The sequence below is a fragment of the Pedobacter lusitanus genome (assembly GCF_040026395.1).
In the GTDB taxonomy this organism is placed as follows: Bacteria; Bacteroidota; Bacteroidia; order Sphingobacteriales; family Sphingobacteriaceae; genus Pedobacter; species Pedobacter lusitanus.
In genome coordinates this window covers 5,132,754-5,363,439 of record NZ_CP157278.1, presented here as the reverse complement: position 1 = coordinate 5,363,439, position 230,686 = coordinate 5,132,754, and the positions used below count along the sequence as shown (strand labels likewise).

194 protein-coding genes, 7 tRNA genes and 1 pseudogene (2 of these 202 only partly in view) are annotated in these 230,686 nt (G+C 38.6%); 91 read left to right on the top strand and 111 right to left on the bottom strand.

What is annotated here, in order from left to right; translation table 11 throughout:
• Both PL_RS23075 and PL_RS23070 read right to left on the bottom strand, forming a co-directional pair.
• Positions 1–1,823, bottom strand: the 5' portion of a protein-coding gene (locus PL_RS23075) for a CusA/CzcA family heavy metal efflux RND transporter (protein WP_041883102.1). The gene continues 2,557 nt to the left of window position 1, outside the view; 1,823 of the gene's 4,380 nt are visible here — the first part of the coding sequence; it begins with the start codon at positions 1,821–1,823; its stop codon lies off the left edge, out of view.
• 138 nt (positions 1,824–1,961) lie between these two features.
• Positions 1,962–2,267, bottom strand: a complete 306-nt coding sequence (locus PL_RS23070; RefSeq protein WP_041883104.1) for a DUF6660 family protein — start codon at positions 2,265–2,267, stop codon at positions 1,962–1,964.
• Between the two features lie 154 nt (positions 2,268–2,421).
• On the opposite strand from PL_RS23070, the gene PL_RS23065 reads away from it, so the two are divergent.
• Positions 2,422–3,705 (top strand): NRAMP family divalent metal transporter, encoded by a 1,284-nt coding sequence (locus PL_RS23065; protein ID WP_348620452.1) that lies wholly within the window; start codon positions 2,422–2,424, stop codon positions 3,703–3,705.
• A 41-nt stretch (positions 3,706–3,746) separates the two neighbouring features.
• On the top strand, positions 3,747–5,552 hold the full coding sequence (locus tag PL_RS23060; RefSeq protein WP_041883106.1) for a mechanosensitive ion channel family protein: 1,806 nt from the start codon (positions 3,747–3,749) through the stop codon (positions 5,550–5,552).
• 27 nt (positions 5,553–5,579) lie between these two features.
• Here the strand turns inward: PL_RS23060 and PL_RS23055 are convergent, their stop codons facing one another.
• The 21 genes from PL_RS23055 to PL_RS22955 all read right to left on the bottom strand — a co-directional run bounded on the left by PL_RS23055 (position 5,580) and on the right by PL_RS22955 (position 29,096).
• Positions 5,580–7,085, bottom strand: coding sequence for a TPM domain-containing protein (locus tag PL_RS23055; RefSeq protein ID WP_082035961.1), 1,506 nt, complete (start codon positions 7,083–7,085; stop codon positions 5,580–5,582).
• A 9-nt stretch (positions 7,086–7,094) separates the two neighbouring features.
• Entirely contained in the window at positions 7,095–7,865 is a 771-nt protein-coding gene (locus PL_RS23050) for a hypothetical protein (RefSeq protein WP_152620335.1), read from the bottom strand.
• A 39-nt stretch (positions 7,866–7,904) separates the two neighbouring features.
• Positions 7,905–8,540 (bottom strand): hypothetical protein, encoded by a 636-nt coding sequence (locus PL_RS23045; RefSeq protein WP_041883110.1) that lies wholly within the window; start codon positions 8,538–8,540, stop codon positions 7,905–7,907.
• Between the two features lie 51 nt (positions 8,541–8,591).
• Positions 8,592–11,303, bottom strand: a complete 2,712-nt coding sequence (locus tag PL_RS23040) for an OmpA family protein (protein WP_348620449.1) — start codon at positions 11,301–11,303, stop codon at positions 8,592–8,594.
• Between the two features lie 6 nt (positions 11,304–11,309).
• The gene (locus PL_RS23035) at positions 11,310–11,786 is read right to left on the bottom strand and encodes a DUF4280 domain-containing protein (RefSeq protein WP_041883113.1); all 477 of its coding nucleotides are present in this window, start codon (positions 11,784–11,786) and stop codon (positions 11,310–11,312) included.
• Between the two features lie 3 nt (positions 11,787–11,789).
• Entirely contained in the window at positions 11,790–12,788 is a 999-nt protein-coding gene (locus PL_RS23030) for a hypothetical protein (RefSeq protein WP_041883115.1), read from the bottom strand.
• A gap of 39 nt (positions 12,789–12,827) precedes the next feature.
• Positions 12,828–13,769, bottom strand: coding sequence for a DUF2931 family protein (locus tag PL_RS23025; protein WP_041883118.1), 942 nt, complete (start codon positions 13,767–13,769; stop codon positions 12,828–12,830).
• A gap of 70 nt (positions 13,770–13,839) precedes the next feature.
• Positions 13,840–15,402 carry a T6SS phospholipase effector Tle1-like catalytic domain-containing protein gene (locus PL_RS23020; protein ID WP_041883120.1) on the bottom strand — a complete coding sequence of 521 codons (1,563 nt, stop codon included), beginning with the start codon at positions 15,400–15,402 and terminating at the stop codon, positions 13,840–13,842.
• A gap of 2 nt (positions 15,403–15,404) precedes the next feature.
• The gene (locus PL_RS23015; protein WP_160292121.1) at positions 15,405–17,240 is read right to left on the bottom strand and encodes a type VI secretion system Vgr family protein; all 1,836 of its coding nucleotides are present in this window, start codon (positions 17,238–17,240) and stop codon (positions 15,405–15,407) included.
• A gap of 198 nt (positions 17,241–17,438) precedes the next feature.
• Positions 17,439–17,834, bottom strand: coding sequence for a type VI secretion system tube protein TssD (gene tssD, locus PL_RS23010; RefSeq protein WP_041883122.1), 396 nt, complete (start codon positions 17,832–17,834; stop codon positions 17,439–17,441).
• A 110-nt stretch (positions 17,835–17,944) separates the two neighbouring features.
• Complete coding sequence (tssD, locus tag PL_RS23005) at positions 17,945–18,340, bottom strand: type VI secretion system tube protein TssD (protein WP_041883123.1); 396 nt, start codon at positions 18,338–18,340, stop codon at positions 17,945–17,947.
• 210 nt (positions 18,341–18,550) lie between these two features.
• Positions 18,551–18,946 (bottom strand): type VI secretion system tube protein TssD, encoded by a 396-nt coding sequence (tssD, locus tag PL_RS23000; protein WP_041878824.1) that lies wholly within the window; start codon positions 18,944–18,946, stop codon positions 18,551–18,553.
• Positions 18,947–18,982: 36 nt separating this feature from the next.
• On the bottom strand, positions 18,983–19,378 hold the full coding sequence (tssD, locus tag PL_RS22995; RefSeq protein ID WP_041883125.1) for a type VI secretion system tube protein TssD: 396 nt from the start codon (positions 19,376–19,378) through the stop codon (positions 18,983–18,985).
• A gap of 124 nt (positions 19,379–19,502) precedes the next feature.
• Positions 19,503–20,072: an NAD(P)H-dependent oxidoreductase gene (locus PL_RS22990; RefSeq protein WP_052496382.1), complete on the bottom strand. Its 570-nt coding sequence runs from the start codon at positions 20,070–20,072 to the stop codon at positions 19,503–19,505.
• A gap of 166 nt (positions 20,073–20,238) precedes the next feature.
• The gene (locus tag PL_RS22985) at positions 20,239–21,630 is read right to left on the bottom strand and encodes a DUF5458 family protein (RefSeq protein WP_041883126.1); all 1,392 of its coding nucleotides are present in this window, start codon (positions 21,628–21,630) and stop codon (positions 20,239–20,241) included.
• A 38-nt stretch (positions 21,631–21,668) separates the two neighbouring features.
• Positions 21,669–22,115: a hypothetical protein gene (locus PL_RS22980; RefSeq protein ID WP_041883128.1), complete on the bottom strand. Its 447-nt coding sequence runs from the start codon at positions 22,113–22,115 to the stop codon at positions 21,669–21,671.
• 74 nt (positions 22,116–22,189) lie between these two features.
• Positions 22,190–24,706, bottom strand: coding sequence for an ATP-dependent Clp protease ATP-binding subunit (locus tag PL_RS22975; RefSeq protein ID WP_041883129.1), 2,517 nt, complete (start codon positions 24,704–24,706; stop codon positions 22,190–22,192).
• Positions 24,707–24,717: 11 nt separating this feature from the next.
• Positions 24,718–27,078 (bottom strand): type VI secretion system protein TssR domain-containing protein, encoded by a 2,361-nt coding sequence (gene tssR, locus PL_RS22970; RefSeq protein WP_041883131.1) that lies wholly within the window; start codon positions 27,076–27,078, stop codon positions 24,718–24,720.
• A 5-nt stretch (positions 27,079–27,083) separates the two neighbouring features.
• A complete protein-coding gene (locus tag PL_RS22965; protein ID WP_041883132.1) occupies positions 27,084–28,034 on the bottom strand; it encodes a PKD domain-containing protein in 951 nt (316 codons plus the stop codon).
• A 40-nt stretch (positions 28,035–28,074) separates the two neighbouring features.
• Positions 28,075–28,572, bottom strand: coding sequence for a type VI secretion system transmembrane protein TssO (locus PL_RS22960; protein ID WP_041883134.1), 498 nt, complete (start codon positions 28,570–28,572; stop codon positions 28,075–28,077).
• Positions 28,573–28,574: 2 nt separating this feature from the next.
• Complete coding sequence (locus PL_RS22955; protein ID WP_041883137.1) at positions 28,575–29,096, bottom strand: type VI secretion system TssO; 522 nt, start codon at positions 29,094–29,096, stop codon at positions 28,575–28,577.
• A 148-nt stretch (positions 29,097–29,244) separates the two neighbouring features.
• Between PL_RS22955 and PL_RS22950 the strand changes: the two genes are divergently transcribed.
• Positions 29,245–29,679: a GPW/gp25 family protein gene (locus tag PL_RS22950; RefSeq protein WP_348620444.1), complete on the top strand. Its 435-nt coding sequence runs from the start codon at positions 29,245–29,247 to the stop codon at positions 29,677–29,679.
• Between the two features lie 273 nt (positions 29,680–29,952).
• On the top strand, positions 29,953–31,806 hold the full coding sequence (locus PL_RS22945) for a type VI secretion system baseplate subunit TssF (protein ID WP_041883140.1): 1,854 nt from the start codon (positions 29,953–29,955) through the stop codon (positions 31,804–31,806).
• An 18-nt stretch (positions 31,807–31,824) separates the two neighbouring features.
• Here the strand turns inward: PL_RS22945 and PL_RS22940 are convergent, their stop codons facing one another.
• Positions 31,825–32,763 (bottom strand): type VI secretion system baseplate subunit TssG, encoded by a 939-nt coding sequence (locus PL_RS22940; protein WP_041883141.1) that lies wholly within the window; start codon positions 32,761–32,763, stop codon positions 31,825–31,827.
• 117 nt (positions 32,764–32,880) lie between these two features.
• On the opposite strand from PL_RS22940, the gene PL_RS22935 reads away from it, so the two are divergent.
• Together PL_RS22935 and PL_RS22930 are read left to right on the top strand one after the other, a co-directional pair.
• On the top strand, positions 32,881–33,774 hold the full coding sequence (locus tag PL_RS22935) for a TssN family type VI secretion system protein (protein WP_041883143.1): 894 nt from the start codon (positions 32,881–32,883) through the stop codon (positions 33,772–33,774).
• Positions 33,775–33,784: 10 nt separating this feature from the next.
• On the top strand, positions 33,785–34,942 hold the full coding sequence (locus tag PL_RS22930; protein ID WP_041883145.1) for a hypothetical protein: 1,158 nt from the start codon (positions 33,785–33,787) through the stop codon (positions 34,940–34,942).
• A 93-nt stretch (positions 34,943–35,035) separates the two neighbouring features.
• Here the strand turns inward: PL_RS22930 and PL_RS22925 are convergent, their stop codons facing one another.
• Together PL_RS22925 and PL_RS22920 are read right to left on the bottom strand one after the other, a co-directional pair.
• Positions 35,036–37,411: an ABC transporter permease gene (locus PL_RS22925; protein ID WP_041883147.1), complete on the bottom strand. Its 2,376-nt coding sequence runs from the start codon at positions 37,409–37,411 to the stop codon at positions 35,036–35,038.
• A 121-nt stretch (positions 37,412–37,532) separates the two neighbouring features.
• Positions 37,533–39,146, bottom strand: a complete 1,614-nt coding sequence (locus tag PL_RS22920) for a Na+/H+ antiporter (protein WP_041883149.1) — start codon at positions 39,144–39,146, stop codon at positions 37,533–37,535.
• Between the two features lie 197 nt (positions 39,147–39,343).
• On the opposite strand from PL_RS22920, the gene PL_RS22915 reads away from it, so the two are divergent.
• Genes PL_RS22915 through PL_RS22905 form a run of 3 tightly spaced genes read left to right on the top strand, consistent with a single transcriptional unit; the run spans position 39,344 to position 41,646 of the window.
• On the top strand, positions 39,344–40,159 hold the full coding sequence (locus PL_RS22915) for a sterol desaturase family protein (protein WP_082035963.1): 816 nt from the start codon (positions 39,344–39,346) through the stop codon (positions 40,157–40,159).
• 2 nt (positions 40,160–40,161) lie between these two features.
• Complete coding sequence (locus tag PL_RS22910; RefSeq protein WP_041883150.1) at positions 40,162–40,578, top strand: EamA family transporter; 417 nt, start codon at positions 40,162–40,164, stop codon at positions 40,576–40,578.
• Positions 40,579–40,635: 57 nt separating this feature from the next.
• Positions 40,636–41,646, top strand: coding sequence for a YncE family protein (locus tag PL_RS22905; RefSeq protein WP_041883151.1), 1,011 nt, complete (start codon positions 40,636–40,638; stop codon positions 41,644–41,646).
• 63 nt (positions 41,647–41,709) lie between these two features.
• On the opposite strand, the gene PL_RS22900 is transcribed toward PL_RS22905, so the two are convergent.
• From PL_RS22900 to PL_RS22885, 4 genes are read right to left on the bottom strand one after another with little or no spacing between them, the layout of a single operon-like run.
• Entirely contained in the window at positions 41,710–44,730 is a 3,021-nt protein-coding gene (locus tag PL_RS22900; protein ID WP_348620439.1) for an efflux RND transporter permease subunit, read from the bottom strand.
• Position 44,731: 1 nt separating this feature from the next.
• On the bottom strand, positions 44,732–45,658 hold the full coding sequence (locus PL_RS22895; protein ID WP_041883152.1) for an efflux RND transporter periplasmic adaptor subunit: 927 nt from the start codon (positions 45,656–45,658) through the stop codon (positions 44,732–44,734).
• A 44-nt stretch (positions 45,659–45,702) separates the two neighbouring features.
• The gene (locus PL_RS22890) at positions 45,703–46,953 is read right to left on the bottom strand and encodes a TolC family protein (protein WP_052496384.1); all 1,251 of its coding nucleotides are present in this window, start codon (positions 46,951–46,953) and stop codon (positions 45,703–45,705) included.
• On the bottom strand, positions 46,940–47,722 hold the full coding sequence (locus PL_RS22885) for a phosphatase PAP2 family protein (protein ID WP_041883153.1): 783 nt from the start codon (positions 47,720–47,722) through the stop codon (positions 46,940–46,942). Before PL_RS22885 ends, PL_RS22890 begins: the two co-directional genes overlap by 14 nt.
• A 315-nt stretch (positions 47,723–48,037) precedes the next feature.
• Between PL_RS22885 and PL_RS22880 the strand changes: the two genes are divergently transcribed.
• Genes PL_RS22880 through hutG form a run of 5 tightly spaced genes read left to right on the top strand, consistent with a single transcriptional unit; the run spans position 48,038 to position 54,002 of the window.
• A complete protein-coding gene (locus PL_RS22880) occupies positions 48,038–48,547 on the top strand; it encodes a MarR family winged helix-turn-helix transcriptional regulator (protein ID WP_052496670.1) in 510 nt (169 codons plus the stop codon).
• Positions 48,540–50,102: a histidine ammonia-lyase gene (gene hutH, locus PL_RS22875; protein WP_041883281.1), complete on the top strand. Its 1,563-nt coding sequence runs from the start codon at positions 48,540–48,542 to the stop codon at positions 50,100–50,102. Before PL_RS22880 ends, hutH begins: the two co-directional genes overlap by 8 nt.
• Positions 50,041–51,753, top strand: coding sequence for a urocanate hydratase (gene hutU, locus PL_RS22870; protein WP_200890759.1), 1,713 nt, complete (start codon positions 50,041–50,043; stop codon positions 51,751–51,753). Before hutH ends, hutU begins: the two co-directional genes overlap by 62 nt.
• 15 nt (positions 51,754–51,768) lie before the next feature.
• A complete protein-coding gene (hutI, locus tag PL_RS22865) occupies positions 51,769–52,995 on the top strand; it encodes an imidazolonepropionase (RefSeq protein WP_041883283.1) in 1,227 nt (408 codons plus the stop codon).
• Between the two features lie 5 nt (positions 52,996–53,000).
• Complete coding sequence (hutG, locus tag PL_RS22860; RefSeq protein WP_041883284.1) at positions 53,001–54,002, top strand: formimidoylglutamase; 1,002 nt, start codon at positions 53,001–53,003, stop codon at positions 54,000–54,002.
• An 8-nt stretch (positions 54,003–54,010) separates the two neighbouring features.
• On the opposite strand, the gene PL_RS22855 is transcribed toward hutG, so the two are convergent.
• The 8 genes from PL_RS22855 to PL_RS22820 form a co-directional block, all read right to left on the bottom strand.
• Entirely contained in the window at positions 54,011–55,762 is a 1,752-nt protein-coding gene (locus PL_RS22855; RefSeq protein ID WP_041883285.1) for a HAMP domain-containing sensor histidine kinase, read from the bottom strand.
• A 37-nt stretch (positions 55,763–55,799) separates the two neighbouring features.
• Complete coding sequence (locus tag PL_RS22850) at positions 55,800–56,930, bottom strand: histidine kinase (RefSeq protein WP_041883287.1); 1,131 nt, start codon at positions 56,928–56,930, stop codon at positions 55,800–55,802.
• A gap of 12 nt (positions 56,931–56,942) precedes the next feature.
• Positions 56,943–57,218, bottom strand: coding sequence for a hypothetical protein (locus tag PL_RS22845; RefSeq protein ID WP_041883288.1), 276 nt, complete (start codon positions 57,216–57,218; stop codon positions 56,943–56,945).
• 44 nt (positions 57,219–57,262) lie between these two features.
• Positions 57,263–58,333 carry a porin gene (locus tag PL_RS22840; protein WP_041883289.1) on the bottom strand — a complete coding sequence of 357 codons (1,071 nt, stop codon included), beginning with the start codon at positions 58,331–58,333 and terminating at the stop codon, positions 57,263–57,265.
• 74 nt (positions 58,334–58,407) lie between these two features.
• The gene (locus PL_RS22835) at positions 58,408–58,974 is read right to left on the bottom strand and encodes a K(+)-transporting ATPase subunit C (RefSeq protein ID WP_041883291.1); all 567 of its coding nucleotides are present in this window, start codon (positions 58,972–58,974) and stop codon (positions 58,408–58,410) included.
• Positions 58,975–58,993: 19 nt separating this feature from the next.
• On the bottom strand, positions 58,994–61,024 hold the full coding sequence (gene kdpB, locus PL_RS22830; RefSeq protein ID WP_041883292.1) for a potassium-transporting ATPase subunit KdpB: 2,031 nt from the start codon (positions 61,022–61,024) through the stop codon (positions 58,994–58,996).
• 6 nt (positions 61,025–61,030) lie between these two features.
• Entirely contained in the window at positions 61,031–62,749 is a 1,719-nt protein-coding gene (gene kdpA, locus PL_RS22825) for a potassium-transporting ATPase subunit KdpA (RefSeq protein ID WP_041883293.1), read from the bottom strand.
• Positions 62,750–62,758: 9 nt separating this feature from the next.
• Positions 62,759–62,836 carry a potassium-transporting ATPase subunit F gene (locus PL_RS22820; protein WP_082035969.1) on the bottom strand — a complete coding sequence of 26 codons (78 nt, stop codon included), beginning with the start codon at positions 62,834–62,836 and terminating at the stop codon, positions 62,759–62,761.
• 365 nt (positions 62,837–63,201) lie between these two features.
• Between PL_RS22820 and PL_RS22815 the strand changes: the two genes are divergently transcribed.
• Both PL_RS22815 and PL_RS22810 read left to right on the top strand, forming a co-directional pair.
• Complete coding sequence (locus tag PL_RS22815; RefSeq protein ID WP_235324567.1) at positions 63,202–64,053, top strand: DUF4349 domain-containing protein; 852 nt, start codon at positions 63,202–63,204, stop codon at positions 64,051–64,053.
• 325 nt (positions 64,054–64,378) lie between these two features.
• Positions 64,379–64,452: transfer RNA gene (locus PL_RS22810), tRNA-Pro, on the top strand.
• A gap of 191 nt (positions 64,453–64,643) precedes the next feature.
• Here the strand turns inward: PL_RS22810 and PL_RS22805 are convergent.
• Both PL_RS22805 and PL_RS22800 read right to left on the bottom strand, forming a co-directional pair.
• Entirely contained in the window at positions 64,644–65,231 is a 588-nt protein-coding gene (locus PL_RS22805) for a class I SAM-dependent methyltransferase (RefSeq protein ID WP_041883295.1), read from the bottom strand.
• A gap of 2 nt (positions 65,232–65,233) precedes the next feature.
• Positions 65,234–65,416, bottom strand: coding sequence for a hypothetical protein (locus PL_RS22800; protein ID WP_041883296.1), 183 nt, complete (start codon positions 65,414–65,416; stop codon positions 65,234–65,236).
• Between the two features lie 266 nt (positions 65,417–65,682).
• Between PL_RS22800 and PL_RS22795 the strand changes: the two genes are divergently transcribed.
• The 4 genes from PL_RS22795 to PL_RS22780 all read left to right on the top strand — a co-directional run bounded on the left by PL_RS22795 (position 65,683) and on the right by PL_RS22780 (position 69,005).
• The gene (locus PL_RS22795) at positions 65,683–66,549 is read left to right on the top strand and encodes a hypothetical protein (RefSeq protein ID WP_348620433.1); all 867 of its coding nucleotides are present in this window, start codon (positions 65,683–65,685) and stop codon (positions 66,547–66,549) included.
• 101 nt (positions 66,550–66,650) lie between these two features.
• Positions 66,651–67,046: a VOC family protein gene (locus PL_RS22790; RefSeq protein WP_348620432.1), complete on the top strand. Its 396-nt coding sequence runs from the start codon at positions 66,651–66,653 to the stop codon at positions 67,044–67,046.
• 108 nt (positions 67,047–67,154) lie between these two features.
• A complete protein-coding gene (locus PL_RS22785; RefSeq protein WP_041883298.1) occupies positions 67,155–68,009 on the top strand; it encodes an SDR family NAD(P)-dependent oxidoreductase in 855 nt (284 codons plus the stop codon).
• A gap of 63 nt (positions 68,010–68,072) precedes the next feature.
• Positions 68,073–69,005, top strand: a complete 933-nt coding sequence (locus PL_RS22780; protein WP_041883300.1) for a helix-turn-helix domain-containing protein — start codon at positions 68,073–68,075, stop codon at positions 69,003–69,005.
• Positions 69,006–69,167: 162 nt separating this feature from the next.
• On the opposite strand, the gene PL_RS22775 is transcribed toward PL_RS22780, so the two are convergent.
• Together PL_RS22775 and PL_RS22770 are read right to left on the bottom strand one after the other, a co-directional pair.
• Positions 69,168–70,715, bottom strand: a complete 1,548-nt coding sequence (locus PL_RS22775) for an FAD-dependent monooxygenase (protein ID WP_052496397.1) — start codon at positions 70,713–70,715, stop codon at positions 69,168–69,170.
• Between the two features lie 42 nt (positions 70,716–70,757).
• Entirely contained in the window at positions 70,758–71,576 is an 819-nt protein-coding gene (locus PL_RS22770; RefSeq protein ID WP_041883301.1) for a helix-turn-helix domain-containing protein, read from the bottom strand.
• 79 nt (positions 71,577–71,655) lie between these two features.
• Between PL_RS22770 and PL_RS22765 the strand changes: the two genes are divergently transcribed.
• The 7 genes from PL_RS22765 to PL_RS22735 all read left to right on the top strand — a co-directional run bounded on the left by PL_RS22765 (position 71,656) and on the right by PL_RS22735 (position 80,482).
• Positions 71,656–72,645, top strand: a complete 990-nt coding sequence (locus tag PL_RS22765) for a DUF2268 domain-containing putative Zn-dependent protease (RefSeq protein WP_160292125.1) — start codon at positions 71,656–71,658, stop codon at positions 72,643–72,645.
• 415 nt (positions 72,646–73,060) lie between these two features.
• Positions 73,061–73,624 (top strand): hypothetical protein, encoded by a 564-nt coding sequence (locus tag PL_RS22760; RefSeq protein WP_041883303.1) that lies wholly within the window; start codon positions 73,061–73,063, stop codon positions 73,622–73,624.
• 9 nt (positions 73,625–73,633) lie between these two features.
• Positions 73,634–74,512, top strand: a complete 879-nt coding sequence (locus tag PL_RS22755; RefSeq protein ID WP_041883304.1) for a hypothetical protein — start codon at positions 73,634–73,636, stop codon at positions 74,510–74,512.
• A gap of 16 nt (positions 74,513–74,528) precedes the next feature.
• Positions 74,529–76,109, top strand: coding sequence for a thiol-activated cytolysin family protein (locus PL_RS22750; RefSeq protein WP_348620428.1), 1,581 nt, complete (start codon positions 74,529–74,531; stop codon positions 76,107–76,109).
• An 18-nt stretch (positions 76,110–76,127) separates the two neighbouring features.
• Positions 76,128–77,705: a thiol-activated cytolysin family protein gene (locus tag PL_RS22745; RefSeq protein ID WP_348620426.1), complete on the top strand. Its 1,578-nt coding sequence runs from the start codon at positions 76,128–76,130 to the stop codon at positions 77,703–77,705.
• 18 nt (positions 77,706–77,723) lie between these two features.
• Entirely contained in the window at positions 77,724–78,788 is a 1,065-nt protein-coding gene (locus tag PL_RS22740) for a thiol-activated cytolysin family protein (protein WP_348620425.1), read from the top strand.
• 350 nt (positions 78,789–79,138) lie between these two features.
• A complete protein-coding gene (locus PL_RS22735) occupies positions 79,139–80,482 on the top strand; it encodes an OmpA family protein (protein WP_041882283.1) in 1,344 nt (447 codons plus the stop codon).
• 52 nt (positions 80,483–80,534) lie between these two features.
• Here the strand turns inward: PL_RS22735 and PL_RS22730 are convergent, their stop codons facing one another.
• The 6 genes from PL_RS22730 to PL_RS22705 form a co-directional block, all read right to left on the bottom strand.
• On the bottom strand, positions 80,535–81,569 hold the full coding sequence (locus PL_RS22730; protein ID WP_041882281.1) for a S66 peptidase family protein: 1,035 nt from the start codon (positions 81,567–81,569) through the stop codon (positions 80,535–80,537).
• A 59-nt stretch (positions 81,570–81,628) separates the two neighbouring features.
• Positions 81,629–82,366, bottom strand: a complete 738-nt coding sequence (locus PL_RS22725) for an ATP-binding domain-containing protein (RefSeq protein WP_041882280.1) — start codon at positions 82,364–82,366, stop codon at positions 81,629–81,631.
• 10 nt (positions 82,367–82,376) lie between these two features.
• On the bottom strand, positions 82,377–82,985 hold the full coding sequence (locus tag PL_RS22720) for a hypothetical protein (RefSeq protein ID WP_348620422.1): 609 nt from the start codon (positions 82,983–82,985) through the stop codon (positions 82,377–82,379).
• Between the two features lie 76 nt (positions 82,986–83,061).
• Complete coding sequence (locus PL_RS22715; protein ID WP_041882287.1) at positions 83,062–84,204, bottom strand: efflux RND transporter periplasmic adaptor subunit; 1,143 nt, start codon at positions 84,202–84,204, stop codon at positions 83,062–83,064.
• A 16-nt stretch (positions 84,205–84,220) separates the two neighbouring features.
• Positions 84,221–88,588 (bottom strand): CusA/CzcA family heavy metal efflux RND transporter, encoded by a 4,368-nt coding sequence (locus PL_RS22710; protein ID WP_348620420.1) that lies wholly within the window; start codon positions 88,586–88,588, stop codon positions 84,221–84,223.
• Between the two features lie 90 nt (positions 88,589–88,678).
• The gene (locus PL_RS22705; protein ID WP_348620418.1) at positions 88,679–89,011 is read right to left on the bottom strand and encodes a hypothetical protein; all 333 of its coding nucleotides are present in this window, start codon (positions 89,009–89,011) and stop codon (positions 88,679–88,681) included.
• A gap of 316 nt (positions 89,012–89,327) precedes the next feature.
• Here PL_RS22705 and PL_RS22700 point away from each other — a divergent pair, with 316 nt between their 5' ends.
• The 4 genes from PL_RS22700 to PL_RS22685 all read left to right on the top strand — a co-directional run bounded on the left by PL_RS22700 (position 89,328) and on the right by PL_RS22685 (position 92,461).
• Entirely contained in the window at positions 89,328–90,590 is a 1,263-nt protein-coding gene (locus tag PL_RS22700; RefSeq protein WP_235324690.1) for an aminotransferase class I/II-fold pyridoxal phosphate-dependent enzyme, read from the top strand.
• On the top strand, positions 90,574–91,248 hold the full coding sequence (locus PL_RS22695; RefSeq protein WP_041886588.1) for a TetR/AcrR family transcriptional regulator: 675 nt from the start codon (positions 90,574–90,576) through the stop codon (positions 91,246–91,248). Before PL_RS22700 ends, PL_RS22695 begins: the two co-directional genes overlap by 17 nt.
• Before the next feature lie 282 nt (positions 91,249–91,530).
• The gene (locus PL_RS22690) at positions 91,531–92,154 is read left to right on the top strand and encodes a TauD/TfdA family dioxygenase (protein WP_041886586.1); all 624 of its coding nucleotides are present in this window, start codon (positions 91,531–91,533) and stop codon (positions 92,152–92,154) included.
• A gap of 34 nt (positions 92,155–92,188) precedes the next feature.
• Positions 92,189–92,461: a UBP-type zinc finger domain-containing protein gene (locus tag PL_RS22685; protein ID WP_041886584.1), complete on the top strand. Its 273-nt coding sequence runs from the start codon at positions 92,189–92,191 to the stop codon at positions 92,459–92,461.
• 45 nt (positions 92,462–92,506) lie between these two features.
• Here PL_RS22685 and PL_RS22680 read toward each other — a convergent pair whose 3' ends face one another.
• Positions 92,507–93,034, bottom strand: coding sequence for a DinB family protein (locus PL_RS22680; RefSeq protein WP_052496599.1), 528 nt, complete (start codon positions 93,032–93,034; stop codon positions 92,507–92,509).
• Positions 93,035–93,174: 140 nt separating this feature from the next.
• On the opposite strand from PL_RS22680, the gene PL_RS22675 reads away from it, so the two are divergent.
• The 4 genes from PL_RS22675 (at position 93,175) to PL_RS22660 (ending at position 100,190) form a co-directional block, all read left to right on the top strand.
• Entirely contained in the window at positions 93,175–96,225 is a 3,051-nt protein-coding gene (locus PL_RS22675; RefSeq protein ID WP_041886582.1) for a SusC/RagA family TonB-linked outer membrane protein, read from the top strand.
• Positions 96,226–96,237: 12 nt separating this feature from the next.
• Complete coding sequence (locus tag PL_RS22670; protein WP_041886581.1) at positions 96,238–97,818, top strand: SusD/RagB family nutrient-binding outer membrane lipoprotein; 1,581 nt, start codon at positions 96,238–96,240, stop codon at positions 97,816–97,818.
• Between the two features lie 229 nt (positions 97,819–98,047).
• Complete coding sequence (locus tag PL_RS22665) at positions 98,048–99,427, top strand: outer membrane beta-barrel protein (RefSeq protein ID WP_052496598.1); 1,380 nt, start codon at positions 98,048–98,050, stop codon at positions 99,425–99,427.
• A 298-nt stretch (positions 99,428–99,725) separates the two neighbouring features.
• A complete protein-coding gene (locus PL_RS22660) occupies positions 99,726–100,190 on the top strand; it encodes an Lrp/AsnC family transcriptional regulator (protein WP_041886580.1) in 465 nt (154 codons plus the stop codon).
• A 23-nt stretch (positions 100,191–100,213) separates the two neighbouring features.
• Here PL_RS22660 and PL_RS22655 read toward each other — a convergent pair whose 3' ends face one another.
• Together PL_RS22655 and PL_RS22650 are read right to left on the bottom strand one after the other, a co-directional pair.
• A complete protein-coding gene (locus tag PL_RS22655; protein WP_041886578.1) occupies positions 100,214–102,673 on the bottom strand; it encodes an outer membrane beta-barrel family protein in 2,460 nt (819 codons plus the stop codon).
• Between the two features lie 206 nt (positions 102,674–102,879).
• The gene (locus PL_RS22650) at positions 102,880–103,014 is read right to left on the bottom strand and encodes a hypothetical protein (RefSeq protein WP_262496993.1); all 135 of its coding nucleotides are present in this window, start codon (positions 103,012–103,014) and stop codon (positions 102,880–102,882) included.
• A gap of 307 nt (positions 103,015–103,321) precedes the next feature.
• Here PL_RS22650 and PL_RS22645 point away from each other — a divergent pair, with 307 nt between their 5' ends.
• Entirely contained in the window at positions 103,322–104,347 is a 1,026-nt protein-coding gene (locus PL_RS22645; protein ID WP_041886575.1) for a GntR family transcriptional regulator, read from the top strand.
• A 176-nt stretch (positions 104,348–104,523) separates the two neighbouring features.
• Positions 104,524–104,597 (top strand) — tRNA-Pro (locus tag PL_RS22640).
• A gap of 67 nt (positions 104,598–104,664) precedes the next feature.
• Here the strand turns inward: PL_RS22640 and PL_RS22635 are convergent.
• Both PL_RS22635 and PL_RS22630 read right to left on the bottom strand, forming a co-directional pair.
• Positions 104,665–106,041, bottom strand: a complete 1,377-nt coding sequence (locus PL_RS22635) for a M20/M25/M40 family metallo-hydrolase (protein WP_087149111.1) — start codon at positions 106,039–106,041, stop codon at positions 104,665–104,667.
• 249 nt (positions 106,042–106,290) lie between these two features.
• Positions 106,291–106,770 (bottom strand): OsmC family protein, encoded by a 480-nt coding sequence (locus PL_RS22630; RefSeq protein WP_082036072.1) that lies wholly within the window; start codon positions 106,768–106,770, stop codon positions 106,291–106,293.
• A 191-nt stretch (positions 106,771–106,961) separates the two neighbouring features.
• Here PL_RS22630 and PL_RS22625 point away from each other — a divergent pair, with 191 nt between their 5' ends.
• Positions 106,962–108,869, top strand: a complete 1,908-nt coding sequence (locus PL_RS22625; protein ID WP_348620413.1) for a DUF4153 domain-containing protein — start codon at positions 106,962–106,964, stop codon at positions 108,867–108,869.
• Between the two features lie 32 nt (positions 108,870–108,901).
• On the opposite strand, the gene PL_RS22620 is transcribed toward PL_RS22625, so the two are convergent.
• From PL_RS22620 to PL_RS22605, 4 genes are all read right to left on the bottom strand, one after another.
• Complete coding sequence (locus PL_RS22620; RefSeq protein ID WP_041886797.1) at positions 108,902–109,531, bottom strand: HTTM domain-containing protein; 630 nt, start codon at positions 109,529–109,531, stop codon at positions 108,902–108,904.
• 350 nt (positions 109,532–109,881) lie between these two features.
• On the bottom strand, positions 109,882–110,373 hold the full coding sequence (locus PL_RS22615; RefSeq protein ID WP_041886795.1) for a hypothetical protein: 492 nt from the start codon (positions 110,371–110,373) through the stop codon (positions 109,882–109,884).
• Between the two features lie 26 nt (positions 110,374–110,399).
• Positions 110,400–110,852, bottom strand: a complete 453-nt coding sequence (locus tag PL_RS22610) for a hypothetical protein (RefSeq protein WP_041886792.1) — start codon at positions 110,850–110,852, stop codon at positions 110,400–110,402.
• A 705-nt stretch (positions 110,853–111,557) separates the two neighbouring features.
• Positions 111,558–111,953, bottom strand: coding sequence for a VOC family protein (locus PL_RS22605; RefSeq protein WP_041886810.1), 396 nt, complete (start codon positions 111,951–111,953; stop codon positions 111,558–111,560).
• A gap of 72 nt (positions 111,954–112,025) precedes the next feature.
• On the opposite strand from PL_RS22605, the gene PL_RS22600 reads away from it, so the two are divergent.
• The 12 genes from PL_RS22600 (at position 112,026) to PL_RS22545 (ending at position 129,605) form a co-directional block, all read left to right on the top strand.
• Entirely contained in the window at positions 112,026–114,068 is a 2,043-nt protein-coding gene (locus tag PL_RS22600; protein WP_052496614.1) for an XAC2610-related protein, read from the top strand.
• Between the two features lie 67 nt (positions 114,069–114,135).
• Positions 114,136–115,230: a hypothetical protein gene (locus tag PL_RS22595; protein ID WP_348620412.1), complete on the top strand. Its 1,095-nt coding sequence runs from the start codon at positions 114,136–114,138 to the stop codon at positions 115,228–115,230.
• Between the two features lie 120 nt (positions 115,231–115,350).
• On the top strand, positions 115,351–115,725 hold the full coding sequence (locus tag PL_RS22590; RefSeq protein WP_041886783.1) for a hypothetical protein: 375 nt from the start codon (positions 115,351–115,353) through the stop codon (positions 115,723–115,725).
• Positions 115,726–115,810: 85 nt separating this feature from the next.
• Positions 115,811–117,202 carry a TolC family protein gene (locus tag PL_RS22585; RefSeq protein WP_041886782.1) on the top strand — a complete coding sequence of 464 codons (1,392 nt, stop codon included), beginning with the start codon at positions 115,811–115,813 and terminating at the stop codon, positions 117,200–117,202.
• Positions 117,203–117,208: 6 nt separating this feature from the next.
• Positions 117,209–120,433 (top strand): efflux RND transporter permease subunit, encoded by a 3,225-nt coding sequence (locus tag PL_RS22580; protein ID WP_052496613.1) that lies wholly within the window; start codon positions 117,209–117,211, stop codon positions 120,431–120,433.
• The gene (locus PL_RS22575) at positions 120,420–121,526 is read left to right on the top strand and encodes an efflux RND transporter periplasmic adaptor subunit (protein WP_052496612.1); all 1,107 of its coding nucleotides are present in this window, start codon (positions 120,420–120,422) and stop codon (positions 121,524–121,526) included. Before PL_RS22580 ends, PL_RS22575 begins: the two co-directional genes overlap by 14 nt.
• 110 nt (positions 121,527–121,636) lie before the next feature.
• Positions 121,637–122,029, top strand: coding sequence for a hypothetical protein (locus tag PL_RS22570; protein ID WP_041886779.1), 393 nt, complete (start codon positions 121,637–121,639; stop codon positions 122,027–122,029).
• A gap of 670 nt (positions 122,030–122,699) precedes the next feature.
• Entirely contained in the window at positions 122,700–123,878 is a 1,179-nt protein-coding gene (locus tag PL_RS22565; RefSeq protein WP_041886776.1) for an acetyl-CoA C-acyltransferase, read from the top strand.
• 84 nt (positions 123,879–123,962) lie between these two features.
• Positions 123,963–124,871: a hypothetical protein gene (locus PL_RS22560; protein ID WP_041886774.1), complete on the top strand. Its 909-nt coding sequence runs from the start codon at positions 123,963–123,965 to the stop codon at positions 124,869–124,871.
• 110 nt (positions 124,872–124,981) lie between these two features.
• A complete protein-coding gene (locus PL_RS22555; RefSeq protein ID WP_041886772.1) occupies positions 124,982–126,643 on the top strand; it encodes a peptide MFS transporter in 1,662 nt (553 codons plus the stop codon).
• Between the two features lie 71 nt (positions 126,644–126,714).
• Positions 126,715–128,631, top strand: coding sequence for a peptide MFS transporter (locus PL_RS22550; RefSeq protein WP_041886769.1), 1,917 nt, complete (start codon positions 126,715–126,717; stop codon positions 128,629–128,631).
• 242 nt (positions 128,632–128,873) lie between these two features.
• Complete coding sequence (locus PL_RS22545) at positions 128,874–129,605, top strand: polyprenol monophosphomannose synthase (RefSeq protein ID WP_041879190.1); 732 nt, start codon at positions 128,874–128,876, stop codon at positions 129,603–129,605.
• Positions 129,606–129,624: 19 nt separating this feature from the next.
• On the opposite strand, the gene PL_RS22540 is transcribed toward PL_RS22545, so the two are convergent.
• The 4 genes and pseudogenes from PL_RS22540 to proS form a co-directional block, all read right to left on the bottom strand.
• The gene (locus PL_RS22540; protein WP_041879187.1) at positions 129,625–130,137 is read right to left on the bottom strand and encodes a YdeI/OmpD-associated family protein; all 513 of its coding nucleotides are present in this window, start codon (positions 130,135–130,137) and stop codon (positions 129,625–129,627) included.
• An 82-nt stretch (positions 130,138–130,219) separates the two neighbouring features.
• The gene (locus tag PL_RS22535) at positions 130,220–130,999 is read right to left on the bottom strand and encodes a TIGR02757 family protein (RefSeq protein WP_041879184.1); all 780 of its coding nucleotides are present in this window, start codon (positions 130,997–130,999) and stop codon (positions 130,220–130,222) included.
• A 129-nt stretch (positions 131,000–131,128) separates the two neighbouring features.
• Positions 131,129–132,274, bottom strand: a pseudogene (locus PL_RS22530) (cystathionine gamma-synthase); the annotation flags it as partial.
• Positions 132,275–132,301: 27 nt separating this feature from the next.
• Positions 132,302–133,774, bottom strand: coding sequence for a proline--tRNA ligase (gene proS, locus PL_RS22525; protein ID WP_041879178.1), 1,473 nt, complete (start codon positions 133,772–133,774; stop codon positions 132,302–132,304).
• 107 nt (positions 133,775–133,881) lie between these two features.
• On the opposite strand from proS, the gene PL_RS22520 reads away from it, so the two are divergent.
• Both PL_RS22520 and PL_RS22515 read left to right on the top strand, forming a co-directional pair.
• Positions 133,882–134,853 (top strand): hypothetical protein, encoded by a 972-nt coding sequence (locus tag PL_RS22520; protein ID WP_160292071.1) that lies wholly within the window; start codon positions 133,882–133,884, stop codon positions 134,851–134,853.
• Positions 134,854–134,869: 16 nt separating this feature from the next.
• Positions 134,870–136,405: an OmpP1/FadL family transporter gene (locus PL_RS22515; protein ID WP_041879175.1), complete on the top strand. Its 1,536-nt coding sequence runs from the start codon at positions 134,870–134,872 to the stop codon at positions 136,403–136,405.
• Positions 136,406–136,516: 111 nt separating this feature from the next.
• On the opposite strand, the gene PL_RS22510 is transcribed toward PL_RS22515, so the two are convergent.
• Positions 136,517–138,331, bottom strand: a complete 1,815-nt coding sequence (locus tag PL_RS22510; RefSeq protein WP_041879172.1) for a UbiD family decarboxylase — start codon at positions 138,329–138,331, stop codon at positions 136,517–136,519.
• Between the two features lie 105 nt (positions 138,332–138,436).
• Positions 138,437–138,916, bottom strand: coding sequence for a Dps family protein (locus PL_RS22505; RefSeq protein WP_348620406.1), 480 nt, complete (start codon positions 138,914–138,916; stop codon positions 138,437–138,439).
• A 186-nt stretch (positions 138,917–139,102) separates the two neighbouring features.
• On the opposite strand from PL_RS22505, the gene PL_RS22500 reads away from it, so the two are divergent.
• Together PL_RS22500 and PL_RS22495 are read left to right on the top strand one after the other, a co-directional pair.
• Positions 139,103–140,401, top strand: coding sequence for a DPBB and LysM peptidoglycan-binding domain-containing protein (locus PL_RS22500; RefSeq protein WP_041879169.1), 1,299 nt, complete (start codon positions 139,103–139,105; stop codon positions 140,399–140,401).
• Entirely contained in the window at positions 140,391–141,044 is a 654-nt protein-coding gene (locus tag PL_RS22495; RefSeq protein WP_041879166.1) for a uridine kinase family protein, read from the top strand. Before PL_RS22500 ends, PL_RS22495 begins: the two co-directional genes overlap by 11 nt.
• Here the strand turns inward: PL_RS22495 and PL_RS22490 are convergent.
• Complete coding sequence (locus PL_RS22490) at positions 141,036–141,695, bottom strand: CoA transferase subunit B (protein ID WP_041879163.1); 660 nt, start codon at positions 141,693–141,695, stop codon at positions 141,036–141,038. The genes PL_RS22495 and PL_RS22490 overlap by 9 nt on opposite strands.
• 15 nt (positions 141,696–141,710) lie before the next feature.
• Positions 141,711–142,412, bottom strand: coding sequence for a CoA transferase subunit A (locus PL_RS22485; protein WP_041879160.1), 702 nt, complete (start codon positions 142,410–142,412; stop codon positions 141,711–141,713).
• Between the two features lie 170 nt (positions 142,413–142,582).
• Between PL_RS22485 and PL_RS22480 the strand changes: the two genes are divergently transcribed.
• On the top strand, positions 142,583–143,941 hold the full coding sequence (locus PL_RS22480) for a hypothetical protein (RefSeq protein WP_052496103.1): 1,359 nt from the start codon (positions 142,583–142,585) through the stop codon (positions 143,939–143,941).
• A gap of 1 nt (position 143,942) precedes the next feature.
• Here PL_RS22480 and PL_RS22475 read toward each other — a convergent pair whose 3' ends face one another.
• From PL_RS22475 to PL_RS22465, 3 genes are read right to left on the bottom strand one after another with little or no spacing between them, the layout of a single operon-like run.
• Positions 143,943–145,040 carry a PQQ-dependent sugar dehydrogenase gene (locus tag PL_RS22475; protein ID WP_041879157.1) on the bottom strand — a complete coding sequence of 366 codons (1,098 nt, stop codon included), beginning with the start codon at positions 145,038–145,040 and terminating at the stop codon, positions 143,943–143,945.
• Positions 145,041–145,095: 55 nt separating this feature from the next.
• Positions 145,096–147,468, bottom strand: coding sequence for an endonuclease MutS2 (locus tag PL_RS22470; RefSeq protein WP_041879153.1), 2,373 nt, complete (start codon positions 147,466–147,468; stop codon positions 145,096–145,098).
• A complete protein-coding gene (locus PL_RS22465) occupies positions 147,452–148,108 on the bottom strand; it encodes a DUF4296 domain-containing protein (protein ID WP_041879150.1) in 657 nt (218 codons plus the stop codon). Before PL_RS22465 ends, PL_RS22470 begins: the two co-directional genes overlap by 17 nt.
• Before the next feature lie 71 nt (positions 148,109–148,179).
• On the opposite strand from PL_RS22465, the gene PL_RS22460 reads away from it, so the two are divergent.
• From PL_RS22460 to PL_RS22445, 4 genes are all read left to right on the top strand, one after another.
• Positions 148,180–148,866 carry a YggS family pyridoxal phosphate-dependent enzyme gene (locus tag PL_RS22460; protein WP_041879147.1) on the top strand — a complete coding sequence of 229 codons (687 nt, stop codon included), beginning with the start codon at positions 148,180–148,182 and terminating at the stop codon, positions 148,864–148,866.
• A gap of 5 nt (positions 148,867–148,871) precedes the next feature.
• Complete coding sequence (locus tag PL_RS22455; RefSeq protein ID WP_041879144.1) at positions 148,872–149,330, top strand: GNAT family N-acetyltransferase; 459 nt, start codon at positions 148,872–148,874, stop codon at positions 149,328–149,330.
• 70 nt (positions 149,331–149,400) lie between these two features.
• Entirely contained in the window at positions 149,401–150,675 is a 1,275-nt protein-coding gene (locus tag PL_RS22450; RefSeq protein ID WP_041879141.1) for an aspartate kinase, read from the top strand.
• On the top strand, positions 150,668–151,849 hold the full coding sequence (locus PL_RS22445) for a class I SAM-dependent methyltransferase (RefSeq protein WP_041879138.1): 1,182 nt from the start codon (positions 150,668–150,670) through the stop codon (positions 151,847–151,849). The genes PL_RS22450 and PL_RS22445 overlap by 8 nt, the downstream gene beginning before the upstream one ends.
• Positions 151,850–151,902: 53 nt before the next feature.
• On the opposite strand, the gene PL_RS22440 is transcribed toward PL_RS22445, so the two are convergent.
• From PL_RS22440 to PL_RS22420, 5 genes are all read right to left on the bottom strand, one after another.
• Positions 151,903–152,100: a cold-shock protein gene (locus tag PL_RS22440; RefSeq protein WP_041879135.1), complete on the bottom strand. Its 198-nt coding sequence runs from the start codon at positions 152,098–152,100 to the stop codon at positions 151,903–151,905.
• 79 nt (positions 152,101–152,179) lie between these two features.
• Positions 152,180–152,815, bottom strand: a complete 636-nt coding sequence (locus PL_RS22435) for a peroxiredoxin (RefSeq protein ID WP_041879132.1) — start codon at positions 152,813–152,815, stop codon at positions 152,180–152,182.
• A gap of 131 nt (positions 152,816–152,946) precedes the next feature.
• Positions 152,947–153,864 (bottom strand): DUF72 domain-containing protein, encoded by a 918-nt coding sequence (locus PL_RS22430; protein ID WP_041879129.1) that lies wholly within the window; start codon positions 153,862–153,864, stop codon positions 152,947–152,949.
• A gap of 70 nt (positions 153,865–153,934) precedes the next feature.
• Entirely contained in the window at positions 153,935–155,029 is a 1,095-nt protein-coding gene (locus PL_RS22425; protein ID WP_041879127.1) for a S1C family serine protease, read from the bottom strand.
• Between the two features lie 7 nt (positions 155,030–155,036).
• Positions 155,037–155,603 (bottom strand): RNA polymerase sigma factor, encoded by a 567-nt coding sequence (locus PL_RS22420; RefSeq protein ID WP_041879193.1) that lies wholly within the window; start codon positions 155,601–155,603, stop codon positions 155,037–155,039.
• 143 nt (positions 155,604–155,746) lie between these two features.
• On the opposite strand from PL_RS22420, the gene PL_RS22415 reads away from it, so the two are divergent.
• From PL_RS22415 to PL_RS22405, 3 genes are all read left to right on the top strand, one after another.
• Positions 155,747–155,968, top strand: a complete 222-nt coding sequence (locus PL_RS22415) for a hypothetical protein (protein WP_041879125.1) — start codon at positions 155,747–155,749, stop codon at positions 155,966–155,968.
• A 105-nt stretch (positions 155,969–156,073) separates the two neighbouring features.
• The gene (purB, locus tag PL_RS22410; protein WP_041879122.1) at positions 156,074–157,420 is read left to right on the top strand and encodes an adenylosuccinate lyase; all 1,347 of its coding nucleotides are present in this window, start codon (positions 156,074–156,076) and stop codon (positions 157,418–157,420) included.
• A 114-nt stretch (positions 157,421–157,534) separates the two neighbouring features.
• On the top strand, positions 157,535–158,086 hold the full coding sequence (locus PL_RS22405) for a NifU family protein (protein WP_041879119.1): 552 nt from the start codon (positions 157,535–157,537) through the stop codon (positions 158,084–158,086).
• Between the two features lie 333 nt (positions 158,087–158,419).
• On the opposite strand, the gene PL_RS22400 is transcribed toward PL_RS22405, so the two are convergent.
• From PL_RS22400 to PL_RS22385, 4 genes are all read right to left on the bottom strand, one after another.
• A complete protein-coding gene (locus PL_RS22400) occupies positions 158,420–159,214 on the bottom strand; it encodes an inositol monophosphatase family protein (protein ID WP_041881131.1) in 795 nt (264 codons plus the stop codon).
• 10 nt (positions 159,215–159,224) lie between these two features.
• Positions 159,225–160,376, bottom strand: coding sequence for a prolipoprotein diacylglyceryl transferase (locus tag PL_RS22395; RefSeq protein ID WP_041881132.1), 1,152 nt, complete (start codon positions 160,374–160,376; stop codon positions 159,225–159,227).
• Between the two features lie 30 nt (positions 160,377–160,406).
• The gene (gene mtaB / locus PL_RS22390) at positions 160,407–161,726 is read right to left on the bottom strand and encodes a tRNA (N(6)-L-threonylcarbamoyladenosine(37)-C(2))-methylthiotransferase MtaB (RefSeq protein ID WP_041881135.1); all 1,320 of its coding nucleotides are present in this window, start codon (positions 161,724–161,726) and stop codon (positions 160,407–160,409) included.
• Between the two features lie 192 nt (positions 161,727–161,918).
• Positions 161,919–162,485, bottom strand: coding sequence for a UbiX family flavin prenyltransferase (locus PL_RS22385; protein ID WP_041881138.1), 567 nt, complete (start codon positions 162,483–162,485; stop codon positions 161,919–161,921).
• Between the two features lie 460 nt (positions 162,486–162,945).
• Between PL_RS22385 and PL_RS22380 the strand changes: the two genes are divergently transcribed.
• Positions 162,946–163,022 (top strand) — tRNA-His (locus tag PL_RS22380).
• A gap of 316 nt (positions 163,023–163,338) precedes the next feature.
• The gene (rnhA, locus tag PL_RS22375; protein ID WP_041881140.1) at positions 163,339–163,812 is read left to right on the top strand and encodes a ribonuclease HI; all 474 of its coding nucleotides are present in this window, start codon (positions 163,339–163,341) and stop codon (positions 163,810–163,812) included.
• A gap of 60 nt (positions 163,813–163,872) precedes the next feature.
• Here rnhA and fbp read toward each other — a convergent pair whose 3' ends face one another.
• From fbp to gloA2, 4 genes are read right to left on the bottom strand one after another with little or no spacing between them, the layout of a single operon-like run.
• Positions 163,873–164,907: a class 1 fructose-bisphosphatase gene (gene fbp, locus PL_RS22370; protein ID WP_041881142.1), complete on the bottom strand. Its 1,035-nt coding sequence runs from the start codon at positions 164,905–164,907 to the stop codon at positions 163,873–163,875.
• Positions 164,908–164,930: 23 nt separating this feature from the next.
• Positions 164,931–165,422 carry a metallophosphoesterase family protein gene (locus tag PL_RS22365; RefSeq protein WP_041881144.1) on the bottom strand — a complete coding sequence of 164 codons (492 nt, stop codon included), beginning with the start codon at positions 165,420–165,422 and terminating at the stop codon, positions 164,931–164,933.
• A gap of 9 nt (positions 165,423–165,431) precedes the next feature.
• Complete coding sequence (locus PL_RS22360; RefSeq protein ID WP_041881146.1) at positions 165,432–166,136, bottom strand: tRNA1(Val) (adenine(37)-N6)-methyltransferase; 705 nt, start codon at positions 166,134–166,136, stop codon at positions 165,432–165,434.
• Positions 166,137–166,520, bottom strand: a complete 384-nt coding sequence (gene gloA2, locus PL_RS22355; protein WP_041881147.1) for an SMU1112c/YaeR family gloxylase I-like metalloprotein — start codon at positions 166,518–166,520, stop codon at positions 166,137–166,139.
• A 326-nt stretch (positions 166,521–166,846) separates the two neighbouring features.
• Here gloA2 and PL_RS22350 point away from each other — a divergent pair, with 326 nt between their 5' ends.
• A complete protein-coding gene (locus tag PL_RS22350) occupies positions 166,847–169,030 on the top strand; it encodes a glutamine synthetase III (RefSeq protein ID WP_041881148.1) in 2,184 nt (727 codons plus the stop codon).
• Positions 169,031–169,134: 104 nt separating this feature from the next.
• On the top strand, positions 169,135–170,316 hold the full coding sequence (locus tag PL_RS22345) for an AIR synthase related protein (protein WP_041881150.1): 1,182 nt from the start codon (positions 169,135–169,137) through the stop codon (positions 170,314–170,316).
• Positions 170,317–170,379: 63 nt separating this feature from the next.
• Here PL_RS22345 and PL_RS22340 read toward each other — a convergent pair whose 3' ends face one another.
• Positions 170,380–171,102 (bottom strand): helix-turn-helix domain-containing protein, encoded by a 723-nt coding sequence (locus PL_RS22340; RefSeq protein WP_052496226.1) that lies wholly within the window; start codon positions 171,100–171,102, stop codon positions 170,380–170,382.
• 104 nt (positions 171,103–171,206) lie between these two features.
• On the opposite strand from PL_RS22340, the gene PL_RS22335 reads away from it, so the two are divergent.
• From PL_RS22335 to PL_RS22320, 4 genes are all read left to right on the top strand, one after another.
• Positions 171,207–173,603 (top strand): TonB-dependent receptor, encoded by a 2,397-nt coding sequence (locus tag PL_RS22335; RefSeq protein WP_052496227.1) that lies wholly within the window; start codon positions 171,207–171,209, stop codon positions 173,601–173,603.
• Positions 173,604–173,615: 12 nt separating this feature from the next.
• Positions 173,616–174,851 carry a DUF4374 domain-containing protein gene (locus PL_RS22330; RefSeq protein ID WP_041881152.1) on the top strand — a complete coding sequence of 412 codons (1,236 nt, stop codon included), beginning with the start codon at positions 173,616–173,618 and terminating at the stop codon, positions 174,849–174,851.
• A 40-nt stretch (positions 174,852–174,891) separates the two neighbouring features.
• Positions 174,892–176,193: a PepSY-associated TM helix domain-containing protein gene (locus PL_RS22325; protein ID WP_041881168.1), complete on the top strand. Its 1,302-nt coding sequence runs from the start codon at positions 174,892–174,894 to the stop codon at positions 176,191–176,193.
• 90 nt (positions 176,194–176,283) lie between these two features.
• Positions 176,284–176,997 (top strand): DUF4198 domain-containing protein, encoded by a 714-nt coding sequence (locus PL_RS22320; protein ID WP_041881154.1) that lies wholly within the window; start codon positions 176,284–176,286, stop codon positions 176,995–176,997.
• 73 nt (positions 176,998–177,070) lie between these two features.
• Here PL_RS22320 and PL_RS22315 read toward each other — a convergent pair whose 3' ends face one another.
• The 5 genes from PL_RS22315 to PL_RS22295 all read right to left on the bottom strand — a co-directional run bounded on the left by PL_RS22315 (position 177,071) and on the right by PL_RS22295 (position 186,889).
• Positions 177,071–180,244, bottom strand: a complete 3,174-nt coding sequence (locus PL_RS22315) for an efflux RND transporter permease subunit (RefSeq protein ID WP_348620397.1) — start codon at positions 180,242–180,244, stop codon at positions 177,071–177,073.
• Between the two features lie 22 nt (positions 180,245–180,266).
• A complete protein-coding gene (locus PL_RS22310) occupies positions 180,267–181,424 on the bottom strand; it encodes an efflux RND transporter periplasmic adaptor subunit (protein ID WP_041881157.1) in 1,158 nt (385 codons plus the stop codon).
• A 5-nt stretch (positions 181,425–181,429) separates the two neighbouring features.
• Positions 181,430–182,782, bottom strand: a complete 1,353-nt coding sequence (locus PL_RS22305; RefSeq protein ID WP_041881169.1) for a TolC family protein — start codon at positions 182,780–182,782, stop codon at positions 181,430–181,432.
• Positions 182,783–182,816: 34 nt separating this feature from the next.
• Positions 182,817–183,401, bottom strand: coding sequence for a TetR/AcrR family transcriptional regulator (locus PL_RS22300; protein WP_041881158.1), 585 nt, complete (start codon positions 183,399–183,401; stop codon positions 182,817–182,819).
• Between the two features lie 212 nt (positions 183,402–183,613).
• On the bottom strand, positions 183,614–186,889 hold the full coding sequence (locus PL_RS22295) for a TonB-dependent receptor (protein ID WP_041881159.1): 3,276 nt from the start codon (positions 186,887–186,889) through the stop codon (positions 183,614–183,616).
• Between the two features lie 494 nt (positions 186,890–187,383).
• On the opposite strand from PL_RS22295, the gene lpdA reads away from it, so the two are divergent.
• Both lpdA and PL_RS22285 read left to right on the top strand, forming a co-directional pair.
• Positions 187,384–188,772 carry a dihydrolipoyl dehydrogenase gene (gene lpdA, locus PL_RS22290; RefSeq protein WP_041881161.1) on the top strand — a complete coding sequence of 463 codons (1,389 nt, stop codon included), beginning with the start codon at positions 187,384–187,386 and terminating at the stop codon, positions 188,770–188,772.
• An 83-nt stretch (positions 188,773–188,855) separates the two neighbouring features.
• Positions 188,856–189,695 (top strand): MBL fold metallo-hydrolase, encoded by an 840-nt coding sequence (locus tag PL_RS22285; RefSeq protein WP_041881170.1) that lies wholly within the window; start codon positions 188,856–188,858, stop codon positions 189,693–189,695.
• A gap of 51 nt (positions 189,696–189,746) precedes the next feature.
• Here PL_RS22285 and PL_RS22280 read toward each other — a convergent pair whose 3' ends face one another.
• Positions 189,747–189,950 (bottom strand): helix-turn-helix domain-containing protein, encoded by a 204-nt coding sequence (locus PL_RS22280; RefSeq protein ID WP_041881172.1) that lies wholly within the window; start codon positions 189,948–189,950, stop codon positions 189,747–189,749.
• Positions 189,951–190,443: 493 nt separating this feature from the next.
• On the opposite strand from PL_RS22280, the gene PL_RS22275 reads away from it, so the two are divergent.
• Positions 190,444–191,304: a sigma-70 family RNA polymerase sigma factor gene (locus PL_RS22275; protein WP_008242129.1), complete on the top strand. Its 861-nt coding sequence runs from the start codon at positions 190,444–190,446 to the stop codon at positions 191,302–191,304.
• A 117-nt stretch (positions 191,305–191,421) separates the two neighbouring features.
• Positions 191,422–192,870, top strand: a complete 1,449-nt coding sequence (locus tag PL_RS22270) for a glyceraldehyde-3-phosphate dehydrogenase (protein WP_041881163.1) — start codon at positions 191,422–191,424, stop codon at positions 192,868–192,870.
• Positions 192,871–192,969: 99 nt separating this feature from the next.
• Here the strand turns inward: PL_RS22270 and PL_RS22265 are convergent, their stop codons facing one another.
• Positions 192,970–193,953: a potassium channel beta subunit family protein gene (locus tag PL_RS22265; protein ID WP_041886276.1), complete on the bottom strand. Its 984-nt coding sequence runs from the start codon at positions 193,951–193,953 to the stop codon at positions 192,970–192,972.
• Positions 193,954–194,174: 221 nt separating this feature from the next.
• On the opposite strand from PL_RS22265, the gene PL_RS22260 reads away from it, so the two are divergent.
• On the top strand, positions 194,175–195,116 hold the full coding sequence (locus tag PL_RS22260) for a M28 family peptidase (RefSeq protein ID WP_041886273.1): 942 nt from the start codon (positions 194,175–194,177) through the stop codon (positions 195,114–195,116).
• 48 nt (positions 195,117–195,164) lie between these two features.
• On the opposite strand, the gene PL_RS22255 is transcribed toward PL_RS22260, so the two are convergent.
• Genes PL_RS22255 through PL_RS22240 form a run of 4 tightly spaced genes read right to left on the bottom strand, consistent with a single transcriptional unit; the run spans position 195,165 to position 198,582 of the window.
• Positions 195,165–196,796: a S41 family peptidase gene (locus tag PL_RS22255; RefSeq protein ID WP_082036039.1), complete on the bottom strand. Its 1,632-nt coding sequence runs from the start codon at positions 196,794–196,796 to the stop codon at positions 195,165–195,167.
• A gap of 47 nt (positions 196,797–196,843) precedes the next feature.
• A complete protein-coding gene (locus PL_RS22250; protein WP_041886271.1) occupies positions 196,844–197,431 on the bottom strand; it encodes a haloacid dehalogenase in 588 nt (195 codons plus the stop codon).
• Positions 197,431–197,928, bottom strand: a complete 498-nt coding sequence (locus PL_RS22245) for a hypothetical protein (protein ID WP_041886269.1) — start codon at positions 197,926–197,928, stop codon at positions 197,431–197,433. Before PL_RS22245 ends, PL_RS22250 begins: the two co-directional genes overlap by 1 nt.
• Before the next feature lie 3 nt (positions 197,929–197,931).
• A complete protein-coding gene (locus PL_RS22240; RefSeq protein ID WP_041886266.1) occupies positions 197,932–198,582 on the bottom strand; it encodes an ABC transporter ATP-binding protein in 651 nt (216 codons plus the stop codon).
• A gap of 229 nt (positions 198,583–198,811) precedes the next feature.
• Between PL_RS22240 and sucC the strand changes: the two genes are divergently transcribed.
• Entirely contained in the window at positions 198,812–200,002 is a 1,191-nt protein-coding gene (sucC, locus tag PL_RS22235) for an ADP-forming succinate--CoA ligase subunit beta (protein ID WP_348620395.1), read from the top strand.
• Positions 200,003–200,684: 682 nt separating this feature from the next.
• Positions 200,685–202,133, top strand: a complete 1,449-nt coding sequence (gene asnS / locus PL_RS22230) for an asparagine--tRNA ligase (protein ID WP_041886264.1) — start codon at positions 200,685–200,687, stop codon at positions 202,131–202,133.
• Positions 202,134–202,210: 77 nt separating this feature from the next.
• Here the strand turns inward: asnS and PL_RS22225 are convergent, their stop codons facing one another.
• Complete coding sequence (locus PL_RS22225) at positions 202,211–203,200, bottom strand: hypothetical protein (protein ID WP_052496580.1); 990 nt, start codon at positions 203,198–203,200, stop codon at positions 202,211–202,213.
• Between the two features lie 139 nt (positions 203,201–203,339).
• On the opposite strand from PL_RS22225, the gene PL_RS22220 reads away from it, so the two are divergent.
• Positions 203,340–205,385, top strand: a complete 2,046-nt coding sequence (locus tag PL_RS22220; RefSeq protein ID WP_041886262.1) for a M13 family metallopeptidase — start codon at positions 203,340–203,342, stop codon at positions 205,383–205,385.
• A 75-nt stretch (positions 205,386–205,460) separates the two neighbouring features.
• On the opposite strand, the gene PL_RS22215 is transcribed toward PL_RS22220, so the two are convergent.
• The 3 genes from PL_RS22215 to PL_RS22205 form a co-directional block, all read right to left on the bottom strand.
• Positions 205,461–206,363: an IS3 family transposase gene (locus PL_RS22215; RefSeq protein ID WP_200890807.1), complete on the bottom strand. Its 903-nt coding sequence runs from the start codon at positions 206,361–206,363 to the stop codon at positions 205,461–205,463.
• On the bottom strand, positions 206,285–206,806 hold the full coding sequence (locus PL_RS22210; RefSeq protein ID WP_041886258.1) for a helix-turn-helix domain-containing protein: 522 nt from the start codon (positions 206,804–206,806) through the stop codon (positions 206,285–206,287). Before PL_RS22210 ends, PL_RS22215 begins: the two co-directional genes overlap by 79 nt.
• A 102-nt stretch (positions 206,807–206,908) precedes the next feature.
• Positions 206,909–208,567 (bottom strand): FMN-binding glutamate synthase family protein, encoded by a 1,659-nt coding sequence (locus PL_RS22205; RefSeq protein WP_041884439.1) that lies wholly within the window; start codon positions 208,565–208,567, stop codon positions 206,909–206,911.
• A 78-nt stretch (positions 208,568–208,645) separates the two neighbouring features.
• Here PL_RS22205 and PL_RS22200 point away from each other — a divergent pair, with 78 nt between their 5' ends.
• Positions 208,646–209,266, top strand: a complete 621-nt coding sequence (locus PL_RS22200) for an L-threonylcarbamoyladenylate synthase (protein ID WP_041884441.1) — start codon at positions 208,646–208,648, stop codon at positions 209,264–209,266.
• Positions 209,267–209,334: 68 nt separating this feature from the next.
• Here PL_RS22200 and trpA read toward each other — a convergent pair whose 3' ends face one another.
• From trpA to recR, 7 genes are all read right to left on the bottom strand, one after another.
• The gene (trpA, locus tag PL_RS22195; RefSeq protein ID WP_348620392.1) at positions 209,335–210,105 is read right to left on the bottom strand and encodes a tryptophan synthase subunit alpha; all 771 of its coding nucleotides are present in this window, start codon (positions 210,103–210,105) and stop codon (positions 209,335–209,337) included.
• A 36-nt stretch (positions 210,106–210,141) separates the two neighbouring features.
• A complete protein-coding gene (gene trpB / locus PL_RS22190; RefSeq protein ID WP_041884443.1) occupies positions 210,142–211,323 on the bottom strand; it encodes a tryptophan synthase subunit beta in 1,182 nt (393 codons plus the stop codon).
• A 42-nt stretch (positions 211,324–211,365) separates the two neighbouring features.
• Positions 211,366–211,992, bottom strand: coding sequence for a phosphoribosylanthranilate isomerase (locus tag PL_RS22185; protein ID WP_041884445.1), 627 nt, complete (start codon positions 211,990–211,992; stop codon positions 211,366–211,368).
• A complete protein-coding gene (gene trpD / locus PL_RS22180) occupies positions 211,989–212,975 on the bottom strand; it encodes an anthranilate phosphoribosyltransferase (RefSeq protein ID WP_041884446.1) in 987 nt (328 codons plus the stop codon). Before trpD ends, PL_RS22185 begins: the two co-directional genes overlap by 4 nt.
• A 216-nt stretch (positions 212,976–213,191) precedes the next feature.
• The gene (locus PL_RS22175; RefSeq protein WP_041884455.1) at positions 213,192–213,722 is read right to left on the bottom strand and encodes an OmpA family protein; all 531 of its coding nucleotides are present in this window, start codon (positions 213,720–213,722) and stop codon (positions 213,192–213,194) included.
• Positions 213,723–213,737: 15 nt separating this feature from the next.
• Positions 213,738–214,562 (bottom strand): SDR family oxidoreductase, encoded by an 825-nt coding sequence (locus PL_RS22170; RefSeq protein WP_041884457.1) that lies wholly within the window; start codon positions 214,560–214,562, stop codon positions 213,738–213,740.
• Between the two features lie 5 nt (positions 214,563–214,567).
• The gene (gene recR / locus PL_RS22165; RefSeq protein WP_041884459.1) at positions 214,568–215,185 is read right to left on the bottom strand and encodes a recombination mediator RecR; all 618 of its coding nucleotides are present in this window, start codon (positions 215,183–215,185) and stop codon (positions 214,568–214,570) included.
• Between the two features lie 125 nt (positions 215,186–215,310).
• Here recR and PL_RS22160 point away from each other — a divergent pair, with 125 nt between their 5' ends.
• Positions 215,311–216,789 carry a sodium:solute symporter gene (locus PL_RS22160; protein ID WP_041884461.1) on the top strand — a complete coding sequence of 493 codons (1,479 nt, stop codon included), beginning with the start codon at positions 215,311–215,313 and terminating at the stop codon, positions 216,787–216,789.
• A 19-nt stretch (positions 216,790–216,808) separates the two neighbouring features.
• A complete protein-coding gene (locus tag PL_RS22155) occupies positions 216,809–217,516 on the top strand; it encodes a TIGR00730 family Rossman fold protein (RefSeq protein ID WP_041884462.1) in 708 nt (235 codons plus the stop codon).
• 20 nt (positions 217,517–217,536) lie between these two features.
• On the opposite strand, the gene PL_RS22150 is transcribed toward PL_RS22155, so the two are convergent.
• Both PL_RS22150 and PL_RS22145 read right to left on the bottom strand, forming a co-directional pair.
• Positions 217,537–218,127 carry a DUF502 domain-containing protein gene (locus PL_RS22150; RefSeq protein ID WP_041884464.1) on the bottom strand — a complete coding sequence of 197 codons (591 nt, stop codon included), beginning with the start codon at positions 218,125–218,127 and terminating at the stop codon, positions 217,537–217,539.
• A 9-nt stretch (positions 218,128–218,136) separates the two neighbouring features.
• A complete protein-coding gene (locus tag PL_RS22145) occupies positions 218,137–220,596 on the bottom strand; it encodes a bifunctional UDP-N-acetylmuramoyl-tripeptide:D-alanyl-D-alanine ligase/alanine racemase (RefSeq protein ID WP_041884466.1) in 2,460 nt (819 codons plus the stop codon).
• A 159-nt stretch (positions 220,597–220,755) separates the two neighbouring features.
• Between PL_RS22145 and PL_RS22140 the strand changes: the two genes are divergently transcribed.
• The 5 genes from PL_RS22140 (at position 220,756) to PL_RS22120 (ending at position 221,832) form a co-directional block, all read left to right on the top strand.
• On the top strand, positions 220,756–221,241 hold the full coding sequence (locus PL_RS22140; RefSeq protein WP_041884468.1) for a regulatory protein RecX: 486 nt from the start codon (positions 220,756–220,758) through the stop codon (positions 221,239–221,241).
• Between the two features lie 137 nt (positions 221,242–221,378).
• A tRNA-Gly gene (locus PL_RS22135) sits at positions 221,379–221,451 on the top strand.
• Between the two features lie 47 nt (positions 221,452–221,498).
• Positions 221,499–221,583, top strand: a tRNA-Leu gene (locus tag PL_RS22130).
• Between the two features lie 43 nt (positions 221,584–221,626).
• Positions 221,627–221,699, top strand: a tRNA-Gly gene (locus PL_RS22125).
• 48 nt (positions 221,700–221,747) lie between these two features.
• A tRNA-Leu gene (locus tag PL_RS22120) sits at positions 221,748–221,832 on the top strand.
• 64 nt (positions 221,833–221,896) lie between these two features.
• Here the strand turns inward: PL_RS22120 and PL_RS22115 are convergent.
• From PL_RS22115 to PL_RS22100, 4 genes are all read right to left on the bottom strand, one after another.
• Positions 221,897–222,793: a hypothetical protein gene (locus PL_RS22115; RefSeq protein ID WP_041884470.1), complete on the bottom strand. Its 897-nt coding sequence runs from the start codon at positions 222,791–222,793 to the stop codon at positions 221,897–221,899.
• A gap of 201 nt (positions 222,794–222,994) precedes the next feature.
• A complete protein-coding gene (locus tag PL_RS22110) occupies positions 222,995–223,786 on the bottom strand; it encodes an alpha/beta hydrolase (RefSeq protein ID WP_041884472.1) in 792 nt (263 codons plus the stop codon).
• Positions 223,787–223,881: 95 nt separating this feature from the next.
• Positions 223,882–224,742, bottom strand: a complete 861-nt coding sequence (locus PL_RS22105) for a helix-turn-helix domain-containing protein (protein ID WP_041884474.1) — start codon at positions 224,740–224,742, stop codon at positions 223,882–223,884.
• A 233-nt stretch (positions 224,743–224,975) separates the two neighbouring features.
• Positions 224,976–225,725, bottom strand: coding sequence for a sulfite exporter TauE/SafE family protein (locus PL_RS22100; protein WP_041884476.1), 750 nt, complete (start codon positions 225,723–225,725; stop codon positions 224,976–224,978).
• Positions 225,726–225,928: 203 nt separating this feature from the next.
• On the opposite strand from PL_RS22100, the gene PL_RS22095 reads away from it, so the two are divergent.
• From PL_RS22095 to PL_RS22080, 4 genes are all read left to right on the top strand, one after another.
• Complete coding sequence (locus tag PL_RS22095) at positions 225,929–227,062, top strand: serine hydrolase domain-containing protein (protein WP_348620388.1); 1,134 nt, start codon at positions 225,929–225,931, stop codon at positions 227,060–227,062.
• A 181-nt stretch (positions 227,063–227,243) separates the two neighbouring features.
• Entirely contained in the window at positions 227,244–227,576 is a 333-nt protein-coding gene (locus PL_RS22090) for an ArsR/SmtB family transcription factor (RefSeq protein WP_041884478.1), read from the top strand.
• Positions 227,566–228,054: an SRPBCC domain-containing protein gene (locus PL_RS22085; protein WP_041884481.1), complete on the top strand. Its 489-nt coding sequence runs from the start codon at positions 227,566–227,568 to the stop codon at positions 228,052–228,054. The genes PL_RS22090 and PL_RS22085 overlap by 11 nt, the downstream gene beginning before the upstream one ends.
• 97 nt (positions 228,055–228,151) lie before the next feature.
• Positions 228,152–228,505 carry a nuclear transport factor 2 family protein gene (locus PL_RS22080; RefSeq protein WP_041884555.1) on the top strand — a complete coding sequence of 118 codons (354 nt, stop codon included), beginning with the start codon at positions 228,152–228,154 and terminating at the stop codon, positions 228,503–228,505.
• 24 nt (positions 228,506–228,529) lie between these two features.
• Here the strand turns inward: PL_RS22080 and PL_RS22075 are convergent, their stop codons facing one another.
• Positions 228,530–230,350 carry a LuxR C-terminal-related transcriptional regulator gene (locus PL_RS22075; RefSeq protein ID WP_235324612.1) on the bottom strand — a complete coding sequence of 607 codons (1,821 nt, stop codon included), beginning with the start codon at positions 230,348–230,350 and terminating at the stop codon, positions 228,530–228,532.
• Positions 230,351–230,596: 246 nt separating this feature from the next.
• Between PL_RS22075 and PL_RS22070 the strand changes: the two genes are divergently transcribed.
• On the top strand, positions 230,597–230,686 hold the beginning of the coding sequence (locus PL_RS22070) for an import component protein (RefSeq protein ID WP_052496487.1). Its footprint extends 264 nt past the window's final position; the window shows 90 of its 354 coding nt (coding positions 1–90); the start codon lies at positions 230,597–230,599; its stop codon lies off the right edge, out of view.

The window sequence follows — 230,686 nt, the reverse complement described above, 5'->3', positions numbered from 1 at the left end:
ACCACTTCAGGAAATTCCTTTAACAAGATTTTTGATGCCTGATTAACTTTATCAATAGTCTGACTCAATGAACTTCCGGTTAGTAAACGGGTTTCTACAGCAAAATCACCTTCTTCTAGTGTAGGGATAAACTCTCCGCCCATCCTGGTAAATATGACTATACTGATGACCAGTAAAACTGCTGATAAAATAACGACGGTAATACGTTTGCGTAAAGCTCCGTTAATCAAAGGGGTATAGTATTTCTGAAAGAAATCCATCATCCTGTCTGAGAAATTCTTTTTGGCAGATGTCTTTTTACTAAGCAACAGTGATGACATCATTGGCACATAAGTCAGTGACAACAGGAATGCACCTAAAATAGCAAAGGAAACCGTCTGAGCCATTGGACCAAACATTTTACCTTCTATACCAACCAAAGCCAGGATAGGGAGATATACAATCAGAATGATAATCTGTCCGAAAGCTGCTGCACTCATCATACGGGTAGCAGATTGCTCTACCTGCTGATCCATTTCATCCTGCGTCATCAGTCTGTTGAGCTTATTGGCACCAAGGAGGTGCATAGTCGCTTCAACAATAATTACTGCACCATCTACAATCAAACCAAAGTCTATAGCCCCCAGACTCATCAGGTTACCTGAAACGCCAAATACATTCATCAGCGAAATAGCAAACAGCATAGCCAGTGGAATTACCGAGGCGACTACAATACCCGCCCTGAAATTACCCAGGAATAAGACCAGTACAAAGATGACAATTAAAGCTCCCTCGATCAGGTTTTTAGCTACGGTACCAATGGCACGGTCTACCAGAGCACTTCTGTCCAGGAATGGTTCAATAACAATTCCATTTGGAAGGGTCTTGTTGATACGCGCAATTTTCTCTTTAACTTGTTTAACAACATTGTTCGCATTGGAGCCTTTCAGCATCATGACAATACCACCTACTGCCTCGCCCTGACTTTTTGCTGTTGCCCGGGTCAATGCACCATAACGTATGGCATTACCAATACGGACGTTAGCAATATCACGAATTAAAACAGGGATGCCTGAACTTGTATTTCTGACTACAATTTTATTAATGTCTTCTATACTCCCTACTAATCCTTCACTGCGAATAAAATAGGCATTGGGTTTTTTATCTATATATGCTCCCCCTGTATTCTGATTATTTCGTTCCAGTGCCTTAAATACATCACTGATACTTAAATTATAACTGTTCAGTTTATTAGGGTCCATCGCAATCTCATATTGCTTCAGCAATCCGCCAAAACTATTCACTTCGGCTATCCCTGGTGTTCCTAAAAGCTGACGGCGGACAATCCAGTCCTGAATACTACGTAATTCTCTTGCATCAAAAGTCTTTTCAAAACCTGGTTTTGCATGAACTACATATTGATATATCTCCCCTAATCCAGTGGAAATAGGTGAAATTTCCGGATTCCCGATTCCCTGCGGAATACTGTTTTTAGCTTCGGACAGTTTTTCGTTAACCTGTTGCCTTGCCCAGTATATATTCACATCATCATGAAAAACAATAGTAACTACAGACAAACCAAAACGCGAAATAGAACGTACCTGCTCAATTTCCGGAATGGTAGACATGGTTTGTTCAACGGGAAAGGTGATTAAGCGCTCCACTTCTTCTGAAGCAAGTGAAGGGCTTAAAGTGATAACCTGCACCTGGTTATTTGTAATATCGGGTACAGCGTCAATGGGTAATTGTTTGAGTGAATATATCCCCCACGCTATCAGCGCCAGGGTAAACAGACCAATCACCAATTTATTGTGAATAGAAAATTTTATGATCTTACTTAGCATATCTTATTTATAATGAGATATCAAAGAATAATTCCCAAACGGAAAAACCTAATCCTTTGATAAAAGCATTGATGGAATTATTAAATAATAATAAAGAGCTATATCATGCGCGATGCACGTATAACAAAATAAAGATGATTAAGCTAGTAATTGCGGAGGCTGCCAGATCGGAAGATCAACAGTGATAAATTTTCCGGCTTGGTGTGCCGGAAGTGCAGGAATATGATCCTCAACAGGACTGACAATGATCAGTGTATCTTTGATCACTGAAGCAGTGGAACAACAGGCACAATTACAGAAAGGACTGCAATTATCATTGTTCCTTTCAGTGTGATGAGCCTTTTCAATTTTGGTATTTCCATTCAAAGCGGCTACAGCATCACCACAAGGCACTAAATTAAGCGCCAGCACTAATACGATCCCTATGAATGATAATAATCTCATATAATTGTGCAACGAAGGTAATAAAGAAATCGCCTAGTTGCATAATTTAATAAAACTATGCAATCATATTGCAGTCAGAAAATGCGGCTAAAACAGCATTTCTGATTCCATTAAATCACTGATAAATAGCTATATTTATCAGATACATAAACATATGCAGGTTCCTGAAAAGCCCAAACCCCGTAGAAAGAAATTCTGGAAGTTTTTAACGGTGTTAGGCCCGGGCCTGACTACTGGTGCTGCTGATGACGATCCATCAGGTATTGCCACCTATTCTCAGACAGGTGCCCAATTTGGTTATGGACAGTTATGGACAGCTCTTTACATGCTCCCTTTTATGATTGCTGTACAAGAAGCCTGTGCCAGAATCGGAATGGTCAAAGGAAAGGGCATTGCTGCAGTTGTTAAAGAACATTACAGCCGTCCTGTACTTTATGCCGTGGTAGGTCTGGTTGTAGTGGCCAATACGATAAATATAGGCGCAGATATAGGGGCAATGGCGTCTGCCGCACAGCTATTAATCCCGGTTCATTTTGTCATTCTGACTCTCCTTTTCACAGGTATTATTTTGGTTCTGGAGATATTTACGAGTTATAAGGTTTATTCTAAAATTCTTAAGTGGCTTGCAATTTCTTTACTCGCCTATCCGATCACGGCATTTATTGTCGATCAGCCCTGGCCAACAGTCCTGAGAGCTACGATTGTTCCTCATTTTGAGCTGAGCTTTGCTTTTGTATTTATCATCACCGGCGTGCTGGGAACTACTATTTCTCCTTACATGTTCTTCTGGCAGGCTTCTCAGGAAGTGGAAGAAGAAAAAGACAGGCATCATGGTAAACTGATCAGCTGGAGATATATCAAAAATATGCGAATTGATAATATGGCTGGAATGATTATTTCTGAATTCACCACCTGGTGTATATTATTGGTTGGTGCAACGGTGTTACATGGAAGCGGCGTAAAGGACATCAATACCGCAGCAGATGCAGCCAGAGCATTAGAGCCTCTGGTCCATTCTTTCCCAAACTCAGGTTTCCTGGCCAAACTTATTTTTTCTACAGGGATTATCGGTCTGGGATTACTGGCTGTACCTGTTCTTTCCGGTTCAGCTGCTTATGCCGTATCTGAGGCATTCCAGTGGAAAGCAAGTCTGAATCTTAAATTCAGAAAAGCATATGGCTTTTATGGAGTCATCATTATTGCAACGCTGATTGGTCTGGCTATCAATTTCATTGGCATAGATCCCGTTAAAGCATTGGTTTATGCAGCTGTCCTGAACGGCGTGGCAGCTGTCCCTTTATTATTTCTGATTGGTAAAATTGCTATGAGCAAGGAAATAATGGGTGAATATAAAAGCGGCCTTCTTTCCAGTACTCTGGTCTGGATTACCTTTATTGCCATGGCTGCTGCTGCCATTGCCATGTTTTACACTATTTAATTATATTTAACCCTATAATTCAACGCTCCAAATCAATTTCTATGATCAGAATAAAATTACTTCCTTTTATAATGCTAACAGTTCTGTCTTTCTCTATGCGGGCACAGGATACCCGGGACACAGTCAGGAAAGATCAGCAGAATATTAACGAAGCTTTATTACTCAAAGATCAGCAACAGCAAAAGATTGACTCTCTGGTTAAAATCCAGTTAAAAAATGAACTTCAGTCAGCTGCAGGTAACAGTAAAAAAACCATAGAGCTGGAAAACAAACTCCGTCAGATTGCGATCAGCGATTCTGTAAGAAAAATACATCAGCTGGAAAAAATACAGGCTTTAAAGAAAAATGCGAAAGGTTATCCTGTTGTATTGAATACAGATACCTTATTTTATATTTATGTCAGAACGGGTTCTTTTAGTGCAGCAGAAAGAGCCTGCGCTATATCAAAAAAGATAGAGAAGCTTTATGATGATCCATTTTACAGAAAAGATTCTCTTACAGTCAGTCAGAATGAATATAGCTATGATCTGATCTATAAAAACAATGACGTATTAATGTCTGTAACCAACCTTGACGCTTTATGGTTTGCGAAAAGCAATGAACAGTTAGCCAAAGAACACCTGCAAACTATCAAACATAGTATTGATGCTGAAAGAAAAGCAAATAGTCTGGTCAACTGGCTCAAAAGAATTGGTCTTGTAGTATTGATTATTGTTTTGCTCACACTAATTATTTCGGTAATTAACTTTCTTTTTAAACGAACTGCATCATTTTTATCTGCTAAACGCGAAAGCTATTTCAGAGTTTTAAAGATCAAAAACATCAAAATATTTACGCCTGAACATTTGGAGAAAGCAGTGCTGAGGCTAAATAATATCCTGCGTATAGCAGTAATCATACTGGTCATTTACCTCTCTCTGCCTTTATTGTTCAGTATATTCCCGGAAACTGAAGCATGGACGGGTACATTGCTGGGCTGGATATTAAGTCCGATGAAGGCGGCCTTAAATGCTGTGGCACATTATCTGCCTAATCTGTTTACTGTAATTGTAATCTGCTTAATCTTTAAATATGCAATCCGGGGAATAAAGTATTTCTTTTACGAGATCAAACTGGGTGAAATTCAGCTTCGTGGTTTTCATGCGGACTGGGCCATTCCGACATTCAACATCTTAAAGTTTGTCCTTTATGCTTTTATGCTCATTCTTATCTTTCCTTATCTGCCAGGTTCGGGTTCGCCTGCATTTCAGGGGGTATCAGTATTTCTTGGGATTCTGATTTCGCTGGGTTCTTCAAGCGCCATCACCAATATCGTTGCAGGACTGGTTATTACTTATATGCGACCTTTCAGAATTGGAGACAGAGTAAAAATTGGAGATGTTGTGGGTGATGTACTGGAAAAAACTATGCTGGTCACCAGGATTAAAACGATAAAAAACGAAGATATTACAGTACCTAATTCTATGGTACTTTCCAGTAGTACGATCAACTATTCCAGTCATACAAAAAAAGAAAATCAGGGTCTGATTGTACACCAGACCTTAACATTGGGCTATGATATTCCTTATCAGGATATTTATGATATGCTAACCAGAGCGGCTTTAAATACAGTGTATATACTGGAAGAACCAAAGCCATTTGTACTGCAAACCAGCCTGGATGATTTTTATATCTCTTACCAGATCAATGCTTATACCAGGGAGGCCAATAAACAAGCTGCTATTTACAGTAAACTGTTTGAAAATATTCAGAATGAATTTAATGCTGCGGGGGTGGAAATTATGTCTCCGCATTACAGGGCGACAAGAGATGGTAGTGCACCTGCTATGCCGCCTGCATCTGTTTAAATTTCCGGATCTTAGTTAATTCCGGTTTTACCAGTTGCCGCCAGCCCCACCACCACCACTGCTGCCACCGCCCCAGCTACTGTCTGAAGAAGAGGAGGAACTGCTGCTATCGCTGCTTCCTGAGGAAGAAGAGCTGGAATCGTCATCTGTACTTGAAATTACCGGGATCACTATCATTTGCAGGAGTTCTTCATAACTGCAATTTTCGCAGGTACGCGCTTCTTTTCCCTCTCCTTCTTTTTTGGAGGTCGGTTTTCTGACAATAATTACTTTATGATACTGGAGTGTTCTGAAATTGCATTGCGGACATAGCTCAAAAGATTTAAACTGATTGCCTTCATAAGCAATGATCTTATGCTCCTGCTGATCCTGACTTACCCAGATATCATAGGTATTTACGCCCAGTTTTTCTTCTGTGAGTTGTCCGGCAGTCAGGTATGGACTACCTTTTTTGTTTTTATTCCGGTCAACCCTGATCATTTCTTTTTGCTGTGAATCCAGCACAGCTTTAAAACGATCGGCAGATTTCTTTCTTCTGGAATTCTCGGTAAGGATGCCTAACAAGATCAAAGGTGAACCTATCAGATACCATTTCGCCCTGCTATTTAAAGCTTCTACACTTCTGGTGAAATTCAGGTCATCAGTATTAGTCTTTCTGATCGCACTCAAGGCATTGAAGTATCTGAAAAACAATAAAAATGAAAGGAAAATATAAAGGACAATCGCAATTCCAAAAGCATCACCGTGCTTAAACCATGAAATAACAGACCCGAATCCTAAAATAAAAAGCAGAATCACAATTGACAATATCAGCCCCAGACACCCAATTCCATTGACCTTATCATAACCGATCATCTGTTTCGTTTTTTCCCTGGGAACATGTGGTGTCAGCTTTTTGATATCACCAAAAATGACAAAAAAGACCAGCAAGACAAAAGCGGACGGGATAATTACTTTAAACCACGAAAAGGGAGTTTTTTCTTGTTTTCCGAGCAGCTGATCGAGCTCTTTTTGATTGACTGGTTGTGCCAGGTAAGCTGCAATTGTATTTAATGCACTGCTTGTACCTTCACTATAGTTTTCTTCCTTAAATGCAGGAACCAGGTAATGATCACCAATTCTTTTCAGCGCAGCATCCGGAAGAAGTCCTTCCAGGCCATAGCCGGTGATAAAACGATACTGTTTTCTATCTGTTGCAATAAACAGCAGCAAACCGTTATTTGCTTTTCCTTTACCTACACCCCATTGATTAAACAGGTTCAGTCCAAAATTAAAGGGATCTTCATTCTGCTCAAAATCACGAACAACCACAACGGCTATTTCTACTTTGGTTTTATTTTCCAGACCAGCAATCAGATGATTCAGTGAATCGACATCATTACTGCTCAAAACCATATCCGGATTACTCACGTAACCCTTTCCTTCAGCTTTAGGGTTTGGAATCTGACTTACAGTATATCCTTCCTGAGCATAAACTCCTGCTGCTCCACATAGTACAAGGAGCAACAGGCAAACGATCTTTTTTAAATACATCAGAGCGGGTTAAATTACTTCGAATTCAGTTTTACCTTCAGGAATATAGAATAACAGATCCAGGCTAAGTTCCTCCTGTTTTTCCTGATTTTGTAAAAACATAGCCGGTTCACCATTTAAACGCTTAAAAGCAGCCATCTTACCATCAGCATAATAATGAAAAACAGCATCTGATGCCAAAGGCATTAATTCAAAACCATCCTCGAAATCTTTAACCAGATTGCTGATTCGTCTTGCTGATTCGTGTTTATTCAGATACATACTGGTCGCCATAATATGCTCCCTGTTAGCCAATGCCTGTTCAAACTGATCATATCTTTTAGCATTGATTGACTGCGCCAACCTGGCATAAGCTCTCTTCAACTTCAATTCTACATCTTCCACTCCTTTTAAGTGAACACCTTTACGCCAACCTTCCAGCTCATAAGGAATCTGCGCATCAAACTGATCTGACTTCCGGCTATACGGTACCTGTTTCCGGGGATCAGTCGCTGGAAACTTATAGGCTAAAAGATCGTGCTTAAACTCAAAACCGTAACTTACATCATAAAGTTTCACCTTATAAGACATTGAAGCATTTGCATCCAGAACGGTTTCCCCGGAATGCGGAAAAACCCCAACATCCAACTTTTGAATCCCGCTATCCAGAATAGCAAAGTTCACAGGGGCTATAGAGGAAGCCTGTCCTGAATTATCCAGTATCATTACAGGTATATCATTAACCCGTATCTCAAACAGGCAGGCAGAGGCGTTAAATTCGACTACATAATATGGTTTCACTGCAATAGTATTAATATAAAAAATAAACAGTTATAATCTTTACTTACCTGCTTTAGCCAGGGCTTCTTCAATTAATGACTGCGGACTGATTGCATAACCTTTTTGTCCAAGTAATTTATAGATATCCTTGTTATCATTTTTAAATACAGCCAGGTTTGAAGTCTTAACACCAGTTTTATCCAGTTCCTGTAAAAGAAAATAAATCACGTTGTCCTTTACCCAAACACATTGTCTGAAATCCACACCACTACCACTATCTTTAACAGCGCGGTCTACAGCAGGTTTTCCGGCTTTTCCCTCAATGGATTTAACAAGTCCGTTATTTGGTGCAGCATTATAAATTCTCAACTCATACATAGCCAGTATTGAATCCTTTTCTGTATAATGAAAGATGACTTTATTAGTCATATTATTACCTGTACCTGAAAGATCCGAATGATTATAGGTTAACAATTTAGGAGACGTGCTTTCAACTCTTTCATAACCAGTCAGTGTTTTTTCTTCTGATGGGCTGGTACTCACACTAACACCAGACGACTTATCAACAGACTGAATTGTTTCTTTAAATGTAACATCAGCTAAATCAAAACCTGCTGATACAGCTGCAGAGGATTCGACCTGAACGGCCTTATCTTTTCCTCCATTACTTTTTGAGTTACATGATTGGATTGTCATAGCGAATAGAATAACGAAAATAGTTGCTTTCATATAATGATTAATTTTTGTTTAAGAATTTCTTATTAATGGTATGTCTGCGCTTACTCCCGCATACTTTTCTAAATTTTCGATCACATCAAATTCGGGGATCAGCGTAGCTTTTGCTTCATAATTGTAAAGCTCATATTTTTTACCCGTTTTAAGCATGCCTTTTTTAACAGAAACTCCTACCTCAACTTTAAAGATAAATTTAACTTTTAAACCGTCAAATTTCAGTTCAGGTCTGTAATTGAGTCCCCTTTCATCATAGTTCAGGTTGTGGCCAAAAGTTACCGATGCTGTTCCTGTGGCTTTCACTTTACCATCAGCAAAGGCTTCTACTCCCATCACGGTTATTTTACCCCTGACCTCTACTCCTGCATCAATTTCAGCTTTCAAAGTAGCACCAAGCTTCGCATTGGCAATGTTCTGATCAGATTTAGTATTAATAGTCAGGCTTGTTTCACCTTGTATGGTTCCGGTAATGATTAAGTCAATATACATTTTCCCACTAAATACCGAACCTTCTTCATCACTCATCCAGTCTCTGAAATCGTCAAACACCTTCTTGGCTGCAAGATTAGCTGCACCGCCTGTAAAAAAACCAGCAACACCCTGTACCGCTGCATCCAGCAAATCTATTTTCACTTCCAGACCAATCAGCGGATCAGCCTTAAAATAAAACTTAATCTCAGTACCTACCTCGTTGGTTTTCTGAAGCTTGCGCTGACCTCTTTGTAACTGCCATTCAGCTCCTAAACAGAAATTCGGCTGCAGCACACTAATTGACAAGCCCATAGGGAGCTTTTTCACCGTTCCCTTAGTGGTATCGGTTATAGCTTTCGAAATCTCTTTCAGAGATGCAAACACGTTAAAAAGCCATTTAATCTTTTCACTGTATTTTAATGTTGCATCATGATGGCCTCCATAAGTAGTACCTGATTTGTTCCAGTTCGCTTCCAGTACTACACCAAAATCCACCTTCGTATATTCCCATCTTTTTTCAGCTCCGATTCTTCCCGCCTGTTTCTGCATATCTTCATGCTGTTTGGGAGATAGTTTCTGCCACTTAACACTTAATTTCTCACTCAAATTCAGGAAAAAATGGAAATCCCATTTAATGTCTGAATAGGCAACAATCGCGATAGTAGCCCGCTCCGGATTCGAGAAATATCTACAGGAATTGATATAATAAAGGAACTTATTCGGAGGATTTAAAATCGGCCAGATATATTGAAGTGGAAGAATTTCCAGTTTTGATAAATCTGAATAGACTTCTGTTTCAATTTTCTCTCCCTTAATAGCTAATTCATATTTTGGGTTAATATCATTCTTATCGGTAGTCAGCTCAATAACTTTAACCTTCTGATTATTATGTGCCGGTGTCCTGATACAACCTTTATTTTTAAAATTCTGAATGACAATGGGCAATTTCTTTTTAGCCCTGGTATCTCCTGCAAAAGTCTCATAAACAATACTCTCGGCATTATTCTCAAAGATCCTGAAAAGAATAGTGGTGCGCCTGTTCATCTGATGTTCTGCTTCTGTCAGATTCTCACCTTTGATAGCTGGCATGCTTTTCCCATAACCTTTAGCAACAATCCTGGACTTCGAAACTCCTTTATCTACAAGATAATCCACAGCTGACTGAGCACGTTTTTCAGACAATGTCATGTTATATTTATCTGTTCCCCTGATATCAGTATGTGAACCCAATTCAACCGGAACATATGGAGACTCTAATAAAAATGTAGCCAGTTTATCTAAAAGCGGACGCGCAGCTTTTGTAATGGCCCATTTATTAAAATCATAATAGATTTCTTCAGACCTGGAAAAAGCACTCTTTTTTGGATCTTTTAACTGCAGTTTACCCTCATCAAAAAGCAGGAACTCTTCACCTTCAATCACTTTAAGCACAGTGAAACTACAAGGCTCAAATCGTTTTATATTTAAATCACTCTCCCCAATTTTGACAGGAAGATTATTCTCTGATTGTTTAACTGTCTTATTATAAATTACTGGCTTAATCTCCAGATATCGTGCATGCTGATCATCATTATGATCATCTTTAATATAATCAGTTGTACCATCAATACATACCCTTACATAAAGCTCATGTTCAATCTTATCACTGCCTATTTTGCTAAACCAGGTAAAGGTATTGCGCATCATCAGATTAATTTCACCATTGGTACAGTCAACGTTGGTATAGGTAAATATTTTTTTGTCATAACCCCATTTACGACTGTAAACAACTACGGTTAAACTATAACCATTAAGTCCTTCTGTAATCAGGTTCAGATTAACATCTTCGCCATAGCTGATTTTTTCCTTTTTACGGATGTCAGGTCCGTTAGGCTGTTTGCTCCACATAGAGCTGACTATTTTTTGTGGACAGTAGCCCCGAACCAACAGCCCCGATTCATCTTTTGGGTCGGGTTTACCTGTTAATGAAGCTCCCAGATAATAGACCTGGGCACCACTCAGTTTTTTCGAAATACTAAAATTGTTAAGTATCGAACCTGCTCCCTGATATTGGACAATAACATCTCTTTTTTTACTGTCATATAATCTCCAGAGAATTTTATTCTTATCTGTGTCCGTTGTATCCGGAAGCCACTCGGTTACTGTAAATTTTGATTTTCCTCCGCCTGGTATAACCAATACATTTCCTCCACCCATTTTAGGATAATAAGTATGATTGGGTGCAAGCGCAATTTTTTTTACTCCTTTATTGGACATTGTGTTTTAGGCTAAGATGATTCCTTCTGCTGTTAATTTCGGTTGATGAAGAGTCCTGGGATCAATTCCAGGATTCAAAGCCTTTTGTACTTTAGGGTTAGCCTGCTTCATTTGTTTCTTACTGGCTTCAGCAGATTGTCCGTGTTTCAAGACAATAATACAATCAGGACCTCCTATCGGACAGGTCGCTTTGCTGTCTTCCACTAAAACTTTGCCACCGTTGGTTAAGGTCGCCTTTTCATAAAACCCCTTCCATTCTGTCACTATAGCATTACATGGTTTACCCAGCTGCTTTGCACAACTGCCAAAACTATTGTTATTGAAAGTCTGGCCAATATCTTTGGTACTGGCAATCAGTTTAGTGCTGCCATCTTTATCATTAGCATACTCTTTTTTCTGGCTTAACACTTTTAACTGATCGGGTGCAGATCCAAAATTACATTGACACATTGCCCCTTGAACAAGGATATATTTTTCTGCCATAACTTAACCAAATAATGTTTTCATAAATTTAGAGAACCCACCAGGCGAACTATCTTCTTTCTCTTTAGTTACTGATGCATTTGCCAGAAGTTCTTCTGATTGCCGGTCTGCATCAGATAATTCGTACATACTGATACTAACAGACTCTGTTAGCTGAAGATTTATTTCCCAGTAAACTTCCAGAGCTTCAATACTTTTTGTAACAGCATTCAGAGCATATCTTGCCTTATAACTGGCTTCAACCTTAGGAATTGCTTCATTTTCATAACGCATTGTAGCAAAATCGTCTTGTCTGATCAGATCAGCCGCACTTCTTTCATCAATTGATACACCCTCATGCCGGATTTCCAACTGATCACTATCATTATATAAGGGGTTAACTGTCTGTCTGACTGAGAATGCCAGAGGTGATGAATCTCCTACCAGAGGAAAATAAAGATCCTCTGTCAATTCCAGATCCTGCTGATAGGATTTATATAAGCCTGCAAAGAAAGTTCTGATGACCAGATCCTTTCTGATTGCATTATCAATTCTATCTTCATCATTAATAACCTTTTCCATCTGGGTCAGGTAATTCTCCGTTTCTTCTCCTGTAAAATATTCAAGAATGGATTCCTTTACAGTTTTCCATCGCTGCTGAATAATTTCAATGTTTGCAACAGAGACATATGATCCGGAAAAATCAGCATGTATCTGCAATGGATAAAATACACTTCCTGTTTGCAGGGCAAGCTGTTCAGCCACTGTTTCCGGCAGACAATCATTAATATACAACGGACTGACTCTTTCTATTTCGAAAATCCGCAAATTCTGAGCAATAGTCTTTTTATAGGTAATAGAAATTTCATACTTCAAAACAGTTTCCAAACCATCTGAACTGAAAACCTCACGCAGGCCATAAACCCTTTTAAAAAAAGGAGGTACCAGCTGTAATAGAACAGCGTGGTTTGGAGCAAATGATACCCGTTTATCAGGTAATATAGAGACTGTCTTGTTTTCCATTAATCTAAAAATGTTAACTGAATCTTTGACATTAAGCTGCTATTTATAAAAACTTTGAGTTTTCACCTGTTGAAAAGGAACCTCACTATTCTTTAATTTTAATTTAACCGTTACGTCAGACTTACTTTTATCAATTGTAATAATCAATTCACCCTGCTCGTTGTCTTTTATTTTTGAGAATGTTTCAAAAGCTTCATGCTCATCAAACTTAACCTCCGTTCGCACTTCTCTGTTTTTGTCATCCAGCCAGTAAACGCTAAGTTCTTCGATTACCGCAGAAGGTTTAACTACCATCTTATCAAGATTTTCTCCGAAAACAAAATCTCTTTCCTTGTTAAAATAATCAAGGTCAATTCTTACAACCTTTGCACTACTCCGTATAACAGGTTTCCAGTCATAACGTTTGCGCAAACCAGACCAGTAATCAACAGGAATAGTATGATTTTTAATCTGATCTTTAACAGTATCTGAAAGATCCTTAACAATGTCATTGATATAAGGATCGAAAGATCCGTCCAGATCAGGATAGACTTTCTTCCAATCCAGTTCACCCGCAGGTTTTGCTTTATAATGGCCTATTTCTACCTGTTTATTTCTTTCTCCACTTAACCATAATACAACATCTCCTCCGGGAGCCATACCGACTTTTATCATTGTATATTCTCCTTTTCCTCCTTCAATATCACTAGGATAACCAGCAGCAAAAAGGGAATCTATTTTTTTCGTATCTAATTCAAACCGTCCCTTATAATTCTTTTTTTCAGTAAAAGATATCCAGGTGAGTTCAAGTGTGTGTGGCGCTTCTTTCAATTTATCTCCTGCAATATTCACAGAACCCATTTCTCCCCATCCAATATCCACCGCTCTGCCATCAGGAATATAGATACGGCCTTTATCGCCATAATAAAAATCACCTTTATAAATCTGTATCGGGTAATTCTTTGGAGCACACTCTGTAGGTATCCAATCGTATTTTCTCATCTTATCCTGGCATGAACTAACTGTAAACGAAACAACTAACGACAACAACAAACATATTCTCTTCATATATCTAAGTAGCTCTTTTATTAAAAACATCTCTTTCTCTCTGCCCTTTCTCATTAATATTTGGTTCTTTACCAACTCCATCCCAACTTGAAGAGAAATGAAGGAATTTATTTCTCAACTCATAAAGTACTTCAGCATCTTTTTTTGTCGCGGCATATTTATCAGCTGCATATACTCCATGATCGACCATTCCTTTCAAAGAATTTAATTGCCGGGAATTATTAAACAGCATCGCGGGTGCAGTGTTTAAAACTGCATAAGCCCTTAATCGGTTGTAAACATCTACCAGCGTCCAGTTCGTATTCTTCAGTGGGATTGCAGGTACTTTATAGACGTTATTATTTATTAATGTCTCTTTAAACTGACAAGAAGCTAATCCCAGTTCAAACATTAAATGCAAAGGGATCAGACTATACTTATTTCGGAGCACCCTGCTCCCTTTAAGTTTATAAGGCTGATCATTAGTCATCTGATTTGCTCTATACCAGCCCTGCTCAATCAGTCTGTTTTTTTCATCTTCAATTAATTTTTTCCGATTGATAATGGATAGCATTTCTTCGGCCAGAGAGACTTCTTCAACTTCATTATCTACATAGCTTCCACCTATATCTGAGTGTACACCTGGTAAAGAAATCTCTTTTCCTTTGGTGACTGAAGTTAATTCAAATAATCGGCGATGCTCATCAGCTGCAGTTAAATGAACTATATCAGATGCTTTATTAACTGCATTCAGCTTTAATTCAGTAACATCATTACTATGGACTATACCATAAGCAGAAACGGTATCGAATAAACCCGCAAATCTGATTTTAACGAAGTTCACCTTACGACCGGCTTTCTCCATTTGAAGACCAAAGTGTCCGCGGGCTGGCAGTTCCAACTTATTAACCACGTGATTATCAGCATCAACGAGCTGAGATTCTTTGGCTCCCATTAGTCTTGCCGAATAGGCAGCTTTTGTAATTTCATGTACAAAATTTCTTGCCGCCGCTGCCCCCCTGCTAAAACCAAATACATCAACTGTCAATGTATCGATATTCTTCTGGGTTTTACCCTTAATTACTTTAACAAGGTTTTCACATCCAACTCTTACTTTCCCTCTAACCCCTTTTTCCCCTGTCGCAATTCCCATATCGGTCAGATCATCATACTCATCATTTTCAGTTCCAATTCCTTCAATGTAAATAGAAAAATAAAGACTCTCCTGTTTGTACATCTTTTCCAGGTGATCAACATTTGTTCTGTCATTTTTATAACTCGTATTATCCTGCCAATAGAACTTCCACCCTTCTGATTTATAATGATTATCGGAATTCACATCTAACCTGCTGTCGATATTTTTCCTGTTATTTCCGGTACCGTCAAAAAACATTCCGACAGTGATATTAACAAGATCATCCTTGGTTACTCCTTTTTGAGGTTCACCAAACTTCACCCCCTCGGTTCCTTTTTCATTAATGGTACCAGCCGCAGTAGAATTTATAGTCTTAGCAAAGGAGGTATGCTCCAGCTTCGCAATTTCACTCATACGTCCATTGGACATTTTTATGATATTACCTCTGCTCATAGCTAAAACAGATTACTTTTTTCACCACTGTTATTATGAATTGTCTTTGCAGCATGTTTGGTGATACTTCCCTCTGTACTACTCAGATTGAGTGCACCAGCCGCCGTCTTTGTAATATTAGTTGCTTCACTCTGAAAAGCATCAATAGCTATTTCTGATATATTTGCTGCATTTAGTATATAGTCTGCTCCAATACTGATCTGGCTGTTTACCCCGACCTGCGTGCTCATGTTGTTTCCAGCCATGAATGTAATATCCTTACCGACCTGAACATCCATGTTTTCAGCTACGTTGATCTGCATATTTTTCGAATTCAGTGTCATATTTTCATTCGCTGTAATCGTAATATTATTACCCGCCGTATCTATATGAATGATATTCTTATTGATATCCGTAATCGTAATCCCATGTCCCGACGGTCCATCGTTAAACTCAACCAGGTGTCCGCTTCTGGTTGCAATCCTTTTTAGATGATTAGCATCAGAACCACCTGCTCCGGTAGTGCCATGAAAAATACTTCCCATTACAAAAGGTCTGTCTGGGTCATTATACCTGAATCCCACAATCACCTGATCACCAACTTCCGGTATAAATACATACCCTCTGTTTTTAGAAAAAGGTTCACTCGATCCCGCATCCGGAGTTAACACCCTGATCCAGTCCGTTGTTAAATTATTTTCCTGCCATAACATCTGCACTTTAATCCTTCCTGTTTGCGAAGGATCATTATTATCTGTTACGATCGCTACCTGGGATTCTGCCTGAGGAACACGGACATTGTCTACAGTAAGCACTTCGGTATCTGCAGGAACCCCTTTAAATGAATTGGTATATCTGCTCAGACCATCAATATGATGTGTAATTTCAGTAATTAAAAATTTACTCAGAGAATCCTGATTAAAGACACCCGAATCATCCTTCCGGGAGACATAAACATCAGCAATACAGCCAATATTTAATGCTGTATTGGTACTTTCACCGGTAATATCCGATAAATTGGAAGCCATTGCAGCTTTATGTGTCTGAGCTAGTTTATCCAGCTGACTTTTATTCTCTACCCTGGGTTTAACCGGGTGATTTACATGATTATCAAAAACAGAAGAGGATTGCTGAAACGCATGCTGAGAAAAACCATTTAATCCTTCTACATGACCAGGCGCCTGTGCATCCAGTGTACTGTTTTCTTCAGAACGATAAGAATAGTAAGAGAAACCCATCGGAAGAATACGGACTGACATATTCATGAAATTCAGATTCTGGCCATGTACCAGTTTCACAGATTTCTGATTTGATGGTTTTCCGAAATGCAGCACTCTGCCATCATAATAGAAAAACTCACCATATTCTGAACTCAGCCTGTTGATGAAGCTAAAGTTACTTTCCTTAAACTGGGTTATATATTTCAGTGTTTCTTTATACACTGGTTTTATCGAAAGTTCAATATCGTTACCGGCAATCCCTGAAGTAACCTTTTTCACAATCCCATCCAACTGCATATCACTAAAAGACAGCATATTGCCACCGCTCTCCAGTAAAATAGTTGGAGAATACCCTTTAATAATGAGATCACCTCTTAAACCGTGGCTCTGGGAAAGATTCACTTCGCATACTACCCCTTTAAAAGCTGTACCGCCATGATCAATACTGATGATAAAACTCTTACCAATCCACGATTTAGACTGATCAATTTTAAAAGATCTCGTCTCTTCTATTACATCCTGGTTAATGATGAGTTCAAATTCATGATGACGGTTAAATGCCTGGGTAATCTTAAGAGAATTAAAATGAATAATCTCTTTATCATCAATGTGTATTTCCAGATTAATTTTCTTTTCCATCGTTTGGATGTCTGCGGTTTGAAGATTGATTATATTTTCTATCCTGAATCCAGGTATTATCGTTGCCTCCGCTATAAAAAAATCAACAAAAAAGGCATAGGCCTATCAGGATGATATAGCAGTTAACTTAATAAATTCGCTAAAAATGATTTTATAATTAGGACCATTATACCATGGTATAATGGTCCTAATTACTACTTAAGCTTTTGGCCAGTCGTTAGTATGCTCTGCATTTCCAAGTTTCAGCTTACGGGCAGACAATACAAAACTTAAAGTCATTGGTGTTTTATCATTTACAGCAATCCCTTCATTATATTGAATGATATAACCATCTTCAAATGACAACTCTTTCATTTTTGCATCCTCTTCTCCCTTTTTGAAAGTAATCGTTCCTGACAGAGGTTTATACTGGTTATTAACCATTGATTCAATAACTGATGTATCTTCAGTTGATTCTATCTCCACGTGGATAGTTCCACCATATACACCCGATGATGGACGGCCTTTAGCGTCTACATCTCTATTTAATGAAAAACTGCACTGCAGCACATCGAATTCTTTAGATCCGAGAGTCAATCTGGTTTTGAAAGCCATGATACTAGATTATATTTTATAAATTTTATTAATTGATTAACCGACTTAAGATTAAATATCGTGAATATTTAGCGCTATACTAAAATGATATTGGAATTTTAAGTGTTAAATTATGCTTTAGGCCAGTCATTGGTATGCTCAGCATTCCCCAACTTTAATTTACGGGCCGAGATCTGAAACTTCAATGTCATTGGGTTATCACCCGTAATTCTGATACCTTCGGAATACTTAACGATGTATCCATCCTCAAAATGAACTTCTTTCATTTTCGCATCTTCATCAGATTTTTTGATCAGTAATACACCAGTAAGCGGTTTATACTGATTATTAACCATCGCTTCAACCACAGAAGTATCTTCAGTTGATTCGATTTCTACGTCGATTGTGCCACCATACACTCCGGAAGAAGGTCTTCCTTTTGCATCTACATCACGGTTCAGGGAATAAGCACAATGAAGTACGTCGTACTCCTTGCCCGAAAAGGTTAATCTTGCTTTGAAAGCCATAACTTTAATTTTTGGGTGAAATTTTTTATTAAATACTATATAGGTAATAACAATAAGTTTGCCATGATCAGCAGTCCCCCTAATATGGAGTCAGACTGCATTATTCAGCAAAGCCAATAATTAATTCAGAATTTGTATGCAGAGTGGTACAAATAAAATAAGTCTGCCAGCTGATATAAGCTGCGGCAGACTTATTATTAAAATACCTGTTTAAGCTTTAGGCCAGTCGTTAGTATGTTCGGCATTGCCGATTTTCAACTTACGTGCAGACACGACAAAACTCAACGTCATCGGGGTATTGTCATTTACTGCAATCCCTTCGTTATACTGAATGATGTAACCATCTTCAAAATGCAATTCTTTCATTTTTGCATCTTCTTCACCTTTTTTAAATACAATAGTTCCTGCCTGAGGTTTATATTGGTTGTTAACCATAGACTCGATCACTGAAGTATCTTCAGTAGATTCAATCTCCAGGTGAATAGTTCCACCGTAAACTCCAGAAGAAGGACGCCCTTTTGCATCTACATCTCTGTTTAATGAATAGCTGCACTGCAGCACATCAAATTCTTTCGACCCTAGAGTCAATCTGGTTTTAAAAGCCATGATAATGTTTTTTTAATGTTAAACGGATCTTTACAATTAAGCCTTAGGCCAGTCATTAGTGTGCTCAGCATTTCCCAGTTTTAATTTACGGGCTGAGATCTGGAATTTCAATGTCATCGGATTAGCTCCGGTGATATTAATTCCTTCTGAATACTTAACGATGTATCCATCTTCAAAATGAACCTCCTTCATCTTTGCATCTTCTTCAGATTTTTTGATGAGCAAAGTGCCGGTTAAAGGTTTGTACTGATTGTTTACCATTGCTTCAACAACTGAGGTATCTTCGGTAGATTCGAGTTCAATATCGATTGTTCCACCATACACTCCGGAAGAGGGTCTTCCTTTTGCATCAACATCACGGTTTAGAGAATAGGCACAGTGAAGCACATCGTACTCCTTGCCCGAAAAGTTTAATCTTGCTTTGAAAGCCATAACTTTTTGTTTTAGGGTTATTATTTATAATTACAATGACAATAGCAAATACTTTGCCACTATCATCTTATAATCAACAAGATAAAACAAATTATTCAGATAACCAATAAAAAAGAGTTAAAGCCTATATGATCTTCGAACCAAAGGCCTCCAGTTTCCTTAACCACTTCTTGCTGTACTCGTTATCCAAAGAATACAGCTGTCCTATGGTATTGGTTAATACAGGATGAAAACGACAGTTTTCGAAAACGTTTCTTTTAATAGACAGGTAAGTAATTTTCTTGTCTTGTTTCCAATACTCAAATGTTTCCTGGTCAAGAATAGAGACAATTCTTGCAGATTTACCACTAAAATTATTGTTTATTCCCTGCTGAGCTGCATGAAAAACCTGGTTAGGCATAAACAATCTGTCGAAGAAGCCGGTAATCCGGGTTGGAATAGAAGATAAATATACCGGGCAGAACAACACAACATGGTTTGCCCACATAATTAAGTCAAGTGCACGTTTCAAATCAGGTTCCAGTTCAGTAACCCTGTTATTGAATTGTTTGTTCGAATTAAAGATCAGATCAACAATAGCAATTTCTTTGATATGAGCACCAGCTTCTCTTGCCCCTTTAACATATGCCTGGATCAAATAACTTGTAGCAGCAGTTTTTTCAGGATCACCATTTATGATCAATAGTTGTTTCATTTATTTGCGGGCCTATGTAAAGTTCAGGTGCTAAAATATGAAGAAATTGTTAAGGCAGGAAATGTGAACAGATATATAAAAAAATATCCGGTGCAGATCTTTCCAATCTGCCCGGATATCCTTAAAAATTCTAATATTCAATTGTTTTTCAGCGACAAGTATTTATTTACTGCTGCGCATATTCTGAACTCCAGGTGGTTTCTTCATCCTCGCCTTTTTGCCCGTCAAGTTTTACAACAAAACTTTTTGCAGGAAAATAAGGAGTGATATGAATATCCAGATGGATTTTATCTTTTTGTAATTCATCGCGCTCAAAACGCATAATTTTGAAGCGCTCAATTAAACGGTCAGGTCCCTGAATACCATCTAAGAACTTAACAATCTGTCCGCGCAGATCCTGTTCAGTTTTAGAAGTCCAGTTCTCGAAAGCTCTTCTGTTTAAGAAATCAAAAAGAACCTTGGTTACATAATCAAATACACGTACAACAGAATAAGTCTGTAAACCTATATTATCACCATTAAACAGCGTCTTGGCAGAGAAAGCCATTACCTTTCCATATTCATTTACCATTGGTACCAGACCAATACGCTCTAAATGAGAAATTTCACTCTTCTTAAGATCAAACTTAACCCCGTCCACATCATTGATGGCACCATGTTTTTTACCGGCAGTTACCTGCGACATCAAAGTATAATACATCTTTCCGGCCAATGCAGCAGATCCTGGTACCGTTAAATCATCTTCTTCACCAACCTCACTAACTTTACCTCTGCCAACCAACCAGTTACAAGTCATGATCACATTTGATCTGAAAGCATCACCACCAGTTAAATTAGCCGCTGTAAATAAATCAATTACGTCATCCGGCTGATCCAGATCCGCAAAATCAGTTACCAGCATGGCCTTATTTTCATAAGCTACCTTACCCCATTTCTCCACCACTTTATTAGATCCCATATATCCCGGGATAACCATCAGCGAATAATTTTCGCGTAAATCAAGACGATCGTATTTCTGTTTCAGCTCATCACTTACAAAATCTACAAATCTCGGATTGTCCAGGTCCTTAATCTGATCCATAGAAGCATTTAGCAGCACAACATTTTTTAATTTATCTGCTTCAGTATTCTGATAGAATAAATTAACAGAACGATAAGCCTGCTCAAGTTCTCTGGTACTTTCCAGTGCCGAAGCAATATTTTTATTTAAGTTTTCTTCCGCAGCAAGTAATTTTTCTGTGCTTTTTGTGGTCATAGCAGCTACAGAATCAGAATCTTCCAATACATCAATCCATAACTGGATTTTCTTTTTCAATTCTTCTCTTTCTTTTTTCTTTTCATCTCCTGTCAGAAAGATCTGTTTCCTTGCTTTTCTTTCAGGATTTAAGTTTTGTAAACCATCAACAGTTGCTTCCAATAAATCGAAACCACCAACCCTTGCCAGTTTATCCAAACTCTCCTGGAGCGACAGTTTCCCCTTTTCTTCCTTCTCTGCCGGCTTAAATCCTGCCGCCTGAGAATTCTCCTGTGCTGTTTTTTGTTCTTCTGGAGTTGCCATAATATATTCTTCTAATCTTAACCTATGAATTACCTGATCTATTTATTCTCTTCTAACTCCGCTACGAAATTTTTCAAAGCACTGATAAATGCATGTTTTGTTTCTGCATCATCAAGAGTAGACTTTAAAGTTTTATTTGATTTGAGCTGTTTAATAACATTTAAAGACATTTCGCGCTCAATATTGATGTTATTCAGATGAGTACTCTGGTTAATAATATTTTTCACAGAAAAATCACCAAGATTATTAAAATGAAGAGTTTCAGCAACAGGCATTCCATCCTGTCTTTCAAAACCAACATTAACCTTAGGCTTATAATGATTAAAGACCTCCTGTACAGTTTTTAAACCCTCTACTTTTTCAGGTTTGATCGGTTCATTATCTGTTAATTTTTGTATAAAAAGCGTTTTATTATGGGCGATATCTGCGAACGCTTCCGAAGTATCTATCTTTCTCTCGTTTCCGCCAATTTCATAGTTAAACATAGTATTGATATTTAAGGGTTTAAGATCTATTAATAATAAAAATATTGAAATTAATTTTAAAAAACAGTATTTGCCTATAAATTGTTTTCTAATTCAGTTACAGGACTTTGCTCAATTATTTCCCATTCCAGACGTTCTTCAGTTTCGTGTTTCTTAATTACAATCGTATTGCCTTTCTTTAACTCTCCTGAGATTATATATTTGGAAATCGGTCTTCTTAATTCATTACGGATCACACCGGATAATTGTCTTGCTCCATATTTAGGAGTAAAGCCACTTAGCGCCAGCATTTTTGTGGCCTCTTCTTCAATTTCAAAAGCTATTCCCTGTTTCTGCAGCGCGTCAATCAGGCTTTTCAATTGAATCTCAAATATTCTGACCACATTACTTTCATTGATCGGAGCAAAAGGAACAATTTCAGATAAACGGGCTAAAAACTCAGGCCTGAAATTACGGGCCATAATTTCCATTAACTGCTGTGATGTCGGAATAATTCCCTGCCCCACCTGCTCAGCAATCCACTCACTTCCAATATTAGAAGTAAATAAAATCAGAGAGTTAGAAAAGTCTCCCTCCTTGCCCAGTCTGTCATGCATATGACCTTCATCCAGGATCTGTAGAAAAGTATCAAATACGGATGGATGTGCTTTCTCAATTTCATCAAATAACAAGACCGAATAAGGCTGTTCCCTGATTTTATTAACCAGCATTCCCCCCTCTTCATAGCCTACATATCCTGGAGGCGCTCCATAAAGTAAAGCAGCAGAATGTTCTTCTTTAAATTCAGACATATCAAAACGGATCATTGCCTTCTCATCATTAAATAAGAATTCAGCAATAGATTTTGCAAGTTCCGTTTTTCCTGTTCCGGTAGGCCCCAGTAAGAAGAAAGATCCGATAGGCTGTCCTTTTTTGTTTAATCCGCTTCTGGATTCAAGAATTGCGTCAGATACTGCTTTCAGTGCCTGATCCTGTCCTACCACCCTTCTTTTCAGGAATTGCTCCATATTAAGCAATTTTTCTTTCTCCTGTGCCTGGATTTTCCCTAAAGGAATACCAGTTTTATAAGATACTATAGAAGCAATATCCTGTTTACTTACCTCATCCGATTTACGCTCACTTAAAACTTTCAGTGCATCAAGATTTTTGGCGATATACTGATGATATTCATCAGCAGTTTCAAAAGCCTCCACCTGCGTTTCATCTGTCAGCTGCCCCAGCAATACAGGGCTTACTTTATCCTGAACCTGATTATATAACCATTTATAATCCGTCAGTTCGGTTATTTCATCAATATCAGATAATTCCAGTTCGGCCAGCGTCTGCGTCAGCTCTTCCAGTACTTTATCAGATGTATCATTCATCATCTTGATAGCAGCCATAGAGCGATCCAGTAAATCAAAAGCAGAATCCGGAAGCCTGCGATCCTTCATATACCGTTTTGCCAGTCTTACACATTCAGGAATTGCATCCGGCTGAACTTTCAGCTGATGATGCTCTTCATATTTGACCGTTAATTTTTCCAGCATCTTTATCGCCGAAGCTTCATTAGGTTCATTCACCTGTAAAACCTCAAACCTTCTGCTGAAAGCCTGCTCAGGCTCTATTATTTTACGGTATTCATCAATCGTGGTTGCTCCGATAACAGTAATCTCCCCTCTGGCCAGCTCAGGTTTCAACAAGTTACCTACCCCGCCACCTATCGGGCCTTTATTATCCAGTAAAGTATGGATTTCATCAATGAATAATACCGCCTTATCAAATTGCTTGATTTCTTTTAAGATATTTTTCAGACGATCTTCAATCTCCCCTTTATAAGAAGCACCTGCGATTAAAGAACCCAGATCAAGTTCAAAAAGCTGTACCCCTTTTAATAATTCAGGAACATTATCCGCAATGATATCCTGTGCAAAACCATCAACCAGAGCCGTTTTACCAACCCCGGCATCACCTGTAATAATTACGTTTGGCTTAGTTCTGCGGCAGAGAATCTCCATGATCATCCTTGCCTCTTTATCCCTTCCAATAATCGGATCGGTTTTACCATCTCTGGCAAGCGCAATTCTGTCAATGCAATATTTATGCAGCGCAGTACTACCCACTCCGCCTTTATCTGCTTTTGCAGAACCTGAAACCGGTGCGACAACAGATTGCAGTTCTTCATCTTTCAGGTAAAGATCAAGCAGTTCCTTTTCCTTAATCGGGAATGACTTCAGCTGATCAGGCTTAAATCCGACAGTAGGTTTACACAGCGCTGTAAGAACACAAATAGGAGTAATCAAATCCAGTCCTACCTTAATTCTAACCAGGTCTGCCTCTTCAAAAACTTTCGCAATTTCAGGGCTGCCTTTTACCTCTTCAGCAGAGGCAGAGGCCTTATCCAATTCTTCAATTCTTACTTCAGCCCATTCGCTGATATATTCTTCATCTTTTCCTATAGACGATAAAAAGCCTCTCAATCCAACCTCCTTATGCATTAAACCTTTTAAAAGGTGAGCAGCAGTAAATTCAGGATTACGATACTCTTTAGCGAGGGATTGCGCAACCCTGATCGCTAATTTTACTGATTCACTAATGTTTGTAACACTCATAATAGTTGATATTAAGGGTTTTCTTTCACTGCATTTTCATTTGCAGCGGCCTGCACAAAATTCTTTTCCGTGATATAGTAATAAGTTTTTCCATTGGAATTAAACTGCTGACCAATCTGTGTTCCTCTTTTGATCTGCTCACTTGAACTGATCAGGAATTTCAGATAAGCTTCAAAATCTGCCTGCGGCATTTTACTCTGGCTTTTTAAATCAGCTACCGTATACTTCTTAAGCAATTCATTCGAAACAGGTAGGCCCGTTACAGTTTTGATATATTTAGCCAGCGTCATTGTTCTGATATTCCCTTTAGAAATATCTATATCCAGTAAATTACGCAGAATATTAAAATAATTCTTCTGTAATTTTTTTCTGAACGATGATTGATCCGGCTGAAGATTTTGTCCGATCATTAATGAAAATATATCACTGATCTGCTTATACTCCATTGTATTTAATATCAATGCATACTGCAGCAGATCCTTATTCTTTGATACAATATCATCATGCACCGAAGAAGTGATAAAATATTTAAATCCGTTATGCGGCATTTTATCCGCTACATCATCACCAACAGGAGCAACAAGTCTGCTTTCCACAACCGGAGATAGATTTTTACGTTCAATACCTGTTAATCTGAAAGCACTGTCCAATGAGCTGATCTGGCTATTGATATCCTGGTCAGTTTCCTTAAAGAAACGGCGCATGGCGATATTCATAGACTCATTAGAATTTACCGAACCTTTGGTAGGGAACACAACCCCACCCTGGATTAAGCTGTTTTTAGGATAATCAAGGTAATAAGAAATTGAATCCAGCTGACTGGTATTATAAGCCTGTGTATTATTCAGTCCTTCACCTTTAACCAGGAATCTTTTCTTTTTATCCGCAGAATAAACTGCAGATTCAGAAACCAGTTTTTTAGATTGTAATACAAAATTATTAAACAGCTGATCATAATCACTATACAGTTGAATAGCCAGTAATCTTGCATCAGCACGGGCAAATTCTTCAGTAAGCTGAGTTAACCGGTAAGCAGAAGACGTTTCATTTCCTGTACTTCCAATTAAGACAATCAGGTTAGTTTCATTTTTATGATTTTTCAATAGATTCAGACCTGCTTTTACCCCGTCAAAAACAGGTTCTGCAGTAATTCGTCCATTGAATCTTTCAGTCCTTTTAGCTTCAGTAGACAGGAAACCCATTAATTTTCTGTAATCAGGAGATACACCAGGAGTACTTAAAGTTCCGGCAGCTTCATTTCTGTAAACCACCGCACCATAACTTACCTTATGTTTTTTGCCATAATCATTAAAGATATTTTCGAAGGATTGGATCGTATTGGTTAATCCCGAAAAATATCTTGACATCGGACTACCACCATCCACTACAAAAATCACGTTGATCTGATGAATATTCTTTCTTAGATCAAGATAAGTCAGATAACTTAAAGTAGATCCGTTAATCGTAATCAGCTTATTATTTGATTTATTATAAACATCACTCGCTACCCCTAAGGTAAAGTTTCCTGCGCCATCATCATTAATAACAGGAGCACTTCTCAGGATAATATCATTTGCAGATAAAAGCGGGTCCATATGTACTCCGCTTAACGCCAGGGAAACTGAATCACTCTGATCGTAAGAATCAATCTGTTTAGGGGTAATATATAATCTGTCTCCCCAGTTATGAACAGCATCAGTAGCTATCCAGCCATAAATACTTTTCTTTGCGCTGTCAGTAACCAGCTGATCTTCATTTCCGATCAGATATTTCTTACCATCTTCAGATTTCTTAAAGATATAGCTGATCTCATGCAATCTTACTTTAGCAACTTTCTTTTTAAGTTCAGGAGAACTGTATACAAAGGCCGAGTCCGTGTTATCATAATAAAACTTCGATTCAGTCATCGGCACTTTACCACTGATAATTGCAATAGATTTTTCCGGGTAACCAGATTTCTGATTAGAATATGATCTTTGCCATAACAGCATTTTTGATTTCGGAATCCAGCCATAACTGATGGCACTTTTCTTATCGGTGATTTTTCTTCCCCTGATCATTCCAGCCTTGTACTTAATTAGTTTTAAATACCCGTTTTCATCTTTAGAAACATAAAAAGGTTCCATAAAGTTCAGCTTCTTCATAATCAGACTTCCGCCTGGTGCAGTGGTCGTATAATTTTCATCTCTGTCAGAGAAAACAATCCATGGCAAACTTGTTTTACCACCATCATCACTTAAATTTGTCGTCGCAGAAGGCCTGGCATAAGCCTTAGGCATATATTTCACTTTTTTCCCAAATGCCGCAGGCGACTGTGCCATTACAAAAGCAGTTTGGGCAATGAGTATAGAGAGGGATATAATTCTTTTCATATGGTTTATTTTTTTACTGTATTGGCCGAATGTTGTTTGATGTTTACCAGAGTTGCGCAGGTAGAATTAGGACTGATGGTCAATTGTGCTTCATCAACGACAATTTCACCTCCGAAAGTCAGTCCCATACAGTAAGAATAAAAATCACTCGATTTTTTAACCCCATCCTGATCTACAGCAACAGTAACCTTTTCATTGTTACACATATACCTGCGAATCAGATAATAATAGTTTGTATTAAAGTCTGCTCCGTTAGCAATTGCCTGCAAACGGGCTCTGATATCATCAATAACTTTACGTTCACCCTCACCTGGTACAACTATATCAGCGTCCAGCTCCGCATTTGGATCAGTAATAAAAATAGTATGATAAATAGGTCTGTGGCTCCTGTCAGTAGTTAATTTAACCATGAATTTACCAGGAGTATGGAAAGTGTATAAAGCAGTTCTCCCCTTCACGTCTACCCTGCCTGTTTCTCCAAAAGACCATTCAAACTGATTGGCTTTTCCTTCAGCCTCTACCCTGACCTCTTCATTAACCACGCCCGATGTAGGCCCGCTAATAGTAACCATCGTATCCAGTGCAGCAATAACGGTATCTCTTACTGTAACCGGAAACTGTTCCTTTAATTCTCCGTCAACTGTTAATCTGATAATATAAGATCCTGATTTACTATAACGGTAGCTACCATTCTGACTATTTGATTTTGCTCCGTTACCAAATTCCCAGACCCATTTTTTTGCACTTCTGGTATTATCAGTGAATACAAGATCTTCGTTCAGGTACATTTCGTCTTTTAAGATCCTTGCATCAACAGTACGTTTATCAAAGAAAGAACTCTTAAGCAGAAAGATCAGTGCTGCAATAATCAGGATAGCAATAAAAATATACAGGAAGATAAATCCCTGCGAATTACTGCTCACTGATTTTCCATTATTAGTAGTAGTGTCGGCCATATGTTTATTTTTTGGTTTGATTTAATTCTTAATACGCTGGTTATCTCGGGTTCGGTTGGCTACCCATGGTTTGCCTTAACTGGCGTGTAGATAACTTGCAATCTTCAAGCGATTTGTTCAATCTGTCTGTATCCTTATTATTTCCTTTCAGCTCTCTTCTGTTGTAAAACAAATCGCTGTAAAGCTGAGAGGCCTGCAGAAAGGTTTTATAGCGCAGATCGTAGGCTTTCCTTTCATAATTCGATTTAATGGAAGCCATAGAGTTTTTGATGTCATTTTCCAGAAAGACTGCCTGTACGCCTGGATCAAAAGTTATGATATCTTTATAAGTGGTATCAATTGTAGCCCTTTGTTCTTTAACGGTGGCCTCAAATTCTGCATTTTGTTCCAGTTTATCAGCAAGGTCCTGTTTGGAAACGACTCTGCCATTACCATAATCATAGAACAGACCAAAACTCAATAATGCGGTAGTAAACAAAAATATACCGATAAAAAAAAGGAACTGGTCTCTTCGTTCTTTAATACTTAGTTTAATCATAATTACCTGTTAAATCTTCCCCCTCTTATCTTTTTCGCCGCAGTGCTGTTGGTTTTAAAACATGCGTCAAGTTGTGTTTTCAGATTTTCTATCTGAAATCTGGTTGTGAAAAGCGAATCCTGTATACCCGCCATCTGCGAGATATCATCGGTCATTTTCTTATATAAAAGAAAACTGCTCACTGTTGAGTTCTCTTTTTTAATAATCTCTTTGATCTTGAAATTTGTATTCTGTATATCTTCAAGCATGATTGCCTGATTGTTCATCTCTTCAGAATTAATGGAAGTATATCTGGCGAGCTGTTTAAACCTTAAAAGGATCATATCAAACCTGGTATTGATATCTTTTCTTTTAGCCAGAAGCTGTTCGGTTTGTTTCACCTCTTTTTCCAGCAACTCATATTCAAACTTTGAAGCAGCAAAAAACAGATAAACGCAGAGGACGGCGAAAACAGTAAGGAAGATAAAATTAAAAATGAACAGCCGATACGACTTGTTCAGTTCCTGAGCGTTTATGGGTTTCATTAGTAAATGGTTAGATTCGGGAGCTGTAAAATTTTAATTATAATAACATGTTTGTTAAATTGTATAACCTTATATATCCAATTTATAAATTCTGGACGTAATATTGATTAACCATTTACCAATTATTGTTCCACTTAAGCATTATTGAATGTCAGATTTCTTATACAACAAGCCATTTCGATTAAAAAACATTCTCGAAAACAAAGACCTGGCAGAGACAGATCTGGGTAAATCCATCTCTCAGAATATCGAATTAATTATTTTCACCAGGTTTGGAGAACACAGACATAATAAGAATTTCGGATGCGAAATATGGGACCTGGACTTCGAATTAATAGTTAGTGAGACTACATGGGAAGAAAAGTTCAGACAGTCTTTATTGAGATCTATAACCGAATATGAACGCCGTTTATACCAGGTTGAAGTGGAAATAAAGATGACTGAGGTCGAGAAAAAATTTTCCCTGAGGAACGTGACTGAAATCAAGAAAAAAGTTGACATTTCGATCTGGGGTAAAATGAATATTACAGGGGAGAAATATTATTTTAACACAGGCTTATTCTTAAGTCCACTTTCAAGTTAACATTAGTGTTCTATTTTAAGGAAACTATGAACTAATTTATATACAGCACTATACATAACAAATCCGTTACAATGAGATAAAGCGGGTATAACAAATGCAATCTGCAATTAAATTAATTAAGTCTGTCCCAACAATCAGACACCAGATCATACACAATTCAGATGAAACCGCCATTCTTCATAGTAGCTTCATCACCTTTAAAAATATAAACACGCCGATGAAACCGCCATTCTTCATGGTAGCTTCATCACCTTTAAAAATATAAACACGCCGATGAAAAACATATTTTACTCCTCCAAAGACGAAATAAGAAATAGAATTTTAAAAAATGCACTCGACTATTGGGGTATAAAAAACACGAATGATTTTGATCCGCTGGTTAAACTACTCATTGAAGCACTAAGTACTGAACTTTTCAATGTCTCTAACGATGTGAAAAATCTGGAAAACAGAATTCTGGATCGCATTTCCCGTATTCTGGCTTCTGACACCTTAACAACAGCACTTCCCGCACACGCTATCCTGCATGCGAGGGCCATAGAACCCATGGAAATACTCCATACAAAAAGCCAGTTCTTTTTCAGAAAGAGACTTAAAGATAAAACTGAAAATAGCGGAGAAAACACATCAGACATATTCTTCAGCCCTTTACGCCCGGTTAAAATATATCATTCAGAAATTACTTATCTGGTTAATGGAGGGAATATCTTCAAGGTTGACGGTCAGCACAATAAATCATTGCATAGCCATAGTGAGACAGGAAACAGTCTTGATCCGAATACCCTGTATATTGGTATCGAGAACCCGCCTTTACTAGCCCAGCTGCCAGGTTTGAGTTTCTATTTTGACTGGCGCAATTACGTTGTAAACGATAGCGTCTATGATCTTCTGGGTTTATCCAAATGGTTTTTAAACGACTTACCAGTTAATCTCTCATTGAACCAGTTCTATATACAGCCAGAAAAGAATATTCAATCTCCTTTTGAGAATCAGGATGTTTTAAATCTGATCACAGACGATGTAAGTGCCTTTTATGCTAACAGATTCCTTACCATAGACCAGGAGAATATATTCCCTCAGGAATCCTATCTGCAGCTCTATCCAAAAGAATTTGAGACGATATTCCAGGCAAATGGACTAAACAGCTTCAAAAAACCTGTACTCTGGCTAAAAGTGGTCTTCCCTGCAGCAATTACAGAAGTTATGCTGGATGAGTTACATGTTTCCATCAATGCATTCCCGGTTGTTAATAAAAGAATCCATGATTTTAAGCACCGGCTGAAAATGATGACTAACATTATGCCCATCAAATTGCTGGATCACGATCAGTTCTTATGCGTGGAGTCTCTGACAGATAAAGCGGGAAACTCCTATTCAGAAATTCCGCACAGTCAGGACGACGATGCCAATGCAGGCTCATTTTCAATTCGTTACGGAGGATCAGAACGTTTTGACAACAGAAATGCAAAAGAAATAGTAGACTACCTGTTTGAATTACTGAGAGATGAAAAAGCAGCATTCTCGGCCTATGGTTCAGACTTTTTAAACAGCTCTTTAAAAGAGCTGGAACAGAACATATCCATTATAGAACAAAAAACCAAAGCTCAGTTAATTACCATTAAAGAACTACTGAACTATATCATTGTCAAACCATTGAATAACGCAGACATTCTTTTTCTGGAATTCTGGTCAACCAATGCCGAAATAGGAAATCAGATCAAATCAGGCAGTCATTTACAATCGTTTGAAAGCAGTAAAACCATCCCGGAGAGTCTCTTTCTGTTAAGTAATTCAAAAGGCGGAAGATCCAGATTAAATGCGACAAACAGGGTTCAGGCCTATAAATACGGCCTGACTACAGGTAACAGGTTAGTCACGCAATCAGACATTATTAATTTCTGCTTCTTTGAATTAGGCAACAAAATCAAGACAGTAAATATCAGGAAAGGGCTGATACCTGCGCTGAATCCGAAAGAAGGATTTCTTAAAACTACCGATATCATCATTACTCCTGCTCAGCAGAACGGATTAAATGAAGAAGAGTGGAAATCAATGCTGAGTCTGACAAAATCGAAACTGGAAATCCGTAGTACCATGAATATACATTACAGACTTTTGCTGGGTTAATAGATTTAATCCAGCCAGTTAAAGATAGACAGTGTAGCCTAAATAGGAATTAGGACTTTCTTCCCCCAGTGACCCTACCTGATTTTGTCTGTTGGCGACCAGATTTGTAGTCACTTCAGTTTCAACAGGTACCAGGTAAGACACCGCAAGATCTATCAGATGTGCATGCGCAGTGCCCGGCATAAAGTTGACCAGTTTTTTAATATCAGCAGGTCCTACATTGATAAACACCTGTTCCTCATCACTTAAAAAGCTGCTGCCAATAATAGAATTTATCCCCAGTGCTCCTGACCCCAGTCTGAACTGAAGGCTGTCATCAATTGGCAGAGGCTTTACGTTTGTGCTTTTCAATACGGCCTCAACAGGTACTTTAAACAATACGGTCAGCAGTTGTCCAAGAAATTTAAGGTCGTTACGTTTCTGATGGATGACAGGCAGAAAATGCATCCAGATTATGCTTTGTTCCTTATCAAGCAGTTCAAATTCTTTCCATCCGGCAGCAAAAATATTTGTCAGATCATTATACGTTGTTCTTTTGTCCAGTCTGTTCTCATAAATCTGTAATACAGTTTTAAGATAATTGACTTCTGCTTCAAAGGGCATAAAAAATTTCCGGGCATCTTTCTCTTCCGTCCTTCTCAGCTGTACATCCTCGACCATTTCTTCTTCAGACATGCCTGCACTACCAGTTGGCGGCGTATGAAATAAACCTTCGGGCAACATATCATAAAAGCCCTCCTGATTAACTTCTATATTCAGGCAATCCTTACGTTTACTATCAGAATAATAAAATGAATAATTACCAATGTCCTTTGCGTAGGCCCTTTGTTTTGCACCTATAGGAAGAACTGCAATCTGATCAGAGTGAAAATCGCCGTTCTCAATAAGTTCTGCAACTTTTGTGATAGCTTCAAAATCAGTATTGAGATCATTCCTTAAATGCAGTCTCTGTTTCATATATTTATTTACGGTATAATTAAACTAATATACACTAATAACTATACCATTCTTATATTGAAAGATTTAAGGTATTATATTTGTTAACAGTTAAACAAAAACATCAAGTACAATTTAATGGACGTTCAATCATTCTTTATCCGATATTTATTATTCCCACTAATTTTTATTGTATCCGCAGCTTTACTCTCAATTGTAAATAAGAAAAATCAGTTTCTTAATAACAAAAGATTGATTATTGGCATACTGGTATTAAGTTTAGTACTAGCCCTGCCTGGTTTTCTTGGATTCCTGAGCTTTGATTTTATGCCCTGGGGTTACATTATCTGTCAGATCTATTATGTGATCACAGGCATCTGGTTTGTTTACCTGTTCACTAAAAAATATCCCAAAGAATTACTCGAAAGAAAGTTATTTATCATATTTGGTATACTGGTAGGTTCACTGCTTAGTTTTTATTTGTTTCAGCTGGCCTTCAACTGGCTTAGTGATATACACTTTGGCATATGGGCAGCAACCAGCATCCTGACCTTTATTATCCCTTTGCTGTTCTGGTGGGCTTATGTAGCACTGATCAGCATTCCCACAGAAATTTATAAGATCTGGCAATATCCTTCAAGCCCGATTAACATAGACATGGATCACCTGGATTTTGACCGTATGCTGGTACTGGAACTGGAATTATATAAAAACACAGATGATCCTGAACCTTTGCGTGTAAAAGCCAAGGCGCCGGAAAACATGATATTTGGTAACTGGTTCTACAAATTCATTGAAGATTATAACCTGAAATTCCCAAAGAGTCCTGTTAAATATATCAGTGATGATCATGAGTCATTCAAATGGATATTTTTTATCAAGACCTCTTTTTTCAAAAAGAATATTTTCATCGATCCTGACCATGATATTATCACAAACAGGATTACAGAAAAAGTTACCATTTATGCCAAAAGAGTGTCTGAAAACGCAAACAGACCAGAAACAATCGGAGACGAATCTATTTTCATCTAATTAGACTATTATGATTTCACCATTAAAATACAAACCCGTTAACTGGGTGGATGGAATGAAACTATCCAGCAGCCATTTTGTTGCTACCGATCAGTTTAACCAGGATTTCGTGAGAGATGCCAGCTCGATATCTTTAAATAATTTCAACTATGGCCTTCTCCCTCCTTTTTCCGGTGAGCGCGTATCACACGATATAGAGATTACTGAAAAGGCTACCAATCACATCGAAATTAAGGTGAGACATTGTAATGCCATTACTGCCGAGGGATGCAGAATCGATATTCCAAACACTTCAAACTATGACAACCTGCTTTCTTACAGCCAGTTTTTCAGCAATGAAAACACCGACTATTCTAAAGTTACGGTTTATAATATCTTATTACTGGTAAATCCTTTTGAGAGAGTACCATCAGGGACTCCTGATCCGCAGGATAATCCTCCCAGATATCCTGACATTTCAAAAAAATACAGTATTTCAATCCTTCCTGCTTCAGAAATGACGCCCAATTCAGCTGATAACTATCATTTGACAATCGGGCAGTTTGTTCTGGAGAATGGCCGGATCTCTATCAACACCAGTTATATCCCGCCAAGCAGCTCTATCATCAGTCATCCGGTACTGATCAGGTATTATGAATTATTCAGCACCCTGATTAATGACCTGCAGCTGGCTGCTTTTAAAATCATAGACAAAACTTCTGCTAAGGATTCAATTACTCCTCTGGGAAAAAACATCCGCTTATTATCAGAGAAATTACTCGATTATATTGCTCAGATCTTTTTCAATTACAGGAATCTGGGATATCAGCAGTCACCAGTTCATATCGTTGGTTACTGTTCAAACCTGGCTCATGTATTTTTCACAGGTATCAAACTGATTGAACCCCGTGAAAGAGAAGAAATGCTTAAATATTTCTATGAGTGGCGTGACGTAACTCCCGGAAACTTTGAAGAGCTTCTGGCCCGTAATATTGAAATGATTTACGATCATCAGAATATCCATGCATCGATGTCTGCCATTGAAGAATTTTTAAAAGTAATGGTAGCGCTATGGAATAAACTAAGTATGCTGGAGTACATTGGTCAGCGCAAAGAAAATATCGTTGTTGCAGAGCAGCAAATGGTGCAGCAGGTACAAACCAAAAGAACCTGGACCTTACTGGATTAGACAAAAGAGACTGTTTAACCCAGGTATATTTAAAAGGAAACGGCTGTCAGATGAAGTTCTGACAGCCGTTTCCTTTTAAATATAAATCTGTAACTACTCGTCCCTTAAACAAGCTACCGGATTCTTCATCCCGGCCTTTATAGCCTGCACACTAACTGTAAGCCAGGAAACAAGCAGCGCCAGAAATCCAGCTCCAGCAAAATACCACAGCTGCAAATCTATGCGGTAAGCAAAAGTATCTAACCAATGTCTGGTCACCACGTAACTCAATGGCAGAGCAATCAGAATAGCCAATAGCACCGGTTTGATAAAGTCTCTGGATAAGCTGTAAATTATCCCCCATTCACTTGCGCCCAATACTTTCCTGACACCAATTTCTTTGAGTTTCCGCTGTGCGGTAAAAGAAGCAAGTCCGAATAAACCCAGACAGGATATTACAACAGCCAGCAATGCAAAGTATCTTGACAATAACGAAACCCGGTTCTCTGCTACATACTGCTCCTGGAAATCCTGATCCAGGAACTTGTATTCCAGGTGAGCTCCCGAATTGAAATCCTTATACAGCTGCCCAACCGCAGCAATCACTTCTTTTTCCTGCCCGGCTTTAATCTTAATCATGATCCGGTTTGTATTCTTAGCATTGTACGTGAAAAACATTGGTTTTACCACTTCATGCAGAGATTCGAAATGTACATCCTTCATTACGCCTACAATCTGGAGTTCTTTGCCCCATAAAGTAAAGATCTTTCCTACAGGATTTTTTAGTCCCATAATCTTTATTCCTGCCTCATTCATGATGACTTTTGTACTATCTGCTCCAAACTTGCCGGAAAATGAACGGCCCTGTGTCATTTCCATCCCCATAGTTTCGATCAGGCCACTGTTAATACCGGCAAACTGAAAATAAATCACCTGTTTTGGGTCCCTTCCCTCCCAGTTGAAATCACCGATTGTACCTTTCACATCCCCAATAAACCGCTTATCCATACTCGAAGCATTAATCACACCTGGAATATTCCTTACTTCTGTAATAAAACTTCCTGCGTTATTTTTCAGTTTTCCTTCTGCCTCAATATATAAAACATTGTCTTTTTGATAACCAACCTGAGCATGCTGTACAAATTCAATCTGCTTATAGACAACCAGTACCGATACAATCAGGATAACTGAAAGTGTGAATTGAAAGATCACCAGTCCCTGACGGGTCCATAATGCGCCTGCAGTGTGACTTAATTTTCCTTTTAATGCAGCTGCAGGATTAAATCCTGACAAATATAAAGCCGGATAACTGCCAGAAATTATACCCGTAAAAATTGTGATTCCTGTTAAAGCTAAAACCAGTTTCAGCTCAAAATGTAAAGACAAATTTTTCCCGGTAATTTCGTTAAACTGAGGAAGCAGTAACTCTACAAAAAGCAGCGAGATAAATAAAGACAGAAAGGTCAGGAAAAGAGATTCCCCCATATACTGCATAATCAGTGACCGGCGGCTCGCTCCCATAACTTTCTTAATCCCCACTTCTTTCATCCTTACCGAAGCCCTGGCAGTGGCCAGATTCATGAAATTAACGCAGGCAATAATCAAAATGAATACAGCAATCAGTGAAAATAGTTTTACATATTCAATTCTGCCTCCTACCTGTTGACCATTCTCATATTTATCATATAAATAACTGTCAGAATAAGATCTGATAAATAAATCCCTCCGGTCTACTCCCTTTGATTTCATGAAATGCTTAATCTTAGCACTGAAAGTCTCAGGAACGGCATCTTTTTTTAAGACTATAAAAGTATTGGGACCATGATTGGTCCAGGCCCGCAAACCAGACTCAGGTACCATTAGTAAATCCATAGAAACTACGAAATCAAACCGGGTTGAAGAACTGGCAGGTATATCTTTGAATACACCTGAAATCAGCGCATGATTTTCATTCTTCATATCTGAATTTTCCCATTTAATTTCTTTTCCAAGCACATCTGTACTGTGAAATAATTTCATCGCCATGCGTTCTGAAATGGCAATGGAATTTTTACTATTAAGTACCTGGCTGATATTACCCGAAATCAGCGGATAGGAGAATATCTTAAAGAAATTTTTTCCGGCAAAAAGTCCCCCTCCTTTAATACCTGTATTATTTTTCACAGAAAGTTTGCTGAAAGCAATCCAATAAGCAGGTGAGACCATAACTGCATCTTCTACTTCAGGCATTTCCTTTAAAAGAGTCTCCCCCAGTAGTCCTGCAGTATTATCTGTGGTTTTAACTCCGGCATCCGTTGTTTCATTCTCCATCACCTGATACAGCTGATTTCCTTTAGCCTGAAACTTATCCATACTGAGCTCATCGTTTACCCATAAATAAATGAGCAGTGCACAGGTCAGACCAGCAGTAAGCCCAACAAGATTGATAAAAAAAGAACTCTTGTATTTTTTAAAATTTCTGTAAATCAGTAATAAGTGATGCTGAAACATAAGCGCTTTAATTTTCTGATTCGTTATAGCGATCCTGATGCCATCCCTTAAAAACCGTACTAAGCCATAAATAAGCGCATTTCTAATTATTTACTGTTCAGAAATGAACATCAGGTGTTCGTTAATGGCCTGTTTTGGTAATTTTAGCTTCATCCAGATCAAGCTGGCTTTCCTGTTTTCTTATTTCCTCATCACTGTAAAAATTCTCCTTACGTAAAACATGCAGTTCACGGCGCTGTATATTATAAATATGCAGCAGGATATGATGATAACGTTCCACCTCTTCTCTTTTCAAATCATCACATTCCAGAGATTCCAGGCGCTGTTCCATGATAGCAACATCATTGCTCAGCTGATCTCTCAGACAGCTTACCAGGGCATTATCTCTCAAATCATGCTGATATTTTTCGTCCAGCTCCCTGATGGCAATATTCATTAGCCTCAGGTTGATACCTGCTTCCTGTTCTTCGTCAGGAAGGAAATCACCTGTATCTTTAATATTAATCCATCTGATTAGCAATGGCAAGGTAAGTCCCTGAAAGACCAGCGTAACCAGGATTACAACAAAAGTGATAAACAGAATTAAACTTCTATGAGGAAAAGCCTGTCCATTGGTCATTAAAACCGGAATAGAAAGTGCTGATGCCAGCGAAACCACTCCTCTCATTCCTGCCCAGCCTACAATTAAAGGTGCTTTCCAGGTTGGATTATTACGATCCATCCTTTTTGTACTTCCTACCCATTTGGGCACATAAGCCAGAGACTGCACATATATAATTCTGATCACGATAGATACCAGACTGATAACCAGACCATATTTAATAGCCTCTCCAATAGAATAACCTCCCATGTCGGCCATAATAACCGGTAGTTCCAGGCCGATTAATATAAAAACCAGGCCGTTTAAAATGAAAATAACGGTAGCCCAGACATTAATGGCCTGCAAACGCGAGTTTCCGGAGGTGAACAGTTCATGAGAACGGTAAGAGAGAAACAAACCTCCGCTGACCACTGCCATTACCCCCGAAAAATGGAACTGCTCTGCAGCAATATACATGATATAAGGAGTCATTAAAGTCAGTGCAGCATCTATACTGGGTGTGGTAGGTAAAAACCTATGAACAACATACATTACGTGCGCAATGGCAAGACCAACCACTATGCCCATTCCCGCTACCAGAAAGAACTGGCCTGTTGCCTGTCCCATAGAAAAGAAACCGGACATCACAGCAGCTAAAGCAAATCTGAAGACAATTAAACTGGATGCATCATTGATCAGACTTTCACCTTCCAGCGTTGCGGTAAGACGTTTAGGAATCTTGATATTTTTCAGCACTGAATTGGCCGCCACAGCGTCGGGAGGAGAAATAATCCCACCCAGTAAAAAGCCCATTGCCAGTGTAAAACCCGGGATCATTGCACTGGAAACAAAAGCAATGATAATCGAAGTCAGAAATACCAGTCCAAAAGCCAGCATCCCGATGGCTCTTCTCCATTTCCAGAAATCATTCCATGAAGTATACCAGGCTGCTTCATATAATAAAGGAGGCAAGAACAAAAGAAAAATCAGATCAGGTTCTATTTCAATATGAGGAATACCCGGGATAAAACTGATGCCCAGACCAGCCAGCACCAGAAATATAGGATAAGAAATATTCAGCTTATGACCAACCATGGTCAGGGTAAAAACAGCAAAAAGAAGGGTAAGTACAATCAGGAGTTGCTCGTGAAACATAAATAGAAATTGATATAGCAGATGATAAATAGGTGCCACAATTTACTCATAAATCAGGAAAATCACAAAACCAGCCACAGGCGATTTTAATCCAGATTTAATGTGGTAATTTCGAAACTAGTTCTAACTTTAGTTTTGCTACAGTATTAACTCTTATCATTGTTTATATTAATAAATAAATTTTTAACACCCACAAGATGAACACCATAACATCCATGCTAAAAGATCATGGAACATTGATACAAATCATTTTATACCTCATCGTAATTGTTTCCATATGGCTTGCCGAGTTCAGTGTTACACTCCATTCGCTCAAGAAAAAATGGCAGCATACCTGGGTTAATCTGATGTTCATTATGACCGCACTGCCCATACAACTTATCATGACCCTCCTGGTTATCTTCGTTTCGGGCTGGGTTAGTATTCATCACTGGGGAATTTTATATCTGTTGCCTCATCACCAGAGTATATGGGTAAAATACGTTGCAGGCTTTTTTCTGATGGACTTTTTTGAGTACATCTATCATGTGATCATGCATAAAGTAGGCCCTTTCTGGAATTTCCATCTGGTGCATCATACCGATGTGGAAATGGACGTTTCCACAACCGTAAGAGAACATCCGGGTGAGACTTTTATCCGCGTATGTTTCCAGATTGTCTGGGTATGTTTATCCGGAGCCTCTATTGGATTACTTTTACTGAGACAAACCGGACAGACATTTGCCAATTTAATAGCACATACTTATTTTCAGCTTCCAAAAAAAACCGAAAAAATCTGCGGATTGCTCTTTATTACCCCTAATCTTCATCATGTACATCATCATTTTGAATTACCTTATACAGACTGCAATTATGGTGATGTATTTAGTATATGGGACAGAATATTTGGCACTTATAAAGAAATGGAAGCCTCAGAGATCAAATTCGGACTGGATGTATATGATGGACACTCACCGTCCAGCTTTTTCCAGCTGATCAGATTTCCATTTTTCAGAAAAAATAAACCAGGATAAACATGTGGTGGATTTATGCTTTATTATCAGCTTTCTTTGCAGCACTGACAGCCATACTGGCTAAAATTGGAATTAAAGGAATAGATTCCAATCTGGCTACCGCGATCAGAACGGTGGTTATTTTATTATTAGCCTGGGCAATTGTATTCTTCAGGAATGATCATCAGGGAATTTCCAGTCTGACCAGGCAGAACTGGACCTTTCTGCTCTTATCCGGACTGGCTACCGGTCTATCCTGGATTTTCTACTTTAAAGCTTTGCAAATGGGTAAAGTTTCGCAGGTTGCTCCTGTAGACAAAACAAGTGTAGCCATAGCGATTTTATTATCAGTTGTCTTTCTTGGTGAACCACTGACTTTAAAAACCGCGATTGCCGTATTGCTGATTATCGGAGGAACTATCATTCTTATTTTTCAATAAAAAAATCTTCTTCAGAATTACTACAGACTCTATACTTAGCTTGTAGAAAAATTCATCATGAAAAAGACGGCAGCCTTAGCCATACTTCTATTTAATCTTAGTGCAGGAACAACCTTATTTGCACAGACAAAGACAGGAATTCATCTGTTGAACAGCCATAAAGTAAGTGGTGATGACGGATGGGATTATTTGCTGGCAGATCATGCACAAAACAAGCTGTACATTTCGCATGGTACCCAAGTCAACATGATCAATGCAACCACAGGAGATTCTGTTGGCATACTTAAAAACACGCCCGGAGTACATGGTATCGCCCTGATCCCTGAATTAAAAAAAGGATATACCAGCAATGGTAAATCCGGAGAGTGCACTGTCTTTAACAGCCATACCAATGCAGTACTGGGAAAGATAAAAGTCGGGGATAATCCTGATGCTATCTTTTATGATGATTTTTCAAAAAAACTATTTGTCTTTAATGGCCGTAGTCAGAATGCCAGTATAATAGATCCGGTAAAAGACCAGGTGATTGCTACCATACCACTGGGGGGTAAACCAGAAACAGGTGTATCAGACGGAAAGGGAAATGTCTATGTCAATTTAGAAGATAAAAATGAAGTGGTCTGCATAGATGCACAGACCTTTAAAGTGATCAGACGTTACAAATTAGCCGGTGGCGAAGAACCATCAGGCCTGGCTATTGACAGGTTAACTTCCCGCCTGTTTGTCGGCTGTTCCAATAAAGTACTGCTGGTTCTGGATGCACCAACCGGTAAAAAAATTGCTTCATTACCTATCGGCGAAGGCAGCGATGGAGTTGCTTTTGATCCGCAGCTCAAATTCATTTACAGTGCCAACGGAGAAGGCACACTGACTGTCATCAAAGAAATAAGTGCAGATAAATATGCTGTACTTGAAAATGTAAAAACCAGAAAAGGAGCCCGTACCCTGGCATTAGATTACACCAGTCATCATATATTCCTGCCAACAGCAGAACTGATACCAGCTGCAGCAGGTCAGAAACCAGGACGTGTTCCGGGAACATTCAATGTATTAACATTCGGCAAATAACACACCAATTTAAATAAACACACCAATAGTAAAGCGGTCAGATAAATTTTATCTGCCGCTTTTTTATTTTGCGTGGTAAAATCTCCGGACCATACTTGGTAAAATAATCAGCAGTAAAGGCAGAGCAATGATAAAACCACCAATTACGGCTATCGCTAAAGGCTGATGCATCTGCGCACCGGCACCAATTCCCAAAGCCAGAGGCAGCAAGGCTATAATAGCTCCCAGAGCAGTCATCAGTTTAGGTCTTAATCTGGTAGATATAGAATAAACAATTGCCTCATCCACAGTTTTATCCAGTAAAGACTCTTTAAACTGCAGAAAGGTAAAAATGGCATTCTCTCCAATAATCCCTACAATCATAATCAGACCGGTATAACTACCCACATTTAATGGAGTATGGGTTAAATATAAAGCCAGGTAACTTCCCGAAATACCCAGCAGAGAGATAGTCAGGATAATAAATGCAATTTTAAAATCTTTAAAAAGAAACAGAATCACTGAGAATACCAGTAAACTTGAAGCAATCAGGATAGTTAAAAGCTCTTTAAAAGATTGCTGCTGCTCTGCATAAGCACCGCCGTATTCAATATGATAACCTGCAGGTAAATTGATTTTCGCACTAATTTCTTTCTGAATATCAGCCATTACACTTCCCAGATCTCTGGACTCCAGCCTTGCAGTGACTACGCCAATTGACTGCAGATTTTCCCGCTTGATTTCTGCATCCCCCGCTTTAATATTCACCTGAGCAAGATGTTCAATAGGTACTACCCCGCCTCCTGGTAAAAACAGCTGAAGTTTACTGATATCAGTCACACCAAACTGCCTGCTTCCCGGATAAATCATCCGGATTGGCGTAAGCTGCTGCTGATCATATATATTACCAATTACATTTCCCTGTAAGGCATTTTGGACCTGAAACTGAAAATCTCCAGGTGTGATTCCATATTGTGAAAGCAGCGCAAAATCAGGCTGTATATTTATAGATGGGCCGGCAATTACAATCCCGTTAAATACATCCGCAGTTCCGGTCACTTTCCCCGTCAGTTCAGCTACCTGTTTGGAGAGTTCTTTCAGTTTATCCTGCTCATTTCCAAATATCTTAACCTCAATAGGTTGAGTAGAACTCATTAAATCACCCAACATATCTCCTATCACCTGTCCAAAATCAATGACCAAAGCTGGCTGAGAGGCCTGTATTTTAGACCGGATATCACTGATCACCTCATCAGTGCTCCTCTTTCTATCTGCCTTTAGCTGGATCAGATAATCTCCGGTATTAGGTTCAGTTATAAAAAAACCCATTTGTGTACCTGTCCTGCGCGAATAAGTCTGCACTTCCGGTATTTTAACAATTAGTTTCTCTACCTCGCGCAGCATTCTGTCTGTCTCCTGCAAAGAAGTACCCGGAGGAGAGGTATAATCAACTACGACACTCCCCTCATCCATTTCCGGTAAAAATCCAGTTTCCAGCCGGGGCAGAATGAAAAAGATAATAACTGCTAAAACAGCCATAGCAAGATAACTGATCCAGGGCTTTTTAATAAAATAATAAACCCAGTTCTGCTGATGCACCTGGTGTACCGCAGCTTTCACCGAATTCGACGAAGAGTCTTTGGTTAGCAGTAAATACACTACCGGTAAACCAATCCAGGTTACAAAAAACGAACAGACCAGGGTAATAATCATCGTATTGGTCATCACCTGGAAATAAGATCCTGCAACGCCGGTCATCAGCACAAAGGGAACAAAAATTACAATTGTACTGACCGAAGATCCCAGCATAGCCGGAAACAGATAATCTATAGCTTTTTTAAGCAGGTTAACGGTAGGCTCTTCCGGATGCTCCTCATGGGTACGGTGAATCTGCTCAACCACTACAATTGCATCATCAATAATCAGCCCTATAGCTGCCGCAATAGCACCCAGAGTCATAATATTCAGCGAATACCCTATCCCATACAGTACAATCACTGTTAAGCACAGGGTAATGGGAATCGTGATCAGTATCGTTGCACTTGCTTTCACAGAACGCAAAAAGATAATTGCCACAATAATTGCCAGAGCAAGCCCGATCAGTAAACTATCACTCACACTTCTCACTGATGCTTCTACAAAATCTGCCTGCTGATAATAAGGTTTAATCGTCACCCCTGCAGGCAGTATTTTTCTAAGCTCAATGATTTTCTCCTGCATCTGAGTAGATAAATCAACCAGATTGGCATTAGGCTGTTTAATTACTGCTACCAGGATTGCATCTTTACCATTTGCGTTGATCCGTGTATAAGCTACCCCTTCCTGTATCTTAACCTCTCCTATATCTTTTACACGGACAATCCTGTTGTTTTTTTTACTGATAATCAGATTTTCAAGATCTGTTTTTGTTTTAAGCGTTGCATCGGTAATGGATAAATACAGATAGTTATAATCTGATAAATATCCGTTCGACTTTATAAAATTTGTCTGCGTTAAAACAGTATTCAGCAGATCAGGACTGACAGACAAAGCACTCATCTTTTGCCGGTCCAGCTGAATCCAGTACTCCTTATCCTTTCCACCGATCACCCTGATTTCAGAGACTCCGTCCACCTGTGATAAAAATGGTTTGATGGTATAAGTAGCCAGTTTTTTTAAAGCTATAGGAGACTGTGTATGACTTTCCAGCGTATAACCACTCACCGGAAGAATAGAAGGATTCATTTTTTCTACCGAAAGATTTACTCCGGGCGGCAGGCTATTTCTGATCTTCTCTATCTGAGATTCAATTCTTTGCTGACTTAAATCAATATCTGCATTCCAGTTCATATAAGCAGAGATCTCGCAACTTCCTCTGCTGGTTGTACTTCTGATCAGGTGCAAATCCGGCACTTGTTTAACTGCATTTTCCAGCGGCCTGGTTACCGTAATCATCATCTGATTTACCGGCTGCAATTCAGCGTCAGCAATAATCTTTATTTTAGGAAAAGTAATCTCCGGAAACAATGAAGTCTTTAAGTGCTGATAGGAGAACAATCCTCCTGCCAGGATAAGGATCAGCACGACAACGAGCGGATTCTTATGCGAAATAAAAAAGTTCTTCATATCATTTAGTGATTTTAACTTTCGCCGTGTCTGCCAGTCCGTAGTTTCCTATAGTAATCAGCCGGTCCTTTGCTGAAAAAACCGGTGATACAATCTGAATTGATTTCCCGTCTTCCATACCTTTTTTCACCACCGTTTTCACTGCTGTAGAGTCATTAATCATTTTCATAACCCAGAATTCATCTTCAGTTTCATTAGTCAGCACAGCCGATTTAGGCAATACCTGTACATTCGAAACAGCAGATTTAACCACTTTTACCTTTGCAATCAGGTTTTCAGGGATCGGATGCGTAGCATTTACTTTAATGATCATGCGCTGTGTCTGTGCTAAAGAATCTACTGCAGGCAGAGCCGATGTTACTTCACCTTTCAGTTTTTCTCCATCAGGCAATGTAAGTTCCAGTGTTTTATGCTGAAGGAGAACCCCACGCATTTCATAAGGTAAATCCAGCAGAAATACCAGGCTCGACTGATTGATGAGCGTAGCCAGAGCTTCGCCATCCTGTACATAATCTCCTTTCTGATGATTAACCTGTATGACATAACCACTTTTTTCTGCACGGATAGTAGAAATTCCTGAGAACTTAAATCCGGGATCAAGCTGATTAATCGAATTACCTATTGCCCGTGCTTCTTTAGTCATGATCTTAAATAGGACCTGGTTACTGCTGACCACTGTCCCCGGCTGTATAGCCGAACTTTGCAGATAACCATTGGTATTCGCTTTTACAAAGCTCTTTTCCAGATAGGTTGAAGTAGCATTCAGGATAACATCCTCACTCAGCCCGGCATTAGCGATAGTCACTACCTGTACCGGTGTTTCCGGGCTCACAGTTTCTTCTTCTGCCGGCTGTGTACTATGCTGACAGGAAACCAGGAAGCTCCCGGTTAAAGCGATGAGTAAAACGTTAATCAGTATCTTTTTCATTAGGTATATTTTTAAAACTCCTGTATTGCCGAATTCTGATTTCTTTACCGGTTCCAGTAATTCAGCTGATTTACCAATTTTAAACGGGTTATATTAGTTTGTCTCAACAGATTCTGTACAGCCAGATAATTGTTAATCGCAATCACAAAATCAGCTATCCTGATATCCCCCGTCTGTAATAATCTGCTGTCTGCCTGGATCAGGCTTTTGGTAAATTTGATCTGTTCTGAAACCTGCTTATATAATCCTGCCTGATCTGTGATCTGCTGCCTGAGCAAATTAAGCTGTTGCGTATGCTGATTCCTGAAAAACTCTTTATAAGCATTGACCGTTTTTTGTGCAATGGAGAGTTTATTGTATTGCATTTTCCGCTGATGCCCATCAAAAATGGGCACTGAGACAGTAAAACCTGCACTCGTACCAAAGTTCCGGTAAGGCTGAAAGGCGAAAGAAGAATTGTAACCACCATTAGCGTATACACTCGCTTTAGGTTTATAATTGAAATCAACCGCTTTTTTCTGATTGATCAGTTTTAAACTGTCAATTCCAAACTTCTGATCAAAAAAACCACTCTCCGAACTTAAAAATGCAGGTTCGATCGCTGGTTCTGCTAACTGGTGTCTGGTGGTATCAGCAATACCCGTTAAATAATTTAAAGCAGCATAATCATTTTTCAGTTGAAGCTCTGCCTGTTTCCATTGCAATTGCTGCTGCTGAAAAGTAACCAGAAAAGCCAGGTAGTCTACCTGTTTGTAAACATTGGCCCTGGTGAGTTTTTTAAGTACAGTTTCTTCTTTGCGCAGCAATTCATAAACCTCATAATTAAACACAGCCTGCTGCTGACTGGCAAAGGCTGTGATATACTGATCGGTAACTGTTTTTTGCAAATCAAGTACAGACAGGCCCGTGGCAAAACGGATAGAATCAGACTGCAGGTGTATACTCTCCAGCTGATTATTGATATTCTTTTTACTGGCAAGACTATAATTTACATTCAAAACTGCTTCCAGAGCCTTTCCATTGGTTAGCACTTCGTCAAAGCCATATCCATTAATTACCGGAGCATACAGTCCGTTGGCAACTCCGGTAACCTGGGGAAGATAACCTGCCTTTACGCGCATACTATCTATTTTATTTGACTGCAACTGATTTTGATAATCCTTTAACAACGGACTGCGTTTAACAGCCTCGTCATAAAAATAACCAAGATTTCTCTCCGGTTGCTGTGCTCTTACCGGACACAGTCCAAAACCGGTGATTACCAGAATCAGGATATATTTTCTAAAATGTTCCACTGAATGAAAGCCCCGCTGCTTTTTGCTGATATAGAGGTACAAGAGAATACTTTACTGTCTGTTTACCCATTACCAGTTTTTTCAGATGCGGGTAAATCAGATAAGCCAGTTTAGTTGAAGCGATACCAAATCCTGCACCCGCAACCACATCACTGAGCCAGTGTTTGTTATTATACATTCTTAAAACACCTGTTGCTGTGGCTACAGTATAGCCGGCATAGCCAATCCAGGGTGAAACATCCCGGTATTCCTGGTTTAAAAACTCGGCTGCTGCAAATGCATTGGCTGTATGTCCGGACGGAAATGAGTAATTATCTGAACCATTAGGGCGACTGCGGCCAACTATATGTTTAACACTAAAAGTAGAACCAGACATAATAGCCTCGGCCAGTACATAAATTGCTGTACCATCTGCAATTCCGTGTTTACTTTTCACTCCTGCCAGATTAAGTGCATAAAATGCAACCCCGGGTGCAAACTGCAGATAATTATCTGCTTTCAGCGCAAATGTCGGATGGTCTTCCTGTAACTCAGCCTGCGTACTGAAATCCAGTCTTCTGATGGCATTATTCCCTAAAGAAACCAGACCATAACTAATTAAAACCGCAGGAACTATAAATGATTTAAGCTGTGGAGGATTCAACCCACGGGTTTTCATCATGGATACTTTGGTACCCTGCTGAACTGAATCTCTTTTTAAAGTATCTGCCTGCTGGGCGAATACTATTCCGGGTAAACATACCGCTAATATCAAACTGAAAAATCTCATGCAATCCTTTCTTTATGCTTATAGATGTAAAGCAAAGAAAGGATTGAATACTGGAGGAAATTTGTAGCTACTGGTATTTTCTCATTTATTCAACAAAGATTGCCGGAAATGGCTGAATAACTCAGCGGTATGTTTGAGATCGGGGTTGGTATAGGGTTGGTATACCCCCGGGGTATACCAACCCTATACCAACCCCGATCTCAAACGCCTGTTAAAATTACTTTCAGCTATCCCGTAAACACCGTTTAATAATCAGGTAAAAATTATTTTACACAAATTATATAAGTACTTATATAATTACTTATATATTTAGACATGAATTACTATCAGTCATTAGGATATTTGGTTTTAGGCAGCCGGTTAAAACGGTTGAGTGAACTCTTTCTCTCAGAAATTAATAAGTCTTACCGTGCCGAAGGCATCGTATTTGAGACCACCTGGTTTCCGGTGTTTTATTTACTTTCTGAAAACAAAACACTGACCATTCAGGAATTATGTGAGCAGATCGAAGTTTCGCATCCTGCAGCCAGTCAACTGGTTACGAATCTAAAAAACAAAGGATTGGTTATCAGCACAACCAGTCCTGATGATGCCCGTAAACAACTGGTTACCCTGAGCGATGAAGGTAACGCACTTTTGGAGCGGATTTTACCAGTCTGGGATGCCATCACAGCCACTATGGAAGAAGTTGCAGGCGGCAGTCCTGAAGGCAGCGCCATATTAGATACACTGACTAAACTGGAAGCAGCTTTCAAATCAGTAGATATCGTTAAAAACATTCAAAATAAAATACATCACCCTGTTAAATCTCAATCAAATGCATAACTCATTTTTTTACGGAACTGATCATCTGACCAGTGGAATCTGTCTTGCTATTGCAGCAGGTAAAACAAAAGGTCAGATCAATCCTCAGGCAGCAGCTAATATTCAATCTTCATTTGACGAAGTTCAAAAAATTGTCCGCAGTCAGAAACCTGTTTATGGAGTCAATACCGGATTCGGACCTTTATGCGATACCCATATTTCAGAAAAAGACACTTCACTGCTGCAAAGTAATATTCTTAAAAGCCACAGTGTAGGCGTAGGCAAACCAATTCCTTTGGAAATTGCCAAAATCATGATGATTACCAAAGTTCAGGCACTGGCAAAAGGATTTTCAGGTATTGCTCCGCAAACACTGGATCGTATTATCTGGCATATCGATAATGATATCATTCCTTTTGTTCCTGAAAAAGGTTCTGTAGGTGCTTCCGGTGACCTTGCTCCCCTGTCTCACCTTTTCCTGCCATTAATTGGTTTAGGTGAAGTATTTATCAAAGGTGTGAAGGTTCCTGCAGCAGAAATGCTGGAAACTTATGGTTTAAAACCTATAGTACTAGGTCCGAAAGAAGGATTAGCCCTGATTAACGGTACCCAGTTTATTCTTGCTTTTGCAGTTAAAGCCGTACAGCGTTTAAGCGACGCACTGGATCTGGCTGATATCAGCGGAGCCATGTCTCTGGAAGGATTAACCGGCTCTACCCGTCCGTTTGATGAACGTTTACATAACTTAAGACCATATAAAGGTACCAAACTGGTAGCTCATCGCTTATCAGCCATACTGGAAGGATCAGCCATTGGCACCTCGCATATTAACTGCAGCCGTGTACAGGATCCTTATTCTATCCGCTGCATGCCACAGGTACACGGGGCTTCCCGTAATGCCTGGTTACATTTAAAAGAACTTACAGAAATTGAGCTGAATTCAGTAACGGATAACCCGGTTATTTTTAATGCTGAAGATACAATCAGCGGTGGAAACTTCCACGGACAGCCTTTAGCTATGGTTCTTGACTATGCTACTGTTGCAGCCGCAGAATTAGGAAATATTGCTGATCGCCGCTGCTACCTGATGAACGAAGGTAAATATGATTTACCTAAGCTTTTAATTGCTGATGCAGGATTAAACTCAGGGCTGATGATTCCTCAGTATACCACTGCAGCACTGGTAACAGAAAACAAAACTTTATGTTTCCCGGCAAGTGCCGATAGTGTACCTACTTCTCTGGGTCAGGAAGACCATGTTTCTATGGGTTCTATCAGTGGAAGAAAATTACACCAGGTAATTGATAACCTTGAATTTATTCAGGCCATTGAGCTTTTATATGCTTCACAGGCTATGGAATTCAGACGTCCTTTAAAATCAACTCCTGTCATTGAGGCCTGTCACGACTTAATCAGAAAACATGTGCCTTATATTAAAGAAGACCGCCTGTTCGCAGACGATATTAATCAATTACATCATTTGATAACCAACGGTTCATTATTGCAAACTGCTAATGAAACTGCTATTTCTAACCACATTAACCTATTCAACGATGACGACTTCAGAATTTATTAACACCTACGCTAAACATCCTTTTTACAAAGCACCAACAGGCACTACACTGCATGCTAAAAGCTGGCAAACAGAATCTGTATTACGTATGCTTTTAAATAACCTGGATGGTGAAGTAGCAGAAAACCCGGAAGAACTGGTAGTTTATGGCGGTATTGGCCAGGCTGCACGTAACCCTGAATCTTTACGTAAAATCATCGAAATCTTATTGGAATTAGATGAAAATCATTCTTTACTGGTACAGTCAGGAAAACCTGTGGGTATTATCCGCAGTCATCCTCAGGCACCGCGTGTGCTGATTGCCAACAGTAACCTGGTACCTGCATGGGCTAACTGGGAACACTTCAACGATTTGCGCAGCAAAGGCTTGATGATGTACGGACAGATGACTGCAGGCAGCTGGATCTATATTGGTACGCAGGGAATCTTACAGGGTACTTATGAAACATTTGTAGAATGCGGACGCCAGCATTTTGGACACAACCTGACAGGTAAACTGATTGTAAGTGCCGGTATTGGTGGTATGGGTGGTGCACAACCACTGGCAGCAACCATGGCAGGTGCTATCTTTTTAGGTGCCGATGTAGATGAAACAAGAATACAAAAACGCGTTGACACGCAATATATTGACCGTATTACGCATTCTTATGAAGAAGCGATTAAATGGGTAAATGAAGCTAAAGCCACTGGTGATGCCATTTCTATAGGAATCGTTATGGATGCAGGAGACTTACTGGAGCGTTTAACAGCTGATGGTATAATTCCTGATATCCTGACTGACCAGACTTCAGCACACGACCCGATCAATGGTTATGTACCAAACGGTTTAACTTTAACTGAAGCAGCTGCTTTAAGAAAAAGTGATCCTGAAAAATATAAAGCACTTTCACTGGCCAGCATGGCCCGTCATGTAGGTTTCATGCTGGAATTGCAAAAACTGGGTGCCGTGACTTTTGACTATGGAAATAACTTAAGGGAATTTGCCAGACAGGGCGGAGAAAAAGATGCCTTCAATTTCCCTGGTTTTACACCAGCTTATATCAGACCGTTATTCTGTGAAGGTAAAGGTCCTTTCAGATGGGTAGCTTTATCAGGTGATCCGGAAGATATTTATGTAACAGACCGTGCATTAATGGAAGCATTCCCTGAAAATACACACCTGATTAACTGGCTGCAGAAAGCACAGGATAAGATCAGTTTCCAGGGCTTACCGGCGCGTATTTGCTGGTTAGGTATGGGCGAACGTGAAAAAGCAGGTCTGATTTTCAACGAACTGGTAGCAAGCGGTAAGGTTAAAGGCCCGATTGTAATTGGCCGTGATCACCTGGACTGTGGTTCTGTAGCTTCTCCAAACCGTGAAACTGAAGCGATGAAAGATGGTTCAGATGCTGTTTCTGACTGGCCGTTATTAAACCTGATGTCTAATACTTCGGGTGGTGCTACCTGGGTTTCTTTCCATCATGGTGGTGGTGTAGGTATGGGTTATTCGCAGCATGCGGGTATGGTTGTACTGGCAGACGGAACTGAACGTGCAGCAGATTGCATCAGCCGTGTATTGTACAATGACCCTGCAATGGGTATATTCCGTCATGCTGATGCAGGATATGAGCAGGCAGAAATATGGGCTGAAAAATTTGGCTTAAAAATAGGATAGTTTAAAGCATCATATATGAAAAAACTAATCGGACCATTCAGTGAGATCCTGACCTTGTCAGGTTTAGCACTGAATGGTGCTATAGAAGACAGTCAGCTGCAGATTATCCGCAATGGCGGAGTAATTATTGAAGACGGGATCATCAGGGCAACCGGCGATTTTGAGTCTTTACGCCATGCTGATCCTGAACTGGAAATAGAAAAAGTGGAAGGTGAACAGGTCTTGCTTCCTGGTTTTGTGGACTGTCATACGCATATCTGTTTTGCGGGTAGCAGGGCAAAAGATTACAGTTTACGTATCCAGGGTAAAACCTATCTGGAAATTGCTAAAAGCGGTGGCGGTATCTGGGACTCTGTTACCCAGACCCGTGCTGCAGAAGAAGCAAAACTGGTTGATCTGCTGGCACAAAGAGTGCAGCGGCATCTGGCAGATGGTGTGACTACGATCGAAATTAAAAGTGGTTACGGGCTTGATGTTCCAAATGAGCTGAAAATGCTGAGAGCCATTAAAAAAGTTTCCTCAGCTACTCAGGCTGATCTGATACCAACCTGTCTGGCTGCTCACCTTTTACCTAAAGATTTTGAAGGTTCGGCTACTGAATATCTGAATCATATTCTGGCAGATTTACTGCCTTTGATTCAAGCAGAAAAACTGGCTAACCGTGTAGATATTTTCATTGAAGAAAGTGCCTTTGACCGTGCGGCTTCGGTTCCGTATTTACAGGCAGCCAAAGCAATGGGTTTTGAGATCACTGTACACGCAGATCAGTTTACAGCCAGCGGTCTGGAAGTAGCTGTTGAAGTTGGCGCTGTTTCGGCAGACCACCTGGAAGCCAGTACTGAACGTGAAGCGGCTTTGCTGAAAGACAGTGAAACCGTAGCGGTTGTACTGCCCGGTGCTTCTCTGGGACTGGGGATGCATTATGCGCCGGCCAGAAAAATACTGGATGCAGGTGCTTGTCTGGCTATCGCAAGTGACTGGAATCCTGGATCTGCTCCTATGGGAGATTTACTCATGCAGGCAGCAGTCATGAGTGCAGCTGAAAAACTGAGCACAGCAGAAGTTTTCGCCGGGCTGACATTCAGGGCAGCAAAAGCCTTAAATCTCCAGGACAGAGGTATATTAACTGAAGGAATGATCGCTGATATGCAGGCTTATCCCTGCAATGATTACAGGGAAATCCTCTATCATCAGGGAAAAATCAAACCTGCTATAGTCTGGAAAAACGGAACAAGAATATAAAAGATATGATCAATTCTTCATTTTACCGCAAAACATCAGCAGATACCTGGACCGGACGTAATGACGGAACTGATCTGGCTGTTCAGCGCTGGCATCAGCGTATTCTACTGGTCGATCTGGGTACTGAAAATACAATTTTACCTCCCGCCGGCCAAAAGGGAATTGCCCTGATTGGTTTTTCCTGCGATGAAGGGGTAAGACGCAATGGTGGCAGAGTCGGAGCTAAAGATGGCCCTGCTCATTTCCGTAAAGCCTGCTGTAATTTACCGGTTCATTTTGCTGATGATACTGTTTTTCTTGATCTGGGTGATATTATCTGTACAGATCAGGATATGGAAGGTGCACAGCATTCGCTTGCCCGTGTTGTTGCATTTGCTTTAGCCAGCGGCTATAAGCCATTGGTTATAGGCGGAGGACATGAAGTTGCTTACGGACATTATACCGGTATCAACAATTATGTAAACGCTGTGGAAACCACTAAAAACACAGACAGTATTGGTATTATCAATTTTGATGCACATTTCGATTTGCGCGAACCTAATGAGAACGGTACAAATTCAGGTACAGGATTTCTGCAGATTGCCAATGACTGTAAAGCATCAGAAAAACCTTTCAGGTATATGCCCGTTGGCATTCAGCTGAACAGCAATACCAGGTACCTTTTTGATACTGCTGCCGGATTGGGGGTAAAACATATCCCTGCAGAGCAGTTTATGGTGTCTGAACAGGAAAAAATACGTCTTCAGGTGGAAGAATTTATTGCAGGATCGACACATATCTACCTGACTATTTGCATGGATGTATTTTCATCCTCATTTGCACCTGGTGTGAGTGCGGCAGCTTTCAGCGGATTAATTCCTGATGCATTTTTCTTTGCCTGTTTAAAGTCTGTTATCGCAAGCGGCAAAGTAATCAGTATGGATATTGCAGAATGCAACCCGGTTTTTGATCAGGACCAGCGCACCGCTAAATTAGCAGCAGCACTGGCCTTTAGCATGATCACCTAACCAAAAGATTATTCAGCAGTGGGAAGGAAAAAGCAAAAGCGGCTTCCTTCCCCTATTTCACTTTCTACCCATATTTTTCCATTTTCGGCCTCGATAAAGTCTTTGGAAATAGCCAGTCCAAGACCAGATCCCGATTTATTATTGCCATCTGTAGGCACCTGGAAATAACGGTCAAACAGGCGTTTCTGATATTGTTCATCTATTCCTTTCCCAAAATCACGCACAGAGAATTCTATGCCATGATCTTTCTCCTGTACTTCAATCTGTACCTTTGATTTCTCTGCACTATAGCGCAGGGCATTGGAAAGGAAATTAATCAGTACCCAGGCAGTTTTCTCGACATCAGCATTCACTACCGGCAGGTTTTCTTTACTGATCAGTTCAAGCTGAATATTTTTCTGTTCCGCCTGAAATCTGACTGCATTTAAAGCATAGTTTACGATTTCCAGAGGAGCAGCTTTCACGAAATTCAATTGGAGATTCCCTGTTTCCACCTGCGCCAGATCAAGCAGTTCGCTGGTGATTTTCAGCAGGCGGCTGCAATCGTCCTTGATATGTTCTACCAGTTGTTTCTGTTCGGTATTCATGAGCCCTATCCGCTCATCATCCATCAGCTTTAAGCTCATTTTAATAGACGATATCGGCGTTTTCAGCTCATGAGAAACAGTAGCAATAAAATTGGTTTTAGCTTCATCCAGTTCTTTAAACTGGGTAATATTATTTAAGATATAAACTGTACCTGCTGTTTTTCCTGTCTGTAAAACCGGCGCTTCCTGATCTTCAAATACGGGAACAATAATTTCTCTTTTCTGCAACTGAAAATAAGACTCTTTCTGATCCGCATAGATCTTTATAGGCTGATCATTTCTTTCCTGTTTCATGATTCTGGCCAGCAGATCATTCTTTTTAACCAGGTCTTTTACATTCAGCCCGTTTACTTTTCCTTCATCTAAATTCAGGATCTGAGCGGCTACCTTATTCATAAAAAGAATTTCCTGTTTTTCATTCAATCCGATAATGGCATCCTGCATCTGTTCAATAATAGCTTCAATACGCAGTTTCTCTGACTGAATTTTTGCCAGGTTACTATTCTCCCATTTATTCAGCTGCTCCACCATCTCATTAAAAGATTTGGCCAGTTCTGAGAACTCATCGGTACCATCAAACTCTAATCTTTGTTTGTAGTTTTTACGTCCGATCTCCTGGATAGCCTCCGAAAATTCTCTTAAAGGATTGGCTACAAAACCAGGGAAATTCACGATAAACGAAAACAAGACAAGAAAACAAAAACAGGCAGTAGTAACCAGATATAAACTGGCTTTTTCAACAGATTTCTGAGCGGCATCATTTTTCCGGACAATGCCATCCATATTCAGCTGATCAATAACCATCAGCTGCGCCCTTACCTGCGCCAGAGCTATTTTCTGCTGCGCAGGATTGGACATCGGGTCTGTCAGCTGCAAAAATGCAGCTGTGAGTGCTTTTACTGCTTCTCCCTCTCCCTTCTCGGTTACATTCTTACCTTCCAGTGCAAGTTTCTCCAGAAAAACTGCCTTTTTATCTCCCGATAAAGGCAGATCATTCTGATCAAGGATTGATCTCATCTCCCTGGTATAACTCAGGGTCTCGTAGTTATCCTTCAAAATCACTTTCGCACTCACCGAAATCTGGTTCATGTAGTAAAGTGAAATTGAACCGAACAACAGTACCACCACAAATAGGAATCCGAATCCGAGGCGGAGTTTTGTTTTTATTTTCATTGTAGTTTTTATTGACTTTCTATATTTTCCCTTTGTATTAAGACAGGATCACCAGATCTGTTTCTGTAGATGAAATATTCCGCAGCAATTCATTAAAAATTGCAGTTCTCATAATCACCTGAAACAGGTTAAGATGGGGCTTACCGATACATATAGTTGTAATTTCTTTTTCCTGTGCAATCCGCATAATTGTCTTGGTTACTTCATCACTTTTGACTTTGATCACCTCTGCACCAAGTTCTGTAGCCAGCTTAAAATTATTGATCAGATGCCGCTGCAAATCTAGTTTAATCCTGTCACTACTTTCGTTATTATTCTGCACATAAAGTACAATCCAGGGCGATCTGTAATAGGAAGCCAGTCTCGCTGTTTTCCTGATTACAATTTTTGCTGTTACGTTATTGGTTGAGATACAAGCCATAAAACGCTCTGGTCTGAGTTTAATCTGCTTAGGAATTTCTACGCTGATTTTCCGCTCCACATGATGAGCCACTTCTCTCAGCGCAAGCTCCCTTAACTGTAAAATCCGCTCTGACTGGAAAAAATTCCCCAAAGCTCTCTCAATTTTTGATTTATCATATATCTTACCTGATTTCAGCCGGTCAATCAGCTCGTCTGAGGTCAGGTCAATGTTCACAATTTCGTCTGCAATATCCAATACCCGATCCGGAATCCGTTCGGTAATTGGTATACCGGTAATCTTTTCAATCTCTTCGTTCATACTCTCCAGGTGCTGAATATTCACCGCAGAGATGACACTGATGCCCGCCTCCAGAATGTCCATTACATCCTGCCAGCGTTTTGTATTTTTACTTCCTTCTATATTGGAATGCGCAAGCTCATCCACAATAACTACTTCAGGATTCCGGCTTACAATAGCCTGCACATCCATCTCTTCTATTTCTTTTCCTTTGTAAAACAGCTTCCGTCTTGGAATCAGCGGGAGCCCGGCCAAAAGTGCATGGGTCTCTTCCCTGTTATGGGTTTCAATATAACCGATCTGTATATCTATTCCGTTTTTAAGCAGTGCACGTGCTTCCTGCAGCATTCTGTAGGTTTTACCTACGCCCGCACTCATGCCGATGTATACCTTGAACTTACCCCGGCGTGATTTCTTTACCAGGTCAAGGAACTGACGTACAGATTGTTCTTTACTATTATCTTCCACAATATGATCTGTTTACCATTTAATCACCACATAGCCGATATCAACCAGATAAAACACGCCTGTAAACAATGTTGCACCGATCAATATCAGTATAAATTTAGCGGAATAATTCCGGTAAATTTCTTTTAAAACAGCCCCTTTATGCGGTGCAGCAACCCTGATTTCCTGAGCTTTTTTCAGTCTGGCAACCCTGGCTCTCCGTTTTGTTTTGGGGCCGTATTTTAAACACAAAAATCCTGCAAAAACAGTAACTGATGCAGTAAATAAAAATTCTAAAAATGTTTCCATATTTATAGCTTTTAAAGCCGGGGATCACTCCCCGGCTAATCAATTTAAAACGAAACTGCTACACTGGCAGTTACAGCTGCATTATAATTTACAGCACTCATATCCCTTTTAAAAATCTTGTCTTTACTATCGTATACTTTACCTTCTAATCTGACAACCGCGTTTGAAACAGGTGAATAGTCAATATTTAAAGAGTATCCTTTGGTTTTAAATCCATTAGGTGTATCAGTAGCTATCAGTACACCATTCTTGTCCTGATAATACTCAAATCTGCCTGCCATAGCCCATTGAGGACTCATTGTATAACGGGCAATAATTACGGGTGATAAAACCTCATTTTTGCGGTGATCTGTTTTTGATTTCTGCTGTGTGGCATAGTCAAAACCTACAGTTACACCAAAAGCATCAGCCAGCTGGAACACGCCATATACATTGTGATAAAAACGTGTTACCCGCACAGAGTCTGCGCCTTCTGTTCCCAGATAATTACTATAGTTCACGGTAATTTTATCAGTTGGTTTCCAGGTTAACTGCAACCCTCCGGCAGGCTGTCTGTTTCCATCCTGACGGGCAATACGCTGCCAGCCGTTTAAATAAAGGGCCGAAGCTGTAAATTTATTATCGGCTGTGCTGTAAGTCACTTTAGCACCAGACTCAAAATAAGGCGTATTTTCTGATGATATATTTCTGGTCAGTACCCAGCAGTCTTTGGAAATTGCACTTTCAAAACCTATATGTGAAGAGAAAACCCCCGCATCTACCCACAGATTTGCTGTTTTTGATATTTTAAAACCAACGTTCGCTTCGAGTATGTTTTTTGACACACCAGATTCACCTGCCATATTCGCATTGGCATAGGTTCCGGCCATTAATGCCAGATTAGCCCTGATCTTTCCTGAATCATAAGCGGCTTTAATATAACCAAGATTCAAATTCACTTCATTACTTCTGTTATGTGCGTAAATAAAACCAGGTCTGTTATTATTAGCTGGTTTATTGAAATCATGTCCGTAGTATACTTCTGCATATCCGGAAATCTTAACCTTTGGTTCATCCTGTGCACTTGCACCTAAACCCAGACAAACAGTGGCAGCTGTCATCAAAAATTTGTTCATTGTTCTTCTATTATTAAATTGTAAGGCGTTGTATTAAATTGGTAAGGGTCTATATAATTTTGTAAAAGCTCTGCCTATTTTTTCAGTTTATCCAGGGCAACATTCAGTTCCAGTACATTTACGGTACTCGGACCAAAAAGGCCTAAAAATGGACCACTAGCTGTATTTTTAACCAGCTCAGCGACTTCTTTTTCACTTATTTTTCTGTTCATGGCAACTCTTTTAATCTGAATAGCTGCTCCTTCTACGGAGATATCAGGGTCCAATCCGCTACCTGAAGCAGTAACCATGTCGGCAGGAATATCACTGCGTTTAAGATAGGGGTGATATTTAAGTAATGAATCTACCCGACCGCTTACTTCTTTCAGATAGTCTGGATTTGACGGACCTTTGTTTGAACCTCCGGAACCATCTGCTTTATATCCCACAGCTGATGGTCTGCCCCAGAAATACTGAGGTTTGGTAAATGACTGACCGATTAAGGCATAGCCTACAACTTTACCATTTTCAGTGATTTTTTCACCACCACCGTTACCTTTGGAGAAACCTCCGGCAAAGGCAACGATCAGTGGATAGATTACGCATAGCAGAACTAATAAAACTGCTGTAAGGCGTATAGACTGTAATATGTACTTTTTCATGATTTCTTATTTTTTAATATTAAACGAATAACCCAACGAGTATATCAATCAGTTTGATCCCTATAAATGGTGCTATTACACCTCCCAGACCATAAATCAGCAGGTTTCTGCGTAATAATGCACTCGCTCCGATTGGTTTATAAGCCACACCTCTTAAAGCCAGGGGAATCAGGATCGGGATAATAATCGCATTGAAAATAACAGCCGACATAATTGCACTTTCAGGGGAATGTAAACCCATGATATTCAAGGCTTGTAAAGCTGGTATCGAACCAATAAACAAGGCTGGAACTATAGCGAAATACTTAGCTACGTCATTAGCAATGGAGAAGGTTGTCAGTGTACCACGGGTAATCAGCAATTGTTTACCGATCTCTACAATCTCAATCAGTTTAGTCGGATCATTATCCAGATCGACCATGTTTCCTGCTTCTTTTGCAGCTTGTGTTCCGCTGTTCATCGCTACGCCCACATCTGCCTGAGCTAAAGCCGGAGCATCATTTGTACCGTCGCCCATCATCGCAACCAGCTTACCAAGAGCCTGTTCGTCTTTGATATAGTTCATTTTATCTTCAGGTTTTGCCTCAGCGATAAAATCATCCACACCTGCCTTTTCAGCGATAAACTTAGCTGTCAACGGGTTATCTCCTGTGACCATCACAGTCTTCACACCCATCTTACGCAGACGGTCAAAACGTTCACTGATACCTGGTTTGATAATATCCTGCAGCTCAATTACACCCAGTGCTTTTTCGTTTTCTGAAACCACAAGTGGTGTTCCTCCGTTGGAAGCGATCTTTTTAACTTCTGCTTCGATATCCTGAGGGAATTCATTACCTGCTTTCTGCACGATATTCCGGATAGAATCAAATGCTCCTTTACGGATGCGTTTTCCATCTGGTGTATCTATACCACTCGACCTGGTTTCGGCTGTGAATTTGATAAATACAGCTCCTTCTGGTTTTACAGGTAAATTGAACTTGTGCTGCGCAGCTGCCAGTTCAATAATTGATTTACCTTCCGGAGTTTCATCAGCTAATGAACTAAGTACACAAGCATTGGTAAATATTCCGGCATCAACTCCGGCTGTAGGATAAAAATTAGTAGCCTTACGGTTACCGATAGTGATGGTACCCGTTTTATCTAATAACAGTACGTCAATATCACCTGCTGTTTCTACTGCTTTACCAGATTTGGTAATCACGTTTGCGCGTAATGCACGATCCATCCCGGCAATCCCGATGGCTGATAATAAACCACCGATTGTGGTAGGGATCAGACAAACAAACAGAGAGATTAAGGCTGCAATTGTAATGGGTGTATTGGCATAATCTGCAAAAGGTTTCAGCGTTACACAAACAATAACGAATACCAGGGTAAAACTTGCCAGCAGGATTGTTAAAGCAATCTCATTTGGTGTTTTCTGGCGTGACGCTCCTTCTACCAGGGCAATCATTTTATCCAGGAAACTTTCTCCCGGTTCAGTACTTACAACGACTTTGATTTCGTCCGAAAGTACTTTGGTACCACCGGTTACTGAAGATTTATCACCACCAGACTCTCTGATTACCGGAGCAGATTCTCCTGTAATGGCCGATTCATCAATGGTAGCTATACCTTCAATGATTTCTCCGTCAGTTGGGATAGTATCACCGGTTTCACAAAAGAAAATATCGCCTTTTCTCAGCTGGCTGGAAGAACGCATTTCAATTTTCCCATTTGCCAGAACTACTTTAGCTGGTGTTTCTTCTCTTGTTTTTCTCAAACTGTCTGCCTGAGCTTTACCTCTGGCTTCTGCAATGGCTTCTGCGAAATTGGCAAACAGGACTGTTAAGAACAGGATTAAGAAAATAGAGAAATTATATAATGGTGATCCTTGCCCGGCATGGCTGAAGGAATAAACTGTAACATATGCCATCACAACAGTGCCTACTTCAACAGTAAACATCACCGGATTACGCACCATTACCCTTGGATCAAGTTTTATAAAGGATTGTTTTAGTGCGCTTTGAACCAATGCAGGTTCAAATAATTTATTAGAAGACTTCATGATAATCTATTTAATCAGGGTAAAATATTCTGCCAGCGGGCCTAAAGTCAGGGCAGGGAAATAAGAAAGGGCATTTAACACAATAATTACTGCAAAGGTCATCAGACTGAAAGTCAGTGTATCTGCTTTTAAAGTACCAGCCGATTCCGGGATATATTTTTTAGAGCCCAGTAATCCGGCGATAGCTATAGGACCGATAATTGGCAGGAACCTGCCCAGGAACAATACAAATCCTGTAGCCACATTCCAGAACACATTGTTATCCCCCAGTCCTTCAAAACCAGAACCGTTGTTTGCGTTAGAAGAAGTCATTTCATATAACATCTCTGAAAAACCATGGAAGCCAGGGTTATTCAACCATGCTTTGGGTTGTACTGCCCATGCTGCATCGCCATGATTAACAAAAACATAGCTGGATAAAGCTGTACCGGCCAGAATCAGAAACGGACTTAACAGGGTAATTAACGCTGCAATTTTGATTTCTCTTGCTTCGACCTTATGTCCCAGGAATTCTGGTGTCCGGCCTACCATTAAGCCGGATATAAACACGGCAATAATCAGATAGATGAAATAATTAAGCACTCCTACTCCGCAGCCTCCGTAAAATGAGTTGATCATCATACCCAGTAATTGCCAGAAACCTGTTAATGGCATAGTACTGTCATGCATACTGTTTACAGATCCTGTAGAAATAATCGTGGTCACTGTACTCCAATAACCTGAAATGGCAGGTCCGAATCGTACTTCTTTACCCTCCATTGCACCGGATAACTGTGAAACGCCCATTTTTGCGATCGCAGGATTACCTCCTAATTCACTGCTGACTGTCGGGATCAGCAAGAGCAGCATACCTATAGTCATTACGCCGAAGATCATCCATGATAATTTTCTGCGTCTGATAAAAATCCCGAAAGCAATAACCATTGCAATAGGAATAATTACCTGTGCAATCAGTTCTACTGAATTCGTCAGATATGATGGGTTTTCCAGTGGGTGTGCAGAGTTTGTACCAAACCAGCCCCCACCGTTTGTACCTAAGTGTTTAATCGCAATAAATGCAGCTGCAGGACCTCTTGATACGTTTACAGTATCGCCCTGAACAGATATAAATTTATCTTTTCCTTCATAACTTGTTGGCGTACCTGAAAATGCCAGGATAATTGCCATAACTAATGATAGTGGTAATAATAACCTGGTGATCGATTTCACAAAAAACTCCCAGAAGTTACCCAGATTAGTTGAAGTCTTGTCTCTGAATGCTTTAAAGAAAACCACAGCTGCTGCAATACCTGTTGCAGCACTCACAAACTGAAGAAACATCATAACAAAGTGCTGTGTCAGATAGGTCACACCACTTTCTCCTGAATAATGCTGCAGGTTACAGTTAACAACAAAACTGATGATAGAGTTAAAGGCAAGATCAGGAGTCATTCCCGGGTTGCCGTCAGGATTAAGTGGCAGCTTATCCTGATACATTAAAACGAAAAACCCGTAAACTAACCAGACAAGATTGATGGTCATCAGCGCTTTCATATGCTGTTTCCAATTCATTTGTTCATTCGGGTTAATTCCGGAAAGTTTGTAGATACCAGATTCAATAGGTTTTAAAAAGTCTGTCCAGACTTTTTCGCCGGCAAACATCTTTGCAAGATATTTACCTAAAGGAATAGCTATAACCAGTGTGAGCAGGTAGGTAGCGAAGATTCCAAATAATTCAGTGTTCATAGCGTTCAATTAAAATTTTTCGGGTTTAATCAGCACGTAAATCATATAGATAAATACTGCGATTGCGATAATAAATAGTGCGATCATAATTTTAGATTTTTTCGAACCAGTCGATTGATTTGTAACAGATCCACGTCAGGACCAGCAGAGCGATTAATAGTAATACAGTCATCATTGTGTTTATTTTTTATGGCCTTATCCAATTGATATACCAAAGAAAAGCCAGGGCGCACAAACAACTACTTTTCAACGTTTTAAGCAGAAAAACAAATTTCAGGCAGAAATCCGGAGAAGAAAACCCTTCCATTTTGGAAGGGTTGATTACCGATATGGAAGGTTATCCGCAGGTAAACAGCGTTTAAATTAACTGGAGCGGGTTCTCCTATTATGTTTGTGACAGCGGGTTACTTAATCGTATATCTGAGTATTAAGGGAAACCTTTAATACTTAACATGATGAAGAAATATTTGATTTATGGAATACTAAGTTTAACTGCGCTGGGTTGCAGCAGTGATAAAAAATCACATGCTTATAATACTGCTGATCAGCAACAGGGTGTGATGACTTCCGATACTGCAGTCGCTGAAAAAATTGTCAAGACTGCGGACATGAAATTCAGGGTAAAAGATGTACAGTCTGCTAAAGAAAAATTAGGGAGCATTCTGCGGGCCGAAGGTGGTACGATTGCCGAATTTAATACGCATAGCCAGATCAGACAAAGTGAAAAGGTGAAATACTCAACTGATTCTTTACTCGAACTGACTTCTTACCGGGTAGAAGGCCTGATTGTGGCTAAAATCCCCTCAGAAAAACTGGATGATTTTACTAACCAGGTGGCAGCGATGGCTTTGTTTATTGATGATCAGTCCTTAAAACAGGATGATCAGAGTATTACTTACCTGAGCAACCAACTGAAAAACAAGAACAAACAGGAAGCAGTAGCGCAATTGAATAACGCAGCCCCCGGCAAAAAAATTAGTGCTGCAGAAAAATCATTAGCCATTAAAGATGAGTATGTAGATCATAAGATCAGTAACCTGTTAACTGACCGCAATGTCAGATACAGCACCATTACCTTAAATTTCTACCAGGATAATTCAATCAAAAAGATGATCGTAGTCAATGATGAGTTATCTGACTACCGCCCTGACTTTTTTAAACGTTTCTGGCTGAGTTTTGAAAACGGCTGGAGTGTATTTAAAGAGTTCATCCTGATTCTGGCAAATTTATGGGCCTTAATTCTGGTAGCTGTGGCGGGTTATTTTGTTTTCAGATACTATCGCAGGAAAAAATCACTGGCTTAATTTAATTTTATCATTTTAATTGGTTGTTTATGCTTATTTCAATTGCATGAACAGCCAGTTAAACAGTTTTTTTTGACTAAAAGCCCCCTGTTTATGCTGTACCCGCATCTGAGTTGAAATTTTTTCTCCTTGAAAAGCAACACATTAAGATTTTTATACGGTTTAAATATATGTGAGCGATAAAAATGTCAATTCTTTACTTACCTTTGTTGCACACCAAATCAGAAAAATCATTTACATTTTTGATTTATTAAAGTTTGGTCTCTGCAAATAATTAGTTAGCTTGCAGACCCTTTGAAAAAGGGAAAAAGGTGATACCAATTTTCGGGGTGTAGCGTAGCCCGGTATCGCGCCTGCTTTGGGAGCAGGAGGTCGTAGGTTCGAATCCTGCCACCCCGACACTTTTTTGAACCCGCGCCCAGCGCGGGTTTTCTTTTTCCCTGAATTTTCGTAAATTTCAAATCATTAGCATACAGGAAAATATGAATCCGAATCCTGTTTAAGTTTGGCGGACCTTGCAGGCGATGTTCGCGAAATTCAGCAGGGGGAGCTTTTAGAAGAATCTCGCTATTGTCGTTCAATAAAGTTGCTTAACTTGACCGAATACCACTGAAATAATGATTCCCGCCTTCATCATGGAACTCTTCACCGATGGATAATCCCGAAGTTGAAATTAGCATTCTATATTGTTCAGCTCCTAAAGATCTAGAGGCTTGTTCCGTCATTGTATCTTTCCACTCAACTTTGTCAAGAGGAGCGGTGAACAATAGTTTTCCGCCGGGACTCAAAGCCGCAGCCATTTTGTGGATTAAGGCTCGCTGAGTTTCTTCAGAAAACAGAAACATCAATCCAACAGAAATAATGCCATCGAAGGTGCGATTAAAAAAAGGAGACCACTCAACTGATTCACAAACAACAGGCACATCGGGAAAATTCTGCCGGAAGTCTTCAACCATTTTTGGGGATGCATCCACTGCATAGGCATTCAATCCTGCCTCAAGCAGGATCTTAGTAACCGGAATGCCGGTTCCGCATCCAAGATCCAGAACTACGGAACCTGGCTTTAAAGTTTGAGCCCAGGCGCGAGCAGTTGACGAACCTATTCCGTTAATCGCCCGACCTCTCCCCTTAATATATATTTCTGCAATGCTTTCGTAACCATTTGATTCATCGATCATAGTTAGGTTTGAAGTTTAAAATGTTTAATTATACTCTCAATGAAAACAGAATATTGGTCATTTTGCAAACACCCGGTGACCCCGTCCATGATCATAATCAGCCCATATGCGGCATCGTCAATTCCTTTTACAACCAGTTCTTTGGTATTGCTGTCTGTATTAATCCCAATGCATGCTGGAGCCATAAATCTCTTTTGCTTGCTTCATTTGGAGGATCGGTCAGTTTATAAGCCATGGTCGAAATATCCTGGTTAATTAAAATTTATTCGTTGCCAGAGAATGTCAAAATACCGATTTTAGCTTGAACATCAAACAACTATAGCCGCTAAACGCCGTAAATCTGATAGAAATAAGTTCAAAAATTTTACAGGGAGGATAAACAAAAAAGCAAATAACTTCTCTTTCCTAAAAAACAAATATAAACTAACGTTATGAAAAAAAACTTCTGATTTTGGTTCTGGTTATACTGGGACGTTTTTCCTATGCTCAACCCAATAGAATTCTTCCGGATGGAGATGTAGGAATTGGTACTGCGAACCCTTTAGCAAAGCTTGATGTAAGTCTTAGCTCTTCTACATTAACAAACAACATCAGATTTGGTGATTCTTATCCGGCATATTTAGCATCAGGAACTTCAGGAGTTTATATTGCTAACAACAATGGTAATCCGTTATTTATGATTCAGCATACAGGCAATGCAGGCCTGGGAACAATCTCTCCTATAGGTACCCTACATATAAATGGTAGTCAGATTCTTGAGGCGCCCAACGTACCGGCCCAGCTTGTGATTAGTAATAGCACAGATATAGCAAACCACATTATGATGGGATACGATAATAAAGTTGATGCAGCAATTATCTCCGCAGCAAGACATGGGCTGGGATGGAGAAATATAATTGTAAATCCTTATGGTGGAAATGTAGGAATAGGAATTACCAGTCCAAAAGAGAGACTGGAGGTAAATGGAACTATTCATTCCAAAGAAGTAAGAGTAGATATAGATGGATGGTCCGATTATGTTTTGAAACCAGATTATCAACTTCCAACGTTAAGTTCAGTCAAAGCTTTTATCGAACAGAACCAGCATTTACCTGATATCCCTTCAGAAAAAGCATTGATGAGAGATGGATTAAATCTGGGAGAGATAAACAAGCTGCTGACAAAAAAAATAGAGGAATTAACTTTATATCTGATTGAGAAAGAGCAGCAAATCAATGAACTCGATAAAAAGCAACACGCTCAAACTGAGATAAACCAGAAATTACAAATGCAAATTACCAGCATACAGAATCAGCTTAATCAAAAAAAACAGGACTGAGACTACCTCACAGAAGTAAACTAAATTCCACAGGACAAGACAAACCACTGTCTATCACATAAATATTTATTTTTTCCTATATTGTTTCAAAATTCAACTATATGAAAGCGAAAAAAATATGGGCAAATTTTAGTGTAAAAGATGCAAAGCGCACCAATCAATTTTACACACAATTGGGTTTTAAGCCCAATAAACCAAGCAACGATCCTAAGCTGGTTAGTTTTCTTTTTGGTGATCATGATTTTGTAATTCATTTTTTTGAACAGGGTTCACAAATAGATGAATATTTGCCTCCGGGGTCAAAAACCAGTGAAATTATATTCACACTTTCTGCTGAAACAGCGGTAGAAGTGAAAGAATGGAGAGATAAAGTTAAAGAAGCCGGAGGTACTATTTTTAACGAGATGGGCAGAGATGAAACCAATTATTATGGTTTTGCCTTCGCTGATCCTGATGGTCATAGATTCAATGTGCTGCTGATAGAGAAAGGGATGTAATTTCACTATCGATTTTCTCATTTTGCCTACAAAGATCCTCAATCAGGCTACAACCGACAGTTGATATCTACAGACATTTGTTGTGTTATTTATTTAAAACATAAAATTATGACATCGCAAAATGATAATTCAAGTGTAAATAAGGTTTGGTTTATTACCGGTGCTTCCCGCGGCTTTGGACGCATTTGGGCAGATGCCGCTCTTAAACGTGGAGATAAAGTTGCTGCTACTGCGCGTACTTTAACAAGTATTGCTGATCTCCGGGAAAAGTACGGCGAAAACGTGCTCACGCTGGAGCTTGACGTGACTAAACCTGATCAGGTAAAAAAAGCAGTGACGCAAGCGCATCAGCACTTTGGAAGACTCGATATTGTACTTAATAATGCCGGTTATTCGCTTATCGGCACAATTGAAGAAGCCGAAGCTGATGATGTCCGTGCACTCTTTGAAACAAATATCTTCGGTACACTGGCAGTCATCCAGGCTGCCTTACCCTTACTACGAAAACAAGGTAGTGGGCACATCCTTGGTACTTCAAGTGGCGTTGGTCATGTAACTTTGCCAGTGATCGGCTATTACTGCTCGTCAAAATGGGCATTTGAGGCAATCCACGAAAGTCTGGCTTCAGAAGTTCAACCTTTCGGAATTAAAGTAACCATTATAGAACCTGGCCCATATGCAACTGAGTTCGGGAGCCAGGAATCTTTGAAATTTGCAGCAGGCCTTGATATTTACACGGATTTTAAAACGCAATTTTTTGAAAAGCTGAAAAAAGGTGAAAGAGGCGATCCTGAAGCCACACCACAAGCACTCTTCCAAATCGTAGATACAGAGCACCCGCCCTTAAGATTCAATCTAGGCAGTCAAAATCTGCCTTGGGTACGGGCTGCTTATGCAGATCGGCTGGCAACCTGGGAAGCATGGGAATCGGTATCCAACTCCGCTCAGGGCGACCCCAAATAAAGACTCACTGATAACTGGCGATTAATAAACATTACCGGTTATTATTTGTATTAATTTTATAAGATGAAAAAGGAAGAAAACACCCCGCTTAAATTTGATTCTTTATCAGACGCACACCGGGCCTTTGGGTTACCCAGGCCTCTGCATCCGCTGATAAGCCTGATCAATAGCACCAATATGGAGCAGAATGAAGTAACACCGCCATCCGGTTCTCATGTGCTGAACTTTTATAAAATATCATACCGGCCCAAACTCGGCAGGAAATTGAAATATGGTCAGGATTATTATGATTTCGATGAAGGTGGATTACTCTTTGCTGCTCCAAATCAGATAATTGGCAGCAAGAATAATGAGGAGGATGAAATCAGGGAATGTTCCCAATATACGCTGCTGATCCACCCTGACTTTTTGTGGAACTATTCTTTGGCAAAAAAGATCAAAACTTATGGTTTTTTTTCTTATTCAGCCAACGAAGCCCTGCATCTTTCAGAAAATGAAAAAACAACAGTCATTTCTATTTTCAAGATCATTGAAGAAGAGTTAACCAGCAGGATAGATGATTTTAGCCAGGATGTCATGATCTCGCAAATCGAGTTATTATTGAATTACGCCAATCGTTTTTACAAGCGTCAGTTTATCACCCGAAAAGCCTCAAGCAGTAGTTTGTTACAACAGCTGGAAGAAATTTTAGAGGAATATTTCAACAGTGCAAAATCATTAAGCCAGGGAACTCCGACAGTTCAGTTTCTTTCTGAAAAACTGAATATCACACCTAGCTATTTAAGTGATATGCTGCGTTCACTGACCGGACAAAATGCGCAGCAGCTTATACATCATAAACTGATTGAAAAAGCGAAAGAAAAATTATCTGCGACCAGCTTATCAGTGAGTGAGGTTGCCTATGAACTCGGTTTTGAACACCCACAATCGTTTAGTAAGTTATTCAAAACAAAAACTAATTTTTCTCCCCTGGAATTCAGACGTTCTTTTAACTAAGGTAAAGAGGAACAGAAAATCTACCGGTATGATTTAATGGTAAATTCATTTTCAATAGATAACATTTTTGTAGATTTTACACAAAAAAGCTTGCAGAGTTAACAAAACCGAATAATTGTACCAGTTTCATTAACTCTGCAAGCCTAAAATGTAACTGATCTATTAATCACAAACAAACCAGCGGGACACAGCTTCCTGAAGTCCGTTGTGATCAGGAGATTTGTCGGACGCCCAGGCAACAAAACCATCAGGACGTATCAGTACAGCACTCAAACCTAATTGTTCTTTTGCTCTGCCGGAAACATAACTGATCTGTTCTCCATATTGAGCTGCTAAAGTTTTAAGTGATGGGTCTCCATTAAAATCAAGTAATACACCGCGTCCATCGCGCATGAATTCACCAATAGTTGTACCGTCTTCAAACTCAAAATTAGGAACGCTGTAACCTGCTAAAGGATGATTGCTACCAAGATCGTAATGCATAAATACACCCCAGATCCTGCCTGCCATATAAGTAGCACCATCACTAGTATTTATGAGGTCACGTATAATTGCATATACTGCAAGAGCTCCGGGCTCGGGTTTCATGATGGCTACCTGAGCACGTGACCAATCCAGAACCTGCACACCAATCGGGTACCTTTCTGCATAATAACTATCCAGTAAACCTTCCGGTGCTTTATTTTGAATTGTTGCAGCAAGCTTCCAGCCAAGGTTCATCGCATCGCCCAGACCAAGATTGAGCCCCTGACCTCCCAGCGGTGCATGAATATGCGCGGCATCGCCAGCTAAAAATACTCTTCCGTTACGGTAGGTGGTGGCCTGCCTTGCACGGTCAGTCCAGGTTGTTGCGATATGTAAAGCAGTTAGCGTAACATCAGTATTTGAAACACGTCGCAATACTTCCTGCACATGCTGGAGTGTAACTGGCTGATTTGAATTATGAAATGCTCCGCCATCAAAATCCTGAATAACGACATAACCTGGCTGCGACTGCAGATACATACCTGTTGGTGTCACGTTTCGCCCAGGCTTCAGCTTCTCCGGGTCAGCAATCTCAACCTGAGTAGAGTATCCGGTAAATTCGGGTTCAGTACCTGCGAATTCAAAACCACCAGCCTTACGGACAATACTACGGCTTCCATCGCAACCTACAAGCCATTGACCTGTAAAAGTTTGATCACCTGCCTGTACTGCAACCTCATCTGCAGTCTGATGAAATCCGCTGAGCGCTAGCCCACGTATGATTTTCACCCCTAATGCTTCTGCACGGTGAGTCAACACTGTTTCAAGCTCCTGCATTTCAGAAATCAAGCTGGTATCTGTTGAGTTTGACAAGCGATACTTCCATGTCGTCATGTCGACATCGTCATATTGAAATTGAATACCAGCAAAATGTCCTCCCTGACGCTGGGCCCCTTTCTTAGTATTATGATGCGGGTTATTAAAGTGTTTATGTAATTGCAGTTTTTGCAACAGGTCACGGCGGTAAAGTGCTTCGATACTGGGTGTTGAGAGCCCCCGGATTCCAAAAGGAATCTGTTTTAATGGCGAATGTGGATTTTCTGCCTTTTCCAGTATCAGGACTGAACATCTGGCCAGTGCCAGTTCACAGGCGAGAAACAGACCTACCGGTCCTGCCCCAGAAATGATTACATCGTAAGTAGATTGATTTTGTGCAGATATATTGCTTTCAGACATTGTTTTCATATTGAATATAATTGAAACACAAAATTCAGCAATGCTCCTGTCTCAGGATTGTATAAACACGACAAAATCGTTGATTACAACCTGTTTCCTTTTCTTAGCTTTTCTCGCAAATGCTGCCGGCGTAGTACCGCTGTAACGCTTGAATTCTCTGCTCAGATGTGATTGATCTGTATAACCAAAGTCATGCGCCAGACCGGCAATATTAACGTCCGGATTAAGCCATAACTGGTTTCTTACCTGTTCAAAACGCATCAGACCCGACACGTCTTTGACTGTATAACCAGAAGACTGTCTGAACTTCCTTTCCAGCGTACGAATTGTGGCATGTGCCGCTTCAGCTACCTGGCTTACCGGCATATTGCCATTTGCCTTCGTCATTGCAACTCCCGCTTTAAATAGCATACTGTCCATCGCCACCTGCGACCTGGCATTCAGAAAATATTGTTTTACCTGATCCAGTGCTTCACCTATCCTGCCAGCATGAACCAATTTATCCAGCGTCGACTGAAGCTGAGCAATAGGATGTTCAAATATGTGTACTCCACCTTTGCCTGACGGCAATCCGAGCAGATCAAATATAGTCCATGGAAAACACCTGATACTAATGATTTCCAAACAGTTTTTTGCGCTTATAATAACAGGCTGATTCAGGAGTCCCATTATAAATGGTGACGGCAATGGCTGCAAGCCTTCAGGGGAAGAAATACTACAACCACTTCCGAAATGAAATATAATTTCAGCGTAACCGTCAGGTATTACCTCAAAATCAGACTGGATCTTTCCAAAGTCTCTTCTGTTATACCAAAAGCATTTTATGGTATCACGCAGCTCTTCTGGAGGTTCAAATTCTTGGTGCAGCATCTTATACAAAGATAATATATTTAGATTTGTGAAGTACTGGCACTTAAGAATTAACAATAAGCAAAACCATCCTCTTTTTATGCTACGATTGAAATTCATTTCTTTTCTCTTACTGGCAGCATGCTTGTCTGCAAATGCTCAATCCGGCAAAGTCTACTGGAAACGTTCTTCTCCTGATAGTATCATCATTAGTCAGACAGATCTTCACAACTATTGGACTGCCTTTGATTCCTGTATGACTACTTCTGATTCATTACGTCAGATTAGCTTTATCCAAAAGTATTATATAGATAAAGCTACCACTGGACTAAAAGGATTGAATGCAAAAGACGATTTGCATGCTGAAGATTACGTGGACTGCATCAGACTATTACCAAAATATTTAAATTCGATCCGAAATACTACGCTATCATTCCGAAAACATGAACATACAATTCGTAATGCCTATAGAAAGTTAAAAAGACTTTATCCTACCGCTACTTTCAGTGATATTTACTTTTTAATCTCTCCTTTAAAGCATGGCGGAACACCTGTAGAAGGTGGATTCATTATAGGCACGGAAATGTTAAGTAACGACAAACACGCTGATCTGAGTGCCTTCAGCCCGAAACAAAGAAATATGTTTGCTTCTCCGGATTTACTGCCAGCTCTTGTTGTACATGAAAACGTGCATACTATGCAGCTAAATGACAATGGTAAAAGCACCCTGCTAAAAAGAAGTTTACTGGAAGGTTCTGCAGAATTTATTACCCGCCTTGTTTTAAACAGAACTGCTATCAAACAATCAACTTACGATTATCTTACAGCGCACGAAGCATCTTTGTGGCGGGAGTTTCTGGAAGATATAAAAACTAATAACCAGGATAAATGGTTTATGTCTGATCAATATGAAGATCGTCTTCCCGACCTTGGTTACATAATTGGCTATAAGATCTGTGAAGCCTACTACCAGCAATCCAAAAACAAACAAAAGGCAATTGCAGATATCATTCAGATGGAGAAGGCTCCTGAAATATTCCTGAAAGAAAGCGGTTATGCGACAAAAACTTCTTTCGTATCGCGACAATAAACAGTTCCTTCCCTTTTTATAGCTGCTTCTGATTTCCAGCTCACTCATACCACATCTATCCGCTGGCGGACTGTATAAACATATGTCTCAAACAACAGCTATTCAAACTTTTATTCAACTATATTGAATAATTCCACAGCCAATAGCCATGTATTCCACTTTTAAAAAAGGCAATCACAACCCTGGCTTACTCCTCATAAATAATTAACAAAATAACTATAAAAAGAAAATTTCAATTCTTTAATAAAAACTAATTACATTTATAACGACACAAAAAAGAATATAAAACGCAATTAATTACACAATTAACATCAAATACGATTACTATTAAATAATTCTTAATAAGAACTAAAAAAAATAATTATCACAAAAACCCCTTTTTTCCTGATTACCTGAGCAAATTAATCACCCTGAGATGAATATAAAAACCATTGGAATCTGTATTATTTCTACAGTAGCTTTTACATTTTCCTGCAAAAAGAATGACGAGGTAGTCAAACCACCTGTTGTCCCTGAAAATACAACGAACCTGCATGTCAGGCTTAACTCCAAAAAGATAATTACATTCCAGAGGGTGCTGTCATCTGGTATATCTGATATGCTGAAAGAAACCGAAATAGAAACACATTTCGGCGATAGGGTTTCTTTTTTTATTCCTCAGGAAATTATTGTAAAAAATGATTCAACTACACTGGTCAAATTGTACGGGGTAATGGAAAAGTTCAAATCCAGATGGGATAAACAAAAACTCTACTTCCAGGCTGGCAGTAGTGATAACTGGGAGTTACTGGGAGAGAAATCCGGTCCGGCAGGCTTTCTGATAAACAGTAGCTTTTATAAGAAGAAAAGTACCCCTGTATCTTCCGGAAGTCTGATTTTAGGTCAGCAATACAACCTAAAATCTTATGAAAAGATCATGAATAAGGATGCGGGCAAATCAACACTGATCTGGTTAAATGTAGAATCATTTTATAAATAAATACCGGCCATGAGATCCCAAAAAGTAAAAATCATCTTATTATCTCTGTGCGCAACTCTGTTCGTGTTTTTTTCCGAAGCAGCTGCACAACAGCAGCAGGCTTCTGTTATTACAGCGAAATCACCGGAGATATTGTATTTAGGCGCTGCAATGGAGCAAAGGACCATAAACAACAACCAACATGAGGTTCTGGATATTATTCAAGACGACATCGTGATAAACTTTAATTCTCTGAATGCAAAAAGCAAAACTATAAAAGCACAGAAAGAACCGCTATATAAAGCTATAGATGCAGCCATAAGTGCTACAAACCTGGCAAAATGGCAAAACAAAAGCTTTTCATTTGCAGTAAAAGAATTGGGTTCTTACAAAGATATGGAGCTTTTTTTTGGCCAGACAATCGATCCTAAAACCTGGTTTTCTGTTCCGGACCCATCCTTAAAACCAATGACCCTACTGGCCATCAATTTAGAACGCGTCGCATTCACTGTTGACATGGAACTACCTGAAACAGGGACGTTCAGGACAAATGATGGCCTACTCGCAAAATACAATCCTGATGACATCATTTACACCAGCACACTTTCATTTGGAAGAAGAGCTATTATTATTGTAGAATCAAATATTGGCGTATCAGAAGTTAAATCTGCTTTAGCAAAGATTCTGAAGAGAGAAAGTCTCTCAGATCGTGACAAAAGTATTCTGGCCAATTGTATTTACAGGGTTCTCCTATTAGGGAATAACTCCATTGATTTAGAGAGTAAACAACCTGTTCAGCAAGCGATGGAATATGTAGAAGCTGAAATCACTACAGCTAATTACGGCCAGCCTATATCTTTTGGATCATCTTATCTAAAAAACCATCAAATATTTAACAATAAATATTAAGTCTCCCTTTGTAACTATGAAAAACTTATTTAAATCATTTGCCCTCCTTTTGTTATTGATAACGGTTTCCTGCAGAAAAGAAAACCTGCCATCAAATACCAGCAATGAAGCGCTATTAAAAACCGGACGTACACCGTATCGAATCAAGATTGATTCATCATACGCCTATTATGGAGACTCCTTGTACAAATCTATGGCCTTCGACTATTTTAGTCGCTCCGCAAGTCATAATAATCAGGCGGCAAAATCAGGCAAGAAAACTATAACGAACGGTATGACTCCGGAAGATGAGGCCTTTTTTTCAAAAAAACATCTGGTAAAAAGTACAGAAGCCCTTTTGTATCAGGGTAAAAACTATATATTTCCGGGTGCAGTCCTGGATGGAAACAGTATTTCCAAACAAAATTATCTTCCAATTTTTCTGCCAACCAGAAAACCAATCACCGTGTCAATGTCATTGACGCATAGTACCCCAAAACCTACCAGCCGTGTCATCGAAAATCCTTCCTATTCCAAATTGGATGACTATGTAAAGGAGATGGCTAAAGGCGGCAGTTTCCAGCAGACTGATAAATTCATGTTCCAGTATAAGCGTTTCACCTTTTATGATGAGATAAAACAGGCCTTCGGAACGGACATCAATACCCGGAAATTATTCTCCTCAAAAAGTGAAACCAGCACTTCAGAGTCACATAAAATACTGCAATCCACAGGACTATATGTAAAATTCTTTCAAGCCAGCTTTACAGTCAATATGGACATCGCACCGATCGCTGATAAGCCTATTCAGGGTACACCAGGCATGCCTCCGGTTTACGTAAATTCTGTCACTTACGGACGTATGGGGATGATCGTCATCGAGACGGATAAAGAATATCAGTTTGCCGAATCCTGTATCAAAAAAGAGTTCGATCGCATTTTCTACAACAAGACAGAGGTGCTGACTACAGAAGAGAAAAAATTCTTTGAAGAAACACAGTTTAAAGTACTGATTCTTGGAGGAGACAGTGACTATACCGTACAAACCTTCAAAGGCTATTCACACTTTTTGAACCTGATTTACAATTCCAAATTTACAGAGACAAGTTACGGTATTCCTATTGCCTGCTCTTTTGCAGATGCGAATACCCATCAGCTTGTAGAGACAGAATTTGAAAACATCAGTTATATAGAACCTTTATACGTCAGATTAAGTAGGGAAAACAGTGTTTATCAACCCGAATACAATAGCAATAACTATAGAAGCTCTGCAAACCTTTATTTGAATTTTTACAAAGACCGGGAGAGAACCAGAGCTGCTCAGCCTTATACTGATATTATTTTCGAAGTTGAAAAGAATGAAGATAATTGTACGTATAAGCCCAATTATCAAAACTGGCCTGAGATTTTAGTGGACTGCGATACAAAAAACGAAACTCTTAAACTAAGGAATATCAATATTACGAACAGATTGAGTATTGGAACTGAGTATTCATCTTATCAAAGTGATGGACCGGAACCCTCTAACCCACTCGAACTCGAACGAGCGTGGAATGCTTATGAGCATAGATTGAACTACTACCTGAGACCAAATCCATTCTATATTTTACTTGATTAAATCAATAAACAAGATCTTATGAAACAGCTCTTTAAGTTACTCTTCATAGTACCTGTTCTACTTTATTCCTGCAGAAAAGAGAACCCGCCAGCAAATGCCAGCAATGAAGCGTTATTAAAAACCGGACGTACACCGTATCGAATCAAGATTGATTCATCATACGCCTATTATGGAGATTCCTTGTACAAATCCATGGCTCTCGACTATTTCAGCCGTCCGGGAGGCCATAATAATCAGGTGGCAAAACCAGGCAAAACAACTATTACGAACGGCATGACTCCGGAAGATGAGGCCTTTTTTTCAAAAAAACATCTGGTAAAAAGTACAGAAGCCCTTTTGTATCAGGGTAAAAACTATATATTTCCGGGTGCAGTCCTGGATGGAAACAGTATTTCCAAACAAAATTATCTTCCAATTTTTCTGCCAACCAGAAAACCAATCACCGTGTCAATGTCATTGACGCATAGTACCCCAAAACCTACCAGCCGTGTCATCGAAAATCCTTCCTATTCCAAATTGGATGACTATGTGAAGGAGATGGCTAAAGGCGGCAGTTTCCAGCAGACTGATAAATTCATGTTCCAGTATAAGCGTTTCACCTTTTATGACGAGATAAAACAGGCCTTCGGAACAGACATCAATACCCGGAAATTATTCTCCTCAAAAAGTGAAACCAGCACTTCAGAGTCACATAAAATATTGCAATCCACAGGACTATATGTAAAATTCTTTCAAGCCAGCTTTACAGTCAATATGGACATCGCACCGATCGCTGATAAGCCTATTCAGGGTACACCAGGCATGCCTCCGGTTTACGTAAATTCTGTCACTTACGGACGTATGGGGATGATCGTCATCGAGACGGATAAGGAATATCAGTTTGCCGAATCCTGTATCAAAAAAGAGTTCGATCGCATTTTCTACAACAAGACAGAGGTGCTGACTACAGAAGAGAAAAAATTCTTTGAAGAAACACAGTTTAAAGTGCTGATTCTTGGAGGAGATAGCGATTATAGCGTACAAACTTTCAAAGGCTATTCACATTTTCTGAACCTGATTTATAATTCAAAATTTACCGAGACAAGCTATGGTGTTCCTATTGCCTGCTCTTTTGCAGATGCAAATACCCATCAGCTGGTGGAGACAGAGTTCGAAAACATTACCCAGATAGAACCCTTATATGTTCAATTGAGTAAAGAAAACAGTGTTTACCAGCCCGATGTTTCCAGCAACAACTTTATCAGCTATGCAGACCTTTATTTGAATTTTTACAAAGACAGGGAAAAAACAAGAGCCGCTCAACCGTACACCGATATTGTTTTTGAAGTTGAAAAGAGCGAAGAAAGTTGCACATACAAAACTGATGCAAAAAACTGGCCTAAAATCCTGGTGGATTGCAAACCAAATAATGAGACTCTTAAGTTAAGAAATATAAATCTTACCAATAGAATAAGTATTGGACGCGAGCATTCATCTTATGAAAGCGATGGACCAGCACCTTCTAATCCACGTGAACCCCGTCGAATGTGGAGTGCCTACGAGTATCGAATGAATTACTACCTGAGATCAAATCCTTTTTATATTCTAATTAATTAAACTAATAAACAAAATCTTATGAAACAGTTTTTTAAACTACTTTTCGCAGTGCCTGTTCTCTTTTATTCATGCAGTAAAGAAAATCTGAACAGCCCAAAACTGGAAAATGGCACCGCTCAGCAAAACCCTACTCAACAACGAAAAGGTCAATGGGATAAAATTTACACCATTAAAGATGGTAAAGAGATTGACATTACACCTTCTCAAAACAACTCAGGTGTCCGTACGAACAACGTTGAAAAATTTTACGAGATTGCTACACTGGCTCCAAATTTCATCTATTTAGGTTCTGTGCTTACTGCTAAATCAATAAACACTGGTTTATATGAGCCAGTAGCATTCTCAAATGCATTAAAGCGTACTGTTACTGCATCATTTTCATTACCTGTACGCTCCAGAGATATCGCTCCAACCAAATCTGGTTTAGGTAATGCAGTTCTTGACGCTATTGGAGATAAAAACTTTAGCGGAAGACAATCTCAGGTTTTCACCTATAAGATGAAACAGATCAATGCTTATAAAGAGGCCAAACTGGCTTTTGGGGCCAATGTAAATATTGCTTCAGTATTTTCAATCAGTGCTTCGGTAGCAAGTGGTAAAATCCAGAGAACTTCAGCACTTGTTGCCGATTTTAGCCAGATCTATTTCAATGTCTCTATGGATATTCCTGATGATGGTAATATTTTTAAAGATGAGCCTACAAGACAAAGTTTCCTTGCAAAAGATCCTGTTTATGTAAACACTGTAAACTATGGTCGTAAAGGAATTATTTTGGTAGAGTCAAGTGAAAATTACAGCGAATTGTCTGTAGCAGTTCGTGCCGCATTCAATGCCGGAATTGTTGGTGGACAAATATCGGTTGATGCAAATACTAAAAAAATCTTATCACAGGCTGAAATCTCTATATGTATTATCGGAGGGGATGGACAAGCAGCTGTTCGTACGGTTAAGGGATTTGATGAGTTTCAAAACTTTATCGTGAATGGTGGAATCTATACTACTGAAGTATATGGCGTGCCTATTTCATTTGGAGCTGCATATGCTTTGACAAATGGAATGTTTGAAACCGAATTTGAACTATAAATAATACAGAAAATTATAAAGAAAGGATAATAAAAAGATCATACTCCGAAATAACCTCTGGATATATATCCAGAGGTTATTTTATTTATAAGGCCCACAAACAATTCAGTGACTTACAGAAAAAATACTGCGGAGATTTCTGAACAGCAAAGAAGACTTATTTACTTAATTTGCAGATATAAGCACATAACCTTATATTTATGTATGTGCAGGCACATTTTATCTGATGTGCTGAATTGAAATTAAAGGCGAGGGTGTATAGTGACCGTTTGAATATTATGAGTTAATGCATCTTTTATCTGATAAAAGATTGATATAGAACTACAATTTCTAACCTAAAAACTATAAACATGAATTTAATTGAGCTATTAAAGAATGAGGTAAGCGGTAATGTAATCTCATCTCTGAGCCAGAAAGCTGGCGTAACTGAGGACGAGGCAAAAGCTGGTTTCTCTGCCGGTATCCCCGCCGTTCTGGCCGGTATCATGAAAAACGGAGCCGGATCAGATTCTGGCTTTCTGGGAAAAATACTACCAAATCTCACTGGTGCCGGTGCGGAAAGTAAAACTGAAGACTTATTAAGCGGAAATGACGATTCTTTACTGGAGAAAGGAAAATCATTGTTAGGTGGTTTGTTTGGAAATGACACAAATTCTGTAACTGATGCACTTTCTGCTTCCAGTGGATTAAGTGCTGAGAAATCATCCGGATTGCTGGCAATGATTGCTCCTTTGGTAATGGGTTTTATTACCAAAACAATGGCTAGTAAGGGCTGGAACTTCTCTGATTTACTAGGCAAAATTTTTGAAAGCAAATCAGAGATTACTGCTGCATTGCCTCAGGGCTTAAGCGATTCTTTAGGGTTAGCCAATTTAAAACTACCTAAGGTAGAAGTACCTAAAGTGGAAATTCCTAAGGTGGAGGTACCCAAAGTAGACATCCCTAAAGTACCGCCGGTTAACTATGGAGCTATTCAGGAACCAAAATCTGGTGGCGGCTTCTTAAAATGGTTAATCCCCTTGCTGATCATTATCATTGGAGCCTGGTGGATCATGGGCCGATCGGGATGTAATAAATCAACTGTTGGCAATGTGACTGATTCATTATCTGCAAAAGTAGACTCTATGGGTACCAAAATAGATTCGGCTGGCAGTGCAATGAAAGCAGGTGCTGCTGCAGTAACCAGTACTGTTGCCGGAAAATTAAATGAAGCAGGAGATTTCGTAAGAGATCTTGGTGCTAAAATCAGCAAAAAACTACCTGATGGCACTGAAATCAGCATTGGTGAAAATTCTGTGGAAAGCAGATTGATTTCATTTATTGAAGACAAAAGCAAACCTGTTGATAAAACTACCTGGTTCACTTTTGACAGGCTATACTTTGAAACCGGAAAAAGCACTTTAAAACCGGAATCACAGGAACAACTTAAAAATATGGTCGCTATTTTAAAAGCTTATCCTGATGTAAATCTGAAAATGGGTGGTTATACAGATAATACCGGAGATGCAGCAGTCAACAAGAAAATATCTAATGAGCGTGCTAATGTAGCTATGCAGGAATTAGTAAAACTTGGTGTTGATGCTAAACGTCTGGAAGCTGAGGGCTATGGTGCAGAACATCCTATTGCAAGTAATGATACGCCTGATGGCAGAGCACAGAATCGTCGTATTGATATCCGTGTAACTAAAAAATAATCATAATAAATAAAAAGGCCCTGTCAGGATTCTGGCAGGGCCTTTTTATTTATTATGATTTCAGGGATCTCAATGTACTCCCCCCGGGTCCGACTTCAAGAACATGTATTGTACCTGATCTGAGTGCAAAATTAGCTCTCTGATGCCCGACAGGAAAATCAAAACAAACGGGATAACTATATTCCCTCACCTTTTCCAGTACAATATCATAGATTGTTTTACCAAATATTTCGCCGGGATCATCTGGTTTCACACTAAAACCACCTATGATCAATCCGGCAAGCTGAGCAAGTTTTCCGGTACGTTTTAAATTCCAGAACATCCGGTCCAGACTATAAAGATATTCTCCGGTATCCTCCAAGAAAAGGATTTTACCATTGGTATTCAGGTCTGATTTTGTACCAGAGTCGTTGGCTATAATACTCAGGTTACCTCCAACTACTACCCCCTGCCCTTTTCCGACCCGGTTTCCCTGGACTACGAGAGCATTAAGTGTATATTCTTCACCCATCAGTGCCTGTCTGATGGATAAAATTGTAGTAACCTGTATCGGCTCTGCTTTAGCCCAGCTATCAGGGAAACTATTACACATCTTGGAATGTATGGTTGCAATACCAAAATTCTGATTAATATGACAATGCAGGACAGTCACATCACTAAATCCGATTAACCATTTAGGATGTTTAACAAACTCATCAAAATTTAGCTGATCAATGATACGGACTATACCATATCCACCTCTGGCACACATAATTGCTTTGATTGAAGGATTATCCAGCATTTCCTGCAGATCCTTCCTTCTTTCTTCATCTGTACCACCAAAAGTAAAGTCTCTTTTGCCGATGGCCGAACCTATCATGATTTTAAAACCCCAGCTCTCCATCAGCTGAACTGCTGGCTGAATATTTTCTGGAGTTATAAATCCTGCCGGACTTGTAATTCCGATAACATCTCCGGCTTTTAAATATGGCGGAATTTTCACCTTCCCGGTTTCTTCTGCTTTAGCGGAAAGATTTGCCCAGCCATCGAATGTTGATAATACCGCCCCTGAGGCTACAAGAGAAGAAATAAAATATTTTCGGTTCATGTGTTTGTATTTCTTTTCCTTAAGACATTAAAATTACTGTTATTTTCAGGAAGAAAACATTAGCCGCCAGAAATTGGCAGTAAATCACAGAACCAGAATCCGCTATTGCCTTTTACCTGCTGCGATGAACAGGAGTCAGCATCTGTTTTGGGAGCCTGATATTCTCTGTAAACCTTTTCACCGATTTCAAAAGGAATAGGATTTTTAAATATCGGACCGTCAAAACAAAAGGTATGAAATTCACCATTTTCACCACAGACATCTACATTTGGTGGTAAATCTTTAATAAAATCCGCATCAATTACCCTGCCTGCAAAAGAAGGGTCAAGCAGATCTGCTTTGATACAAACCAGTACAGATTTAAAGCCAAGATCAATAAATTCGGTTAGCAGTTGTCTGGTATCTTTTTTCCAAAGCGGAAAAACTGATTTGATATGCAAAGCCGCTAATTGCTGTTCTCTGTATTTTCTGAGATCTTCTAAAAAGATATCTCCAAAAGCAGCATGAGTAAATCCCTCTTGCTGCAGGCTGGAAACTTCTTTCTCCATCAGTGTTTCATATTCCTGCATGGAAGGCTGTTCAGGAAGCTCAATGGTACTATAAGGCAGATTCAGTGCCTCTATTTGCTGTTCGAACAGCTCTCTGCGCAGACCATGCATACTCACCCGGTTATGTTGTCTGTTAACCGAGGTGAGCAGATGTTCTATACTATAATTCTTATCCTGCAGCAGATAATGCAGAGCAAGTGCAGAATCTTTTCCAGTACTCCAGTTAAAATATGTTTTTAGCTTGTTCAATTTTCTGTTACTATTTACTCCTGAGTATTATTATCTTTATTAAGAAAAAAACGAATAAGATCAGGCCAAAAACTGATGGTAACCAAATTGATTTAGTCCTGTATTTAATATCTTTTCCAAAATCCCTATTCCAAAACAATTCATACATTATCAAAGTTCCTGCACTATTAGCTATATACCAGTATGGAACCTTATCCAAATGTATAAATGCCATAACAAATGGAGCTAATCCAATGTACAATATTCCAAACAGGATCACCGACCATATTTCTTTACCAGCTGTCTTGCGATTTGAAGCGATCATAAACGTCCCAATTAGAATAGAAAACAATATTGAAAAAGCATAAATAGCTCTTTTAGTATAATATTCAGGGGCCTCAAGATACTCTTCAACATTTTCAGTCCAAATCTCTTTCTTTTTTTCCAGAACACGTATTGCTCTGATCTTGAATCCTGCTTCGATATCCAATTCTATCTGATCAGGTAATTCAACATTTCGCTTTCGCAATTCAGCGAGAGCCAGTCTTACAGCCTCATCTGTATGTTTATCAATATTATTAATATAAAACAATAGTTCTTTATCTGTCTTTTTAGAAAGTATCTGCTGAAGAGCACTCATTTATCTCGTTCTGTTATTTATCAGGACCATCCATATCAGATAGCCTTTTGTGGTAAATATAGTGGTAAAATCATCATTACCCCTCCTCCTCACTATTCTTCATCTTCATCAGAATTGCATAAGCATTTTTAACTACCACCGATTTCACATCTGGTGCAGATTTAATTTCTACAAAGCCATTGTTAATGACACCTGTTTCCACGCGGATCATTTTGAATTTATCAGCGCCTTCAGCAGAAAAGATATAATCTTTATTCTCCCATTTCACTACTGCTGCCTCAGGAACTGCATTAACACTCGAATTATTCAGTTCAATTGCCGCATTCATAAAAGTTCCCGGCAACAGATCTTTATCATTGTCTTTCAAATCACAATGCACACTGGTTGTGCGGTCCTCGCCAATATTTGGTGTAATCAAATGGATAATTGCCAGATATTTCTTTTCAGGATGTTTATTAGTCGTACAGATAATCTTTTGTCCTTCTTTCAGTTTAGATGCATCATTTTCGAAAACCGTGAGGTTTACATGCAATGCTCCCGGATTGATCAGCTCAAATAAAACATCAGAAGAGGTTACATACTTACCCGGATTCACATTTACCTTAGTGATATACCCACTGATAGGTGCATAAATGTTAATTGAACGGGAAATGTTAGTCTCGTTCAACTGTGACGGATTCAGACCTGTTAACCTGATTTTTTCAGCAAGGGAACGAACAAGGATTTTCTGATTGCTAAACTCACTTTCTGCTTGCTGGAACAGCTTATCACTGGTCGCTTTTGTTGCATTTAAACCCTTCTGGCGATTATAATCTGCTTCTGCAAATTTCAATCTGCTCTTTGCTGTCAGATAATCCTGCTGCAACTGAATATACTGCTGATCTTCAATAGTTGCCAGAACACTCCCTTTTGCAACTCTCATCCCTGGAATCAGCGACATCTTTTTCACGTAACCTCCCAGGGGAATACTAACAGAGACTATATTCTCTGGTGGTACATCAATCACACCATTCACCTTTAATGTAGTATGCATTTCCTTTTTCCCGAGAACACCGATTTCAATTCCGGAATTTTTTATCTGTTCCGGCGATAACTGAACCTGATCTGCATCAGTCTTTACAACCGTTTTCTTCACTTCTTCTTGCTGTTCTTTTTTTTCGCTTGTGCAGGAACAAGAGAAGATAGTCAGGAAGGATGCTAATATTATGGCTTGTTTCATTTTAATATTTTTAAACTTAGTTAACGGCACTTATTTTTTCTATTTCAAAAGCAGCTTCATTCAATTGCTGCACGGTATTGAAATATTCACTGCGGATCTGGATAGACTGATTGATTAGAATTACCCAATCGAGATAGCCTATTTCTCCGGCATTCAATTTATCTGTAGTGATTGTAATAATCTTTGAGGCATTTGGTAAAATCTTGTCCTGATAAGAGCTGATCAGCTTACTGTTTCGTGCATAAACTTTCAAAGCGTCTGCCAATGCAGTACTGAGATCCTGTCTTGAGGTAGCAAGCTCCTGTTCTTTTTGCCTAATCAGCACATTAGAGGCTTTTATTTTAGAGCGCTGGGCACCAAAAAAAACAGGAATGCCAAGACCCGCATTTACTGAAGAGAACCGCTTTCCTTTATCAAAATAGATCTCTGAACCTGAACTCAGGGTCTGCCAACCAACAATACTCGTGTTACTGTAACCCAAATTTAAAGATGGCAAAAGTTTACTTTTTTCCAGCTTATACTGCTGCTTTGATAACTGTAATTGCTGCTGTTGTAATTTTAACAATGGATTATCAGCCGTTTGATCAGCATCTGGCAGGACAGAAAGTTTATATAATACATTATCGTTTTCAGGCCACATCTGATGCTGAGCATTCAGCAGCACATTAAAACGGTTCAATAAAACTTCGTAATCGGTCTGGAGTGCTTCAAGCTGATTGGAAATCTGTAAGCGCTGGTTTCTCGCTGTTGCCAGCTCGAGTGCATCTACATCGCCTGAATTGAATCTTTGTTCAGCCTTTTCCAGAAAAGCACTGTAAATACTATCTGCCTGCAACAATAATTTACGTTTGTTTTCCATCACCAATAAACTGTAATAACCAGATTTCACTCTTGTTTTCAACTCCAGCTGATGCTGCAAAAGATTGGTTTCACTAAGCTGAATATTGGTTTTATGAATAGCTGACTGATGGATATAAACACCTGGAAAATCTATACTCTGGGAAATAGAAAACCTGTTATCATTTTTCAGGCTGTTAAACTGTCCGAATTCAAATCCTGCATTGGCTTTCTGTACGTCAAAACTGCTTTTCTTTAATTCACGATAATAATCGGTTTGAATCATCGAAACTCTCAGCGCATTGTTGTTTTTCAGCGCGCTGTCTATCGCCGCTGGCAAATGTATTTTTTGCTGAGCAATTGCTGATTGCAGACCGGCAAAAAGCAGGAATAACATCACAGTCGCTATTCTTTTTTGTGGCTTGAAGTAGCCAAATCCTTTTTCAAAAAGCAGGTAAAGCATGGGCAAAACAAATAGGGTTAATAAAGTGGAAACGATTAAACCACCAATGACTACTGTGGCAAGAGGTTTTTGCACGGCACCACCTGCGCCTGTACTGATTGCCATTGGGATAAATCCAAGAGAAGGAACAAGTGCAGTCATTAAAACAGCACGGAGTTTAGATTTCGTGGCGTGTATCACAATACGCTTCACATCAGTCCAGCCTTCTTTTTTCAGCCTGTTGAATTCAGTAACCAATAGTATTCCATTTAAAACAGCGACACCAAATAAAGCGATAAAACCTACACCGGCAGAAATACTAAAAGGCAGATCACGTGCCCATAAAGCAAGAATTCCACCGATTGCTGATAATGGAATTGCGGTATAAATCAGCAGTCCCTGTTTAACTGAACCAAAGGCAAAATACAGCAGCAGGAAAATCAGTAAAAGCGCAATTGGCACAACTATGCTTAATCTTGATTTTGCAGCAGTCATATTTTCGAAAGAACCACCGTATTGTATGGTATATCCTTTATTCAAATGAAGCTCACGTCCGGCTTTCTGCTGTAACTCTTCAACTATGGTTTGCACATCTCTGTCTTTGATGTTAAACCCGATAATAATCCTGCGCTTCGTATCTTCCCGCTGAATCTGGTTTACACCTTCTACTTCTTCAACCGATGCGACAAGTGATAAAGGTATCTGACCACCAGTTTTAGCCGGGATCATAAGATTACGGATATCAAAAATGTTTTTACGTGATTCCCCGTCTAATCTGACAACCATGTCAAACCTCTTCTCTCCTTCATAAACCTGACCTGCAACCTGACCTGCAAAAGCAGTGTTAACCACACGGTTTACATCACTTACGTTTAAGCCATATTTAGCCATGCCTTCTCTGTTGTACCGGACAACTACCTGAGGCATACCATTTACTTTCTCTTCATAAATATTAACTGCACCTTTTACGGTCTGAATAATACCCGCTAAACGATGCGCATAACTGGCAAGAGAGTCCAGATCTTCTCCAAAAATCTTACAGACTACATCTTGTCTTGCTCCAGTCATCAGTTCGTTAAAACGCATCTGAACGGGAAATTGGAAACCTACGGTGATCCCCGGAACAACTTCCAGTGCCTTAGTCATTTTCGCACTTAATTCGGGAAATGATTTAGCTGAAGTCCAGTCTTTTTTAGCTTTAAGGATTACCATCATATCTCCTGCTTCAAAAGGCATAGGATCTGTAGGGACTTCGGCACTGCCTATTTTCGTAACAATCTTTTGTACTTCCGGGAATTCATTTAAAAGAATTTTCGAAGCTTTTTGCGTCGTTTCTATCGTATTATTCAGATTACTCCCGGTCAGCAACCTGGTTTCTACAGCAAAGTCACCTTCTTCAAGCTGAGGTATAAACTCTCCACCCATTCTGGTCAGTATAAATACAGAGCTGATAAATAGGGACAGAGTGATCAGTATAATAGTTTTTGGGAAACGTAGTATTTTACCAAGTAAAGGCTGATATCTTCTTTCCAGCCAGGCCATCAGTTTATCTGTGATATTTTTTTTATGCTTCAGATTTCTGCTCAGACATAAGGCCGACATCATCGGAACATAAGTAACTGATAAAATAAAGGCTCCAAGGATAGCGAAAGCAATAGTGAAAGCCATGGGCTTGAACATTTTTCCTTCAATACCTTCCAGAGATAAAATTGGCAGGTAAACAATTAGAATAATAATCTGGCTGAAAACAGCGGATTTAATCATTGAACCAGTCGATTTACCCACTTCATTATCCATCTCCTGCTGACTGATCTGCCCGGCTTTTCTAAATTGTTTAGAATGTGCAAACCGGTGCAATATGGCTTCTACAACAATTACAGATCCATCAACGATAAGTCCAAAATCTATTGCGCCAAGTGACATCAGATTTCCACCAACACCAAATTTATTCATCAGAATGATTGCGAATAACATGGAAAGCGGAATGACTGAGGATACAATAAGTCCGGCCCTGAGATTGCCCAGAAAAAACACCAGTACAAATATAACAATCAGTGCACCTTCCATTAAATTGACTTCAACAGTGTGTATGGCATTATCTACCATCTTGGTACGATCCAGAAAGGGTTCAATGACTACTCCCTTAGGCATCATTTTTTGTATTTCGGCGATTCTGTCTTTAACTCTTTTAACTACAACTGATGAGTTTTCGCCTTTCAACATCATGACTACTGCTCCGGCTACTTCACCTTTATCGTTATAAGTCATAGCTCCGTATCGGATTGCAGCGCCATACTGAACGGTAGCTACATCTTTCATTAATAACGGCATTCCATTAGCCAGCGTTTTAACTACAATCTGCTGAATATCTTCGGGCGTAGTGGTTAATCCTTCACTTCTGATGTATAAAACCGTAGGTCCTTTCTCTATATAAGCACCTCCAGTGTTTTCATTATTTCTCTCTAAGGCATCAAATACGTCAGCAATAGTAATTCCATAAGCTTTTAACTGATCCTGACGAACGGCTATTTCATATTGCTTGAGTTTACCTCCAAAGCTGGAAACTTCGGCCACTCCTGGTGTACCTAAAAGCTGCCGCCGTACAATCCAGTCCTGAATAGTTCTTAATTCGGTAGCATCATACTGAGATTCATATCCCTTAACCGGCCTGACCACGTATTGATATATCTCTCCCAGACCGGTAGAAACCGGAGCCATCTGGGGCGAACCGGCACCTGCAGGAATCTCCTGCTGTACCTGTTGTAATTTTTCACTGATCTGCTGCCGCGCCCAGTATACATCTGTTTCTTCATCAAAAACAATAGTGACCAGAGAAAGTCCGAAACGAGAAAAACTTCTGATCTGCTTCAGTCCGGAAATACTGCTACAAGCCTGTTCAACCGGAAAAGTAATCAGTCTTTCGATATCAGGTGCTCCCAGGGAAGGCGAAACAGTAATAATCTGCACCTGGTTATCCGTAATATCAGGAAGTGCATCTATAGGTAATTTTGTGACCTCATAAGTACCCCAGCCAATCAGCGCGAGTACAAACAGACCAATAATCAGCTTATTCTTTATAGAATAGCTAATAATCAGATTAAGCATAAAATTCTAATTATTTAAAAAATAATAATACATAAGTCATATGGAGACACATTATAGTCCATACGACAATTAAAAATTCAGTAAATAAGGTTAAGCTCTTGGAGGTCTGAATAAATTATCCAGCGCCGGATTTGACAACCAGCTGTATTCTGGTTTACAGGGTGCAGCCAGTACGGAGAAATATTGCTGTTTCAGCAAAATAGGTTTTGAAAAAGAAACGGCCTGTGAAATATGCCCCTGATTACTTATTTTTTTAAAAGGCAGCTTCATATCATCTTCGTCATCATTATCATTTAAATCTTCACCAAAATAATGCATGGATAAGAATTCGATAATTCCAATCTGGCTATTCAACCGGTGGTGTTGCTGAAAATGACAGACAAGATGTGGCAGCTTGAATATTTCAGAGAAAGAAGTATTCAAAAAAAGGATTGGAAACAATATGTAAAGACATGCCTTTTTCACTGCGCAAATATAAACGCAGGAAGTCGGAAACCCAAGCTTATTAGGAGTAAAAATCATCAAAGTTTTCCGGTCACAGTCTCCTTTCAAGCAAAAAGAGAAGACCAGCCAGAGAAAAAGCAACCAAAAAACGCAAATAACGTGTCTTTTTAACTCAAAATACAAACAACGGTTACAGTTTATTCACATAATGAAATATCTTTGCAGCCACAAACGGAAATTAGTAACAATTGTCCGATATTTTTTCGCCCACACTCTTTCAAAAACACCAATAAAAATGGATTTTGCAACGGCTACATTTAAAAATTTTGAAAATATCGAAGGTCATGATATATATGACAGAGCAGAGGTCTTTGGCGATTTCCTTCAGTATATGAAGGATAATGGCCATATGAATTACAGGTTACAGAATTTTTCGGGTTGCGGCCCCGAAATGCATGTAAAAACATCCATGCACCAGGATGGATATAACTACGTAAGTTTTGTATCCAATGATTATCTGGGATTTACACAGCACCCTAAAGTAAAAGCCGCAGCTATGCAGGGAATACTTGAATTTGGCACGGGAGCAGGTGCTTCTCCATTAATTGGCGGACATTTCTCTTATCATGAAGTTCTGGAAGAAAAAATTGCCAGCTTTTTTAGACGCAGCAAAGACTCATCAGTTATTTATACTACTGGTTATACTGCCAACAGCGCAACATTAATGAGCCTGTTGCAAAAGGAAGATCTGGCAATTATTGACATGGCCGTTCATACCAGTGTATATGAAGGCTGTATATTAACTAACACTAAAACATTCCTTCATAACCATGTTGAGTCTCTGGAACGAATATTGAGGGATGCCAAAGATAAATACAGAACTAAACTTGTGATTGTTGATGGTGTTTATTCTCAGGATGGAGATCTTGCACCATTGAAACAAATTATAGAGCTAGCCAGACATTATGGTGCTTATATTATGGTAGATGATGCCCATGGAATCGGTGTTCTGGGAGCCACTGGAAGAGGTGCGCTGGAACTAACCGGACTACTGCATGAGGTTGATCTTATTTCGGGTACATTTAGTAAAACATTTGCAAATATTGGTGGCTACGTTATTGCAAACCCCAAATTGATTAACTTTCTTAAGTTCCAGTCCAGACAGCAGATATTTTCGGCAACGAGCACACCGGCAGCTGCTGGCATTATTAAAGCAATTGAACTAATCGACGAGGAGCCACAATGGCAATTAAAATTATGGGAAAACATTAATTATTTTAAAAATGGACTAACAGCCATGGGAATGGATGTGGGAACAACCCAATCTGCAATTGTACCTGTAAAAATTGGTGATGCGCATAAAACTGGTGATGCGGGCAAATTGTTGCTTAAAGCCGGTATTTATACTAACCCCATATTATATCCCGCTGTAGCTAAAAAAGACGCAAGAATACGCATGAGTTTGATGGCAACTCATACCATAGAGCAGTTAGACAAAGCCCTGAATGCGTTTGAATATGTAAACCAAAAACTTGATATAGTTGGACAAAGAGTATAAAATGGTCAGAAAAACTACTGATGGACCAATCAGAAATAAAGAAAAAACCAGACTGAAACTACTTAATGCAGTTGGCGAAATCATAAGAACCGAGGGTTATAAAGGACTCGGAGTGAATAATATTGCCGCCAAAGCCAAGGCCGACAAAAAACTGATTTATCTTTATTTCGAAAGCGTTGATAAACTGGTAGAGACCTATGTCAGACAAAAAGATTACTGGGAGGGCTTTACAGATGGTATACAAGCATTAATCGAAGAGCACAAAGGAAATTTTGCAGAAGACCTGGCCAGTAAAATACTGGTTGATCAGTTTAACTTTTTTCTTCAGGCAGATGAGATGCAAAAAGTCATCTTATGGGAAATCAGTGAAAAAAATGAGCTGATGCGAGAAATTGCCGACGCCAGAGAAGTCATGGGAAATGAACTTTTTAAACTAACAGATCCGCAGTTTGAAAATACTACAGTCGACTTAAGAGCTATTCAGGCTTTATTGATTGGTGGTATTTATTATCTGGTTTTGCATGCAAAATCTAACGGCAGTACTTTTTGTGGTATTGATATTAATGAACAACAAGGCCAGGACAGAATAATTAACAGCCTTAAACAAGTTGTTGAATGGACCTACACCGAGGCTAAAAATCAAAAGAAAGATTTATAGGCAGAGCTTAGCTCTGCTTATAAATCTTTTCTGCTAAGGATTCCCCTCCTTCTTTGTCATACCCCACTCCATTTCTCCAATCATAATTAATTTCTATTCGCTATCCGGTTTAACCGGAAGATTCGATTATTGTACTCAAAACAGCTATAATAATGGATTCTCTTTATTATTCACTAATTGGTGAAATATTTTGGAATATCAAAAAATAGTAATTAATCTTGCACCCGATGACTGGCAAACAGCCAGCATTTACCTGCATCTACCTATAAAAAACATACTATCATGCATATAATTGATCTACAAAATGAAAAACTGCAGCATGACCGTGTCTCTGCTATTTCCACATCAGTATCTGAGAACTTAAACAAAGACAATTTTGGATGTATTATTAAAAATACACCTATAAATTCTTTAGATCTTTTTAAAACAATCTGTGACCAGGTGGGTTCACCAATTACAGAGCAATACTTTGCAGTTTCCAGTGAGGATTCTTACATCCATGATGTAATTGCTCATTTATGCCTCAATTCAATTTCTGAAGAAAAAAAACAGGCTGTACTCTGCAACGTTGACAAATTATTAGCTAATCTATCAGATATAGATATAGACATTCTGAGTACTCCTATATTCGAATTTAGCTCTGGTAAAGCAGCTGTACTTACCAAACATGAAGATAAATATCATCTCCGGTATAACGGCGAAAATATCAATACGACCACATTACTTCATATTGCTAAAGATGTACTCAAAAAACTGGAGAATCTTATTCATGAGATTGGTGAACAATATTTCCTTAATGAAGGCGATCTTCTGGTTATCAATAACCACAGGATTGTTCACAGTAAATCAAACTTTTCCAATGATAGCGGGCGCAGTTTTAAGAGTGCAAGGTTGTATTATAAATAATATTTAACTTTAGGAGTATTTAAATCTCAAAAAGATGGATGACCAAGAGCTTTGCAGCCACATCACTGCTATTAAAGAAGTAAAATCAAGTAAAGATTATGTATGCGAAGAATGTATCAGACAAAATACGGAATGGATGCATCTGCGCACCTGTCAGACCTGCGGGGTTACACTTTGCTGTGATGATTCACCACAAAAACATATGACCAAACATTATCATCAGACTCAGCATCCCGTCATATCTTCTGCAGAGCCGGGTGAACGCTGGTTATGGTGTTATCCTGATGAAGTATTTATTGAATATTAAGTTTAATCAGAGCCGGCATCAAACGGCCGTGCTCTGATTATCAGCTTATTTACCAAATACATTATAATAATTATAATCAGTCATTGGTGCGTCCGTAAAGCCGAGGTTCCGGCCTATAGTAATAATCTGACCACGATGATAAGTAGTGTGATTAATCACCTGCATCACATAATCAAAATTCTGAAAATCGCACTGAAACCATGGGTTTACTATTAATGTAGTATCCAGCAGCCTGTCATTTCCCATCGTGTTAACCTGATCTGCCAACGCAACTGATCCTTCAAGAAAAGTAGTATAAACATCTTCCAGTGTTTCATCAGTCTTATCAGTGATTTCTTCAGTGCTTTGATTAAGAACAGACAACCAGTACCGCTCGGTAGCTCTCATATGTATCAGGGTAAGTTTTATACTCGAAAAACTTGATGGTACTTCCTGCTGTACAACCTCATCTGCTTTAGTTTTGAGCCAGTTTACTATAGTGGCATTTGCCCAAAGATTATAATTTGCATAATTTTTCATTAAGGCTGTAAGGCCAGATTCTGTAGTTTCCCTGATTGTTTTTTCCTGAGACATTGCTTTTCCTTTTGGTTTACCTAAAGATAAAAACAGCTGATGACAACAGTATGTCAGCAGATTACGGGTAAGAGAAAAAAAATATATTTTTCTTATTTTACAGACATATTAGCTTAATAATCAACCTAAATCAACAAGAAATGAAAAAAAATTTACTCTTAATCCTCATTTCTGTTTTACTCTTTTCCCAGCAGATCACGGCACAGGAAAAAACAGTAAATGGAAAAGTGACCTCGGCAGAAGATGGATTACCTCTGCCCGGAGTTACTGTAAAAATCAAAGGGACATCGGCCGGTGCCATGACTAATACCGATGGAAATTATGCTATCAAAGCTAAAGCCGGACAGGTGCTGGTTTTCTCTTTTATTGGTTCTTTAAGCCAGGAACAGCTTATAGGTACAGCCTCAACCATAAATATTAGTCTCAGACAAGATTCAAAGGGTTTAAATGAAGTTGCTGTTACTGCTTTTGGGGTAAAGCAACAGGTACGAGGCCTGGGTTATGCCACTCAAAATGTAAAGGCCAGGGAGATTGTTGAATCTAACCAGCCGAATATTGTCAATGCCCTTCAGGGAAAAGTTGCCGGGGTACAGATTAATAATTCAAGTGGTGCCCCTGGTTCTTCGGCAAGTATTAATATCAGGGGCGGATCTTCTTTAAGTGGAAACAATCAACCGCTTTTTGTTGTTGATGGTATTCCAATTGACAACAGTACTCCGGTCTCTCAGGGAGGACTGATTGCCAGTGCAGCACCAGCTTCAAACAGGGCAATAGATATCAATCCTGAAGATATTGAAACGATTACAGTACTTAAGGGCCCCGCCGCTGCCGGATTATACGGCTTAAGGGCAGCTTCTGGTGCAATTGTAATTACCACTAAAAAAGGGGTCTCCGGCAAAGGTAAAATCTCTTATTCCAATAATTTTTCTTTTGATCATGTGAATAAATTACCCGAACTCCAATCCACCTACAGACAGGGAGAACAAGGTGTTTCCAATGCTGTAGCAACCGGTTCATGGGGCTCCCTGCTTAATCCGGGAGAAACGATTTACAACAATCTTGGAGATTTCTTTAAAAATGGATTTTCGCAAACACATGATGTTTCAGCAAGTGGTGGTAACGAAAAAACTACCGTTTTTGCTTCTGCCGGTTTACTGGATCAGAAAGGAATTGTAGAAAATACCAGCTATACCCGCAAATCATTCAGACTAAGTGGCGATTCCAGAATTTCAGATAAACTGAAGGTTGGCGGAACCATTAACTATGTAGAATCTAACCGCAAATATGTGCTACAGGGCAGTGGCAGTGGTGTAATGGGAGGAGCATTATGGCCATCAAGTGATAACATGAGCAATTATCTGAATGCTGATGGTAGTCAGAGAACACTTACTGGTATAGACAATCCTTACTGGAGCCGGAATTATAAACCTGTTACGGACAAAGTCAACAGAGTTATTGCTAATGGTAATATCATTTATGATCCTTTTGCTTTCCTTAATATAACTTATCGCTTAGGAACAGATTTCTATAATGAGAAGTTTAAGAGCATCAGAGGAGCCGGAACAATGGTAGCCGGAGAAGAAAAAGGAGCTATTTCTGAAGTGGCTTCAACCAATCAGATCACCACCTCTACGTTGTTAATTACAGGAAAGAAAACTTTCTGGAATGATTTCAATACCAGCCTTACGCTTGGACACAATCTTGAATCGACATCATATGAAGGTGTAACTACCACTGGACTGGGCTTTATAGACCCTACATTTACTTCGTTAAACAATACGTTGCCAAATACCAGGACAAGTATAAATAACATTTCCAGGAGGAGAATAATGGGTGTTTTTGCAGATCTGAATTTAGATTATAAAAATCTTGTCTATCTAAACTTCCGCGGACGCAATGACTGGTCATCTACAGTAAGGAAAGATGCCCGTTCTTTCTTTTATCCTGCAATCAGCACTTCTATTTTATTCTCAGAAGTACTCAAGGAAATGGGTCTTAAATCTGATGACAAAGTCTTTTCATTCGGAAAATTCAGAGCTTCGTGGGCCCGCGTTGGTAAAGACGCACCTCCATACGTACTCGCTACTACCTTAGGTACCACAACCAATAGTTCTACTATAAATCCAAGGGGTTTCATCATCAATTCAGGTGCTTATTATGGAAACCCCCTGCTTCAGCCGGAATTCACAAATTCATTTGAAATTGGTACTGATATCAGGTTTTTCAAAAACAGAATAGGTCTTGATGTAACCTATTATAGTTCAACCTCTGATAATCAAATTCTTGGCACCCGCACTACTCCATCATCCGGAGCATTCCTCGCTTATTTAAATGGTGGATCCATAAACAGCCGTGGAGTTGAAGCTATATTAAATATCCAGCCGGTTATTCAAAAAGATTTCAAATGGTCAGTAGACTTCAATTTCGCCAAAAATAAATCCACTGTGAAATCATTACCGGGAGAACTAGACAGGATAGAGTTATCTGATGCCTGGGTAGCAGCCGGGGGTACAAATGTGGCGCAGGCTGCTGCATTTCTGAATGGCTCTCTGTTTGGCATTAATGGTACAACATGGAAAACCAATAGTGAAGGTAAATTATTACTGGATAACAATGGCGCACCGCAGGTAGCTCCGGCATTAAGTATCATAGGTGATAGAAATCCGGACTTCACTGCTGGTATCACTAATACTTTTACTTATAAAAACCTGTCTTTATCTTTTATGATTGACATCAGACGGGGTGGTGACATTTTTAATAATACAGAGAATACAATGGTCTATTCTGGCACAAGTAAAAAGACGCTGGACAGGGGAACTAAAGTATTTGATGGGATTATAGAGTCTACAGGACTACCTAATACAAAAAGTATAAAATTAGATCAGAACTATTATCAAACATTATATGCCAAACAAGGATATGATTTTGTGGAAGATGGCAGCTGGTATCGTTTACGTTATGCTACTATAAGTTATAACTTCCCAAAAACAATGATTAACAGGATCGGATTATCCAATTTACAGGTTTCTGTAACTGGCCGGAACCTGATTCTGATTACTAAATATTCTGGTGTAGATCCCGAAGTATCAGGCAGCGGAGCAGGGGTTAATGGCTCAGGATCATTCGGTTTCGACAATCTGGGTATTCCGGCAACAAGAGGTTTTGATTTAGGCTTGAGGTTATCATTTTAAATTCTATCGATCATGAAGACATTACATATAAAATTTATTTCAGTTTTAAGCTTTGCTGCTTTAACAATTAATACGTCCTGTAAAAAATATCTGGATGTTAATACAGATCCGAATAATCCTACCTCAGTTTCTGCTGCAAACCGTTTGGTAGGTGCAATTACAACTACCAGTGGTGCTTCCATGTGGCGCGGATCAAGAGAGATTGCCGGACTGGTACAGTATGGCACTACCCAGCTTAATACAGGCACCAACAGAAATGCGGAACAATGGCGATATACGGCTTCTTATTTTTTCTGGCAAAATGCCTATGTATATACAATGCCAAATTGTGTAGACCTCATCAACCTTGGTGAGTCTGAAGGCAATCCTCATTTTACCGGCGCAGGTAAAACACTGCTTGCCCTGAATCTGGGCATGTTAACTGACCAGTATGGATCTATCGTAGTGGATGACTTCTACAACGGGGTTTCAGGCATCAACCTCGTCCCTTCATTCAATGATCAGCAAACAGCTTACCAGCGTATTCAAACCTTGCTGGATGAAGCCATCACTGCCTTTGACGGCACCAATAAAACTGCTTCATTAAATTCAAAAAACGGGGATATCATGTATCAGGGTGATGTAAGTAAGTGGAAACGTTTTGCCTACGCCCTGAAAGCCCGTTATCTGAATCATTTAACTAAAAAAACTGCTCTCTATAATCCTGCAAAGATCATTGATGCCTGCGAAAATTCTTTCAACGGAGATGGTATGGATGCACAGTTTGATTATATAGCAGGTGCACTGCAAACTGATGAAAGTCCATGGTCAAGCTGGGGTGGTTTTACCAATACAACTGATCCCCGCTATTTTACATGGAGCCAGTTTTTTGTGAATATGCTAACCAGTTTCCCTGTCACGAACAACATTTATCAGGACCCGCGTATAACAAAAATTATGCTCCCTGCTGCATCTGATGGAAAATACAGAGGACTGAGGTCCGGGGGAGCGCTTGCCGGTGGACAGGGCCTGTTAGCAAACGGATCAAATGGTGATGCAACTAAAACTGCTGTAACTGATTATGGTCCTTTCAGTAAAAGCGGTTACTATACCAATACAACTTCTCCATTCCCTTTTATTACTTATTCGGAAGTAAAACTAATCGAAGCTGAAGCCAAATTACGTTCTGGTAATGTAGCTGGTGCACTGACCGATTATGAATCAGGCGTTAAAGCAAATATGAGAAAACTCGGGGTAACTGCAACGGACATTAATTCTTACTGGACTGCACAGCTTGCTGACGGTCTTGCCCTGCACTTTTCTAATCTAACGCAGGGTCTGAGTCATATTTTTCGCCAGAAATACATTACTCAGTGCTTAAATAATGAGACATGGGTAGATATGCGCAGAATGGATTACAGTAAAGATATATATGGGCCCAGTCTTAAAAAACCACTTAACATTAATACAACTATCTTCTCTTCAAATGATAGTGATCCATGGATTCAGGCTATGGTTTATGAAACCAATGAAGCAACAAGAAATCCAAAAAATGTGGGTGATAATTCTGAGAAAACAAGATTATTAACGCCTGTCTGGTGGAATATGCCATAACAAATCACTGATTATCAGCACAAGTTCTGCTCTCAACAGAATTTGTGCTGATTTTTTTCAAATCATACTATTTCAATAATCAGGCCTTCCAAAATGAAATGATTTTCACGGATCATTTTTTCAAATGAAACCCATTACAGACTAATAAACAGCCTTTTACATTTCAATCATTGCTTTTGGTATAAGTGTTGTCCCGGCGCACGGCATAAACAATACACCAAAAATTAAAATGAAAAAAAGACTATTTATCTGTAAAGTATTCATTGCACTGATACTTTCTCATGCTGGTTTCAGCACCAGGGCACAAGAAGTAAAAAAAGATTCGGTCAAGACAAAGATTCCTTTTGAAAATTATGATCTTACCTGGATTAACGGACAAAACAGACAATCCGATTTCCCGCTGACATTAAAAGATAAATCCGGCCAGACCATATTGACCGGGGTAGCTTTAGTTGATGGCTATTTCAATTATAATTTTGCCCGTCCAAAAGATAATACACAAACGATATCTGCTTCTATGGGGCGCAGCAATGAATTTTCATTAAATCAGGCAAGCATAGGTATAGAAAGCAATTACAAGAATGTAATTGGCAGATTATGGCTGCAAACCGGAAGTATGCTACATATTGTCCAGGAAACGGACGGTTCTGTAACAAGGGGCAGAAATACCGGAACGGGAAATTTAAAACTAATCAGAGAAGCGGCAGCTGGTTATCATTTTGATGTGAATTATGGCCTTAATGTAGAAATGGGGATTTTTATGTCTTATATCGGTCTCGAAAGTTACGTTTTGCAGGAAAACTGGAGCTATCAGCGTTCTATGGTCTGTGACTTTACCCCCTTCTATTTTCAGGGAGCAAGATTACAATACTTCCCTACTAAAAATTTCAAGACTGAACTCTGGATTTTAAACGGCTGGCAAACGTATAATAGCTGGAGTAAAAATCCCGGTTTGGGCTCGTCAAACTATTATCGTCCGAACGATAATATTCAGCTGGCGGCAAATTTTTATTACGGAACCGACAGCAAAAGCGGGACAAATACCTTATCAAAGGTAAAAAGGTTTCATCATGATGATAGCATGGTTTATCGTTATTACAAAAATAAGGCTGCCAAAGGTTTATCACAAGCTGCATTCAGTATCAACAATCACTATGGTTTTCAATCAGGTGATGGCGTAAAAGCAAAGAACAATTATATGACCGGAAGCGCTTTATCAAGCCGATTATGGTTTGCTCAGAATAAGATTGGCTGGACAGTAAGAGGTGATTTTGTAAGCAATCCTGGTGCTTATCTGGCCTTTAATCCAGCAGCTACCGTATCAGATAACAATGGAAATGTAGTCCTTAATGATTATGATAATGCACTCGCAGCTGGAAATAATCTAAAAATTACACAGCTTACTTCTACATTGGATTATATGCCAAATGATTTCATGACTTTCAGACTGGAATATGGCTACAGAAAATCCAATGTTCCTTATTTTGCGGGCCCGGGTGGAACAACATCACAAACTGGTTTTAGCAATGATTCTATTGATCCAACCTGGAAACCAGATTTAAGAAAACAGGAAAACAGACTTACGCTTGCGGTTAACTTCAGATTATAAGAATCTGATTAATTTCCTGTCAAAAGCCTGGTGGGTTTTATCCTGATCAGTTATAAATACCTTAAACGAGTTGCAGCGCATAATGCAGAAAAATTCCGGTTATTAAATTATGATCAGAGGGGAAGTTTAAGGTATTAAAAATCGTTTTATCAACTCATTGCTTATACAGAGCAATACACTATCCTATTCTACATCATATTTTTTGTATCAGTTATTTCCCATTCAATCACGAAATACTTTATATTTGGCTTATCATCAACCTGCTAATAATATTACACTAAGCCAAATAATCTGACATATGAGTTCGCATTTAGATCCTACTGATTTGGGAATATTAAATCTTCTGCAGGAAAATGGAAGACTAACCAATAAAGAACTTGCGCATCATCTCAACAGAACAATTTCTCCGATTTTTGACCGGAGAAAACGACTGGAAGAAATGGGATATATCAAAAAATATGTTGCTGTACTGGACAGGGAGAAAATAACTACCTCCCTGATTGCATTTCCTCAGATTGCTCTGACCAGTCATAGTGAAGATGCATTAGCTTCATTTCAGAAAACTGTCATCTCGTACCCCGAGATTCTGGAATGTTATCATATTACAGGAAAATATGATTTTATGTTAAAGATCATCATTCCAGATATGCATGCTTATAATGCTTTTCTACGTCAGAAAATTGCTCCGCTTGATCATGTTGGTAATGTACATAGCTCACTGGTCATTTCGCAGGCAAAGGCTGAAATTGGATTACCATTATAATTTAAAGGAGAATAGCTATGAGCCTATCCTCCTGATTTAACACGATTTTCTTCTTCTGAACTGCCTTTTGAACGCTGACGGGCACCTTTAATTGCTGTACTACCAAATCTGTAACTACAGGTCAAACGGAAAACTCTGGTTTCACTTTTTTCATTTACAGAATAGATCTGCGATGGGATAGCACTGGTAATTCTGAATTTTTGCAAGTTAAAAACGTCATTGGCAGCTAATTTTATATTCAGCTTTTTTTCCATAAATGATTTACTGATCCCCAAATCGATACCATATATAGGTTTGACCGATAGGGTTCCGTCTACCTGGGCAGAGCGATAAAAACCAGAAAGTTCAAAATTAGTTGTACTGTTTAATGTGATAGTTTGATTACTATTAAAATTGAATGCCGTTTTTCCTCCTTTATAAGGTACGCCAAGAAGATTTGGTGTACTGAATTCATTATAAAAAATTGTAAGATTATTATTGGTAGTCCACCATTTAAACAAAGTTAAAGGCGAATTGATATTCAAACTATACGATTTTTTCTGTGCAAGATTCTGAGAGGATATAAACAGCGTTTTCTTTATCGTATCGGAAACGAGCACTCTTGAGATCGCATCGTTGGTATGACTATATCCAAGCGTTGCATTTATTGTTTTTTTATAAGAATAAGAGACTTCAAACGAATTCGTATATTGGGGATTCAAAAATGGATTTCCCATGCTGTAGGTATAAAGATCTACGAAATATACAAAAGGGTTTAAATCTTCATAATCCGGACGATCAATTCTTCTGCTGTAAGAGAATCCAACCTCATGATTTTTTGAAAGGACACGATTTACAAAAATACTAGGAAACAGATCAAAATAATGACGGTTAGAAACCTGTTGTTTAGGTACCGAGTTTCCTTTAGAATTAGTTTGTTCTGCCCTTAAACCTAACTGCACAGTCAAACCTGTAAATTCACGGTTCAGATTAATATAACCTGCATTTATATTTTCATCATAAATAAAGTGATCACTGCGGGTCAGATCGCTCTGCCAGTTATTGTTCAGGAAATTTTCAAAAGAAGAAACGTTATCCGTACTGACTTTACTACTTTTCAGTCCGGTCTCCAGTTTCATTTTTTTACTCAGAGGCAGAGTATAATCAACTTTTGCTGCCAGTATCTTCACCAATGATGGTGTCCTGTTTTTAAATATATAGGGCGCTCTGGATGGCTGACCATCAGCGTTCAGATAGATATTATTGTATTCTGAATTTTGCAGTCCGCTATATCTGGAATAATCAGCATCAGCCGAAATTTCCTGACCGGCAGTATCTAGAACTCCTTTATAATTCATGTTATATGTTATACCTGAATACTTATACTGATTGGGATTACTAGCCATAACTGATGAATCTGTTTTCAATGGCTGACTCCCTATCAATGTTAAAACCTTTGTGTCATTGTTATTTCCTGTACTTCTGTATCCATTTACTGCTACACCGATAGTATTTTTATCATTGATAAAATAATCAACACCTGCTTTATAATTATAATTTTCTCTGAGGCCTATCTGGGAGCTGGTCTGTCTGAAGAAGGTCTGATCGGTAGCTGTATTATTTACCCGGTCAATATTCAGATCATGAAACCTTTTATTTTTCCCATAGTTAAGTTCTCCAAATGCATTGAATTTTTTCTCCCTGTGATTAAGCGACAATCCTCCATTGGTTTTATAATATCTGCCATACCCAGCCCCGGCAGTTACTGAGCCATTTGTACCATAATTTCTGTTTTTCTTCAGTTTAATATTAATAATTCCTGAGTTTCCGGCTGCATCATACTTAGCCGATGGGTTGGTGATCAATTCAATGGACTGTATGGCATTTCCTTCCGTAGAGCGCAACAGATTAGCCAATTGTTCATTGGAAAGATAAGTGGGTTTTCCATCCAGCATGACAGTTACACCAGCTTTGCCTCTAAGGCTAACATTTCCATCTTTATCTACACTCACGCCAGGGGCTTTTTCCAGGATTTCCAAAGCAGTATTACCTGCTGCTAAAACACTGTTTTCTACGTTGAGTACCGTCTTATCAATTTGTCTTTCTATCAAAGGTTTACGGGCAACAATACTGACACTATTAAGTTGTTTAGAGGTTGGCACCAGTTCTACATTATCTATGTTATAGATTTGATGTGACGCATTGATAGCATATGGTCCCTTGAAAACCCTCGCATAACCAATCATATTAAAAGCAACAAGATATTGTCCCTCCGGCAAGCGTTCAAAAAGATAACTTCCATTATCGTCTGTAATGGAACCCTTGATTAGTGTTGAATCTTTTGCGGCTAACAGACTAACAGATACATAAGATTGATTAATATGTTTTTCATCCAGAACTTTGCCACTAAGTTTACCGGCATTATTACTGATTTGTGCACTTGCTGCTGAAATTGTAAAAAGGCTAAACACGCAAGCCAGAATGCGGATGGTTAGTTTTTTCATCTTTGAAAGGATATGTCTTTAAGATGACTTAGCTGGTAAAAGGTTACAGCAGCACTTGAAAAATTAAAAAAGCGACACGCTATATCCCGGCCATTTTTCTCTTAAAAAAAATACCGCAATATAACATATCGCTCTTTTTTATATCATCCAATGGGTTTTACACCCTGGATATCATGTTTAATTATTTTGTTGACCTTGGCCATAAATTAATATCCTCTGTACCAGTAACCACCGTGATAATGTCTTCTATGATATCTGTACTCACCCCGATCCTGTACAATACAGGAACTTAATAACGACACTACTGCTGTCAGTAGCATTAGATTTCTAAATGTTTTCATGTCTGTGTGTTTTAATTGATTTTTAACCTGTTTTTTTTAACCTATATCCTTAAGACATAAAGACCACATGAAGGATTAATCATAAAAAATGTTTGAACCGGAAAGAAGCTTCTTCATCCTGACAAGTCAATAAGCTCACTGCAAAACACATACGGACGAGTATAACCTATTGATAATTTTAAATACGCTATAAAAACTCTTATAACTATAGAGAGTTATAAGTCTTCCGTGAGCAAATTTATTTTCTAAATTTCTGAGTCGGGTGGTATTTCTTTAGATTGTATCTACAAAAGAATCGTCATTAAATATGAACAACATCCTGAAAATTGCAAAGATTGATGCGTACTCTATTACACCTAAGTATTTGCAACTGATCAATTCAATCCTCCAGGGTATCCAGTCCGGACAGATAAGAAAGAATGATGTACTCCCATCAATTAATGAGTTTAGCTATGCACTGGAAACCGCTAGAAGCACTATAGAAAGGGCTTATAATGAGCTGAAAAGAATGGGATTGGTACAGTCTGTTGCCGGTAAAGGTTTTTTTATTGTCCATACACAATTTCAAAGACCGGTAAAAGTATTACTACTTTTTAATAAGCTCAGTATACATAAAAAGATTATCTATGATGCTTTTGCTTCGACCCTTGGAAACGAAGCTGCCATTGATTTTTATATCTATAACAACGATTTTAATGTTTTTAAAAATCTGCTTCAGGAAAAAATTGATCACTATGCAAAATGTGTAATTATCCCACATTTCTATGAAAACAGAGAGATGGGATATAAACTCATTAATACTATAGCCAAAGAAAAGCTGATTTTAATGGACAAGCTTGCCGAAGGCGTAACTGGAGAATTCGGAGCAGTATATGAAAACTTTGAAGAGGATATCTATTCTGCATTGGAACAATTGAGAGAAAGATTATCCGGATACCGTATGCTCAGACTGATTTTCCCTCAAAATACTTACTACTCAAAGAAAATTTTACTCGGGTTTCTCCGTTTTTGTCAAAAAAATAATTTCAAAAATGAGGTAATCAGTAGTCTTGATCACCATAAGATTGAACCCGGATCTGTTTATATCAATCTTGCCGAAGACGATCTGGTAATTTTGATAGAGAAAATCATTGAAGGAAATTTCAAGGTTGGAAAAGATATCGGGGTAATCAGTTATAATGAAACCCCAATTAAAAAAATTATACTGGATGGAATCACAACAATCTCCACTGATTTTAAAATGATGGGGGAAAAAGCTGCCGAATTACTGCTTGACAATTCAACAGAACGTATACAAATTCCATTTAGAGTTACTTTGAGGAATTCCATATAAAGCATTAACAAACAAATAATGAAGGCCTTACTATAAGAACAAAAAATTGAGAGTTTTATTTTTTCAAAATTTCTTCATAAAAATGAAAAATAAATTTGCTCACTAAATATATTATTGTACTTTTGCAATCCCAACAACAAAGAAGGTTATTTATAACATGAGATGTTGATCAAGTTCGGGGTGTAGCGTAGCCCGGTATCGCGCCTGCTTTGGGAGCAGGAGGTCGTAGGTTCGAATCCTGCCACCCCGACTTAAAAAAAGCCATCAGATTAATCTGATGGCTTTTTTTTGTTCAAGATAATTTGTTCGACAAAAAGCTACAGGCCATGCTGATCTATTAAATACACCAGAGTTGCCATTCCCGCTGCCCCCAGCTCAAGTTCACGTTTGTTTACATTTTCAAAAACATCATTTGAAGAATGATGGACATCAAAATATCTTTGTGAATCAGGTCTGAAACCAATCAGAACAACCCCTGGACGCTTATCCTTCAACGGCCCTATATCAGTACCTGAATGACCGGCTATCAGTCTGTCAATTTCATAAGGCTCCAATAAAGGCTTCCATCGAGCACTAAGTTTCTTCATCAAATCATTTGACACATCCTCAAAGCTGAAACCACGTGGAGTAAAACCTCCAGCATCTGTTTCAATTGCTGCTATATGCTCTTCTTTATTCTGAGCAGCAAGCTCAGCATACTTCTTTCCTCCTCTGTTCCCATTTTCTTCGTTCATAAAAAACACGGCACGAACAGAATTTTTAGGGCGGTAACTCATAGCCTTGAATATACGAAGTACCTCTGCCGATTGTAAAACACCCGTACCATCATCATGTGCTCCTTCGGCCAGATCCCACGAATCCAAATGCCCTCCAACTGTAATGAATTTATCGGGATGCTCAATTCCGGTTAATTCACCAATAACGTTATATGATACCACATCAGGAAGCATTTGACAAGCCTGCTTAAAATAGAATTTAACCAGGGGCAGTTTACGCATTTTCAGCATAGCACTTAACTTATCAGCACCCTTAGTTGATATAGCTGCAGCTGGTATATTTTTACCGTCCTTATCAAATAATGTAGCACCAGTATGCGGATAATCATCAAGATTTCCAGTCAACGAGCGAACAATCACACCAACAGCACCATATTTAGCAGCTATTGACGGCCCCATAAAACGCTGATCTCCTGATGCTCCATATGCTTCACCAGTATTAACCATTCTTTCGTCAAACGGACGGTTAAAAAAAACTATTTTACCTTTTATAACTTTCTCACCAAGCTCTTCTACTTCTTTAATACTGTGCACTTCAATAATATTTGCCGTAAGCCCTTCTTTAGGCGTAGCAACACTCATTCCTAATGCAGCTATAGGCACTGAAATACGATTTTTCCCGTCTATGATAAAAGCGGTTTCCTTTGCGCCTCTTACCCAGTGCGGTACCATAACCTCCTGCAGATAGACTTTATCAAAACCGTAGCTCTCCATCAGCTTCTTACTCCATATCACAGATTTCCCGGCATTATCAGAGCCACTTAAACGCGGGCCAATTTCCTTGCAGAGATAACGCAGATTTTCATAACATTTACCATTAACCAGAGCTTCATCATAAATTTTGCGTATGGTCAGTGAGTCCTGAGCATACAGCTGATTTGCGAACAGCAGAACAGGGAGAATTAATTTTAATTTCATCAGATTATTTATTTTAAACTCTTATTGATAAAAATGGATAAACTACAGCTATTAGCTTGTTTTTTTTATTTGCGTTACCGGAAATTTAGCAAGTAAAAAAGATTTTATCTCAACTACCCATTTCTGTTTTGTTCTGTCATTCCTCAATTCAATGCTTCCCTCTGGGATTTCTACCATCTGGCCGGTAATAATTGAAGAAATATCTTTTCTTTTAATCACGTCTTTATTCAATATTTATTTCATTCTTTACTAGCGTTTAGGCTCAACAATACACTTAGGAAGGTGTTTAATTGGAAAATTGCATGAATTTGCAATAAAGCACATTTTACGCGCCTCCGCATGTAAGCTAATTGCTTTTTCATGCTTTGCTTCATCAATTATCAGAACTACAGGTTGTAAGATGACCTCTGTAAATTGTCCACTTCCATCTGCATTCTCAGTCATTATCCCTATTGCTTCATCCGTATAGTCCATAACTATAATATCATTTTGAGAACATAGGTGAAGATACCAGAGCATATGACAGGATGATATAGAAGAAACCAGCAAATCCTCAGGATTATGTTTGGTTTTATCCCCTAGAAAAGCAGAATCGGAGGAACCCAGTATATCAGTCTTCTGGTCTATAGAAACTATAAAATCTCTATCATATGACCTGTAATCCATCGTTCCTGAACCTTTATTTCCTGCCCATACAAGGGTTGTCTTATATTGATGTGTTTTAGCCATAAATGATCCTTTTATATTCAATAAATCCAATTTAAACATTCTTATTTAGTTACAAAATAATTCTTGGTTTATTCTATCAGCAGAGTAACTTATTAGTTAAATTATCTCTTTTGTACGGCTTTTGATCACACAAACAGAAATACGAAAGAGTCTCTCCGATTTTAAATACCTTTGATAAAATACTTCAACCTATGATATTCCCTTCTCTTAAAAACTTAAGACAAAATATTGCAGCAACATTCAAACGCTTCCCTTTTGAAATGCTGTTCGCATTCACAGGAACTATAGCGTCAATTGCTTACATAGAACTGAATAATCTTAATTATTTAAAAGAGAGTTGGTGCATCAGGGTACTAATGACTTCAAGCCTGGGCCTGGTGATCAGTCTGGCTACTACTTTATTTTGTGAAAGTAAAGGTTTCAGGAAATCACAACTCTTACTTTTTAAACTGATCGCAGCCTGTTTGGCCATATCTCTTATTTTCATCCTTAACCCACTGGTAAACAGTGCCGATTATATCAGATTTTTCTTACTGGCACTTGCAGGACATTTACTCGTTGCTTTCTCTGCATTCATTAAGCAGGATTCTATACAAGGTTTCTGGCAATTCAATAAGACACTGTTTCTGAATTTTTTAACCAGTGCATTTTACAGTGCTGTACTTTTCGCAGGGATTGCTGCTGCAATAGGTGCGATGAACCTTTTATTTAGTGTTGATTTTAAATCAGATACTTTTGCTATTCTCTGGGTTTGTATAACGGGTCTCTTTAATACGTTATTTTTCCTCGCTGGTGTTCCCAACGATTTCCCAAAGCTAAATCAGGATTTCAACTATCCAAAAGGACTAAAGATTTTCACTCAATATGTGTTGATCCCACTCGCAACTTTATATGTTGTGATCCTCCTGGCCTACGAAATTAAAATATTAATTCAATGGAGGTTACCAAAAGGACTGGTATCCAACTTAATTCTTGGTTATGCTGTTTTCGGTATACTTTCTTTATTACTTATTTTTCCAATACGCGAACAGGCAGAAAACAAGTGGATCAAAACTTTTGCCCGTACTTTTTATTTTCTGATGCTACCACTCCTGACCCTGTTATTCATAGCAGTAGGCACAAGAATATTCCTTTACGGTATTACTGAACCCCGTTACTTCCTGATACTTCTTGCATTCTGGCTGTTATTTATTACTATTTATTTTTTAGTATCAAAAAAACAAAATATAAAAGTAATTCCGATCTCTCTGTGTCTGGTTACCATATTGTCAGTATATGGCCCTCAAAGTGCTTTCTCAGTTTCAAGGTATGCTCAAAAAACTATCCTTATTGATATTTTCAAAAGAAACCACGCCTACCAGAATAATCAGCTTTTAAGAATTAATAAAACATCAAAAGAAGACGGCAACAGAGCTGTTGCGACCATAGATTATCTTATCAATCATAATGATTTAACTATTTTCCAGCCTTATATAACTCAGGATCTTAAAGCTGTAAGTGATTCTTTAAGTAAACTCAAGGATGCCTATGGTCATACCATGAATACAAAATATGAAATAAGCAATCAGAGAATAAATTGGCTGGTTACCTATTTCGGGCTGAAGAAATTTTCGGGATACCGCTATCCTCCAGGCTCAATAAATGAAGATGAAACTCAGTTTTATGATTTTAATATTAGACAGTCAGAAGTCGTGGAAGTAATTGGATATGATTTCATTATTGATCAGACCAATATAAATTACAGTGATGTTCGTGGTCATTATGTGGTAGGTAAAACCCTGATCGAAACCAATACCGGGGAAGAAGGTATTTTACAGATCACTCTTGATCATGAAACAATCTTATTTAACCTTAAAGAACTGATGTCAAATGTATTCAAAGATGAATCCAGGTTAAAACCTTATATAAGAAAAACAACAAACGAAGATCCACCCGAATATATTCTTCCTGCCGAAATGCTCAGCTTTACTAAAAAAACGAAGAATTTCAATGTTACGTTCAGGCTAAAGTCAACACGGATATCAGCAGGTAAAGACAGAAAAGCAGAAAAATTAACTTATACAAGCGGTACCTATCTGATTAAAAAAAATCAGAACTAAAACTGCAGGCATGAACGTATTACCGTTGATATTTACAAAGAGGTTGAAGGTAACTGAATTTCGCCAACCCGTTTTAAAATACGGTTACGTCTGTAAAACCTGATATCACTGACCACATCATCGCCAAACGCAAATAAGGAAAGAAAAATCATAATACAAGCAAAATACCACATTCCCATAAGCAGACCAATATTAAAATGCAGACTGATTATTAAAAACAACCAGATTATCCGGATTCCTTTTCGCCACATAAAAAATGCATAGCCCAACTCTATGATCAGGACAACAATTCCCATTAAATGAGGAATAAATGGGAACCCCGCAATCCAATGAAAATCGTAATTTTTAAATATCGGCATCATCAGTGTTCTCCAGATTGCTTCTCCATTAAGCCATTGTTTACCAAAGCATTTTTCTATTCCCGTAGAAAGATAAACGATACATAACTGGATTTGAATAACTCTGATTGATATGCCAGCAGCTACTGACTTCTTTTTTAATTCACTGATTCCGAATCTGGTGTCCAGAGACCACGCTGAATTCAGAGGGAAAAACATGGCATAAAATAATGACAATTGCGTAAAAACATCAACACCATAAATTATTCCATTGCCAGTATTAATAAATGTCAGATGAAGGACAAAACAAACAATAGATGCCATCCTGGTAAAAAGCCCAACAAATAAAAACAAACAGGAACAAAAAAATAATTGCAGGATCAATTTTGTGGCGCTATCTGCTGACATATGAAGGTATTTACCTAAAAACAATGCGAAATCCCCAATATGAGGAAGAAAACTATAATTACTGAACTTGGAAATAGTCCATTGAATTAACCCGTACTGACCATAAAAATTCAGATAATTTGAATAAAGGACAAAAAACTTCCCAAAACAGATCAGGCTCAATCCCGTTCTAAAAAATAACAAGGGATATAACGGTTTCTCTGTTTCAATAAATCCGAATACTGAATTAATTATTCTATTCAATGTGTTTTGCATCTTGAGTTAACCTATTTTGAATCAAAAACTGTCTGATAATATAACGCCCTACTAAGCCCCTTCCCCATCTTGCATTGCTCCATCAGTGGAATATTATTCTTATAAACTGAGATCACAACTTTATCAATCGTACTGTCCTGGTTCATGCAATAAATTGCCCATGATCTGGCATATAAATCCATTTGCGAAATGCTGTTTCCTTCGGCAAAATGCCACAACATAGTAGAAAATCTAATCCTGTTTTCAGAATCAGGTATATAAAACAAGAAATCATGCCCCCTTTTATCGTTCTTTTTGAATGCTCTTAATTTCAGATCAAAATCATCGTTCACCGTAGGCGCAAAAAAACCAAAATTTCTATTGGTATAAGTAACCGAAGAATATATTTCCATCAATGCCGACAGAGGTTTCCAGTTTATCAGTTCATATAAATGAGATACTGTTATGCAAACAAATGCAAAATGTACTGTAATTAAAACCCTTCTTACCTTCTTCTTATTCATAAAAACGGACTATTAGAATGAATTTACTATTCGTACTTGCTCAGAATCTGATGAACCTTGTCCAATTGGGTCAATTGAGCATCAGTGAACTTTCCGTTTTTGAAAATGTTAATATTCGTATTGGTTGAGGCTGCAGAAGATTTGAAAATATTAATATTTGTATTGGTTGAGGCTGCAGCATTTTTAAAAATGTTAATATTAGTATTGGTTGAGGCTGCTTTACCTGCTAAATCCGGTCTGACAGTAGTACCTTGTTTAACACTTGCCAATCCTCTGGCATTACCGCTTTTCAAGACCCCTTTCTCAGTTTTAACATCAACCATATAAGAGTTTGCATCAAAAGATTTCAGCGCTTGCTGAAGTTCTTGTTTATCACGTTCAGAAAGTGGCTTAGATATCTTCATAGATACCTGACTGAACGCTGGAAGAGAGAGAAATGCAGCTACAAATAGTAGCATCGAAAATTTAAATTTTTTCATAAAATAAGTTTTAAAAATAATTGCTTACTCTGTTTAGGGTTTTCAGCAAAATCCCATTATTCTAATAGTCCATTTTAGTTTGTGAAGACAACAAAAAAACTGCGTCCTGCATTAACACACAGCTAAATATAAGAAAGATTATAACATCTAAAAATCTCAATTAATATTTTTTAAATATCTTAATATCAGATTATTATAAATTAAAAACATGCTAAAATGACAGTAGATTTGCGGGCGCAAAACTGACATAACCATATAAGAATTCAATACCAAAAAACAAATTTAATGAGACTTATAATTTCTGATGTGACAACAAATTTATGTGAAAAAACTATGTCAAAACCCCATCTTAAACAAACATAAAACATCAGATGTTTAATCATCTAAATCGTTTTTAAAAAGGGTAATTTAAAAAGGTATTTAATCCATAAAAAAAAGATAAATCAACTAATACATCATAGACTATACGATGCCTGTTTAATCAGAAATAGAAAGAAAAGAATAGCTACTTATCTTAGACACAAACGAGCTGCGTATTTAAACACCTGTCATAATGTCCGTCTATTTTCATCCTTAAAAAATCATTTTTTTCAGGATGATAGATATTACGAATACAGAATTTCTGCTTTTTTCAACAAAATTATTGCTAAAAACCACCAATAATTTCAAATAAAACCAAAAACATCGTCAGTGAATCATCTAGGTTTATTTGTTTTTCATCTCTAATAAGTCCCAGAGATTACCATATAAATCCTCAAATACAGCTACAGTTCCATAGCTTTCCTCTACAGGAGATCTAACAAAATTAATCCCGGATTCCTGCATGTTTTTATAATCTTTCCAGAAATCATCAGTATATAAAAACAAGAAAACACGCCCCCCGGTCTGATTACCAATGCTTTTCCTTTGTTCATCAGTGACCGCTTTTGCCAGTAATAAACTACATTCTTTTGCACCTTCAGGAGCAACTACAACCCATCTTTTAGTTTCACTTAAAACAAGGTCCTCCAATAAAACGAAATTTAACTTTTCAGTATAGAATTTAATAGCATCATCATAATCCTCAACCACCAACGCAATATGTGCTATATACTGTTTCATTATTTTATACTTTTGTTCCATCCGACCGGAAGGATTAATCATTTCCAAAGATACGACTAAAAAAAATCCTTAATGCGCTATTTACTCCTGCTCCTTTTCGCCTGTGCTCCTATTCTCTGTTTAAATGCACAAATTCCACAGTCCGGCATTTATCAATTTAATAAGAATCGTCAGAATTTTTTTGGGGCTGCTCATTATAGCAGTTTCTTTCATTCAATTGATGACTTTTTATCTATGCAGGTAATTCCTTACAATGATGTATCGGACTATGGTCTGGAATATGCAGTTGTTGCCATCAACGCAGAACAGACACAACTCAAAATCGCTTTCTTAAGAGATACAGTCAGTACAAAAGGAAAACTTACCTATACTTCAATTCTAAAAAAAACAGCTGATACAAAAAATATCAGTTTCACCAAAGAATTCTCCATCTTCAAAGATTCTATTCGCATCAGTAATAATTATAACAGCGCTCTGAGAAACTCCAGAGACCTGATGGGAAACTGGACTTTTAGTCAATCCGGGTACAACTATTTTGGAATTTATAAGCATCCGACAATTAAAAATCAGTTTTTAAAAGATACTATTTCAGGAAACTACCGAAATGGGAAAAACTATGAGTTTGAGCAGGCATTTTTTGTCTGGGGCGGTAAAAGATCATTGCCCTATCTGGATTTACGCATTAATGAAAACAAGGATAAAATTCTGATATATGATCAATCAAAATCTCATCCTGCAGTTAAAGATTACTTTAGAAAGGGAGAATGCATAGTTATTACATCCGACAATGCTGATGAATGGTATGGAGTAGAAAGAATTGAGGTACAAAAGGATACTAAAAAATATTACAATATGGATTATGGTGTGCAGTCAGGCACGACTTTACTTCATACCACTAGTGGCTGGATCAAAAAAGAAGATCTGGTAAATAATCCATGGATAAAGCAGACACAACAAACCAAATCTTTTCGATTTGAAATTTCTACAGATGAGGAATCCGTAAATGCCGTAAAGATCATCAATAAAAAAACCGGGAGGAAACAAATAATACTTGATCTATGGTCAGAGTTAAAAGATAACCCCATTAATGTAATCCAGACGGGTGATTATAATTTTGATGGTTATCAGGATTTCATGTTTCTGATGCAAACAGGAGGTGCTGGTCCTAATGATACTCATAATTTTTATCTGTATAATCCAAATAATAACAATTTTGAATACAGTCAGGAATTATCCGAGCTCCCTCAGATACAAATAGATACAAAAAATAAGATGATAACCAGTAACTGGCGTGATGGCGCGGCACATCATGGTGGAGAAAAATATACTTTTATTAATCAGCAGCTTACCAAGATCTCATATTGGGATCAAAATGCTTCTACAGGCTTTTTCGGACAAGAAAGCAGTGGAGAACTGATCAATGGAAAGTGGGTGGATCATCACTATAAAACAGCAGAAGTTTTATCACCTGCAGCAACTGTTTACAAGGACAAAACTATATCCAAAGTATTTTCAGATACCGTTTCAAAAGGTGATTATGCATTGATTAAAGATGAAAATGGATTATTCTTTTATGCAGAGATCACAACTGCAACTAATCGTTTGATAAAAGGCTGGATTGCAAAAGAGAATTTTCTACCGCAAAACAGATCAGTTTATACAACGCACACCCCCCTGTACTACTTTGAATCTGTTAAAGACAATGAATCCACTCCTGTCGCACTTAAAATAACAAGGTTATCAGATAAGGAGCCTTTACAGCTTATTACTGATCTGGATGGCGCAGACATCAATAATGACTTCTTATTCGTGGATGATTATAATTTTGACGGCTATCCTGATTTCTCTTTAATAACCAATATAAGAGATAATGCAGATATTGGAAATCAGTATAAAAACTATTATTTATACGATCCTAAAACCACTCTGTTTAAGATTGATACTTTACTATCCAACTCACCTAATCTTGACTTTCAGGCAAAGAACAAAACATTTTCCAGTGCACACTACACTAAAACAAACACCGGAATTAAAAAAAAGGTAAAAAATTATAAGATTAGGGAAAATAAATACATATTGACAAGTGAAAATACCAAATCAGAAAAAGAAGAATAACAAACGATCTTTAATTGAATTTTCACAAATAGCGACGGAAATTAATCACAGGATCTAAATTAATGATATGGACATCAAGAGACTTATTACGAAATCACTATTAATAATTCTATTTACTTTACTCTCTGTAAAAACAGAAGCTCAGCATTTTAAATTCAGAAATGTATCAGGCCCGACTGAATTATCTGGTGAATTAGATTTCCCAGTTCTAACAGATAAAACAACAGCAGCAAATCAAATTAATACATTCTTACAAGCTGACCGGCTGGACTTATTGCCCGGTAAACAGAAAAAAAACCTGTTTGAAAATATAATTCCAAAAAAAGGTTCAAATACAGGGACGAGTTTTTTAGCTTACAAAATTCTTGTTAATAGCCCTAAATTATTTTCGATTGAGATAAACAGCGAGTATTCAGGAGGATCACTTAATGAGTACACAGCAATTTATAATTTCGATTCACAAACAGGGAAACTGCTCAAGTTTAGTGATCTGATAAAAAAAGAAAGTTATGATGCAGTTCGTAAATTTGTTATCACCAGCCGTAAAACAAGACTTATCAATTATCTGAAAACATTAAAAAGCTCTGCAAATAAGGAGCAGAATGTTATTGACACCTATTCTGAGTGCCTGCTAAGACAGGATATGGATGATCTGGATCTTGATGACCTGAAATTCCAGAAAAACGGTTTACTCCTGACACGTAAATCATGCTCAGGTTCGCATTATTTTCAGGCTCTCGAAGATGCTGATATCTATAGTAATTTATTAAACAATAAATATCTTCAACCTTATTTAAATGCATATGGCAATTGTCTGTTATCTGCTAAAAACGAGAAATGTATCCCGTTTCAATCAACCGGTTTAAACAAAAACATATATAAAGGAAAAATTAATGACCTTTATCCCATTACTTTGTTAATCACCAGAGTAGAGAAGAATTCATTCCAGGCCGCTTACTTTTATGATCAGCAAGGCAAAAAGATATTTTTAAATGGCACATTCAATAAAGATCTCTCTCTACTACTAAATGGCGGACCATCAACTGGTACAACAAATAATAAGGAACTTTTTAAACTAAAAATGCAGGCTGACGGGAGTTTGACAGGGACATGGAGCAATGGAAAAAGCTCCTACCCACTGGTATTAAAAGGTATTTTATAAAAATTTCACGAAATAAATTTCAAAGAAGATCTGAGATTCAAACTGTAACATTTCAGATATCCTCTAATTCCTTTAATACGAATAGACATATTTGTATAACATTTCACTGTTATTGATCTTATGAAGTACGCTAAGTATTTAAAGATATTATTTCTTTTTGCGGGAATGATCCTCAGTGCCAAACCAATTCTTGGTTTTGGTATTGTTCAGCATGCAAAAAGTGACAGTGGACTAAATATTGAATTACTTCAAAAGCTTTTCAGCAAAAGAAAGCAGGATTATCTGGATGAAGATCTGACAGAACTTATTGCTATTCAGCAAGAACTTACTGATTCTGATCTTACTTTCGTATGGACAATATCCCGTTTTTTTGTCAACATCATTATTCCTTTACTTGTTTTCAGCAAAGCAACACAGCATTATCTGCGTGAACTTAGTTTAAGGCTTCGCCCCGAAAGAGCAATTTATCTTTCCATTGGAAAACTGACTATCTGAGATTTATATTTTAGTTTTTTATAACGTTCTGCATAAATATCAATATGCAGCAATAAGCTATTTATAAATTCTCAAATCCAATTTCATGCACCTTTTGAAAAAAACAGCGGGCATAATAATCTTGCTTATTCCATTTTTAAGGTTATCTGCCCAACAAAATCATCCCCCTTTAAAATTATCAGAACTGCTTGTATCTGTTTCTGACCAGGCACCATCCTTACAGGCCGACTCTTCAGTAATCAACATTCGCAGGTCTATCGCTGAGGATACAAAATATAACTGGCTGCCTGCAGTTAAATTAAATTATCAATCGGATATAGGTACAAACAATAGTGTACCCGGTGCCTATTTCGGTTTTGGGATTGTTCCTTCAAATTCTGGCGGAATCAGATCATCCAACATTTCCAGCACCGCATTATCTAACCTGGGTATTGCGTCTATGGAATGGGAAATCTACAATTTTGGTGGATATAAAGCCCAGAATAAAGTAGCAGGTTCGGATGTCAAAGTAGTTCAGGATCAGTATAGATTATCAAAATATCAGTTACAGGCTTCGGTAATTGAAAACTATCTGCAATTATATTACTTTGAAAATCTACTTCATATTCAAGAAGATAATATCAAAAGAAATGAGCAAATCCGCAACTCTATTCAGTCTCTGGCTAAAAGCGGTATCCGTGCTGGCGTAGATACAAGTATTGCCGAAGCCGAATTATCCAAATCCAGATTAATACAGATTGAACTGAACAATAAATTCAGACAGATACAATTGCAGCTATCTGCTTTAAGCGGAATCCCGTATCAAAAGATAATAGCTGATACCACCATTATTGAGCCACTACGGAATATAACCGGCCGGCTAACAGCAGAACAGAACACATCAATCTCTCATCCTCTTATCAATTATTATGAATCCCTTTATCAGAATAGTAAAGAGAAAGAAAATCTGGTCAGAAAAACATATCTGCCTAAAATAATGATTGAAGGTGCAGTTTGGGGCAGAGGTTCATCAATAACCGCTAACAACCAATTTGATGCGTTAAACCAGGGATGGGGATTTAGTCGCACTAATTATCTGGTAGGCATAGGTGTGAGTTATAATCTGACCGATCTCAAAAGAAAACAGCTCAAATTAAACACACAAAGAAACACCAGTATTTATGAAGAAAAAAGGCTCCGGACGCAAAAAGTAAATCTGAAAACTAATATAGATCAGGCAGATGCAGAATTAAAAACTTCAGTAGACCGGCTGAACGAAATCCCTCATCAGCTTTCAGCTGCAAATGCGGCCTACCGTCAGAAATATTCACTCTATAAAAATGGATTAATCGATCTGATTGAACTGAATATTGCACAAAATCTGCTTTACCGGGCAGAAGCCGATTATGCAACTGCCAGATATTCATTCCTGCATGCAGTATTTGAGCAGGCAATTACCAGGAACCAGGTTCAGTCACTTATAACCACTTTAAAATAATTAATTATGTCATTGGTCACCTCTGCACTAAAAAGACCGATAACTACTGTAGTTATCACTATAAGTCTTCTGATATTCTCTGTGTTGAGTATAATGAAAATACCTATTGATATTTTCCCACAACTCAATCAGCCAACCATATATGTAATAGAATCCTACGGGGGAATGTCTCCCAAACAGATGGAAGGTTTTTTTTCTACCCGTTTACAGGATCAGTTTTTATATGTAAATGGGGTTAAAAATATCACTTCAAAAAATATCCAGGGCTTAACCATGCTCAAACTGAGCTTCTATGAAAGCACCAATATGGCCGAAGCATCAGCACAGGTTGCTTTACAGGTCAACAGGGCTATGAAATTCTTTCCTCCGGGTGCATTACCACCTCAGGTTGTCCGTTTTGATGCCTCTTCTCTACCAGTAGGACAATTGGTTTTATCAGGAAAAACGGAGAGCCTAAAGGAGATTTATGATATGGCTGCGACCAGGATCCGGCCCATGTTCTCATCAGTTGCCGGGCTATCTGCTCCTCCTCCCTTTGGTGCAAACTCACGTTCAATTACAGTAAGTGTGAATCCTGATAAGCTAAGGAGCTATAATCTGACTCCTGATCAGGTAGTTGAAGCCTTAGCCAAATTCAATGTAATGTCTCCTTCCGGAAACCTGAGGGTTGACAATACCATGTACATCACCACTTTAAATTCCTTAGTTGATCAAGTAAAAGAATTCGGAGATATTCCTGTAACAGTCAAAAATGGAACACCAGTTTTAGTCAAAGATATTGCCCGAGTAGCAGATGCAGCAGATGTCACAGTTGATTATGCTTTAATTAATGGCAAAAGATCTGTTTATATCCCGGTTGTAAAAACTGCTGATGCTTCTACCTGGGAAGTGGTTAAAGCAGTAAAAAGCAAAATTCCGGAAATGCAGAGTTTATTACCTGACGATGTTAAAATATCTTATGAATTTGATCAGTCAGTATTTGTAATTAATGCAGTAAAAAGTCTGATGACGGAAGGCGGATTAGGTGCATTACTAACTGGCCTGATGGTCTTATTATTTCTAAGAGACTGGAGAAGCAGTCTTATTGTTGTTATTACCATCCCGGTTTCTATTCTGATCGGAGTTCTGCTGCTCAGTTTTTTTGGGCAGACTATTAATATAATGACACTTAGTGGACTCGCATTAGCTATTGGCATATTGGTGGATCAGGCCACTGTAACTATAGAAAATGTGCATCAGCATCTGGAGATGGGAAAATCTAAACGGGTAGCTATTTACGAAGCTTGTGAAGAAATCGCCTTTCCTCTTTTACTTATCCTGTTATGTATTCTGGCTGTATTTGCACCTTCATTTATGATGAATGGAATTCCAAAAGCCATGTTCCTTCCTCTGTCTCTTTCTATTGGTTTTACCATGATAGTATCTTTTGTCATTGCACAGACCTTAGTTCCAATTTTGTGTAACTGGTTGATAAAAGCCGAACAATATCAGCACTATGATCATCAGAAAATTCATGCGCATGCCGGAGAGGCTTTAGATGAATCAGAGAAAGAGCAAATTGAAGAGCATTTCAAAGAGGAAATAAATCATCCTGAAAAGAATGATTTATATGAAAGGATCAAAATGCAGTACATCAGCATTTGCGAACGCTTAATGAAACTGCGTAAACTCATGATCCCTGTATATCTTCTTCTGGTGCTGATCTCCGCCGGGCTTTGTTTTGTTCTTATCGGAAAGGATATGATGCCTAAAGTTAATAACGGTCAGTTTCAAATCAGAATAAAAGCACCGGATGGAACAAGACTGGAACGCACAGAAGAAGAATTAAAAAAAGTATTGCGGATCATAGATAAAACGGTTGACCATCAGGTACTAATTAGTTCAGGTTATGTCGGTTTAATTCCAAGCAGCTACGGAACCAGCAATCTTTATATTTTCAATACAGGTACACACGAAGCAGTTTTGCAAGTGAATCTAAACCCTGATTATAAAGTCAACATGGACGTATTAAAAGATGTTTTGCGTAAAAACATCAGCTATTCACTCCCTCAGCTTAGTATAACTTTTGAACCTATTGATATGACTGAAAAGATTATGAGTCAGGGCGCAGCAACTCCAATTGAAGTAAGAGTTGCAGGAAAAGATATGGATCAGATCAAAGATTATGCGACCAGGCTGGTTAAAAAGATGCAGAAAATCAGTTATCTGCGCGATGTTCATATTGCACAACCTCTTAATTTTCCGGTAATCGCTATTCAACTGGACAGAATCAAAGCTGCACAACTGGGCCTGAATGTTGAAGAAATTGCACGTTCAGTAACAGCCAGTACTTCTTCCAGCAGATTTACACAGAAAAATCAATGGCTGGACTCCAAAACGGCCTATACTTATCAGGTGCAGGTCGAAGTTCCTGAGTTTGTCATGAATACAATGGATGAATTAAAGGAAATCCCACTGGTAAAAGGACAATCAACACCAGTATTGGGTGATATTGCCACATTTAAAATTAATTATGTTCCCGGGGAGTATGATCGTTCAGGACCAAGAAGATTTTTAACTGTGAGTGCGAATATCAACCAGACAGATCTGGGAACAGCTACTAAAGATGTATCTGAAACTGTACATCAGATGGGTAAGCCCGCTAAAGGTGTGCTGGTAGAAATCAAAGGGATGTCAACACTTCTTACCGATACGCTTGCCAGCCTTCAAAACGGCTTGTTATATGCTATTTTAGTGATTTTTTTACTACTCGCTGCAAATTATCAATCCTTCAAACTTTCCATAACTGTATTATCAACCGTACCGGCAGTAATATTAGGTTCATTAATAGCTTTATTACTCACTGGCTGTACTTTAAATCTGCAATCCTATATGGGAATGATTATGTCTACCGGTGTTTCTGTAGCTAATGCAATTTTAATTGTAACCAATGCAGAAAAATTAAGACTCGACTATCATGATTCTGCCAAAGCAGCTATTACCAGTGCATCTATACGTCTAAGACCAATTTTAATGACAAGTTTGGCCATGATAGCCGGAATGATCCCAATGGCTTCAGGTATGGGTGAAGCCGGAGAACAGACCGCCCCATTAGGCATCGCAGTTATTGGAGGTTTATTTGCCTCTACCCTTGCTGCACTTTTTATTCTTCCACAGGTATTTGCAGCCATACAACGTCAAACAACCTATCAATCACCCTCTTTAATGCCAGAAAGCAATGAAAATATATAAATCATCAAAATTGATTATCATCAGAAATTTCCTGCCGGTCTTCATGATCTTTTTAAGTGCATGTTCCTCAAAAGAAAAACCAAATGACTTAACAGGGAAGGCAGATACATCAGCTAAGAAATATGAAATTGGGGTAGTAATGCAAAAAGGGCTTACAAGTGAAGTCAGATTACCCGCCGAACTTAAACCTTTTGAGGAGGTTGCAATCTATCCTAAAGTAAATGGATTTGTAAAAAAAATCTACGTAGACCGGGGTTCAAGAGTTAAAAAGGGAGAGCTTCTTATAACCCTGGAGGCACCGGAAATCGAATCTCAGCTTCAAACGGCACAATCTCAATATTTACAGGCGCTGGAAGTATCAAGAGCCAGTGAAGATAAATATAAACGTCTGAAAAATGCTTCAAAAGAAGCCGGATCTGTCTCTTTACTGGATCTTGATAATGCAATGGCTAAAATGAAAGGTGACCTGGCTACAGCTAACGGGCAACGTTCAAATGTTAATTCAGTAAAGAACATGCAAAACTATTTAACTATCAGAGCGCCTTTTGATGGTGTAATTGTACAACGTAACGTTTCAGAAGGAGCACTTTCCGGTACTTCAAAAAATGGTCAGCAACCCTTATTACTAATTCAGCGTCTTCAGAAGTTACGTTTAGAAGTACAGATACCAGAAGCCTATGTAGAAAAAGTCGATCTCCATAAAGCTGTCAGTATAAATTTCACAGCTATCCCTGGCTTAAATCTTCAAAAAATGATCAGCAGGTCAGCCAATTCTCTGGGAGGAATGCGCACTGAGGCCATTGAGATAGATGTACCAAATGAAGATTTAAAGTTAAAACCTGGTATGTATGGAGAGGTTAAAATCCCCTTACTTTCTGCAGCAAAATCTTTATTAGTTCCTAACCATGCCATTGTTCGTTCAACCGAAAGGCAATTTGTGATTAAGGTCATCAGGGGGAAAGCGTTTCTAACTGATATTAAAGAAGGACTAACAAGTGCTGATTCAACCGAGATTTTTGGTGACGTAAAACCAGGTGATCAGATTTTACTGCATGCCACTGATGAAGTCAAACAAGGTTCAAAACTAAATTGAGTCTTTCAATAATGTCCAATTAAATTAGCGGTATATTTAATAAGATACCGCTAATTTAATTTGTAGCATATTTGTAACGAAAAAACTGGAAAGTGATTAATAATTTACAGATGTATAATAAGGAACAAATAAGTAAACAGCTTATAGGAAAATGGAAAGCTGTCTCTGATAAGTACGCATTTAATGATAAGAAAGGAAATACCATACATCCAGATCAGATCAATACTGAATTGGATATCAATATAAGTCTGGACGGAAAAAACATGAAGTGCAATGAGAATGAAATTTTTCCGTCCAAAGCTACTTATGAAATACACAGTGAAGGAAACGAGTTTTACATCATACAGTCTTCGGTCAAAGAAACGGAAGTTTATGCAATTAAAATAGATGAAGGTGTTATGAAATGGGTTACTGAACCCGAAGGAATGCAATTCAATAAAGATGGCAAATGGCTCTCCTCACCAAATACTATCTATACGATTGAGTTTATTAAGATGGCATAGAAAATCAACCGATGCCGCATCCACGAACATCGGTTGGCTTATTAACTATTATTTACCTAAACTTGCCAGAGCAACGGGCGTTGATGGCAATACCTTTAATTATATGATCATCTATAATTGAAGTTTTGGTTCCCGATCAACTTCTCTTTGATCCTGATTTTACTTCCTATAGTTTGCATTATTTCCCTATCAAATATTTCCATTAAATACGTTTAACAAATTAATGTTCAATGTTAAAAACTTTTTTACAATTCAACAATGGTGTTGAGTGTAATTCTACACTTCTCAAAAGACAAAAACGTTTTTTCAATTATCAAAAAGGCTATTTTTTTTTGTAAAAAAATGAACAACATTGCAAAAAAAACCAATTAAGCAGATATTTAATGGTCTGAAAAATTAAAAATCCCAATAATTTAAAAATCATCTGACGCAATCTGATTATTAATTCCGGCACTATTAATCTCATAAAATTCAACACAAAAAACAACCATATAAGGCTAAGATGATCCGGAAAGTTAATCCAGCATGGATAACAGATATGCAGGTGATTAAACTTCACATAGCAGGTCAGGCTATATTTAAGGTCTTTTTATTGTAGGTTTTAAAAAAGACCTTTCTGAGCAAATTTTAAATTATTAGATTTGCCCATAACCAAATTTAATAGAGACAAATGAGAGAAGTAGTTATCGTATCAGCATTAAGAACACCAATTGGAAGTTTCGGCGGTTCGCTGTCAGGTTTTACAGCTACCCAGCTGGGCGGTTTTGCTATTAAAGCTGCTGTTGAAAAATCAGGGATCAAACCTGAAGATGTACAGGAAGTATATATGGGTAATGTCTTATCTGCTAATGTAGGTCAGGCTCCAGCAACTCAGGCAGCCAAATTCGCTGGTTTACCTGATGTTCCTTCTACTACAATTAATAAAGTATGCGCTTCTGGCACAAAAGCAATTATGCTTGCGGCACAGAGCATCACTTTAGGACAAAATGATATTGTTGTTGCCGGTGGAATGGAAAGTATGAGTAATGTTCCTTATTACCTGGATAAAGCAAGAACAGGATATAGATTAGGACATGGACAAATCACAGACGGTCTTGTTAAGGACGGTTTATGGGATGTTTATAATGACTATCACATGGGTTCTGCTGCAGAACTATGTGCCTCTACCTATAATATCAGTCGTGAATCACAGGATAATTATGCTGTCAATTCTTATAAAAGGGCACAGGCTTCAATAAACGATGGCAAATTCAATGCAGAAATCATACCTGTAGAAGTTGTTGACCGCAAAGGAAATGCAACTATCGTTGATAAAGATGAAGATGTATATACTGTTAACTTTGATAAATTACCTGGCTTAAAACCAGTATTTAAAAAAGATGGTACAATAACCGCAGCAAATGCTTCTGCATTAAATGATGGTGCTGCAGCATTGGTTTTAATGAGTGCTGATAAAGCAAAAGAACTTGGTCTAAAACCACTAGCCCGCATATTAAGCTATGCAGATGCACAACAGGCTCCGGAATGGTTCACAACTGCACCTTCCAAAGCGATTCCATTAGCTTTACAAAAAGCTGGAAAAAGCATTGCTGACGTAGACTTCTTTGAGATCAATGAGGCCTTCTCTGTCGTTTCATTGGCAAACAATCAGGAAATGGGGTTATCTGAATCTAAAGTAAATATCAATGGCGGTGCAGTTGCAATGGGACATCCGCTTGGTGCTTCCGGAGCACGTATTGTTGTCACACTGCTATCTGTTCTGGACCAGAATAACGGTAAGATCGGTGTTGCGGGGATTTGCAATGGCGGTGGTGGCGCAAGTGCACTGGTTATTGAAAAATTAAATTAATCAGACCATCATGTGCCTTAGAACACAAACAATAATTATTAGCACATGATAGCTTCCTTATCATCCAAAAACAATTATGTACTAATGAAAAAGGTTTTTAAATCTTTTTTAATATTAATCCTGATGAGCTGTGCAGCAACAGATGTCTCTGCACAGCTTAATCCGGGTGCAGAGTCGCTGAATAAGTATCAGGATTCTTTACTTAAAATCACCCGCACCTTATTTTCTGCCCCAAGTAATGCTGATCGCTTTGCACAAAATGCAAACTTCATCAAAACACTTGTAACAGCACTTAAGACACCTTCATCATTTGATTTCGGTTTTGATTCTCTGCAAACCATATCTGTAGTAAAATCACCAGATAATGCTTTCCGGATTTTTTCCTGGTATATACCTACTGTAGAAGGAACCTATCGTTTTTTTGGTACTGTTCAGATAGCTACTAAAGATGGAAAGCTAAAATTATTTCCATTGATTGATGAAACAGATCAAATTAAAGATAATAACCAGATTACCAGCAACAAACAATGGTATGGTGCACGTTATTATGAAATAATTCCATTGATTGTAAGTGGTCAGAATACTTCATATGTACTGCTGGGCTGGAAAGGAAATAACAATAAAACCTCTAAAAAAGTAATCGAAGTGCTCTCTTTTAAAAATGATGAGCTTCAGTTTGGAAAAGCAATTTTCCAGGGTCCTAAAAACACCGAGGTTAAGAACAGAATTGTATTTGAATACAATAAACTGAATTCCATGACTTTAAGACTGGACAAAAAAGAACAGATGATTGTATTTGATCACCTTGCTCCTTTTGACACCAACATGGAAGGAAATTTTGAATACTATGCTTCTGATTCCAGCTTTGATGGTTACCGTCTGGTCGGTAATCAATTAAAACTGATGGAAAATATCGAATTAAAGAATGATCCGAATGAAAAGGATGATTTCTATATAGATCCTAAACCCAAAGAAATTCCAGTAAAAAATTAACTTTAAAGCAAAACACAGCCTCCATAGGGTTTAAATTTGTGATTACGGGGTCATGTCCTTATATTGCGCGATGCGTCTATTCGCTAACACACACCTAATTTTTGAAATTGATGAATGAAACCATTAAAGTAAAGCATCCGAGAGGACTGACTTTTCTTTTCCTGTCCGAAATGTGGGAACGTTTTGGATATTACCTGATGATAGGGATCTTTACCCTGTATTTAAAAGATGTTAAAGCAGGTTTTTCGATGACCGAGGCTGAATCTGCCGACCTTTATGGTACGTTTATAGCACTTGTATTTCTTACCCCCTTTCTAGGTGGGTTAATTGCCGACAGGTATTTGGGTTATACCAAATCCATCATATTGGGTGGTCTGTTAATGGGTATTGGGTATTGCATGATGGCCATACACAGTCTGCCGGTCCTTTATCTTTCCATGACGCTGGTTATTATCGGAAATGGTTTTTTCAAACCAAATATCTCTACTCTGCTGGGTAATATTTACTCTACCCCCGAATACTCAGATAAAAAAGATGAAGGCTATAATATATTCTATATGGGTATTAATATAGGAGCCTTTATCTGTAATTTCTTTGGTGCAGCGCTATACATCATGCTGGGATGGGGTTATGCATTTATTGCAGCCGGAGTAGGAATGTTTATTGGTGTTGCCATATTTATTTATGGGATGAAACACTACAGAGCTTTTGACATTAAAAAAGGTGTAAAAGAAGGAGACATGTCTTTCCTGAAAATTATATTAGTCATATTGGTTCCATCAGTTATTGCTGGTGTAATAGGCTGGGTACTTCCAACCAAACTAATGGGACATGCACTGGTTGGTTCCGCTTCTACTGATGCTTTTATCTTTGCCTGCGTACCTGTAATTTATTTTTACGGTTCCTTACTTGCTAAAGCAGATAAGGACGAAAAAAGGCCTATTGCAGCTTTACTGACAATATTTGCTGTAGTTATTCTTTTCTGGGCCGTATTTAAGCAAAACGGGACTGCATTAACTACCTGGGCTGATCGTTATACAGACAGACACCTACAAAATCCTGTTGCAGAAAAAACATTTTCTAAACTAAATTTCTCACAAAACTTCACCTATTCGAAAGACTCTATACCTTTATATGACCAGGCATTCCGTATTCAAAAGAAAGACGGAATTGTGTTAAAAGAATATAATTACCCAACATATTTCAAGAATATCCCAGCAGATAAACTTCCTGCTGAAGGTGGTAAAGTTGAACTTTGGGCAACAAATCTAAGTCAGTCCATCAATCCTGCATGGGTAATTTTACTGACTCCCTTAGTAGTCGCCTTTTTCACGTGGCTACGTAACAGAAACAGCGAGCCAAGCACGGCTACAAAAATTGCATTCGGACTGTTTATTTCAGCACTTTCGGTATTGGTAATGATCGGTGCGGTTTACTCTGGCAGTAACGGTACAGAAAAGGTTTCTGTGCTCTGGCTGGTTGCAGGTTATGGAGTAATTACTATTGGTGAGCTGTTTTTGAGCCCAATGGGACTTTCTCTCGTTTCTAAGCTAAGTCCGGTAAGGATTACCTCACTGATGATGGGCGGATGGTTTCTGGCCACGTCAATTGGAAATAAATTGTCTGGTGTACTGGCTACGCTTTGGGATACTTATGAAAATAAAGCCAACTTTTTTTGGGTAAATTTCAGTCTACTTCTTTTCTCCGCTATTATAGCATTTAGCCTTTTAAAATGGTTAAACGGTATCATGGAAGAAAAAGGAATAAAATAGTTACCGGGAATAACCAATAATTAGAATTAATTTGCAAACTTTTAATTTAACTAAACTATAATACAACATTTATGGATCAATCTGAAATCCTTAAGCCAGGGCAAGTAGAATCTGCTCAGACAGGCCATCCAAAAGGATTATATGTGCTGTTCGCTACCGAGATGTGGGAACGTTTCAATTACTACGGTATGCGCGCTATTTTGGTGCTTTTTATGACCAAAGCCTTATTATTTGACAAAGCGTTTGCGTCAAATTTATATGGAAGTTATACAGGACTTGTATACCTGACTCCATTAATTGGTGGTTTTATAGCCGACAGATACTGGGGAAACAGAAGATCTATTGTAACCGGAGGTATACTTATGGCATTGGGAGAGCTGATTATGTTCGGCTGTGCTTCCCTATATCATTCAATGCCTGATATTTCCACATTTCTATTTTTTACAGGTTTAGGTTTCATGATTTCAGGTAATGGTTTCTTTAAACCAAATATCTCTTCAATGGTGGGGCAGCTTTACCCTAAAAGTGACCGCAGAATTGATGCAGCCTATACAATTTTCTATATGGGAATCAATGTAGGTGGTGCATTGGGACCATTTATTTGCGGATATTTTGGTGATACAGGTAACCCGGCTGACTTTAAGTGGGCTTTCCTTGCTGCTGCAGTAGCTATGGCTATCGGTGTTCTGGTTTTTATCAATTTCAGAGATAAGTATGTACGTGATCCGAATGGAGATCTTTTAGGTCTGACACCAGCTAATCCGGGAGATAAAAAGGTTTCACCAGTCCTGGTTTATCTAGGTTTGTTTGCCTTTTCTGCTTTATGTGTTGGTATGTTATATATTGACGCTAAAATTGTAAGCTACCTGAGTTATTTGCTGATACTTGCTGTAGTAGGAATTGCGATCATGATCTTCACGGATAAAACGCTTTCTAAAATTGAAAAGAAAAAGATATCCGTAATTTTCATCGTTGCATTCTTCGTATTATTCTTTTGGAGTGCATTCGAGCAGGCAGGAGCTTCCTTAACATTCTTCGCTGAAGAACAGACTCAGAGAAATTTAGGTTTCTTTACTGTTCCATCCAGCTGGTTCCAGTCTTTAAATTCAATTTTTGTAGTTGTATTTGCACCAGTATTTGCCTGGTTGTGGATCAAATTAGGTAGAAAAGAACCTTCTGCACCTACTAAAATGGCCTTAGGTTTAATGCTGCTGGCACTGGGATACCTTGTTATCGCAACTGGTGTTAAAGATGTTGGTGCAGGAATAAAAGTAAGTATGATCTACCTGATTGGTATGTATGCTTTTCATACCTGGGGAGAGTTATGTCTTTCGCCAATTGGTTTGTCCCTGGTAAATAAACTTTCTCCGCTAAAACTTTCATCTCTTTTAATGGCAGTGTGGTTCCTTGCTAATGCAGGTGCAAATGTACTGGCAGGTAAATTAAGTTCTAAATATCCTGAAGAAGAAGCTAAAATAGCAGAATATAAAGTTAGTCCATTGGTATTAACAAACAGTGCTATTGACTGGCAGCAGGTTGCAAACAACAAAAAGGATATCCAGCAATGGAACCTGAGCACCGTTAAAAAGAATTCTCACTCATTGAGTCCTGATTCTTTAGTAGCACTTTCAATTACATCTGCCCACCCTTCAATTACTATTGACACTAATAAAGTTAACAGAATCTCTCCTAAAAAACTTAGTGAGAAGGAAATTGAAAAACTTGCTGTTGCCGGAGAAAAAGAAGGTAAATTCTTACTGGGTACAAATGCAGCTCAAACAGAAATATATATTGTTAAGGGTAGCGACAAAACTGCATCTGTAGTAGAAGTTTATAACCTTAATCCTGAGAAACCTACTTTCCTGGGCTATACAATTAAAAATCTTTATGATTTCTTTATGCTATTCGTAGTAATGGCAGGTATTGCCTCTGTTATTTTGTTTTTCATCACTAAGTGGTTACAAAAAACAATGAATGCGACCAGTTAGTCAATAAGAGATTCTAATCATTCAAAATAAAAAATACATCAATCATTGATGCAAGCACAAACAAAACCATAAAGAGAGATCTTTGTGGTTTTGTTGTAAACAGCCATTTTACAAAATTTGACTAAATACCCTCTTTTCATCTGTGATAATGTTAAGTGATGTTAAATCAGCTGATAATTACCTGAATTTCGATTTTAATCAATATTTTCGCACATAATTTTATAACCCCTTATACCACACACGTGTCAGATAGCCTAGTCATCATTCCCACCTATAATGAAAAAGAAAACATTGAGAAAATTATCCGCAAGGTATTTAGCCTGAGTTTTTCTTTTGATATTTTAATCATCGATGACGGATCCCCGGATGGCACAGCCGATATTGTAAAAAAACTACAACAGGAGTTCCCCGGCTTGCACATGGAACAGAGAACCGGGAAACTAGGTTTAGGCACAGCTTATATTCACGGCTTTAAATGGGCATTACAGCATTCCTATGCCTATATATTTGAAATGGATGCAGATTTCTCTCACAATCCCGATGACCTTTTTAAACTTCGCGAAGCCTGTGTAAATGGTGGAGATGTTGCTATCGGTTCAAGATATGTAAGAGGAGTTAATGTGGTTAACTGGCCGATGAGCAGAGTACTGATGTCTTACTTTGCTTCTATGTATGTAAGATTCATCACGAGAATCAATATTCAGGATGCTACAGCTGGATTTAAATGTTATAAACGGATTGTATTGGAAACTATTCCTTTTGACAAGATTAAGTTTGTAGGCTATGCATTTCAGATCGAAATGAAATTTACAGCGATAAAATATGGCTTCAATGTAGTGGAAGTACCCATTATATTTACAGACAGAACGGAAGGAACCTCAAAAATGAGTACAAGGATTTTCAGAGAAGCATTTGTAGGAGTTATACAGATGAAGATAAGCAGCTGGTTCAGAGATTACAAAAGAGTTTCTTAATCTCTCTTTGAGAACCCATTTAAGCCTCTTTTCCTTTATTGCTCCGCATCATCTCAGAGAAAGTCTGCTGCTTATCCATAGCGATAACAATCTGAGTGAGACGCTTAATACGGGTAGGTTCGGTTTTGGCACTATTGAGCCAGGTGATATAATAGTTTTGATGAGATTTGGGCAATTTCAGGAAATTCTCCAGACAATACCTTTCATCAAGCAGACATAGTTCCAGATCTTCAGGCATTTCAATCCTGAAGGTTTTATCTTCTGCTAACTCCAGACGGAGCATTGCTCCCTCTTCTTTTTTCAGTTGTTTACGCAAATTCGCATTTAGGGCCAGAATGTAATCTCCCTCCCCCATTGGGATAAGAGACAGCCCTTTTACTGGCACGGTATCAAGAAACCCCTCGACACGAAAGCTTTTCCGGTAATCCTTCTTTATCTGAGCAGCTATTTCCATTGGAATTACGACGTAAGTCCAGCCGGTTTTTTCACCCATTTTAGAGAACCGTTCTATTTCGGCTTCAAAAGTTATCATTCACCCTCTGTTTTTTTTAAATTGATATATACTTTTCATCCACTAATCAAATTCAGACTATCCATTTAAAGATAAAGAATTTTTAAAATTTCTCTTCCACCCCAAGTCCAAATAGAGCGAAATCATATTTTACAGGGTCCAGCGGATCAAATTTACTAAGCTCAGCAGTAAGCTCTACAGCAGTTCTCCAATCAGTCTGTTTACGCGTAATCAGATCAAGACGACGGGCAACACGGTCTACATGTACGTCACATGGGCAGATCAGATCTGCAGGAGAGATTGTATTCCAGAGACCAAAGTCCACACCGGTCTGATCCTTACGTACCATCCAGCGTAAAAACATATTCAGTCTTTTGCAGGTGGACTTCTGAAGTGGCGAAGAGATATGTTTTACCGTCCGGCGGGGAGAATCCGGGAGACTAAAAAAATAACTGCGAAAATGATTAAGGGCATTTTCAGCAGTGAAATTTTCCTGATGACTGAAATTATCAGGAAGAAAAGCTGTTTCCAAACTATCGGAAACCGTATAATGATGTTTAAAGAATGAAATAAAATATAACAGATCAGTATCGTTAAATGTCCTGTGTTTAAAGTTCAGTAAACGACGCAGGTCTTCATCACCGTGATACAGCATAAAGTTGTAAGGCTCATTATCCATACGTTCAAACAGATCAGTACATTTATTGATAATCGTCTTTCTTTGTCCCCAAGCCAAAATTGCCGCAAAGAATGCAGCAATTTCTATATCCTGTTTTTTAGAAAAACGATGTGGAATACAAATCGGATCATTAGTAATAAAGTCTGGCTTGTTATATTGAGCCACTTTAATATCCAGGAAGTCCTTGAGTTCTAAAAATTCCAATGGGTTTTATTTATAGAAGCCAGTTTAATCTCCCTGAAGATTTTAAACTGGCTCATTGTGTATAATTATGACATGAATATCAGATACCTGATTATTCAATATTTCACTGCTTCCAGGAGGTGATCCTGTCTAGCTTAATGCCTGTGCCAGATCTGCTAAAAGATCATCAATATCTTCTACCCCAACACTTAAACGCAACAGGTTATCAGTCACACCAACTTTTTCACGCTCTTCTTTAGGAATAGAACCATGAGTCATTGTAGTCGGGTGATTAATCAAAGACTCTACCCCACCTAATGATTCTGCCAATGTAAATACCTTGAAAGAAGATGCTACTCTGAAAGTTTCTGCCAGATCTGCTCCTTTTAACGTGATAGAAACCATTCCACCAAAACCACGCATTTGTTTTTTTGCGATGTCATGGTTAGGATGATCCTCAAAACCAGGCCAGTAGATTTTATCAATTTTAGGATGGTTCTTAAGAAAATGCGCTACCTTCTCGCCATTTTCACAATGTGCTTTCATCCGCAGGTGCAGGGTTTTAATTCCTCTTAAAACAAGAAACGCATCCTGAGGACCTGGTGTTGCTCCGCATGCATTGTAGATAAACCAAAGATCTTTATATAACTGATCATCGTTTAATAGCAATGCACCCATAACAACATCTGAGTGACCACCAATATATTTGGTAACTGAGTGCATTACAATATCAGCTCCAAGATCAATCGGGTTCTGTAAATACGGTGAAGCAAAAGTGTTATCCACTGTAAGGATCAATCCCTTTTCTTTAGTAATCTTAGCTACGCCCTCAATATCGATAATCTGCATAGTTGGATTTGTAGGTGTCTCAATCCATACCAGTTTGGTTTTATCATTGATATACGGCAGCATATTTTCTGGTTTTGATAAATCCAGGAAATGAAACTTAATACCATATTTAGCATATACTTTAGTAAAGATACGATACGATCCTCCGTAAAGATCATTACCGGTAATAACCTCATCTCCTGGCTGCAATAAACGCATTACAGTATCAGTAGCCCCCATACCTGAAGAGAAAGCCAAACCATATTTAGCATTTTCCAGGGCAGCAAGACAATTTTCCAGTGCCTGACGGGTTGGGTTTGTACCTCTCGAATATTCAAACCCCTGATGATCACCCGGCGCTTTTTGCCAGTAAGTAGAGGTCTGATAAATCGGAGTCATTACCGCTCCTGTTGTTGGATCAGGTTCCTGACCTGCATGTATAGCTTTCGTTGCAAATTTCATGTTGCTCTTTTTTAAATTTTCTGATGCCGTAGCTTAGTAAGCACGGGCGAATAAAACACGTTGAACAGATGGTTTACCTGAGTAAATACAAATCCCGTCTTCTAACTTATTATCTAACGGAATACATCTGATTGTAGCCTTCGTTTCTTCTTTTATTTTTTGCTCTGTTTCCGGAGTACCATCCCAATGTGCTGAAATAAATCCGCCTTTACCGTCTAAAAGCTCTTTAAACTCAGCATAAGTATCAGCAATAGTAATATGCTCTTTTCTGTAATCAAAAGCTTTTTTATAGATATTCTCCTGAATTTCATCCAGCAACTGAAGAATATATGTATCCAGACCTTCCTGACTTACTGTCTTTTTCTCTCCTGTATCTCTTCTTGCTAATTCTACAGTGCCATTTTCCATATCCCGGCCACCAATAGCCAGACGAACCGGTACACCTTTCAATTCGTATTCTGCAAATTTGAATCCCGGACGTTGAGAATCCCTGTTGTCATATTTTACTGAGATACCTAATTTTTTCAATTTTGGTGTCAGTTCATTAACATAAGCAGAAATGTTATCAAAATCTTCATCATTTCTGTAAATAGGCACTATAACTACCTGTATCGGCGCTAACATTGGAGGAAGAACCAATCCCTGATCATCACTATGTGCCATAATCAATGCACCGATCATACGGGTAGATACCCCCCATGAACTTGCCCATACATGATCAATTTTTCCTTCTTTGTTGGTAAACTTTACATCGAAAGCTTTAGCAAAATTCTGTCCTAAAAAGTGAGAAGTACCTGCCTGTAAAGCCTTGCCATCCTGCATTAATGCCTCTATACAATAAGTATCCAGTGCACCTGCGAAACGCTCATTAGCCGTTTTCACACCTTTTACGACTGGCAAAGCCATCCATTTCTCAGCGAAATCTGCATATACTTCAAGCATCTGTTTGGTTTCAGCAACTGCTTCTTCAGAAGTAGCATGAGCAGTATGACCTTCCTGCCATAAAAATTCTGTCGTACGCAGAAAAAGACGTGTACGCATCTCCCATCTTACCACATTTGCCCATTGGTTAATCAATAAAGGTAAATCACGGTAAGACTGCACCCATCCTCTGAAAGTGTTCCATATAATGGTTTCAGAAGTTGGTCTTACAATCAGTTCTTCTTCTAATTTAGCTTCAGGATCAACAATAATATTGCCCTCTCCGTCATTTTTAAGACGGTAATGTGTCACAACTGCACATTCTGTCGCAAAACCTTCTACGTGCGCCGCTTCCTTAGAAAAAAATGACTTAGGAATGAATAAAGGAAAATAGGCATTACTGTGCCCCGTATCTTTAAATTTCTGATCCAAAACAGCCTGCATTTTCTCCCAAATGGAATAGCCATAGGGCTTTATAACCATACATCCTTTTACCGCGGAATGTTCTGCCAGATCGGCTTTCATAACAATGTCGTTATACCACTGGGAATAATCCTCGTTTTTACTTGTAATACCTTTGCTCATAACTGTTTGGAACGTTTATTGTGTTAAATAACTTGCATGCTAGGCTACAAATTTATAAATTTATGCCTACAAAAAAACTGTTTACACACACAAAGAACTCACATATTATGAAACCTAACCATTTATTTTCCAGCATGCTGGTTGTAGCGGCACTCGCCGTCTCCTCCTGTTCTGCTCCTCAAATGGCCCAGCAAACTCGTCATAATGACGACGTTTACGGATCAACCGCAAGGGCGGTAGAGTATACTGCCCCCGAGCGTACCTATTCATCACAATCAGTAAATGACGGATATAATGATGGTGATGATTATTATGGCAGCAGTGATTTATATGCTGACATGGATTATTCTTCACGTATCAACAGATTTTATTACGGCAGTCCATACAGAGGCTACTATGATCCTTTCTATTATGATGGGTTTTATGGTGGCGGATATGGTTACTCTCCTTATTACTCAGGTTTAGGCTTTGGATTAGGGTTTGGTAATGGCTATTACGGCAGTTCATGGGGTTTAGGCTTTGGATATGGCTGGGGTAGCGGATTTTACTCTCCTTTCTATTCTCCCTGGGGATGGGGCGGTGGTTACGGCGGCCTGTGGGGCGGTGGCTATTATGGTGGTGGATTATGGGGCGGCGGCTACTGGGGTGGCGGTTATTATGGCGGAGGCTATTATGGCAGACGTTATAACAGTACTTACGCACCAAGAAACGCCAGAGGAAGTGATAACTACAACTACGGAAGAGGTAACTACAACGGTTCCGGTGCAAGAGGATATGACGCTAACGGCAATTCTTTACCAGGCAGAAGATCATCACGCGGTGACGGATCATCAGGATATAATAACGGATCATCAAGTTACAACAGAGGCTATAACGCAAGAAGTAATGGTTACGGTACTTCCAGATCTTCTTCTCAATCTTCTACAAGACCAGACAGATCACGGAGCTACACTCCTCAAAGGAGTTCTGAAAGATCTTCTTATACCCCATCTTACTCAGGCGGCAATTATGGCGGCGGCGGTGGCGGAAGAACTGGTGGCGGCGGCGGCGGTGGTGGTCGCGGAGGACGTGGTAATTAATAATCTAACATTGTAAATGAAAAAATTCGTACAACTCCTGGTGGTAGCTATAGTAGGTACTACAGGTAATATTTATGCTCAAAATGGCACATATGCAGGTGATGCATTAAGATTCTCCCGCACTGATTATGGTAGTTCAGCAAGATTTAAAGGCTTAGGTAATGCACAAATAAGTTTGGGTGGTGATATCAGCTCAATTGGTGGTAACCCTGCCGGATTGGGTATGTTTACCCGTTCTGAATTTAGCGTTACTCCTGAATTCAACAATACCAAATCTGATGCAAGCTTTCTTGGCCAAAACACAAAAGACACTAAAAACCGCTTAAACCTTAATCAGGCAGCTGTTGTCTGGTACAATCCTGTTGTCAGACCAAAAGGATCTAATTTAAATAAGGGAGTGCTTAGTGTGGTTTGGGGAATAGGTTTTAACAGAAATAATGATTTCGGAGGTAACTTTAGCTATGCAGGAACAAACAATAACAGTTCAATGGCAGATGCTTTTGCAGAAAGAGCCAATGGCGTTCGGGAACCTGATTTAGCCGGAGCTCCGGGTATGGCGTTCGATAACTATCTGATCGATCAGAAAAGTGGTGATAACCTTTCTTACGTACCTGCAACCAGCCAGACCAATAAACAGAGTAAAAGTGAAAGCAGAGTAGGATCAACTTCTGAGCTTAATTTCTCCGGAGCTATAAACATCTCCAACCAGCTGTACCTGGGTGCAAGTATCGGCTTTGTCAATATGCGTTATATTAATGATGGAGTTTATACAGAACAGGGAACAATCATTAATACACTGGCTCCGGGAGCACCTGTACCAGCCCGTCCAAATATTCAGGTTGGCAGAAACTATGACCTGGCCTATTCAACCAGTCAGCATACAACAGGATCCGGGATTAACGGTCGTATAGGTATCATCTACAAACCAATTAATGAAGTAAGACTTGGTGCTACTTTTCAGGCTCCGACCTGGATGCACGTAGAAGAAGATTATGCAGAAGTTTTAAATACCCGTTTCTCTCAGGGCGGAGCAGTAGTAGATACCCGTCTTAATAATGTATACAACAGTAATTTCAATTATAATCTGCGTACTCCATATAAAGCATCTTTTGGAGGTAGCGTAATTATAGCACAAAATGGATTAATCAGTGCTGATATTGATTACGTTGATTATAAGTCAACTAAACTTTCTGTAAGTGATGGCTATTCTGCACTGATCGGAGAGAATAATGACTATATCAAACAGAATTATAAAAGTGCTGTTAACTACAGAATCGGTGGTGAATACAGAATTGACAACTTTAGTCTGAGAGCAGGTTATGGTTTAAATGGTACTCCTTATAAAAGCGATGATAAAAACGTATTTGATGTAAAATATTATTCAGGAGGTTTAGGTTACCGCGTTAATCAGTATTATGTGGATGTAGCTTATCAGCGTACAGAAACTACCAATACTTTTGCACCATATGAGCTTAATAATTTCTCAGAGCCAATAGCAACAGCTAAGGTGGCCAGAAATAATGTCTTTTTAACTGTGGGAGTTAAATTCTAATCCCTAAAGTTCTTATCAAAAAGGCCCCTTCCCGAAATTCGGAAAGGGGCCTTTTTGATTTAATCATATTCTCTTCCTGGCTTATGCAGAACACATAAACCGAATTCCTATTTACAGTTTAAGTTTAAACCTGTCAATATTAGCTTCAACCGCAGCATCTTTAATGAGTTCAGGCGCATGATGAGGTTTTTTCCTTGCATCGATAATTAACGGCCCCGTGCAACCCCAATGTTTGTCTTTGGTAAACTCACCTATTCCGTGAATGTCAGCCGCCGGATTACTTCTGGTAAAGGTTACCCAAACGAAATTATTAATATCAGCTGCAGTAAATGAGGCATCGTCGCATAATACAATCAAAACAATTCCATCAAGTATACTATCTCTTAACTGAGTATTCAGTGCCGCAACTGAAACCCTGGCTTCTTCAGGTGTGGTATAAGCACCTGCTGTGATTGCTATTACCCCTGGCATAACAAAATGAGGTGCTTCCAGCGAAGATGGCAAACTGAAACCTGCCGGCAATTCTTTAGCTAATTCTCTTCTGATTTCTCCGGCGGCGGCTAGCACTACTTTTGAACCGCTATTTAATCCTCCCCCACTGTAATCAAGCGTATCAATTGTGGTCTCCGTATAAAAATGCAAATCTCTCTTTAAATCAATACGGGATAATATATGTGTCAGAAAAGCTTCTATATCATGTGTATTCAACTGTTCGTTATCTTCACGTGCAGCAATAAGAACATACTTGGCAAGACTTAACTGATTTTTACCTAAAATATGATTGGCAATAGTCAGAATTTCCTGTGGTCTGCGTTCATTAAGGAACGGCGTGTATCGCTCACTGCCAATAGCAAATAATAAAGGATGTACCCCAGCTGCATCAACCGCGTTCACCTCTTTTAAACCATGTATTTCCTGTGGCAATGCCGATCCGGCAATTTCATGAATTAATGCTCCAAAACTGGTGTCTTCCTGTGGCGGACGTCCAACTACAGTGAATGACCAGATGGCATCTTCCTTATGATATACATTATGGACCTTCATTAAAGGAAAAGGATGAGTCAGGCTGTAGTAACCCAAATGATCTCCAAATGGTCCCTCCGGTTTATTTTCCTGCGGATACACTGTTCCTGTAATGATAAAATCAGCATCGGCAGACAGGCAAAATCCCTCTTCATCATAAAAATAACGAAAACGACGATTACCTAATGCACCTGCAAATGTCATCTCAGACAAACCTTCAGGTAAAGGCATAACTGCTGCAAGTGGATGTGAAGGTGGCCCGCCTACAAAAATACTTACCTTCAAAGGCACTCCTTTTGCATTCGCCTTAGACTGATGAACCCCTATCCCTCTATGGATCTGATAATGCAATCCGATCTCTTTATCTTTTATATAATCATTTCCTGCCAGCTGAATACGATACATACCCAGATTAGCATTCATTATCCCTGGTTTATTTACATCCTCTGTATAGACCTGCGGCATAGTCACAAAAGGGCCTCCATCCATAGGCCAGTTTACAATCTGTGGCAGCTGACTGATAGTTGTTTTCTTAAATGCAGATTTAAACAGGTGCTGCTGCATAGGCAGCGCTGAAAATGCGGTCAAACCAGCTCCGGCAAACTTAAAAGGATTCTTTAACGCTTTCATAGGATCAGAGCGAAGATCCACCAGCTGACTTACCCGGGGTAAGCTGTCACGGAACATGAATTTAGATCTTTCCAGCGTTCCAAACAGATTAGAAACTGCCGGAAACGGGCTGCCTTTGACATTTTCAAAAAATATCGCCGGCCCCTTTTGCTCATACACCCGAAGATGTATAGCGGCCATTTCCAAATAAGGATCTACTTCTTCTTTGATCCGGAGCAAATGACCATGTTTTTCTAAATCAGCCACACATTCGGCTAAACTTTTATATCCCATCAGGATCAAAGGTATTAAGATTTCTGGTTTGTAGCCCCCATTAAAACAGAAAAAACCATGTTTTCACATGGTTTTACAATAGAATTATGAAGAGCTTATGCCCAATTATTTTTTGCCTGCAAATGAGCGTAGCATCCAGGTAGTTTTCTCTTTAAACTGCATGAAACGGTTTACCATATCGTTACTTCCATCATCACCAGCAGCAGCAGTAGCATCCAGCAGTTCACGTTCTAACTGAATTAAATGAGCCATATCTTCTAATATAGCATCAACCATTGCCAGATCCTGCAAACCTATAGTATTTAGTTCTTTAATACCTGATTCCTTAATATAATCAGCAAAACGGCTATGAGGTGGTTTTCCTAAAGTTAAAACACGTTCTGCGATTTCATCAATAGTCAGTTGTGCATTGGTATATAGTTCTTCGAATTTAAGATGCAGTGTAAAAAAATTCTGTCCCTTAACATTCCAGTGACATCCTCTTAGCTTTTGATAATGAATATGATAGTTTGCAAGATAATCATTCAATAGATCCACTACTGGTTTAACTTGTTTCTCACTCAAACTAATTTCTTTTGCGTCCATAATGTATTTTTTATTTAATATTGGGGTTGTTAATCTATAATAAAAGAACAACTGCAGAACGCAAATGGTTTTGAAAAAAAACTATATGATACAATAGAGACATATATATCGTCGTTTTATATTCAAAATTGAGGCTCTTATATATTATTCGTATAATTGCCTACTTAATCACTCACAAGAACGTTAATGCAAAAATATTATATACCGTTATTATTTGGCCTTTTCCTCAATTTATCTGCAGTAAAGGCCGATAATCTAAGAGATTCAATAGGTGTTGAGAATCTACATGGCAAAAAACTTATTTTACACCAGGTCGTTGCAAAGGACACTTATTACTCCCTGGGCAGAAGATATAATGTTAGTCCAAAAGACATTATCGCTTATAACGAGAACAAATTCCTCTCTATCGGAGTTTTGATCAAAGTACCAACAAACATCCCTTTTTCAGGACCAGTTGCTGCCACACCGGTAAAAACTGAAGTAACCAAACATACTGAACCTGTTAAACAGGCAGTTGTAGTAAATAAACCAGCAGAAAATACCGCTACTGATCAAGGTAATTCAGAATTTACTGAACATGCCGTTCAGCCTAAAGAGAATTTAATGATGCTTGCCAGACAATATGGCACCACAGTAGCTGATATTAAACGGATCAACGACCTTAAAACTATAAATCTTAAGATCGGACAGATTCTAAAAATGCCTGTAAAGGCCGGAGGAGAAACTGCTTCATCAACTCCGCTGCAAAAAACACCTGTACAGACAACACCGGTTCAAACTGCTCAGACAAATCCTGCAGTAACTACTCCGGCGCATCCAACACCTCCGCCAGTACAGGTTCCCGTTCAGGAGAAAAAACCTGAAATTGTAAAAAAACAAGAAACACCTGTTGTTAAAACGGAACCGGTAGTTCTGGCCCGTCAGGAAAGCCCGGACAAAAATCAGTTCCTGGAACATATCGTTGCATCTAATGAAACGATGTATTCCATAGCAACAAAATATAACCTGACACTTGATCAGTTAAAAGCAAAAAACAACCTGACAACAAACTCTCTCTTTGTTGGTCAGAAATTACTGATAAACGGGCAGTATCCTGTTAAAGCTGAGCGAAATAGCAATGAAGACACCAAAGATGCAGATACCATAGAATCTGTTAAAAACCCCTCTTTGAGGCTTCCGGCAAGCCGTTACGGACTGAGCCAGATGGATGAAAAAGGTGCTGGCGTCTGGATCACAGATAAGGATCTTGACCCGTCAAAAATGCTGGTATTACATCGCTCTGCACCTATCGGAACTATCATGAAAATTACCAATCCGATGAGTAACAGATCTACTTTTGCGAAGGTTGTTGGTAAATTTACTGAGAATGAGTCCACAAAAGATGTTATTATTGTAGTCACAAAAGCGGTAGCTGATGCATTGGGCGCATTGGATAAAAGGTTTTTGTGCAATTTAACGTACAGTGGACAAGCGAATGAACAATAACAAACCCTATATAATAGGTGTTGCTGGAGGCAGTGGTTCGGGAAAAACATTCTTTTTAAAGTGTTTTCTCCACCATTTCAGTACAGAGGAAGTATGTTTAATCTCCCAGGATGATTATTACAAACCAATTGGTGAACAAAAGGTAGATGAAAACGGATGGGTCAACTTTGACCTCCCTGAAGGAATAGATGACACCAAATTATTGGAAGACTTAAAATTGCTTATTGATGGTCAGTCAATTTCAAGAAAAGAGTATACTTTTAATATCAACGAGGAGAGTGCACGTTTAATGAATATTACAAGTGCACCGATTATCATTGTAGAAGGATTATTTGTATTCCATTATCCGGAATTATCTCAGTTATTCGACCTTAAAATATTCATGGATGCAGATGAAGAAATTACGCTTAACCGCAGAATCTCAAGAGATGAGATAGAACGTGGTTATACCCGTGACATGGTTATGTATCAATGGGTTAACCACGTTATGCCTGCTTATAAACAATATCTGCTTCCTTACAAGGAATCCTGTCAGAAAGTTATCATTAACAATAAACATGTGGCTGAAGATATTATCACCACTTCTAAAGAGATATCAGACGAATTAAAAGAAACTATACTGACCTTAAAGAGATCAGTTTAAATCCATTTCTTTCACATCTGCCTCAGCGAATAACTTTCCTGAGGTAGATTGTTTAATAAAGTCAACACTCACCCCTGGTGCTCTTTCTATCAATCTGAAACCACCTTCCGGTAAAACATCCAGAACAGCTAACTCAGTTACTACCTTTCTGATACAATTCACACCTGTCAGTGGTAAGGTACATTTCGGAAGCAGCTTGCTTTCTCCTGCCTTATTAATATGCTGCATAGCTACAATAATATTTTTGGCCGAAGCAACTAAATCCATAGCTCCTCCCATCCCCTTCACCATTTTCCCGGGAATCTTCCAGTTCGCGATATCACCATTCTCAGAAACTTCCATTGCACCGAGTATAGTCAGGTCAATTTTCTGGCTTCTGATCATCCCAAAGCTCATTGCTGAGTCAAAAATAGAAGAACCAGGCAAGGTAGTAATCGTTTGTTTTCCAGCATTGATCATGTCCGGATCTTCCTCCCCTTCAAAAGGGAAAGGCCCCATACCCAGCAGACCATTTTCTGACTGCAGCACTACATTAACTCCATCAGGGATATAATTTGCTACCAGTGTTGGAATACCAATTCCTAAATTCACATAGTAACCGTCTCTTATTTCTTTAGCGATGCGTCTCGCAATTCCGTTCTTATCTAACATACAATATCTGATTGGTTAATTACGCGGTCTGATCGTGCGCTGCTCTATTCTTTTTTCGTAATCTTTACCCTGAAAAATACGGTGTACATAAACTCCAGGGGTATGAATATGATCAGGATCAAGTTCACCCGGCTCTACGAGCTCCTCTACTTCAGCAATGGTAATTTTTCCGGCCATAGCCATTACAGGATTAAAATTACGGCTTGTGGAACGGAAAACAAGATTACCGGCAGTATCACCTTTCCATGCTTTTACAATGGCAAAATCTGCTTCAAAAGCATACTCCATCAGGTAATCCTTTCCGTTAAAGTTTCTGACTTCCTTGCCTTCGGCTACTTCAGTACCTACACCGGCAGGAGTATAAATTACCGGCATCCCATAACCAGCTGCCATACAACGGGTAGCTAATGTACCCTGAGGAATTAATTCGACTTCTAGTTCTCCGCTCAGTAACTGGCGTTCAAATTCTGCATTTTCTCCTACATAAGAAGAAATCATTTTTTTTACCTGGCGGGTTTTCAGCATCAGGCCGATTCCAAAATCGTCGACACCTGCATTATTAGAAATACAGGTAAGTTCCTTAACGCCTTTCTTTACCAATGCAGCAATACACTTTTCAGGAATACCACACAGGCCGAAACCACCAAGCATAATCGTTTGTCCGTCTATAATATCGCGGATTGCTTCATCGGCATCCGCTACTCTCTTATTGATCATATATTTGGTTTGATCGCTAAATTATAGATAAAAACAGGCCCGGCAAAATATTAATGATTTATTAATATTTTTTATTACACTGATCTGTTTAGGAACAATTTCGTACAATTGTCAAAGAAACCAGCAAAGCTCAGCCAATTAAATCAGCCACAGTCTTTAAAAAATTCAAGATGGGATATTTCAAAATACTACCGTTCCTGCTACTTAGCCTTTTCTCTTTTAATACTTCTGCACAGCAGAAATCCAGCTCATATATTAAAGATCAGAAAACAGGCTGTCGGATTGTGGATGAAAATAATTCACCCGAAATCAGTATCACCTGGACCGGAGCCTGCAAAGACAATTTTGCAGAAGGTTATGGGATTTTAACCTGGTACACACTCCATAAAGAGAGTACAAAATATGTGGGAATGCTGCATAAAGGAGAATTGAATGGTAAAGGAAAATTCACATTTCCGGACACGCAGTTCTCACTGGAAGGAAATTTCGTTAATGGAATTATGGAAGGAAAAGGCAGAACCACCTTTGCCACAGGACTTAAAATGGATGGAACTTTTTCAGATGGCCGTTTTTTCATCCTGGATGAACCCTACCTGAGTAAACTTAAAAACAATAAGACTTCGCTAACTGACAGCACAGCAATCTATATCAATGAAGGGACACAAAATCCACTGTTCTATTACAGTTTGCTACCCGAAGGATCGGTTAAAAGCACACTGGTTTTACTACCCAGCAGTGGTGAACTTGTTGAAAATGTGATTAATTGTAATAAGCAGCTCATCCAGCTGGCTACCCGGCAGAACATACTGGTTATTGTTCCTTCCATTAACCATGACCGTGGTATGGATGATGATCAATTAGCTTTAAATTTTTTAAATACTGTTTTTAAAGAGGTTATAACTAAATACACTGCCCCGTCAGATAAATTTGTACTGAGTGGTTTTTCCAACGGAGGTATGATTGCTTTGAGATATACAGAACTGGCCAGGGAAAACCGCAGTCGGACTACAATAGTACCTTGTGCAGTTTTAGGCGTTGACCCACCCGTAGATATTGCAGAGCTTTATAATTCATCCAGAAGAGACTTAGCCATGAACGAAGGCAGAGCAGGCCTGACTCCGGCTAAACAGAATGGACTAAGAGAAGCAAAATTCATTGTAGATTTCTATGATAAAACTTATGGAGGTCCGCCAGAAAAATATCCCGAACAATATAGCAAACGGTCTATATTTTCAAGATCACAAAGAGACGGTGGTAATGCAAAATATCTGATTGATGTCCCGGTAAGAATCTGCTCTGATCCTGATATCTTATGGGCAATCAAAGAAAGAAACCGGGATTATTTTGACATGAACGCAGCGAGTTTATCCGCCATGATTAATATATTAAAATTACAGGGCAATCAGCGGGCAGAATTCGTACCAGCCATTGGCAAAGGATACCGGTTAGATGGGACAAGACATCCGCATTCCTGGTCTATAGCAGATCCTCAGGACTGCATTCAATGGATAAAAGAAGTAACCAGGTAAATTATCGCGCAGAAATTTCTATGATCTGGTCATTTGTTCCATTGCTGGTTGCAACGTATACTTTTCCTTCCGGTGACTGACAGATTGCTCTTAACCTGCCAAACTGGTTTTGCAGAAAATCTCTGGCCGCAGTAATCTTACTACCCCCTTCATCCAGTTTAAGCTGTAAAAGTCTGGATCCTTTAAGCGCAACGACCAGTAAAGAGTTTTTCCACTGCGGAATATAGTCCGAATTGTAATAAGTTAAGCCTGATGGTGCAATTGTAGGCGTCCAGTTCATCATAGGTTCGGCAATATTATTCAGGGCACAGAAGTCTTTTTCGACAGCCGTATTACAGAAGCCCTCTACATTTGACCAACCATAATTTCTGCCTTTCTGAATCAGGTTAATTTCATCATCATTATCAGGCCCGTGTTCAGAAGAATACAATTTGTTATTGGCTTGTACCAGTCCCTGGGGATTACGGTGTCCATAAGTCCACAGTGGGTTATTTGGCAAAGGATTATCAGACGGAATAGAGCCGTCCAGATTCAGCCTTAATATTTTCCCGGATAAACTACCTGTATTCTGTGCCTGAGCTGCTGCATTGGCATCACCTGTGGTGATTAGCAATTTAAGATCCGGAGTAATCAGTAACCTGGAGCCATTATGTATGGAAGATGCTGGAATCTGATCCAGTAAAACCAGCGGCGCAACAAATACACCGTTATTAAAAGTAAAACGAACTACTTTCCCTTTATAACTATTACCTGAGCCATAATCATAAACTACGTAAACATAAGGATTACTGCTGAACTGCGGATGTAATGCCATTCCCAGCAATCCACCTTCTCCCAGGCTGTTTACTTCTGCAATGGTATGTACTAAAGTGATGACCCCGTTAAGCGGGTTTAACCGGCTGATTTTACCAGCCCTTTCGGTGAACCAGATAAAATTATCTGGTCCGTATATGATCTCCCATGGAAACTTCAGGGATTGGGTAAGTACCTCCGTTTTGATATCAGCATCCGGTAATGCTCCCGGGCTCTCATTATTTGTGTTTTTTTCACATGCTGAAAGAAAAAACACAATAAAAAATAAAGTAAATATTATTTTCATATCAGGATGTTTATGTGTTATACAAGATAAACAATCCTAAATGAATTATGTTTAATTAATTGAAATACACGTAGGTAATACCATCACCACCCCGGTCTGCATGCTCATCTTCGACACGGTTTACCTGACTGTATTTTCTCAGATATTCCCGGATTAACTTTCTTAAAATGCCATCCCCTTTTCCATGAATCAATTTGATAAAAGGGAAGCCCAGCATAATAGATTTGTCCATGTATTTTTCCACTTCCTGTATTGCATTTTCTCCGCGCATTCCACGCAGATCTAGTTCTGCAGTAAAGTTTCCTATAGCTTCAGATATTCTGCCCGAGAAAGAATTGCTCTGCACTACTTTCTTAGCCTGCTTGTTGCTGATTTTCTGTACACGATCTTTCTTAACTACAGAACGCAGATCTCCTAATGCCAGGACTAAATTGCCCCGGTTGATCTCCAGTACCTGTCCCGTTGTTTCTGTATTAATCAGCTGTACCCAGTCACCAACTTCGATAGGCGTATTTGAAGGGACTGCCTTTTCAGGTTTCTTTTCTTCCTTAACCTGATGCTGTACCAAAACCTTTTGCAGATTCTGTCTCAGCTGTTTGGTCACAACTTTATCGGCCTGATTTTCTTTGATACCGGCAATTGTATTTTCAACCAGTTTATTAGCGTTTTTAATAATAGTCTGCGCCTCAAGCTTCGCTTCTTTGATCAGGGTTTTCCTGTTTTCTTCCAGAAATTGCTGCAATTCCTCATTTTCCTTAACCAGGTTCTTTACTTTATTCTGCTGCGTGGAAAGCTGAATTTTGGTATCATAAATCTGTTTCTTCTCTCTTTCCAGATCAACCAGTAAACTATCTATCCGGTTCTGGTTTGTTCCGGTCTTTTCCCGGGCCAGTGCCAGTACTTCTTTTTGCAGTCCGATATTCTGCGCAATCTCAAAAGCATAAGAACTGCCCGGTTTACCTATTTCCAGCACGTACAAAGGCTTCATTTTATCATTATCGAATAACATGGAAGCATTTTCCAGTCCCGGCGTATTCCCTGCAAATAATTTCAGGTTAGAGTAGTGCGTTGTCATCACCCCTCTTACTTTTTTATTATTCAGTACTTCCAGAACCGCTTCGGCCATTGGTCCGCCAAACTGCGGATCAGTTCCGGTACCAAATTCGTCAATCATAACCAGCGACTTTGGTGTGGCATGCGCTACGAAATAACGCATTTTGGTTAAATGCGCACTATAAGTACTCAGGTCACTTTCTATACTCTGATCATCACCGATATCGGCAAATATGTTATCAAATATTCCAACCTCACTGGATTCATGCGCAGGTATCAGCAAACCCGATTGCAGCATTAACTGCAACAAACCAACAGTTTTCATACAAACTGATTTTCCACCCGCATTGGGCCCTGAGACCAAAACAATCCTTAAATTTTCATTCATATGAATATTCAAAGGAACAACCGTTTTCTTATCTTCTTTAAAAGATAAATACAACAGCGGATGTCTTGCATTGATCAGCTTAATTCTTGGTTCTGCTACCAGTACCGGCATATCTGCTTCAACCTCAATTGCAAATAAAGCTTTAGCCCTTACAAAATCAAGTTTGGTTAAAAAGCCATGATAAGAAAGCAGCAGTGGCGTATATGGTCTTAAATCATCAGTCAGCGCAATCAGAATCCTGATAATCTCCCTTCTCTTATCAAATTCCAGGTCTCTTATCTTATTATTCAGTGTAAATACAACCTCAGGTTCCATGTACACGGTCTGTCCGCTGGCAGATTCATCATGAATGAATCCTTTGAGTTTACGCTTATTTTCAGCAAGAATAGGAATACAAATTCTGCCGTCCCTGATCGTTAAACTTCCGTCTGCTACCCAGTTGCTGGCAACAGCCTGCTTGTAAATAACGTCCATCCGTTTACGTACCTCCTGTTCACCCTTGGCAATATCACCAATGATTTCCTGTAATTTGGGCGAAGCATTTGGTTTGATTTTACCTTTAGCATCAAGAACCGTCTCTATCTTTTTAAGGATGTTTTTTTCTACTGGCAAATGCTCAAAAAGAGCTTCCAGATTTGGGTAAACATCTTTTCTTTCGTCAAAAAAACGCAGTACCGAAAAAACCGTTTGCAAAGAAAGATAAATCTGGAACAATTCATCTTCCATGAGATAACTACCTTCCACTCTGATTTTTTCAGCGAGTGATTTAATATCAAAAAAAGTACTGATCTGCAGTGGCTCCTGGTTTTCCAGGATATTTTTAAATTCTTTAGTTTGTCTTAAAAATTTATTAATCTGATCATATTTATTCATCACCTGCATTTTGCTGACCATGTATTGTCCCATCGGACTCAGGCAATGCTTCAGGATGAGTTGTCTGACTTCAGTGAAGCCAAGTCTATCTAAACAATTATCGGGGTATATCATTATTACTTATCTTTTTAGCTGCACCGGCATCAATTCCATTTTTTGGAACAGCTGCCTGACCTGCGCGCTCTTTTAATTTTTTAGCCTCTGCTTTTTTCGCCTTTTTCAATTCCGCTACTCTGGCCAGACTATCTTTTTTAACCTTTTTGGCTGCTTCAATACGGGTCTTTTTGATCAGTGCTTCAGCTTTTGCCAGACTATCTTTTTTAGCTGCAGCCTCCCTGATCACCCTTTGCGGATCAGCTTTATCCAGGCTATCTTTTTTCGCCTTTCTGATCGCTTCAATTTTCTTTAATCTCTTAGCATTGATTTTATCCTCTTTCTCTTTTACCTTTTTAAGTTTTGCCGTAATCTTTTCATACATGACATTTAAAACCTCAGGATGATCATAATAATAGTTCATGCTTCTGGCATAAAGTGAAGAATCTATATCAAATCTCTTATAAATACCTTTATAATAAGCGGCGCTGATGTTTTTTGCAGAATCCGGTGCCGGAATAGTGGAAATATAACCGTCAGTGATGTGAATATCATATAAGACCTCTTCCATTCTCTCCGGCTGAATGATATTAGAAGGTATACCTGGCTTACATCCTCCAATGCCGATCAGCAGCAGGCAAATGCACAAAAAGTTTCTCATTGTGTATAAAACATTATTTTTTCCGTAGCTATTTGAGCTAAGGTTGTTAATTTTACCAAAAATACTGATAAATGAGCATAGCAGATAACTTATTAAAATATAAAAAGGAATTAGAAGGTGAAAATGTCGAATTAATTGCCGTATCCAAATTCAATGATGCAGCAGCAGTTCAGGAGGCATACGATGCAGGACAGCGAATTTTCGGAGAAAATATTGTTCAGGAATTAGTTGAAAAACAGGAAACTTTGCCTAAAGATATTCAGTGGCACATGATTGGTCATCTGCAAACCAATAAAGTTAAATACATCGCGCCTTTTATCAGCTTAATTCAGTCAGTTGACAGTTTGAAATTACTGGCAGAAATTAATAAACAAGCTGCAAAACAGAACAGGGTGATTGACTGTCTGCTGCAGATTTATATTGCCGATGAGGACACAAAATTTGGTCTGGATTATGCCGAGACTATTGAATTACTGAGATCAGAAGAATATCTTGCAATGAAAAATATCCGGATCACGGGTTTGATGGGTATTGCCAGTAATAATGCTACTGAAAAACAAACCAAAGATGAATTTCAGGAACTGAATGTATTGTTTGATGGTATTAAGACAAGCTTTTTCAGAAAAGAAGATTCATTCAGAGAACTGTCTATGGGAATGTCGGGTGATTATAAATTAGCGATCGAAGAAGGCAGTACGATGGTAAGAATAGGCAGTAGTATTTTTGGCGTCAGAAAAATCAAACATTATAAAGCATAAACCTAATGAATATTCAACTCAGATTTGCAGTACAAGAAGATTGCCCGCGTTTGCTGGAGCTGATTAAAGAACTGGCGGAATACGAAAAAGCACCAGAAGAAGTTACAGTTACCTTAGCAGAATTTATAGAAGCCGGATTTGGAAAGCAGCCCGTATGGAAAGCTTTTGTAGCAGAAGATGCCACAGGAATCCTTGGTTTCGCATTGTATTATACCAGATACTCTACCTGGAAAGGCTGCCGCTTATATTTAGAAGATTTTATTGTTACTGAAAGTCAGAGAGGAAAAGGATTAGGCAAACTACTGTTTGAAAGAGTCATGAAAGAGGCAAAAGACAACAATTATAACGGAATGACCTGGCAGGTACTGGACTGGAACGAACCGGCTATAAATTTCTATAAGAAATACAATGCCCATATTGAATCAGGCTGGTTAAATACTTCATTCAGTAAAGACCAGTTATAGAAACCATTCCTTATACGGAAATCAAAGATATATTGAAGCCAAGTTCCATTTTAAACAATTTCAACTAAAAATGCAGGTATTTAAATTCGGTGGCGCTTCTGTGGTAAATGCAGAAGCAGTAAAGAATCTTGTTGCAATTATTCAGCAGGCTGAAAAAGAAAATTTGCTGATCGTAATTTCTGCGATGGGCAAAATCACCAATAAATTAGAATTACTTTCCAATGCCTACATATACGGGCAGGAAAACACACATCAGTTACTGGAAGAAGTCAAAGCTTATCATTTTAATATTTTAAATGATCTTTTCAAAAATCATGACCACCCGGTATACAACGATGTTGCCAATACATTTGTAGAAATCGAGTGGCTGCTGGAAGAAGAAGCCAGTGATGCCCCGGATTATATTTATGATCAGATCGTTTCTATCGGCGAAGTCCTTTCCACTAAAATTGTAGCTGCCTATCTGAATGAAAGCGGAATCATAACTACCTGGGCAGACGCAAGAAATTTCATTAAAACAGATAACACCTACCGGGAAGGAAAAGTAGAATGGGATAAAACCGAACTGGAAATCCAGCGGAATCTTGTTCCTTTACTGAAAAAGAGCATCGTCGTTACACAAGGATTTATTGGCAGCACCAGTGAGAATTTCACAACTACTCTGGGCCGCGAAGGCTCTGATTATTCTGCTGCTATCTTCTGTGCCTGTCTGGATGCTGTTTCCTTAACAATCTGGAAAGATGTACCGGGAGTATTAAATGCTGACCCGAAATGGTTTGACGAGACCGAACGTATTCCTCAGCTTTCTTATCACGATGCAATCGAGCTTACTTATTACGGAGCCACGGTTATCCATCCAAAAACGATTAAACCACTTCAGAATAAAGATATCCCTTTATATGTAAAGTCATTTCTTCATCCAACCAACGAAGGAACAGAGATTAACAGCATCAAAAGTGCATTACCGGTACCTTCATTTATTTTCAAAGTGAATCAGGTGCTGATTTCGATTTTCCCGAAAGATTTCTCTTTCATTATTGAAGAAAATTTAAGCGACATTTTCAGCCTGTTTCATAAACACAAGGTGAAAGTAAATACGATGCTGAATTCTGCACTTAGTTTTTCAGTAAGCGTGGACCATGATGCAGAAAAAATCAACAATCTCATTGAAGAGTTATCTGTTCTGTATAAAGTGAAATATAATAAAGGACTGGAACTGGTTACTATCCGCTATTATAACCAGGATACGATTAACAGGGTAACTGTAAACAAAGATATTTTGCTGGAAGTAAAAAGCCGTCATACCTGCCAGATTGTAATGAAAGATAAATCAGCTATTGAATAAACAACTCACAGATCAGCACGTTCAGGATTATATCCAGGAGAATTTAAATGCAGATGTGCATAAAATTGCCATGGCGAAAAGCCCTTTCCCTGGCATTACGGGGAAAGAACTGGCTAATCAGATCGCTGCCAGGAAAAAGTCTGTCCGCAAATTACCTACCTGGTTTAACACCAAACTAATTTATTATCCGCCTTTACTATCTGTAGAACAATGTTCATCAGAACTCACTGCGGCTTATAAAGCAGAGCTGGCAGCTGGAAACACACTGATTGACCTGACAGGTGGTTATGGAGTAGACAGTTATTATTTCTCCAGAAAAGTGAAGACTGTCACACATTGTGAAATCAATGATGAATTATCGGCAATTGCCAGCTACAACGGAATTTTATTAAAAGAAGAAAACGTCACTTTCTTTTGCGGAGATGGTATTGAATTTTTAAAGCAGACCACTCAGGAGTTTGACAGCGTCTATATTGATCCTGCCAGAAGAAGCAGTTCAGGTAAAGTTTTTATGCTGAAGGATTGCACACCAAATGTGGTGGAAAACCTGGGTCTGTTATTAGTTAAAGCCAAACGGATATTAATCAAAACCGCACCCCTGCTTGATCTTAGTGCCGGTCTTAAAGAATTAAAACACGTAGCCGAAATACATATTGTCAGCGTTAAAAATGAATGCAAGGAATTGATCTGGGTGATAGAAAGAGCTTTTGAAGCCTCCACAAAGATTGTTTGCACAACTTTAAATGCAGAGCAGAAACAATTCAGCTTTGCCATGGGCGATGAAGAACCTGCAAACATCACTGGAACTATTATTCCCGGACAGTATTTATATGAACCTGACGTAGCCCTTTTAAAAAGCGGAGCTTTTAATCTGATTGCTCAAAGATATGGATTACAGAAATTCCATCAGCAGACCCAATTATATACAGCTGCTGTTATTCATCCGGAGTTTCCGGGAAGGATCTTTAAAATCGATGAAGTAGTGTCTGCAGCAAAAATCAAAAAAGAGAAAAATCTGATTGGGAATGTCATTGTCAGGAATTATCCCGATAAAGCAGCAGCTCTTGCAGACAAGTATCAGATTAAGCCCGACGACACCAGTTTTATGATCTTTACGCAAAGCAGCACAGCTGGTAAAGTGATTATCAGAGGGACAATTATACAGCATTATTAATACAAAAAGCCCCCCGCTTGCGGGAGGCTTCAGCCAGTCTTACAGACAATGGATTATACCTTCTTCACGTTTACGGCCTGTAAACCTTTCTTTCCTTCAGTGACGTCAAATTCTACATTATCATTTTCCTGAAGACTCTCAATACCGCCTACAACATCTTTGAAATGGACAAAAATATCCTTGTTTCCTTCGTAGATTATAAATCCATAACCTTTCTGCGTGTTAAACCATTTTACTTTTCCGGTACTCATAATATTCAAGTATAAAAATTAATATTTCTTTAAATTATCAATTATATCAAATTTAAAGAAAAGCATCTGGTATTTAAAATTATTTATTGGGTTGAGGAGTAGTTCTCAGATAAGGTTTGATAACTTTGTGACCCTTAGGAAATTTTGCTGGAATATCTTCTGTTTTAATACTGTTCATGACTACCACATCTTCTCCATCTTTCCAGTCAGCCGGCGTAGCTACACTATATTTAGCTGTAAGCTGCAGCGAATCAATCACTCTGAGTACTTCAGTAAAATTCCTTCCGGTAGAGGCAGGATAAGTCAGCATCAGTTTAACCTTTTTATCCGGAGAAATCACAAACAGAGAACGTACAGTTAGTGTTTCAGAAGCATTAGGATGAATCATATCATACAGATCAGCAATCTTTTTATCCTCATCAGCGATGATCGGAAACTCCACATGGGTATCCTGTGTTTCATTGATATCCTGTATCCATCCTTTGTGAGATTCAACAGAGTCTACACTTAAAGCAATAACTTTAACATCTCTTTTCTCAAACTCCCCTTTTAATGAAGCTGTACGACCAAGTTCTGTGGTACATACCGGCGTATAATCCGCAGGGTGTGAAAAAATAACTCCCCAGCTATCGCCAAGAAATTCATAGAAATCTATATCACCAATTGATGTTTTAGCTTTAAAATTTGGAGCGGTATCTCCTATTCTGATACTCATAACTTATTATTTTTTTTGATTTAAAAACCGAACAATTACGCTTATTGATAAACACTACTAATATAGTAGATAATTAAACAACCTCCAACAGTCAGAAATTTAATGATCTAAATCAAACAATCCTGACCAGGCTAGGCAAACAATCTGGGCTGGAAAGATATTTCAGGAATATCAAGCCCCAATTGCTCATTAAACACTTTTATCGCATGGGTAGCCAGTAAAGGAGTATCCAGTTCATCGTGCTGATGCAGAAAGAAATATATCTTTTGCAATCCTCTCTCCTGCCACGATTTAAGCCTTTCGCCCCATTCATCAATTCTGGCAAAATCACTCTTTTTGTGTGCGTGCCCATTACCTATAAATCTGATAAACACTTCCGGAATAGTCACTTCCATATGAACCAGATCCCTTCTTCCGCTCACATCAGTAATTACAGCTCCTTTATTTGTTGCTGTTAAGAGCTCAAAAACCTGCTGTCTGACTACAAGATCAGCAAACCACTGCTCATGTCTCAATTCAACATAAACAACAGGATCTTTGGGTAATGATTGAAGATAATCTGCCAGCAAAGCCTGATTTTTGACGCCAAAGCTCTCGCTTAACTGCAAAAAACACGGCCCCAGATTTTCACCAAATTCTGCCATTGCTTTAAAATATTCTGCTGTAGCTTGTGCTGATCCTTTCAATCGCTGATCATGACTGATAATTTTTGGAAATTTAGGACAAAATAAAAAGTCACCGGCAGCATTGTCATTCACCTGCTTTTTCCATTTGCGTACAGACTCAACAGAAGGAATCTGATAATAAACAGCATTCAATTCTATAGCATTAAAATGTTTGGCATATTCATCCAGAAAATTGGCTTCTTTAGTTTTAGGCGGATAGATGAGTCCTAACCATTCCTTTCTGCCCCATTTGGCACATCCGATAAAGACTTTTGCCTTCTGGTTACTTTTACTGTTTAAGATCTTTTGAGTTTGCTTTCCGTCTTCAGGCAGGGTGAAGTCGATGTCATTAACCTGCTCCGGATTTACTTTTCCAAATTCCATAAGATTCGCTTTAAAAACAAAACCCCGAAACAAGCATTATGTTTCGGGGTTTTTAAAAAAAGCGTTTCGCTTAATTGTATACTTTGATCATATAGACGTAGTTTTCAATTTTGTCTATCTGTTTAGTTCTGTTCAGACCCTGAAGCGGGTTCTTTTTAGCAAACACAACTTTCTTTCCCAATGAATCCTGAGGAATTGCATTCAGTGCTTCCAGAATGTATTTGGATTTAATGGCGAATGTTGCACCATCTACCTGATTTTCCTTCGCAGTGATCACACCAATGATGTTTCCATAATTATCCAGTAACGGACCACCACTGTTTCCCGGGTTAATTGGAATAGAAACCTGGTATTGCGTAGTATCACCAACATGACCGGTTTTTGAACTGATATAACCTTCACCTAAAACCGCATCATCTTTAGGATAACCTAAAGTATAGACATTTTCACCCATTCCAATACTGTTTTTCTTCAGTTTGTAAGGGATTGATGCCAGTGGTGTAAATGATTCATCATTGATTTTCAGGATAGCAATATCATACTGCGGATCACGGTAAACTACCTTAACTTTGAAAGATTCGCCTTTATTGTTCTGTACATAGACAGAATCAGCATCTCTTACTACATGATAATTGGTACAAAGATATCCGTTGGCAGTTAAAGCAAATCCGGTTCCGCCAAACTTAGCAGCATTCACATGTCCTTTTTCAGCTTTAGGACCTGAATTGATTGTTCTCACCAGTTTGTTCTGACTGTTTTTAATATTGGTGATCTCTCTGCGCATCACTTCATAAGTACCGTTCTGAAGGGTATTATGCTGTATAGAATAGATAGAGAATATAGTTAAAAGGATAAATGACGCTGCAATAGCCATTGCAGATTTATTTTTGCGCCACATATTGATAATAAACGACGGATGTGGTCTCAGCTGTTCGCTCAGTGAAGCTACATCTATACCAGCATGCGCTTTATCCATCTGTTCTTTCAGAGAAAGGACTTTACCATATTGTTTGATTGCGTCCGTAAAAACTTTATGGGCAACTACTTTATGATCAATTACAGGATCATTGGCACGCAGTTTTTCAAAAGCTTCTGCTTCTGCGGCTGTAAGTTTACCCTGAAGGTAATCTTCAATGATAGCATCTAATTCCATGTCGTTCCTCATACCGTATTTAAGATTGAAAAAATAATTTCTTTAATCTCTGCAGGCACTTATATTTCTGAGTTTTGGCATTATCCGTATTGGTATAACCAAATTTCTCGCAAATATCCTGCATGGAGAGATTGTTAATATAAAAATCCTGAATAATAGTTTTGCAGGGCTCCCCCAGGTTCTGTAGTGCTGAACCCATCTTCTCAAACTGAAGATCCTTCTCTTCATGATACTCTAAATCTACCTCAACTGACTCTACATCTTCAAAATCGGCAACGTTATTTGTCTTTTTGCTCTGCTGTGCGAGCTTTTTGAGCCAAATGCGTCTGCATACTGAATATATATAGGTCTTTAGTTTACTGCTTAACTCAAAATCTCCGCTCTTAATTTTGTTATATAAAATAATAATTGCCTCCTGATAGACATCTTTTGCATCGTCTTCGTCACCGTTATTATTTAAAATAAACTGTAAAACCATCGGAAAATACCCGATGTATAGTTTATTAAGAGCATCTTCCGAGTTATTTAGTATCCCTAAAACTACCTCTCTATCTGTTGGAACTGAATCGCTTAACTTCTTACTCACCAATTAATACATTTATACGTGAATGGTAACCCAATATTAGACAAAAAAATTATTTTAAATCTTTTTTTTAAAATGGTGGGTTACCTTTTAAACATTGTGGTATTAATCTGTAAAATTAATTAATTATTTTAAACAGAATTCAAATGAAAAACTTATTCAAATTTGGCTTTTTAGCTTTAGCAATCTCTTTATCAGTAGCAGCTTGTAACTCAGAGAAAAAAGCTGGTGCAACTGACACTACAGTAACTGATTCTTCAGTTGTTACTACTGACGTTGATACTACAGTTAAAGATTCAACAGTTAAAGATACTGCAGTTAAAGTTACTACAACTGAAGTTAAACCAGCTGCTGAAGCTAAAAAATAAGCTAGATAAAATCTACGAAAAGGCTTTGGTTCTCCAAAGCCTTTTTTTTGTGCCCATAGGTTTGAGTAAAATGCTACCTTTGCATTTGTAAAATTATTCCTATTCATGAATTTATCTCCTCTACAAGCTATATCACCAGTTGATGGCCGTTATAGAAATACCACTCAAAATCTGGCTAAATATTTTTCGGAATCAGCTTTAATTAAGTATAGAGTATATGTTGAAATCGAGTATTTCATCGCTTTATGTGAAACCGGTCTTTCAGGTTTAAGCCATTTCGATAAAACAAATTTCAGCAAACTGCGCAGTATATTTGAGCAGTTCAGTGATGAAAATGCACAGGAAGTAAAAGAAACAGAAAAGATCACTAATCATGATGTGAAAGCTGTTGAATATTTTATCAAAAAAAGATTTGATGATTTAGGTCTTGGAGATTTTAAAGAATTCATCCATTTCGGATTGACTTCTCAGGATATTAATAATACGGCTATTCCATATACTTTCAAGCTTGCTCTTGAAGAAGAATACTATCCGAATATACAATTACTGATCACTAAACTTCACGGACTGGCAGCAGAATGGAAAGAGGTTCCTTTACTGGCTCATACACATGGTCAGCCGGCATCCCCGACTAAACTGGGTAAAGAATTCCTGGTTTTTGCAGAAAGACTGGAAATTCAGCTGAATAATCTGAAAAATATTCCTCACAGTGCAAAATTTGGTGGAGCAACAGGAAATTTCAATGCACATCATATTGCTTACCCTGGTATCAACTGGGTAGATTTCTCCAATAACTTCGTGAATAACATCTTAACCTTAAATCGCGCACAGCATACCACTCAGATTGAACATTATGATCAGTTTGCCGCACAATGTGATGCTTTAAAAAGGATTAATACTATTATTGTTGACCTTGACAGAGATATCTGGACTTATATTTCCAAAAACTATTTCAAACAGAAAATTAAAGAAGGAGAAGTAGGTTCTTCTGCTATGCCTCATAAAGTAAATCCTATTGATTTTGAAAATGCAGAAGGAAATGCTGGTATCGCGAATGCATTATTTGAATTTTTCGCTGCTAAATTACCAATCTCACGTCTCCAGAGAGATTTAACAGATTCTACGGTATTGAGAAATGTAGGTGTACCAGTGGCACATACTATGATTGCGATTGCATCTACTTTAAAAGGACTGAATAAATTGCTGTTAAACAATGAGGCTATTGCTGCTGATCTTGAAAATAACTGGGCAGTAGTTGCCGAAGCGATACAAACAGTACTCAGAAGAGAAGCGTATCCTAATCCTTACGAAGCTTTGAAAGACCTGACACGTACCAATCAGAAAATTACTGCACATACCATGGCAGCATTTATTGATGGGCTTCAGATCAGCGAAGATCTGAAACAGGAATTAAAACAGATTACTCCTTTTAACTACACCGGCGTATTTTAAGGATTTATTGTTCAGATAAGGTCTTAATCTATTAAACTATATAATGACCTAAAACAGACATCGATATCTGTATTTGAATTGCGAATTATTTATTTTTGTAAGAAAAAAGAGAGAATGACTATTAACGTATATACAGAACAAACCCCGAATCCTGCTACCATGAAGTTTATGGTGAATAAGCTTCTGATTAACGGCAGTGAAGATTTCGCTACAAAAGAAAGTGCTGAGCACTCTCCTTTTGCAAAAGAATTATTCAAGTTTAACTTTGTTAATGGTGTGTTTTTTGCGAGCAATTTCGTTACCATTACAAAAACTGAAGATGCTGAATGGCCGGATATCGAACCTATTTTAAAAGAGTTTGTTAAAGGTGCTGTTGAATCAGAATATAAAATTAAAGAGGCAACAGCCGAAGAAGCTCCTGCTTTTGAAGGATCAGATCTTGAGGTTAAAATTCAGCAGATCTTACATGACTATGTACGTCCTGCTGTAGAACAGGATGGTGGTGCAATCAGCTATAAATCATTTGAAGAAGGTGTGGTAACTGTTGAACTTCGTGGTTCATGCAGTGGTTGTCCTTCCTCTACAATTACTTTAAAATCAGGTATTCAGAATCTATTGCAACGCATGGTTCCTGAAGTAAAAGAAGTTGTTTCAAACGCTTTATAAGTAAACCAGCTTAATAAAAAACGGCCTGTGAATTATCACAGGCCGTTTTTTTATGTAGTGATATTTCGTGTGATCATTAAAAATCACAGGAGAAAGCAAGGAAATTTGACCGTTTTACATCAGGCAGAAAATTTTGACCAGATGGCCTGACTGATAATAAGAAGTCCTCTCGCGGGACGTATAGTGTTCGGAGTTGGTATAGGGTTGGTATACCCCGGGGGTATACCAACCCTATACCAACTCCGAACACTAATCTAGCTTGAAGCTCTCTCTGTCAGTTGTCTGCATGCGCTGACAGAAAACCAGAGACCTTTTATGAATTAAGAATTGTTTTTAATTTTCAAAATGACGCTGGATAGCTTCCAGCATTTCTAAATCTACCAGACCATTGGTAGCCAGGATTTCCCTGCGTTCGATAAATTCATCACCACCTCCAAAATTCATGACCTTACCTCCTGCCTGCTGAACAAGGTAGGCCCCACCGGCCACATCATAAGAATTCAGATTATACTCAAAAAAGGCATCAAATCTGCCACAGGCAACATAAGCCAGATCTACTGCTGCGGATCCTATTCTTCTCAAACCATGTGTTTTCTGCATCAGCTCTGCCAGTAATTTCATGTACTGAGCCTGTTTATCAAACTCATAATACGGAAAACCTGTTGCAAGCAAAGAGTCTGCAAGCGTATTTCTCCGGGAAACTTTTATAGGCTTGTGATTAAGATAAGCTGGCGCATCTTTATAACTATGGAACATTTCGCCCCTGTTAATCTCGTAAACAACCCCTAATACGGGTTTATCTTCTTCATACAGCGCAATGCTGATAGAATAAGTTGGTACACCGTGTATAAAGTTGGTTGTACCATCAAGCGGGTCAATAATCCAGTTATATGTTTTCCCTTTCGTATTTATCGTTTGTTCTTCGGTTGTAAAACCTGCGCCTGGTATTAACTGGTCAATATTTTCAACTATAATCTCTTCTGCAGTTTTATCTACATAAGAAACCAGGTCATTTAACCCTTTGAATTCTATAGCGCTGCTATCAAAACGCATAGATTCCTTTCTTATGAAATTGCCTGCTAACCTTGCGATTGCAATAACCTGTGAACTCAGTAATTCGTAATTCAAATTTTTAAATTTAATTGGTTTGTGTGCTTTTGTTCCTTATAGAGAATACCACAAGAAGCAGACCGCAGATAAACAACAGAGAAGAAATCAGCTCTGCCTGTGTAAAAGAAATACCTGCAACATGGTATTTTGAATTGACACGGATCAGCTCGACAAAGAACCGTTCTACTCCGTTCATCATTAAATAAATACCAAACATCATTCCCGGAAGCTTAATCTGGTGACGTATGCGCCAGAGAATAAGAAACAGGATAAAACATACAATTACTTCATAAATTGGTGTAGGATATACCGGTAATGGTAATACATTACAGAATTTACCTGCACATCCAGGGATAGGCACTCCTTCACCTGCTACGTTATTCGGATAAGTATAAGCCCATAACCAGTCAGGTAACCAGCCAAAGGGTTTAGGATTCATATTTACAATTCCCCAGTCACCATCACCAGATAAATGACAGCCAATCCTGCCAACACTGTAGGCCAGCATCATCCCAGGTCCGCCTACATCCAGCATATGCAAGGGTTTAATCCCATTTTTCTTTGCTATATATAATACCGCAGCTCCACCACAGATTAGTCCTCCATAAAATGTAAGTCCGCTGAAAGACAGTAAACCTCCTATAGGATCTTTAATGAAAGTATCCCAGTGTTCAAGATTATCAAATATTTTCGCACCCAGAAAACCCCATACAGCAGCCCATACGATCATATTCCCCATTAATTCATAAGGGTGTTCTGTAACTTCTACTTTTTTTGGCTGGGCTAATTTGAATTTGTTTTTTTCTTTATAATCCCAGTAAGCAAATAATCCGGCAAAGAATAAACCGCCCAGGAGATTACCTTTCAGGGATAATAATACGGTTTGTGCATCGCTGACAAACAAGCGGTAGTTTAATAGCGCATAAACCAGTTTATAGCCGATCAGGAAGCCGAATATACAGTTATATAACAGTTCTGTAGTTGTGGCTGGATTACCAATAGTAATGATCCTTTTTACCGGATGCAGTATACCCTGAGCTTCCTTCCTTTTCAGCTCCTGTGTAAAGGCCCAGTAACCGGCAATAAAAGCCAGGGCAACGAATACACCGAAAGTATTAAAAGGCAGTGGAACCTGTATACCAAAAAGATATTCTATAAAATGGGAAACGGTAGGAAACATACGCGTAATTTTTTTTACGCGAATATAAGATTAATGTGCTAAAACTTCTTCAGTTTCCATAACTTCTACCTCACCGTCGGCAGTTAATTCCATTAGTCTGACAGTTTTAATTTCATTGACCATTACCGGATCATATTTTGCCTTTACCTTTACGTAATTCTTGGTAAAACCGTGCATGAAACCATTTTTCTGATCATCTTCAAATAAGACCTGTCCAACAGAACCAATTTGCGACTGATAGAATGCCCTGCGTTTTTTATCAGACAGGATATGCAGCATTTTGCTTCTGTCAGCACGTGCACTTCCGGCAACAACGCCAGCCATATCAGCAGCTTCAGTCTGCTCACGTTCTGAATAAGTAAATACATGCAGATAAGAAACGTCCAGCTCATTCAGGAACTGGTAAGTATCTAAAAAGTCTTCATGTGTTTCTCCCGGGAAACCGACAATCACGTCCACTCCTATACAGCAATCAGGTATAAGTGCTTTAATAGTGGCCACACGTTCTGTATATAAATCTCTGCGGTAACGTCTCTTCATTAATCCGAGGATTTTATCAGAGCCCGACTGCAGTGGAATATGAAAATGCGGCACAAATCTTTTGGAAGAAGCTACAAAACTGATAATTTCATTGCTCAGCAAGTTAGGCTCGATAGAAGAAATACGGATTCTTTCGATACCTTCAACTTCGTCCAGAGCTTTGACCAGATCAAAAAACTTATCTTCACGTTTTCCGCTGCGAATCCCGAAGTCACCCAGGTTTACACCGGTAAGCACAATTTCTTTTACACCGCTTTCAGCAATCTGTTTTGCACGGTTAACCACATTTTCTATGGTGTCACTTCTGCTTCCACCTCTTGCCAATGGAATAGTACAATAAGTACAAGGGTAATCACAACCATCCTGAACTTTCAAAAAAGTACGTGTTCTGTCACCTATAGAATAGGCAGCAATAAAATTATGATTAACCTTTTCTATGTTCTGCTGATGAATCACAGCTTTGGGTAGTTTCGTCAGGTCTGAAATATATTCCACGATACGGAATTTTTCGGCAGCGCCCAATACCATATCTACACCTTCAATCTCAGCAATTTCAACAGGTTTTAATTGTGCGTAGCAGCCAACTATCGTAATATATGCGTTTGGTGCATATTTAAGGGCTTCCTTCACTACCTTACGGCATTTTTTATCCGCATGTTCTGTAACAGAACAGGTATTGATGACATATACATCTGCTCCGTCAGTAAAATCTACTACCGCATATCCGGCATCGGTAAAAAGACGCCCGATAGTTGAAGTTTCAGAAAAGTTTAACTTACAACCCAGTGTATAAAATGCTACTTTTTTCATTGAAATTTAATATTATGAGACTGATGAACCGCTATATGACATCATATAGTGGCAGATAGATCAGTATTCATTTGAGGTGCAAAGATAAGTTTTTAGATTAATGTTTGCATAACCCCAAAAATTTGTTCATTGTCAAATTATAACGCGATCTCTTATTAAATAAGATTTCCCGCATGTTTAAGAGCTGTTTATTTAATTTTCATTCCAGCGGTAGCTGTCCTGCTCTAATCCCGCAAGGTCTATTACCCGGCTCACAACAGTTTGCGCGGCTTCTTCGATCGTTGTCGGGATACTATAATAAGATGGGCTTGCCGGGCAGATAATCCCTCCTGCTTCAGTAACCGTCTTCATATTATTAATATGGATCAGGCTGAAAGGACTATCTCTGACAACTGCAATCAGTTTTCTGCGTTCTTTTAAAATCACATCGGCAGCACGGGAAATAAGGTCATTGGAAATTCCATGTGCGATTCTGCCTAAAGTTCCCATAGAACAGGGTATGATAATCATCGTATCAAATCTGGCAGACCCGGAAGCGAAAGGTGCATTAAAATCCATTTTCGCATAAAAGTCAAAAGGATAATTATCGTAATCACTATTGCCGAGTTCAAAACGCCAGACTTCTTTCGCATTATCAGACATCACTACTGCCACTGTTTCTATCTGATCAGCTAATTGCTGAAGGTTGCTTAATAAAAGTTTGGCATACACTGAACCGCTGGCTCCGGTAATTGCAACGACGATTTTCTTTTTCTTCATAAAGTGGCTAAAGATACGGAACCTATAGAAACAAAAAAGGGCCGAAAATAAATTTCCGGCCCTACATCTACCTATGAAAAACATACCCTCGAAAGGGTAAGCCCAAATGTAATATTCTTTTCTAACAAAAAGAAAATTTTAACACTTTTTAAGATTTTATGATACTAATATGCTAAAGTGTTCATTGTACACCATTACAGGGCCATTTATTTTATTTGGGGATCGGGTAAAGGTTATCACAATTATGCAGAAACGAGCTAATAATTTCGATTTCGGGAGAAGCATTTCGTCAAAAAAGTCATTTATTCGTCTCCAGCGGCATAAAGTTGATCTAATTTTTTAAAATTTATTGAAATTTAAAATCCTGTCTATGAATTGTTTAAAAAATAATTGAAATTTAAGTGCAGAAATATTTGACAGGAACATTAAAAATCGTACTTTTGTCAAACTGAAAAACACGGTGGTTTTAGCTCAGTTGGTTAGAGCATCGGTTTGTGGTACCGAGGGTCGTGGGTTCGAGCCCCATATTCCACCCCATTATAAAATCAGTAAAAGCAGTCTTTCGGGACTGCTTTTTTTGTTTACAGACATTTCTGGTAATGATATTTTTACAGATGACCGTACATTTCACTTCAGGTCTTCCTAATTTCTTCTGTTTCTCCAATCACAATTTCAAGGAATCCACCTTCGCTAAAGCCGTATCTCCAAAAATCTCCTAACTTTACACCGAATAGCCCGGATAAGAGCGAATCAATCAGACTTCCCCTACACTTGCTGTTCAAAAAACTAAACTAAACAACAAAGCACCTCTGGTGCTCAAAACACAATACAAAGCAGATACTAATTATTTATTATGATTGAAATTTACACTGACGGTGCAGCAAGCGGAAATCCAGGACCTGGAGGCTACGGAGTTATTTTACGTTCAGGCAGTCATTATAAAGAATTAAGCGGAGGCTTCCGCATGACCACGAATAACAGAATGGAATTACTGGCTGTTATTGAAGGTCTGCAGACTATTAAAAAACCCGGAGCACAGGTTACTATCTACTCCGATTCCAAATACGTTGTTGACTCAGTAGAAAAGAAGTGGGTGTTTGGATGGGTAAAAAAAGGATTCAAAGACAAAAAGAATAAAGATCTGTGGATCCGTTTTCTTGCAGCCTATAAGCTACATGAGGTAAAATTTATCTGGATCAAAGGACACAATGATCATCCCGAGAACGAAAGATGCGATGTACTGGCTGTAGCAGCCTCTAAAAATAAAGCAACACAGCAGATCGATACAGAGTTTGAAGCAGAAAAAAGCAGAGGTACACTGCTGTAAAATAAAAAAGCGGGACAAATTTAATTTATCCCGCCTCTATATCAATGTTAGTTATAATGTTTAAGCGCTTTTAGTTCTGGACGCTTCTGCTTCTGCATAAGTAGCCATCATTTCTTCGGCCATTTTCACCATCTTCTCTGAACCAATAAAGATAGAAGATCTCTGATGCAGTTCAACCGGTTCAATTTCCAGGATCCTTCTGAAACCATCAGAAGCAGTACCGCCTGCCTGCTCTACAATAAATGCCATCGGATTACATTCATACAGCAATCTCAACTTACCATTTGGAGAACTGGCAGTAGTCGGATAAATATAAATCCCCCCTTTTATTAAATTACGGTGAATATCAGCAACCATAGAACCAATATATCTTGAAGTATAAGGCCTGTTGGTAGCTTCATCGTGAACCTGTGCATATTTAATATATTTCTTCACTCCCATCGGGAAATGCACGTAATTACCTTCATTGATAGAATAAATACTACCATCCTTAGGTACTTTCATATTTGGATGAGACAAACAAAACTCACCTATAGAAGGATCAAGTGTAAAACCATTCACTCCTTTACCGGTAGTATAAACCAGCATCGTCGAAGAACCATAAATCACATAACCTGCCGCAACCTGCTCTGTACCTTTCTGCAGTACATCAGCCAGTGTAGCCATACCTTCAACAGATTTTCTGCGATAGATTGAAAAGATAGTTCCAACCGCGACGTTAACATCAATGTTTGAAGAACCATCCAGAGGATCAATACAGACAATGTATTTGGCATTTTTAGAGACCGGCGAATCAATCGGAACAAAATCATCCTCTTCTTCTGTTGCAACGATACAGCATTCCCCTCCGCTGGTTAAAGCAGATATAAATTGTGTATTCGCAAAAACATCGAGTTTTTTCTGTCCCTCTCCCTGGATGTTTACCGTTCCGGCATCCCCGAGAATATCTACCAGACCTGCTTTATTTACCTCCCGGTTAACAATTTTTGCGGCGATTCCTATATCTCTCAATAGTCTTGAAAGCTCTCCTTTTGCATAAGAGAAATCAGCCTGTTTCTCAATTATAAACTGTCCTAATGTTTTTATACCCGACATATATACTTAGTGTACTTTATACGTTACCTATTACCCATTTCTATGGCCTCTAAGGTATGGATTTTTTCTTCCGAAATACAAAAACGAATTAAAGTTTTAACTTTATGCCAGCCAGATTTGCCCGCTGCACCGGGGTTTATATGTAAACAGTTGATTTTTGGGTCAAACATCACTTTCAGGATATGTGAGTGACCAGTGATAAAAAGCTTCGGGGGGTTAGTGTAAATTTCACCCTTTACATTCGGAGCGTATTTTCCCGGATACCCGCCAATATGCGTCATCCATACATCTACATTTTCACAGTTAAAACGCAGATGCTCTGGAAACTCTGCACGGATTGCTTTATCATCAATATTTCCGTACACTCCTTTAAGCGGCTTGAACGCTTTTAACTTTTCTGCAACATCGGGCCCAAAATCACCCGCATGCCAGACCTCATCACAGTCCTCAAAATGCTTAAATACTGCATCATCCAAATAACCATGTGTGTCTGAAATCAATCCAATCTTCTTCATTTAAAAATATTAAAATGCCAGAAAAAAATCCCTGAGCAGGTATTTATATTCGTCGGTATATAGATTTTGTGCTTTATATATATATAAGTGTTCCTGCAAAGGTGGTTCATTATTAAAGCCCAGACAAATGATCTGCCTGAAAGATGCTTTGGTATTATCCGAATAAACATGAATAATTTTTGAAGGGAACAGCTTTTGGAGTACTGCATTAATTATGACATCTTCCGCCTGCTTTACAGGTAAAATGAGCCAGATAACCCCATCTCCGGTCAGCATTGCAGCAGCCTTTCTTAATAACAAATCAAAGAAGTCTTCATCAGCATGTCTGGCAATCTCTTTTCTCTTCTCAGGATTCTTTAAATCATTTACAAAATAAGGAGGATTGGAAACAATCATCTCATATTTCAAATCCGAATTAAAATCTTCAAAAGCTGAATGCTCGACCCTGGTCCTCTCAGCAAAAGGAGAGTTTAAGCAATTTGCTGAAGCAGTCAGCGCCGCAGATTCATCGATTTCCACCGCAGTTACATCAGCTCTGCGAAAACGCTGTGCAAGCATTAGCGCAATCACGCCAGTTCCGGTACCTATGTCTAAAATATTTACCGGTGCAGGATGGTTCACAACCGCACCCAAAAGGACACCATCAGTGTTTATTTTCATTGCACAACCAGCCTGATCTACTTCAAACTGTTTAAATCTGAAAATACGTCCCATTTAATTCTGATAGATTTCCAGCGGCAAACCATCAGGATCACTAAAGAAAGTAAATTGCCGGCCTGTATATTCATCAATTCTGATGTCTTCGGTTATCACGCCCCTGGTATTCAGCTCGGCAGCGACAACAGCAACATCATCAACTTCAAAAGCTAAATGCCGCAAACCCGCAGCTTCCGGTCTTGAAGGTCTTTCAGGTGGATTTTCAAAAGAAAATAATTCAATCTGATACAAACCATTTACAGATAAGTCCAGTTTGTAGGATTTCCGCTCAGCTCTGTATACTTCCTGAACAATTTTTAGCCCGAGTATATTAACATAGAAGTTTTTACTAACGATATAGTCAGTACAAATTATAGCAACATGATGAATTCTGTTAAACATAGGTTGATTTGAAATTTAAATCCAGATCAAAGGTAGGAATAAATGATATGATCAAATATTTAACACAAATTTAGGATTAGGATAGCATTTATTAGGATATAAATGATTAAATTTCACCAACAGATCAGCCTGACTAAATAAAAAACTCAAGACTGAAAATCTCAGATAATTCTTAAAAAACCTATTTTAAGACACATCAGCTTCATTAAGCAAACAAAAACACACTGTAAAACATCAAATAATATATTGACATTTGATTTTTTACTCACAATTATTCAATAATTAATTATAAAAATTATATTTTTGATCAAATTTTAAAGAAACTAATGAAAAGCTTAAGGACAAACGCACTAAAAGAAGCACAAACCAGAGTTTCACCAGAAGTTAAGGCTCCATCGGTCAAAATTTCTGAGTTTTTTGGCTCAAATGTGTTCGATAAAAAGAAAATGAAAGATTTCTTATCAAAAGAAGTCTATGAGAAATTAATTTCAGCAATTGAACAAGGTGAATTAATTAATCAGGATGATGCCAATCAGATCGCTACTGCGATGAAACATTGGGCAATGTCTAAAGGAGCTACTCACTACACCCATTGGTTTCAGCCATTAACAGGCTCTACAGCTGAGAAACATGATTCATTTTTCGAACCAACAATCGATGGTCCGGTTGAAAAATTTGCAGGCAGTGCATTAGTACAACAGGAACCAGATGCATCAAGTTTCCCGAATGGTGGTATCAGAAATACTTTTGAAGCCAGAGGGTATACTGCATGGGATCCTTCTTCTCCTGCTTTCATTATGGAAAGTAAAGCTGGAAAAACTTTATGTATTCCAACAGTATTCGTTGCATATACTGGTGAAGCTTTAGATTACAAGGCTCCTTTATTAAAAGCATTAAATGCTTTGGATAAAGCTGCAGTTGACGTTTGTCAGTATTTTGATAAAGGCATTAGTAAAGTAACAGCATCTTTAGGTATTGAGCAGGAATATTTCCTGGTAGATCTTGCCTTATATAATGCACGTCCGGATTTAGCTTTAACAGGCCGTACTTTGTTTGGTCATATGTCAGCTAAAGGACAGCAATTAGATGATCATTATTTCGGATCAATTCCTGAACGTGTATTCACTTTCATGGTAGACTTTGAAAATGAGGCTTTCAAATTAGGTATCCCTTTAAAAACACGTCACAACGAGGTTGCACCATTGCAATTTGAATGTGCACCATTATACGAAGAAATCAACCTGGCTATCGATCATAATCAATTATTGATGGATCTGATGGAAAAAGTTGCACGCCGTCATAATTTCAAAGTGCTGCTGCACGAGAAACCATATGCTGGTATCAACGGTTCAGGTAAACATAATAACTGGTCTTTAATTACCGATACTGGTAAAAACCTATTAGCTCCGGGCAAAACACCTAAAAATAACCTGATGTTCCTGGCTTTCTTTGTCAATACAATTAAAGCAGTACATGAGCATGCAGATTTATTAAGAGCAAGTATTGCTTCTGTTAGTAATGATCACCGCTTAGGTGCCAATGAGGCGCCACCGGCAATCATCTCTATCTTCCTGGGTCAGCAGTTAAATGAAGTGTTAGACGAAATCGAACACTCACGTATCAGCAAAAAAATCAAGGAAGACAATGCATTGTGGTTAGGTATCCCTAAAATCCCTCAGATTTTACTGGATAACACAGATCGTAACCGTACTTCTCCTTTTGCCTTTACAGGTAATAAATTTGAATTGCGTGCGGTAGGTTCTTCAGCAAATTCATCAGCACCAATGACTGTTCTGAATTCAATCATGGCAGATCAGCTGGTTAAATTTAAAGTTGAAGTTGATAAACTGATCAAAAAAGGAGAGAAAAAAGACATCGCTCTTTTAACAGTTATCAAAAAATACATTAAAGAATCAAAAGATATCCGTTTTGAAGGAAACGGTTATAGCCAGGATTGGGAAGACGAAGCTGCAAAACGTGGTTTAGCCAACATCAAAACTACTCCTTTAGCTTTAGATGCCTATATCTCTGAAAAATCAACTGAATTATTCGAAAGAGCTAATATCTTTACTAAACGCGAATTACATGCCCGTCATGATATTCTTTTAGAAAGCTATTACAAAAAACTGCAGATCGAAGCCAGAGTAATGGGAGAAGTAGCGAATACCATGATTATTCCTGCTTGTATTGCTTACCAGAATACTTTATTGGAAAATGCAAAAAGCCTTAAAGAACTAGGTTTGTCTAAAGAAGCATTAACTGCTCCATTAGCCATTATCAATAAACTATCTGAGCACTTATCAATTGTAAAAACTTCAATTGATACGATGCTGGAAGCACGTAAAGAAGCTAACACTATCGAAGATTCAAGAGATAAAGCTATCGCTTACGATCTGAAGGTTAAATCTTATTTTGATACCATCCGTTATAATGTTGACAAACTGGAGCAGATTGTAGATGACAGCGTTTGGCCATTACCAAAATTCAGAGAGTTGTTATTTTTAAAATAGAATTCCATTAATTTATTGAAATAACCTCTGCCCTTAAGGGACAGAGGTTATTTTTTTTTGTTTGAATCGTCTACATTCGGACGTTTCTCTATCTTTGCAGCAATATGAGTGATAACAGGTACAACCAGCGTGGCGTTTCGGCTTCGAAAGAAGATGTGCATCAAGCCATCAAAAACATAGATAAGGGTATTTTCCCACAAGCATTTTGTAAAATCATCCCTGATATTTTAGGTAACGATGATGCCTTTTGTAATATCATGCATGCAGATGGCGCAGGGACCAAATCTTCATTAGCCTATGTTTACTGGAAAGAAACCGGTGATATTTCTGTATGGAAAGGTATTGCACAGGACGCCATTATCATGAATCTTGATGATCTGATCTGTGTAGGGGCTACTGATCATATTTTACTATCCTCTACTATCGGCAGAAATAAAAATCTGATTACAGGTGAAGTTATTGCTGCGATTATTAACGGAACAGAAGAAATTCTTGCCGAACTGAGAGAAATGGGAATTTCCATTTATTCTACTGGTGGTGAAACTGCCGATGTTGGTGATCTTGTACGTACCATTATAGTAGATTCAACTGTCACCTGCCGTATCAAACGCGATGAGGTAATCAGTAATCACAATATCCAGCCTGGAGATGTTATCGTAGGACTATCTTCTTCGGGTCAGGCTACCTATGAAACAGAATATAACGGTGGTATGGGCTCTAATGGTCTTACCTCTGCACGTCATGATGTATTTGATAAATCAGTAGCTGACAGTTATCCTGAAAGTTTCGATCCTGCAGTACCTTATGATCTTGTTTTCTCTGGTGGCAAAAAACTAACTGATAAAATCCGTATTGATGAAAACACGGAAATTACTATAGGAAAACTGGTACTTTCTCCTACCCGCACCTATGCTCCGGTAATTAAGAAAGTACTGGAAAAACACAGAAATCAGATCCACGGACTGGTACATTGCAGTGGTGGTGCTCAAACCAAAGTACTTCACTTTATCAATGATAACATTCATGTCATTAAAGATAACCTGTTCCCTGTCCCTCCTCTTTTCGAACTGATTCAGGAGCAATCAGGAACAGCCTGGAAGGAAATGTACAAAGTATTTAATATGGGGCACAGAATGGAATTATATGTACCACAGGAAATAGCCAGCGATATCATCGCTATTTCAAAAGACTTCAATATCGATGCCCGGATTATTGGCCGTGTTGAAGATTCTACTCATAAACAAGTAACTATCAATAGTGAAAAAGGTCAGTTCAATTACGAATAGATCTTTGCCAGATAAACTAAAAACGGAGCCTGCACAAAAACAGGCTCCGTTTTTTTATAGGAATTAAATCAACATTAATTCCCATAACAGACAGGAGAATATCAAATGAGCTGTTCTCTTTAAATTTGATGGGGAGAAACTAAATTTCTTCTTAAAGGCAGCAGAAAAATGATTCCCGCAGCTATAACCCACTTCAGCCGCAACCTGTTTCAAACTATAACCCGGTTTACTGATCAATAATGTTCTGGCTTTTTGCATTTTGAGTTCCAATGCAAAACTATTAATCGTCTGCCCCATTACATCCTTAAAACCAGCCTGAAGTTTTGTACGGTTCATACCTGCCTTTTCTGCCAGTCCGGCAATGGAAATATTCTTTGAAAGATTCTGGCTGATGACTTTGGATATCATCTCAAATACAGCGACCTCCTTCTTACTCCATTTGTTCAGATTTTCTGAGGCTTCTTCTTTTGCTTCAATCACCAGAACAATAATCTCACAGATTTTAATCTTAGTATAGAAATTGGTGTATTTACCAGTATTCCTTTCCATTAAAAGCTCTAAAATTCTTTGAATATCATATGAAATCCTGTAAAGCGGATGTCCGGAAAGTTCAACCGGCAAAACCAAAGAAAAATTGTTATCGAAAACGGTATCCGGCAGAAACAGTAAAGTGCTGGCATTTACCAGTTTTATTCCTGCCTTATTGATTGTTTTGTTCTCTGACCTGATTATCCTTATAGATTCTATAGATGTCTCTTTCCCCTCTTTAATACAAATTTCTACCATCCTGATTGCTGATTGCGTATACTTTGCTGCAAAACTCGTAGTTCGAATACTTTACTTTTGCACATATCAATAACAAGTCTAAATAAACACAAAAGAAACAACACATGCAAATTTTTACTAAACAACATTTTGTTTTTCTCCTTTTGCTTTTACTATTCCACTTCACTTTTGATGCTGCTGCACAACAAAAGCACACGTTTGAAGGGGTAGTAAAGGCAGCTAATGGTCAGCCACTCGAAGGCGCAGGAATCACAGTAGTTGAAATTAATAAATCAACGTTTACCAATTCTCTTGGAGAATTCAGCTTTAAGGAACTTCCTGCAGGCGTTTACAAAATACGTATCAGAAATATCGGTTATCAGGAACAGACTGCTAAAGTTACTCTTCCTTCAACCGAAAAAACCAGAACATTGTTCACGTTGCGTACAGATGAGAATAATTTATCAGAAGTAACTGTAATTGGTCGTACAGCTAACCAGGAAGTAAACAGACAGGCTTTTAACGTAACATCAGTAGATGCAAAAAAATTACACAATTCTACGCTTGATATTTCACATGCACTGGACCGGGTTTCGGGGGTAAGAGTACGTGAAGCTGGTGGTGTCGGTTCAAGAATGGAGTTTTCACTAAATGGTTTTTCTGGCAGACAGGTTAAGTTTTTCTTAGATGGTGTACCAATGGATAATTTCGGTTCTTCATTCCAGTTGAATAATATACCAATTAATCTTGCCCAGCGCGTCGAAGTATACAAAGGTGTTGTGCCTGTCTGGCTGGGTTCAGACGCATTAGGTGGAGCAGTCAATATTGTGACGGCCAATGACATGAAAAGTTATGCTGATGTATCTTACTCCTACGGATCATTTAATACTCACAAGACTTCGATCAATACCGGCTATACCACTGCTTCCGGATTTAAGTTTCAATTGAATGCTTTTCAGAATTACTCGGATAATAATTATACAGTAACAACCGATGTAGCAATTCCTTTGCAAAAAGATCTCAGAAATCAGAAAGTAAAGAGATTTCATGATACTTATCATAATGAAACTATTATTGCCAGTGCAGGTGTGGTTAACAAATCCTATGCAGATCAGCTGCTATTTGGTATCACGCTGGGCAAAAATTATGCTGAAATTCAAACCGGTGCACGTATGATCAGCGTTTTTGGTGACTGGCACAGGAAAGGCAGTATTGTAATGCCAAATATTCTTTATACAAAGAAAAACTTCTTTATTGAAGGTCTTGATCTGAGAGTGAACGGAAATTTCAATTTTGGACAGGAACAAAGTATTGATACTGTTAACCGTCGTTATAACTGGTTTGGCGACTTCGTATCCTACCCGGGCAAGGGAAGTGAACGTGAACGCTCCATGTACAAATTCAAAAACAATAACGGCATGGGCGCGGTAAATCTTACTTATTCCCTGAATGACAAACATTCATTTGCCCTGAATAATGTTTTCAATACCTTCAATAGAAAAGGATCTGATGAACTTTATCCTGAGAGCAATAAATATGAGCAGCCGCGTAAAAACATTAAAAATGTTTTAGGGTTCGGTTATAAGTTCAGTCCTTCCGAAAAATGGAATACCTCCCTGTTTACAAAGTATTTTTTCCAGCAGAATAAATACTCTATATCCTATAACCCAAGCGGCAATTGGGGGGATGTAGCTTATTTAAATCAAAAAAACAGTTTTAATAAACTGGGATATGGTTTTGCATCGACATATTTCCTGAAACCCAACCTTCAGATTAAAGGATCTTACGAGAAGAGTTACCGTCTTCCTGACAACGATGAACTCTTTGGTGACGTCCTGAATCTTGATGGTAACATCGATCTCAAACCAGAGTATAGCCATAATTACAACCTTGGTTTAGGCTACCAGACTCAAATCAATCAAATACATAAGTTTAGTTTTGATGGAAGTGTATTGTACCGCAACGCAAAAGATTTCATCCGTCCTACCTTAAATCAGAATCAGACCAAGCAAATTATGGCCAATATTTCTGATGTAAATAATTTTGGAGTGGAAGGAGAGATCAGGTACTCCTTCAAAAATTTATTCACCACGGGTGTAAACGTGACTTATCAGAACCTGCGTAATAACACTAAATATGAGCAACAACAAACTCAGGAAAGTCCTTTATACAGAGATAGAATACCAAATATCCCATACCTGTTTGGAAACGCCGATGCCTCATTGTTCTTTAACCATATTGGCAAAAAGGATAATACACTTACGTTAGGTTACAATGTATTGTACGTTCATGCCTATTATTTGTCGTGGCCAAGTCAGGGTACCGATCATACAAAATATGGTATTCCAAGACAGTGGATGCAGGATGTAAATATGGTTTATACGCTTGGAAATGGTAAATACAATATCGCTCTTGAATGCAAAAACATTACAAACAACAGAATTTACGACAATTTTTCACTTCAAAAACCCGGGAGAGCATTTTATGCTAAAGTGAGATACTTTATCAGCAATAACCGCTAATCAGAGAATAACATGAAATATAAAAATACCTTACTACTTACTTTAGGGATGATCAGTCTTTTAGCAGCATGTGATCCGCCTTTAGATTTTTCAGAAGTAAATGATACAGAAACCGAATTAACAGGTGCAACTAAATACATCATCACAGCAACACCAATTGGTACAACGGGCATCGCTGATTATCTTTTAACTGCCGACAACCTGAATGAAGGGATGGTCACCACCTACCGTAACGGAATAGAACAGGATGGATCTTACAGATATTATATTTCCCATAAAAACCGATTCTTCAGTTTATTATATGGACAGGGCAACCCTGGTGCAGTAACCAGTTACCGTCTTGATCAAACTGGTAAATTAATCAAGCTGGCTAATTTCCAAAGTGAAACAGTACAGGTTAATGCAGCTGTAAAGGATGATATTTTGCTGATCAAAGTACCGAGATCAGGTAACGAATCTGCAGGTATGTATCGCGTTGATGCCCGTAAATATCAGATTGTAGGCCAGCAGCAGGTCAACATAGTCAAACTTGCCGGTAACGGAGAGCGTGCACATTTTAACGGAGCAACACAAATTGGAGACAAGGTATTTCTACCTTATATGAGTATTAAAGGTGCAGCTCCAGATGTATTTGGAACAGCCTATCCCGACAGTAGCTGGGTAGCTGTATTCTCTTATCCGGAACTCAAACTGGAAAAAATCATCAGAGATAACCGCACAAGCTTTATCGGCGCCTATTTCAACAACGGCCTGGTCGAACTTGAAAATGGAGATGCTTATGCATTTTCAGGAGCCTCTGCAACAAGTAACAGTAAACCTATCTCGAAGAATCCATCAGCTATTATCCGTATTAACAAGGGAACAACAGAATTTGACAAGAGCTACTTTTTTAATATAGAAAAAGAATCCGGAGGTTATCATATTTCCAATCAGACCTATATTGGTAAAGGAATATTCATTTTACACTTGTATACCAATCCAAATACCACTACCGGACCCGTGGGGAAATTTGCTGTAGCAGATGTGATTAATCAAAGATTTAAATGGGTAACTGGTATTCCTGCTGATATTACAAAAACTACCACAACAAATTATTCGCCTAAAGATGGGATAAAAGGATATATAGGAATAACGACCGCAAGTGAAGGAAGTTATGTCTATGTATTTGATGCCAGTCTTGCTGTTGCCAGACGCGGATTAAAGGTAGAAGGAGGAACTATTACTGCCATACAGGCATTAAACTATTAAGTTGAGAAAAAATAACGAATCATCATCAAATATTACAAAAATGATTACCGGAACTAAGCAACCTCCGCAAAAAAAGAAGAAAACAGATTCCCTTTTTACAAGAATCAATAAATGGCTTCACCTTTGGCTGGGGCTTGTATCCGGAATCATTGTTTTAATCGTTTGTATTACAGCCTGTATATGGGTATTTAACGAAGAAATAACAGGTCTGCTGGAGCCAGAGACAAAGATAGAGAAGCAGGATAAGGCAGTCCTCACTCCTTCTCAGCTTAATGCAATCGCTACCCGTCTTTACCCGGGTAAGGCAATTTCCTATGCCATGTATCAGCAGGGCCGTACCATAAATGTATTTTTAAAAGATCCTAAAGAAAAAGAACGCAGAAGTGGTGGCGTAACCCTGAAAGTCAACCCATATACCGGGAAAATTGTCAGTGCTGTTGAGCGTAAAAAAGGGGAAGCTGATTTTTTCAGGTTTATCCTTAACGGACACAGATTTTTATGGATGCCCTATAAAATCGGAAGACCTATCGTCAATTATGCAACTCTGGTTTTTGTAGTACTGCTGATTACCGGATTAATCTGGTGGTATCCAAAAAAATGGAATAAATCTACACGGGATAAAAGTTTTAAAATTAAATGGGGAGCTTCTTTCAAAAGAGTGAACCTTGATCTGCATAATGTTCTTGGATTTTACTCCCTGCTGTTTTTACTTGCAATTGCACTTACGGGAATGGTATATGGTATCCGATGGTATAGTGAAGGGCTCTATTGGATAACTACCGGAGGAGAGAAACTTACAGAATTTAAGCGTCTTGAATCTGACTCTTTACAGGCAAAAAAAACCTATAAACCGGAACAGGCTATGGATGCCGCATGGAAAAAGGTTGTTGTCAGACACCAGAAATCGGTAGGCTTCTACTATAGTTTTCCTGATACTGCCGAAGCAAAATCTACCATAGATATCCGAGTATATCCGAGCCCGGGGCAGTTCTATAATAATGTAGGTTATACTTTTGATCAGCATACTTTAAAAGAGCTAAAATCGGATGATATTTATTCCTCATCCTATGCAGATGCCGGATTTGGAGGTAAACTACGGAAAATGAATTACGACATTCATGTAGGAAGTATTCTTGGTTTTCCGGGTAAAGTTATGGCTTTTCTGGCTTCGCTGATTGGCGCTTCGTTACCTATCACAGGGTTCCTGATCTGGTATGGCCGAAAGTTCAAGAAAAAGGGTACAAAGAGTAAAAATCCTGAGCAATTGAATACCACAAAAAACATCAAAGCTAAAGCTCCGGTACCAGAAAAAGAATTACGGGAGGAGGTTATTCATTCATAATCCCACAATTCTAAAAAAAAGAAGTAAAAACCCAGATCCGGATATCATTAAACAATAAAAAATCCAATTAACTCAATAAATCATAAAATAATGAAAAAACTAGCTTTTCTAACACTGAGCATTTTATTTTGCTTAGTCACTAAAAATCTGTCAGCACATGCGCTTTGGATAGAAACAGGTGCAACCGGAAAAATCGGTCAGGTACAAACAGTAAAGATCTATTATGGTGAATATGCTGCAAATGAAAGAGAAAATGTATCCAAATGGTACTCTGATGTCAAAGACTTCACTTTATGGCTGACCGGACCTGATCAGCAAAGAACACAGCTGAAGCTTAATGCCGACAGCAATTCATTTACCAGCAGTTTTACTCCGGATAAAAACGGATCTTATATTCTGGAAGTAAGTCATGAAGCAAAGGAACTTGGTGGTACGACCAAATATCACTTTCTGGCCAGTGCAAATGTGGCAGTTGGCAAAAACTCAGCTGTGCAAACCAAAAGCAGCAATGTATTATATCTGAAATCTGACGAAATCAACTCTGCAAAAGTTAATCAAACAGTTAAGCTGACTGCTACATTAAACAATGATCTGGCAAAAGCAAAAACAGTTTCTATATTTTCTCCTTCAGGCTGGGCTAAAGAGACTAAAACAGACGAAAATGGACTTGTCCATTTTACCCCGATCTGGCCTGGAAGATATGTAATTGAAATAACCGAATTTCAAAAAGTAAAAGGAGATCATCAAGGCAAAGAATATGATGGAATCTGGCAGGGAGCAACTTATAGTTTTGAGGTGAAGTAATTTCCAAAACGACCAGCATAAAAAAAGGCTGTACCGGAATCTGGTACAGCCTTTTTTTATGCTTATATCTTATCTAATCCGCATGGAGCGTATCAGTATGTTCTTCCGGTTTATAATTAGCCTGCAATTCTGCAAGTTTCTTTTTACCATAAGCCAGTTTAGTGATCAGTACAAAAAGTACAGGAACAATAAACAAGGCAAGAATAGTTGCCGAAAGCATACCTGCAGCCACTGTCCATCCAATAGTCATACGGGATACAGCACCTGCACCTGAAGAAATAATCAATGGAATAACACCCAGGATAAATGCCAGAGAGGTCATGATAATTGGACGTAACCTTAATTTAACAGCTTCAATAGTCGCTGCAATCAGTTCCATACCCCAGTCAACGCGCTCTTTTGCAAATTCGACAATCAGAATCGCATTCTTGGCCGATAAACCAATCAGCGTAATCAGACCAACCTGTGCATAAATATTATTATCCAGTTTTGGCAGGAATATCAAAGCAAGAATTGCCCCGAATAAACCAAGAGGAACCGCCAGTAAGATAGAGAATGGAACCGACCAACTCTCATATAAAGCAGCAAGCAGCAGGAATACAAAGACAACGATCAAACCAAAAATCATTGTTGTACTATTTCCAGCCTCAGTTTCCTCTAAACTCAAACCAGAGAAATTATAAGTATAACCCGGTGGAAGCGTTTGCGCAGCAACTTCTCTCAAAGCCTGCAGTGCATCCCCGGAACTTCTTCCCGGTCTTGCAGCTCCACCAATCTCAATTGACCTGAACATATTGTAGTGATTAATAATAGAGGCATTCTCGGTCATCTTATAGCTCACAAATGAACTTAATGGCACCGGTGTACCCACATTATTTTTCACATAGATCTGGTTCAGGTTATCAATGCTGCTACGGAAATTCGTATCTGCCTGAGAAAGTACTCTGAAACTACGTCCATATTTAGTGAAGTCATTGATATACGTACTACCCAGATAAATAGAAATCGTATTATAAACAGCACCTATGGAAACGCCCATTTTCTTCACCTGGTCACGATCTACATGCAACTGATAATTTGGAGTTTTAGCATTAAATAAAGTATAGGCAAATCCAATTTCAGGACGCTGATTAGCTGCTGCCAGGAATTTACCAACTATACCTTCAAATTTCTTAATATCACCTGCTTGTTTTTCCTGGATCTGCATCGAGAAACCACCACTGATACCTAATCCGGGAATCGGAGGAGGGGTAACAGCCAGAATACTACCGTCTTTATCACCGGCAAACGTTTTAGATACATTAGCCAGAACTGTGGCCACATCTCTTTTACGTTCATCCCAGTTCTTTAACTGAACAAAGAATGTTCCGGCATTAGACTTAAATGATCTGTTCAGAATATTGATACCTCTTACAGAAGTAATATTCTGCAGTTCAGGAATGTTTTTCTGTAGTGAATCAGTAACCCTTTTGATGAAAGCATCTGTACGTACTGCTGATGCGCCTTCAGGTAAGGTAGCTCCCATAATAAAGATACCTGCATCCTCATTCGGAATAAAACCAGAAGGTTTTTTCATAAATAACCCAACTGTACCGACATAAATACAGGCCAGTATGATCATTACCAGGGGTGCTTTTTTCAAGGCCCATCTCACTCCGTTAGAGTATCCATGAGTTACATTTGCAAACCAGGTATTGAATTTAAAGAAGAATTTATTTAAGCCTTTTGAATCTTTAGTCAGGTTCATCGGCGTCAACAGTAAAGAACATAATGCCGGAGTCAGTGAAAGTGCAATAAATGCAGAAAGCAATACCGATACCGCAATTGTTATTGCAAACTGCTGATACAACTGACCAACCATACCTGGTATAAATCCTACCGGTATAAATACTGCGGCAAGAATTAAAGCAATCGCAATTACCGGTGCAGTAATGTCTTTCATCGCTTTACGTGTAGCATCTGGTGCAGAAAGCCCCTCGTGGTCCATATAATGCTGAACCGCCTCCACTACCACAATCGCATCATCTACCACAATACCGATGGCGAGGACGAATCCAAACATCGTCAGTACGTTGATAGAGAAACCTAACAGGGTAAACAGAATAAAGGTACCAATAATGGAAACCGGAATTGCCAGTACTGGAATCAATGTTGCTCTCCAGCTCTGTAAGAAGAAGAATACAACGATCGTTACCAGGATCAGCGCTTCAACCAGTGTATGAATTACCTCACTGATGGATACCTTAATAATAGAAACTGTCTCATAACTGATTTTAAAATCCAGATCTTTAGGGAAAGATTTCTTTAATTCAGCCATTGTTTTGTCAATCCCGGCAGCAGTTTCAACTGCATTTCCTCCTGGAGTCTGGTTAACCGCCATCAAGGCTGCAACTTTACCGTTTACCTTTGCAGAAGTTACATAGGCAAACTCACCCAGTTCTACACGGGCAACATCTTTAAGATATACCGGAGAACCATCCTGTCCGGTTTTGATCACAATATTTCTGAATTGCTCTTCTGTATTCAAATCACCATCCATAACCACAGAGAATTCAAAAGTCTGTGAGTTTTGCTGTGGCGGCCCTCCTACACTACCACCCGGGGTACGTGTATTCTGTTCATTGACAGCAGCAGAAACATCTGTTGGTGTTAAACCTAATCTGGCTAACTTTCCTGCATCCAGCCAGATCCTCATACTAAAAGGCTGACTGAATACCTGTACATCCCCTACACCTTTAATACGTAATAACGCATCTTTAACATACAGGTTGACATAGTTGGAAATAAATTTCTGGTCATATGTCCCATTTGGAGAATACAGACCCAGAACCATCAGAATATCATTATTTGCTTTTTTAGTCGTGATTCCTAAACGTCTTACCGCTTCAGGTAATCCCGGTTCTGCAATACCTACCCTGTTCTGCACATCAAGCGCGGCGATATCAATATTTGTACCTACATCAAAAGTTACTGTAATCGCTGAACGACCATCAGATGTACTGTTTGATGATAAATATTTCATCCCTGGCGTACCATTAATCTGACTTTCAACCTGGGTAGTTACTGTTTGCTCTACAGTTTGCGCATCCGCTCCCGTATAAGTACCTGTCACAGTAACTGTCGGTGGGGCAATACTCGGATACTGACTGATTGGCAATGTGGTAATCACAATTGCTCCAACCAGTACAATTAATATGGAAATGACGATCGCCGTGACCGGTCGTTTTATAAATACTTCTGATATCATATGCTTGAAATTCTTATAATAACTATTTTTTTGGTGCGCCTGCTGCTGGCTGTTGTCCGTTTGCTTCAGCTGCCGATCCTGCGTGTACCACAGCACCCGGTCTCACATTCTGCACCCCCTCAACCACAATAACATCACCTTTCTTCAAGCCACTTTTTACAACTATACTCTGGCCTACCTGAGTACCAACTTTAATTACCTGTGGCAGAGCTTTACTACTGTCTCCAACCAGGAATACATTAAATTCGCCCAGCTGTTCTGTAACTGCTTTATAAGGAATTACCAATTGATTGCCTATCTGTTTATTCAGTACCAGTAAATTCACATTCATACCAGCTATCAGTTTTCCACCTTCATTCGGATAACTGATTCTTACTTTGATCGTACCGGTCTGAGGATCAACCGCACGGTCAATTGCTATAATTCTGCCCTGACGGTGATAAATACTTTTATCCTGCAGTTCAATGCTGAAAAGAGAGTCTTTGACTGCCGATACATTTTTCTCCATTTGTACAAAACGAGGAATATCAGCCTGGCTAACCGGAATATCTACAGCAATCGGATTGTTTGTAGAAACCGTATTTAAAAGTGTGGTACCCGGAGAAGCCAGAGCGCCCAGTTTTACCTGTGAAATACCAATTGTTCCGGTTAAAGGAGAAACAATAATAGAACGCTGTAAATCATTTGCTGCAGAAGCCAGATTTGCCTTAGCAGCTGCAATTTGTGATTCGGCATTAGCCAGATCTGTCAATGCATAATCAACACGTTGTTTGGCAACAGCTTCCTGCTGCGCTAATTTAGTATAACGATCAGCATCTTTCTTTGCTTTATCACGATTCGCTTTTGCGACCGATAAATTAGCCTGAGCTGAGTTATAGGCAGCCTGGTATTTAGTACGGTCAATTTCATATAGTCTTTGTCCTTTGGTCACATGCTGACCATCTTTAACATAGATAGCAGTAATATAACCACCAACCTGAGCACGAAGTTCAACTTCATTCAATGGAACCACTACCCCCGGATAAGTGTCCACTGTAGTTACTGGTTGCTCATCAACCGTATAAGTAGTTACAGGAGTTGCCGGAGGAGGTCCCTGCTGAGGAGCAGGTTTACCACCGCAAGATGCTAATGTTACTGAACCAAGGATTAAGATGCCTAATTTTATGTATTTAATGTCCATGTCTTTTATTGGTTTACGGTGATTATTCCTAATGCTTGTTTTACGTCTAATTTTGACGAAAGAAGGTTATATAATGAATTCAGATAATTGATTTGTGCAGTACGAAGATCTGTTTCTGAAGTTGTCAGATCCAGGTAAGTCTTAATACCTTCATCATACTGAAGCTTGATTGTATTGTAAACCTGTTTCGAGATGTCAACATTAGATTTATTGGTATTTAAATCATTCAGATTAGCCTTATAAGTGGCAATTGCCTGTTCATACTGTGTATTGATCTTATTCTTGGTATTGATCATATCAAGATCAATTTTTCTTTCCTGTAACTGCGATTTTTTGATTTCCTGCGTACGTTTACCACCAAGGAAGATCGGCATAGTTAATTTCAGTCCTACTACAGAACTTGGGAAAGTCTGATCATAAAGATTACCCAGTTTATTATTCTGATAATTCCATCCGTAATTGATAAAACCAGAAAGCGTAGGTGAATAACTCCATTTGTTATAACTCGTTGTAATTTTCTGCAATTGTCTTTGTGTTTCCAGCAAACGGTATTCTATACGGTTCTGATAGTTCAGCAACTGAGCGGTATCAATCATAACGTCTTTCTCCATATCGCTTGAAGTAAAAGACAAACCAAATTGTTTATCTGCACTATAGCCAATTAATTCTCTCAGATAAGCATACTTGTACTTTAACAATTCTTCCGTTCTTTTTCTGTCAGCCTTTGAATTGCTTAAACTGATCTGGGCTCTTTGAAAATCTGTTTTATCAACCAGACCAGCATCGTATTGTGAACGGGCATCTTTAAATTGTTTTTCCTGTCTGGCAATATTCTCTGCAATAATATTCAATTGCTCTTTACTGGTCAGGACATCATAAAATGCTTTACTAACGTCAACAATCGTGTTGATCTTAGTATTCTCTGTACTCTGTTTATACTGTTGTCTGTAAAACTTGGCAGATTTGGATGCCTGAATCAACCCTGCATTTAAAAACTGCTGATCAGCCTGCAAAACAAAAGATGAAGTATTTTTACCCCCGAAGGTTAGTAAAGAAGACTGTCCGTTTGTAGTCAGAATCTGAGATTGCTGTTTAAAATTATGGTTCACTGTTCCTGTACCATTAATTTGAGGCAACCAACCTGATAATGCCGATTTTATATCTCTTTCTCCTATCTCTTCATCAATCAGTGATTGTTGTACCCCAGGCTTATTGCTCAAAGCGTAATCAATGCATTCCTGCAAAGTCGCATTGCTTAGCGTCGGCTGTTCTCTAACTGTCGTCTGGGCATGTAGAAGCCCCGGCAAAAGAACGGGGATGCCGACGAGCATCATTAAAATCAATTTGTGAGGTTTCATATATATATTAAGGGTATTTGTTTTACAATTTATTTTACTGCCTTTTAATTCCATCCCATATTACACTGACTACTTCGATAATATCTTCTTTGGTGAACACAATCTGTTCTGACAACTGGAAAGTCGCAGCAGCAACAAGAGTCCCTTTGATTGTCGGGGCCAGCAGCCTCGAATCAATATTTCTGAAGTGAGCATTTTCTATGCCATATTGAAACAATCCAATCACCTTATCTGCAAATAGTTGACTATCCCTCTCAGGAAAATTCTTTGCGAAAGGAGAGCTCATGTACTGCTCAAGAAAAAACAGAGAGTTTTCATTTTCAATGTAAAAGTTAAACTGATTAATCATGAAGTTAAAAAATCGGTCTTTATAGGGCTTTGAAGGATCATCACCTGCTGATATGGCTAAAGCCAGTTTATCCTTCACATGGACAAAAAGCTCTAATATGAGGGTTTCTTTGGAATCAAAATAGTGATATATAGTTCCTGCTGCTACACCTGCATGTTTAGCAATCAGACTCATGGGAGCGCCATGGAATCCATGCTCTTTAATCAGAGCGAGTGTGCTGTTTAGGACAGCAACACGTTTTCCTGTATTATCTTCTAATTGAACGTTCATTCGGTTACAAATAAACACAAATTAAATATATGAAATAATTGTTTAACCTAAAATGACAAAAAAGTGATTCAGATCATAAAAAAGGGGGTAATGTAAAAGCTCAAACATTTTAAGCAGGTATAAGTGTTGATGAAACAGATTATCAAACCAGCAAAAATAAAAAGCCCCGCTCTGATTGCTCAGAGCGGGGCTTTTACAAATTATATTACAGATTAGTTGAAGCTGTATCTTGCCCCAACCTGAATCTGGTATCTTGAAGAAATATCAGTATTATTTCTAAAAGTATCAGTAGTTAAACCTTGGTTTACAGTATAGGTTGGAGTTAATGTTGTTGGACTCTGCACACCTTGTGACTGTAAGAAGTTAGTCATACCCGGAGCTTTTGTCAATCCCCAGTTTTTGTTCAGTAAGTTACCAAAGTTGATAATGTCCACAGAGATTTCAAATCTGCTGTTTGCTTTCTGACCAAAAATAGTTTTGAACTGCTGAAGGATTCTTACATCAAAACGGTTAGCCCAAGGATATTCAGCACCATTTCTTTCAGAAATCTGACCTCTGTGTTTGCTTAGATATGCATCCTGATTAATATAAGCATCTAACCTTGCCCATTGCTGATCAGCAGTTTCAGCGAAAGTTGTTTTTGAAGCAGCGATATCTTTTAAAACAATATCCTTACGATCTCTTGGAATGTACATTAAATCGTTAAAAGTTGAGTTATCGTTGTTAACGTTACCTGCAGTTACATAAGTGAATCTTGTATTTCCGAAAACATCACCATAAGGAGATCCTTCATATACCACACCGATTGAAGTAGGTAACTGAGGAATGATAGAGAAGTTAAAGTTAACAGATGCAATAATTCTGTTTTTAACAAGGAAACTACTATAGGCTAATGTTGGCTTATTAGGGTCACCAGCAACCTGGTTACCATTGAAAGCTGAAGCAGCCTGTGATCCTGGAGTTGAAGTAATATCACGTGCATCACTTCTGGTGTATGCAGCCATTACATCTACATATTTACCAAATCTTTTTTGTAATTGTCCTGTGATGTTCCATGCATATCCTTTGTTGGTGTTATCAAATACAATTGCATTAGTCAATGATGGATTGATTCTGTTTGCATTACCACCTGGGAAATAAGGACGGGTATCACCAGTACCAGTAAGATTAGCCGTAGGATTAACCAGGTTAGCATCTCTGTGGAACACTTCATTGATTGATTTAGTATACATCCCGTCAATTGTAGCAATCACACCACCTGGCAATTTATAATCAACTGCTAAACTAGATCTCCATACCTGAGGTACTTTGAAGTTATTTACAGCCTGATTAATTGCGTAAGTAGCTGGATTAGTAGGATTAGCAGGGATATAAGCTGATGGATCAGGGCTAAACGGACGGTTTTTTGGATTAGTTAAAAAGTCGTTACCTGTACCTAATCCTGTATTTCCTGCCTGGTTAGTTAACCATACTGCTGGAACTGCACCAGTGAAGATTCCCGAACCACCTCGTACCTGAATTTTACCATCACTATTAACATCCCAGTTGAATCCAACACGTGGAGAGAATAAGATCTGAGTTTTAGGTAATTTACCTACATCCAGCTTTTCACCATCACGGAAAGTCGCAGCAGTTACCAATGGATTAGATTGAATTTTTGAAGTATAGATAGGCATATCTAATCTTAAACCGTAAGTCAGTTTGAAATTAGGTTTAACATACCATTCATCCTGTGCATAAACTGCAACCGGCATCTGACTAAAAATAGCAGGAGCAGGAACAGCGTTATTTTTATCAGTTGAGTAAGTCAATTGATATAATGTTGGGTTAATCGATTGGTTACCAGTAGCAGCTCCTAAAAAGTCACTCATTGATTTATATCTGAACTGACCGTAAAGGAACTGAGCAAAAGCATTCTCAAATCTCTGATAACCTACTGATCCACCAATAGTAATCGTATGGTTACCGGCAAAGATGTTAAAGTTTTCATTCAGGGTATAGATATCCTGATTTAATTTATTTAAACCACTAAAAGGCTCTGTTCCCAAAGAGATATAATTACCAGAGTTACCATCTTCAATATCTACAACAGGGAATGGATTTCCTTTTGTTGAACGGTAATCACGGAAACCAGTATATACCAACTGTAAGTTATTTGCAAATTTTTCGCTGAAACGAGTGTTTAACTCTGCAGTAACTGAGTTGATGTTATTATACTGAGTATATCTCATACCATCGTAAAACATAGAAGTTAACGATTGTCCACGACCTCTGTTAGAGTTTGATGTACTGGGGTTAAGATCTTTAAAAGATTTCAGATAGTTATATCTTACAGTTAATCTGTTTGAATTGTTGATATTCCAGTCTAAACGCGCAGTAACGTTATCTGCATTCTGTAAATTGCTATATCCTGAATATACACCCGGATCATAACCGAATCTGTTAATCAATGTATTTCTAACTAAATTCAGATCAGATGCCAATACTCTTGATACGTTGATCGGATCATTTGCAGTAGCAACAGCATTCGGATTAGCCAGAATGTTAGTACCTGGAGAAGTGCGGCGTGAGATCTCACCATTCACGAAGAAAAACAATTTATTCTTAATAATTGGTCCGCCAAATCTGAAACCAAATTGTTTATTCAGGAAGGCCTGACTTGCTTTATCAAGTTTTGTACTACCAACATTGTATCCCTGTAAATTCTGATCCTTATAATAAGTATAGATAGATCCTGAGAAATCATTGGTACCAGCTTTAGTAATCGCATTTACACCAGCACCTGTAAAACCACTTTGTTTTACATCGTAAGGTGCTAAGTTCACCTGTAACTCGTCTAATGCATCCAAAGTAAATGGCTGAGCACTCGTTCCACCACCTGGAAGTGACGATAAACCAAACACGTTATTCATTTGTGCACCATCCAGAGTCAGCGAGTTAAACAAACTGTTTCTACCTGCAAATGAAAAACCGTCACCTTTAGTATTAGACTGAGGAGTTAGTTTGGTTAAATCAGTAATACTTCTTGAAACAGCAGGAAGCTCCTGAATTTGTTTCTGAGAAACGTTGGTTGCAGCACCAGTTCTTGAGCTGTTAATTACTTTGTTTTTGTTAGCAGTAATAACAACATCACTTAATTGCTGTGCTCCATCTGATAAAACAACATTCAATGGATAAGATCCACCTAGTTTAAGATTAAGGTTGTCATATTTGGCAGCCTGAAATCCAATAAAAGTAATCGTAACAGAATAAGGTCCACCAACACGCATATTGGCAATAGTAAAACGACCATCACCGTTGGTGGTGGTGGTATAAACAGATCCCGTAGGTACGTGGACAGCTTTAACGCTGGCTCCTGGCAATGGTCCCTTTGCATCTTTAACGACACCGGTCATCGCTGAAGTAGTAACCTGAGCATTCGCAGAGAAAAATGTTCCTACAACAGCCATGATAATTACTACAATTTTAAATAGTAGAGATTTCTTCATAATCCTTTTTTAATGAATTTATTTGTTTGAAACGCTGGGCGTTCGGGTAAAAAATAGTTTATAATAGTTTACAGCGACAAAAGTATAGATAAAATACACAACGTTTTAGCTTTCAATGTTAATAAATCATTAATTATATATGTTTTTTATCCACATTTAACATTTATAATACAAGCTTAACCAACAGTTTATCAGTTCATTATTTGGAATAATTCAAAATGACGGTATTTTATTAAAGTCAGACTTCTTCTATACATTCTGGCAAATCAGGCAGCTAAAATGATTTAAAATTAATATTTGAATAGAAAGGGCCGGATATTAACGACATTTTTTACCAGGGACAGATAAGCAGATATTACAGCAAAAAGTATTGTAAACAAATGACCAGGTGAACTTTAAATAGTTTCTTAATGTCACAAAAATCAAATTCGCTGTTTAACGAACATTTTTTTTTAATTTTGGGCTTTACTAAGTAAAGTCCCCTTTTAAAAGATATGAACTACGATGTAATTATAATAGGTAGCGGTCCAGGCGGATACGTTGCTGCAATCAGAGCGTCACAATTGGGTTTAAAAACTGCAATTGTAGAACGTGAATCCTTAGGAGGAATCTGCCTTAACTGGGGCTGTATCCCAACCAAAGCTTTATTAAAAAGTGCGCAGGTATTTGAATATATCAATCATGCAGCTGATTATGGTATTAAAACTGCCGAAGCTGAAGCAGATTTTGCAGCTGTTATTAAACGCAGCCGTGGCGTAGCCGAAGGAATGAGCAAAGGCGTTCAGTTTTTAATGAAGAAAAACAAAATTGACGTAGTAATGGGAACCGGTAAAGTTAAACCGGGCAATAAGGTTGAAGTTAAAGGTGCTGATGGTTCTACTACAGAATTAACAGCAAAAAATATTATTCTTGCTACAGGTGGCCGTTCAAAAGAATTGCCAAGTGTAAAACAAGATGGTAAAAAAATCATTGGCTACAGACAGGCAATGGTTTTACCTGAAATGCCTAAATCAATGGTTATTGTTGGTTCAGGAGCTATAGGTGTGGAATTTGCCTATTTCTATGCAACTATGGGAACAAAAGTAACCGTAGTTGAGTTCATGGAAAACATTGTTCCTGTAGAAGACGAGGATGTTTCCAAACAATTATTACGCAGCTTTAAAAAAGCAGGAATCGAAGTGATGACTTCTTCAAGCGTAGAATCAGTTGACACCAGTGGTGCAGGCTGCAAAGTTCAGGTTAAAACAGCTGCAGGTATGCAAACTATAGAATGTGATATCGTTCTTTCTGCTGCAGGTGTAGTTGCTAATCTTGAAAACATTGGTCTGGAAGAAACAGGCATCAAAACTGAAAAAGGTAAAGTAGTAGTAGACGAATTCTATAATACTTCTGTAAAAGGATATTATGCAATTGGCGATATCGTTGGTGGACAGGCTTTAGCCCATGTTGCCTCAGCAGAAGGAATTATCTGTGTAGAGAAAATCGCTGGTCACTCTCCGGAACCATTAGATTATAACAATATCCCTGGCTGTACTTACTGTTCACCAGAAATTGCTTCGGTTGGTTACACTGAAAAAGCGGCTAAAGCAGCGGGTTATGAACTGAAAATTGGTAAATTCCCATTCTCTGCTTCCGGTAAAGCCAGTGCAGCAGGTGCAAAAGACGGTTTTATCAAAATGATCTATGATGCAAAATACGGTGAATTATTAGGTGCCCATATGATTGGTGCCAATGTAACTGAACTGATTGCAGAAATCGTTGTTGCCCGTAAACTGGAAACTACAGGTCATGAAGTTTTAAAAGCAGTACACCCTCACCCTACCATGAGTGAAGCTATTATGGAAGCTACTGCTGATGCTTACGGAGAAGTAATTCACCTGTAAGTCACATCATCCATATAAAATTAAGAAACCTGCTGATAACTCAGCGGGTTTCTTAATTTTACAGCATACCAAATTTTTAAATGATGAACTTACATACTATAGAAACCGGATTATTTAAACTGGATGGAGGTGCAATGTTTGGCGTTGTCCCAAAATCTATCTGGCAAAAAAGTAATCCTGCAGATACAAATAATATGTGCACCTGGGCTATGCGCTGCTTATTAATAGAAGATGGTGACCGTCTGATTCTGATTGATACAGGCATAGGTAATAAACAGGATGAAAAATTTTTAAGTCATTATTATCTGCATGGCGATGATACACTGGAAAAATCACTTGCAGCCAAAGGGTTCAGCAAAGAAGATATTACGGATGTATTTCTTACGCATTTGCATTTTGATCATTGCGGAGGTGCAATTGTCCGTGAAGGTGAAAAGTTAGTTCCCGCATTTAAGCAGGCACATTACTGGAGTAATGAAAAACACTGGGACTGGGCTGTGCATCCCAATGACAGAGAAAAAGCATCATTCCTGAAAGACAATATTCTGCCACTTCAGGAAAGCGGTCAGCTGAAGTTTATTTCCGATCAGGAAGGAGTTGAATTTCAGCAGGATTTTAAAGTACGTTTCGCTTTTGGCCATACAGATGCGATGATGCTACCCCAGTTAACTTACAAAGACCATACAATTGTATACATGGCAGATCTGCTGCCATCTATAGGCCATATCCCCCTACCCTATGTCATGTCATACGATATGTTTCCACTACAGACCTTAAAAGAGAAAAAAAACTTTCTGGAAGAAGCAGCTGCAAATAACTATATCCTTTATTTAGAACATGATTCTATAAATGAATGCTGTACTGTGCAACAAACGGAAAAAGGAATCAGATTAAAAGACACATTGAAACTGGCGGATTTATAAGTTCCTCCTGATTGAAAATGCACCGGATTGCCAGCATCGGCAACAAATGTTTTATGGGATATATTCCAGGATATCTCCCGGCTGACAATCCAGTGCCTTACAGATAGCTTCCAGGGTTTCCAGCCTGATAGCCTTAGCCTTTCCGGTTTTTAATATAGAAAGATTAGAAAGGGTGATATCAACCTTCAGGCTCAGTTCGGTCAGAGATACCTTACGTTTAGCGAGCATCACATCCAGATTAATAATTATAGGCATATGCAGATCTTTTATCAAAAATAAGAAAACCATAAATTCATATTCTGAATTCGTAAAGATAAAAATCGGTAAAATTGTCGGCTTTTACAGACATCTTTTTCCGAATTCAAAGAATTTTAGGAAAAAAATTTAAAATATGATCATGACAACATTAAATAATGATAGATGACAGGTGTTATTCAGAAAAGATATTTTCCATTAAATTATCATATAAATTCAATAAAATGATGTATTCCGGGCTTAAATAATTGATACTTCCAAAAGATGAATTATTAAAAAACAAGCATTTATGATTGAAATACGATAAATAATGTACATTTTTCAATATAAGACAAACAGACTGCCAAAAGTACTTTGGAATAATTATTGCTATTAAATTATCGTACAAATAACCAGTGTAAACTGTAACATTTTCAGGAATTTATGTTTTAAAATTGCCTTTTAATCCTTACTTTTGCACGTTCTAACACATAAAGAGCACCAAAGCACATAAATGAGACAACTCAAAATTACCCAATCCATAACCAATCGCGAGAGTCAATCTCTAGACAAATATCTTCATGAGATTGGTAAGGTAGACTTAATCACCGCAGAAGAAGAAGTAATACTGGCAAGAAAGATACGCGAAGGTGATCAGGCCGCTCTGGAGCGTCTGACAAAGACCAATTTACGTTTCGTAGTTTCTGTAGCTAAGCAATACCAGAATCAGGGATTAACTTTAGGTGATTTAATTAATGAGGGTAATCTTGGACTGATCAAAGCGGCTAAACGTTTTGATGAGACTAAAGGTTTCAAGTTTATCTCTTACGCTGTATGGTGGATCCGTCAGTCAATTTTACAGGCTATCGCTGAACAAAGTCGTATTGTACGTCTTCCATTAAACCAGGTCGGCTCACTGAGTAAAATCAGTAAAGCATTCTCTAAATTAGAGCAGGAATATGAACGTGAGCCTTCTCCTGAAGAGCTGGCTGATATTCTTGAAACAACCGTTGATAAGATTTCTGATACTTTGAGTAATTCAGGAAGACATGTTTCTATGGATGCTCCTTTCGTTCAGGGTGAAGAAAACACGCTACTGGATGTTTTGGAAAACCATGAGCCTAATACTGACAGCAGTTTAATCAACGAATCACTTTCTGAAGAGATCAAACGTTCTCTATCTACATTAACAGAGCGTGAACGTGAAATCATCGTTCTTTTCTTTGGCTTAAGTACTAATCACCCGCTTTCTCTGGAAGAAATCGGTGAGAAATTCAACTTAACCCGTGAACGTGTCCGTCAGATCAAAGACAAAGCATTGCAACGTCTGCGTCATACTTCACGTAGTAAAATATTAAAATCATACTTAGGTTAATCCTTTAAAGACTATTTGAATTTAAATAGCTTCTTTACTTAAATAATCGGACAGAAAAAGATTGGGTTTCCCCCAATCTTTTTTACTTTTGTGGCACTCTAACCAAATAACCCCGATATGTTTAATAAATACCAATCCGAATTTCAGAACTGGATTGAAAAAGAGAAAAAAGCAGTTGAATTACTAAATGTTGTTGGCCAGCTATGGTTTGACAGATCTATTGAACTTGTACTTTTCCGCAAACCATTATTCGATGTAGGTAGCAGCGAAATCCTTGCTCACCACCAGTACGCTAAAGAAATTTCAGGCAAAGACATTAACATCTATGAGACACTGGAACTGGCAAATGAAATTGCAAAATGTAATCTCGCCCCTTCACGTGTTGATATAGGAAGACTAGCAGCTGAGTGGCTGGATGAAAACAATGATTTTGCAACAATGCATGATTTTGTAATCAGCAAACTTAGCCGTCACATTGGTAAAGACAAAATCAGTCTGTTACCAAAAGACGTAGTTTTGTTTGGGTTTGGAAGAATTGGAAGACTGGCAGCGAGAGAATTAATTCTTCAGGCTGGTAAAGGTGAACAACTCAGACTCCGTGCTATTGTAACCAGAACCTACAGTGATGAAGAACTGATCAAACGTGCAGAATTATTACGCACAGATTCAGTTCATGGTACTTTTAATGGAATCATCATTGAAGATTTCATTAATAAAGCGTTAATCATTAATGGCCAGACCATCTATTTTATCGTTGCCAATAAACCCGAAGATGTAGATTATACAACTTATGGTATTGAAGACGCATTATTAATTGATAATACAGGTGTGTTCCGTGACCGTGAAGGCCTGAGTCGTCACCTTGTATCCAAAGGTATTGCCAAAGTATTACTGACAGCACCAGCCAAAGGTGATATTCCAAATATAGTTGCCGGAATCAATGATGCTGACTTCGACTTTAACAAAGAGACTATCGTGTCAAATGCATCCTGTACTACCAATGCCATTGTTCCGGTATTAAAAGTTATGGATGATGCCTTTGGTATAGAAAAAGGCCATATTGAGACTATTCACTCTTATACAAATGATCAGAATTTATTAGATAATTATCATAAAAAATATCGTCGTGGCAGATCTGCGGCTTTAAATATGGTTATTACTGAAACTGGAGCAGACAAAGCAGTAGCCAAAGTTATCCCACATCTGGGTGGAAAACTAACCGGGAATGCAGTACGTGTTCCTACACCTAACGTTTCACTGGCTATCCTGAATTTATCCTTAAATAAAGTTACTTCGAGAGATGAAGTAATTGATATCATCAAACAGGCGTCTCTTTTTGGAGATTTATCTGAACAAATAGAATTCTCAATCTCAAATGAGCTGGTAAGCTCTGATTTAATTGGAAACAGCCATGCTTCTATTATTGACGGCCCGGCTACAATTATAGCAAAAGATAATAAATCTGTAGTAATCTATACCTGGTATGACAACGAATACGGTTACACCAGACAGGTTATTCGTCTGGCTAAGAAACTGGCCGGCGTGGTACGTCTTACTTACTATTAAGATTAGTGCCTAAGGCATCCTAAAACAGGTTGACATAAATTTAACTATAAAAAAAGCGGGAAAATTTTCCCGCTTTTTTTATTTCAAGCAATCTTGTCATTAAAAATGAGGTAATGTAGGTCTGGTCCACATAATTCTATCAATGTTTGCCATTACTTCATCCGTCAGTAAAGGCAATACCTCCAAAGTAGTCAGATTTTCTTTCAACTGTTCAGTTTTTGAAGCACCTAATATTACTGAACTTACATTTGGATTTTTCAAACACCAGCCCAATGATAGTTTGGCCATAGGAATAGCTAACTCGTCAGCATAAGATTGTAATTTCTCCACCTTAGCCAGCTTCACTTCTGTTAGTGCAGATTCCTTTAACCACTCCAATCCTTTCATATCCAGACGGGTGTCCTTAGCTTTACCCGATGTATATTTACCCGAAAGTATTCCCGAAGCCAAAGGCGACCAGATGGTAGTACCCATACCGTACTCTTTGAACAACATCAAATATTCATTTTCAAGTTTATTTCTCTCTATAAGATTATACTGAGGCTGCTCCATTGTCGGGCCTATCAGGTTATACTGACGGGCAACCCGGATAGCCTCCATAATTTCTGATGCACTCCATTCCGAAGTTCCCCAGTATAAAATCTTGCCTTGCTGCAATAAAGTATTCATTGCCCACACCGTTTCCTCAATAGGAGTTTGTTTATCAGGACGGTGACAAAAATATAAATCCAGGTAATCAACCTGTAATCTCTTTAATGCTCCGTGACAGGCTTCAATAACATGTTTTCTCGATAATCCTATACGGTTAGGACCTTTGTTTTCCGTGCCAAAAAAGACTTTACTGGAAACCACATAAGATTCACGCTCCCACCCATGTGCCTTAATAATTTTTCCCATTACTTCTTCTGATTTTCCTGCAGCATAACCTTCGGCATTATCAAAAAAGTTTACACCGGCATCATAAGCAATTCCCATCAGTTCATCAGCTACTTTATCACTGATCTGCTGACCAAATGTCAGCCAGCTACCTAAAGAAAGTGCACTCAATTGTAACCCGGATTTTCCTAATCGTCTGTATTCCATTTGTTTAAGTTTTATATATTAAATTGTTTTATAATTTATACTTTCAACCTTATAATCATTACGTCCTACTAGCAAGATTATCTCTGTAATTAATAAGCTAAATGTATTAAATAACTACTTTACCCTTGCCATAAGTTTTTCCGATAGCGCATTGATGTGTCACTATTTTGTAATATATTAGGATATTCAACACAATGACCTATTAACAAAAACCTGGCGCTATGAAATTATATTTGCTATTACCCCTGGCATTTACTCTGGGTTGCAATGCAGTAAAAACATCCAATCAACCCTCTCACGCTGACCAATTAATTAATGATGTAAAGATTCTTTCTTCAGATGCTTACGAAGGCAGGAAAACCGGAACAAAAGGTGCCGAATTAGCAAGAACATATATAGCTAAGCGATTCAAGGAAATTGGCCTCAGATCTTATTCATGCTTTAATGGTTATCAGCAATCATTCAATTTTTCAGGTATAGATGATCCAAAAATCACTGGAAAGAACATGATTGGTTATATCAAAGGTACAACCAGTAAGGTTATCGTAATTTCTGCGCATTATGATCACTTAGGTGTGATTAACGGAAAGATTTATAATGGTGCCGATGACAATGCTTCTGGCGTTGCAGGACTCTTAAAAATAGCTACACACTATGCAAGAAACAAACCTATGTACACGCTGATCTTTGCAGCCTTTGATGCAGAGGAATTTGGCAGAAAGGGTTCTGAGTATTTTGTAAACCATCCACCGGTAGATCTTAAAAAGATCAAGCTCAATTTAAACCTTGATATGATCAGTCATAACGATAAAGGAGAATTATATGCTGCAGGAACCTATAAATACCCCCAGCTTAAGAATTACATTGCTACAACTAATCCCGATTTAAAGATTCTTTTTGGACATGATAACTCAAAACTGGCAGCAGATGACTGGACAGAGCAAAGTGATCAGGCAGCATTTAATGCAAAAAACATCCCATTTATCTATTTTGGAGTAGAAGATCATAAAGATTATCACAAAGCCTCAGACAAATTTGAGAACCTTAACCAGACATTTTTCATCAATGCTGCCAATGGCATTCTGGAAATCACAGATAATTTCGATAAAGAACGTACTGTAGAGAAAATATTAAGAGACAGGCTCCAGTCTAAAAGAAGATAAAACAAAAAAACACGCTTTGCAGCGTGTTTTTTTTTGTTTTATCTTAACTTATTTCTTCGGCAAATGCCTTCTTTCAATCATTCCTACAAATTCACTGTTAGGATTAACTGGTTTAATCTGCTGACTTCTGAAACTTTCTGTATTAGCTCTTCTACTGCCCGTACTGGCTACACCCTGTGTAGTAGTACCCGAAGGCGCAAGTACATTCAACGCCTTAGACATATAGTTTTCCCGTTCATCTCCAAAAACATATTCAGGATCATCATATTCATCCAATACATCAGGCTTGATCCCGGTATAGTATCCACCTTCATTTCTTGCATTTTTAGTCTCAAAGTTTGGCATAAATACCTGATACCTGTTTTCCAGTGTAACCGGGAAAAACCCTACAGGTTTCCCATAAGTAGTATCTCCTACCAATTTCACATTCATATAAGGTTTAAGACAGTTAATTACAATCTCGCTTGCTGATGCTGTATTTCTGGATACAATAAAGACTACATTGTTTACTCCGCCCAGACTTCCTTTTTTACTGAACTTAGTTGTATTGGCGGCCGGCGTATAATTATCATCAGCAGCAGTCAGCATTCTTCCATTCTGATATAATATTTTCCCGTCAATACCTATCAAAGGCTGATTGGAAAGAATAGATGCTTTACCCGCCTGCATTGTTGCATTATAAATTTCAGTAAACATAACCTGTCCGTTAGTACCAGATGGAGCAATCAGGTTAGTCAGATAGGCTGCAGTATTGACATATCCCCCACCATTATATCTTAAATCGATAATCAAATCAGTCACTCCCTGACTGCTAAAATCCGCAAAAACCGGATCCAGATACATATCATTCGATCCATCCTTACTGGATAAAGAAGAAAATCTTGCAAAAGCCAGATATCCTATTTTCTTTCCTCCTCTGGCGATAACTTTTGCTGCATAAACAGGACTGCTCTTATAAGAAGCACGGTTTAGTGTCATACTGAATGGAACCCTGTCAATAGCATTAAAACCTTCTATTGTCACAGACGATGCAGAAAATGAATTAAATACTGACTTCGATTCCTTGGTATAGCTGGCACCCACAGCACTCCCATTAACCTTCGTGATTAACCAGCCACGTTTAACACCAGCAGCAGCAGCCGGCGAACCCGGATAAACTGCAGTAACAAATAGTTCATACTTATCAGAATTACTGAAAGTATAAAAAACAGGTCTGATACCTACATCATAACCATTATTATCTACGTCTACATCTGCAGACTTTATTGAAGCTGTAGTACTTGGATTGGCCTGAGTAAGATCATCTATCCTTGAATATTTAGGATATCCAAATCCATTGTACTCGTAGGATTTGCCTGTCGCCGGATTTATCTTCAGCTGACTGATCGCAAACAGCTCATCATCATAATTGTCTATTGGCTGTGATTTACCAGAAAACTGTCTCGGATTGAAAGCACTATAATCAGGAAGTGCATCATTCCAGTAATAAATCTGCTGTGCGTATAAATAGAGTGAATCCAGTGTTAGTTGTGTCCTTGTGCCGGCTGGGGTATCTCCACTTCTGCCATTTGTATTATTTGTCACTTCCGGCTTAGGGCTTTTCTTACATGAACTGGAAATCACGACAAAAAGAAACAACGCACACACCGTCAAACGATTGTTTAGTAAATTAGTCCTCATAAATAGGTAATATAAATTATGCAGTTAAGGTAGAGAAAGAATGTGAATCAAAGTTGGTCCACAGATAAAAATTCAATTTTATCTACGTTGTCATACAGACTTTTACCTATGACTAAAACTTCTTTCTTTTTTAGATCATGTTTCATAACAAGCATATCCAGTGTCTGTTCAAAGGTTCCGGTTTCGGCACTAAAATAGACCGTAAGAAATTGTTCCAGCCCATTCCATTCCATTTGTCTTATCTTGTTTAACTGTTGAACAGGATCTCCGTCTACCAATAAAAAGATAGGCTTCCCTGCGGCACGGATCTCTTTAAGAAAATCCAGTACTGGAGCAAAAAGCAATAATTTCAAGGGTAATTTTGCATTTTGCTGTAACAAATCAAAATTGATTATATATTTCTGGGGTAACTCAAATTTCGCAGCTGTTTTAGCAAAAATATCTTCAGCACCGTCTTTCAGATAAGTCTCATTCATAAAAAGAATGATCTCCCCGGCATCCAGCTGTTCACCATACTCAATAAATTGGGCAAAGAGATAATACACCTGCAACTGATAATCTTTTACAGGATATAAAACATCATCCAGGCCAAAAACAAAAGCCTGTTTAGTATTAATATGGTCTTGGTATTTCATCAGGCAATAGTAAATAAGGATTGCTTTTGTTTGTTTACAGTTTCATACATATAAAAGACACCATTCAGCGCTTTTTCTTTACCCAGAACAGAGAGATTATCGGCTGGTATAGCTGCGTAAAGCAACTCACCTCTATCAAATACAGCCCAGTTTTGCTTATCTACGACCTCTTCAGGAGCATAAAGCGGGAAATGATGTAAATCAGGCAATAAAACATGAATATTAAATTCCTGGAATAATATGGATGATCTCATTACAGCCTCCAGTTCGAACTGGTATAGTGGTAACAGACGATCAACTTCGAGGTCCAGACAAGTGTTAAGCAGATTATGGGCAATAGTGTCATCATTTCTTTCACCAAGACTTACAAACTGATACTGATCTGATGCAAAAGAAGGTATTTCACCATAATCTCCCAATAGCACCTGGTCTGTGGTAAACGCTTTTAATATTTTTAATGCCTGGGCAGATTTGCCTCCGGTAATGAGTGTTTTCAAATTTTATACAATTAAACCATCTTTCATGGTGACTACCCGGTCGCTGATTTCGGCCAGGTCTTTATTATGCGTTACAATTACAAATGTCTGCTTAAAGTTATCACGCAGTGTAATAAAAAACCGGTGCAACGACTCCGCATTTGCTGAATCCAGATTTCCGGAAGGTTCATCAGCCAGGATAATAGCAGGATTATTAATTAATGCCCTTGCAACAGCAATCCGCTGCTGCTCTCCTCCCGATAATTCTGTTGGTTTATGTGAAGCACGATCTTTCAGCCCAAGTAACTCTAGGAGCTCTATAGCACGGCTTTCAGCTTCCTTCTTGCTTTTTTTAGCAATAAAAGCAGGAATACAGATATTTTCCAGTGCAGTGAATTCTGGCAGCAAATGATGGAACTGAAAAATAAAACCAATATTTTGATTTCTGAAAACACTAAGCGGCTCACCCGAAAGCTGAGCCAATTGAGTACCATTCAGTTCAACAATACCCTCATCCGGTTTATCAAGTGTGCCTAAAATATGCAACAGTGTACTCTTACCTGCACCCGAAGCCCCGATGATACTGACAATTTCTCCTTTGGCAACCTCAAAATCTACTCCTTTCAGAATCGGCAGACTTCCATAAGCTTTTCTTATACCTGTGGCTTTTAGCATGCGACAAACTTACAAAATTTGAGATTAATTTCTGTTAACGTGTAAGCAGCGGGTTTTCATATTGACGAAAAACCAGGTGTTCCGTCCTGCAGAAAATATGATGTTGGCAATATTTGTCCTGTTTCACTCAAAAATAAGCTATAAACAAGGTTAATTTATAAATTTAAACTGACTCTAAGTTTTTAAAACCAATATGAAATTGTAGATTTGGATCAAATTTTTTCAGCAAATGAATATACACGAATATCAAGGTAAAGAAATACTTAAAAGTTTTGGTGTTGCCGTACAAGAAGGCATAGTTGCCGAAACTGTTGAGCAGGCTGTAGAAGCTGCTAAAAAAATGAAAGCAGACTACAACTCTGACTGGGTAGTAATTAAAGCACAAGTACATGCTGGTGGAAGAGGTAAAGGTGGTGGTGTTAAGTTGGCTAAAAACCTTGACGAGGTTAAACAAAGAGCTACCGATATTTTAGGTATGCAATTGATCACACCTCAAACTAGTGCAGAAGGTAAGACAGTACACAAAATTCTTGTTGCTCAGGACGTTTACTATCCTGGAGCTTCTGAAACAAAAGAATTCTATGTGAGTGTTTTATTAAACCGTGCTAATGGAAGAAACATCATCATGTATTCTACCGAAGGTGGTATGGATATCGAAGAAGTTGCAGAACACACTCCTCACTTAATTTTCAAAGAAGAGATCGATCCTAAAGTTGGTCTTCAGGGATTTCAGGCACGTAAAATTGCTTTCAACCTTGGATTAAGCGGTGCCGCTTTTAAAGAAATGGTAAAATTTGTTACTGCGCTTTACAAAGCTTATGACAACACTGATTCTTCAATGTTTGAAATCAACCCGGTTTTAAAAACATCAGACGATAAAATTATTGCTGTTGATGCGAAGGTAGATTTAGACGAGAATGCTTTATTCCGTCATCCTGATTATGCAGCAATGCGTGATAAACTGGAAGAAGATCCTACTGACGTTGAAGCAAGCGAATCAAACTTAAACTATGTAAAATTAGACGGAAACGTTGGTTGTATGGTTAACGGTGCTGGTTTAGCAATGGCAACTATGGATATTATCAAAATTGCAGGTGGTGAGCCGGCTAACTTCCTTGATGTAGGTGGAACAGCTAATGCACAAACTGTAAAAGCTGGTTTTAACATCATCTTGAAAGATCCAAATGTTAAAGCTATCTTAATTAACATCTTTGGTGGTATTGTTCGTTGTGACCGTGTTGCCCAGGGTGTTATTGACGCTTATAAAGAAATCGGAGATATTCCTGTTCCAATTATCTGTCGTTTACAAGGTACAAACGCCGTTGAAGCAAAAAAACTAATTGATGAGTCTGGCCTGAAAGTATTCTCAGCAATTGCTTTAAAAGATGCTGCTGCTTTAGTTACTAAAGTTTTAGCTTAATCTTTACAGAAAAAAGAGATTCTTAACGTCTTCTTAGTTTTACAAGCTAAATAAAAAAAGACAATAATTATATATAAAAAAGCCGGTTGTGTAAAAACAACCGGCTTTTTTTGTCCTTCAGGTTTGAAGAAATAAGGATAAAATTATATAAACAGCATTTTAAGAAGACTTTGAGCGGACCTATAAGAACAACATCCTTATCAGCTTTACATTGGTCAAAAAAAAACCTCCGGCAATTAAGCCAAAGGTTTTTAACCAAATATAATTTAAACGAGCAATACAAATATAGTATATTTTTTGATTAAAAATCATTTATCATATATTTTATTTGAAATATTTCAAATAAAAACAATTAAACAACAATAAATACATTAAAAAAAAACAATAATAAGCATAATAATAACACAAATATAAAATAAACAACAAAATAACAACATATAAACAATACAAAAACAAGTAAATAAATTAAAATAAGGATAGAACAAAACAAAAACACACAAAATACCGATAAATAATCCATTAAAATAAAAAAACGCACATAAAACACAAAAAAACACCATATTTACATATAATATCACATTTCTCTAATTCCCTCCCATGCGCTAAAAATCTTAAATCTCCGGCTTCAACCCTGTTATTTCTAAATTGAATTCATTATTTTTGAACGCTCCACAAAAAAATCATGATTAAAAGAGAAAAAATAAAAAGCCTGTTAGAAACTACTGATTTTAACAGAGAAGTGACCGTAATGGGTTGGGTAAGAACGTTCCGTAACAACCAGTTTATTGCCATCAATGATGGTTCCTGCATGGGAAATATTCAGATAGTTGTTGATTTTGAAAATACAGCGGAGGAATTATTAAAAAGAATCACTACCGGAGCAGCTATTGCTGTTACTGGTCAATTGGTAGAATCTTTGGGTAAAGGTCAGCGTGTTGACGTAAAAGCAACCTCAATAGAAATTCTTGGAGATAGTGATGCAGAAAAATTCCCTTTGCAGCCAAAAAAACACAGTCTTGAATTTCTTAGAGAAATTGCACACCTGCGTTTCCGTACCAATACTTTTAATGCTGTTTTCAAAGTGCGTCATGCACTGGCATTCGCTATACATCAATTTTATAACGAAAGAGGTTTTGTTTACATGCATACCCCTGTAATTACAGCTTCTGATGCTGAAGGTGCAGGCGAAATGTTTAAAGTAACCACACTTGATTTTGACAATACACCAAGAACTGAGGATGGAAATGTAGATTTTTCAGAAGATTTCTTTGGCCGTGCGACCAATCTTACTGTTTCCGGCCAGCTGGAAGGTGAACTGGCAGCCATGGCTTTCGGTCAGATTTATACATTCGGCCCGACTTTCAGAGCTGAAAATTCAAATACTACACGTCACCTTGCGGAATTCTGGATGGTTGAACCAGAGATTGCTTTCGCTGATCTGGAAGATAATATGCAGCTTGCAGAAGATATGATGAAATACATCATTACTTACGCATTGGAGAACTGTAAAGAAGAAATCGAGTTCTTAAATAACCGGTTGTTAGAAGACGAAAAAACCAAGCCGCAGCAAGAGCGTAGTGAATTGTCTCTGATTGAAAAACTAAACTTCTGTATAGGCAATGATTTTGTGCGTTTAACTTATACTGAGGCTATTGCTATTTTACGTTCTTCAAAACCTAATCAGAAAAAACAGTTCAAATATCTGATCAACGAATGGGGTGCTGACCTGCAGTCTGAGCATGAGCGTTTCCTTGTAGAAAAACACTTTAAAAAACCAGTTATCCTTACAGATTATCCGGCTGACATTAAAGCTTTCTATATGCGTCAGAATGAACCGGATGCTGAAGGTAGAAAAACCGTTGCTGCAATGGATGTTTTATTTCCTGGAATCGGTGAAATGATTGGTGGTGCACAAAGAGAAGAAAGAATGGACAAATTAACCCAGCGTATGGACGAAATGAACATCCCACAGGAAGAACTATGGTGGTATTTAGACACCAGAAGATTCGGTTCTGCTCCTCACGCCGGTTTCGGTTTAGGCTTTGAACGATTAGTTCTGTTTGTTACCGGTATGACTAATATCAGAGATGTAATCGCTTTCCCACGTTTCCCTAAAAATGCCGAGTTTTAATCAAATCATATAAAAAAAGCTTCACAATTGTGAAGCTTTTTTTTGCATTACATAACCAACAGCTATTAAACAACTGCTTATTTTTTTGTTAGTAACAGATCAATCTGCTTCCCCTGCTTATCAATCATCTTTTGCTGTTCGATCAGATGTAAGGTCAGCTCCTCAATTTTTTTCAGCAGCAGCTTATTCATCTTACCCAGCTCAATACCTTCCTGCTCCGCTTCTCCTGCCGCAGGCACTTCCGGCAGATGCTTATTCAGCCTGATATAATTTTCCAGCTCAGTCAATGTTTTCAGCTTATAGCTGTCTTCAAACACATAATCGGGCCAGTTCTGTATTTCAACCTGAATCTCCTGCGCACGTATTTTACCATTAACAGAAAGTTTTTCCCCTGGACTGGAAGTTCCCATACCAATATTCCCAAGACCATCAATGATTATATCATCTCCATAATACCACTGATCGCCGGTACCATATTTATTAAACATCCTGCGGGTACCGAGAATCATTTTTCCCGTAGCATCGCCATTATTTCCATTAGCAGCTACAGTAAGGATCCTGCCCTGCCCCCATGCATTGTTTCCATCAGTTCCAGCTGGTAAGGCAAATTCCAGAGAAGCTCCCTTATCTGTCAAACGCCCGCCAGTATTAGCCTGAATAATTAAATTACCTCCTGTTAGCGCACGATTATCCGCACTGATAGAACTTCCCGGCCCCGTAATATTTAAATTGCCCAAAGTTACCTTTCCATCACTTTCAGTAACTACTCTGAGCCAGGACTGAGCGGCATTATTGTTTGTTTTTCTAAACCATAAATTCTGATCAAAAAAACTACCCGCAAACTGCATAGCATAATTATTAGCACTATTAGAATGTCTGACATCCAGTAAATGCCACCATTCCCTTGCCCCCGAAGGAAAATTTACAGGATTAAAAGTCTCAAAAAAACCATTGGTAGCTCCCTCATTCCCATATGCCCCCGCATTATCCCGGGTTTGTGTTTGCTGTGCATTTATTGCGGTACAGAAAAATATCAAAAAAACTGATAAAACAGAACGTTTATTCATATTAATTTATTTGACCATAAAGATAGTGTTATCCTCTAGCCAGAGAAAAAACACCTTATCCAAAAAGACCTTTTTTTTTTACATCGCAATATTTAATTATGGCTACCTATTTTCTTAGTTTTAAACACAAATTTTAAATATGAAAGCGAAATTAAGTCTATCACTAGCAGGACTGGCACTCCTTGCTGCTTGTCAGAACAAGGACAAAGGTCATACTGCCGGCAAAGAGGTCAGAACAGAATTCTTTGATAAATCCGGAATGGACACTACGGTTACTCCAGGAGATAATTTCTTCCTATACGCCAATGGGAAGTGGATGAAAAACACACAGATTCCAAAAACAGAAACAGGCTGGGGCTCTTTTTACACCTTGTATAACGACAATATAAAAGAGCTGAATCAAATCCTTACCGACGCGGCTAAAGGAGATCACAGTAAAGGAAGCCTAGAACAAAAGGTCGGCGACTTCTATACCAGCGGAATGGATACTGTTACAATTGAAAAATTAGGTTATACCCCAATAAAGCCGCTTATAGCAAAAATCGACGCAATCAAAGACTATAAAGAACTGATTAGTTTTATAGCAGATGGTTACAAAGACGGAAACGGGGATCTACTTGATTTTCATGTAGGTGCTGATGATAAAATCAGCAGTAAAAATGCAGTTAATTTTGGCCAGTCGGGTATTACTTTACCCGAACGCAGTTATTACTTTAATACAGACGCCGAAACAAAAAAAATCAGAACAGGATTCCTGAACTACATTACACAGCTTTTTGTTTTAACCGGTGCTAAAAAAGAAGATGCAGCAAAGTCAGCAGATAATATCCTTAAACTGGAAACAAGTATTGCCAAATCGCACTCTACTCCTGTCGAACTGCGTGATCCACAGAAAAACTACAATAAATACTATCTGGCGGACTTTCAGAAAATGACTCCTGATATTGACTGGAAATCTGTAATGAGCAAATTAGAGCTTAAAACAGACACAATCATCGTTGGACAGCCTAAGTACTACCAAACTTTGAATAACCTGCTTAAAACAGAGCCAATTGCCATCTGGAAAGAAAAACTAAAGTTCGATGCAATAAATAATGCAACAAGTGCACTAAGCAAAGATTTCCGGACTGCCAGATTTGATTTCTTCGGTAAGACCATGCAAGGATTAAAAGAACCTAAAGAGAGATGGAAAACTATAGTAAGCAGCACTGATGATCATATCGGGGAGCTGCTTGGGCAATTATATGTAAAAGAACATTTCACTCCTGAAGCTAAGAAAAGAATGCTTGAACTGGTTGAAAATCTTCAAAAGGTATATAAATCAAGAATAGAAAAACTGGACTGGATGACCCCGGCTACCAAACAAAAAGCTTTAGAGAAATTAAATGCTTTTATTAAAAAGATCGGATATCCTGATAAATGGAAAAAATACGATGATGTAGTCATTTCCAAAGACACGTATTTTGCCAATCTTGAGTCTGCAGAAAAACATACCTATAAAGAAATGGTAGAAAAGCTGGGAAAACCTGTAGATAAAACTGAATGGGGAATGACTCCGCCAACTGTAAATGCTTATTACAATCCGTCTATTAATGAGATTGTTTTCCCGGCTGGAATCCTTCAGTTCCCTTTCTTCGATTTTGGGGCTGATGATGCTATCAACTATGGTGCTATCGGTGCTGTTATTGGTCATGAAATGACCCATGGTTTTGATGATCAGGGTAAGCAATACGACAAAGACGGCAACCTTAAAGACTGGTGGACAGCTGCAGATGCTACTCAATTCAAGAATAAAGCAAAAAAAGTAGTAGACTTATACAATGGCTTTACATTACTGGACAATCAGCATGTAAATGGTGAACTGACCTTAGGCGAAAACCTGGCAGATATTGGTGGTCTGGCTATTGCTTATCAGGCATTCAAATTAACTCCCGATGGAAAAAGTGACAAAAAAATCGACGGTTTTACTCCTGATCAACGTTTCTTTTTAAGCTTTGCACAAGTTTGGCGTATTAAAAGCAGAGATGAATCTATGCGTGTACGTTTAAAAACTGATCCACACTCTCCTGAGATGTTCAGAGTTAACGGTGCTGTGTATAGTATGGAAGCTTTTTACAAAGCATTTAATGTACCAGCGACCGCAAAAATGTATGTTGCTCCTGCTAATCGCGTAGGTGTTTGGTAGTAAAAACAACAGGATAAAGAAAAGGGGATGTATCTGTAAAGTGGTGTGACCCCAAAAAGTTGGACAGATTCAAAATTAAGTTTTTTGTACGAGAGCTCGGTATTCCACCGGGCTCTTTCCATTTAACCTGTTTTTTATTCTTTTATTGTTGTAGTAATGAATGTATTCTTTTAAAGAAGTGATAAATTCTTCTGTAGTTTCAAAGCTCTCTCTGTACAGCAATTCTGTCTTCATAATACCAAAAAAGCTTTCGGCCAAGGCGTTATCTAAGCAATTTCCTTTTCTGGACATGCTTTGAATAATTCCATTTTTTTCCAGAGCCTTTCTATATCCGTAATGTTGATATTGCCAGCCTTGGTCAGAATGAAAAATAAGTCCCTTTGTATCTTTCACTTTATCAAAAGCCTCGTATAACATTTCTTCTATCATCTGCATATTTGGACTTTTTGAAATACTATAGGAAATGATTTCCCCATTGAACATGTCAATTATAGGAGACAGGTAAATCTTCTCCCCTTTAATGTTCATCTGGGTGACATCCGTAGCCCATTTCTGATTAGGCAAACTTGCTTCAAAATCCCTTTCAAGTTCATTAGGGGCAATTTTGCCAACCTCGCCTTTGTATGATCGATAACTTGCTTTCCTGATAGTGCATTTTAAGCCTAATGTTCCCATCAATTTTTGCACAGTCTTATGATTTATGTTATAACCCCGGTTCTTCATTTCGGCGGTGACTCGCCGATAACCATATCTGCCTTTATGCAGGTGGTATATACTTGCGATCTCTTCTTTTTCATGCTTGTACTTATCATCAGCATTCAGCCGCTTATGATGATAATAAAATACCGAACGAGCCATCTGTTTACAATCCAATAGAATTGCAATATCATGTTCCGGCCTTAGTTCTTCGATGGCTTTTGCCCACTCATACGTTCGCGGGCTTCTCTTTCCTGTACTAAGGCCTTGACTTTTTTTAATAGCGCGTTCTCTGCTCGCAAGCGGGCATTCTCCGCCTGGAGCTTCTCTAGTTCTGTTTCAGGTCCAAGTTTCTTTGATTTTCCCATGCCTTTAGGTGGTCGTCCACGGGGCTTTTGTTTGTATAGTACTGCGTAGCCTTCACCTCGTACTAATCTTACCCAGCTCTCTAAGGCACTTCTACTTACTTTACGTTCCAGAACAACCTGTCTTAAAGGTACACCTTTTTCTATAATGAGCCTTACAACTTCTTCTTTGAAACCAGAAGTAGACTTGATATTGGCTTGCTTGCGTAGCCCACTTTCTCCATGGAGGTTATATTTCCGAACCCATTCCAATATCATGTCATCATCAATACGCCGTTCTCGGGATATCCAAAGAATCGGTGTCCCTTTTATCACTTGAGAAACTATATCGAGCTTCTCCTCAAATGTGTGTTTTGCCATAAATGATAAACCCCAAAAGTTTTTGTCCAACTTTTGGGGTTCACTTCAAAGACACATCCCCTTTTTCATTTAGATTATTAATCTTATCTGTCAGACAGCCTCTTAGTTATTTGATGGCTGCGTATCTGTAAATGAATTCGCATGTGCATAATCAATTGCAGTCACCCTGTAATCTGTAGGTGCGAAACTCGATGAGGTACTTAAAGCCATTCCCAATTCAAACCTTAACGGATAAGGAGTATTCAGTAAACTTCCTTCCGGAATATACGGAAAAGTCTCCATGTAAGACTGCATCACGTTAGGTGCAATTCTTCTGTTAATATAAGCTCTGCTTAATTGATAAGGATGACGCAAACCTGCCGCACCTAAAAGCTCAACCGCACTGGCTACTGTCAAACGATGATAATTGAATACACGTACTTTTTTATCTTCTACAACCAAACCTTTCATCAGACTCGGATCTTGTGTAGCCACACCAGTAGGACAGGTATTACTGTTACATTCCAATGCCTGAATACAGCCTAAAGCAAACATCATCGCTCTTGCAGAGTTACATAAATCAGCACCCAGTGCAATGTTTTTAACCAGATCAAAACCTGAAGAAACTTTACCTGAAGCAATGATTTTAATATGTTTCTTTAAATCGAAACCTGAAAGCACATCATATACAAAGGCAACACCCTCTCTCAGTGGCATACCAACTGCATTAGAGAATTCCTGCGGTGCTGCTCCAGTACCACCTTCACCACCATCAACGGTAATAAAATCTACATAGATGCCTGTTTCTACCATTGCCTTGCAAATAGCGAAGAACTCACTTTTACGGCCGATACATAATTTAAATCCTATAGGTTTTCCGCCCGATAACTCTCTTAATCTTTTTACAAAATGAAGCATTTCCACAGGTGTGGAGAATGCAGAGTGTGCAGGAGGAGAAATCACGTCAAATCCTTCTTTCACCAATCTGATTCTTGCAATTTCAGGAGTTACCTTTTTTGCCGGTAAAATACCACCATGTCCGGGTTTAGCCCCCTGAGAAAGTTTAATTTCAATCATTTTAACCTGTTCAGTTTTTGAACGTACGCCAAAAGCATCAAAATTAAATGTACCATCATCATTACGGCAGCCAAAATAACCAGTACCTATCTGCCAGATTAAGTCTCCTTTTGGAGCAGCATGGTAATCACTGATTCCACCTTCGCCTGTATTATGTGCAAAATTGCCCATGAAAGCACCGCCATTTAAAGCAAGAATAGCATTCTGACTTAGTGAACCAAAACTCATTGCCGAGATATTTAATATACTGGCAGAATAAGGCTGTGCACAATCAGGTCCACCAACCAATACTCTTGGATCTTCATTTAATTCATGATGGCTGATCGCAGCAATACTGTGACTTAACCACTCATATCCGTTATCATAAACGTCAAGCTGCGTACCAAAAGGAATAGTATCATTATCTTTTTTTGCACGCTGATAAATCAGGGAACGGTTCAATCTGCTGAAAGGTTTTCCGTTGGTATCACTCTCTACAAAATACTGATATACTTTAGGACGCAAATCTTCTGCAAGATATCTTAAGCGCCCTAAAACGGGGTAGTTTCTAACAATGCTATGTTTTGGTTGGTAAAGGTCATAAATACCCAATAAAACGATGGGACCAATAAAAATAAAGGCCCAGTAAAATGGGGGCCATGCCATGCTAATCATCAAAGTTGCCGTGACTAAAAATGCGGCAATCGCAATAAATGCTTTTCTCATACTCTTGGTTATTAAAAATCAAGGGCAATAGTACGAACATTTATCAACGACTCAACAAAATTATCTGTAAATTTACATATGCTAGTCAAAATATACCCTGAAAATCCAAATCCAAAGGCGATTGAACAAGTGGTAGAAGTCCTTAAAAAGGGCGGAATTATCATATATCCCACTGATACTGTGTATGGATTAGGATGCGATATCACCAATCAGAAGGCGATTGAGCGAATTTGTCAGATAAGAGGCATAAAACCTGAGAAAGCAAATTTTTCATTTATCTGCTCTGACCTGAGACATATCTCTGATTTTGTAAAACCGATAGACACTACCGTTTTCCGGCTGTTAAAGAAAGCTCTTCCCGGTCCTTTTACATTTATATTCAATGCAAATAACAATGTTCCGAAATTACTGAGTTCAAACAAAAAAACTGTTGGAATCAGGGTACCGGATAACAGCATTGCAAGAGAAATAGTAGAAATATTAGGGAATCCGATTTTATCTACTTCAATTAAAGATGATGATGAACTGGTTGAATATTCTACAGATCCTGAACTGATCCATGAAAAATATGAAGATCTGGTAGATCTGGTAATTGATGGTGGTTATGGAGATAATGAAGCTTCGACAGTAGTAGACTGCACCGGAGGCGACTTTGAAATTATCCGTCAGGGAAAAGGAATACTGGAAAACTACTTGTAGTTAACCAGTATCCTACTATAAAGTAATCCTATAATACAAAGAGGATTACAGGTTATGATATCCAGGTATTATGACCTGAATCCTGCCATAAATGTTTCGATATTTTCTTCAAGGTTACCTGCTGCAATAGATTTTACGAATGCAGTACCGATAATTCCTCCATTTGCATATTTGCATGCTTTATCAAAAGTTTCTTTACTGCTGATCCCGAATCCAATCATCGTTGGATTGTTTAAATCCATCGCAGCAATTCTGGTAAAATATGCTTCTGTGGTATCAGATACCTGTAAATTCTGTCCTGTGGTAGCAGAAGAAGATAACAAATAGATGAATCCATTACTCAACGAGTCAATTTTATGGATACGCTCTACAGAAGTTTGTGGCGTAACTAAAAATATATTGCTCAATCCATATTTCAGGAATGTCTCTTTATAAAATTCTTCATATTCTACCATTGGCAGGTCAGGTACGATACAACCGTCCACACCAACCTCGGCACAGGCTTTACAAAACCGCTCTACACCGTATTGCAATACCGGATTCACATATCCCATCAGCAGAACCGGGATAGTAACCGTTTTACGCAGTTCTTTCAACTGTTCAAACAACAGGTTTAAATCCATTCCCTGGTCTAATGATAATTTACTGCTAGCCTGTATAACAGGGCCATCTGCTACCGGATCTGAATAAGGGAAACCTATTTCCAGCATATCTGCTCCTGCTTTTTCCAGTGCAGCTGCGATAGTAACCGTATCACCCAATCCAGGATAACCAGCAGTATAATATATAGATAGTATATTGTTTTTTTTCTCTTTGAATATTTTATTTATCCTGTTCATTTGATCTGTATGCTATAATATGTAAGATAGGGCTATTTATAAACCAAAATGCTTCATGTAGGTATCCATATCTTTATCTCCCCTTCCGGATAAACAAACGACTACGTTTTCTCCACCTGTAAATTTCATTTTTTCCAGATATGCCAGTGCATGTGCACTTTCAATTGCAGGAATAATTCCTTCCATCTGTGTACAAAGTAATCCCGCGTCCAGAGCCTCATCATCTGTGATCGAAACATATTTTGCTCTCGAGGTTTTGAAAAGATGGGCATGCTGAGGGCCAATTCCCGGATAATCCAGACCTGCAGAGACAGAATGCGGTTCTACGACCTGTCCATCTTCAGTTTGCATCAGGATACTTCTGCTGCCGTGCAATACACCTTCTTTACCTAAAAAAGTAGTCGCTGCCGAGAATCCGGTATCCACTCCTTTTCCTCCTGCTTCTACAGCAATCAGTTTTACATTTTCATCATTGATAAAATGATAAAACATTCCCATTGCATTACTACCACCGCCTACACAAGCCAATACATAATCTGGCTGATCGCTCCCTGTCTGTTCTGTTAACTGTTTTTTTGTTTCTTCAGAGATAACTGACTGAAAAACAGAAACCATATCAGGATACGGGTGCGGGCCAACCACTGATCCTATAATATAATGAGTATCAACAGGATTATTAATCCAGTCACGCATAGCCTCATTAGTTGCATCCTTTAAAGTTTTACTACCTGAAACCGCCGAAACGACTTTTGCACCAAGCATTTTCATACGGGCTACATTAGGAGCCTGACGCTGGATATCGATTTCCCCCATATAAACCACACATTCCAAACCACGTAATGCACATACAGTTGCTGTAGCTACGCCATGTTGTCCTGCACCAGTTTCAGCTATAATTCTCTTCTTACCTAATTTTTCAGCAAGTAAAATCTGCCCAATGGTATTATTTATTTTATGCGCCCCGGTATGGTTCAGGTCTTCTCTTTTAAGAAAGATATTCGCATTATACTTTTTTGATAACCGTTGAGCCAGATAAAGTGGCGAAGGCCTGCCTACATAGTCCTTCAACAAATGGTGGAATTCTTTTTGAAAATCAGCATCCCCAATGATTTTAAGATAATTTTGTCTGAGTTCCTCGACATTCGGATATAACATCTCAGGAATATAAGCTCCTCCAAAATCTCCGTAATAACCTTTTTCATTTACAAAATAATTCATAGTCTTATCTTTTTAACAGGTTGCACCGGCAACCCTGGAATTTTAAATTTTAATCAGCATTTGTTTACAGACAGTCAGCAGGGCGATATCTTTCAGACCTGGTGAAACTTCAAACCGGCTATTGACATCTATTGCATATAAACGTTCATCTTTAATCTGTTCAAGACCAGCAAGCTGCTCTATTCCTATTCCCCCGCTCAAAAAATAGGATTTCCTGTTTTTATAGCTCCCCAGGAGTTGCCAGCTAAATGTTTTACCTGAGCCACCATGATCCGGAGTCTGTGTATCAAAAAGGAAATAATCTACCTGTGCCTCATAATCATCCAGCTTACTGAAATCAAAATCTGCATCTATACCAAAAGCCTTGATCACTTCTGTTGTTCCCTTCAGTGCCTGACAATAAGATGCACTCTCCTGTCCATGTAACTGAACTGCCTTCAGGTCATATTTCATAATTGCATTTTTTACTATTTCCAGTTCTTCATTCACAAATACGCCAGTAGTTTTTATAGTTGCAGGAATATTTTTGATGAGCTGCGGATCAAGGTCACCGATAAACCTTTTAGAAGCCGGATAAAAAATAAAGCCTATATAATCTGGCTGCAGGGCAACCACTTCAGCTATATTACCCCGTTCACGCATTCCGCAGATTTTCAGTTTAATACTCATCCTATCAGGTTTTGAAAACTTTGAAGCGCCATACCACCAACCAGTGAAGATTCTGCTTCATAATAACAATCTGCAAAAGACTGTTCCGGTTTAATAGTCTGTATAGCAATAGCCGCGTTACATAGTACGACATTGTTTTGCGGATCGGTTCCTGTACCCTGTAATACATTGACAAAGATATCCGCCGATGATTTTATGGTATCACCACCCGTAATTTCATTAACATCAATCTGTTCAAAACCCAGATCACTAACTTTAACCAGTGCCTCTCCGTTTTTACTGAATGTTTTAAAATCACAGGTCAGTGAAACTTCGTCAAAACCATCTACAGCATGAATGATCGTATAGTTTTTATCTGTTTCCTGATAAAGATAAGCATACAGACGTGCTAGTTCAAGACTGAATACGCCTACAATCTGATTTTTAGGTTGCGCCGGATTTACCATTGGCCCAAGCATATTAAAAAAGGTCTTAACACCTAAATCTTTACGGATTGGAGCTACAATTTTCATGGCTGGATTAAACAGCGGTGCATGTATAAAACAGATTCCTGAGCGGTCAAGGCTTCTTTTTAATTCGTCCTGATCAGCTGTAAAAGTATATCCCAGGTGTTCCATTACATTGGACGAACCGCAGCCAGAAGAAACACCGTAATTACCATGTTTTGCTACTTTATATCCTGCTCCGGCAACCACAAAAGAAGCCAGGGTAGAAATATTAAAAGTATCTTTTCCATCGCCTCCTGTACCACACAGATCTACCAGTTCATAGCCTGACAGATCTATTTTTACACAAAGGTCAAGCATCGCATCACGGAATCCCTGCAATTCTGCGACTGTGATATTACGCATCCCAAAGGCCGTAATAAATGCAGCAATCTGCGAAGTATTAAATTCTCCTGAGGCAATTGCTGTAAGAATCTTCCGGGCTTCTTCCCTGCTGAAAGATTTGTTTTCGAATAAGTGATTGAGTATTTTCTTCATAGGTTATAAAACAAAAAAGGGCTGCTTAAAAAGCAACCCTCATTATATTGTATATAAAATAAAACGTACAAAAATAGGGTTACACTACGCAATTGCGTTGTGCCACCACCAAATGTTAAGTCCGTTTGTTTGTATCATTGTCTGACAAATATGGAATTGTTTTTGGAAAAGAACAACTATTTATTAATATATTTTTTTTGTCAGGATCAGTTTTATTTAATTACCGCTTATTTTGATTTCAACTCTGCGGTTCAGCTCTTTACCTTCTTCAGTTGTATTGGGCTTAAGTGGCTCTGTGGCTCCAAAACCTTTAATAGATAAATTACTTCCGCTGATACCTGCATTCATTAAATAAGACTTCACTGAATTTGCTCTGTCTACAGATAATGACATATTATGCTCAGGTGTACCTTCTGCTGAAGAGTGTCCGTTCAATATAAATTTAACTGATGGATCTTTCTTCATCTCTGCAGCTACTTTATCCAGTATCTGAAACGATGCAGTTTTTAATACACCAGAATTAAACTCAAACTGAACATTACTGAAATTAAAATCTGGTTTTTCAGGTGCAGGTGTAGTTTCTGTTTTTTCTTCAACAGGAGCTTTCTCTATTGGCTTTTCTAATGGTTTCTCCGCTACTACAGGCGGATTAGGTTTGGCAACAATTTTCTTTGTTTTACAAGCGCCAAGAGAAAGGGCAAAAACCCCGATACCGGCTAATAATAAATGTGTTTTTTGAGATTTCATTTGTTTGTGTTGTGTTTATTTGTGGTTTTCAATTAATGCATTTTTTTCTTTTGTAAAATGATTAAATACCAGTTTATCGGCCAGTGCCGGAAACAGTTTATTAATCCATACCGTTAATTTCCCCTGCCCTGTCATGACCAGCGTGCGCTTACGCGCAGCAACTCCATTCACTATATGCTCAGCCACTTCTTCCGAAGACATCATTTTCCCCTCTTCCATACTGGTTTCACCATGAGATTTACCATCTTTTGCCAAAGCCGCAACCCGGATATTGGAAGTTGTAAAACCAGGACAAGCCACCATTACGTGTACCCCGGTATGCAATATTTCAGTTCTCAGTGCTTCCATAAACCCATTCATTGCAAATTTAGAAGCAGAATAACCAGTTCTGCCCGGCAATCCGCGATAACCTGCAATAGAAGAAACGCCAATTATACTTCCTTTAGTCTTCAAAATTTCAGGCAATGCATATTTGGTACAATATACTGTACCCCAGAAATTAACATCCATCAGGCTTTTCAGTACTGTTAAATCGAGTTCATTAAATAATGCACGCATAGATAGTCCTGCATTATTAACCAGGATATCAATTTTACTAAAAGTCAGCAAAGCGCGTTTAATCAGCTCTTCACAATCAGCTTCTTTGCTGACATCAGCCTGTATGGCCAAAGCTTTAATTCCATATTTTTTTTCCAGATCAGCAGTAACCTCACATAAAGTAACAAACTGTCTGGCTGCCAGCACCAGGTTTGCTCCTCGTTTGGCAAACTCCTCTGCACATGATTTGCCTATACCCGATGAAGCACCGGTAATAACAACAACTTTATTCTTAAAATCCATTCTGATTATTTGGTTAGTGAATTAACATATGGTACCCGGGTTACAATAGAGCGGCCTAAAGTAATTTCATCTGCATACTCCAGTTCACCACCAAAAGCAATTCCACGGGCAATAGTAGTAATGGGTATCTGAAAATCTTTAAGTCTTTTATAAAGATAAAATAATGTGGTATCTCCCTCCATGGTTGCGCTTAAAGCCAGAATAATTTCTTTAACCGGTGTAGTTGCAACGCGTTGAACCAGCGTATCAATATACAGATCAGATGGCCCGATACCATCCATAGGAGAAATTAAGCCACCTAACACATGATATACACCAAAATATTGGGAAGTATTTTCTACGGCCATTACATCACGGGTATCCTCAACCACACAAATAATTTCTTTCTCCCGTTTGGCGGAAGAACAGATACCGCAAACAGGTAAATCTGATATATTATGACAAATACTGCAATGTTTTATTTCTCTTCTCAACCTGATTATGGAATTACCGAAAGTATCTACTTCCTCTTGTTCCTTGTTCAGTAAATGCAGTACCAGCCGCAATGCGGTCTTTTGTCCTACACCAGGTAATTTAGAAAATTCGTTAACAGCATCTTCAAGAAGCTTGGAAGAAAAGTTCATCTTACAAATTTATATTATCTTCTGTTATTCTGAGCCTGTTTAAAATTTATTGGATAAATTTTAAACAGGCTTTTGATTATTAGAGGATGAATTTCTTACATTTAGCTCCTAAAGTATAATTATATATGACTCCCGCCATACTTTTATCCTTTCTGTTAGGATATTTTGCCCTCTTAATAGGAGTAGCCTATTTCACCTCAAGAAACTCGTCTGACAACGCTTCGTTTTTTATTGCAAACCGCAATTCAAAATGGTATCTGGTAGCCTTTGGCATGATTGGAACAGCGCTTTCGGGGGTAACTTTTATCTCCGTACCTGGTGCTGTGGGTAAAAGTGAGTTTGGTTATTTTCAGTTCGTACTGGGAAATGCCGTGGGTTTTGTCATCATCGCTACTGTCCTGCTCCCACTTTATTACCGCATGAACCTGATTTCCATCTATACCTATCTGGAAAAAAGACTGGGTGCTTACAGCTATAAAACCGGAGCAGTCATTTTCCTGATTTCAAGAACTATCGGATCTGCTTTCAGATTATATCTGGTGGCAATTGTTTTGCAGAAATTCATTTTTGACGCGTGGAATGTCCCCTTCTGGCTCACTATAATTATCTGTCTGGTACTTATCTGGCTTTATACCCATAAGGGTGGTCTTAAAACTATTATCATCACTGATACCATGCAAACCGTATTTCTGCTATTATCAGTTGTGCTGTCTATTATCTTTATTTCAAAATCTCTCCATCTGGATATAGCCGGGACTTTCGAAGCCGTAAAAAACAGCAGTTATTCAAAAATATTCTTCTGGGAAGACTTCATGGGCAGCAAGTCGCACTTTCTCAAACAGTTTCTGGGCGGTATTTTCGTGACTATTGCAATGGTAGGTCTGGATCAGGATCTGATGCAGAAAAACCTGAGTATGAAAACCATAGGTGAGGCACAGAAAAATATGTTCACTTTTACAGGGGTATTTGTCATTATGAATATCTTTTTCCTGAGTGTAGGTGCTTTATTATATCTTTATGCCGCAAAAAATGGCATAGCAGTTGCTGACTTAAAAACACCAGATCATCTATACCCTGAGATTGCTTTAAACCATCTGAACATAATTCCGGGAATTATATTCATGCTGGGTTTAACTGCTGCAACGTTTGCCACTACGGATTCTGCGCTTACAGCACTGACCACTTCTTTTTGTGTAGATTTTCTGCATTTTGATAAAAAGGAAGATCAGAATGACCCTAAACTGGTTAACCAGCGACACTGGGTACATATAGGGTTTTCAGTTATTATGGTGGCTGTAATCCTGGTTTTTAAAATGATAAACGATGATTCGGTTGTGAATTCCATATTTACTGCAGCAGGATATACCTACGGCCCTCTGTTAGGCCTATTTGCCTTCGGGATGCTGACAAAGAGAGCTGTAACAGATAAATTAGTACCTTACCTGTGTATTGCATCCCCTGTGCTGTGTTTTATAATCAACACACACAGTATAAAATGGTTTGGTTATGCGATGAGCTTTGAGCTGATTGTGCTAAACGGTTTGATTACATTTATACTACTTTGGGTTACCGGAAAAAACACGGTTGACCGGACTAAATTTTAAAATATAAATAAGCATAATAATGACGAGTGAAGAGAAAATAAGAAGCGCGTTTGAAAACAAAAACTGGCAGGAGATCAAAGTAACCGACTCATGGCAGATCTTTAAAATAATGGCTGAGTTTGTAGACGGTTTTGAAAAACTGGCTAAGATTGGCCCTTGTGTATCTATTTTTGGTTCTGCAAGAACTGCTGAAACCAATAAGTATTACCAGATGGCAGTAGATTGCGGTAAATTACTTACTGACCGTGGCTATGGTGTAATTACAGGCGGTGGTCCGGGTATCATGGAAGCCGGTAATAAAGGTGCACATACTAACGGAGGAAAATCTGTAGGACTTAACATTGACCTGCCTTTTGAGCAGTTCCACAATAAATATGTTGACCATAATAAATTACTGCAATTTGATTACTTCTTCGTAAGAAAAGTAATGTTCATGAAATACTCGCAGGGATTTATCGTGTTGCCTGGCGGGATGGGAACAATGGATGAGTTATTTGAAGCAATCACTTTAATTCAGACTGGTAAAATTGCCCGTTTCCCGATTGTATTATTAGGTAAGGATTACTGGGGTGGTTTAATTGACTGGATCAAAAACACCATGCTGGAAAAAGAACATAATATCCATGCAGAAGATTTAAATCTGTTCCGTTTAGCAGATACTGCTGAAGAAGCAACAGAACATATCTTCAGATTCTATGATAAATACGTTCTGAAACCAAATTTCTAGATCTTAAATGTAAGCAGGGGTTAGATATGACTAACCCCTCCTGATACAACTAATTTCATTGCATCAGCCGCATTCATTTTCAATTCTTTGATCTTGTCTTTAGAGACAACACAAACCTGTCCAGCAAAAGAGTAGGAAAAAGGAAAATAAACCACACAATCTCCCGGCAAACCAATTGACGACAGATCATTTTGTGTTAAAAATCCAATTCTTTTAATATCAGCAGTGATCTCCACCAAAACAGGGTGGTTAAATTTCTTTTCGTCCCCAACAAATGCCTCGGTAAGATCTTTAATCGAAGAATAGATAAAATTTAACCCAGGTAATCTGTTCATCCAGCGGTTGAACCAGTTATACATGGGTTCTGTCACAAAATTTGTCACAAATATTCCCGCCATCAGAATTAAGGCAATAACCAGCGCAAGGCCTAAACCCGGAATATTTCTGCTTTCTCCTGTTCTTGGATCAACACCTAAAATATTATTCACGTTTAACCAGCTATCGACCGTAGTCACAGCCCAGATTACTATATAAATACTTAACGCTATAGGCAATACAATCAATAACCCTTTAATCAGGTAATTTAACAGTGCCTTCCCAATCCTATTCATAACACAAAACTACTCATAAAAATATATGCGTTTTACCCTTTGAGAGATATTTGTTAAAATCTCGTACGGAATCGTATTAATCTGTTTCGCTAAATCAGTAACAGTTAGCTCATGATTAAAGATAATAACCTCATCTCCGATCTTAGCATCCAGCCCGGTCACATCCAGCATGCACATATCCATCGCTATTGTACCGATTACAGGGGCTGGTTTACCATTGACCAGCATTTTCCCTACGCCGTTACCAAATGATCTGCGGTAGCCATCTGCATAACCGATTTTGATCGTTGCTGTAGTACCTCCTTCCGGTAAAACTCCCCACCTGCCGTAACCAATAGTATCGTTTGGTCCAACTGTTTTAATCTGTGTAATGGTCGTTTTTAAGACCCCTACCGGACGTAAGCCACTCGTATCTTTTAATCCGCTGTCATACCCATACAATCCTATACCTATTCTGACCATATCCAGCTGTGCTTCGGGATGTCTGGTAATAGCCGAAGTATTGGAAATATGTCTGATGAAATCATAATCCAGTTTTTCCCTTATCCTGGAACTGAGATGAAGATATGTTTTAAGCTGATAACCGGTAAACTCATCATGCTGTTCATCTTCACTGGCTGCCAGATGAGAAAATGCAGAAACAACTTTAATCTTTCTGGTCTGAGTCAGTAAAGGCAGTAGTTCCGGTAAATCGGGTTCTTCAAATCCAAGACGATGCATACCACTGTCAATTTTAATATGTACCGGGTAAGCTTCCTCTGTATCAGGTAAAAAAGCTATAAAAGCTTTCAGAATATCAATGTTATAGAGTTCAGGTTCCAGTTTATAGCTCAGAATTGCTTCAAAAGCAAAAGGTTCTGGGCTCATGACCATGATTGGCAGTGTGATCCCGGCTTTTCTTAAGGCAATTCCTTCATCTGTATATGCAACGGCGAGATAATCCACTTTATGGTACTGCAACAGATTGGCAATCTCGAAACTCCCGCTCCCGTAAGAGAAAGCTTTTACCATAGCCATAACTTTCACTCCTGGTTTAAGCTTTGATTTATAGAATTTCAGATTACTGACCAGTGCATTTAAATCAATCTCCAGGACAGTTCCATGAACTTTCTGTGTAAGCAGTTTACTGATCCTTTCAAACTCAAATCTCCTGGCACCTTTAACTAAAATAGTTTCATTGTTAAACGGGATAGCAGGAAATTTCTCTATGAATTCTTCTGTACTTTGGTAGAATGCTTTTGGCAGATCAAACTGTGCGGCAAACGAGGAAATATGTTCGCCTATACCGATCAGTCTGTTAATCTGTTTTTGCTTTAGCAAAACCGAAATTTCATGATAAAGCTCTGCATCGGCCTTCCCCGTCTGCAGCAGATCAGATAAAATCAGTGTTTTTGTGGGATGCTGGTTTTGCTGATTCAAAAAATCAAGAGCTATAGCCAGCGAAGAAATGTCAGCACTATATGAATCATCAATGATAGAGCATTGATTGATTCCATTTTTTAATTCCAGACGCATATTTACGGCCGTCAGTCTTTCTAAACGAAGTCCTGCCTGCTCCGGAGTATACCCCATAGCTAATAAAGCCGCCCAGCAGATTATTCCGTTCTCTATCGAGGCACGGTCGCTAAAAGGAAGCAGGCATTCGATCTCTTCCTGCTTATAAAAGGCTTTGATATAACTTTTCCCATTGATGGGTTTCACCAGCAGAACAGACAAATCGGCATTGCCTTTTGTGCTCCAGGAAAATTTATGCGCTCCGGGCAGATCAGCCGAAGCTATTGCACCAGTGTAATCAGGAGAATAAATCAGCAGATCGACACCTGTAAACAACTTTAGTTTCTCTTTCAGCTTTTCCTGAGGCGATGCGAAACCTTCAGCATGGGCCTCTCCTATATTTGTCAGAATACCAATCTGAGGTTGTATAATCTCTGTCAGTTTCTGCATTTCATCTTTTCTGGAAATACCGGCTTCAAAGATACCAAGATTGTGTTCCTTACCAATCTGCCAGACAGATAAGGGTACACCTAATTGAGAATTAAAGCTTTTTGGGCTTCTTACAATATTAAAGTCTGCTGATAACAGCTGGTATAACCATTCTTTAACAATAGTTTTCCCATTGCTTCCTGTAATGGCTATAACCTCGAGGTCAAATTTGCTGCGGTGATCTGCTGCAATCTTTTGTAAAGCGGCCTGGACATCATTCACCAACAAAAAATTAGCATCAGGAAATGATTGCTGGTATGCAGGATTACTGATAACGAAGTTTTTAATGCCATTGGCATAGGCCTCGCCTATAAATTCATGTCCGTCGCGTAATGCTGCTATCGCAAAAAACAAAGAGGTTTCCGGACTGATCACTGCACGACTATCTATAAGCAGGCTATTAATTAAAGCAGAATGTTTTGCTTCGAAGGATTTTACATTTAAAAGTTCAGCAAGCTGCTGAATGGTATAACTCATTTCACTCATGGACCCGGATACTAATAATCAGGGGTAAAGTTAATCTTTTATCAGAGCCTGTTTAAGTTTAGCTTATAAAATTGTTTATCGCTTATTTTTTAAACAGGCTCTGAGAATAATGCGGATATTTGTACTAGCAGCAATAAATAGCTGCTGGTACAAAAAGCATTGGAAAAAGAATATTCAAAACCCGCACTGGATAAAAGAACGGCTTTGGTTAAGGCCGAAAGTTATTGTGCTTACCAGGAACGTGCGCAACAGGAAATCAGAAATAAACTTTATGACTGGGGATTAAAACCTGATGAAGTCGAAGAAGTCATCACTGAACTCATCATGAATAACTTTCTGAATGAAGAAAGATTCGCTATGTCTTATGTCTCCGGCAAATTTAACATCAAGAAATGGGGCAAGATTAAGATCAAACAGGGGCTCAAACTGAAAAAGATCCCGGAAAAGATGATTTTAAAGGCGCTAAATACGATCGATTACGACGATTATTTAAAAACTATCCTTGCTGCGGCTGAAAAAAAATCAGCTGTTTTAACTGAAAAGGATCCTTATAAAAGAAAATACAAGCTGATCAGCTATCTCATGACGAAGGGCTTTGAAAATAATTTAATTTCTGAAGTACTGAATGACAATAACTTATGCTAATACCTGTTTTTTTTATTAAAAATAACTTGACAGTAATATAAAAGTCCTTATATTTGCAATCCCAAACGGAAACAAGGTATACAGTTTTAAGCCTTGCAAAGTTCAGGAATCCATCGGATGATGTGATTAAAACCAATGCGAAAGTAGCTCAGTTGGTAGAGCACGACCTTGCCAAGGTCGGGGTCGCGAGTTCGAATCTCGTCTTTCGCTCTAAATGTCTTCTTTACCGGAAGCGTTTATTTAAAAGGTTAACACCTGCTCAGATGGTGGAACTGGTAGACACGCAGGACTTAAAATCCTGTGACCTTAAAAGTCGTGCGGGTTCGATTCCCGCTCTGAGTACTAACTGTATAAAGTTATACAGAACCGATAATATCATACCAATGCGAAAGTAGCTCAGTTGGTAGAGCACGACCTTGCCAAGGTCGGGGTCGCGAGTTCGAATCTCGTCTTTCGCTCTAAAGCCTTCTTTATGAAGGTTTTTATATTTACAAGGTTTAACACCTGCTCAGATGGTGGAACTGGTAGACACGCAGGACTTAAAATCCTGTGACCTTAAAAGTCGTGCGGGTTCGATTCCCGCTCTGAGTACTGAAAATAAAAATCCTGCAGATAATTATCTGCAGGATTTTTTGTTAATCTGTTAACCTATATCCTATCTTGGAGTAGTAGCTACACTGACTCTGCAGTTCATTCTATTTTTAAGCTGAGCTTTAACTTCTGCCGGTATCTCAGCTGTAATGGTAACAGGAAGTCTTTGAATAATCTTCACAAAATTACCACTCTGCGTATCGGGTGAAGTAAGCACAAATCCATTCTCTTCATTTTTCTCCTTGCTGATCTCTGATACTTTACCTGAAAGACTAAGTTCAGGAAATTCATCTACAACAACTTTAACGAGCTGTCCTTTAAGCAAATGCTGTATCTGATCTGATTTAAAACGGGCAATAATATTGACCGTACCGATTCCATCTGTTTCTTTGATATCAAGATAAGCATCATCTGTGTATTCAAAGTTCCCGGAGATTGTTGGAATAATCCGGCTCTGCAACAAAATCCCTGACCATTGTTTTAGGAAATCTGCTGAAAATTTAGCCGTTTTTACTGAAACCATAACTACATGTCTGCAGGTTTTCCCATCTGTGATGTAAACAATGCTGGAAATGGGTGCCTTGTCAGATTTAAACTTCCTGTTTTCTATACTGAGCAGTTTATAAGTTACAGGACCATTCTTTTTTTCTGCAAGAACCTTAAAATTAGTACCATTCGCATTTGATAAGTCAGCAACAAATTTAATACTATCCAGGCTCTTTGTACTTTTTATAATGTCTTCATTAACTATTCCAACCATTTCCTGCCAGCTTTCCTTCCCCTGATCCTTAAGGTACCATGCCTGATGGCGTTTAGAAAAATCTGTCTGGATGGATAACGACTGATCAAGCTTCCACTGAGCTGTTTCAGGCCACTGTATAACTATATCTTCCCTATTTGACTGAGCTTTGGCTAATCCAAAACTCAACACTAAAATGTTTAATGCAAGGATCTTTTTCATTTAAATATAATTGCCAAGACCAAATGTCCGAAAATATCAGGTATATATTTGGTGCTAATTCGAAGTAGAATGTACGCAGATAAAATAAGTAAAGGCTAAATAAAGCCGTTATATTCCAAACAAAATGTCCGGATTAATATTCCGGACATTTTGTTTGGAAGAGGATTATAAATTTCCAGATACTAATCTAAAGTTGACAGGCTATTTGCCAGATACTTCTTTCGCTGCCTGAATGATCACAGCGGCTACCTTTTCTGGCTGGGAAACATAAACAGCGTGGCTGCCTTTAATCTCAGTAACTTTAGTATTGGAACGTTTGTACATCTTGCGCTGAACATCTGGTTGTATGCTCTTATCATCAGTTGCGACAATACCGAAAGCTGGTTTCTTTCTCCATGCTGCATCAGTGATAGGTGTTACAAAACATTTGGCATAAAATGCCCCTTGTGACGCATACATAAAACCTGCTTCTGCTTTACTCAGATCACCACAGAATCCGGCGTGGAACTTTCCTTTGTCATAATAAACAATTCCCTTTTCATTCGGAGGCAACACACCATTTTCTGGTGCAGGAGGAGCAGTCTGGAACCATTGAAGTGCTGTTTCGCCGTTGTCTGGCTGGAAAGCGGCAATATAAACCAGTCCTGCAACTTTTGGATGATTACCAGCCTGAGTGATTACAGCTCCTCCCCAGGAATGTCCTGCAAGTATAGTTGGCCCATCCTGATTATCCAATACCAGTTTTGTTGCTGCTACATCATCTTCCAGTGAAGATAATGGGTTTTGCACGATCGTAACATGGTAGCCTTGTTTAGTAAGCGATTCATAAACGCCTTTATAGCCTGACCCATCTGCAAATGCTCCATGTACCAGTACTACATTCTTTATTTCCTGTGCCTGAGTCTTTGTTACTGCTCCTGTTACAATGGACAAAGCTACTGTTGCAGCAAGTACACTGCTTTTCAAAATGTTTTTTAATGTCTGCTTTTTCATAATCTTGATTGTTGAGAGTTTAGTTTGAATCAACAATACAAAGTTGCGATGAAAACCAGACAAAGACCATTAACCAATGTCCCGTTTTGTTGTAGTTATTTCCCTTCCTTCCCAGATTGTACCGAACTTCTGAAGTCTGAAGGCGAAGAGCCGGCGTTCTTTTTGAAAAAATTAGAAAAATAGGATACATCCTCAAATCCGAGCTCAAAAGTAATATGCTTTATAGATTTGTCCGTATACGATAAAAGTCTTTTGGCTTCAATAGTTATCCTTTCCTGTATAATCTGAGAAGGTCTTTTCTGGTTAAAGATCGCAAAAAGATTGGATAGCGTTTTAGGCGACTTATAAAGTCGCTGAGCATAGTAACTAACAGAATGTTCTGATCTGAAATGTCCTTCAACCAGAAGATTAAATTTTCGGATAATATGAAATCTGGAATCTTCCAGTTTTTTGGCAGGTACATATCCCAGTTTTGCCAGTTGGGTCACATAAATAATCAGTCTCTTTAACAGGATCAGCATCATCTCATTTTGGATCTGATCTGAAGTCTTAAATTCTTCAGCAAAGATTTCGGATAATAAAATCAGCTTTTTGCTGGCCTGATCATTTAACTTAATCAGCAAATGGTCAGTACTGCTAAATAGAAAACCAACACAGCTCACCTCACTATCATGGTCGATAATGCAGTAAAATTCCCGGTTGAACTGCCATACCACGAGCGAAGATGAATCCCTAAAACTAAAAGTCTGGTTGAACAAAAGCGTCAATAAGGTATTTGCCGGGAATTCATGCTCAACACCATCAATAATAACGATCTGGTTTTCCGATGGATTCCATACTATAGTAAAATACTTATTATACTGATCTCTGGTAAAAGACAACCTGTCAAAACCTGGTTCTTCTCTGAAGAAAAACAATTCTCCTCCAGTGTTTTCATCTCTTAATTTAAGTTTCATACGGTATGTCAGTTCAGTAAGAATCCGGCCTATAACTGTTTGTTATTGATTAGACCAAAATACAAAAATGCGGTAAAATATTTTTGTTTATCAAATATCTCTGGTCTCCATAACCATAAGAGGCCCGGCAAGATTTTATCCCACAGTTTTTTACATACGACAGATCAGAAGAAGTATCTCTGTGTAAATAACCCTGTAGGAATTTACTATAGTATTCGATTCTTCCTGATCTTTTAAAGATATACTCGTATAAAAAATATTGCCGTTATAACGAAATTAAAAATAATGACTGACATCCGCAGTTTAACAGGATTCATCTGTTTCGTATATCTTGCCCCAAAGTAACCACCCAATATCGTTGCTATCAGCATCACACAGGTCTCAGACCAGGCCACTTTTCCTGCAATAATAAACAGTACCACAGCTATTGCATTAGCTATACCAACAAACAAGGTCTTATTGGCATTGATCACTTTAATATCAGAAAGGCCAAATAAGCTCCACATTGCCATCATCATAATTCCAACCGCTCCACCAAAATAACCGCCATAAATTCCCAGCAGAAATTGCCCGCTAAGTACGATACCACTTCCTATATGGATCTTTCTTCGCAGCTGATTCCCCAGTTGTTTGCCGAAAGCAAAGGCCATTGCCCCTGTTAACAGCAGCCAGGGAACAATCACAGTAAAACTTGCAGAAGTAGTATGTAATAACAACAATGCTCCTGTACAGCCACCTGCAAATGTCAAAACAATCATCAGCTTCATCGAAACATCAGGAAAAGGCCTGATATATTCTTTAAATTCCCAGGCACTGACAAGGCTAGCCGGAAACAAAGCTGCTGTGCTTGAGGCATTAGCTGAAACAGCAGGTACACCTGCATATAACAATGCAGGAAAAGTAATAAATGAGCCACCCCCAGCCACAGCATTCATTGCTCCTGCCAGCATTCCTATAAAGAAAAGTAGGGTTAAATTATACATATCCTGCGTATTAAGAGTTTCAAAATACCAATAGTAAAGGTACCAGAAGGATGGCAACAATTTCGATCTCAGTTTTACATCTTTTAATGGACACAGTTATCTAATGATCATATAAATTAATTCAGGCATAACATAAGGGTAAATCAACCTGAAGGTGTCATTTGATAAAATCCTGATATTATTACCATTAAAACGAGAAAAAAATGACTTCAAAAAAAACTGGCTTTTGGCTGATTACAGCTCTGTTAATGATTACCCTGAGCTGCAAGAAAACTACACAGACAACACCCCAAAAAAATCACAAAGACTTTCATGAAATTGAAAATTATCTGCAAACACTAATTGATACAGGCAATGTTCCAGGCATCGCAATAGCGATTACAAGCGGGCAGGACATTGTTTACAGCAAAGGATTTGGGGTTACCAATGTACAAACCAAAGAAAAATTAGAACCATGGCACAATTTTCACATTGCCTCCATATCCAAAACATTTACTGCAGCTGCAGTAATGCAGCTTGCAGAAAAAGGTAAACTTGACATTAATAAGCCCTTAACTACCTATCTGCCCTATTTCCGGCTGAATGATGGACGTTACCAAACAATCACGATTAAGCAAATGCTCAATCATACCTCGGGAATGCCAGACGTCCAAAACTATGAATGGGAGAAAGCTATCGAAGATGAAGGGGCAGCAGAAAGATATACCCGAAGCCTGGCTGATCAAAAAATGATTAGTGATCCGGGAGCAGAATTCCATTATAGTAATATAGCATACGATGTCATGGGAGATTTAATTGCAAAAGTTTCCGGCATGCCGTTTGAAAAATATGTCAAAGAAAATATCCTGAACCCATTAGAAATGAACCAGTCCAGTTTTTATTTCCCGGAAGTCAAAAATAATCCACGTACCTCACCTCATACCAATAAGCCACCGGTAGTAAGTTCAGTATATCCCTACAATAGAATGCACTCACCCAGTTCTACTTTAAACACAAACATTCAGGAATTATCACATTGGGCAATTGCCAATCTCAATCAGGGGCAATATAAAAACAAACAGATTATTTCTCCTGCCACCTATACGATGATGATAACACCAACATTTAGCGTAGACCCTACTATAAAAGCATCCGTAGGATTAAGCTGGTTTATGTATCCTTATAAAGGAATGATGAACTATACACATGATGGAGGAGATGTGGGTTACAGAAGCGTACTGACATTGATTCCAGAAAAGAAACTGGGAATTATTTTATTAAGCAATACTGATCAAATTGATATTCAGTTCGTACATGATAAAATACGTGATATTTTACTCTCAATGAATGGAATATAATCTTCGGATAAACAAATTACTATTCCTCCAAATTATAATAAAAGCCGAAGGGGTTCGAACCCTTCGGCTTCTTTTCATCCCGATAAATCTGACAATCTACACAGAAAATCATTTAAAATTACAACTTTATTTGCGCAAGTAAATACTTGCGCTTATATTTGCAAGCACTTACTTGCATATCATGAAAGCCAGACGAGACGTATACCAGGCAATAGCCGATCCAACCCGCAGAGAAATTATCAATCTTATTGCTGCACAGCCATATAATGTAAATTCTATTGCTGAAAAATTTGACATGACCAGACAGGCAGTTTCCCTTCATGTGAAAATACTTGTCGACTGCGGGCTGATTACAATCAAACAAAACGGAAGAGACAGATTTTGTGAGGCACAGCTGGATCAGCTCAATGAAGTATCCGGATGGATAGAACAATCCAGAAAACTATGGGTCAGAAGATTTGAAAAATTAGATAAATATTTAGAGGAAGTAAAAACCAAAAGCGATGAAAAATAATAAAGAAGAACTCTTGATTACGCATCTGTTTGATGCTCCACGTGAATTAGTATTTGGAGCCTGGACAAACCCCGACCAGCTAAACCATTGGTATGCCCCGGACGGATGTACCATAGAATTTAAAACCATAGAGGTAAAAGAAGGTGGAGGGTTCCACTCCTGTATTCATGATCCCATCCATGGAGATTGCTGGATCAAAGGAATTTATCAGGAAGTAACATTTCCGGAGAAACTGGTTTTCTCTATGATTCTTACCAATGAATATGGAGACACCGTTAACGCTGCCGAAGCAGGAAAACCGGAAGACTGGCCACAGGCTATAGTGACCACAGTTACCTTTGATGCTATCGGTAAACAAACCAAAGTCACCCTGCACCAAACCGTTGCAGAAGCTGAAGCCAGAAAAACAGGCGCTTTACAAAGCTGGTTTAAAATGTTTGACCGTCTGAATCTGTTGTTACTTTCTAATCAGTCTTAAGTTTATGAAAACAACTTCTTTATGCAGGGCTTTAATACTGCCCTGCCTGATTCTGATTTCCTTTACCAATTCCGTTAAATCTCAGCAGATAAAACACATGAGCACGAACAAAAACACCGTGATCAAATACATGGAAGGCTTTAATGCCACCGATCACGCTAAAATAACCTCCTGTTTAACTGAAGATGTAACCTGGGAATTACCAGGCGTATATCTTCATCAGGGTAAGGCTGCCTTTGATAAAGAAATAGAAAACGAAGCTTTTACAGGCAGCCCTGTCATCAGAGTCAGCCGGATGATAGAAGAAAATAACGTAGTTATCGCTGAAGGAACAGTCCGGGCAAAAAAGAAGGACGGAACTATCCTTAACCTGGTTTTCTGTGATATCTTTGAAATGGAAAACGGATTAATCAGAAAACTAACCAGTTATCTGATGACCAAACAGCCATAAACTCAATCCCCTTTCCTGTTTACCTTATTCCTGAGACCTGATGAAATTGTCCAGATTCTCCTCTTTGTCCAACCCGAATTTCTGCTTAATTCTGTAACGTGCCATCCGGATACTTTTTGGTTCAATCCCCAACCGGGAAGAAACCTCCTTATTAGATAACCCCATCAGGATATAAGAACAATATTTTAAATCAAGGCGGGTCAATGTATGATTTGCCTTTTGTTGCAGACGTTCAAAGAAAACAGGATTGGTCTCAAAAAAGTCGGTTTTAAGTTCTTCAAAATCTTTATCCATTCTTTTCTGCTGATTGACAATCTTTTTGATCTGTTCGTCAACAGACAGATGACTTTCACTATCTACCTTTCCCGACAGCAGCTGCAGCAATTCATTTTTTTCTTCAATCTGCAAAGTCCCGGCAAGTAATTCTTTCTGCAGACGCTCCTGACGTTCTTTAAGCAAAACCTGCTCCGTCTGGAGCTGTGTAGCTTCGGCCTCTTTCAACTGGGCCCTTAATTCCGCCGCCGCTTTTTCCTGATCCACAAGTTTTTGTTTTCTGACAGATGCCTTCAGCTTATAATTATATGACCTGAGCAGAAAAAGCAAAGCAGCTATTCCTGTTAAGCCTAACATAATATAAAAAAGATTCATCTTTTTAGTAAAAGCAGCTTCCTGATGCAGGAATGTAATTTCCTGTTCTTTTTTTTCAGCCTGATATTGTGCTTCCACCCGTTGGATACTATTGATTTTTTCTTCATCAAAAGCTTCTTTATTAAACTGCATATACTGTTTCAAATAATTCAGCGCAGCAGCTTTATCCCCTCTTTTCTCTGCAATATGAGAAAGACCCAGAAATATTCTGGCTTTGGTCAGCGGCATTTTGACTACGTCAGCCGCTACAGCACTCAATCCTGTTAATAATATTTTTTCCGCTTCATCATAGTTTCCGTCGCGCAAAGCATATTCACTTTTTAAACCATAGCAGTTTAACAAAACCTCCTGCAGGTTGGTCTTTGTCGCAATATCAATAGCGATGTCAATATATTTTTCAGCACTGTCTCTGTAAGTACCCGGAAAATATTGAAAATAACTGTTAGCTGTATTTAAAGCCACCGCGGCGGTATTACTTTGTATCAGTAAACGACCGGCTTCCTTTTTGGAAAGAGCCAGTGATTTCTTATTAGTCATCAGTGCAGAATCCAGCAAACTGCGATGAATAGAATCCAGCTTAAAACGATCAAAATAACTTTGTCCACTGGTATAATAGGCTGTATTAAGAGGATCTACCTGTTTACTCCTGAGCGCAGCCGAATAACAGAGATCTGCATACTTCTTTTGCTTTTGCGGATCATTGCCATATCCGTAAATACTGGCCAGATAATGATATACAGTACTTTCATAATCATAAACCTGCTGCCCTTTAAAATAGTCCAGAGCTTTGAGCAGTTTAGCAATTGCTTTATCATTCTCATCATTTACCAGATCCAGCCAGCCACTTCTGAACCATACAAAACCTGTAGTTACCGGATCTTTCGTCTTTGTGATATAGTACATGGCACTATCCCTGCTTTCATAAGCATGCTTCAGATCCTTTTGCCTGATATAAAGGTGAATCAACGTAGCAAATGCCATGGCTTTACCTCTCCCATCTTTCAATCTTGCAGCATAATACAGAGCCTCACGGGCCTGCTTGAAAGAAAGAGGAAGATCCTTTTCAAAATTAGCCTTTGCCAGTTTGCAAAGCGCATTCACCCTATCTTCAGCAGGGAGGTCCTTACGTAGCAGAAAATCGTTCAGCGAATCGATATATATTTTCTGCGCTTCTACGCCTTTCCAAAAAATAAGCACAAAAAATAAAGTAGACAATAAGGATTTCAGAGGTAGCCGCATGCTTCAAAAATAGAAAAAAGAAATAGTTCCAAAAACAAGAATTTAAGCTAAATAACTGAATTAAAACATTTTAAACATTTACCGTAGTTACAATGTAGACGTTTTCATTAAAACCAGTAGTCAATGCGTAGTCCTGTGTTTCTTGGTTCATGATCAGTACGGGGCTAATTTTGTATAAGCAGATCATTATTAAATATGGAATATATGAAAAACAGAACTATGGCAATTATAGCCTACATTACACTTATCGGATGGATTGTTGCCTATCTGGAATTTAAAAAAACAGATAGAAAA

Bases quoted from the DNA above. Each gene is read 5' to 3' on its own strand.
- PL_RS23070 (WP_041883104.1), bottom strand. From the start codon at position 2,267: ATGAGATTATTATCATTCATAGGGATCGTATTAGTGCTGGCGCTTAAT.
- PL_RS23065 (WP_348620452.1), top strand. From the start codon at position 2,422: ATGCAGGTTCCTGAAAAGCCCAAACCCCGTAGAAAGAAATTCTGGAAG.
- PL_RS23060 (WP_041883106.1), top strand. From the start codon at position 3,747: ATGATCAGAATAAAATTACTTCCTTTTATAATGCTAACAGTTCTGTCT.
- PL_RS23055 (WP_082035961.1), bottom strand. From the start codon at position 7,085: ATGTATTTAAAAAAGATCGTTTGCCTGTTGCTCCTTGTACTATGTGGA.
- PL_RS23045 (WP_041883110.1), bottom strand. From the start codon at position 8,540: ATGACAATCCAATCATGTAACTCAAAAAGTAATGGAGGAAAAGATAAG.
- PL_RS23040 (WP_348620449.1), bottom strand. From the start codon at position 11,303: ATGTCCAATAAAGGAGTAAAAAAAATTGCGCTTGCACCCAATCATACT.
- PL_RS23035 (WP_041883113.1), bottom strand. From the start codon at position 11,786: ATGGCAGAAAAATATATCCTTGTTCAAGGGGCAATGTGTCAATGTAAT.
- PL_RS23030 (WP_041883115.1), bottom strand. From the start codon at position 12,788: ATGGAAAACAAGACAGTCTCTATATTACCTGATAAACGGGTATCATTT.
- PL_RS23025 (WP_041883118.1), bottom strand. From the start codon at position 13,769: ATGAGAAAATACGATTGGATACCTACAGAGTGTGCTCCAAAGAATTAC.
- PL_RS23020 (WP_041883120.1), bottom strand. From the start codon at position 15,402: ATGAGCAGAGGTAATATCATAAAAATGTCCAATGGACGTATGAGTGAA.
- PL_RS23015 (WP_160292121.1), bottom strand. From the start codon at position 17,240: ATGGAAAAGAAAATTAATCTGGAAATACACATTGATGATAAAGAGATT.
- tssD (WP_041883122.1), bottom strand. From the start codon at position 17,834: ATGGCTTTCAAAACCAGATTGACTCTCGGATCTAAAGAATTCGATGTG.
- tssD (WP_041883123.1), bottom strand. From the start codon at position 18,340: ATGGCTTTCAAAGCAAGATTAACCTTTTCGGGCAAGGAGTACGACGTA.
- tssD (WP_041878824.1), bottom strand. From the start codon at position 18,946: ATGGCTTTTAAAACCAGATTGACTCTAGGGTCGAAAGAATTTGATGTG.
- tssD (WP_041883125.1), bottom strand. From the start codon at position 19,378: ATGGCTTTCAAAGCAAGATTAAACTTTTCGGGCAAGGAGTACGATGTG.
- PL_RS22990 (WP_052496382.1), bottom strand. From the start codon at position 20,072: ATGAAACAACTATTGATCATAAATGGTGATCCTGAAAAAACTGCTGCT.
- PL_RS22985 (WP_041883126.1), bottom strand. From the start codon at position 21,630: ATGGCAACTCCAGAAGAACAAAAAACAGCACAGGAGAATTCTCAGGCG.
- PL_RS22980 (WP_041883128.1), bottom strand. From the start codon at position 22,115: ATGTTTAACTATGAAATTGGCGGAAACGAGAGAAAGATAGATACTTCG.
- PL_RS22975 (WP_041883129.1), bottom strand. From the start codon at position 24,706: ATGAGTGTTACAAACATTAGTGAATCAGTAAAATTAGCGATCAGGGTT.
- tssR (WP_041883131.1), bottom strand. From the start codon at position 27,078: ATGAAAAGAATTATATCCCTCTCTATACTCATTGCCCAAACTGCTTTT.
- PL_RS22965 (WP_041883132.1), bottom strand. From the start codon at position 28,034: ATGGCCGACACTACTACTAATAATGGAAAATCAGTGAGCAGTAATTCG.
- PL_RS22960 (WP_041883134.1), bottom strand. From the start codon at position 28,572: ATGATTAAACTAAGTATTAAAGAACGAAGAGACCAGTTCCTTTTTTTT.
- PL_RS22955 (WP_041883137.1), bottom strand. From the start codon at position 29,096: ATGAAACCCATAAACGCTCAGGAACTGAACAAGTCGTATCGGCTGTTC.
- PL_RS22950 (WP_348620444.1), top strand. From the start codon at position 29,245: ATGTCAGATTTCTTATACAACAAGCCATTTCGATTAAAAAACATTCTC.
- PL_RS22945 (WP_041883140.1), top strand. From the start codon at position 29,953: ATGAAAAACATATTTTACTCCTCCAAAGACGAAATAAGAAATAGAATT.
- PL_RS22940 (WP_041883141.1), bottom strand. From the start codon at position 32,763: ATGAAACAGAGACTGCATTTAAGGAATGATCTCAATACTGATTTTGAA.
- PL_RS22935 (WP_041883143.1), top strand. From the start codon at position 32,881: ATGGACGTTCAATCATTCTTTATCCGATATTTATTATTCCCACTAATT.
- PL_RS22930 (WP_041883145.1), top strand. From the start codon at position 33,785: ATGATTTCACCATTAAAATACAAACCCGTTAACTGGGTGGATGGAATG.
- PL_RS22925 (WP_041883147.1), bottom strand. From the start codon at position 37,411: ATGTTTCAGCATCACTTATTACTGATTTACAGAAATTTTAAAAAATAC.
- PL_RS22920 (WP_041883149.1), bottom strand. From the start codon at position 39,146: ATGTTTCACGAGCAACTCCTGATTGTACTTACCCTTCTTTTTGCTGTT.
- PL_RS22915 (WP_082035963.1), top strand. From the start codon at position 39,344: ATGAACACCATAACATCCATGCTAAAAGATCATGGAACATTGATACAA.
- PL_RS22910 (WP_041883150.1), top strand. From the start codon at position 40,162: ATGTGGTGGATTTATGCTTTATTATCAGCTTTCTTTGCAGCACTGACA.
- PL_RS22905 (WP_041883151.1), top strand. From the start codon at position 40,636: ATGAAAAAGACGGCAGCCTTAGCCATACTTCTATTTAATCTTAGTGCA.
- PL_RS22900 (WP_348620439.1), bottom strand. From the start codon at position 44,730: ATGAAGAACTTTTTTATTTCGCATAAGAATCCGCTCGTTGTCGTGCTG.
- PL_RS22895 (WP_041883152.1), bottom strand. From the start codon at position 45,658: ATGAAAAAGATACTGATTAACGTTTTACTCATCGCTTTAACCGGGAGC.
- PL_RS22885 (WP_041883153.1), bottom strand. From the start codon at position 47,722: ATGAGATTTTTCAGTTTGATATTAGCGGTATGTTTACCCGGAATAGTA.
- PL_RS22880 (WP_052496670.1), top strand. From the start codon at position 48,038: ATGAATTACTATCAGTCATTAGGATATTTGGTTTTAGGCAGCCGGTTA.
- hutH (WP_041883281.1), top strand. From the start codon at position 48,540: ATGCATAACTCATTTTTTTACGGAACTGATCATCTGACCAGTGGAATC.
- hutU (WP_200890759.1), top strand. From the start codon at position 50,041: ATGAAACTGCTATTTCTAACCACATTAACCTATTCAACGATGACGACT.
- hutI (WP_041883283.1), top strand. From the start codon at position 51,769: ATGAAAAAACTAATCGGACCATTCAGTGAGATCCTGACCTTGTCAGGT.
- hutG (WP_041883284.1), top strand. From the start codon at position 53,001: ATGATCAATTCTTCATTTTACCGCAAAACATCAGCAGATACCTGGACC.
- PL_RS22855 (WP_041883285.1), bottom strand. From the start codon at position 55,762: ATGAAAATAAAAACAAAACTCCGCCTCGGATTCGGATTCCTATTTGTG.
- PL_RS22845 (WP_041883288.1), bottom strand. From the start codon at position 57,218: ATGGAAACATTTTTAGAATTTTTATTTACTGCATCAGTTACTGTTTTT.
- PL_RS22840 (WP_041883289.1), bottom strand. From the start codon at position 58,333: ATGAACAAATTTTTGATGACAGCTGCCACTGTTTGTCTGGGTTTAGGT.
- PL_RS22835 (WP_041883291.1), bottom strand. From the start codon at position 58,974: ATGAAAAAGTACATATTACAGTCTATACGCCTTACAGCAGTTTTATTA.
- kdpB (WP_041883292.1), bottom strand. From the start codon at position 61,024: ATGAAGTCTTCTAATAAATTATTTGAACCTGCATTGGTTCAAAGCGCA.
- kdpA (WP_041883293.1), bottom strand. From the start codon at position 62,749: ATGAACACTGAATTATTTGGAATCTTCGCTACCTACCTGCTCACACTG.
- PL_RS22820 (WP_082035969.1), bottom strand. From the start codon at position 62,836: ATGATCGCACTATTTATTATCGCAATCGCAGTATTTATCTATATGATT.
- PL_RS22815 (WP_235324567.1), top strand. From the start codon at position 63,202: ATGATGAAGAAATATTTGATTTATGGAATACTAAGTTTAACTGCGCTG.
- PL_RS22805 (WP_041883295.1), bottom strand. From the start codon at position 65,231: ATGATCGATGAATCAAATGGTTACGAAAGCATTGCAGAAATATATATT.
- PL_RS22800 (WP_041883296.1), bottom strand. From the start codon at position 65,416: ATGGCTCCAGCATGCATTGGGATTAATACAGACAGCAATACCAAAGAA.
- PL_RS22790 (WP_348620432.1), top strand. From the start codon at position 66,651: ATGAAAGCGAAAAAAATATGGGCAAATTTTAGTGTAAAAGATGCAAAG.
- PL_RS22785 (WP_041883298.1), top strand. From the start codon at position 67,155: ATGACATCGCAAAATGATAATTCAAGTGTAAATAAGGTTTGGTTTATT.
- PL_RS22780 (WP_041883300.1), top strand. From the start codon at position 68,073: ATGAAAAAGGAAGAAAACACCCCGCTTAAATTTGATTCTTTATCAGAC.
- PL_RS22775 (WP_052496397.1), bottom strand. From the start codon at position 70,715: ATGAAAACAATGTCTGAAAGCAATATATCTGCACAAAATCAATCTACT.
- PL_RS22770 (WP_041883301.1), bottom strand. From the start codon at position 71,576: ATGCTGCACCAAGAATTTGAACCTCCAGAAGAGCTGCGTGATACCATA.
- PL_RS22765 (WP_160292125.1), top strand. From the start codon at position 71,656: ATGCTACGATTGAAATTCATTTCTTTTCTCTTACTGGCAGCATGCTTG.
- PL_RS22760 (WP_041883303.1), top strand. From the start codon at position 73,061: ATGAATATAAAAACCATTGGAATCTGTATTATTTCTACAGTAGCTTTT.
- PL_RS22755 (WP_041883304.1), top strand. From the start codon at position 73,634: ATGAGATCCCAAAAAGTAAAAATCATCTTATTATCTCTGTGCGCAACT.
- PL_RS22750 (WP_348620428.1), top strand. From the start codon at position 74,529: ATGAAAAACTTATTTAAATCATTTGCCCTCCTTTTGTTATTGATAACG.
- PL_RS22745 (WP_348620426.1), top strand. From the start codon at position 76,128: ATGAAACAGCTCTTTAAGTTACTCTTCATAGTACCTGTTCTACTTTAT.
- PL_RS22740 (WP_348620425.1), top strand. From the start codon at position 77,724: ATGAAACAGTTTTTTAAACTACTTTTCGCAGTGCCTGTTCTCTTTTAT.
- PL_RS22735 (WP_041882283.1), top strand. From the start codon at position 79,139: ATGAATTTAATTGAGCTATTAAAGAATGAGGTAAGCGGTAATGTAATC.
- PL_RS22730 (WP_041882281.1), bottom strand. From the start codon at position 81,569: ATGAACCGAAAATATTTTATTTCTTCTCTTGTAGCCTCAGGGGCGGTA.
- PL_RS22720 (WP_348620422.1), bottom strand. From the start codon at position 82,985: ATGAGTGCTCTTCAGCAGATACTTTCTAAAAAGACAGATAAAGAACTA.
- PL_RS22715 (WP_041882287.1), bottom strand. From the start codon at position 84,204: ATGAAACAAGCCATAATATTAGCATCCTTCCTGACTATCTTCTCTTGT.
- PL_RS22710 (WP_348620420.1), bottom strand. From the start codon at position 88,588: ATGCTTAATCTGATTATTAGCTATTCTATAAAGAATAAGCTGATTATT.
- PL_RS22700 (WP_235324690.1), top strand. From the start codon at position 89,328: ATGGATTTTGCAACGGCTACATTTAAAAATTTTGAAAATATCGAAGGT.
- PL_RS22690 (WP_041886586.1), top strand. From the start codon at position 91,531: ATGCATATAATTGATCTACAAAATGAAAAACTGCAGCATGACCGTGTC.
- PL_RS22685 (WP_041886584.1), top strand. From the start codon at position 92,189: ATGGATGACCAAGAGCTTTGCAGCCACATCACTGCTATTAAAGAAGTA.
- PL_RS22680 (WP_052496599.1), bottom strand. From the start codon at position 93,034: ATGTCTCAGGAAAAAACAATCAGGGAAACTACAGAATCTGGCCTTACA.
- PL_RS22675 (WP_041886582.1), top strand. From the start codon at position 93,175: ATGAAAAAAAATTTACTCTTAATCCTCATTTCTGTTTTACTCTTTTCC.
- PL_RS22670 (WP_041886581.1), top strand. From the start codon at position 96,238: ATGAAGACATTACATATAAAATTTATTTCAGTTTTAAGCTTTGCTGCT.
- PL_RS22665 (WP_052496598.1), top strand. From the start codon at position 98,048: ATGAAAAAAAGACTATTTATCTGTAAAGTATTCATTGCACTGATACTT.
- PL_RS22660 (WP_041886580.1), top strand. From the start codon at position 99,726: ATGAGTTCGCATTTAGATCCTACTGATTTGGGAATATTAAATCTTCTG.
- PL_RS22655 (WP_041886578.1), bottom strand. From the start codon at position 102,673: ATGAAAAAACTAACCATCCGCATTCTGGCTTGCGTGTTTAGCCTTTTT.
- PL_RS22650 (WP_262496993.1), bottom strand. From the start codon at position 103,014: ATGAAAACATTTAGAAATCTAATGCTACTGACAGCAGTAGTGTCGTTA.
- PL_RS22645 (WP_041886575.1), top strand. From the start codon at position 103,322: ATGAACAACATCCTGAAAATTGCAAAGATTGATGCGTACTCTATTACA.
- PL_RS22635 (WP_087149111.1), bottom strand. From the start codon at position 106,041: ATGAAATTAAAATTAATTCTCCCTGTTCTGCTGTTCGCAAATCAGCTG.
- PL_RS22630 (WP_082036072.1), bottom strand. From the start codon at position 106,770: ATGGCTAAAACACATCAATATAAGACAACCCTTGTATGGGCAGGAAAT.
- PL_RS22625 (WP_348620413.1), top strand. From the start codon at position 106,962: ATGATATTCCCTTCTCTTAAAAACTTAAGACAAAATATTGCAGCAACA.
- PL_RS22620 (WP_041886797.1), bottom strand. From the start codon at position 109,531: ATGGCATCTATTGTTTGTTTTGTCCTTCATCTGACATTTATTAATACT.
- PL_RS22615 (WP_041886795.1), bottom strand. From the start codon at position 110,373: ATGAATAAGAAGAAGGTAAGAAGGGTTTTAATTACAGTACATTTTGCA.
- PL_RS22610 (WP_041886792.1), bottom strand. From the start codon at position 110,852: ATGAAAAAATTTAAATTTTCGATGCTACTATTTGTAGCTGCATTTCTC.
- PL_RS22605 (WP_041886810.1), bottom strand. From the start codon at position 111,953: ATGAAACAGTATATAGCACATATTGCGTTGGTGGTTGAGGATTATGAT.
- PL_RS22600 (WP_052496614.1), top strand. From the start codon at position 112,026: ATGCGCTATTTACTCCTGCTCCTTTTCGCCTGTGCTCCTATTCTCTGT.
- PL_RS22595 (WP_348620412.1), top strand. From the start codon at position 114,136: ATGGACATCAAGAGACTTATTACGAAATCACTATTAATAATTCTATTT.
- PL_RS22590 (WP_041886783.1), top strand. From the start codon at position 115,351: ATGAAGTACGCTAAGTATTTAAAGATATTATTTCTTTTTGCGGGAATG.
- PL_RS22585 (WP_041886782.1), top strand. From the start codon at position 115,811: ATGCACCTTTTGAAAAAAACAGCGGGCATAATAATCTTGCTTATTCCA.
- PL_RS22580 (WP_052496613.1), top strand. From the start codon at position 117,209: ATGTCATTGGTCACCTCTGCACTAAAAAGACCGATAACTACTGTAGTT.
- PL_RS22575 (WP_052496612.1), top strand. From the start codon at position 120,420: ATGAAAATATATAAATCATCAAAATTGATTATCATCAGAAATTTCCTG.
- PL_RS22570 (WP_041886779.1), top strand. From the start codon at position 121,637: ATGTATAATAAGGAACAAATAAGTAAACAGCTTATAGGAAAATGGAAA.
- PL_RS22565 (WP_041886776.1), top strand. From the start codon at position 122,700: ATGAGAGAAGTAGTTATCGTATCAGCATTAAGAACACCAATTGGAAGT.
- PL_RS22560 (WP_041886774.1), top strand. From the start codon at position 123,963: ATGAAAAAGGTTTTTAAATCTTTTTTAATATTAATCCTGATGAGCTGT.
- PL_RS22555 (WP_041886772.1), top strand. From the start codon at position 124,982: ATGAATGAAACCATTAAAGTAAAGCATCCGAGAGGACTGACTTTTCTT.
- PL_RS22550 (WP_041886769.1), top strand. From the start codon at position 126,715: ATGGATCAATCTGAAATCCTTAAGCCAGGGCAAGTAGAATCTGCTCAG.
- PL_RS22540 (WP_041879187.1), bottom strand. From the start codon at position 130,137: ATGATAACTTTTGAAGCCGAAATAGAACGGTTCTCTAAAATGGGTGAA.
- proS (WP_041879178.1), bottom strand. From the start codon at position 133,774: ATGAGCAAAGGTATTACAAGTAAAAACGAGGATTATTCCCAGTGGTAT.
- PL_RS22520 (WP_160292071.1), top strand. From the start codon at position 133,882: ATGAAACCTAACCATTTATTTTCCAGCATGCTGGTTGTAGCGGCACTC.
- PL_RS22515 (WP_041879175.1), top strand. From the start codon at position 134,870: ATGAAAAAATTCGTACAACTCCTGGTGGTAGCTATAGTAGGTACTACA.
- PL_RS22510 (WP_041879172.1), bottom strand. From the start codon at position 138,331: ATGGGATATAAAAGTTTAGCCGAATGTGTGGCTGATTTAGAAAAACAT.
- PL_RS22505 (WP_348620406.1), bottom strand. From the start codon at position 138,916: ATGGACGCAAAAGAAATTAGTTTGAGTGAGAAACAAGTTAAACCAGTA.
- PL_RS22500 (WP_041879169.1), top strand. From the start codon at position 139,103: ATGCAAAAATATTATATACCGTTATTATTTGGCCTTTTCCTCAATTTA.
- PL_RS22495 (WP_041879166.1), top strand. From the start codon at position 140,391: ATGAACAATAACAAACCCTATATAATAGGTGTTGCTGGAGGCAGTGGT.
- PL_RS22490 (WP_041879163.1), bottom strand. From the start codon at position 141,695: ATGTTAGATAAGAACGGAATTGCGAGACGCATCGCTAAAGAAATAAGA.
- PL_RS22485 (WP_041879160.1), bottom strand. From the start codon at position 142,412: ATGATCAATAAGAGAGTAGCGGATGCCGATGAAGCAATCCGCGATATT.
- PL_RS22480 (WP_052496103.1), top strand. From the start codon at position 142,583: ATGGGATATTTCAAAATACTACCGTTCCTGCTACTTAGCCTTTTCTCT.
- PL_RS22475 (WP_041879157.1), bottom strand. From the start codon at position 145,040: ATGAAAATAATATTTACTTTATTTTTTATTGTGTTTTTTCTTTCAGCA.
- PL_RS22470 (WP_041879153.1), bottom strand. From the start codon at position 147,468: ATGATATACCCCGATAATTGTTTAGATAGACTTGGCTTCACTGAAGTC.
- PL_RS22465 (WP_041879150.1), bottom strand. From the start codon at position 148,108: ATGAGAAACTTTTTGTGCATTTGCCTGCTGCTGATCGGCATTGGAGGA.
- PL_RS22460 (WP_041879147.1), top strand. From the start codon at position 148,180: ATGAGCATAGCAGATAACTTATTAAAATATAAAAAGGAATTAGAAGGT.
- PL_RS22455 (WP_041879144.1), top strand. From the start codon at position 148,872: ATGAATATTCAACTCAGATTTGCAGTACAAGAAGATTGCCCGCGTTTG.
- PL_RS22450 (WP_041879141.1), top strand. From the start codon at position 149,401: ATGCAGGTATTTAAATTCGGTGGCGCTTCTGTGGTAAATGCAGAAGCA.
- PL_RS22440 (WP_041879135.1), bottom strand. From the start codon at position 152,100: ATGAGTACCGGAAAAGTAAAATGGTTTAACACGCAGAAAGGTTATGGA.
- PL_RS22435 (WP_041879132.1), bottom strand. From the start codon at position 152,815: ATGAGTATCAGAATAGGAGATACCGCTCCAAATTTTAAAGCTAAAACA.
- PL_RS22430 (WP_041879129.1), bottom strand. From the start codon at position 153,864: ATGGAATTTGGAAAAGTAAATCCGGAGCAGGTTAATGACATCGACTTC.
- PL_RS22425 (WP_041879127.1), bottom strand. From the start codon at position 155,029: ATGAGGAACGACATGGAATTAGATGCTATCATTGAAGATTACCTTCAG.
- PL_RS22415 (WP_041879125.1), top strand. From the start codon at position 155,747: ATGAAAAACTTATTCAAATTTGGCTTTTTAGCTTTAGCAATCTCTTTA.
- purB (WP_041879122.1), top strand. From the start codon at position 156,074: ATGAATTTATCTCCTCTACAAGCTATATCACCAGTTGATGGCCGTTAT.
- PL_RS22405 (WP_041879119.1), top strand. From the start codon at position 157,535: ATGACTATTAACGTATATACAGAACAAACCCCGAATCCTGCTACCATG.
- PL_RS22395 (WP_041881132.1), bottom strand. From the start codon at position 160,376: ATGTTTCCTACCGTTTCCCATTTTATAGAATATCTTTTTGGTATACAG.
- mtaB (WP_041881135.1), bottom strand. From the start codon at position 161,726: ATGAAAAAAGTAGCATTTTATACACTGGGTTGTAAGTTAAACTTTTCT.
- PL_RS22385 (WP_041881138.1), bottom strand. From the start codon at position 162,485: ATGAAGAAAAAGAAAATCGTCGTTGCAATTACCGGAGCCAGCGGTTCA.
- rnhA (WP_041881140.1), top strand. From the start codon at position 163,339: ATGATTGAAATTTACACTGACGGTGCAGCAAGCGGAAATCCAGGACCT.
- fbp (WP_041881142.1), bottom strand. From the start codon at position 164,907: ATGTCGGGTATAAAAACATTAGGACAGTTTATAATTGAGAAACAGGCT.
- PL_RS22365 (WP_041881144.1), bottom strand. From the start codon at position 165,422: ATGAAGAAGATTGGATTGATTTCAGACACACATGGTTATTTGGATGAT.
- PL_RS22360 (WP_041881146.1), bottom strand. From the start codon at position 166,136: ATGGGACGTATTTTCAGATTTAAACAGTTTGAAGTAGATCAGGCTGGT.
- gloA2 (WP_041881147.1), bottom strand. From the start codon at position 166,520: ATGTTTAACAGAATTCATCATGTTGCTATAATTTGTACTGACTATATC.
- PL_RS22350 (WP_041881148.1), top strand. From the start codon at position 166,847: ATGAAAAGCTTAAGGACAAACGCACTAAAAGAAGCACAAACCAGAGTT.
- PL_RS22345 (WP_041881150.1), top strand. From the start codon at position 169,135: ATGAGTGATAACAGGTACAACCAGCGTGGCGTTTCGGCTTCGAAAGAA.
- PL_RS22340 (WP_052496226.1), bottom strand. From the start codon at position 171,102: ATGGTAGAAATTTGTATTAAAGAGGGGAAAGAGACATCTATAGAATCT.
- PL_RS22335 (WP_052496227.1), top strand. From the start codon at position 171,207: ATGCAAATTTTTACTAAACAACATTTTGTTTTTCTCCTTTTGCTTTTA.
- PL_RS22330 (WP_041881152.1), top strand. From the start codon at position 173,616: ATGAAATATAAAAATACCTTACTACTTACTTTAGGGATGATCAGTCTT.
- PL_RS22325 (WP_041881168.1), top strand. From the start codon at position 174,892: ATGATTACCGGAACTAAGCAACCTCCGCAAAAAAAGAAGAAAACAGAT.
- PL_RS22320 (WP_041881154.1), top strand. From the start codon at position 176,284: ATGAAAAAACTAGCTTTTCTAACACTGAGCATTTTATTTTGCTTAGTC.
- PL_RS22315 (WP_348620397.1), bottom strand. From the start codon at position 180,244: ATGATATCAGAAGTATTTATAAAACGACCGGTCACGGCGATCGTCATT.
- PL_RS22310 (WP_041881157.1), bottom strand. From the start codon at position 181,424: ATGGACATTAAATACATAAAATTAGGCATCTTAATCCTTGGTTCAGTA.
- PL_RS22305 (WP_041881169.1), bottom strand. From the start codon at position 182,782: ATGAAACCTCACAAATTGATTTTAATGATGCTCGTCGGCATCCCCGTT.
- PL_RS22300 (WP_041881158.1), bottom strand. From the start codon at position 183,401: ATGAACGTTCAATTAGAAGATAATACAGGAAAACGTGTTGCTGTCCTA.
- PL_RS22295 (WP_041881159.1), bottom strand. From the start codon at position 186,889: ATGAAGAAATCTCTACTATTTAAAATTGTAGTAATTATCATGGCTGTT.
- lpdA (WP_041881161.1), top strand. From the start codon at position 187,384: ATGAACTACGATGTAATTATAATAGGTAGCGGTCCAGGCGGATACGTT.
- PL_RS22285 (WP_041881170.1), top strand. From the start codon at position 188,856: ATGAACTTACATACTATAGAAACCGGATTATTTAAACTGGATGGAGGT.
- PL_RS22280 (WP_041881172.1), bottom strand. From the start codon at position 189,950: ATGCCTATAATTATTAATCTGGATGTGATGCTCGCTAAACGTAAGGTA.
- PL_RS22275 (WP_008242129.1), top strand. From the start codon at position 190,444: ATGAGACAACTCAAAATTACCCAATCCATAACCAATCGCGAGAGTCAA.
- PL_RS22270 (WP_041881163.1), top strand. From the start codon at position 191,422: ATGTTTAATAAATACCAATCCGAATTTCAGAACTGGATTGAAAAAGAG.
- PL_RS22265 (WP_041886276.1), bottom strand. From the start codon at position 193,953: ATGGAATACAGACGATTAGGAAAATCCGGGTTACAATTGAGTGCACTT.
- PL_RS22260 (WP_041886273.1), top strand. From the start codon at position 194,175: ATGAAATTATATTTGCTATTACCCCTGGCATTTACTCTGGGTTGCAAT.
- PL_RS22255 (WP_082036039.1), bottom strand. From the start codon at position 196,796: ATGAGGACTAATTTACTAAACAATCGTTTGACGGTGTGTGCGTTGTTT.
- PL_RS22250 (WP_041886271.1), bottom strand. From the start codon at position 197,431: ATGAAATACCAAGACCATATTAATACTAAACAGGCTTTTGTTTTTGGC.
- PL_RS22240 (WP_041886266.1), bottom strand. From the start codon at position 198,582: ATGCTAAAAGCCACAGGTATAAGAAAAGCTTATGGAAGTCTGCCGATT.
- sucC (WP_348620395.1), top strand. From the start codon at position 198,812: ATGAATATACACGAATATCAAGGTAAAGAAATACTTAAAAGTTTTGGT.
- asnS (WP_041886264.1), top strand. From the start codon at position 200,685: ATGATTAAAAGAGAAAAAATAAAAAGCCTGTTAGAAACTACTGATTTT.
- PL_RS22225 (WP_052496580.1), bottom strand. From the start codon at position 203,200: ATGAATAAACGTTCTGTTTTATCAGTTTTTTTGATATTTTTCTGTACC.
- PL_RS22220 (WP_041886262.1), top strand. From the start codon at position 203,340: ATGAAAGCGAAATTAAGTCTATCACTAGCAGGACTGGCACTCCTTGCT.
- PL_RS22210 (WP_041886258.1), bottom strand. From the start codon at position 206,806: ATGGCAAAACACACATTTGAGGAGAAGCTCGATATAGTTTCTCAAGTG.
- PL_RS22205 (WP_041884439.1), bottom strand. From the start codon at position 208,567: ATGAGAAAAGCATTTATTGCGATTGCCGCATTTTTAGTCACGGCAACT.
- PL_RS22200 (WP_041884441.1), top strand. From the start codon at position 208,646: ATGCTAGTCAAAATATACCCTGAAAATCCAAATCCAAAGGCGATTGAA.
- trpA (WP_348620392.1), bottom strand. From the start codon at position 210,105: ATGAACAGGATAAATAAAATATTCAAAGAGAAAAAAAACAATATACTA.
- trpB (WP_041884443.1), bottom strand. From the start codon at position 211,323: ATGAATTATTTTGTAAATGAAAAAGGTTATTACGGAGATTTTGGAGGA.
- PL_RS22185 (WP_041884445.1), bottom strand. From the start codon at position 211,992: ATGAGTATTAAACTGAAAATCTGCGGAATGCGTGAACGGGGTAATATA.
- trpD (WP_041884446.1), bottom strand. From the start codon at position 212,975: ATGAAGAAAATACTCAATCACTTATTCGAAAACAAATCTTTCAGCAGG.
- PL_RS22175 (WP_041884455.1), bottom strand. From the start codon at position 213,722: ATGAAATCTCAAAAAACACATTTATTATTAGCCGGTATCGGGGTTTTT.
- PL_RS22170 (WP_041884457.1), bottom strand. From the start codon at position 214,562: ATGGATTTTAAGAATAAAGTTGTTGTTATTACCGGTGCTTCATCGGGT.
- recR (WP_041884459.1), bottom strand. From the start codon at position 215,185: ATGAACTTTTCTTCCAAGCTTCTTGAAGATGCTGTTAACGAATTTTCT.
- PL_RS22160 (WP_041884461.1), top strand. From the start codon at position 215,311: ATGACTCCCGCCATACTTTTATCCTTTCTGTTAGGATATTTTGCCCTC.
- PL_RS22155 (WP_041884462.1), top strand. From the start codon at position 216,809: ATGACGAGTGAAGAGAAAATAAGAAGCGCGTTTGAAAACAAAAACTGG.
- PL_RS22150 (WP_041884464.1), bottom strand. From the start codon at position 218,127: ATGAATAGGATTGGGAAGGCACTGTTAAATTACCTGATTAAAGGGTTA.
- PL_RS22145 (WP_041884466.1), bottom strand. From the start codon at position 220,596: ATGAGTGAAATGAGTTATACCATTCAGCAGCTTGCTGAACTTTTAAAT.
- PL_RS22115 (WP_041884470.1), bottom strand. From the start codon at position 222,793: ATGAAAAAGATCCTTGCATTAAACATTTTAGTGTTGAGTTTTGGATTA.
- PL_RS22110 (WP_041884472.1), bottom strand. From the start codon at position 223,786: ATGAAAAAGCAGACATTAAAAAACATTTTGAAAAGCAGTGTACTTGCT.
- PL_RS22105 (WP_041884474.1), bottom strand. From the start codon at position 224,742: ATGAAACTTAAATTAAGAGATGAAAACACTGGAGGAGAATTGTTTTTC.
- PL_RS22100 (WP_041884476.1), bottom strand. From the start codon at position 225,725: ATGTATAATTTAACCCTACTTTTCTTTATAGGAATGCTGGCAGGAGCA.
- PL_RS22095 (WP_348620388.1), top strand. From the start codon at position 225,929: ATGACTTCAAAAAAAACTGGCTTTTGGCTGATTACAGCTCTGTTAATG.
- PL_RS22090 (WP_041884478.1), top strand. From the start codon at position 227,244: ATGAAAGCCAGACGAGACGTATACCAGGCAATAGCCGATCCAACCCGC.
- PL_RS22085 (WP_041884481.1), top strand. From the start codon at position 227,566: ATGAAAAATAATAAAGAAGAACTCTTGATTACGCATCTGTTTGATGCT.
- PL_RS22080 (WP_041884555.1), top strand. From the start codon at position 228,152: ATGAGCACGAACAAAAACACCGTGATCAAATACATGGAAGGCTTTAAT.